The sequence below is a fragment of the Streptomyces sp. UC4497 genome (assembly GCF_054871485.1).
The window spans coordinates 1-191348 of record NZ_JBTYHB010000015.1 but is presented as its reverse complement, the minus strand read 5'-3'; the positions used below and the strand labels follow the sequence as shown (position 1 = coordinate 191348).

Annotated in this window: 157 protein-coding genes and 3 pseudogenes; 57 read left to right on the top strand and 103 right to left on the bottom strand. The window is 69.5% G+C overall.

Annotation, left to right across the window (positions count from 1 at the left end):
- Nucleotides 1–176: 176 nt before the first annotated feature.
- The 3 genes from ACYSUO_RS22540 to thyX form a co-directional block, all read right to left on the bottom strand.
- Nucleotides 177–1862 (bottom strand): ribonuclease J, encoded by a 1686-nt coding sequence (locus tag ACYSUO_RS22540; RefSeq protein ID WP_425828750.1) that lies wholly within the window; start codon nt 1860–1862, stop codon nt 177–179.
- Between the two features lie 148 nt (nt 1863–2010).
- Complete coding sequence (gene dapA / locus ACYSUO_RS22535) at nt 2011–2910, bottom strand: 4-hydroxy-tetrahydrodipicolinate synthase (protein WP_426900151.1); 900 nt, start codon at nt 2908–2910, stop codon at nt 2011–2013.
- A 219-nt stretch (nt 2911–3129) separates the two neighbouring features.
- Nucleotides 3130–3870 carry an FAD-dependent thymidylate synthase gene (gene thyX, locus ACYSUO_RS22530; protein ID WP_461778016.1) on the bottom strand — a complete coding sequence of 247 codons (741 nt, stop codon included), beginning with the start codon at nt 3868–3870 and terminating at the stop codon, nt 3130–3132.
- Nucleotides 3871–4090: 220 nt separating this feature from the next.
- Here thyX and ACYSUO_RS22525 point away from each other — a divergent pair, with 220 nt between their 5' ends.
- Nucleotides 4091–4330, top strand: coding sequence for a hypothetical protein (locus tag ACYSUO_RS22525; RefSeq protein WP_426900153.1), 240 nt, complete (start codon nt 4091–4093; stop codon nt 4328–4330).
- Between the two features lie 116 nt (nt 4331–4446).
- Nucleotides 4447–5001, top strand: a complete 555-nt coding sequence (locus tag ACYSUO_RS22520; RefSeq protein WP_461778015.1) for a hypothetical protein — start codon at nt 4447–4449, stop codon at nt 4999–5001.
- Between the two features lie 110 nt (nt 5002–5111).
- Here ACYSUO_RS22520 and ACYSUO_RS22515 read toward each other — a convergent pair whose 3' ends face one another.
- From ACYSUO_RS22515 to eccD, 6 genes are all read right to left on the bottom strand, one after another.
- Entirely contained in the window at nt 5112–5564 is a 453-nt protein-coding gene (locus ACYSUO_RS22515) for a tetratricopeptide repeat protein (protein ID WP_327672021.1), read from the bottom strand.
- Nucleotides 5565–5573: 9 nt separating this feature from the next.
- On the bottom strand, nt 5574–6329 hold the full coding sequence (gene dapB / locus ACYSUO_RS22510) for a 4-hydroxy-tetrahydrodipicolinate reductase (protein ID WP_327661220.1): 756 nt from the start codon (nt 6327–6329) through the stop codon (nt 5574–5576).
- Nucleotides 6330–6357: 28 nt separating this feature from the next.
- Nucleotides 6358–7734: a M16 family metallopeptidase gene (locus ACYSUO_RS22505; protein WP_461778014.1), complete on the bottom strand. Its 1377-nt coding sequence runs from the start codon at nt 7732–7734 to the stop codon at nt 6358–6360.
- Nucleotides 7731–9947 carry a polyribonucleotide nucleotidyltransferase gene (locus tag ACYSUO_RS22500; RefSeq protein ID WP_461778013.1) on the bottom strand — a complete coding sequence of 739 codons (2217 nt, stop codon included), beginning with the start codon at nt 9945–9947 and terminating at the stop codon, nt 7731–7733. The genes ACYSUO_RS22505 and ACYSUO_RS22500 overlap by 4 nt, the downstream gene beginning before the upstream one ends.
- A gap of 293 nt (nt 9948–10240) precedes the next feature.
- On the bottom strand, nt 10241–10528 hold the full coding sequence (rpsO, locus tag ACYSUO_RS22495; RefSeq protein WP_266714890.1) for a 30S ribosomal protein S15: 288 nt from the start codon (nt 10526–10528) through the stop codon (nt 10241–10243).
- A gap of 202 nt (nt 10529–10730) precedes the next feature.
- Nucleotides 10731–12200 (bottom strand): type VII secretion integral membrane protein EccD, encoded by a 1470-nt coding sequence (eccD, locus tag ACYSUO_RS22490; RefSeq protein WP_461778012.1) that lies wholly within the window; start codon nt 12198–12200, stop codon nt 10731–10733.
- Nucleotides 12201–12484: 284 nt separating this feature from the next.
- On the opposite strand from eccD, the gene eccCa reads away from it, so the two are divergent.
- The 4 genes from eccCa (at nt 12485) to ACYSUO_RS22470 (ending at nt 18515) form a co-directional block, all read left to right on the top strand.
- Entirely contained in the window at nt 12485–16426 is a 3942-nt protein-coding gene (eccCa, locus tag ACYSUO_RS22485) for a type VII secretion protein EccCa (RefSeq protein WP_461778011.1), read from the top strand.
- Nucleotides 16427–16564: 138 nt separating this feature from the next.
- On the top strand, nt 16565–16837 hold the full coding sequence (locus tag ACYSUO_RS22480; protein WP_461778010.1) for a hypothetical protein: 273 nt from the start codon (nt 16565–16567) through the stop codon (nt 16835–16837).
- A gap of 134 nt (nt 16838–16971) precedes the next feature.
- Nucleotides 16972–17994, top strand: coding sequence for an SUKH-4 family immunity protein (locus ACYSUO_RS22475; RefSeq protein WP_461778009.1), 1023 nt, complete (start codon nt 16972–16974; stop codon nt 17992–17994).
- Between the two features lie 44 nt (nt 17995–18038).
- The gene (locus ACYSUO_RS22470; protein ID WP_461778008.1) at nt 18039–18515 is read left to right on the top strand and encodes a hypothetical protein; all 477 of its coding nucleotides are present in this window, start codon (nt 18039–18041) and stop codon (nt 18513–18515) included.
- A 43-nt stretch (nt 18516–18558) separates the two neighbouring features.
- On the opposite strand, the gene ACYSUO_RS22465 is transcribed toward ACYSUO_RS22470, so the two are convergent.
- From ACYSUO_RS22465 to ACYSUO_RS22420, 10 genes are all read right to left on the bottom strand, one after another.
- The gene (locus ACYSUO_RS22465; RefSeq protein WP_461778007.1) at nt 18559–18930 is read right to left on the bottom strand and encodes a hypothetical protein; all 372 of its coding nucleotides are present in this window, start codon (nt 18928–18930) and stop codon (nt 18559–18561) included.
- Nucleotides 18931–18998: 68 nt separating this feature from the next.
- Nucleotides 18999–19568 carry a hypothetical protein gene (locus tag ACYSUO_RS22460; protein ID WP_461778006.1) on the bottom strand — a complete coding sequence of 190 codons (570 nt, stop codon included), beginning with the start codon at nt 19566–19568 and terminating at the stop codon, nt 18999–19001.
- Nucleotides 19569–19626: 58 nt separating this feature from the next.
- The gene (locus tag ACYSUO_RS22455) at nt 19627–21915 is read right to left on the bottom strand and encodes an SUKH-4 family immunity protein (protein WP_461778005.1); all 2289 of its coding nucleotides are present in this window, start codon (nt 21913–21915) and stop codon (nt 19627–19629) included.
- Nucleotides 21916–21995: 80 nt separating this feature from the next.
- A complete protein-coding gene (locus ACYSUO_RS22450) occupies nt 21996–23219 on the bottom strand; it encodes a hypothetical protein (protein ID WP_461778004.1) in 1224 nt (407 codons plus the stop codon).
- A gap of 183 nt (nt 23220–23402) precedes the next feature.
- Nucleotides 23403–25571: an SUKH-4 family immunity protein gene (locus tag ACYSUO_RS22445; protein WP_461778003.1), complete on the bottom strand. Its 2169-nt coding sequence runs from the start codon at nt 25569–25571 to the stop codon at nt 23403–23405.
- Between the two features lie 88 nt (nt 25572–25659).
- The gene (locus tag ACYSUO_RS22440) at nt 25660–27831 is read right to left on the bottom strand and encodes an SUKH-4 family immunity protein (RefSeq protein WP_461778002.1); all 2172 of its coding nucleotides are present in this window, start codon (nt 27829–27831) and stop codon (nt 25660–25662) included.
- Nucleotides 27832–27908: 77 nt separating this feature from the next.
- On the bottom strand, nt 27909–30080 hold the full coding sequence (locus ACYSUO_RS22435; RefSeq protein ID WP_461778001.1) for an SUKH-4 family immunity protein: 2172 nt from the start codon (nt 30078–30080) through the stop codon (nt 27909–27911).
- A 74-nt stretch (nt 30081–30154) separates the two neighbouring features.
- On the bottom strand, nt 30155–31459 hold the full coding sequence (locus tag ACYSUO_RS22430; RefSeq protein WP_461778000.1) for an SUKH-4 family immunity protein: 1305 nt from the start codon (nt 31457–31459) through the stop codon (nt 30155–30157).
- 77 nt (nt 31460–31536) lie between these two features.
- Complete coding sequence (locus tag ACYSUO_RS22425) at nt 31537–32556, bottom strand: hypothetical protein (RefSeq protein WP_461777998.1); 1020 nt, start codon at nt 32554–32556, stop codon at nt 31537–31539.
- Entirely contained in the window at nt 32553–38033 is a 5481-nt protein-coding gene (locus ACYSUO_RS22420) for a toxin glutamine deamidase domain-containing protein (protein ID WP_461777997.1), read from the bottom strand. The genes ACYSUO_RS22425 and ACYSUO_RS22420 overlap by 4 nt, the downstream gene beginning before the upstream one ends.
- A 193-nt stretch (nt 38034–38226) precedes the next feature.
- On the opposite strand from ACYSUO_RS22420, the gene ACYSUO_RS22415 reads away from it, so the two are divergent.
- On the top strand, nt 38227–41040 hold the full coding sequence (locus ACYSUO_RS22415) for an SUKH-4 family immunity protein (protein WP_461777996.1): 2814 nt from the start codon (nt 38227–38229) through the stop codon (nt 41038–41040).
- Nucleotides 41041–41144: 104 nt separating this feature from the next.
- Here ACYSUO_RS22415 and ACYSUO_RS22410 read toward each other — a convergent pair whose 3' ends face one another.
- Together ACYSUO_RS22410 and ACYSUO_RS22405 are read right to left on the bottom strand one after the other, a co-directional pair.
- Nucleotides 41145–41789, bottom strand: a complete 645-nt coding sequence (locus ACYSUO_RS22410) for a hypothetical protein (RefSeq protein ID WP_461777995.1) — start codon at nt 41787–41789, stop codon at nt 41145–41147.
- Between the two features lie 26 nt (nt 41790–41815).
- Nucleotides 41816–43213, bottom strand: a complete 1398-nt coding sequence (locus tag ACYSUO_RS22405; protein ID WP_461777994.1) for a hypothetical protein — start codon at nt 43211–43213, stop codon at nt 41816–41818.
- A 421-nt stretch (nt 43214–43634) separates the two neighbouring features.
- On the opposite strand from ACYSUO_RS22405, the gene ACYSUO_RS22400 reads away from it, so the two are divergent.
- From ACYSUO_RS22400 to ACYSUO_RS22380, 5 genes are all read left to right on the top strand, one after another.
- The gene (locus tag ACYSUO_RS22400) at nt 43635–44996 is read left to right on the top strand and encodes a hypothetical protein (RefSeq protein WP_461777993.1); all 1362 of its coding nucleotides are present in this window, start codon (nt 43635–43637) and stop codon (nt 44994–44996) included.
- On the top strand, nt 44993–46552 hold the full coding sequence (locus tag ACYSUO_RS22395; RefSeq protein WP_461777992.1) for an outer membrane protein assembly factor BamB family protein: 1560 nt from the start codon (nt 44993–44995) through the stop codon (nt 46550–46552). Before ACYSUO_RS22400 ends, ACYSUO_RS22395 begins: the two co-directional genes overlap by 4 nt.
- Nucleotides 46553–46885: 333 nt before the next feature.
- The gene (locus ACYSUO_RS22390; RefSeq protein ID WP_461777991.1) at nt 46886–47200 is read left to right on the top strand and encodes a hypothetical protein; all 315 of its coding nucleotides are present in this window, start codon (nt 46886–46888) and stop codon (nt 47198–47200) included.
- A gap of 92 nt (nt 47201–47292) precedes the next feature.
- Nucleotides 47293–49506 (top strand): hypothetical protein, encoded by a 2214-nt coding sequence (locus ACYSUO_RS22385; RefSeq protein WP_461777990.1) that lies wholly within the window; start codon nt 47293–47295, stop codon nt 49504–49506.
- A gap of 2 nt (nt 49507–49508) precedes the next feature.
- Nucleotides 49509–50159, top strand: a complete 651-nt coding sequence (locus ACYSUO_RS22380; RefSeq protein ID WP_461777989.1) for a hypothetical protein — start codon at nt 49509–49511, stop codon at nt 50157–50159.
- Between the two features lie 83 nt (nt 50160–50242).
- On the opposite strand, the gene ACYSUO_RS22375 is transcribed toward ACYSUO_RS22380, so the two are convergent.
- The gene (locus ACYSUO_RS22375; RefSeq protein ID WP_461777988.1) at nt 50243–50425 is read right to left on the bottom strand and encodes a hypothetical protein; all 183 of its coding nucleotides are present in this window, start codon (nt 50423–50425) and stop codon (nt 50243–50245) included.
- Nucleotides 50426–50503: 78 nt separating this feature from the next.
- Here ACYSUO_RS22375 and ACYSUO_RS22370 point away from each other — a divergent pair, with 78 nt between their 5' ends.
- Nucleotides 50504–51205: a hypothetical protein gene (locus tag ACYSUO_RS22370; RefSeq protein ID WP_461777987.1), complete on the top strand. Its 702-nt coding sequence runs from the start codon at nt 50504–50506 to the stop codon at nt 51203–51205.
- 1192 nt (nt 51206–52397) lie between these two features.
- Here ACYSUO_RS22370 and ACYSUO_RS22365 read toward each other — a convergent pair.
- The 13 genes from ACYSUO_RS22365 to ACYSUO_RS22305 form a co-directional block, all read right to left on the bottom strand.
- The gene (locus ACYSUO_RS22365; protein WP_461777986.1) at nt 52398–53348 is read right to left on the bottom strand and encodes a WXG100 family type VII secretion target; all 951 of its coding nucleotides are present in this window, start codon (nt 53346–53348) and stop codon (nt 52398–52400) included.
- Nucleotides 53348–53659, bottom strand: coding sequence for a DUF2563 family protein (locus tag ACYSUO_RS22360; protein ID WP_461777985.1), 312 nt, complete (start codon nt 53657–53659; stop codon nt 53348–53350). Before ACYSUO_RS22360 ends, ACYSUO_RS22365 begins: the two co-directional genes overlap by 1 nt.
- Before the next feature lie 503 nt (nt 53660–54162).
- Entirely contained in the window at nt 54163–55515 is a 1353-nt protein-coding gene (locus tag ACYSUO_RS22355) for a S8 family serine peptidase (RefSeq protein ID WP_461777983.1), read from the bottom strand.
- A 357-nt stretch (nt 55516–55872) separates the two neighbouring features.
- The gene (locus ACYSUO_RS22350; protein ID WP_461777982.1) at nt 55873–57225 is read right to left on the bottom strand and encodes a S8 family serine peptidase; all 1353 of its coding nucleotides are present in this window, start codon (nt 57223–57225) and stop codon (nt 55873–55875) included.
- Nucleotides 57226–57317: 92 nt separating this feature from the next.
- Nucleotides 57318–58634: a WXG100 family type VII secretion target gene (locus ACYSUO_RS22345; protein ID WP_461777981.1), complete on the bottom strand. Its 1317-nt coding sequence runs from the start codon at nt 58632–58634 to the stop codon at nt 57318–57320.
- 136 nt (nt 58635–58770) lie between these two features.
- The gene (locus ACYSUO_RS22340; RefSeq protein WP_461777980.1) at nt 58771–59160 is read right to left on the bottom strand and encodes a hypothetical protein; all 390 of its coding nucleotides are present in this window, start codon (nt 59158–59160) and stop codon (nt 58771–58773) included.
- 629 nt (nt 59161–59789) lie between these two features.
- Entirely contained in the window at nt 59790–60236 is a 447-nt protein-coding gene (locus tag ACYSUO_RS22335; protein WP_461777979.1) for a hypothetical protein, read from the bottom strand.
- 708 nt (nt 60237–60944) lie between these two features.
- Nucleotides 60945–61562 (bottom strand): hypothetical protein, encoded by a 618-nt coding sequence (locus tag ACYSUO_RS22330; RefSeq protein ID WP_461777978.1) that lies wholly within the window; start codon nt 61560–61562, stop codon nt 60945–60947.
- A 46-nt stretch (nt 61563–61608) separates the two neighbouring features.
- Nucleotides 61609–62124, bottom strand: a complete 516-nt coding sequence (locus ACYSUO_RS22325) for a hypothetical protein (protein WP_461777977.1) — start codon at nt 62122–62124, stop codon at nt 61609–61611.
- Nucleotides 62125–62328: 204 nt separating this feature from the next.
- Nucleotides 62329–62988, bottom strand: coding sequence for a hypothetical protein (locus tag ACYSUO_RS22320; RefSeq protein WP_461777976.1), 660 nt, complete (start codon nt 62986–62988; stop codon nt 62329–62331).
- 60 nt (nt 62989–63048) lie between these two features.
- Nucleotides 63049–64158 carry a hypothetical protein gene (locus tag ACYSUO_RS22315; RefSeq protein ID WP_461777975.1) on the bottom strand — a complete coding sequence of 370 codons (1110 nt, stop codon included), beginning with the start codon at nt 64156–64158 and terminating at the stop codon, nt 63049–63051.
- A gap of 23 nt (nt 64159–64181) precedes the next feature.
- Nucleotides 64182–65423, bottom strand: coding sequence for a putative T7SS-secreted protein (locus ACYSUO_RS22310; RefSeq protein WP_461777974.1), 1242 nt, complete (start codon nt 65421–65423; stop codon nt 64182–64184).
- 39 nt (nt 65424–65462) lie between these two features.
- Nucleotides 65463–65753, bottom strand: a complete 291-nt coding sequence (locus ACYSUO_RS22305; RefSeq protein WP_461777973.1) for a WXG100 family type VII secretion target — start codon at nt 65751–65753, stop codon at nt 65463–65465.
- A 320-nt stretch (nt 65754–66073) separates the two neighbouring features.
- On the opposite strand from ACYSUO_RS22305, the gene ACYSUO_RS22300 reads away from it, so the two are divergent.
- Nucleotides 66074–66718 (top strand): hypothetical protein, encoded by a 645-nt coding sequence (locus tag ACYSUO_RS22300; protein WP_461777972.1) that lies wholly within the window; start codon nt 66074–66076, stop codon nt 66716–66718.
- 20 nt (nt 66719–66738) lie between these two features.
- The gene (locus ACYSUO_RS22295; protein WP_461777971.1) at nt 66739–67380 is read left to right on the top strand and encodes a hypothetical protein; all 642 of its coding nucleotides are present in this window, start codon (nt 66739–66741) and stop codon (nt 67378–67380) included.
- Nucleotides 67381–67414: 34 nt separating this feature from the next.
- Here ACYSUO_RS22295 and ACYSUO_RS22290 read toward each other — a convergent pair whose 3' ends face one another.
- The 5 genes from ACYSUO_RS22290 to ACYSUO_RS22270 form a co-directional block, all read right to left on the bottom strand.
- The gene (locus ACYSUO_RS22290; RefSeq protein ID WP_461777970.1) at nt 67415–68245 is read right to left on the bottom strand and encodes a hypothetical protein; all 831 of its coding nucleotides are present in this window, start codon (nt 68243–68245) and stop codon (nt 67415–67417) included.
- Nucleotides 68242–68457, bottom strand: a complete 216-nt coding sequence (locus ACYSUO_RS22285) for a hypothetical protein (protein WP_461777969.1) — start codon at nt 68455–68457, stop codon at nt 68242–68244. The genes ACYSUO_RS22290 and ACYSUO_RS22285 overlap by 4 nt, the downstream gene beginning before the upstream one ends.
- A 194-nt stretch (nt 68458–68651) precedes the next feature.
- Nucleotides 68652–69902, bottom strand: coding sequence for an amidase domain-containing protein (locus ACYSUO_RS22280; protein ID WP_461777968.1), 1251 nt, complete (start codon nt 69900–69902; stop codon nt 68652–68654).
- A gap of 2 nt (nt 69903–69904) precedes the next feature.
- Nucleotides 69905–70237: a type VII secretion target gene (locus ACYSUO_RS22275; protein WP_461777967.1), complete on the bottom strand. Its 333-nt coding sequence runs from the start codon at nt 70235–70237 to the stop codon at nt 69905–69907.
- A gap of 165 nt (nt 70238–70402) precedes the next feature.
- The gene (locus tag ACYSUO_RS22270) at nt 70403–71065 is read right to left on the bottom strand and encodes a hypothetical protein (RefSeq protein WP_461777966.1); all 663 of its coding nucleotides are present in this window, start codon (nt 71063–71065) and stop codon (nt 70403–70405) included.
- Between the two features lie 68 nt (nt 71066–71133).
- On the opposite strand from ACYSUO_RS22270, the gene ACYSUO_RS22265 reads away from it, so the two are divergent.
- Together ACYSUO_RS22265 and ACYSUO_RS22260 are read left to right on the top strand one after the other, a co-directional pair.
- Nucleotides 71134–71490 carry a hypothetical protein gene (locus ACYSUO_RS22265; RefSeq protein WP_461777965.1) on the top strand — a complete coding sequence of 119 codons (357 nt, stop codon included), beginning with the start codon at nt 71134–71136 and terminating at the stop codon, nt 71488–71490.
- 219 nt (nt 71491–71709) lie between these two features.
- Nucleotides 71710–71988 carry a hypothetical protein gene (locus ACYSUO_RS22260; protein WP_461777964.1) on the top strand — a complete coding sequence of 93 codons (279 nt, stop codon included), beginning with the start codon at nt 71710–71712 and terminating at the stop codon, nt 71986–71988.
- Nucleotides 71989–71991: 3 nt separating this feature from the next.
- On the opposite strand, the gene ACYSUO_RS22255 is transcribed toward ACYSUO_RS22260, so the two are convergent.
- The 5 genes from ACYSUO_RS22255 to ACYSUO_RS22235 all read right to left on the bottom strand — a co-directional run bounded on the left by ACYSUO_RS22255 (nt 71992) and on the right by ACYSUO_RS22235 (nt 75419).
- The gene (locus tag ACYSUO_RS22255; protein ID WP_461777963.1) at nt 71992–72720 is read right to left on the bottom strand and encodes a hypothetical protein; all 729 of its coding nucleotides are present in this window, start codon (nt 72718–72720) and stop codon (nt 71992–71994) included.
- Nucleotides 72721–72793: 73 nt separating this feature from the next.
- Entirely contained in the window at nt 72794–73084 is a 291-nt protein-coding gene (locus tag ACYSUO_RS22250; RefSeq protein ID WP_425828831.1) for a WXG100 family type VII secretion target, read from the bottom strand.
- Nucleotides 73085–73190: 106 nt separating this feature from the next.
- Nucleotides 73191–73517, bottom strand: a complete 327-nt coding sequence (locus ACYSUO_RS22245; RefSeq protein WP_426900231.1) for a WXG100 family type VII secretion target — start codon at nt 73515–73517, stop codon at nt 73191–73193.
- 311 nt (nt 73518–73828) lie between these two features.
- Nucleotides 73829–74983, bottom strand: a complete 1155-nt coding sequence (locus tag ACYSUO_RS22240) for a WXG100-like domain-containing protein (protein ID WP_461777962.1) — start codon at nt 74981–74983, stop codon at nt 73829–73831.
- 82 nt (nt 74984–75065) lie between these two features.
- Nucleotides 75066–75419, bottom strand: a complete 354-nt coding sequence (locus tag ACYSUO_RS22235) for a WXG100 family type VII secretion target (protein WP_327661274.1) — start codon at nt 75417–75419, stop codon at nt 75066–75068.
- Nucleotides 75420–75699: 280 nt separating this feature from the next.
- Here ACYSUO_RS22235 and ACYSUO_RS22230 point away from each other — a divergent pair, with 280 nt between their 5' ends.
- Complete coding sequence (locus ACYSUO_RS22230) at nt 75700–76323, top strand: hypothetical protein (protein ID WP_461777961.1); 624 nt, start codon at nt 75700–75702, stop codon at nt 76321–76323.
- A 35-nt stretch (nt 76324–76358) separates the two neighbouring features.
- On the opposite strand, the gene ACYSUO_RS22225 is transcribed toward ACYSUO_RS22230, so the two are convergent.
- From ACYSUO_RS22225 to ACYSUO_RS22205, 5 genes are all read right to left on the bottom strand, one after another.
- The gene (locus tag ACYSUO_RS22225) at nt 76359–76991 is read right to left on the bottom strand and encodes a hypothetical protein (protein ID WP_461777960.1); all 633 of its coding nucleotides are present in this window, start codon (nt 76989–76991) and stop codon (nt 76359–76361) included.
- 2 nt (nt 76992–76993) lie between these two features.
- Entirely contained in the window at nt 76994–77638 is a 645-nt protein-coding gene (locus ACYSUO_RS22220) for a hypothetical protein (RefSeq protein ID WP_461777959.1), read from the bottom strand.
- A 16-nt stretch (nt 77639–77654) separates the two neighbouring features.
- Nucleotides 77655–78011: a hypothetical protein gene (locus ACYSUO_RS22215; protein WP_461777958.1), complete on the bottom strand. Its 357-nt coding sequence runs from the start codon at nt 78009–78011 to the stop codon at nt 77655–77657.
- Between the two features lie 58 nt (nt 78012–78069).
- Complete coding sequence (locus tag ACYSUO_RS22210) at nt 78070–79242, bottom strand: WXG100-like domain-containing protein (protein ID WP_461778021.1); 1173 nt, start codon at nt 79240–79242, stop codon at nt 78070–78072.
- Between the two features lie 96 nt (nt 79243–79338).
- Nucleotides 79339–79665: a hypothetical protein gene (locus tag ACYSUO_RS22205; protein ID WP_461777957.1), complete on the bottom strand. Its 327-nt coding sequence runs from the start codon at nt 79663–79665 to the stop codon at nt 79339–79341.
- 309 nt (nt 79666–79974) lie between these two features.
- On the opposite strand from ACYSUO_RS22205, the gene ACYSUO_RS22200 reads away from it, so the two are divergent.
- The 3 genes from ACYSUO_RS22200 (at nt 79975) to ACYSUO_RS22190 (ending at nt 81987) form a co-directional block, all read left to right on the top strand.
- Nucleotides 79975–80529, top strand: a complete 555-nt coding sequence (locus ACYSUO_RS22200) for a hypothetical protein (protein ID WP_461777956.1) — start codon at nt 79975–79977, stop codon at nt 80527–80529.
- Nucleotides 80530–80575: 46 nt separating this feature from the next.
- Nucleotides 80576–81133: a hypothetical protein gene (locus ACYSUO_RS22195; RefSeq protein WP_461777955.1), complete on the top strand. Its 558-nt coding sequence runs from the start codon at nt 80576–80578 to the stop codon at nt 81131–81133.
- Between the two features lie 110 nt (nt 81134–81243).
- Entirely contained in the window at nt 81244–81987 is a 744-nt protein-coding gene (locus ACYSUO_RS22190; protein ID WP_266714832.1) for a sporulation protein, read from the top strand.
- Nucleotides 81988–82079: 92 nt separating this feature from the next.
- Here the strand turns inward: ACYSUO_RS22190 and ACYSUO_RS22185 are convergent, their stop codons facing one another.
- The 3 genes from ACYSUO_RS22185 to eccE form a co-directional block, all read right to left on the bottom strand.
- Nucleotides 82080–84671, bottom strand: a complete 2592-nt coding sequence (locus ACYSUO_RS22185) for an AAA family ATPase (protein WP_461777954.1) — start codon at nt 84669–84671, stop codon at nt 82080–82082.
- 431 nt (nt 84672–85102) lie between these two features.
- Complete coding sequence (locus ACYSUO_RS22180) at nt 85103–86767, bottom strand: hypothetical protein (RefSeq protein ID WP_461777953.1); 1665 nt, start codon at nt 86765–86767, stop codon at nt 85103–85105.
- Nucleotides 86767–88173, bottom strand: coding sequence for a type VII secretion protein EccE (eccE, locus tag ACYSUO_RS22175; RefSeq protein ID WP_461777952.1), 1407 nt, complete (start codon nt 88171–88173; stop codon nt 86767–86769). Before eccE ends, ACYSUO_RS22180 begins: the two co-directional genes overlap by 1 nt.
- A gap of 257 nt (nt 88174–88430) precedes the next feature.
- On the opposite strand from eccE, the gene ACYSUO_RS22170 reads away from it, so the two are divergent.
- The 5 genes from ACYSUO_RS22170 (at nt 88431) to ACYSUO_RS22150 (ending at nt 94846) form a co-directional block, all read left to right on the top strand.
- Entirely contained in the window at nt 88431–89981 is a 1551-nt protein-coding gene (locus ACYSUO_RS22170) for a type VII secretion protein EccB (protein ID WP_461777951.1), read from the top strand.
- Nucleotides 89978–91261: a S8 family serine peptidase gene (locus ACYSUO_RS22165; RefSeq protein WP_461777950.1), complete on the top strand. Its 1284-nt coding sequence runs from the start codon at nt 89978–89980 to the stop codon at nt 91259–91261. Before ACYSUO_RS22170 ends, ACYSUO_RS22165 begins: the two co-directional genes overlap by 4 nt.
- A 175-nt stretch (nt 91262–91436) precedes the next feature.
- Nucleotides 91437–91781: a hypothetical protein gene (locus ACYSUO_RS22160; RefSeq protein ID WP_461777949.1), complete on the top strand. Its 345-nt coding sequence runs from the start codon at nt 91437–91439 to the stop codon at nt 91779–91781.
- Between the two features lie 116 nt (nt 91782–91897).
- Nucleotides 91898–93382 carry a hypothetical protein gene (locus ACYSUO_RS22155; RefSeq protein ID WP_461777948.1) on the top strand — a complete coding sequence of 495 codons (1485 nt, stop codon included), beginning with the start codon at nt 91898–91900 and terminating at the stop codon, nt 93380–93382.
- 87 nt (nt 93383–93469) lie between these two features.
- Nucleotides 93470–94846, top strand: a complete 1377-nt coding sequence (locus ACYSUO_RS22150; protein WP_461777947.1) for a S8 family serine peptidase — start codon at nt 93470–93472, stop codon at nt 94844–94846.
- Nucleotides 94847–94918: 72 nt separating this feature from the next.
- Here ACYSUO_RS22150 and ACYSUO_RS22145 read toward each other — a convergent pair whose 3' ends face one another.
- Nucleotides 94919–95872, bottom strand: coding sequence for a hypothetical protein (locus ACYSUO_RS22145; protein ID WP_461777946.1), 954 nt, complete (start codon nt 95870–95872; stop codon nt 94919–94921).
- 298 nt (nt 95873–96170) lie between these two features.
- On the opposite strand from ACYSUO_RS22145, the gene ACYSUO_RS22140 reads away from it, so the two are divergent.
- The 3 genes from ACYSUO_RS22140 to ACYSUO_RS22130 all read left to right on the top strand — a co-directional run bounded on the left by ACYSUO_RS22140 (nt 96171) and on the right by ACYSUO_RS22130 (nt 97842).
- Entirely contained in the window at nt 96171–97010 is an 840-nt protein-coding gene (locus ACYSUO_RS22140) for an immunity 49 family protein (protein ID WP_461777945.1), read from the top strand.
- A 122-nt stretch (nt 97011–97132) separates the two neighbouring features.
- Complete coding sequence (locus ACYSUO_RS22135; RefSeq protein ID WP_461777944.1) at nt 97133–97447, top strand: hypothetical protein; 315 nt, start codon at nt 97133–97135, stop codon at nt 97445–97447.
- 95 nt (nt 97448–97542) lie between these two features.
- Nucleotides 97543–97842, top strand: coding sequence for a DUF397 domain-containing protein (locus ACYSUO_RS22130; protein WP_461777943.1), 300 nt, complete (start codon nt 97543–97545; stop codon nt 97840–97842).
- Here the strand turns inward: ACYSUO_RS22130 and ACYSUO_RS22125 are convergent.
- From ACYSUO_RS22125 to ACYSUO_RS22115, 3 genes are all read right to left on the bottom strand, one after another.
- Nucleotides 97839–98744 carry a protein kinase family protein gene (locus ACYSUO_RS22125; RefSeq protein ID WP_461777942.1) on the bottom strand — a complete coding sequence of 302 codons (906 nt, stop codon included), beginning with the start codon at nt 98742–98744 and terminating at the stop codon, nt 97839–97841. The two genes, ACYSUO_RS22130 and ACYSUO_RS22125, sit on opposite strands and share 4 nt — an antisense overlap.
- A 66-nt stretch (nt 98745–98810) precedes the next feature.
- On the bottom strand, nt 98811–100907 hold the full coding sequence (locus ACYSUO_RS22120) for a protein kinase domain-containing protein (protein ID WP_461777941.1): 2097 nt from the start codon (nt 100905–100907) through the stop codon (nt 98811–98813).
- 76 nt (nt 100908–100983) lie between these two features.
- Nucleotides 100984–103185, bottom strand: a complete 2202-nt coding sequence (locus ACYSUO_RS22115; RefSeq protein WP_461777940.1) for a protein kinase domain-containing protein — start codon at nt 103183–103185, stop codon at nt 100984–100986.
- A 289-nt stretch (nt 103186–103474) separates the two neighbouring features.
- Here ACYSUO_RS22115 and ACYSUO_RS22110 point away from each other — a divergent pair.
- From ACYSUO_RS22110 to ACYSUO_RS22080, 7 genes and pseudogenes are all read left to right on the top strand, one after another.
- Nucleotides 103475–103624: pseudogene (locus tag ACYSUO_RS22110) on the top strand (SCO5717 family growth-regulating ATPase); the annotation flags it as partial.
- 2088 nt (nt 103625–105712) lie between these two features.
- A pseudogene (locus ACYSUO_RS22105) lies at nt 105713–107164 on the top strand (MinD/ParA family ATP-binding protein); the annotation flags it as partial.
- A gap of 332 nt (nt 107165–107496) precedes the next feature.
- Entirely contained in the window at nt 107497–109386 is a 1890-nt protein-coding gene (locus tag ACYSUO_RS22100) for an ABC transporter substrate-binding protein (RefSeq protein ID WP_461777939.1), read from the top strand.
- 38 nt (nt 109387–109424) lie between these two features.
- A complete protein-coding gene (locus tag ACYSUO_RS22095; RefSeq protein WP_461777938.1) occupies nt 109425–110510 on the top strand; it encodes an ABC transporter permease in 1086 nt (361 codons plus the stop codon).
- Nucleotides 110507–111448, top strand: a complete 942-nt coding sequence (locus ACYSUO_RS22090) for an ABC transporter permease (RefSeq protein WP_461777937.1) — start codon at nt 110507–110509, stop codon at nt 111446–111448. The genes ACYSUO_RS22095 and ACYSUO_RS22090 overlap by 4 nt, the downstream gene beginning before the upstream one ends.
- On the top strand, nt 111445–112452 hold the full coding sequence (locus ACYSUO_RS22085) for an ABC transporter ATP-binding protein (RefSeq protein ID WP_461777936.1): 1008 nt from the start codon (nt 111445–111447) through the stop codon (nt 112450–112452). Before ACYSUO_RS22090 ends, ACYSUO_RS22085 begins: the two co-directional genes overlap by 4 nt.
- Nucleotides 112449–113465 (top strand): oligopeptide/dipeptide ABC transporter ATP-binding protein, encoded by a 1017-nt coding sequence (locus ACYSUO_RS22080; RefSeq protein WP_461777935.1) that lies wholly within the window; start codon nt 112449–112451, stop codon nt 113463–113465. Before ACYSUO_RS22085 ends, ACYSUO_RS22080 begins: the two co-directional genes overlap by 4 nt.
- Nucleotides 113466–113541: 76 nt before the next feature.
- Here the strand turns inward: ACYSUO_RS22080 and ACYSUO_RS22075 are convergent, their stop codons facing one another.
- From ACYSUO_RS22075 to rimP, 10 genes are all read right to left on the bottom strand, one after another.
- Entirely contained in the window at nt 113542–114012 is a 471-nt protein-coding gene (locus ACYSUO_RS22075; RefSeq protein ID WP_461777934.1) for a carboxymuconolactone decarboxylase family protein, read from the bottom strand.
- Between the two features lie 107 nt (nt 114013–114119).
- The gene (locus ACYSUO_RS22070; RefSeq protein WP_461777933.1) at nt 114120–115070 is read right to left on the bottom strand and encodes a bifunctional riboflavin kinase/FAD synthetase; all 951 of its coding nucleotides are present in this window, start codon (nt 115068–115070) and stop codon (nt 114120–114122) included.
- A gap of 121 nt (nt 115071–115191) precedes the next feature.
- Nucleotides 115192–118926 (bottom strand): serine protease, encoded by a 3735-nt coding sequence (locus ACYSUO_RS22065; RefSeq protein ID WP_461777932.1) that lies wholly within the window; start codon nt 118924–118926, stop codon nt 115192–115194.
- Between the two features lie 238 nt (nt 118927–119164).
- Complete coding sequence (gene truB, locus ACYSUO_RS22060; protein WP_461777931.1) at nt 119165–120070, bottom strand: tRNA pseudouridine(55) synthase TruB; 906 nt, start codon at nt 120068–120070, stop codon at nt 119165–119167.
- A gap of 2 nt (nt 120071–120072) precedes the next feature.
- Nucleotides 120073–120543 carry a 30S ribosome-binding factor RbfA gene (gene rbfA, locus ACYSUO_RS22055; protein WP_461777930.1) on the bottom strand — a complete coding sequence of 157 codons (471 nt, stop codon included), beginning with the start codon at nt 120541–120543 and terminating at the stop codon, nt 120073–120075.
- Between the two features lie 48 nt (nt 120544–120591).
- Entirely contained in the window at nt 120592–120885 is a 294-nt protein-coding gene (locus ACYSUO_RS22050; protein ID WP_461777929.1) for a DUF503 domain-containing protein, read from the bottom strand.
- A gap of 137 nt (nt 120886–121022) precedes the next feature.
- Complete coding sequence (infB, locus tag ACYSUO_RS22045) at nt 121023–124133, bottom strand: translation initiation factor IF-2 (RefSeq protein ID WP_461777928.1); 3111 nt, start codon at nt 124131–124133, stop codon at nt 121023–121025.
- Between the two features lie 146 nt (nt 124134–124279).
- Nucleotides 124280–124558, bottom strand: a complete 279-nt coding sequence (locus ACYSUO_RS22040) for a YlxR family protein (RefSeq protein ID WP_461777927.1) — start codon at nt 124556–124558, stop codon at nt 124280–124282.
- A gap of 101 nt (nt 124559–124659) precedes the next feature.
- Nucleotides 124660–125670, bottom strand: coding sequence for a transcription termination factor NusA (gene nusA, locus ACYSUO_RS22035; protein ID WP_461777926.1), 1011 nt, complete (start codon nt 125668–125670; stop codon nt 124660–124662).
- Between the two features lie 2 nt (nt 125671–125672).
- Entirely contained in the window at nt 125673–126185 is a 513-nt protein-coding gene (gene rimP, locus ACYSUO_RS22030) for a ribosome maturation factor RimP (RefSeq protein WP_461777925.1), read from the bottom strand.
- 237 nt (nt 126186–126422) lie between these two features.
- On the opposite strand from rimP, the gene ACYSUO_RS22025 reads away from it, so the two are divergent.
- The 3 genes from ACYSUO_RS22025 to ACYSUO_RS22015 are packed head-to-tail and all read left to right on the top strand — an operon-like array spanning nt 126423 to nt 128354.
- Nucleotides 126423–126929: a hypothetical protein gene (locus tag ACYSUO_RS22025; RefSeq protein ID WP_461777924.1), complete on the top strand. Its 507-nt coding sequence runs from the start codon at nt 126423–126425 to the stop codon at nt 126927–126929.
- 9 nt (nt 126930–126938) lie between these two features.
- A complete protein-coding gene (locus tag ACYSUO_RS22020; protein WP_461777923.1) occupies nt 126939–127409 on the top strand; it encodes a ferritin-like domain-containing protein in 471 nt (156 codons plus the stop codon).
- A gap of 42 nt (nt 127410–127451) precedes the next feature.
- Complete coding sequence (locus ACYSUO_RS22015) at nt 127452–128354, top strand: aminoglycoside phosphotransferase family protein (RefSeq protein WP_461778020.1); 903 nt, start codon at nt 127452–127454, stop codon at nt 128352–128354.
- A 577-nt stretch (nt 128355–128931) separates the two neighbouring features.
- Here the strand turns inward: ACYSUO_RS22015 and ACYSUO_RS22010 are convergent.
- The 14 genes from ACYSUO_RS22010 to ACYSUO_RS21945 form a co-directional block, all read right to left on the bottom strand.
- Nucleotides 128932–129429, bottom strand: coding sequence for a GNAT family N-acetyltransferase (locus ACYSUO_RS22010; RefSeq protein WP_461777922.1), 498 nt, complete (start codon nt 129427–129429; stop codon nt 128932–128934).
- A gap of 481 nt (nt 129430–129910) precedes the next feature.
- A complete protein-coding gene (locus ACYSUO_RS22005) occupies nt 129911–131611 on the bottom strand; it encodes a proline--tRNA ligase (RefSeq protein ID WP_461777921.1) in 1701 nt (566 codons plus the stop codon).
- 74 nt (nt 131612–131685) lie between these two features.
- Nucleotides 131686–132249, bottom strand: a complete 564-nt coding sequence (locus ACYSUO_RS22000; RefSeq protein ID WP_461777920.1) for a GNAT family N-acetyltransferase — start codon at nt 132247–132249, stop codon at nt 131686–131688.
- A gap of 769 nt (nt 132250–133018) precedes the next feature.
- Nucleotides 133019–133792 (bottom strand): ABC transporter ATP-binding protein, encoded by a 774-nt coding sequence (locus ACYSUO_RS21995; RefSeq protein WP_461777919.1) that lies wholly within the window; start codon nt 133790–133792, stop codon nt 133019–133021.
- Nucleotides 133789–134595: an ATP-binding cassette domain-containing protein gene (locus tag ACYSUO_RS21990; RefSeq protein WP_461777918.1), complete on the bottom strand. Its 807-nt coding sequence runs from the start codon at nt 134593–134595 to the stop codon at nt 133789–133791. The genes ACYSUO_RS21995 and ACYSUO_RS21990 overlap by 4 nt, the downstream gene beginning before the upstream one ends.
- Nucleotides 134592–135419, bottom strand: coding sequence for an ABC transporter permease (locus ACYSUO_RS21985; RefSeq protein ID WP_461777917.1), 828 nt, complete (start codon nt 135417–135419; stop codon nt 134592–134594). Before ACYSUO_RS21985 ends, ACYSUO_RS21990 begins: the two co-directional genes overlap by 4 nt.
- Entirely contained in the window at nt 135416–136384 is a 969-nt protein-coding gene (locus tag ACYSUO_RS21980) for an ABC transporter permease (RefSeq protein ID WP_461777916.1), read from the bottom strand. The genes ACYSUO_RS21985 and ACYSUO_RS21980 overlap by 4 nt, the downstream gene beginning before the upstream one ends.
- A 10-nt stretch (nt 136385–136394) precedes the next feature.
- Complete coding sequence (locus ACYSUO_RS21975; protein ID WP_461777915.1) at nt 136395–137912, bottom strand: ABC transporter substrate-binding protein; 1518 nt, start codon at nt 137910–137912, stop codon at nt 136395–136397.
- Nucleotides 137913–137949: 37 nt separating this feature from the next.
- Nucleotides 137950–138660 carry a DUF1684 domain-containing protein gene (locus ACYSUO_RS21970; protein ID WP_461777914.1) on the bottom strand — a complete coding sequence of 237 codons (711 nt, stop codon included), beginning with the start codon at nt 138658–138660 and terminating at the stop codon, nt 137950–137952.
- 125 nt (nt 138661–138785) lie between these two features.
- Nucleotides 138786–139634, bottom strand: coding sequence for a GNAT family N-acetyltransferase (locus ACYSUO_RS21965; RefSeq protein WP_461777913.1), 849 nt, complete (start codon nt 139632–139634; stop codon nt 138786–138788).
- Nucleotides 139635–139925: 291 nt separating this feature from the next.
- Nucleotides 139926–141083: a flavodoxin-dependent (E)-4-hydroxy-3-methylbut-2-enyl-diphosphate synthase gene (ispG, locus tag ACYSUO_RS21960; RefSeq protein WP_461777912.1), complete on the bottom strand. Its 1158-nt coding sequence runs from the start codon at nt 141081–141083 to the stop codon at nt 139926–139928.
- A gap of 172 nt (nt 141084–141255) precedes the next feature.
- Nucleotides 141256–142545, bottom strand: coding sequence for a M50 family metallopeptidase (locus ACYSUO_RS21955; protein WP_461778019.1), 1290 nt, complete (start codon nt 142543–142545; stop codon nt 141256–141258).
- An 8-nt stretch (nt 142546–142553) separates the two neighbouring features.
- Complete coding sequence (gene dxr / locus ACYSUO_RS21950) at nt 142554–143822, bottom strand: 1-deoxy-D-xylulose-5-phosphate reductoisomerase (protein WP_461777911.1); 1269 nt, start codon at nt 143820–143822, stop codon at nt 142554–142556.
- Between the two features lie 76 nt (nt 143823–143898).
- Nucleotides 143899–145851 (bottom strand): acyl-CoA dehydrogenase family protein, encoded by a 1953-nt coding sequence (locus tag ACYSUO_RS21945; protein WP_461777910.1) that lies wholly within the window; start codon nt 145849–145851, stop codon nt 143899–143901.
- A 260-nt stretch (nt 145852–146111) separates the two neighbouring features.
- On the opposite strand from ACYSUO_RS21945, the gene ACYSUO_RS21940 reads away from it, so the two are divergent.
- Both ACYSUO_RS21940 and ACYSUO_RS21935 read left to right on the top strand, forming a co-directional pair.
- On the top strand, nt 146112–146513 hold the full coding sequence (locus tag ACYSUO_RS21940; protein WP_461777909.1) for a hypothetical protein: 402 nt from the start codon (nt 146112–146114) through the stop codon (nt 146511–146513).
- A gap of 317 nt (nt 146514–146830) precedes the next feature.
- Nucleotides 146831–147136, top strand: a complete 306-nt coding sequence (locus ACYSUO_RS21935) for a hypothetical protein (protein ID WP_461777908.1) — start codon at nt 146831–146833, stop codon at nt 147134–147136.
- A 117-nt stretch (nt 147137–147253) separates the two neighbouring features.
- On the opposite strand, the gene ACYSUO_RS21930 is transcribed toward ACYSUO_RS21935, so the two are convergent.
- From ACYSUO_RS21930 to ACYSUO_RS21920, 3 genes are all read right to left on the bottom strand, one after another.
- Nucleotides 147254–148696, bottom strand: a complete 1443-nt coding sequence (locus ACYSUO_RS21930; RefSeq protein ID WP_461777907.1) for an aldehyde dehydrogenase family protein — start codon at nt 148694–148696, stop codon at nt 147254–147256.
- A 206-nt stretch (nt 148697–148902) separates the two neighbouring features.
- Complete coding sequence (locus ACYSUO_RS21925; protein WP_461777906.1) at nt 148903–150558, bottom strand: PucR family transcriptional regulator; 1656 nt, start codon at nt 150556–150558, stop codon at nt 148903–148905.
- 177 nt (nt 150559–150735) lie between these two features.
- Complete coding sequence (locus tag ACYSUO_RS21920) at nt 150736–153096, bottom strand: ATP/GTP-binding protein (RefSeq protein ID WP_461777905.1); 2361 nt, start codon at nt 153094–153096, stop codon at nt 150736–150738.
- 327 nt (nt 153097–153423) lie between these two features.
- Between ACYSUO_RS21920 and gabT the strand changes: the two genes are divergently transcribed.
- Nucleotides 153424–154758 carry a 4-aminobutyrate--2-oxoglutarate transaminase gene (gabT, locus tag ACYSUO_RS21915; protein ID WP_461777904.1) on the top strand — a complete coding sequence of 445 codons (1335 nt, stop codon included), beginning with the start codon at nt 153424–153426 and terminating at the stop codon, nt 154756–154758.
- A 558-nt stretch (nt 154759–155316) separates the two neighbouring features.
- The gene (locus tag ACYSUO_RS21910; RefSeq protein ID WP_461777903.1) at nt 155317–155748 is read left to right on the top strand and encodes a phosphatase PAP2 family protein; all 432 of its coding nucleotides are present in this window, start codon (nt 155317–155319) and stop codon (nt 155746–155748) included.
- Here ACYSUO_RS21910 and ACYSUO_RS21905 read toward each other — a convergent pair.
- A complete protein-coding gene (locus tag ACYSUO_RS21905; RefSeq protein WP_461777902.1) occupies nt 155702–157549 on the bottom strand; it encodes a chitinase in 1848 nt (615 codons plus the stop codon). The genes ACYSUO_RS21910 and ACYSUO_RS21905 overlap by 47 nt on opposite strands.
- A 102-nt stretch (nt 157550–157651) precedes the next feature.
- Nucleotides 157652–158110: a hypothetical protein gene (locus ACYSUO_RS21900; protein ID WP_461777901.1), complete on the bottom strand. Its 459-nt coding sequence runs from the start codon at nt 158108–158110 to the stop codon at nt 157652–157654.
- Nucleotides 158111–158276: 166 nt separating this feature from the next.
- Between ACYSUO_RS21900 and ACYSUO_RS21895 the strand changes: the two genes are divergently transcribed.
- The gene (locus ACYSUO_RS21895; protein WP_461777900.1) at nt 158277–158648 is read left to right on the top strand and encodes a nuclear transport factor 2 family protein; all 372 of its coding nucleotides are present in this window, start codon (nt 158277–158279) and stop codon (nt 158646–158648) included.
- Between the two features lie 3 nt (nt 158649–158651).
- Here the strand turns inward: ACYSUO_RS21895 and ACYSUO_RS21890 are convergent, their stop codons facing one another.
- From ACYSUO_RS21890 to ACYSUO_RS21865, 6 genes are read right to left on the bottom strand one after another with little or no spacing between them, the layout of a single operon-like run.
- Nucleotides 158652–160070, bottom strand: coding sequence for an NAD(P)/FAD-dependent oxidoreductase (locus ACYSUO_RS21890; RefSeq protein ID WP_461777899.1), 1419 nt, complete (start codon nt 160068–160070; stop codon nt 158652–158654).
- Nucleotides 160071–160110: 40 nt separating this feature from the next.
- Nucleotides 160111–160899 carry an ABC transporter permease gene (locus ACYSUO_RS21885; protein WP_461778018.1) on the bottom strand — a complete coding sequence of 263 codons (789 nt, stop codon included), beginning with the start codon at nt 160897–160899 and terminating at the stop codon, nt 160111–160113.
- 11 nt (nt 160900–160910) lie between these two features.
- Nucleotides 160911–161843 (bottom strand): ABC transporter permease, encoded by a 933-nt coding sequence (locus ACYSUO_RS21880; protein ID WP_426900356.1) that lies wholly within the window; start codon nt 161841–161843, stop codon nt 160911–160913.
- Entirely contained in the window at nt 161840–163012 is a 1173-nt protein-coding gene (locus tag ACYSUO_RS21875; RefSeq protein WP_461777898.1) for an ABC transporter ATP-binding protein, read from the bottom strand. The genes ACYSUO_RS21880 and ACYSUO_RS21875 overlap by 4 nt, the downstream gene beginning before the upstream one ends.
- Nucleotides 163013–163064: 52 nt before the next feature.
- On the bottom strand, nt 163065–164318 hold the full coding sequence (locus ACYSUO_RS21870) for a polyamine ABC transporter substrate-binding protein (RefSeq protein ID WP_461777897.1): 1254 nt from the start codon (nt 164316–164318) through the stop codon (nt 163065–163067).
- A gap of 56 nt (nt 164319–164374) precedes the next feature.
- Nucleotides 164375–165925, bottom strand: a complete 1551-nt coding sequence (locus ACYSUO_RS21865) for a gamma-aminobutyraldehyde dehydrogenase (protein WP_461777896.1) — start codon at nt 165923–165925, stop codon at nt 164375–164377.
- A 199-nt stretch (nt 165926–166124) separates the two neighbouring features.
- Between ACYSUO_RS21865 and ACYSUO_RS21860 the strand changes: the two genes are divergently transcribed.
- The gene (locus ACYSUO_RS21860; RefSeq protein ID WP_461777895.1) at nt 166125–166703 is read left to right on the top strand and encodes an NADAR family protein; all 579 of its coding nucleotides are present in this window, start codon (nt 166125–166127) and stop codon (nt 166701–166703) included.
- Between the two features lie 21 nt (nt 166704–166724).
- Here the strand turns inward: ACYSUO_RS21860 and ACYSUO_RS21855 are convergent, their stop codons facing one another.
- Nucleotides 166725–167141, bottom strand: coding sequence for a DUF4190 domain-containing protein (locus ACYSUO_RS21855; RefSeq protein WP_461777894.1), 417 nt, complete (start codon nt 167139–167141; stop codon nt 166725–166727).
- A 98-nt stretch (nt 167142–167239) separates the two neighbouring features.
- Between ACYSUO_RS21855 and ACYSUO_RS21850 the strand changes: the two genes are divergently transcribed.
- The 3 genes and pseudogenes from ACYSUO_RS21850 to ACYSUO_RS21840 all read left to right on the top strand — a co-directional run bounded on the left by ACYSUO_RS21850 (nt 167240) and on the right by ACYSUO_RS21840 (nt 170360).
- Nucleotides 167240–168295 (top strand): adenosine deaminase, encoded by a 1056-nt coding sequence (locus ACYSUO_RS21850; RefSeq protein WP_461777893.1) that lies wholly within the window; start codon nt 167240–167242, stop codon nt 168293–168295.
- Nucleotides 168296–168397: 102 nt separating this feature from the next.
- Nucleotides 168398–169081, top strand: a complete 684-nt coding sequence (locus ACYSUO_RS21845) for a glycerophosphodiester phosphodiesterase (protein WP_461777892.1) — start codon at nt 168398–168400, stop codon at nt 169079–169081.
- Nucleotides 169082–169215: 134 nt separating this feature from the next.
- A pseudogene (locus ACYSUO_RS21840) lies at nt 169216–170360 on the top strand (serine hydrolase domain-containing protein).
- Here ACYSUO_RS21840 and ACYSUO_RS21835 read toward each other — a convergent pair.
- The 5 genes from ACYSUO_RS21835 to ACYSUO_RS21815 form a co-directional block, all read right to left on the bottom strand.
- Nucleotides 170344–170880, bottom strand: coding sequence for an HXXEE domain-containing protein (locus ACYSUO_RS21835; protein WP_461777891.1), 537 nt, complete (start codon nt 170878–170880; stop codon nt 170344–170346). The pseudogene ACYSUO_RS21840 and the gene ACYSUO_RS21835 sit on opposite strands and share 17 nt — an antisense overlap.
- Nucleotides 170881–170900: 20 nt before the next feature.
- Entirely contained in the window at nt 170901–171830 is a 930-nt protein-coding gene (locus ACYSUO_RS21830; RefSeq protein WP_461777890.1) for an SMP-30/gluconolactonase/LRE family protein, read from the bottom strand.
- Nucleotides 171831–171933: 103 nt separating this feature from the next.
- A complete protein-coding gene (locus ACYSUO_RS21825) occupies nt 171934–173136 on the bottom strand; it encodes a polyamine ABC transporter substrate-binding protein (protein ID WP_461777889.1) in 1203 nt (400 codons plus the stop codon).
- A gap of 83 nt (nt 173137–173219) precedes the next feature.
- Complete coding sequence (locus ACYSUO_RS21820) at nt 173220–173714, bottom strand: DUF1990 family protein (RefSeq protein ID WP_461777888.1); 495 nt, start codon at nt 173712–173714, stop codon at nt 173220–173222.
- Nucleotides 173711–175153 carry a gamma-aminobutyraldehyde dehydrogenase gene (locus tag ACYSUO_RS21815; protein ID WP_461777887.1) on the bottom strand — a complete coding sequence of 481 codons (1443 nt, stop codon included), beginning with the start codon at nt 175151–175153 and terminating at the stop codon, nt 173711–173713. Before ACYSUO_RS21815 ends, ACYSUO_RS21820 begins: the two co-directional genes overlap by 4 nt.
- Before the next feature lie 166 nt (nt 175154–175319).
- On the opposite strand from ACYSUO_RS21815, the gene ACYSUO_RS21810 reads away from it, so the two are divergent.
- From ACYSUO_RS21810 to ACYSUO_RS21780, 7 genes are all read left to right on the top strand, one after another.
- Nucleotides 175320–175835, top strand: coding sequence for an Lrp/AsnC family transcriptional regulator (locus tag ACYSUO_RS21810; protein WP_266714722.1), 516 nt, complete (start codon nt 175320–175322; stop codon nt 175833–175835).
- Nucleotides 175820–177199: an aspartate aminotransferase family protein gene (locus ACYSUO_RS21805; RefSeq protein ID WP_461777886.1), complete on the top strand. Its 1380-nt coding sequence runs from the start codon at nt 175820–175822 to the stop codon at nt 177197–177199. The genes ACYSUO_RS21810 and ACYSUO_RS21805 overlap by 16 nt, the downstream gene beginning before the upstream one ends.
- Before the next feature lie 227 nt (nt 177200–177426).
- On the top strand, nt 177427–178179 hold the full coding sequence (locus ACYSUO_RS21800; protein ID WP_461777885.1) for an ABC transporter ATP-binding protein: 753 nt from the start codon (nt 177427–177429) through the stop codon (nt 178177–178179).
- Nucleotides 178161–179330, top strand: coding sequence for a hypothetical protein (locus ACYSUO_RS21795; protein WP_461777884.1), 1170 nt, complete (start codon nt 178161–178163; stop codon nt 179328–179330). The genes ACYSUO_RS21800 and ACYSUO_RS21795 overlap by 19 nt, the downstream gene beginning before the upstream one ends.
- 77 nt (nt 179331–179407) lie before the next feature.
- Entirely contained in the window at nt 179408–179821 is a 414-nt protein-coding gene (locus tag ACYSUO_RS21790; protein WP_461777883.1) for a VOC family protein, read from the top strand.
- Between the two features lie 38 nt (nt 179822–179859).
- Complete coding sequence (locus ACYSUO_RS21785) at nt 179860–181029, top strand: LOG family protein (RefSeq protein WP_461777882.1); 1170 nt, start codon at nt 179860–179862, stop codon at nt 181027–181029.
- 136 nt (nt 181030–181165) lie between these two features.
- Nucleotides 181166–181834, top strand: coding sequence for an LAETG motif-containing sortase-dependent surface protein (locus ACYSUO_RS21780; RefSeq protein ID WP_461777881.1), 669 nt, complete (start codon nt 181166–181168; stop codon nt 181832–181834).
- Nucleotides 181835–182235: 401 nt separating this feature from the next.
- On the opposite strand, the gene ACYSUO_RS21775 is transcribed toward ACYSUO_RS21780, so the two are convergent.
- The 4 genes from ACYSUO_RS21775 to rlmN form a co-directional block, all read right to left on the bottom strand.
- Nucleotides 182236–183267: an ABC transporter ATP-binding protein gene (locus ACYSUO_RS21775; protein ID WP_461777880.1), complete on the bottom strand. Its 1032-nt coding sequence runs from the start codon at nt 183265–183267 to the stop codon at nt 182236–182238.
- A 6-nt stretch (nt 183268–183273) separates the two neighbouring features.
- Entirely contained in the window at nt 183274–184956 is a 1683-nt protein-coding gene (locus ACYSUO_RS21770) for an ABC transporter permease (protein WP_461777879.1), read from the bottom strand.
- Nucleotides 184932–185981 carry a thiamine ABC transporter substrate-binding protein gene (locus ACYSUO_RS21765; protein ID WP_461778017.1) on the bottom strand — a complete coding sequence of 350 codons (1050 nt, stop codon included), beginning with the start codon at nt 185979–185981 and terminating at the stop codon, nt 184932–184934. The genes ACYSUO_RS21770 and ACYSUO_RS21765 overlap by 25 nt, the downstream gene beginning before the upstream one ends.
- 277 nt (nt 185982–186258) lie before the next feature.
- Complete coding sequence (gene rlmN, locus ACYSUO_RS21760) at nt 186259–187365, bottom strand: dual-specificity RNA methyltransferase RlmN (protein WP_426900395.1); 1107 nt, start codon at nt 187363–187365, stop codon at nt 186259–186261.
- A gap of 700 nt (nt 187366–188065) precedes the next feature.
- Here rlmN and ACYSUO_RS21755 point away from each other — a divergent pair.
- Complete coding sequence (locus ACYSUO_RS21755; RefSeq protein WP_461777878.1) at nt 188066–189154, top strand: IS630 family transposase; 1089 nt, start codon at nt 188066–188068, stop codon at nt 189152–189154.
- A 206-nt stretch (nt 189155–189360) separates the two neighbouring features.
- Nucleotides 189361–190410: a YaaC family protein gene (locus tag ACYSUO_RS21750; RefSeq protein ID WP_461777877.1), complete on the top strand. Its 1050-nt coding sequence runs from the start codon at nt 189361–189363 to the stop codon at nt 190408–190410.
- Between the two features lie 173 nt (nt 190411–190583).
- On the opposite strand, the gene ACYSUO_RS21745 is transcribed toward ACYSUO_RS21750, so the two are convergent.
- Nucleotides 190584–191141 carry a hypothetical protein gene (locus ACYSUO_RS21745; protein WP_461777876.1) on the bottom strand — a complete coding sequence of 186 codons (558 nt, stop codon included), beginning with the start codon at nt 191139–191141 and terminating at the stop codon, nt 190584–190586.
- Nucleotides 191142–191348 lie beyond the last annotated feature (207 nt).

The following is a 191348-nucleotide window of genomic DNA, read 5'->3' as shown; positions in this document are numbered from 1 at the left end:
TGGCCTTTGCCTTTCGGCGGTGCCGACTTTATCAGAGATTCTGAGTCGGAATTTCCCGCCCCTGTCGGGGACTTGTCCGAGCACGTTGGTGCGCCGGGTTCCCCTTGAGCGGAGCCGTAAACGTACTGGAGCGGGGCGCCCCGATGCAAATCGAGGCGCCCCGCTCCTTACGTGCCTCAGACCTCGACGACGACCGGAAGGATCATCGGGCGTCGGCGGTACGTGTCCGAGACCCACTTGCCCAGCGTGCGGCGGATGAGCTGCTGCAGCTGGTGGGGCTCGACGACGCCGTCCTGGGCCGACTTCTCCAGTACGTCCTGGATCCTCGGGAGCACCGCGTGGAACGCCGAGTCCTCGATGCCGGAACCACGGGCCTGGATGTTCGGGCCGCTGGTGATCTTGCCGGTGCTGGAGTCCACGACCACGAAGACCGAGATGATGCCCTCGTCCCCGAGGATCTTGCGGTCCTTGAGCGCGGGCTCGCCGATGTCGCCGACGGAGAGGCCGTCCACATAGACGTAGCCGGCCTGGACCTTGCCGGAGATCTTCGCCTTGCCGTCGACGAGGTCGACGACGACGCCGTCCTCGGCGATGACGATGCGGTCGTGCGGGACGCCGGTGAGGGCGCCGAGCTCGGCGTTGGCGCGCAGGTGGCGCCATTCGCCGTGGACCGGCATCAGGTTCTTGGGCTTGCAGATGTTGTAGAAGTACAGGAGCTCGCCCGCGGACGCGTGGCCCGAGACGTGCACCTTGGCGTTGCCCTTGTGGACCACGTTCGCGCCCCAGCGGGTCAGGCCGTTGATCACGCGGTAGACCGCGTTCTCGTTGCCGGGGATCAGCGACGACGCCAGGATCACCGTGTCACCGGAGACGATCCGGATCTGGTGGTCGCGGTTGGCCATGCGGGACAGGGCCGCCATCGGCTCGCCCTGGGAGCCCGTGCAGACCAGGACGACCTCGCTGTCGGGCAGGTCGTCGAGCGTCTTGACGTCCACCACCAGGCCCGCGGGGACCTTCAGGTAGCCGAGGTCCCGGGCGATGCCCATGTTGCGGACCATCGAGCGGCCGACGAAGGCGACCCGGCGGCCGTACTCGTGCGCGGCGTCCAGGATCTGCTGGATGCGGTGCACGTGGCTGGCGAACGAGGCCACGATGATGCGCTTCTGGGCGCTCGCGAAGACGCCGCGGATCACGTTCGAGATGTCGCGCTCGGGCGGGACGAAGCCCGGGACCTCGGCGTTCGTCGAGTCGGTGAGGAGAAGGTCGATGCCCTCCTCGCCGAGTCGGGCGAAGGTCGGGAGGTCGGTCAGGCGACGGTCCAGCGGGAGCTGGTCCATCTTGAAGTCGCCCGTGTGGACGGCCATGCCCGCCGGGGTACGGATGGCGACGGCCAGCGCGTCCGGGATGGAGTGGTTGACCGCGATGAACTCGCAGTCGAACGGGCCGAGCCGCTCGCGCTCGCCCTCGGAGACCTCGAGCGTGTACGGGCGGATGCGGTGCTCCTGGAGCTTCGCCTCGATGAGAGCGAGGGTCAGCTTGGAGCCGATCAGCGGGATGTCAGGCTTCTCGCGGAGGAGATACGGGACGGCGCCGATGTGGTCCTCGTGGCCGTGCGTCAGGACGATGCCCTCGACGTCGTCGAGGCGGTCCCTGATGGACGTGAAGTCCGGCAGGATCAGGTCGATTCCGGGCTGCTCCTCCTCGGGGAAGAGCACTCCGCAGTCGACGATCAGCAGACGGCCTTCGTACTCGAAGACGGTCATGTTGCGCCCGATCTCACCGAGGCCGCCGAGCGGGGTGACACGCAGGCCACCCTTCGGAAGCTTCGGCGGGGCGCCGAGTTCAGGATGCGGATGACTCAAAAGACTCTCCTCAACCACGCGCGCCACGTACCTGTAGGCACGTGGCGCGCATGACGTTCGTGCAATAGCAGTTGTGGTGGTTCCTGGGGTCTTGCTGTTCAGTTGGTGATTCTGTTCATTCAGTTGTGAAGCTTTGCCAAGTCTGTGATCAGAGTTGTACCCCGCCGGCGGCAAGATCGATCTTGAGCTGGGCCGTTTCTTCCGGGGTGAGTTCCACGAGCGGCAGCCGCAGCGGTCCCGCGGGGACGCCCTGGAGGCCGAGGGCCGCCTTCGTCGTGATGACACCCTGCGTGCGGAACATGCCGGTGAAGACCGGGAGCAACTTCTGGTGGATCTCCGTCGCCTTGTGCACGTCGCCGGTCGTGAAGGCGTCGAGCATGGCGCGCAGCTCGGGCGCGACGACGTGGCCGACGACCGAGACGAAGCCGCACGCGCCGACCGAGAGCAGCGGCAGGTTGAGCATGTCGTCGCCGGAGTACCAGGCGAGGCCCGAGCGGGCGAGGGCCCAGGAGGCGCGGCCGAGGTCGCCCTTGGCGTCCTTGTTGGCCACGATGCGCGGGTGCTCGGCGAGACGGACGATCGTGTCGGTGTTGATCGGAACGCCGCTGCGGCCCGGGATGTCGTACAGCATCACGGGGAGTTCGGTCGCGTCGGCGATCGCCGTGAAGTGGCGGAGCAGGCCCTCTTGCGGGGGCTTGTTGTAGTACGGCGTCACCGTGAGCAGGCCGTGCGCGCCGGCCTGCTGGGCCTGGCGGGCGAGCTCGATGCTGTGGCGGGTGTCGTTGGTTCCGACACCGGCGACGACGTGGGCGCGGTCACCGACCGCCTCGACGACGGCTCGTACGAGATCCGATTTCTCCGCGTCGCTGGTGGTCGGGGACTCGCCGGTGGTGCCGTTGACGACCAGGCCGTCATTGCCTGCGTCCACCAGGTGGGCGGCGAGCCGCTGCGCGCCGTCGAGGTCGAGTGCGCCGTCCGCCGCGAAGGGCGTGACCATGGCGGTGAGGACCCTCCCGAAGGGGGTCTGCGGAGTGGAGGTCGGAGCCATGGGTAACACGCTACTCGCTGCTCAGTACCGGGTCCCCCCTCGGGGGATGCGACAAGTCGGGACGAATCTCCGTCAAGTCCGACAAAGGTGGAGCCCGGCACTGCCTGCTCGGGGGTTCAAGCAGTGCCGGGTCCGTTTGATCAGGCTAGATGAACTTTCCGAAAAGCCGCAATACGGACACATCGGTCGGGTGCCCGTACATCTGTGCCTGTGCCCGAACTACGGAGCCACCCGGCCGTTGGCATTGAACGCCGCGTAGGTGAGCGGCATGAGCGCGGCCCACTCCGCCTCCATCTTCTCGCCGACCATCTCGATCTCCCGCTGCGGGAAGGACGGCACCTTGGCGAGCTCGTGCTGCGTGCGCAGGCCGAGGAAGTGCATCAGCGAGCGCGCGTTGCACGTCGCGTACATCGACGAGAACAGGCCGACCGGGAGCACCGCGCGGGCCACCTCGCGGGCGACACCCGCGGCCAGCATCTCCTGGTACGCCTCGTACGCCTGACGGTACGAGTCCTCCATCACGCGGCCCGTCAGCTCCTGCTGCGCCTGCGTGCCCTCGACGAACTGGTACTTGCCCGGGCGGCCCTCCTGGACCAGCTTGCGCTCGGCGTCCGGGACGTAGAACGTCGGCTGGAGCTCCCTGTAGCGGCCCGACTCTTCGTTGTACGACCAGCCCACGCGGTGCCGCATGAACTCGCGGAAGACGAAGATCGGGGCGCTGATCAGGAACGTCATCGAGTTGTGCTCGAAGGGGCTGCCGTGCCGGTCCCGCATCAGGTAGTTGATCAGGCCCTTGGAGCGCTCGGGGTCCTTCGACAGCTCGTCGATCGACTGCTCGCCGAGCGTCGAGACGCGGGCCGCGAACAGCACGTCCGTGTCGCTCGCGGTGTGCTTCACCAGCTCGACGGTGACATCGCCGCGGTACGTCGGCTTGAGGTCTTCAGCTGGGGTTTCGGTCATGCTGCCGGGGTCCTTCCCATCACTTCGCAAGGGCGGCGCCCACTCTACGGGCCACCACTGACAACAGGTCATTCGCTCGCTTCTCACGACGATCTCCGCCGAAGAGGAGCGAAGTTTGGTGAATTTGGTGAAACAGGGCACCCTTTGAAGCGATCGCTCGTCTGTGTAGATGAACACACTTTGTTCGAGCATCTTGAGTCTCTCGAGGAGAAGCAGCCCCATGTTCCGTCGGCGCGAGCCCGTACCGTTCGCCTTCATAGCCGAAGCCGACAAGTTCCGTAGCAACGTCGAACCGCCCCCGCGCGAGCGTCCCTCCGCGGGGCAGCGCGCCGGACGCGCGCTCGTCGGCCTCACCGTCGTGGCCGGCATCGTCGGCGCCCTGTTGATCGGGATGCCGGCCCTGTCGATCGATCAGACCACGCAGCACGTACAGCAGTCGGAGGCGTCCGACAGTCGCTGACGGTCGCCGGGCGGCCCTGTCCACCTCCGGCCCCCCTGGGGTGGAAGGCCGGTGCGACCCCGGATAATCTCACCGGGCACAGCCCCCATACCGCGTGGACCGAGTGAGGACCCGTCGTGCCCCTGCCCTTCCTGACGGCCGACCGTGCTTTCGACGAGGCCGCGGACATCCCGCTGCCCTTCGACGACCGCGACCAGTGGCGCCGCCCGTACCGGCCCGGCCCCTACCGGGTGGGCGCGGCCGCGCTGCTGCTGCTCCTGGCGTCGTACGTGCTGTTCGCCTCGGTGATCATCGCCGTCGCGGGTGACACGTCCGCCGCGACGGTCTGCGGAGTTCTCGCGGTGCTGATCATCGCGTCGGCGCTGCGGCTGCTCCGCATGGGCACCTGGGTGAGCGCGCGCGGGCTGCGGCACGTCGGCTTCTTCTTCACCCGTACGGCGCCGTGGGACCGGGTCGCCACCGCTCGTACGGTGCAGCAGCCCGTGCGTTGGCTCGGGCTGCCCCGCACCGTGCAGGGGCAGGCGCTGATCCTCGTACAGCGGGATCAGCAGGGGGATCAGACGACGCTGCTCACCAGTCACGGCGCGGACTTCCTCGGGCGGAGCACGGCGTTCGACCGGGCCGCGGACACCATCGAGGTCTGGTCCGAGGAGTACCGCGCCCGGCGCTGACGCACGCGCGCGTGCACATACGACTACGACGAAGGGGCCCCACCGGCACGATGCCGGTGGGGCCCCTTCGTCGTACGTGGATCGGATCCGGCGGTGGATCCGACGCCCGGTCAGACTCCTACGGAGCGGCCCTCATGGAGTGCGATGGCGCGCTGCATCGCCTTCCGCGCGCGCGGGGTGTCCCGTGCGTCCCGGTAGGCGACGGCGAGGCGGAACCAGCAGCGCCAGTCCCCCGGCTCGTCCTCCGTCTCGGCCTTCCGCCTGGCGAAGACCTCGTCGGCCGAGTCGCGGTCGATACGGCCGTACTGGTCGCGACGGAGCTCGTCGACGGGAAGGCCGCCCTCCGCCTCCAGGAGTTCGCCGAGGCGGTTGGCCTTGGTGACGAACCGGGTGTTCGCCCACAGGAACCACACGCCGATCACCGGCAGGATCAGCACCGCGACACCGAAGGTGATCGTGAGCAGCGTGCCCTGCTGGAGGAGCATCACGCCGCGGTCGCCGGCCAGGACGAAGTAGAAGACCAGGACGACGGCCGTGACGGCGTAGGTGATTTTCGCGCGCATCGCAGCAGGTCAGCCGTTCAGATCGAGGAAGTGTTCCAGGCCGAAGGTGAGGCCGGGGGTCGATACGACCTTGCGGGCGCCCAGCAGGATGCCCGGCATGAAGCTGCTGTGGTGCAGCGAGTCGTGCCGGACCGTCAGCGTCTCGCCCTCGGCGCCCAGGAGGACCTCCTGGTGCGCCAGGAGGCCGCGCAGGCGGACCGAGTGGACCGGGACGCCGTCGACGTCCGCGCCGCGCGCTCCGTCGAGCGCTGTGGCCGTGGCGTCGGGCGCGGGGGCGCTGCCCGCCTTCTCCCGCGCCGCGGCGATCAGCTGGGCGGTGCGGGCGGCCGTGCCGGACGGGGCGTCGACCTTCTTCGGGTGGTGCAGCTCGATGACCTCGACGGACTCGAAGTACGGCGCTGCCGCCTCCGCGAACTTCATGGTCAGGACCGCGCCGATGGAGAAGTTCGGGGCGATGAGCACGCCCGTCTCCGGGGAGTCCGCCAGCCACTGGTTCAGCTGCGCGAGGCGTTCGTCCGTCCAGCCCGTGGTGCCGACGACGGCGTGGATACCGTGGCGTACACAGAACTCCAGGTTCTCCATCACCGAGTCGGGCGTGGTCAGTTCGACCGCGACCTGGGCGCCGGACTCGACGAGGACGTCCAGCTTGTCGCCACGGCCGAGGGCCGCGACCAGCTCCATGTCCTCGGCCGCCTCGACGGCCCGTACGGCCTCGGAGCCGATGCGGCCCTTGGCTCCAATGACCGCCACGCGCAGCTTGCTCATATTCTCCGTGATCCTTACGTGAGGGCGGTTACGCGACCGCTTCGTGCAGGCGCGATGCCTGCTTGTCCTTGAGCGGGCCGATGACCGACAGGGACGGGCGCTGTCCCAGGATGTCGCGTGCGACCGCGCGCACCTCGTCCGGGGTCACCGCCGAGATGCGCTCCAGCATCGCGTCGACCGACATCTGCTCGCCCCAGCACAGCTCGCTCTTGCCGATGCGGTGCATGAGCGCCCCGGTGTCCTCCAGGCCGAGGACGGTGGAACCGCGGAGCTGGCCGATGGCACGGCCGATCTCGTCGTCACTGATGCCGTCCTGCGCGACGTGGTCCAGCTCGTCGCGGCAGATCTTCAGCACGTCGTGCACCTGGCTGGGCCGGCAGCCCGCGTAGACGCCGAAGAGGCCGCAGTCGGCGAAGCTCGACGTGTACGAGTACACGCTGTACGCCAACCCACGCTTCTCCCGGACCTCCTGGAACAGGCGGGACGACATGCCGCCGCCGAGCGCCGTGTTGAGCACGCCCATGGCCCAGCGGCGGTCGTCCGTGCGGGCGAGGCCCGGCATGCCGAGGATGACGTGGGCCTGCTCGGTCTTGCGGCCGAGGAGTTCCATGCGTCCGGCGGCGCGCAGGGTCTTGCGGCCGGCGCGCGGGGCGACCGGCGCGGCGAGGTCCTGCGGGGCGCCCGCCTTGTCGAAGGCGGCGCGGACCTGGCGGACGACCTTGTTGTGGTCGACGTTGCCCGCCGCGGCCACGACCAGGTGCGTCGGGTCGTAGTGCTTCTTGTAGAAGCGGGTGATCTGGCCGCGGCTGAGCGCGTTGACCGTGTCGATCGAGCCGAGGACCGGGCGGCCGAGTGGGGTGTCGCCGAGCATCGTGTGCGCGAACAGGTCGTGCACGACGTCGCCCGCGTCGTCCTCGGTCATCGCGATCTCTTCGAGGATCACGCCGCGCTCCGCGTCGACGTCCTCCTCCTCGATGAGCGAGCCGGTCAGCATGTCGCAGACGACGTCGATGGCGAGCGGCAGGTCGGTGTCGAGCACGCGCGCGTAGTAGCACGTGAACTCCTTCGCCGTGAAGGCGTTCATCTCGCCGCCGACCGCGTCCATGGCGGCCGAGATGTCGAGCGCGCTGCGCTTCTTGGTGCCCTTGAAGAGCAGGTGCTCCAGGTAGTGCGTCGCACCGTTCAGCGTCGGCGTCTCGTCGCGCGAGCCCACGTGCGCCCAGATGCCGAAAGTGGCCGAGCGGACCGAGGGGAGGGTCTCGGTGACGATGCGCAGGCCGTTCGGCAGCGTCGTCTTGCGGACCGTACCGATGCCGTTGGTGCCCTTGATGAGGGTTTGGGTACGGGCGACGGCCCGCCCCTCCGAAGAGGTGCGGGCCGTCGCCTGGGTGCTACGGGACGTCACTTGTCGGTGTCGTCCTTCGCCTCGTCGCCCTCTTCGCCCTCGATGACGGGGATGAGAGAGAGCTTGCCGCGGGAGTCGATCTCGGCGATCTCGACCTGGACCTTCTGGCCCACGCCGACGACGTCCTCGACGTTCTCCACGCGCTTGCCGCCGGCGAGCTTGCGGATCTGCGAGATGTGCAGCAGACCGTCCTTGCCCGGCATGAGCGAGACGAACGCGCCGAAGGTCGTCGTCTTCACGACGGTGCCCAGGTAGCGCTCGCCGACCTCCGGCATGGTCGGGTTGGCGATGCCGTTGATCGTGGCGCGGGCGGCCTCGGCCTGCGAGCCCTGAGCGGCACCGATGTAGATGGTGCCGTCGTCCTCGATCGTGATGTCGGCGCCGGTGTCCTCCTGGATCTGGTTGATCATCTTGCCCTTCGGGCCGATGACCTCACCGATCTTGTCCACGGGGATCTTGACCGTGATGATCCGCGGGGCGTTCGGGGACATCTCGTCCGGGACGTCGATCGCTTCCATCATCACGTCGAGGATGTGGAGGCGGGCGTCACGGGCCTGCTTGAGGGCGGCGGCCAGGACGGAGGCCGGGATGCCGTCGAGCTTCGTGTCCAGCTGGAGCGCGGTCACGAACTCCTTGGTGCCGGCGACCTTGAAGTCCATGTCGCCGAAGGCGTCCTCGGCACCGAGGATGTCGGTCAGGGCGACGTAGTGCGTCTCGCCCTTGATCTCCTGCGAGATCAGACCCATGGCGATACCGGCGACGGGGGCCTTCAGCGGCACACCGGCGTTCAGCAGCGACATGGTGGAGGCGCAGACCGAGCCCATGGACGTCGAGCCGTTGGAGCCCAGCGCCTCGGAGACCTGGCGGATCGCGTAGGGGAACTCCTCGCGCGTCGGCAGGACCGGCACGATCGCGCGCTCGGCGAGCGCGCCGTGGCCGATCTCGCGGCGCTTCGGGGAGCCCACGCGGCCCGTCTCACCGACGGAGTACGGCGGGAAGTTGTAGTTGTGCATGTAGCGCTTGCGGGTCACCGGCGAAAGGGTGTCCAGCTGCTGCTCCATGCGCAGCATGTTCAGCGTGGTGACGCCCAGGATCTGGGTCTCGCCACGCTCGAACAGGGCCGAGCCGTGCACGCGCGGGATGGCCTCGACCTCGGCGGCCAGGGTGCGGATGTCGGTGACACCGCGGCCGTCGATGCGCTTCTTCTCCTTGATGACGCGCTCACGGACCAGGGACTTGGTCAGCGAGCGGTACGCGGCGGAGATCTCCTTCTCGCGGCCCTCGAACTCCGGGAGGAGCTTCTCGGCGGCCAGACCCTTGACGCGGTCCAGCTCGGCCTCGCGCTCCTGCTTGCCCGCGATGGTGAGGGCGGCGGAGAGCTCGGTCTTGACCGCGGAGGTCAGGGCCTCGAGCACGTCGTCCTGGTAGTCCAGGAAGATCGGGAACTCGGCGGTCGGCTTGGCGGCCTTCGCGGCGAGGTCCGACTGGGCCTTGCAGAGGACCTTGATGAAGGGCTTCGCGGCGTCCAGACCGGCCGCGACGACCTCCTCGGTCGGCGCCTCGGCGCCGCCCTTGACCAGCTGGATGGTCTTCTCGGTGGCCTCGGCCTCGACCATCATGATCGCGACGTCGCCGTCCTCGAGGACGCGACCGGCGACGACCATGTCGAAGACGGCGTCCTCGAGCTCGGTGTGCGTCGGGAACGCGACCCACTGGCCGTTGATCAGCGCGACGCGGACGCCGCCGACCGGGCCGGAGAAGGGCAGACCGGCCAGCTGCGTCGACGCGGACGCGGCGTTGATCGCCACGACGTCGTACAGGTGGTCGGGGTTGAGCGCCATGATCGTGGCGACGACCTGGATCTCGTTGCGCAGGCCCTTCTTGAAGGACGGGCGCAGCGGGCGGTCGATGAGGCGACAGGTGAGGATGGCGTCCTCGGAAGGTCGGCCCTCGCGGCGGAAGAAGCTGCCGGGGATCTTGCCGGCCGCGTACTGCCGCTCCTCGACGTCCACCGTGAGGGGGAAGAAGTCGAGGTTGTCCTTGGGGTTCTTCGAGGCCGAGGTGGCCGAGAGCACCATGGTGTCGTCGTCGAGGTAGGCGACAGCGGAGCCGGCGGCCTGGCGGGCGAGTCGGCCCGTCTCGAAGCGGATGGTGCGGGTGCCGAAGGAGCCGTTGTCAATGACGGCCTCGGCGTAGTGGGTCTCGTTCTCCACTAGCAATATCTCCGTTTACTTTCGTCTGAATGCGTCTTTTGTCCAGCACGGCCCGTGTGGCCGAGGGACGAACGGAGAAGCGTGCCTTTGAGTGCGGGCCGGTCTTCGATCGAAGCTCCCGGGGATCCTCTTGCGTCCCCGGGGGCCACTACCGAGGACCGGCGGCGGCGAGGTGGCGCTTCTCCTCATATGCGTAGTCGTACGTCACCAGACTACAAAGCCTCGGTGACAGTGCGCACGTACGGCAAAGGGAGCGGCCCCCTCAATCGGGAACCGCCCCCTCTCGCAGCGTCTTATCGGGCGCCGGCCGCACCGCGGCGGATACCGAGGCGCTCGACCAGCACACGGAAGCGCTGGATGTCCTTCTTGGCCAGGTACTGCAGCAGGCGGCGACGCTGGCCGACCAGGATGAGCAGGCCACGACGCGAGTGGTGGTCGTGCTTGTGCGTCTTGAGGTGCTCGGTCAGGTCCGAGATGCGGCGGGAGAGCATGGCGACCTGGACCTCGGGGGAGCCGGTGTCGCCCTCCTTGGTGCCGAACTCGGTCATGATCTGCTTCTTCGTAGCGGTGTCGAGAGCCACGCTTACTCCTCGTAGAGTCTGATTGCCGCCGAGTGCCCCTGGTCTACATCTCAGGAGAGCTTCCGTAACTCGGGAGGCGGGGATCCGCTGGGCGCTGCCCCCAGGAATGTCCTGCAATGCCGGGGGCGCGTACACAAACGGCCGTCACACAGCGTACCAGCCGCCCGGCGGCCGCCCCGACGGCGGCCGACCGGGCCCCGGATCAGCTGACCATGCTGCGCACCTGCGTGTAGAGGCCGAGCACCGCGAGGCACAGCGGTACGAGAGTCAGCAGCACGAAGCCGTCGAACAGGTCGAGCATGCGACCCCAGAACGGGGAGACGCCCTTGCGCGGCACGGACAGGCCGACGATCACGAGCAGGGCCGCTCCCCCGCCGATCGCGGCGGCGAACCAGAGGATGTGGATGTTGAACGGGGCGGTGTCACCCTGCATGAAGCTCTGCAGGAGGGAGTGCGGGGTGTTCAGGGTCACGCCGAGGATCAGCAGACCGAGGATCACCAGGCCGCCCACGACCAGGGACGCGACCTGCGCGGTGTAGTCGAACAGACGGGCGCGCAGCATGAGGGCGATGCCGGCGGCCAGGGCGAGCAGCTGCGCCCAGACGTCGTCGGAGAAGCCGAGGACCACACCGGCCGAGGCGACGGCGAGGGCGGCGCAGCCGATGACGAGGCCGAGGAGCAGCTCGTGGGCGCGGCGGACCTGAGCACCGATGCGGTCGAAGTCGATGTGCTCCTCCTCGTCGCGCCCGTAGTCGCGGCCCTGGGAGATCTGGTCCGGCGAGCGGTAGCCGATGGGCAGCCGGGCGGAGCGGGCGGACATGCCGGGCAGCCAGGAGATCGCGATGATCGCGACGACCCCGGTGACGGCGGCGACCTCGCTCGGCGAGGCCTCGGTCATCAGCGCGCCGAACGTGGCCAGGGCGCCGACGGCCGAGCCGAGGGCCGCGGCGACGAAGACGGCGTCGCCGTGCGGCAGTAGCACCACGAGCAGCGCGGAGGCGATGAGCACCACGACGCAGCCGGACAGCAGCTGAAGTCGGCCCGGGCCCGAGTCGGCGTCGGTCGAGAAGATCCCCGAGCCCGCGATCAGCAGGTGCGGCAGGGCGGCGAGACCCAGCGAGGTGGACGCGGCACGGTCGTCGTACACCCGCGCGCGGACCACGGAGAGGGACACGAGCAGCACGCCGACGACACCGGCGATGATGCCGGGCAGGCTGTGCATGTCGCGCTCGATCGGGTTCGAGAACCAGAGCGCGAACGCCATCAGCGTCAGCAGCAGGACGCCCGCGCCGAGACCGACGACGCTCATCAGGTCGTCGGTCCAGCGGCGCCGGTCGCGGCGCACGGCGGAGGCGACCGCGTCGGACACGTCGTCGAACACCGCGGCGGGCAGCGACTCGGCGAACGGGCGCAGCAGCAGCACGTCGCCGTCGAGGACCCGCTGGTCCGCGAGCGAGCGGCCGGCGTCGAGGACGGTGCCGTCCCGGCGGACCAGGTGGTACCCGGTGGGGTCGCCCTCGGCCTGGCTCTGCCCGGAGAGCTGGAGGATCTCCGGGTAGATGTCGGCCAGAGCAGCGTCTTCGGGCAGGGCCACATCGATACGTGCGTCCGGTGCGGCGACGGTGACCCGGCAGAAGCCGGTTCCGCCCCCGGCAAGAGCTGTGGTGCTCACCTCGCGGTTCCCCCTAATGTCATGACTTGGTGTGGCATCGGTGCGGCGGCGCGGCGTCCGGACGGCGTCACGCGCGGTGCGACAGCGTAGCGTCCTGAGCCCATCTCACCCCACAGGCCCCGGCACTTGACGAGAGTCAGTAGGATCACCGGGCACGCCGGAGCTCTTTGCCTTCGGCCTGGGGGAACCGCCAGTAACGGGGGCGGTCCGACATGTCCCGACGTGCACGACATCCGTGCGCGCTGAACTGATCGACGACTGAAGATTTAAGGACTGGTGCTTCGGTGAGCGTGGTCATCGTCAAGCGACCGCCTCGGGTGTTGCCACCCGACGTACCGACGGACGAGGTGCGTCTCGAGCCGCCGCCCGAGCTGGCACGGCCCGAAGACCAGAACCTGATGATGAGCCTGTTGCCCATGCTGGGCATGGGCACGTCCTCGGCGTTCTTCTTCACCTCGGGTCAGTCGATCATGAAGATCATGGGTGGCGTCATGATCGTCTCCACCCTCGCCATGGCGGTGGCCCAGCTGATCAAGGCCCGGCAGGGCGGCGGGGCCGAGATGGCCCAGGAACGCCAGGACTACCTCAAGTACTTGACCCAGGTCCGGCGTGACGTGCGGACCACCGCGCGCATGCAGCGGGACGGGCAGTACTTCCTGCACCCCAACCCCGAGCAGCTGTGGGCGCTGGTCGCCGAGGGCCGCCGGGTGTGGGAACGGCGCGGCAGCGACTCGGACTTCACGCAGGTGCGGCTCGGGCTCGGCCCGCAGCAGCTGGCAACTCCCCTGATGGCGCCGGAGACCGCGCCGCTCGACGAGCTGGAACCGCTCACCGCGCACGCGATGAAGTCGTTCCTGGAGACCCACGGCACGCTGGACGCACTGCCGTTGGCCGTCTCTCTACGCTCCTTCTACCACGTGAGCGTCTCCGGTGATCCGGACACCACATACGGGGCCGCGCGGGCGATGATCGCCCAACTGTGCACCCTGCACTCGCCCGAGGACCTGCGGGTCGCCGTGGTGGCCTCGCCCGGCGCGATGGCCGAGTGGGAGTGGACGAAGTGGCTGCCGCACGTGCAGCACAGCGGCACCGACGGCGCCGGGTCCCAGCGCGTGATCGTGGGCGACCTCGGTGAGGTCGAGGAGATGCTCGCCGACGAGCTGGAGGGCCGCGGCCGGTTCAACCCGCAGGGCCCGCCGGTCGTCGACCAGCCGCACCTCGTCGTCCTCATGGACGGCGGCGACATCCCTGACGACTCGCTCATCGCGGGCGCCGAGGGTCTGCAGGGCGTCACCATCATCGAGGTGGTCCCCGGCATCGTCGAGGAGCTGCGCGGCTCGCTGTCCGTGCAGGTCCAGCCGGGCGAGCTGCTGCTCGAGTCGCAGGGCGGCACCCAGTACACCGGCACCTGCGACACCCTGTCGCTCACCGAGGCCGAGGCGCTTGCACGCCAGCTCGCGCCGCTGCGCGCCGGCTCGGCGGACGGCGACGAACCGCTCCTCGCCAACCTGGACTTCACCGAGCTCATGGGCATCGGCGACGCCGGTTCGGTGGACGTCGGGCGCACCTGGCGGCCCCGCACGCTGCACGAGCGGCTGCGTGTGCCGCTCGGTGTGGACCGCGACGGGCAGCCGGTCATGCTCGACATCAAGGAGGCCTCCCAGGAGGGCATGGGCCCGCACGGCCTGTGCGTCGGCGCCACCGGTTCCGGTAAGTCCGAGGTGCTCCGCACCCTCGTGCTCGCGCTCTCGGTGACGCACTCCTCGGAGACGCTGAACTTCATCCTCGCCGACTTCAAGGGCGGCGCGACCTTCGCGGGCATGTCCGAACTCCCGCACGTCGCCGCCGTGATCACCAACCTGGCCGACGACCTCACCCTGATCGACCGCATGCGCGACTCGATCACCGGTGAGCTCCAGCGCCGCCAGGAGCTGCTCCGCTCGGCGGGCAACTACGCGAACATCACCGACTACGAGAAGGCCCGCGCGGCCGGCGCCCCGCTGGACCCGCTGCCGTCCCTCGTCATGGTGCTCGACGAGTTCTCCGAACTCCTCACGGCCCGGCCCGACTTCATCGACATGTTCATCCAGATCGGCCGCATCGGCCGATCCATGGGTGTGCACATGCTGCTCGCCTCGCAGCGCCTGGAGGAGGGCAAGCTCCGCGGCCTCGACACCTTCCTGTCGTACCGCATCGGTCTGCGTACGTTCTCGGCCGCCGAGTCCCGTACCGCGATCGGTGTCCCCGACGCGTACCACCTGCCGAACGTCCCCGGCTCGGGCATCCTCAAGTACGACACCGAGACGATGATCCAGTTCAAGGCCGCGTACGTCGGTGGCGTGTACCGCGCCGGCGGTTCCGGTGGCGGTGGCTCGCGCACCCACCGGCAGCCCGTGCTCTTCACGGCCGCGCCCGTCGCCGAGCAGATCATCCACGAGCCGGAGCCCGAGGTCGTTCCCGACCAGGTCGACGACGCGCTCGCGGACACCGTCCTCGACGTGATCGTGGCCCGCATGGTCGGCCAGGGCCCGCCCGCCCACCAGGTGTGGCTGCCGCCGCTGGAGGAGTCCCCTTCGGTGGACTCGCTGCTCCCGCCGCTGTCGACGACCCCGGAGCGCGGTCTGCACGCCGCGGACTACCCGGCGCTCGGCAAGCTCGTCGTGCCGATGGCCCTGGTGGACAAGCCGTTCGAGCAGCGGCGCGACATCCAGTACCTGGACTTCTCCGGTTCGGCCGGTCACGGTCTCGTGGTCGGTGGTCCGCAGTCCGGCAAGTCGACCCTGATCCGGTCGATCATGACCTCGTTCGCGCTCACCCACACCCCGTCCGAAGTGCAGTTCTACTGCCTGGACTTCGGTGGCGGCGGCATGCTCTCGATGGAGGGCCTGCCGCACGTCGGCGGGGCCGCCTCGCGCCTCGACTCCGAGAAGGTGCGCCGTACGGTCGCCGAGGTGCGCGGCATCCTCAACGAGCGCGAGGAGTTCTTCCGCGCCAACAACATCGACTCCATCGGTACGTTCCGCTCGCGGCGCGCCGCCGGGCAGTACCCGGACCAGCGGTGGGGCGACGTCTTCCTCGTCATCGACGGCTGGGCCGCCTTCAAGACCGACTACGAGCAGCTCGACCCGGTCATCCTCGACCTGGCCTCGCGCGGCCTCGGCTTCGGCGTCCACCTGATCATCGGCTCCGGCCGCTACACCGAGGTCCGGCCCGCCCTGCGCGACCAGCTCCTCAACCGCGTGGAGCTCAAGCTCGGTGACCCGATGGAGTCCGAGTTCGACCGCAAGAAGATGGAGGCCGTGCCGCTCGGCATGCCCGGCCGCGGTCTGACCCCGGACAAGCTCAGCTCGCTCGGCGCACTGCCCCGGATCGACGCCTCCTCGGACGTGGAGTCCCTCGGCCAGGCCATCGAGCACATGGTGACGACGGTCTCCGAGCACTGGCAGGGCCCGCCGGCCCCGCCGGTGCGGATGCTGCCGACCAAGCTGCACATCAGCGAGGTCCCCAAGGGCAACGACTTCCCCGAGCGCGGCGTCGCGATCGGTGTCGACGAGACGACGCTCTCGCCGTCGTTCATCGACTTCGAGACCGACCCGCTGATGGTGGTCTACGGAGAGTCCGAGTCCGGCAAGTCCGCGTTCCTGCGGATGATCGCCAAGCAGATCTCCGAGCGGTACGCGACCGACAAGGCGCTCATCGTCGCCGGTGACTACCGGCGCGCGCACCTGAGCGAGCTGCCCGAGTCGCACCTCTACAAGTACTGCGCTTCGGGACCGCAGCTCCAGGAGGTCGTCACGAGCCTCGCGGGTTCCATGGGCCGCCGTATGCCGGGTCCGGACGTCACGCCGGAGCAGCTGCGCAACCGCTCCTGGTACGACCTGCCGGACGCGTTCATCATCGTCGACGACTACGACCTGGTGGCCACCAGCTCCGGCAACCCGCTCCAGTCGCTGCTCGAGTACCTGCCGTTCGCCCGTGACCTTGGCCTGCGCATCATCATCGCGCGCAGCTCCTCCGGTGCGGCGCGTTCGTCCTTCGAGCCGGTCATGCAGCGCATGAAGGAGCTCGGCGCGACGGGTCTCGTCCTGTCCGGCGACCCGGCCGAGGGCCAGATCTTCGGCCCGCTCAAGCCGCAGAAGCTGCCGCCGGGCCGAGGCATGCTCGTCACCCGCAAGGGTGGGGCGCAGCTGGTGCAGACGGCGTGGCTGCCGATGCGCAGCAACTAGCCGATGCGCTGCAATCAGTCGATGCGCAGCAATTAGTCGATGCGCAGCAATTAGTCGGCGAGCTACGGTACGGCGCCGGGGACCGGTTGAATCCGATCCCCGGCGCCGTACGCGCAACGAGACCTGAGGAGACGGAAGTTGACCACCGCACCGCGCACCGCCGATGAGGCCCTCGCGATCGCCCGGACGACGTTCCAGCCGCAGTGCGCGGACGGCACCCCGGCGACGCTCAACGTCCAGGAGTTCGACCTGGGCTTCCTGGTCTACGCGACCTTCCCGCCGACCGAGCCGCCTTCGTACGGGGGTAGCCACCTGGTCATCTCGAAGGCGGACGGCTCGACGATGTACGTGCCGAACTTTCCGCCGGAGTCGGCGATCAGCCTGTATCGGCGGCAGGTTGGGCAGGGCTGACGCGAGCCCTGGGGCCTCTCGACGAAGGCCCCGGACACTTCTCCCAGCCCACTGTCACCGGGCGGCACTAGACTTTGCGGTCAACGCTCCGCCTTCCTTGACCGTTTACCACCCCGTCCGAGGGAGACCCAGCCGTGACCACGCACGACCAGGACGAACGGCAAGCCGCGCAGCCGGACGACGGCGGATCCCCCGCCGCCACTGGCCCCGGCAACACCGCGGTGTTCACGTACGTCGACCCGCGCACCGGCGAGGAGACGTACTTGACGCGCGTCTCGGGCCCGGGCCTGCCGCACGTCGAGTACCAGGCGTGGTCGGACCTGCGCGCCGCGGACGTACCCGCGAGCAACGTGGTGGCGGTGCACACCGACCTCAGCCCCAGCTCCCTGCCGGGCGGCTACACGCTCAACGCGCTCAGGGCCGGTTTCCCGAGCGCGGCGCTCTCCTCCAGCCATCCGTACGGCGGGGACCCGGCCGAGCGCGCGGAGGGCGTCGCCGCGCTGACCGAGCGGGTGGCGTCGATGGCGCAGCTCACGGGCCAGGCGCCGCCGCCGCGCCCGCACCGTGTGCCGCTGCCCTCGCCGACGACCTCGGCGCCGACGCTGCCGGCCGAGCTTCCGGGGAAGCTTCCCGTGCAGCGCTACGGGGCGGAACTGCTCGCTTCGGCCGCGCTCCCCGACGCCGCGCGCGCCGCCCTCGCGAGCCCCGGGCTCCCCGTCGACGTCCGCTTCTTCTTCACCGCCGACCGGCCCGAAGCCCCGCCGCGCGGCGGCCTGTTCGTGGACGCGGCGACGCACTTGCGGGAGCTGGGGGCGGAGCTGTCCCCGGCCGCCGCCGACATCCTCTCCGCGCACACCCGCGTCGGCACGGACGGCCAGTACGTCATCACGGTGCAGCAGGAGGCCGGCAGCGTATGGGCGGCGAACCCGACGACGGGCAGCGGCCGTTACGTCAACGCGTCGGTCGCCGCCTTCGCGCACTGCCTCGCCACGCTCGCCACCACGCGCGAGCTCATGGTGGGCATGAACCCGTACGAGGCGGGGTCGACGGTCGCCGACCTCCAGGCCCGCCTGATCGCGCTCGACCCCACGTGCTTCGACGACACCGGCAACTGGTGGTCGGTGATCATCGAGCAGATGTGGCACGGCTTGTTCTGACCCACTGTCCACTGTCCGCCCGTCCGCAGCCTGAGAGGACCCTCATGTCCCGCGAAGGATTCCGTACCGATACGACGTCCCTGTCCGACGAAGGCACGAACTTCCAGGACCTGGGCACCGCGTTCGCCAGGGCGGCGGCCTCCCTGCAGAACGGCCTCGCCTCCGTGAACGCCTGCGCCCCCACCAGCGGCGAGGCCCCCGCCCCCGAGAAGGGCCAGGTGGAGGGCTTCGTCCAGGGCCTGACCAGCTTCGCCGACAAGGCGGACATGCCGCCGTGGGGCGACGACGAGATCGGCGAGAAGTTCGGCATCGCCTACGAGGGTCTGCAGACCGGCATGTTCGAGTCGATGAAGCACCTGGCTCAGGAGCTGACGAACATCGGGGGCGCGCTCAGCGCGATGGCCAAGAACCACAACGAGAACGAGTCCTTCAACGAGCAGCTGATCCGCCAGGAACAGAACGATGTCGACTTCGCGGCGGGCAGCGGCGGCACGATCTCCAGCATGAGCAAGATGACGTGAGGGACGGGCCGGGGTAGGGCTGGCCGGAATGGGTTGGGGCGGGTCAGATCGCCTGGCCCACTCCGATGACCAGCAGCGCGCCGACCATGACCCACAGGCCCGTACGTCCCATGCCGCCCGTTCCCCGCACGGCGAGCCACAGCGCGTAGCAACCGCCCACCACACCAAGGGCGTTGGCGGCGATCGCGACCGCGCCGGCGCTCCCCACGGCCTGCCCGACGAGCGCGGCGACGGCCGCCGCGAGGAAGACGGCCGCGCACACGATCCCCCGCAGCCTCTCGCGCCGCACCACCTCGGCGACCCGCTCCTTCTCCTCGGCGAGCGCGCGCTCCTCCGGCGGAAGCTCGGTCTCCCACTTCCGCGAGAAGTCCGCCTCCCACTGCAGGCCGGTGCCGTCTCCACCCGTACGTGTCATGCCCGCGACCCTAGCCGACCAGGGGTATGCGGCTCATCCTGAGGCTCCTCGCGGGCCCATACAGCCCTCTACGGCTCGTAGTGATCCGCGAGACTCCCGGTGGCGGCCTCCCAGAAGTGGGCCCCGCCCACATCGTCCGGCAGCCCCCCGACGAAGTCACCGAATTCCTCGAGTCCCGCCTCCAGGGCCTCCACACTCTCGTCTTCGTCCTCTAGCCCGTCGAGTCGATCCATCTCCCGTACGACGGCCGCGAGCAGCGCGACGGCGGCACCGGCATGCGCAACGCTGGCGAACTCGTGCGCGGAGGCCATGCCGGCGGCGTGGTCCCAGCCGTTGGGGTCGTAGACGGAGATCTCGCCGGTCGGCATCTCCATGAGGTGGTACTCGCTGCCGTAGACGCCGATGCAGTTGCAGGAGGCGGGGATCACGTCGTCCTTGCCGTAGTGACCGGCGAAGATCTCGGCGGGCTCGGGACTCCAACCGACAGCACCGCCCTTCCCCTTGTACCGGCCCCCCTCGATGTCGATGGCGGGAAACAAGGTCCCCGTCTCACCGGTGCAGGCCTCCACCCACTCCTGGGTGGGGGTGCGCAGGCGGGCGATGACGGTGTCGAGGTCGGACAGGATCGTCAGGGGCACAGGGGGCTCCGTTCCGGGGGCGTTGATCGTTGTGCTTTCAGAGGGGCGCGTCGCGCGCTCACAGCACCTCTTGAAGGTTTTCTGTCCACCAGCTGTACGAAGCGTGCGGGCTGATATCGCTGAGGCGGTCCTCCAAATCGTCGCGCAGGCCGAAGAGTTCGCCGTGGGTGTACGACATCGGGAAGTGGCCACGGATGACCGCCCAGGTGGTGACGAGGCGTACGAAGACGTCCAGGTTCTCGGCCATGAGGTGGGGCGCCTCGTAGTCGACGTTCCACTTGCCCGAGTGCCAGTCGGGGTCCCAGTCGTCGCCGGGTGGGGTGTCGTCGGGGAGGTCCGTCTCGGTCCAGTTGTCGTGGCGGGGCAGGCGGTAGATCCGGCCGGTGCGTGCGTGTACGGCGATGGGGCCGCCGTTCCAGTCTCCCAGCACGTACAAGGGCAGGGCACGGACGCGCGGCAGCGGGGCCTCGGCCTCCGGGTCGACGCCCAGATGGATCTCGGCGGCAGCCACGGTCGGCAGTCCGGTCACCGTCAGAGCGTGGCGGGCGCGGGGGTCGGTGATGTCCGCTGGGAGCTGTGATTCGGAGAGGCGGGTCATGGACTGCGTACCGAACACAGCCTCCGGTGACGACGCGAAGTCCGCCTGTCCTGGGGCGATATGGCAAGGCCGTACGTCGATCAGCGCGGACGCGTTCGGGGAGGACAGCATGGCGATGCCAAAGGGGCCGCCCCCACCGCCCTCGCCGGCCTCATCGGCGTCGAGGTCGTCGGCCCAGTCCTCGTCTTCGTCCTCGTCGAACTCGTCGTCCTCGTCAACCGTCTGCGGGCCCGGGAACCCGTCGGCGAACCGCTCGGGATCCATGGCCTCGGCCGCGAAGATTCCGCCGGTCGACGCCACCACGACCAGGTCCCCGACCGTCAACCGGTCCCGCACGAGCCCCGGCTCCTTGGGGAACGGGTCGAATGCGGCCCACGCCCGCAGGCGGCCGCCTCCGCCCTGCCACAACGGCTCACGCTGCCCGAAGGCAGGCACGGAACCCGTCCACGGGCCGGCCAGCACCTCGCCCGTGGCCGCGTCGAACACCCAGTAGCGCGGCTTCGACGGAGTGTCGTCCCGCGCGACGACCGCCGTCCGCCCCTCCGGATCCCAGCCCTCGGGCGCGAGCTCCAAGCCGGTCACCGGACCGGGGAACACCCGCCGCGGGTCGACGACGCCCGGCGGACGCCAGTGCGCCCAGCGCACCGTCCACGACCGGTCCGGGTGCGCATCGGCCACGGCCTCCGCCGTCGCCTCGTCACCCTGCACCAGGGCTGCCAGGGCCAGCCAGGACGCCCACTCGTCAAATTCGAACGAGCGCAGACCTGCCGTCTCCAGGTCGCGCGCACGGCTGGCCGGCGTGGGGGCCGACCAGGCGGCGTAACGGTCACGGAGGGCGGGGTCCATCCGTACGGCGTCCAGCTTGGCGCGCACCATCTCATCGGCCTCGATGAGACTGTGCGGCGAAAGCTTTGCCAACAGGCGCTCATCGCCTGCCAGTTCGTGGAAGGACTCGCCGTACCTTCCTCCGCGCGCCGCGTGCCTGGCCAACGCGAAGACGGCGTAGCGCCCCACGCCGTTCGCCGTTTCGTCGAACCGGTCGCGCAGCCACTGGGTCATCTCGGCGTGGACGCGGCGGGCGTGGCCCAGGTCCACCGCGGCCCTCAGTTCGTCTCGACGCGACCAGTTGTCGAACCACACACGGCCGTCCCCGGCGACCGAGATCTCCGGTGCGTCCAGGGGCAGTTCCAGCTCGGCGCCATTGAGCAGACGGGAGAGTTGGCGCCAGACCTCGACAGGAGGCGAGGGCGACTGCGCGAGAGCGAGTGCCTGCAAGGCCCACTCGCGCCGCTCTTCCTGCGAACGACTCTCATCGGGCTGCCGCCGCGGCACCTCGACCTCCAGGCGCCGCCGCGTCGCCAACCACCGCTCGTGCCAGTCGACTTCGACGACGACCAGCGCGCCGGCCGGCCGGACGATTTCACGGTTCAGGAGACTCAGGGCGGCGTTCGGGTAACCCGCTGCCCCCGCACGGGCCATCCTCTGCCCCTGCGCGACGAGCACCACCACCGGCCCGTCACCGGGCGGCACCTGATCCAGCCCGTCACGTACCCGCCCCAGCAGCTCCTGCACTTCGAGCCCCGTGGCGTCGACCCATACGGACCGCGGCAGCAGCGCCTCCGAACTCCGGAGGATCTGCGTGCGCCCCGAGCCTGCCGAACCCATCAGCTCGACGACGTACGGTTCGCCGCGCCGCTGCCGGTCGACGATCCGCTCGATCGCCGCGTCCGCGGTGACGCTCTCGTACATGGCTATGGGTCCCCGTCCCTCTCGCCGGAAACCGGCCCTGCCTCGTAGTCGACACTCGACTTGCCCGCGTTCCAGTCACCCTAAGCCTGGTGCTGAACGCTGGACACCCGGCAGGTGTCACACCAGAACCCGTAGAGCGTGCCGTCGAAGTTCATGTGCCCGAACACCGTCGGACCGCTGTCGATCGATGCGAGGAAACGCATGGTCAGGCTGCATTCCGGACAGCGTGGGTGCGACGCTGTTGTGATCCACCTGGGGCGTCCGCCCACGTGGTGACGGGAGCTGCCGCCCGTGGCGTCAACGCTGATTCCCAACTGGTTCGGGTGAGGCTCAAGCGCCAGGGCCCGCTCGCCCGGCACAACGTGACCGCCGTCAGCTCCGGGCCCCTGCGGGCCGTAGAAGACCTCGAGCCCGTCCGGTACGAGTTTCACCGTCACGAAGTCCAGCGCGTAGCAGTGGCAGGTGTACCAGAAGAAGGAGGGATCGGTGCTCAGCGTGAAGGGCAAGGCTGCCGCCCCGAGCGTCAACACGAGCCCTGCGGGCCGGTCGCAGACAGGGCAGAGCGGCATGTCACCGGCGTACGTCCCGCCCATGATGTGCGGACTCTGGCCGCGGTCGACCACGGACCCCATGTAGGCAGGCTCGTACCCCGAGCCTTCGTCCGAATCCGGGAGACGTCCCGCCATTTCCACCAGGGCTTCCCATTCAGCCGGTTCGGAGAAGTCCTCACGCAAGCCCAGCAGCGCCTGCGCTGCCGCCTCGGTGCGCAACCGGGCCAGCAGGTTCAGGGCTCCTGCCTTTTGCCCGCGTCGCCACCGGTCGACAAGTCCCGGCACATAGGAATCCGGCCCACCGGACAACATGCCGAACCGAACATCGGGATCCTCGATTCGACTCAACTGCGGGCGCAGCAGCTCAGGTTGATAAAGACTCACTTCATAAACGGCGTCGAACCATGGCCCGTATGTGTCGCCGGCCTCGAGATAGTCGTTCACCACCTCTTCGAGGAGCCGGGCCGACAGCCATGGGACCAGCCGGGAAACGGCAGGGGCCATACCCTCGACACCGCGGAGCCGCTCAGCAACGCGATTCTTTTCCACATGGAGCTCGGGCAACAGAGACAGATACTGGGCGGCGAACGTCGCGACCCGCTCATCACGCGCCGGCAGCAGACATGCCACTGCCTCATCGACCCCTCGGCCATCCCGTTGGGACAGCCACGCGGCGACGCGATCGGCGATCTCCGTGACGGCGATGGACTCGTCGTCGATGAGCTTCTGGGAAAACAGCGCAAGATGCGTCAAGACCTCGCCCTCCTCAGATATGTCAGCAGCAAATCATCTGCGGCCCCCTCGCCCCTGACGTCCTCGAATCCGGGCTCCGTAGGAGTGGCATACCGGCTTTCGTCGCCCGGCGTCGGCTGGACCCCCAACAACACGGAGATCCGCCGGCCGGCCGTACCTAGGGCCTGTCGTTTGGATCAGGCCCTAGTGGTCCATCAACGCCACTCCCCAGATCCCTGCCGCCGCCCCGATCGGGTCGATCGCGGCCTGCAAGCCCTTCACCCGGGGCTCGACGTCGCGCGTCTCGGTCTCGTCGCCCGAGGTCGTGAACACCTGGACGCCGAGGAGCCAGACGGAGACCATCGCGAGGAAGTCGTGCAGGTTCCGCCCCACGATCTCCGCCCTGTTGGAGTCCTCGCGGTTCCCGCCGGGCAGATGGAGGATCCGCCCGGTCGGGCCGTCGATCACCACGTCGTCGCCCATCCAGAGCCCGATGGCGTAGTAGGGACCGGTGAGGGTGATCGGTTCGTGCTGGTAGTCGGCGCGCGGGACATCGGCGGGCCAGGACACCTCCCGCAGAAGATTGCGGTTGTCCGATTCCAGGCCGAAGAATCCGAGGCCGTGTACGTCACGGAAGGACGGCAGTCCCTGCGTGACGAGGAACTCACGGGTGGCCGGATCGGTGAGGCCCTCGGGCAGCAGGGGCTCCTGCACCCGGTACAGCGTGCCGGATTCGGCCGCGAAGATCGTGTCGAGGTCCTCAGGGCGAGGCGCGGGGCCGTGGGCCGGGACGGTCGCCGGAGCGGTGAGCACGGACGGGCACAGCGCCTCGGAGCGGTGGCGCAGGCTGAGACCGGCGAAGGGCGTCGCGTCCGACGCGGGTTCGATGCCGAACAGGCCTCCCCAGCCTCCGACTACGACGATGTTGTCGATCGTCACCGGTCCTGCTTCCAGGAGATAACGGCTCGCCGGATCCACCTCTGGGCGGTCGTCCTCGCCTCCCGGGGTCGGCCAGCGCAGGCCCGGCACCGCCTCCTCGGGAGGCTGGTTGCGCACCCAGGCTCCGGTGGCCAGCACGTCGCCGCTCCGCGGGTCGTGCAGGGTCACATGGCGTTCCCGGCCCTGATAGGCCAGCGCTGCCGCCACCGGGCGGTCGTGCAGGCGCATCTCCATCAGGTCGTAGACATCGGAGAAGCCGATGTACGACACGTGCAGGCCCGCCGGCGGCCGCCACCGCGACCACCGCACCCGCCACGGCAACCGGACACCACTGCGCTCCAGGCCCTCCGCCAGCTCCGTATCGCCCCGAACCGTCGCCTGCAGGTGCAGCCAGGCCACCCAGGTCGGCTGGGCGCACGGCAGGATGGCGTAGTCCCGGGCCAGCACCGCGTCGGCGAGCACCGAGCCGGCAGGCGCTTCCTTCATACCTGCGCCTTCGGCCGCCTCCAGCAGGGCTGTTGGCGGGACGTGGGCGATGAGGCGGGTGTCGCGCAGCAGCGCGGTGAACAGGGGGAAGTCCGTTTCCCCGGTGACGGAGTCGGCGACCGCGCCATGGGCGGCGAGCGCGGTCGCGGCGTAGCGGGCCAGCGGGTCGGTGTCGGCGCGGCCCTCCGGATTCGCCCACTGCGCACTCAACTCCGCGAGGTGGCTGTAGAGATGGCGGTGGGTTCGTGCCCGGACTTCGGCCGGGAGCTGCCCGCGCAGTTCTCGCGCAACGGACTCGTCCCGGAAGGAGACCACCTGGCCGTCGCCCTCGGCGACCAGTAGTTCTCCGTGCTGCTCAACCACCCGCATCAAGTGGTCGACCTCGACGGGCCGGCCGGTCACGCCCATGACCAATTCCTGCCAGACGCCGTACGGCACCGTACGCGCCTCCGCCTGCGCCAACGCTTGTACGTCTACGGGCGCTTCGCGCGGCGCCCCGGCCTGTACCGACAGCTGGAGCGGGCGGTCGCCGGTGCCGAGGAGGTCGGCGTTCCGGGAGGCCACGACCACGGCGTGGCCCTTGCCGCCGATCCTGCCCAAGGCGCGCAGCAGGCGCTGCGGTTCGCCGCTCGTGCGGACGCTGCCCACCAGTTCCAGGTGGGAGACGAGAACCAGCCGAGCCGGCTTCTTCGGAACCTGCCGGGTCCAGGATCTGGGTGCCTTGGCCCGCGCCCCGAGAGCGTCCAGCACCTTGGTGAGCGCTTCGTCCGCGGTGCGGCCGGCCACGTCGACGAGGACGCTGTCGGGCACCCGTTCCCGCACGGCGTGCAGTACCTGCTCGCCGTGCCGGCCGGACGGGTCCACGACGCAGGTCACGCCTCCGCCCGTGAGGCCCACGTCCCCGCCGACGAGCCGTTCGATCACGTCACTCACGGACAGACTGGTCACGGTCGCTTCACCTGCCTGTCCGAACGTGCCAATCCCACCCCACTGGGCACCACCGCCGACTGCGTCACCCGCGTTTGGGCGTGCACGCTCACACCACCTCTTGAAGGTTTTCTGTCCACCAACTCGTCGCCGCGTGACGGCTGATGCTCCCGAGCGTCACATCGATCTCGTCCCGCAGGGCGAGAAGTTCTCCCTTGGTGTACGCCATGGGCAGGTGCATGCGCAGCACCGTCCAGGCGGTCACCAGCCGCACGAACGTGCTGAGGTTCTCCGCCATGACGTGCGGGCGGTCACGGTCGACGTTCCACCGGCCGGAGTGCCAGTCGGGATCCCAGTCGTCGCCGGGCGGTGCGGTGTCAGCGAACTCCGCCGTGTCCCAGTCGTCGTGCTCGGGAAGCCGGTAGACCCTGCCGGTGACGCCGTGCAGCGCGATGACGCCGCCGCCGAACGCGCCCAGGGCGTAGAGCTGCGGGCGGCCGCCAACGACCGGCAGCGGCGCGTCGGGCCGCAGGGCCAGGTCGATCTCCGCGGCGCGGAGCGTGGGCAGTCCGACGGACGTGAGGGTCGCGCGGGCGTCCTCGTCGCGGAGGTCGCCCGGCAGGAGGGCCTCGGGAAGCCGTACGACCCATTCGGGGCCGAAGACGTCGCCGGGCAGCGGGACCACCGGGGACCCGTCCTCCTGGACGACCGCGTGGTGCAGCGGGAAGGGAGCGTGCCTGCCCGGGTCGTCCCCGAACTTCTTGCCGAGGGACAGCGTGGCCTCGCCGAGCCCCTCGACGGCGAAGACCCCACCCGCCGAGGCGACGACCACCGCGTCACCGATGCGCAGTTGGTCCTGGATCAGAAGGTGGCTGCCCGCCGGGTCGAACGCCGCCCACGGCCGCAGCGGATCCCCGACACCGTCCGATACGTCCCGCCACAGCGGTTCCCGGCGGCCGCACTCCGGGATGTCGGTGCCCCAGGCCGATGCCAACACCTCACCGGTGGCCACGTCGAACACCCACGTACGCGGGAAGGCCCCGTACTTGTCGACGGCCACGACCGCGGTTCGGTCATGCGGCGCCCAGCCAGGCGGAGCGGCTTCCAGGCGGTCGACGGAACCAGGGACAAGCCGCCGGGCATCGACGACGCCCGGCGGACGCCAGTGCGCCCAGCGCACCGTCCAGGGGCGCTCCGGCACCGCTTCGGCGATCGCCTGTGCCGTGGCCGCGTCCCCCTGCGCCACAGCGACGAGGTGCAACCAGGAGGCCGACGTACGGAAGTTGTACGAGTGCAGGCCGGCCCGCCGCAACTGGTCTGCCCAGCGCGCCACCGACGGCCGCGACCAGCCGGGAACCCTGTCCCTCATCGCGGGATCGGCCGCCGCGTAGGGCAGCAGGTCGCGTGTCGCCCGGTCGGCCTCCGACAGGGAGTTGAACGACAGCCGAGCAAGGATGTCGGGCCGCGCCTTCAGCTCGTGGAAGAGCTCTCCATAGCGCCCCGTGGACGCGGCGTGCCCGGCCAGCGCGATGTGCGCGTACAACCCCATAGGGGTGGTCTCCCCCACATGGCCGGTCAGCAGGCGCACCATGTCCGCGTGCACCCGACGAGCCAGACCACGGTCCACCGAGGCCCGCAGTTCCTGAGCTCGCCCGGACTCGCGGAACCCCACCTCACCATCACTGTCGACCTCGATCTCGGCTGCGTCCAACGGCAGTTCGAGTTCCTCATGGTTGAGGAAAAGGCACAGCTGCCGCCACACCTCCACCGGCACGGAAAGCCGCTGCGCCAGCGCGAGCGCCTGCAAGGCCCACTCCCGCGAGGTCGCCGCCGTCCGGGCCGGGTCGGGCCCGCGCTCCGGCACCGCCACCTCGAGGCGCGGCCGGGACGCACGGGGCGGCTCGCACCAGTCGACCTCGACGACGACGAGAACGCCGAGCGCTTGGGCGACTTCGCGGTCCAGCAAGCGCAGAGCCGTCTCCGGGTAGCCGGGCGTCCGCTCGCGCGTGATCTGTTGCCCCTGCGCGACGAGCACCAACGGGCGCTCTCCGCCGGCCGAGCGCGCCGACAAGTCCTCCCGCACGCGCTCCACCAGTTCCCGGGCGCCCAGTCCAGTGGCGTCCACGCGCACGGCCTCGACTCGTTCATCGTCCACTCGCGTGAGGATTTCGGTGCGACCGGAACCCGCGGACCCCATCAGCTCGACGACCTGTCGGGCACCTTCCAGGTGCCATTCCACGATCCGCTCGACCGCCGCGTCCGCGGTGACGCTCTCGTACATTGCTTCCGGCCCCCGGTCCCGCCCTTGAACTCCCCTACGAACTGCTCCCGCTCCGGCCGATCATGTCATCGCCGTCGTCACGGCGACTCCCGCAGTGACGCGGTCCACCAGCTGTTCACGGCAAGATCGCTGATGTCCCCCAGGAGATCGTCGATCTCGTCCCGCAGCGCCGTCAGTTCGGTCTTCGTGTACGCCATCGGGAAGTGCAGGCGCAGCGCCGCCCACGCGGTGACCAGGCGGACGAAGGCCGTCAGATTCTCCGCCATCAGGTGCGGGCGCTCGTAGTCGACGTTCCAATTGCCCGTGTCCCAGTCGGGAAACGGATCCTCGTCGGACAGGAAGTCATCGTCAGGGGCCTCGGAATCCTCGAGCCGGGCGCTGCCGTCGGGGAGGTCGACCATGTCCCAGTCGTCGCGCTCGGGCAGGCGGTAGACCCTTCCGGTCAGCCCGTGCACGGCGATGACGCCACCGCTCCAGGTCCCGAGCGCGTACAGGGCCGGCCTGCCGGACACTTCCCGCAGGGGCGCCCCCTGCGGTACGTCCAGGTCGATCTCGGCGGCGCGAACCCTGGGTACGCCGAGGTTCGTCAGCGCCGTTCGGGCCTCCTCGTCGCGCAGGCCCTCGGGGAGGAGCGAAGCGGGCAGTCGTACGACACGTTCCGCCCCGAAGATCTCCTCAGGCGGAAGCGAGTTCACCAGGCGCTGCTTCTGGTCCTCGGCGAAGTCGCACACGAACGAGCTGCCCGCCGCCGCCAGATCGTCCGGATCCGTCGGCCCTTCGAAACCAAGGCTTCCCTCCGCGATTCCCTCGACGGCGAACACTCCGCCCGCCGACGCGACGAACACGGCGTCGCCGATCCGCACCTGCGCCCGGATCACCAAAGGGATGTCGTAGAAGGGGTCGAAGGCGTCCCACGCCCGGAGCGGGTCCGGCCCCTCCAGGGCGTCCTGCCACAGCGGTTCGCCCTGGCCGAACTGCGGAACGCCCTCACTCCAAGGCCCGGCCAACACCTCCCCGGTGGTGACGTCGAACACCCAACTGCGCGCGGCACTCCCGAACGCGTACCTGTCGATGGCCACCACGGCAGGCCGCCCATCGGGTGCCCAGCCCTGCGGAGCCACCTGCAACTCATCGACGTAGCCGGGCGTCAGACGACGGAGATCGATCGCCCCCGGCGGACGCCACCGCGCCCACCTCACGGTCCAGGGCCGTTCCCGCACCGCGGTCATCTCCGCCGCGGCGGTGTCCCCCCGGGCCATGGCGACAAGGTGCAGCCAAGAAGACCACTCGTCGAAGTCCCGTGAGCGCAGCCCCGCCTCCCACAACTGGCCGGCGTACCCGAACAGCGCCGCCCCACCGGCGTAGGCAGGATTGTGCGCAACGAACTTCAGGAACGTGGCCCTGGAGAGCCGGGCCACCGTCTCGGGACGCGCCTTCAATTCCCGGAAGAATTCCCCGTATCCCGGCCCCGACCTTGCATGCTGGACGAGCGCGGCGTCCGCGTACCGCCCCACGTCCGAGTCGTCGCCGACGTGTCCGACCAGCCACCGCGCCATGTCCGCGTGCACCTGCCGCGCCTGACCGGGATCCACCGCGCGCGCCAACTCACGTGAGCGCCCGAAGTTCCGGAACCGGGCCCAGCCGCGCCGGTCGACCTCGATCTCCTCGTCCTCCACCGGCAGTTCGATCTCGTCGTGGTTGAGCAGCCAGGACAACCGCCGCCACACTGCCAGCGGCGCCCCACCTCCCTCTTGCAGGGCGAGCGCCTGCAACACCCACTCCCGGGACTCCGCCCCGGAACGCCCGGGATCCGGCCCCCGCACAGCACTCTCCAGCTCCAACTGCGCCCGCGACGCAACCCTCACCTCGTGCCAGTCCACCTCGACGACCAGCAATACACCGAGCGCATCGGCGACCTCCCGCTCCACCTGGTCGAGGACCGCCTTCGGGCACCCCCGATCCCGCTTCCCGACAACCCGCTGCCCCTCGGCAAGGACGACCAGCCGCGCCCCGCCACCGACCCCCACGGATTGCCGCACCCCCTCCCGAACACGACCGACCAGCGCGTCACCGCCGAGCATTGCGGCGTCGACACACACGGCGTCCGGCACCGCGTCGCGTACCCGAGCAAGCACCTCTGTGCGCGCAGCTCCGGTCGAGCCCATCAACTCGACGACACGGCCCGCGCCTTCCTGGTGCCAGGCCGTGATGCGCTCGACGGCCGTCGCTGTGGTGACCTTCTCGTACACGGTTGCTGGTTCTCCCCCACCCCTCGTGCATGCTGCTCACTTTTAGGTCCCGCCCCGAACGGGCTGATCGGCTCTCAGAAGCCGTCCACGTCGAGCTCGGTGATGCCCGCCCAGATCCAGCTCCACAGCACACCGCTGGGCGCCTGCGGGTCGAAGAACCCCGGTGCCAGCGCCTCCAGTTCGTCCAGGAACTCCTGCGCCACGGTCTCCTGGTCCCCCTCTACCGGATATGGGTGCCAACAGGCGTTGGAGTAGCGGTACACCGCCTCCAGCACACGCGTGAAGACGTCGAGATCCGGCGCCAGGTGCACGAGCTTGCCGCTCGTCGATCCTTCCAGTCGGCTCCGGATGTGCACGGAGCCGTCGCGACCGTGTACGTACAGACCGCCGTAGTCGCACGTCCCGAAGCCGATCAGGTCTGGTGGCAGATCATCCGCGGCGGTCGCAGGCCGCAGCTCCTCGGGGGCGTGCGCCGTGAACCCGACCCCATGGCACGCCCACCGCGCGGGGATGCCCACATCCCGCAAGTGCCTTCTGCTTTTCGGGTGCTCAAGGGCCTCGGGAAGCGCGCTGTCCGGTACGCGCAGCGTGTTACCCGTCCCGAACGCGTCGTCGATTCGGGCGGCGGTCAACGGCCCCGTAGGCCGCTTTCGCCGCGGGGCGGCGCCGAGCGGCAGACTCTCGGAAGACTCGAACAACGTGGACGAAGAGGTGTCAATACCCGCGCTGTGCGGCCAGTTCAGGAGCACCTCCGCATCCGTCTCGAGCATCGCGATGCCGTGAGTGTCCACTACGAGGTGGCACGCCCGCCCGCCCTCGACAGACCACGCGACGGCGGCCTGCCAGCTCTCCGGCGCGGTCAGATCCCATCGGTACAACTCGGCCGGGCCGAGCTCCTCCAAAGGCACCGCCGACTCGCCCGTCCCACCTTCACGGCCCACCGGCGGCACCGGCACCCTGCGTCCCGACTCCGCGTCGAGGCGGATCAACCCCCGATGGTCCACCACCTCAACGAGGCCCGCTCCTTGGCGCCGACAACGGACCTGGAAGTAGTCACCGTTCAGGCTGGGTTGGGCAACGAACCAGTTGGCCGGCCGCCACCAGGCCCACCGCGTGCGCCACGGCATCCCCGGCTCGGCTGCCAGGACTCGCACGGCGTACTCGTCGTGACCCGTCGCCGTCGCCGCGAAGTGCAGCCAGGAGGCGAACTCGGCCGCCGACACGTCGGCGCTCCCGAAGATGGCCTCGGCCTGCAAGAACACCTCGCGGCCCACCCCCTCCTCGGAGGGGGCGGCAGCGATCCGTTCACGCACTTGGGCGCGGTCGGCCGTCAACAGCCTTGCCGGGTCTGCAAGTACGGCATCAAGGTCCATGCTCATCGGGTAATCCTGTCAGACTCACTTCCCCGCGGAAAGTTGCCGAACTCCTCTCCCATCCAGACTCCGTCAATGAGTAGTCACCAACGGCCGGATTCCTCTTCCAAACTGTCCAGTGAGACACACTCTTGAGGTTCCTTATCGGTAATGCGCCCCATTCCCGTCAAAGGCGGCTGAGCGACGAGCCAATTGAGAACTGCTGATGCGGGGAGGCCGAGAGCATACGCGTCACGCAGCCGTTGAATCCAGAGACGTCCCGCTTCGAGTGCGACCTCACCGACTGCGGTTCGAGGTTCGAATCCAACCGCGTTGTCCGTTTGCGCCGCCCATAGATAGCCCAGGACTCTCCCACCGTCGTCCTGTACGGCGAGATAGGAAACGGCGTCATCGGTGGCATCCGGGTATTCGCCCCCCGACGGCGGCAGTCCGAACCGAAGCCGCCGAGCCCGTGCGGGCACTTCGAAGGTCCCCCAAGCGTCGATGTACGCAGGCCCCTCGACCCTGACGTCCTCGAATCCGGACTCCGTAGGCGTGGCGTACCGGTTTTCGTCGCCCGGTGTCGGCTGGACTCCCAGCAACGCGGAGATCTGCTTCAGGACGAGTGTGAGTCGAGGAGAATTCTCGGCATGAATTGCCAATTGCTCTCGGCCTCGGGTATCCATCGTGAGCCACGCATCACAGTACGTTTCCAGCGTCACCGTCGCCAGGCTGTTTTTCCAGACGTCCGCCTGGATGGTGAAGAGTTGTTCAGCATGGCGCTCCACCCCACCAGTCGTCCACACTCCAGGGCAGCGCACACGCGCATCGACGATGAAGTCGCCCTGAAATTCTTCGACTTGTTCGGCGACACGAGTGAGCGCGCTCCCGGCTGCTGGCGTGGCCTCGCCCACTGGGGCACTGGTCTCCAAAAGTCGAATGTCCCGCGCGGCGACCGACGATCTGACCGTGACGCCGACCTCGGCGACCGGAACCGCCACGCCCGCACCCGCCAGGACGCTCCACACCTCCACAGCCAGTTCGATGGCGCGTGAGGAGTGGATACGACCATCGACAGGGGCGACTTCCCAGGTCCAGTCACCAATCGGGTCCGTAGTGATCACAGCATGTCCTTAGGGTCGGTCTTGGCGCCGGGCGGGATCACCAGTGTGCCTTCACTGAGACGTACAACAAATGTGATTCCTTCCCCCTTCGGCCCTCCCCCACCGTTGTGGATGTCCATGAGGGCCTCGTGCGAACCGTTGGAAATCCACTCGGCGCACGTGCCGCTGCCACCATCGACCAGCATGATTCGGTGATCTGCTTCGGTCCGGGCCAACTGCAGCAAATACTTCCCCCTGGTGATCTCCGAGACCTCGTCAAGGGGGTTGTTGAGATGCTTCATCTGGTAGGTGTAGATTGCGCCGGATTCATCGGTGATGCGAATATCGGCATCGGCACCGACGGGGATCTTGTACTCGAATTCAATGCTCTGCGCGGGTACTCCACTACGCACCAACTCATCGCCGAAAAGAATCTGATCGACGCCGGGCTGGAACATCGCTTCCTTACGGGCACCCAACGATGAGACGACCTGACCGAACCCCTCGCTCCGGCTGAAATTGCCGGCCGCGATGGCCTCAGCCACACGCTGACCACCGGGCTCGGATGCCAAGCGTTCGAGCACCCTTTCCAAGACATCCGGCTTTGGTCGCTGCTTACCTGGAATCTCCTTGATTGCTTCACGGAGCTCCTGTTCTGTGGAGCCCCCACGCTCCATGGGCGGCTCAGAGTGCCCCGACTGCTCCGACACCGCGTCTGGGCCCGCTCCTTCGTCCCCGTTCGAGCCAATGCCCTCCGGCCCTTCCTGCCCGGCAGCCGACGACGTCGTTCCGGCGCTGCCGTATTCCGGTGGGTTGCTGCCGCCTGTGGGCGGCTCGGGGCTTACGGGTGGCGCGTGGAGGGGGCTGGTCGGGTCGGCTGCGCCTGCCGGCGGGACCCTCAGGTCCCCAGTGGCCATCGCCCCGACCCAGGTCCTGCCAAGTCGCTCCAGGTTCCTCGCGAGATCTTGGTCGAACAGCTTCTTGCGGCTGGCGCTACTGGTGTCCCCTTCGACCACTTCCGCATTCTTTCGATACCCGGTGCCGTAGTAGACGTCGACACCAGGAATGCGGTTCGACAGCATCCGCGAGCAATTCGCGTGTCCAGCACCAAAACCACACGGCTCCCGGTCCGTGAACAAACCCTCGACGGTGTACCGTTCACCGCGCTCGCGCTGACTGTTGAGATGATCCAGGTAGTCCAGGACGTTCTCTTCCGAATGCTTTCCCTTCTCACCGGTGCGGTTCGGGTAGGAACTGTCGACCAGGTAAGTGCTTTCGCCCGTTATGGGATCGCGTACTTCAATTACCGCGTAGTTCCGCCCGGTGAAGTCCGGGCGATGCTTGCCCGCATCCCGCAGCGCGCCTGCCACGCCGGATCGCTGGTACTCCTCCTGGATCGCGGCCTTGAGGATGTCGTCCTGACGGTGGCCGGCGTTCCAGCCCGCGCGTGCATGGGCAGCGGCGCCGTGCGCGGGATGATTGGGGTCGGCTTCCGGACTGACGCCGACGCCATGGGCCGTGTGAAAGTTGTGGCTCAACCGGGCGAGCGACGCGACGACAGCTCCTTGCTCTCCGGGGTGCATGTTCTCGAAGCCGGGGAGAATCCGGGCGAGTTCGGCCTTGGAGAGAGGCTTCGGCTTGGGCGGCGTCCCGTCCTGGCCCGATGCCCCGTCCTGGTCCGGCGGCCCCTCCTGATTGGACGCCCGTACCAGTTCCATCGCGTCAACCAAGGGGCGCCGAGGCGTCGGTGAGCCGTCCGGGTATCCGTCGGTGACGGGGTCCAACCAGGAATCGAGCTGGTTGAGGACGTGATCCATGCCGACCTGCCGGACATCGCTCGTCTGGCGCAGGTTCTGCTGGTCGGGCATAGGAAGCATGCCGTGGTGCGGGGTCGAGTCGACCGTCTCTGGAGGCGGCAGCCTCGGGTGGTCGGTGGGGGCAGTGTCAGCCTGCGGATAGTCGGGCTTGTGCTCCTGTGCGGCAGCTTGTTGCTGTGTTGCTTCTTGTTGGGATGGGGTGTGACCTGCACCAACAGGGTCGGAGGCACCATAGGGTGTCTGACCTGCACCCGGTGCGGGCCCACCAGCGTCGTGCGAAGGCGATGCCGTAGATGTTTGGCTGGCGGATTCATGCTCTGTTGGCGTCTGATTACCATCAGTGGTCGCCTGGCCCTGCTCTTGCCCCTCCTGTCCTTCCGTCTCGTTCTGCTTCTCCCATGGGGCATCCATGGTCTGGCCGTTGGAGTCGAAGGGGACGTAGCGGACGCCGGCGGCGCCGGTGTGGATGGGGTTGGGGCTGACCTCGCCGGTCTGGTGATCGACCCAGATGATCTGGCCGTTGTGGTTGTAGACGTTGAAAGCGTGGCCGCCGCCGCCCGGCCACTGCACGCCCACCACGGCCGCCGAGCCGGGGCCCGCCTCCTGGAGGTGGTGGGCTATTCGTGCGTAGGGGCCGGGGTGGTCGGCGCCGGCCCAGATCTGGGGGCGTCCGGCCCAGGCGTCGAGATTGTTGTACGAGTCGCGCTCGGGCGACATCGTGTCCAGCGAGCCGTCGTGGTTTTTGTCCGGGGTGCGCGGCGCCGACACCTGGGGGTCGCCGAACCAGGTGGACAGGCCGGCGCGGGCGTTGTCGAGGCAGTTGTTGGAGCGTCCGGGCTGCGTAAGGCCACCGTCGTTCTGGAGTTGGGCCCATTCGCCGTTGGGGTCGGGATGGCGCTGGGGCGTGCCGTCCTCGTTGCGGGGGACGGCGTCCAGGAGGGCCTGCTGGTGGGCGGGGTCCGGCGTCAGCAGGCCGTAGGGGGCGTGGTTGAGGCTGTCGCGGATCTGCTGGAGGCTCCGGCCCTGGGAGAGGGGGGCCGGCTGCTCCTGCTTGGGGGGCGTGGTGTCGGAGGACTCCTGCGCGGGGTGGCCGTTCGAACTGGGCTGTTGGGCGCCGGGATTGCTGTTCGGGGTCTGAATCGGAACCTGAATCGGGACCTGGGTCGGCGCCTGATTCGGGGTCTGGTTCGCAGGCTGATTCGGCGTGTGGCTCGGAACCTGATTTGGCGTCTGGCTTGGGCCCTGGTTCGTAGGCGGATTGGGGGTCTGATTCGGGCCCTGGTTCGCAGGCTGATTCGGGACCTGGTTCGGCGTCTGACTCGGAGCTTGATTCGGCGTCTGCCCCGGAGCCTGGTTCGTAGGCTGGTTCTGACTCGGAACCTGGTTCGCAGGCTGATTCTGATTCGGGCCCTGGTTCGGCGTCTGGTTCGGGGTGGGTGTGGACGACAAGCCGGGCTGGTTCGGGGTGTTGGGGTTGGGGTTGGTCGTGCCGGGCCTGTTGTTGGTGGGGGTGTTGGGGCGGGGCGTCGAGGGGGTTGTCGGCTCGGGGCGGGTCGGTGTGGGGGTCGTGCGGTGGGGGGCCTCGGTACGGGGCGTGTCCGTACGGGGATTCGTCGTGGGGTTGGGCTGGCGCGACGGGCCCTGGGTCGGCGTGGTGGGGGTGTTCGTGACCGGGCCCGGGGTCGCGGTCGCGGTCGCGGTCGCGGTCGGTGCGACGTTCGGGGTCGGTGTTGTGGCGTTGGGGTCGCCGGTGGGCGTCGGGTTCGCCGTGGGTGCGGGACGGGTCGGGGCGTGGGCCTCGGTGGCCGTGGCGCTCTGGGAGTGGAACGTGGGGCTGGACGACGTACGCGAGGGCGAGTCGGAGCCCGTGTGGGCGCCCGTACTCGCGCTGGGTATGGAGCCCGGTGTCGTGGAGGTGGAGGCGGGGGACGAGGTGTCGGTGGGCGTGGGAGTGCCCGCCGGCGTCGCCGTCGTCGTGGGTTGTTGGACCTGCGTACGCGGGTCGGTCGCGGTCGACGGATCGTTACCGCGGTCGGGCGAAGGGGTCTGCGCGGCGGGGCCGTTGGACTCCTGCGTCGGGGCGGCGCTCTCCGAGGCCGTGTTGATGCTGTGGGACGCATCGGACGGGCCGGCCGATGGCGCCGCATCCGGTATGGGGGTCGGCGCGGGCGACGGCGTGTTCGTGTCCGCGTCCACGCGCGCGTGCGGCACCGAGGAGGGCCGATCCGACTGCGCGGCGGGCGCGGGCGTGGCCGTCTCGCTGCCGTTGCGCTGCGCGTCCGTGCCCGTGGACACGTCCGGCGTTCCGGACGGCGGTGCGGCGTCCGGCGTGCTCTGCGATCCGGTCGAACCGGGTGAACCAGGTGAACCGGGCGAGGAATCCGGCGTGCTCGACGGGCCCGTGGAGCCGCCGGCTTCGGTCGACGTGGAGGATCCGGACGTCGGCTGTTGCTCGTGGTAGCCCGCGTCGAACGGGGTCAACGGCCGATCGGAAGACGGCGCCGGGGAAGGGGGCGACGTCGGCGTCGAGCCGGCGTCACCGTTCGAGCCCGCCTGCGAACCAACTCCCGTACTGCCATTGCCTGTTGAACCCGAGCCGCCGGTGTCGCCGGAAGTAGAAGCACCGGCCGTACCGCCTCCGTCGCCGCCGGACCCGGACCCGGACGCACCCGAACCAGCCCCCGACCCACCGGACCCAGAAATGGAACCACCCGAACCGGCCCCGGCCCCACCGGACGCCGCTCCCCCGGAACCAGCTCCCGCCCCGGCACCCCCCGACGTACCTCCAGACCCGTCCCCACCGGAACCACCACCGGAACCGGACCCGGTACCTGCACCCGCACCGGACCCAGCCCCTGAACCGGCACCGCCACCCGCAGAACCGGCCCCGGCCCCCGCATCCCCATCCGCCCCACCCGCCGACGAGGAGGACGTATTCCCCGCCGCACTCTCCAACCCACCCCGCGCATGCGAGCCGGCCCGGCCCCCGGCCCCATCCCGCAGCGACTCACCCAACGTCTGGCCGAAGTTGTCGAACCCGTCCTTGACGGCCGTCTTGCCCGCCTCAGCGGTCCGCCCCAGGTTGTAACCGTCCTGCGCACCGAAGTTCTGGTTCACCGTCTGCGCGACGAGATCCTTGCTCATCTCCTCCAGCGCGGAGACGAACGGCTCCTTCACCGCCTCCAGCGCCGCCTCCAGCAGCGCCTGCGCCGCCTCCTTCAGGATCTGACGCACCGCGACCCGCGTCACCTGCGTCATCGCCGCCGAGGCCGCCGCCGAAATCCCGAACGTCACCACCGCCGTCGCCGCCGCCACCGCGATCTGGACCGCCAGCACGATCAGCTGGATGATCACCGCGATCTTCATCCCGATGATCAGCATCGCCGCGACATCGAAGACCGACGCGATCACCTCCGCCGCCTGCCGGGCATCGTCCAGATACCCCGACCCGCCCGCGAAGTTGTCCCACTTCTCGACGAACGCGTCGATCGACTCGCCGTAGTTGTCCGACGTGACATTCCCGGCCGACCGCATCGCATCCGCCTGGATGTCCCCGACCTGCGCGCCGAAATCGCGCCACGTCTGGGCGCACTGCATCATGTGGTCCTCGTTGGCGGTGGGCCAGTCGAAGCCCAACATCTCCAACAGCCAGGCCAACTCGTCCGGCAGCATCATCGCCATGGCGGCATTTCCCCCGTGTCGCCGTACACCCGCAGGCCCCCGCGTGCCACAACAGACCCAACAGACGTGATTTTGCGCGGAGTTTACCAATCCACTCGGGCACCTGAACACCCTCACCGACCACGCGTGTCCCGTTGTCAGAGGTCGCCCTTAAAGTGGGCAGGCACGTGTTTACGGGGAACCAGGGAGAGTCGTGAGCTGGCAGAACAGCCCCATGGGAGCGCCCCAGCAGCCCATGGCAGCGCCGCAGCACCCCATGGCAGCGGCGCAGCAGGTCGCCTACGAGCCGCATCCGTTCATCGGCGGCCGCGCCTCCGCCCTGCGCGCGCTCGCCGCCTGGCGGGCCGCCGTGCCGGACGCGCCGCGCGTCGCGCTGCTCACCGGCTCGCCGGGGTGCGGCAGTTCGCGCCTGCTGACCGGCTTCCTGATGCTGTGCGACCCCGGTCACCGCGAGCGCATCGACCTCTCGCGCCTCGATCCGTGGACGGTCCCGCCGCCGCTGCCCGCGCCCGCGGTGCCGAGCGCCGCCGGGCTCACACCGGCACAGCTGCTGTGGGTGCTCGCCGACCACTACGGGATCGACGTCGCGCGCGATGCGGAGGTGTACGAGGCCCTGGGCGCGGGCGAGCGCGTGATCGTGGTGCCCGATGTGGACCGGGCCGGTCCCGTACGGGCCGGGCGCGGGCCCGAGCGGATGGCGCGCGAGCTGCTGCTGCCGCTCGCGGGGCTCCCCTCCGTACGGCTCCTCGCCGAGGTCCCGCGCGCGGTGGCTGCCGAGATCGCCGCCGCGCTCCCCGCCGGGACGGCACAGATCATCGATCTCGACGCGCCCGAGCACGCCGACCTCCACGGCCTCACCCTGCAGACCCAGATCGCGCTCGATCCGAACTTCGGTGCGCCCAGGCTGCCGTTCACCGACGACCCGCAGATGCGGCTCTGGTTCGCGCAGGGCATCGCGTCGCGCACGGCCACGGGCCCCGGCGGCAGCCGCCTGACCGCCCAACTGGCGGTCAACGCGCACCTGTTGGCCCCGGAACCGCCACCCAACGCCGCCCTCTTCCCCGCCGGCCCCGCCGACGCCGTCGCCATGCACGCCCAGCGCCTCGGCGCCGACCCGACCCTGCTGCCCGCGATGCTCGCCCCGCTCGCCCTCGCAGAGGGCGAGGGACTGCCGCTGCCGCTGTGGGCACCACTGGCCTCGGCACTGGCCGGCCGCGACCTGGCGCCGGACATCGCCAACGGAATGCCGCTGGCCGGCCCGTTCGTCACCACGGTGAACGACGAGGACGCAGCCGAACCCACCCTGATCGCCCTCGCCCACCCGGCCCTCGGCGAAGCACTCCGCGCCACGCTGCCCGACGTACGCGCCGCGCACCTGTGCCTGGCGATGGAGCTGCTTGAGCGGGTCCCCGAGGAGGGCTGGGAGCAGGCCGTCCCCTACGTACGGGACGGCATCGTCGGCCACCTCCTGGGCGCGGGCCAACTGCCCCGCCTGCTCAAGGACCCGTGGCTCCTGGCGCACACGGACCCCGTGGTGCTGCGGGCCGCACTGGACGAGATCACGACGGATACCCGGGCGCGCGATTCGCTCCCCGCTCCGGGACGTACGTACCTACGGATCGCCCCGCTGCTGACGCGTACGCAGGCGGGGCCGGAGCAGCGCGCGCGGATGCTGGCGGCAGCGTTCGAGGAGGACGGACTCACGGAGTACGCGGCCTCGTTGGGCTCCACTGGCAGTACCTCGGGGGCCTCGGGCTCCACTGGCAGGGGCGAGGTGGGCGCCCCTGCCGCCTCCGGGCCACCCACGGCTCCGGTGGTCCCACAGCGCACGTCTCCGCCGTCGACGACACCGGCGTCGGCACCGGCACCGCCCGCCACGCCCCCGCAACGCACGCCCACCGTGGTGGACTACCCGCTGGCCCCGCCCGAGCCGATGGCGTCGCCCGCGACACCCCCTCAACCGCACCAGTCGGCACCCGCGCCCGCCCCCGCGGGCCCACCGCCGGGCCGCCCGGCCACCGGCCCGGGCAACACCGCGGTCTTCACATACGTCGACCCGCGCACCGGCCAGGAGGCCTACGTCACCGCCACCTCGGCACCCGGCACGCCGCCGGCCGAGTACCAGGGCATGGCACAGCTGGGCGAGTTGAGGGTGCCGGTGGAGAACGTGGTCGCGATCCACACGGACCTGAGCCCCGGCTACTTCCCCGGCGGCTACACGGCGAACGTCCTGCTGTCCACGTTCCCGAACGCCTCCCACTCGCACGCGCACCCCTACGGCCGGGACCAGGCCTCCCGAACCGAGGGAATCGCCGCGCTCACGTCCCACGCGCAGCTGATGGCCCAACTCGCGGGCCAGCAGGCACCACCACAACCGTTCCGCGCCCCGCTCCCCCACCCCGTACCGCCCACACACGTCCTGCCGGACGCGGAGCTGGGCCCGCTGCTCACGCAGGTCTTCGGCGAGCAGAAGGTCCGCCGCTACGCTCCCCAACTCCTGCAGACCGCAGCGCTCCCCGACGCGGCCCGCGCAACGCTTGCCACGGCCGGCCTCCCAGCCGACGTCCCCCTCTTCTTCCTGGCGGACACGGACGCGCCCGGCGTCCCACCCGTCATGGGCGGCATGTTCGCGGACGTCCGCACCCACCTCATCGGCACGGGCGTCCAGTTGTCCCCCGACGCGGCCAACACCCTCGCCACACACACCCGCATCGGCACGGACGGCATGTTCGTGATCACGGTGCAGCGCGACAGCGGCCAGGTCTGGGCGGCCCTGCCGCTGGACGGCAGCCTCCAGTACGTGAACTCCTCGGTCGCCGCCTTCGCGTACTCCCTCGCGACGCTGTACGCGACGCGCGGCCACATGATCGACGCGAACCCGCACACGGCAGGCAACATCGTCGCCGACCTCCAGACCCGCCTCCTGACCATCGACCCGAACGCCCTGTCGCAGCCGGACAACTGGTGGTCCCTGATCATCGAGCAGATGTGGCACGGGTTGTTCTGAGGACGGGGCGTCAGCCGGTCGGCAGCGACATGCCGACCGGCGAAGTCCGTCCACCGTCTGCGCGCCCCTAGGGTCTGTCGGCTCTCCGCCTACAGACCCTCTCGTCACCCATGTACACGCACAGGCCGCCGGATCCGAAGGCGCCTGATCCCCGCCCGCCGCGCCCTCGCGATGCGCTCGGCGCCGGCGCTCTTCCGCTCCGGGGCCCAGAGCTTCCAACCGTTCGGCTGCATGATCAGCAGTTCGCCACTTCCTGGTACGAACGCAGCACCGCCGAAGAGCCTGTCCCCCGCGAACCACACACCGGCCTCAATGTCCTTCGGCCAGACACCCTTCTTGCTGGCCTTGTGGGCGCGCATCGTCCACATCGGATTCCGTTCCTGCCCGAGCAGCAGAAAGAGCACACCCCCACCCTCCTGTCGTACTTTCTTGACGGAGGAGACGAACTCGGCCTCGTAGGCCCGGAAGGCGCGCGAGCACAACCAGGTGCAACCAACTCTGCGCGCAAGCATCTGCAGACAGTAGACAGCGCCGAGAATTCCGACGAGCCCGACAGGAACCAGAAAACCCGTGTGGCTCACCATGAACAACACCCACAGAGCAACAAACACAGGCGAATGCAGGGTAAATCGCTTTACAGCGAACCGGTAATGCCGCCGCACGGCTTCCCGGATCTCGGCACCATCGACCGCACCACCCACCCGACTGACCGCAGAATCCCGGGAGTTCAGTCGCTCTCTGGAGCTCACGCACGGCCTCCTTTCATCGTGGCCATTCAGGCCTTTGTCGTGGCCGGCCCGGTCAATGCCGAGGCCCCCTTCCGGCCGCCCCTACCGGGAGCCAAGTACCCGACGTACGCCCCCAAGAGCGCGACAACGGCGACGAACCCCGCTGCCCAGCGGGGACGACCTCCCGTGTCGGTCAGGAGCAGAGCAGTGGCGGCCGTACTGACCACAATGAGCAGCACGCTCCACCGACGGAGGCGTAGCGGCCAAGACGTCACCGGCAGCCACAGAGCCACCGAGCGACGGGGATCGACCGGCGCTTCCGACGTGCCCACGATGGCCGCGTCACGTTCGACCCGCGCGACCTGAGCGCTCCACACCTCGCCGGGCAGGCACCAGCCGCCGTCACTGATCAGAGCAGCTCGCAGCCGCTCTCCCCCACTCCCGCTCGGGGACTTACCGGCCGCGGCCCAGCAGGCCCAAACCTCCTCGGTCCGCAGGGACGCGGCGATGGCCTGGTTGTTCTGCTCCGCCGAGAAGTGAACCTCACCGGTGGCGGTACGCACCCGGAGCGCGATGCCGCCCCCGTCCCATCCCGTAACGCCCCAAACGCTGCCACGGACCGCACGCGCACCGTCGTCGAGGCGGTTAAGCCCGCGGAAACTACCCCCAAAGACGGACAGCAGAACCACAAACAGCGACACCCCTGCCCAGCTGCCGAAGAACACCCAGGTAGCGACGGGCGTCAAGGCAGTACCGGCTTGCAGTCGGTCGAGGGTCGCGCTGTCGCCGTGCACGGCACCCAGTTCGGGGTGACCCGGGGAGTACAAAACCTTCAACGCCCCACCCCGATCCGGCTCTTCGTACGTGCGCGCCCAGAGCGTTGCCTGGTTGGCCGGCTCTGCCCCTCGGGCCGGCAGCAGCACCGTAAGACTGGCTCCGTAGTCCGTATCGCCGCGGCCCGCGAACCGTTCGAGATCGCGCACCTGCACGATCCGCGCGCTGCCCCGCACAGCCCCCGCCTCGGTAAGAGCAGCCGCTCGTCCCGCGTCGGTGTCGTCCCCGGCGGTGACGGCCAGAATCCCGGCGAGCGCCGCCAGAAACGCGACGATGCCGACCAGCCCACGCACCTTCACGCGCCGCCCGACGGGCAACTCCGCCGACAAACCCGGGGGTCCCCCGCCCGCCGGAAACTCCGGCCTGACGGCGCGGTACACCGCACTCTCGCCCCCGGCCCCCACGGGCAGCCCGCGACGCCCCAGCAACAGGACAACCAGGCACCCCAGCAGAACCACCAAGCACGCGACGACCAGCATCCGCCGCCACGCCAGGACCGGCAGAAAGAGCCACCCCAGAAACGCGAGAACGCACACGCTCGAAGCCGTCCAACTCGCCGGGGCCAGCCCGCGCACGCGGTACCGCCGCAGCGGCACCGAAGACTCACTCACCCAGAACTCCCCTGTCCCCGTCCACCCAGGGCTCCCGCCCGATGCGCGACGCAGCGTATCGAAGGGGCCGGGGCGACGCCGACGACGGTGACGGCGGTGACGGCCGGTTGACCGCGCAGCTCACGGCGAGCGCCCTCAGGGTTACAGGAGTTGGCGGTGTTGCCGATATAAGCATCTGATAAAAATGAGGATCGCGTCCCCTGAGTCGGATGCATGACAAGCGTCGTCACGGGGGACGGACGTGTGTCCCCCCAATAACGAGGGATCCATGTCGTTTCAACCGCCGCAGGGATACGGGCAGTCGTATCCCCCGCAACAGCCACCCAGGCCGCCGTCTCCGCCGCCTGCACCCCCGAGACCCCCGATCACGCCGCAGAGCGATGCGCCGCGCACCGGGAACCCGGTCCTCAAGTGGGTGACCGTGGCCTTCGGCGGAATCGCTGTCATTGCGCTCGGCCTGATGGTGTTCGGGATCGTCCAGGTGGTCAGCGACGACCCGTTGCCCGTGGCGGGGAAGGGCGGGCAGGCCACCGAGATCACCCAGGACGACATGTCCGGTCTCCTCAAGAACCACTCCGAGGCGCTCAAGGCCGGCGACAAGGGCACCTACCTCGCACCGTTCGACGGCGGCTCGTCGGCACTGAAGACCAAGCAGGCCTCACTGTTCGCGAACCTTCGTAAGGTCCCGTTCGAGGTGTCCGAGTACCAGTACCTCAATATCGACGGCCGGGCCGTCGACCACTACGGGGCGGGCGCGTCGGCTTCCGTCGAAGTGGCGTTCGTACACCAGGTGAAGGGTGCCGATGCCAGCCCCGTCGCCGAGTTGTACCGCTGGACGGTCGAGAAGAAGACCGCGGACTCGGACCTGAAGGTCACTGCCGTAGGACCGTCCACGCCGGAGATCCCCGGGTACGGCGAGATGACCAACTACCCGGCTCCGTGGGACGCGTACGACTCGATGGCCGTCACCGTCAAGCCGCACACCGTGATCATGTCGGACTCCGCCCAGGCGGCCGACGCGCGTCGCTACGCCCCGTACATCGAGAAGGCGGCGACGGACAATCTCGCGGTCTGGGCGGCCAAGGGCCCCAAGAGCGGCCGCACGATGCCCGGCTTCGTCGTCACGCTCGAGAAGAACCGCAAGGTGTACAAGCACATGTTCCGGGAGGGCTCCGGCGAGGAGGAGGACGAGTCGATCGCCGAGGCGGGCGTCTCCATCCAGATGCCGGCGGTGGCGGCAGGCGGAACCAAGGCCAAGGTGAACGTGCAGAACGGTGGCGCGCGCATCGTCATGGACACCGCGCAGAGCCGCTTCAAGCGCCCCGACTACGCCGCGAGCGTCCTCGAGATCAGCCACCACGAACTGGCGCACACCATGGTCGAGCCGCTGACGGGCCCCGACGGCCAGGCCCAGTTGTGGGTGGTGGAGGGCTTCGCCGAATACATGGCCATGCGCGATGCCCCTTCGTCGGCGACCAAGGAGCTGCGCGCTCTGAAGGCGTACTACTCGGGCAGCTACGTCGACCCCTTCGACGGCAAGCTCCCCACCAGCGAGAACTTCCACAGCACCATCGACGAGGAGAACAGCGCGCACTACACGCTGGGCTGGCTGGGCATCCGCTTCATCGCCGAGAAGTACGGCGAGGACAAGTCCCTCGCCTTCGTGGCCGAGCAGTACAAGAACCCCAAGGGGATGGACGCGCAGCTGACGAAGGCCACCGGTATGGGTACGGACGAGTTCCAGGACGCCTGGGCCGACTACGTGAGGAAGCAGATCTCATGACGACGCCCGGCCACTCCAACGGCATGCCGCCCGCTCCGGGGCAGCAGCCCTACAACTCGTCGTATCCGCCCCAACAGGGCTACGCGCCCCAGCAGCCCTACCCGCCGCAGCAGCCCCAACAGGGTTACGCACCCCAGCAGCCTCAACAGGGCTTCGCACCACCGCAGTTCACGCCGGTGCATCCACCGCCCTCCACCCCCGGGAAGAAGCGGGGCAAGGGCCTGATGATCTTCCTCCTGGTGCTCAGCGTCATCATGTCGGGCGTCTTCGGCTCGGTGGCCTGGATCCTCCTCGACCCCACCAAGACCGAGGTCGAGTGGAGCCTTCCGTACTACGGCGGTGAATCCGACACCCAGAACTACCTCGGCACATGGTTCACGGGGAAGAACGTCGTCCGCGCCCAGACCGACGGTGTCAGTGCGCTCGACGCCGACACCGGGGACCTTCAGTGGGGCATGGCCGCCCCCGGAAAGGGCGCCTCCACGATCTGCCACGCCTCCTCCGTGACCAGCGAGGACATCGCGGTCCTCGCCGTCGGCGCGGTCCACGACTGCAACGGTCTCTTCGCCCTTGACCTCAAGACCGGCAAGAAGCTGTGGCAGCACAAGATTTCGAAGCGCCAGGACGGCCCCAGCACCGCGGTGAGCGGCGGCACGGTCGTGGTCAACGACAAGATCGCCTACGACCTGCGTACCGGAAAGCAGCTCTGGAAGGACAGCAAGAGCGAGACGTACGGCGGCAAGCCCTGCGAGGGCCAGGGCTACGTCGGCGGCAAGCAGCTGGTGAGGGTGCAGCTCTGCACCACCCGCTGGGCCTACGGCTCCCCGGACGGCCAGAGCTCGACGGCCGCCGGCGTCGATCCGGCCACCGGCAAGGCGAAGTGGACCTATGCCATGGGTGACGGCGAGTGGGAGTACGGAGAGGACGCGATGGTGGTGTCGACCTCTCCGGTCATCGTCGGCGTCCCCCAGGAGGTGAAGAAGAACGGGTTCGCCGTCCTACAGGATGACGGCAAAGCCAGAAACACCCTGGTCCTCGGAGAGAGCCTCGAGGAATACTCCTCCCCCGACATCTACTTCTCGCAGCAGGAGGCCGCCACGGAAGGCGACCCGCGGCCCGCGCTGAAGGTCATCGGCAACACGCTCTACATCGCCGAGAAGCACAGCGGCTCGGGCGTGGGGTCGGCGATCGACGCGTACGACCTCGACAGCGGCAAGCGCGTCTGGTCCACCGGAACCAGCGAGGGCGTGGAGTACTCGCTCGTCCAGGGTTCCGGGAATGAGCTCCTGGCGCTGAAGCAGGACGACTCCGGCTGGCGAGAGGAGAACTTCGGCGGAGACGGGTACCCCATGTACCTCGTCGGCCTCGACCCAAAGTCCGGCTCCGAAACACAGAAGCAGTACTACGGGAAGCTGGACGGCGCCCTCGGTCAGGACGGCTGGGCCATGCCCTACATCCACGACGACAGCATGTTCCTGGCCTCCGTCTCCAACACCGGCAAGAGCTCGGTGGCGAGCGAGGCGCATGAGGCGTCACTCATCAAGATGGGCGACTGACGCTCTGCGGGGGCGGGCGGCGATCACTCGGTGGCCGCCCGCTTCACCCACGGGCAGCATCTGGTTGACCGGCGCGCAGAACGCCGCCAGCGGGGGCGAAAACGGCCACCGCCGCCACAGAAGCACGCAGACCCATCACATCTCCCTGACATCCCCCATCGAACAGCTGTACCGTACCGCTGTCGAATTCACGGATCTGAGAGTTGCGGCCCTCGCGCCGCCAACGGGGGCTGATTCCAGGTGACTTCACCTTCTGGTACCGGTATGTCACAGACCAGAGCAGGCGCAGGCGCAGGCGCAGGCGCAGGCACGAGCAAGACCGACACCGGACGCATGAAGCAAGCGGCGAACGCCCTGGTCGAGCTCCGCGGCGACACCGAGAACGTCGACAACACCGCCGACGAGGACACCCAGAGCGCCGTCAAAGGCCTCAACAAACACACCGCCCCCGGCCTCCCGGACTCCGGTTCCTGGGCCACCGCCGGCTCCCTGATGACGATGGACGTCCGCTGGGGCGAACAGGTCACCCACCTCAAGGGCATGCTGCAGGACATCAGCGACCGCCTGCACGCCACCACTGGTGAGTACACCCGTGCCGAGCAGGAAGAGACGGCCCGCATGGCCTCGATCACTTCCCCCTTCGGCTGAACTGCCCCACTCCCCGCTAGGCCGATACGTCAGCCGCTCCCGGGCGCCCCGTCCGCCCCACTCCACGTCACCCCATAAGGGAACCGCCACGCATGCCCTCCTTCGCCTACCTCAAAGAGGCAGACCTCGCCCCCTTGGCCACGGCAGCCGACTCCTGGAAGGCACTCCCCGCCAAATACCAGAGCCTGCACGACGAGTTCACGCGCCGGGTCATCACCCACCTCGAAGGCCACTGGGAAGGAGACGCGTCCGAAGCAGCCTTCTCCGTCATGAAGAAGGCCCGCAGACAGTACGAGGACGCCGCCACCGAGGCCGGCCGCATCGCCAAGCTCCTCAGCGACGCCCACGGCGAGTTCGCCAAGTTCCAGAAACAGCTCCACTCCCTGATCGACAACGCCCGCGCCGACCATTTCCGGATCTCCGAGAAAGGCGTCATCGAAGACGTCCATCCGACTCACCAAGACGTCGGAGCACGCCACGACCCGGATTACGAGGACGTCTTCGTCCCCGAGCGCAACAAGAAGCTCGACTCCCTCGAAGCCCGGATCAACCAGGTACTGGAACTGGCCACCGCCGCCGACCAGGCCGCAAGCTACGCCCTCGAACGCGACGCCAACGGCGACAACAGCAAATCCTTCAACACCAAGGTCCACACCACACTCGACGCTGCCGAGGCTCAACAGGCCTACGCCCTTGCAAAGAAGGGCGACAAACTCACCAATGTCGAACTCCGGCAACTGAACACATTGTTGAAGGCGAACAAGGACGACAGAGAGTTCTCCGAGATGTTCGCCACACGCATGGGCCCGAAACGCACCATGGAGTTCTGGGCCGAGATGGCTGACCCCTACCAAGGCGGCTCCCACATGGCCGACCACAAGGACCGCGAGAAGCTGCTCAAGCAACTCCAGACGGAACTCGGCTCCACACTCGGCACGGCCACCCAGTCCGACAGCAAGGCCATGCAGGCGTGGGAGAAGGAAATCGTCGAACTCGGCCCGCAGCGCCTCGGCACCGACCATGCGGGAAACCCGTTCGGGTTCCAGGTCATGAGCAACCTCATGCGCCACGGCGACTACGACGACAAATTCTTGCTGGACTACGGCAACTCTTTGGTGTCCCACGAACGCCAACTGAGCAACGGCGCCGACCTCGACATGCTGTGGACCGGGAACACCAACACCGCCGACCTCAACTTCGGCGCAGGCAACGACCGCGGCAACGACCCGATGACCGGCTACCTCGAAGCCCTCGGCCACAACCCCGGCGCCTCGGCAGACTTCTTCAAGAAGGAAGAGAACTTCGACTACCTCGTCGGCGGCGGTGACACCAAGGCCCGCGACTGGCCCGCCGACGCCGTACTCGGCGAAGACAATGGCAAGGTCGCCGGCCACAACTCCCTGGGCCACGCCCTGGAGTCCGCCACCATCGGCCGCCCGCACGGAGCGGACGTTCCCCCGCTGGACCGAAACGCGGACGGCGCGGCCGTGATGGAACGCCTGGTCACGTCCTACGGACGCCACCCGGAGCTCATGCACGAACGCCCCGGCATCGAGGACAGCATCAGCAAGGTCGGGGCCGCATACATCGACGACCTGAACAACGGTGTCTCGGACTTCGGTGAACGGAACGGCGACGCCCGCGACCCCTTGTACGACACGAAGGGGCAGGCTCACGCCAACATTTCGCGAGGCGACGCCCGCGACTTCCTGACGGTCATGGGGCAGAACGAGAACACCCACGCGGCGATGTCCCAGGCACAACAGGCGTACACGCTCGGAGTCATGGACTCGACGCACAACACCACGGAAGCGGCGTCCACCGCCGGCACAGGTGCTGAAGTGCACGGAATCCTGGACGGTTCACGCCTCGAACAAATAGAGGCGGACTACAAGGACAACGAGGAGAAGCAGAAAGAGAGCCTCGGCAAGTCCACCGAGTGGGTCAAGTGGGGAACGGGGGCCGTCATCGGCGGCGCCGTGGGTATCGCGACCGGAGGCGTTGGTGCGGCGATCGCTGTCCCGCTGGCCGCTGAGACCGCTGGTGGGGCTCTGGAGACATTCGTCGGCCAGCAAATCGATGACACCGCGAAGAAATATGAAGCGGACAACGCCGACGACTTGATCACTGCGCAAAGGGAATATACGGACACCGGGGAGAACCACGCGGCCCTCCCGGTCACCGCTTACAACGAGGCCCACGGTATCGGGGCGGACTCGTCGACAAGCAGGCAGCTCACCACTGAGGTGAGAAACGGTTACGACCGGGGTGAGAGTTCTCGCCCTGCCTACAAGAGGGAAGACTAGGAATGGCGAAACGCAAGACATACCCCCTGGCCGCGGCCATCCTGTCACTCCTGACCCTGGCGGCGATTGGCTGCTCCGGTGAGGAGGGCGAAGATCACAGGGATTCCGTACCGGACATCGCCAAGAAGTTCTGTGACTCTTCCCTGACACCCTCAGCGACCAGGGATTTTGAAAAGCTACTCGCGGGAAAGAACATCAAGGAGCCGAAATCCAGCGGCAAACTGACCAAAGCGGCCCACGAGGTGAAGCAGGTGCCCCGCGACGACCTGACTGCGTGTGAAGTCCTCGGGTACGACTCGGTGCGCGATGGGGCGGACATCCGATTCGGCTGGTCCTCCGGCCTCATCACCCCTTCCCGTAAATACCAAGACGTATCCTTCTCCGTGGCCGACCAGGCATTTTCCAACGGACGGCTCACGTACATCCTCATGAAGTGCAGCGCCTCCGTGCCAAATCTCGACCCCGACAAGGAGCACTACCTTGTCGCAAGTCTTAACGGCCCGGACTCGGATCTCCCGGTTGCCGAACGCCGGAAGCTCCACATCTCGATCCTCTATCCGGTGTTGCGGAAGATGGCGGGGCTCGTGGGGTGCGAAGAGTCGGCCGACCTCCCGGCCTCCCCAGCAATCAGCACGACGGCAGCACCGAAATAGTCTGCGGGTCGCACGGCGCCCTACTCCATCCGCCCGACAAGCAGGGCTGATTCAAAGTCTTTGTGATCTTGCAGTGGTGCTGGTCAGCTGATGTCCAGGAGCTTGAGCGGGCGGACTTTGGAGGCGTCCTCGGTGAAGGTGGTGTCGCGGACGTGGTGGGGCCGGTTCTCGGTCGTCCACTGCGACCGGGTCAGGCGGGCGACCTTCTGCGGGGAAGCCTCGGCCGAGGCCAGATCGGTGATCGCGCAAACGGTCTCACGGTGCACTTCCCGCTCGCGGCATCGCGGCGAACGGCTACAACCGAGGGCCCAGTTCGCGCGCCCCTACAGCCAGAAGGACTAATCATGGCGCGACGCAAGGTTCGTTGTTTCACCGCAGCACTGGCGTTCCTACTGCTCGCCGTTATGTCGGCCTGCACGGGAGACAGCAACGATGACAGAAAGGAATGGAACGCCCGAGCGGCCAAGAAGTTCTGCGGGGTGGACCTTACCTCCAAGGAAGCAAAAGCTTTCGAGAAACTTTATTCAAATAAATATGCAGATACCGCCAGGTTCAACCACAAGAGTCTGCGCTCGGCAGCCGACGAGGTAATACAGGTGGAGGAATCGTGGGTGTATGCGTGCGGCATAGCGACGAGTGGTTCGCTGGCGGGCGACTCGCTTGCGGGGTCAGCCGATACACCGTTGGGTTTCAGCTGGATGGACAACATCCAACTCCCGAAAGACCTCTCTGGATACACCTTCTTCTCCGTGGGCGACGAAGCCTTCTCGAACGGGGAACAGACCGGGGTACTTGTCAGATGCAGCGCCCGTAATCCGAACCTGGACCCCGACGAAAAGCATTACCTCGTGGGCATTCTCGAAGAATCCGAATCGGACCTTCCTCGCGCCGAGCGCAAGAAGCTCCTGGTCACCGTCGTCTATCCGGTGGTACGGAAGATGGCCGCCCTCGTGGGCTGCAAGGAGGCCTCTGAGCTCCCGGTATCACCGCCCGTCCGGACCACGACACCCCCTGCGGACGCACGCACAGAAGACACACTGCGCTGATCAGAGTCGGCCCGGTTTCCTCGTCACCCATGCCCCGACGGACACGGCCGGCGTGGTCGCACGCCGTGCCGACGACATCGAGCTCCTGCAGCTCGTTCTGGCGCGAGTCCCCCCCTCTCCCAAAGGGAAGCCGGGCAGAAAACCCGCTCGCCATCGGTATCGTCCCAGCGAGCCGTGAACGTACGACGTCGTAGTCGGCGGCCCGCCCAGTACCGTTCCGACGCCCGCGCCCGGTGGCCCCGACGACGGCGACGCAGGCGAGACATACCAGGACCAACGCTCGTCGGCGGCTCAACTCATCCAGGAAGAGCCAGCCGAGAAGACCGAGCACAACACAAGCCGATGCCACCCAACTTGCCGCGCCCAAAACGCGAGTTGTACCGCCGCGCGGCGGTGTCGACTGCGAACTCATCCCGAGACGGTCCTGGGTTTGTTCGGATCCGCCACCTTGCGGCTTGTCTCCGTGATGCCTGCCCCCCCCTGCGATCACCCTGCCTCAGCGACATGCACTCCCCGAAGGTCGCTACATCCCAGGCCGCGCCACACTTGCGGGCAGCCTGCTCGGAGGCGTCATGCCCTCCTGGTTCCAGGCCGGACCACGGAAGTCAAGCATCAACCAACTCCCGTCCGCAAAGCCGACCTCATGCAGGCTGTGCTTGATGTCGCTCCTGCTGCGCACCCACCGCAGACATGTCCGATCCCGCTGCCAGACCACCTTCGTCGTGGGCCCGACCGTCCCGGCGTCCAGTCGCCCTGCCACCTCGACCACGTGCAGCGCCCGCTGGCCTACGACGAGTGCGTGCACGGGCTCGTGGCAGTCTCGAGGGGACAGGGCGCACGCCAGGCTGCCGGCATCCGAGTTCCAGCCTCCCTTGAGAGCTTCTCGCCGATCGCGTCGGCGCAGCAACGCGCCCGCTGGATCGATCCTCTCCCAGAAGGAGACCCTTTCCCACCTGGCCATCATGCGCTCTGCCATGGATCGCGATGCACTGATGGACCAGGACCGCAGTGACCAGGGTGGTGCCGGAACCCAACTGTCGGTCTGCACAACATGCGAAGCCAGTACAGGCTCATGCGCTGCGACGACCCCGGCGGACAGTGCCATCGCGTCCCTGACGCGGTCTTGGGTGGATTTCCTAGCCATTGAGTTCCCTCTTTGTTGCATCGCGCGGGAGGAAGCGATTACCCGTGTTCACCCGAATACGTCCTTTACAGGTTTCCCTGTGTGCCCCTCACTCCGTCCGCTGCGCTCCTCGAACGATCTCGGAGTTTCGCGTGCTTCATACTCCCTGCGTTCTTCTGCGTACGCTGGCGAATTCTCCGTCGCGGCGCCCGTCACAGCACCGGCCACATCCACGCCCATGACCCCCTTGACCGTGGACTTGACCTGCTTGACCGCCATGTACTGGGCAACATCACCGGCGTCCGGACGATTTCCGCGCAGTAGATCCAACGCGATCCTCTTCCGCGCCCCCTTCATCGTTTTCCCGACATCCTTTGAACGCAGGAAACGGCGGAGCTTCGCTGCCTTCCTCATCAACTGCAAGGACTTGGCCAAGTCATCGAGCTTGGTGGCGAGCGAGCCGGCGATCCTCGACGCCTTCGCGATCTTGCTTGCGGCGCCGGCAGCTGCCACAACCGGCCCGATGGCGGCGGCGGCGCCTGCGGTCAGCAGAGACAGGACTGCCGTGGTCGCAAGCGACGCGAGGACCACTTCGACCAGCTCGACCAGGAGATCCTGCATCGCCTCTTCGGCGATCGCGCACGCCGCGGCGGCCTGCTCGAGGAGCTCGGCGATGGTGATGGCATCTTCCGCTTCGCCAAGGATCGCGTCCTCGAACTTCTGCATTCTTTGCTGGAATGCCTCGGAAGCCTCGCCGGCCCAGTCGTGCGCGAGAGCCTTGCGCTCCGCCTGCAAATCGGCCACGACGTCTCGCAGGCGGCCGGCTGACGCCCTCCATTGGGCCGCGGTCTCCTGAAGCAGGTCGCTGTCCCCGGTGACCCAGTCGAACCAGTCGTCGGCACCGACGTAATCCAGGACGCCCTTGATCACCTCATCCATTGTCGCGGCGAGCGGATTGGACCAATCCAGGGTGTAACTGATCCGATCCAAGGCACCCGTAGCAGCCTGCCCCACACCCATCAGCGCTGGCCCTCCATCGTCTGCCAGTTGCTCTCTTCGGTGCTGTCGTATCCCTCCGCCGTTTCCCGCACGGCTTCAGCTATTTCAGCGAGCGCCTCCGCGGCATCCGTGAGGTCCTCCTCCGACTGCTGCTTCTGCTCGTGATAATCAGAGCGAAGCGAATTGGCTTCGGGAAGCTGCCCGAACACTCCATCACTCAAGTTCAGGTCGATATTGCGATCGCGGATCTGCAGCAATCGACCCTGCGCCGACTCGACTGCATTTGTGTAACGGCGCAGAGCCTCCGGTGAAACGTCGTATCCGTCACCCATGGGCTTGGTCTCACTCTCTCGAGATGGGCCTCACGCGGCTTCCTCGGAGGGCGACTTGACGTCCGTACGACCCACAGTCCGGTCAACACGGCCTGCATGGCGGCATGTTGAGGCGGCACGCATCCCCCGAGTAGCGCGATGTCCTGGTCAAGGAACGCTAATGTAACAGCAAAGAAAAGCTCTAGGCAGGGCCCTACGATCACTGGGTCAGGTCGACGGCGGACCGCAGTCCGGCGCCCACAAGACCTCCGGTCCGAGTGAGCATCGTCCATCGCTCCAGGCCCGTGGCCCACTCCTGGGAACAGGCCCCGGACGTCCCGGGATCGGCAGTCCATCCCCGCCACCTGGCGACTGACGCCGATGCGACAGAGGCGTCGAGGAGCGGGGCAGGATCCGCGCTTTCTCGATACAAGGCGGCAGATCCGAGTGCCACCTCGCCCAACGGTTGAGCCCCGCGTCCGATACGGACGCGGGGCTCAGCCGTGGCGAACGCCAGACGGCAACTACTGCTGACCGTACGGCGGTTGCTGCGAAGGGGCCTGCGGGTACGAACCAACCGGTGCAGGAGGCGCCTGCTGCGGGTACGAGCCCGGGTACGGCTGCTGCGTCGGGTACGGCTGATGGCCACCGCCACCCCAGCCACCGCCGGGGGGCGGGGGCGGGCCGCCGCCGTTCTTCTTGCGGCTGAGCACGATCACGATGACGACGATCACCAGGATGACGAGGACGCCGGCGGCGATTCTGATGACCAGGCCGGTGCTCATACCGCCGGAGTCCGTGGAGTTGGAGGCGGCGTCGGGTGCCGAGGAGGACGGCGTGCCCGAGGAGTCGCCTCCGCTGGCCTTACCGACGGCGGCATTCAACTCGTCGATCTTGAGCGGGCCGTTCTTCGAGCCGGCCGGGATGTCCTTCGTGAGCGCGGCAAGCGGCTGGATGAATCCGTAGCCGTAGTGCTCGTCGGGGAGCGACGCGCCCTTCTCGGAAGCGGGGAGGCCGGCGGTCTTGACGAGGCGGTTGACCAATTGACCTGCGGAGAGGTCGGGGAACTTCTGCTTGAGGAGGGCCAGGGCCCCCGAGGTGTAGGCGGCGGAGTCGGAGGTGCCGTCACCCTTTGAATATCCGGTAGGCACTGTGCCGGTAGTAACGATTTCTGCACCAGGCGCAGCCAAGAGAACGGTCTTGCCGTAATTCGACTTGCCCCAGACTTCACCGCTGCTCTCCACTGCCCCTACCGAGACGACGCCCGGATAGCTGTTGGGCAGCAAGTCATCCGAGTTCCTTCCCTCATTTCCAGAAGCGACAACGATCGGCGTGCCCTTATCGATGGCGTAGGAGATGGCCTCATGCTCCGCACCTTTGTCCGCACACTGGCTGACACCTTGCGAAATGTTGATGACCTGGGCGCCATGATCGACTGCGTAGCGGATTGACCGCGCGAAGCAGCCCACGTCACCACCTGTGTCACGGATGGGGAGGATCTTGGCATCGGGGGCCAAGCCCTTCGCGCCCGCCGCTCCATTCGCCCCATGGCCATGCGCCGCAATGTCACCCGCCATGGCAGTCCCATGGCTGTCTTCACCTTCAGGCGAAGCGTCATCGTCTCCGGACATGAAGTCCTTGCCCGTCAAGACGTTGCCCTTGAGGTCCGGATGGTTCGCAGCTACGCCATCGTCGATCACTGCGACAGTGACGCCCTTGCCGGTTGCGACCCTCCAGATCTTCTCTGCGTACCAGGCCGTAAGTGGCCACTGACCGTCTCTGACCTGGTCTGCCGCTGCCGTCGGCGCAGCCGCGAAAAGCAGCGCTCCCGCCGCCGCTGCAGCGCCCACCGCGCGCAGCGCTCGCGTGAAGCTCATGCCATAACACCTCCCTCACAGGGCGAGCCCACAGCCGGAGGCTGGGGCCCCGTATCGTCGTCGTGACCGGTTGCTAAGCCAGCAGGCTGTGATGCTCGGCCACTTCAGGTTGGCCAACTGGCCGTTCGTCTAGGCCGACTTGCCTTCCGGTCTTGCGCACAGAGGAAGCCTTAACGAACCACTTTCTGAGAGCGACTGAACCCTGGTCATCCAGGGCTAGCTGCGACTTGTCAGCCATCCAGCCCAGGCCTCCCCCATCCCGCACCCCAAGGGCAAACACCCATCCCACGTACGTCTCGTGCCCCGCGTCCTTACGGATGCGGGGCACGAGACAGTGACACGTCGGCGGTCGAGGAACTAACCCTGACCGTACGGCGGTTGCGACGGCGCCTGCGGGTACGAACCCGGCGCGGGTTGGGCCTGCTGTTGGTACGGGTTTGGCTGCTGCCCGGGATACGGGGCCTGACCACCGCCGCCACCCCAGCCTCCACCAGAGGGCGGGGGCGGGCCGCCGCCGTTGTTCTTGCGGCTGCGCACGACCACAATGACGACGACCACCAGGACGACGAGAACACCAGCGGCGATCCCGACGATCAAGCCGGTGCTCATGCCGCCAGAGTCCGAGGAGTCGGAGGCGGCGTCCGGCGACGAGGACGACGGCGCCGAGGCGCCACTGCCCTTAGCCTTGGCGATCGCAGCGTTCAGCTCATCGGCCTTCAGGGGGCCGTTCTTCGAGCCGGCGGGGATGTCCTCGGTGAGCGCGGAATACGGCTTGATGAACCCGTAGCCGTAACGCTCGTCCGGGAGCGATGTGCCCTTAGCAGAGGCGGGAAGCCCGGCCGTCTTGACGAGGCGGTTCACCAGCTGGCCTGCGGAGAGGTCGGGGAACTTCTGCTTGAGGAGGGCAAGGGTGGCGGAGACATAGGCGGTGGAGCCGGAGGTGCCATTGGCCTGGTCGTAGCCATCAGCGTCGAGACCTGCGACGACGTTCTTTACGCCAGGCGCAGTGAGCATGAGCTGAGATCCATAGTTGGAGTCGCTCCAGATCTCGCCCCGCGAATCGATCGCACCCACGGCCACAACACCCGCTTGGTTGGCGGGGTCGTCGACGGCCGCCCTCCCGTTGTTTCCGGATGCGGCCACGACGGGCACGCCGTGATCCAGCGCATAGGCGATAGCTTCGCGCTCCGCCTCAATGGCCGCCGAATCCTCACCACCGTTGTCCACTGCACGGGAGATGTTGATGACGTCCGCACCATGATCCACCGCATACTTGATCGGCTTCGCAAAGTAAGTGTCTAGGTCTCCGATCGACTGGATAGGGAGGATCTTGGAATCAGGGGCCAGCCCCTTGATTCCGCTCGCGCCTCCCGCACCATGCCCATGTCCGGCGATGATGCCCGACATCGCGGTACCGTGACCCACGTCCTCTTGGTCCACGGTCGACTCGTCGGACCCGTCGACGAGGTTCTTACCCTTGAGGAACTGCCCGGTGAGGTCGGCGTGATCTTTCTTGAAGCCGCCGTCGATGACGGCGACCGTGACGCCCTTTCCGGTCGCTTCGCTCCAGACCTTCTCGGCGGCGAACGCTGACAACGCCCATTGGTCATCTCTGACCTGGTCCGCCGACGCCGTCGGCGCGGCCGCGAAAAGCAGCGCTCCCGCCGCCGCTGCAGCGCCCACCGCGCGCAGCGCTCGCGTGAAGCTCATGCCGTAACACCTTCCCTCGCAGGGCGGGGCCCACAGCCCGAAGGCTGCGGGCCCCGTCTCGTCTTCACCGCATACTTAACCAGTAGGCCTGACTATTCCACGACCTTGGGGTTGACAGTGCGACCGCTTGCCCAGGTCTCCTCGTCCTCGACCAGGTAGTCCGGACGAGAGTTGTCGCGCCGCTTCTTGTCCTTGCCGTTGCCCGTCTGAGCGCCGTGCCCACCGAGGCCATTCCGTCCGGTATTGCCAGTACCACCGGTCGCGGTCTTCGGCTTCTGACGCAGAGCAGAACCGCCCTGCTGTCCGGAGCCCGGCTTGACAACGGACTTGCCGATCTCGCCGCCCTTAGTACGGGCGAGCGAGTTGCCCTTCATGCCCTTCGCGGCATCCTTGCCAGCGGCTCCGGCACCCGCACCGCCGCCGAGACCGCCGCGTCCCATAGCGCCTGCGCCGCCACGGCCTGCGGCGCCCGCACCGAGGCCTGCACCCGCACCGATTCCGCCACCGATCCCCGTTCCGGCACCACCGGCGCCGGCGCCTGCGCCAGAACCAGCCATGCCGCCACCGATGCCGCCAGTACCAGCGCCGGCCCCCGCGCCAATACCACCGGCTCCGGTGCCCGAGCCACCGTTGAAGCTGAGGTTGCCGGCACCGATCTGCGAGCCGGCCGTCGGCTTCTGCGAGCCGATACCGCCGCTGATGCCGTTGGCAGTCGGCGACTTCACACCCTTGATTGACGAGCCCGAGCCACTGGAGCGGCTGAGGTTGGCTGCCCCTGCACTTCGAGAAGGGCCGCCTACGGAACCGGCAACGATCGGAACGGGAGCTACGCCTCCGGGGTCACCTGGATAGTCCTCAGGATTTTCCGACGGCGGCCTCTTGGGCCATGTCCCCATAGCCTTGGTCTGCGCGTTGTACCCCGCCCCCAGCTGCTCCATCTTCACAGCCATCTTCATCTGCGCCTCGCGACCCTCGGACATATCGCCTTCGCGATTGTCGACGATCTGCTGCGCGGAGACGTTCGAATTGGCGATGTCGCGGTTGAGGCCATCCTCATCGCGGCCAATGCCGTCGGTGAAGCGGTCGCCCATGCTGCTGCCCGCGCTCGGCTTCTGCATAGCCATGACCTCGGGCCTGAGCTCGCCAAGCACATGGGCCGCATTACTCATCGCCAGCGAGACGTTCGTCGCGTACGAGGCCGTGTCCTGGATCTTCTTCATGATGACCTTGGCCCGGGCCTGGAACTGGTCGGCAGACGCGCCCTCCCAGTGCTGCAGCACTTCGGACACGGCCGACTCGTAGGCCGCCTTGGCGTCGACGAGCTGATCGTGGACGCCCTTCCAGCCCCGAGCGGCGTCGTGCACGTCGCCTGGCTTGGCGTTCTGGACCATGGCCTTCATGGTGTCCATGTCGTGGTTCTTGAAGTTGGTCGTGTTCTCTCCGACGTAGCACTGCGTCGGCGCCTGATACCCATCCCCACTCATACCGCCAGCCCCCGTTCCTCTCGCCCTCTGTCACTCACGTAGTTCACAAACTCCACGTCAATCACGCCATCGACCCATACGCCGCGCCCGTGCCGGACCCTGCCGTGGAGGACGAGGACGAGGCCGACGCCGAGGTTGCCCCGTTCACCGCGCCCGCAGTGTCTGCCTCGGCGTCCTGGTACGCACCGTGCGCCCTCTTCGTCTTCGTGCCAAAGTCGTCCATCACCGACTCCAGGTGGTCGACGACCTCCTCGAGGTGCGTCTTCATCTCATCGTGCGCGCGGGACAACTCCTCGGCCTCGTCGAACCCGGTCCCCAACGCGCCCTTCGGGAGATACGTGTTGTGCTTCGTGTCCGCGTTCGCCTTACCGAGGTCACCGATAACCCCGTTCAGCTTCCTGATGACCTGATCGAGCGCGCTCAGATCGACCTTGTACCCGTCACCGGCCATGCGCTTGGCCCTCCCCGTTCATCCCGCTAGTCCCGTTCTTCCCCTTGGGGGCGATAAGTCCGGTCCCCTGTCACAAGCCTGTCCTTAGCCTAGCGAACGGCACCCACACCCCGCTCGGTGCTACCCGTCACAACTCCACGACAGGTGCGGCGGATACGCTGCCTTATGGGGCATAAGCCGCGCAATTACCTCACTCATGTGTCCCCGTCGGCAGCCCCAATTCGCCGCCGCACCCTGCTCGCCGCACTCCTCCGGGTACGCCTCACCTGACAGCGCGCCTCCACCTGGTAGCCACTGCCGAGTGCCCCCCCCTCTCGCAGGCACTGCCCACCCGAACACCATCGCGGACATGCCGGGTGAACCGCCGTCCTGCTATGAAGACTTACGCGATGGACTGCGCTTGCTCGGGCCGCAGCTTGCGAATGCACGCCTCAAGCAAAGCCACGCACGCTCCGGGTCGTGTGCGGCTCCACCACTTCAATGCACTCGATTCGGAGGCTTGGGGATCCTTCTTCAGTGACCTATTCGCCCAGCGAATGGTCCTACACAAGTCGAGGGCCATGCAGCCAGTGCGATCCGTACCCTCCCGGGCGAGCACGATGTCGGACCGGGCCGCACCGCCAAAACCGTCACCATGACGAGGAGGCGCCCAGCCCGACCGGCATACGATCAAGGTGGCTCAGCCTCACCGGAAACGCCTCCGCCATACGCCGCCAGCCTTGGCCCATGAACTGGACCGAGCACCACGAACCATCGACGAACCCGATCTCGTGACAGCCACCCACGACGTCGCTTCGGTCCCGGATCCAGCTCACCTTGCCGAGCTCCGTCGACCAGCCCACCTCGACCGCGCCATGCCTGCCCGTGAGCGAGCCGGCGCACGACACGTACGCGAGTTGCAGGTGATGTCCAGTGACCTGCATGACCACGTCCGCTCCGTTCCTGGTCCTGGGCTTTGTGGCCCGCGCCAGGTGGCCCGCCATGGAGTTCCAGTCGCCGGAGAACGGCTTCCCGGGCTTCTTCTCCTCACGCAAGAAGATCGCATCGAAGAGCGCTTCAAACGGGTTCCAGGTCATGGAGATCAGCCTCGCCGCCCCATGAACCGGGAGCATGCACCACCTGAAGGGGGTCCGGCGCTCCGACCGCAGACCGCGCGTGCGGCGGAAATGGCCGGGCGCCCGGGCAGCCAGGGCGACCCGGTGCTCTCCCCGCGGCGCCTCGCCACCCGGCGCGACCGCCCGCGCTCGCACGACCGACGTCTGATTGCGGTCCGATCCGCTCACCCGAAAACATCCCTCACTGTCTGGGACCCGCTCGAAGGCGTTGTGTTCGTACGCTCATCCAGGCTCCGCGGGTCGGGACGCCTTTCGTACGCGTAACGTTCTTCCGCCACCCCGGGGCGTCCTCAAGGACCGGTCCTCTTCGTGGCCACGTGCCCCGCGAACAGGACCAGATTCTGGGGCACGGCGGCCGCGTTCATCGCAGCGAACATAGGGCATGAGGCTGCCCGTGAGGTGCTTCGGCCTTTTTCGAAGTGCGCTCCGAAGCTTCGCTGCCTTGGTGTCCATGTCCGCGACTTCGCCGGTGGGGGGCTTCAGGGCTGCCATGTCGACCTCGATGCCCGGTCCGTGGGCCGCCGGGCGATCGCCCTACAGATGTCAGATGTCAGATGTCTCGACAGACGCGTCGGCCGCCATCTCCCGACTCCCGGCCGCGCGCCCCGATGACCTGCCCAGCGCGGTAACGCCTTGCCCAATGGCGTGCCGAACTTCGAACGGCCGGGCTCAGCCGTCCCATTCATGCAGTACGGCCTGCGCGTAGACGACCCGCATGTCCAAACGGGCCATCCGGACCTTGTACTTGTCGGACATCCCGTAGAACTTCAAGGGGGCGAGGCCCAGCCCGAAGTCACCCTTCGTGCGCCACGCCGTCCGCGACGGCAGATGCCAATCGGGGCGACCGTACCCGCCTACGAGGCCCGCCACGTTGAAGACCAGCAGCAGCGGCGAGAGCAGCACGTACAGAATCCACGCGCCGACGGTTCCACGACGACCGACCAGGCTCGTGCCGTCCGGCAGTTCCATCTCGTACTTGGGTCGCCCACCCCCGCCCGAGGTCGGCAGTCGCAGCACGCCCAGTTCAGCCCCGTCAGCCCCCGTCACGACCAGGTCGGCGCCCGCATTCGGACCGGTCGTGCGCCGGGCCACGGAACACAAGGGCCCGCTCCCTGCCTGGTCAGCGAAGAGGGTGAACCTCGGCCCCCCGCCGTCCGCTGTGCCCTTGTTCGGAAACTCCCCTTGGACATGGATCACGTTCCCGCCTCGTACCTTGATGAGGCGTTGGAAGTTGGCCGCTGCCCTTTCTTGCGCAGTCGGATAGTGAACGTTGAATTCGCTACTCACGTTTCCTGGCCCAAGTGGTCGGCGGGAATGGGTTCGAGGTCGCAGGTCATCGCCAGCTCTTTCCGGTGGGCGGCTTGAGCCACGTGGGCAGTTGACGGAGCGCGAGCCCTGATGTCGACAGGATCTGAAGATATCCGTTGACCTGATCGCGGGTCCCGCCGCGTATCCATACACGACGGACCCAGAACGCTCGTGACAGCAGGTACACGCCGGCTGCGAGCAGTAGCACCACGGGCGAGCAGAGGGTCAGGCCGACCACCGGGTCGAGGGTTCCCCAGTCGGTGGCGTCGATCAGGAACCACGCACCGAACGCGCCTGGGGTGATCAGCAAGCCTCCCCATGCCCCGCGTGAGTTCATCCGGCCCAGCAGCCACCGATGGCGATGGAGCATCGCGGCGACCTCCGGGTCGGCCAGATAGTCGACCCCTCTGTCGACGCCCATGGCCCTCGCCACCTCCGCCAGGCCCGGCACCTCCGCCAGGTGAACAGCCCTCACCTGCAACAGGTCAAGGGCTTCCGCCGGGAGCGCGCCGCTGGTTTCCGGCGGGCGCCGTGCACTCATCCGAACACGTCCCGGACAGGCTTCGGAGGCGGAGGCTCCTCGGCTTCCTGAGGCGCGTAAGGGGGCGGCTGCATCGCCTGCGTCGGCGGGCCGGGAGACATGCCCGACCGGTGGTCCGGATGATCCGGCTGTTGCGGCACGGGTTGCTCGGTGGGGTCGAGTCGGGGCCGCCAGTGGGCACGGGAACGGCCGAACGCTCTTCGCCTACGGCCTGGGTGCGCCAGCCGGAAGGATGCCCGACACCTGTGTGATGAACGCCTCGGGATTGGGAAGATGGAGAGTCGCCCAGGATCCGTCGGCGAAGCCGAACTCGAAGAGCTCCTCCTTCTTTTGGCGACGGATCCATGCCAGTTGAGAACGCGGGCAGTGCCAGCCAGCCTCGGCGCCTTCATCTGCGATGTCAGAAGGGGGCATCTCAGCACTGGGCGCGTAGAAGACCTGCAGTCCGTCGGGGGTCAGGACGAGGAACGAGTACACGTACCACCAGCGAGAGCGGGGCTGAATCGCGGTTTCCAGTTGTCCGGCCAGACTGCCCCAGCCTCCCCAGAAGCCGCGCTTCCGGCGCTTGAACTTCTCCCGCTTGTTCGGGTCGTCGCAGATGTTCTTCGGCCCATTCTTCGGGGCGTTCTCATCCCCCCAGAACAATGTTGTGGCCACCAGCTTGGCCTTCTGACCCGTACCTACGGGTCCGTCGGCATCACCGAATACCTCCGGACGCCGGTCGGCCGGAGCGACGGGCTCGCTTTCTCTCCACCAATCCAGGCGGTTGATGGCGAAGGGGCCGGTGACCGTAGTTCCCGGCGGGAGAAGGGCGACGACACGCGGGCGCATCGCCTCGACGTTCCCGACTGCGAAGGGATCCATGAGCTAGGTACAACTCCTGTGCTGTCGAAATGGGCGAGTCCGGATGGTCCTCCGGTGCGACTAGCCGAAGGGCGTTGGCGCCGAAGTGGCGTTTTCGCGGGGGCACTTGGTGGTGACCGCCACCGTGCACGTTCCGTCCTGGAATACGGCGCTCATGCGGATACCGGGCGTGACGAGGCTCGTTTCCGGCGCAGCAGCCTGCTCCGCGGTCAGAGTCATGGCTCCCTCGGTCCCCTGCCACAAATGCGTCCAGCCCATGTCGCTCAAGTAAGTAGCTGCGCCCGTCAGGGCGTTGCGGGCGGAATCCTCATCGAGACCTTGAATACGCCAACGGTGCTGAGCGACACAGGAGGAATGCAGACCTCGAGCGGAACAGTCGTCGCAGGTGAGCGATGCAAGCTGATCGTAGCGCTCATCGAGGGCGCGGCGAACAGCCATAACGTCCAGGAGCTGGCTCGACTGTCGTCGCAGTAGTTCCTGGGTTTCCGGCTCGGGCAACAGCGCCTCGTGCGCGGGCTGTTGCGGGTGCCGGTGCTGGGCGATCTCGGCGTCCGTAGCCCAGTCGATGGTGCGCAGAACCTCGGCGAACAACTCGGAGTGCGTGTCCCAGCCTTCAGGGGTGAACAGGCTGAGCTCGAAGAGGAGCAACTCGGCGGTGCCCGGGAGTGGAACGTAAGTCTGAATGACGTTGCGTGGGAGGTTCACGGTGGTGCCGTCATCGGCATCTTGAACGTGAAGGGCCGCCACGGCCACACGGGTGACCGCAGCGCCGCAAGGCAGGGTCACCGGGAAGACCTCGTCCTGCGGGTAGGCCTCATCGAGAGTGTCACGCAGCCGTTCATCGGGATCGGCCTCTGGCAGATCATGCTCGAACTGCGTGACCAGGATGGTGGAGGCCGTGATCGCGCCCTCGATCTCCAAGAAGCACAGTCCTGCGTACAGAGCACCGTCACTCTTCAGCTCGACCACCTGCGCACCGAGGAGCTGAGCGAACGCAAGCCGAGCATCCTGCCCACTGTTGGGCAGGACGTCGCAAGCCAACTCGTAGAGCTCTTGCGCCGCTTCCTCATCGGACGCGGCATCCAAGGGAAGCTCGTGCACGAACGGCGGCATGATCCAGCCGATCCGCAATTCGGTCCGGTCCGGGGTGGACGGAATGGGCAAGGTCATGCGGTTGTTCCTTCCACCACAGCTCAGGCCGCCAGCGTCTGGCGGTATTTGCTGCTGTCCGGTGAGGCAGAAGCCTGGGGCTGCACATTGTTTTCGCCGGTGATCTCATGCCAGGCGCCCTTGGCTGCCGAGACCCCCTTGATGACCATCTGGGTGGGGGCCGGCGGCAGTTCCTTTCCCGCGATCTTCCCCAGCGCCGCATTGATGCCCTTCATGCTGAGGGGATTCTCAATCGCATCCACGATGTTCTTGCCGGCCCCCTTGCTGACGAGGCCCTTTCCGGCGGCGCCCACCTTTCCGATCAAGGAAGCCCCCTCTCCTGCCAACGCAGCCGTTTTACTTGCCTCCTTCACACCTGCACTGGCGCCCTTTACCACTCCACCCACACCCGGAATGATCCCCAGCGCATCCAGCCCGATCTTCCAAGCCGGGGTGCCGTTACCGCGGGCGTTCCCCATCCAGTGCCCAGCCATCGCCCCTGCGGCGCACACCGCGGATCCGGCTCCCAGGATCCCGGAGGCCACCTGGCCCGCCACAGGGATGGCGTTCACCGCAAGAGCAGCCACCGCCAGGCTGGCGGAGATCGTGGACAGCAGATCGGCGTGGTCGACAAGCCAGTCCTTGAAGCCTCCCCAGGCCTCCTTGAGGCCGTCGGCCATGCGGCTCCAGACGGACAAGTCCGGCGGATGGTTCTCGGAAGCCTTCAGGATGACGCGTTCGGCCTCCCCCGCCCGGTCCTTCCACGCGGCGTGGATGTCCTCCGCCTCACGAACGAGTTGGTTGAGCTTGTCCGTGGCGTCCTGCGAGGCGTCGGAGGCGGAGCTCATCATGCGATTGACACGCTCGGCCTCAGCGGCCTCCATGACGCGGCCCGCATACCTGTTGTTCAGGTCCAGGAGGCGATCACGCTTCGCGTCCGCGTCCCTGCGGGCGGGTACGGCCTCGGCCTCCACGCTCTGTGCGCGCTTCTGCATGCCGGTCAGGTGGTCGTGGTAGACCCGCAGGCCGTTCGCACAGGCCTTCATGGAATCCCCGCCCTGCCGGAGGTACTTGGGCAGATCGGCGAGCTTGGCCCGGAACTTCTCGGCCGCGTCACCCTGCCACCAGCCGCCGTCCTTGCCGACCGACGTCAGCAGTTCCTCCAACTCGTCGAGCTCACGCCCGACCGAGGCGACGTGCTTGGCAAGGAGATCGACTGCATCCGCGTCGCCCTTGGCCGGGTTGAACCCGACGCCAGGCCAGCCGCTGTCGTCCTCTATGAACATGCTCCGCCAGGACACGCAGCGCTCCCCTCTCCTGCTTCCCTACTTGGCACCGAAGCCGGTGGCCACGGTGTCCTCGGTCTTGCCATAACCGTCGATCGTGGCCTTGAGTCGCTCGGCGATGTCGGAGGAGGCACGCTCGATGCGGGTGATGCCGTCCTTCCACTCGCTCTGGAAGGTGTCGCAGGCATCGTCGAGCCCGTCGGTGCCGAGCGTCTTGGGCCCGACCTCCTCAAGCCGCTTGCGCGCGTTCTGCATGCGCTCGGCGGCTTCGCTCAGGCGGTTCCAGGCGCGCTTTGCCTGGTCTTCGTCGAATTGGTAACCAGCGGACATATGGATCGACTCCTCCCCGACAGCTGCTGACATTGGGGCGATGCCCAGCACTCACTCGATCGATTGAGGCCCCGACAGTACCCGAGGGGCCTGTGGAGCCAATGGGGCGGCTCCGCGAGACGCTCTATACCGAGAATGTCCATACGTACCCCGACAGAGGCGTTCCCGTTACGCCGAACCCGTCGTGGCCAAGAGCGTTCTCTCCACACCTGACCACGTGGATAGGGTTCCGTGCCGACGATGAACCGTTGTTGACGTGTAGTCCGGGGTGACGCTGGCGCCCGGGGCCCGATGAGGTCGAGCATCTAGGAGAGCCAAACATGCACGGGGTAGCCAGTGAAGCTCAGGGGGCGCCGCAACTCCCCCTCACCAAATGCGCTTTCGACGACCCCGCCACCCGCACCGCCTGGACGAAGACCAGACGCAAAGTACGGGCCCGCCTCACCCTCTGGGCCCTCTTCTGGGTCGGTTCGTTCATCGCGCTGAGCGTGCTCGACGGGTTCGGGGTTATCGGTCTGTCAGACGTCCGTTTCAAGGGGCGCCGCGGAGGCAGCGGCGGGAACCTGCTCGGGATGGTCGGAGCAGTGGCCTTCCTGGTCTATCTGTGTCAGCTGTACCTGTACGTCGTCTCGCTCCGGTCGCTGAAGCGCATGCGACGCGTGCTCGAGCAGCGTCCCTGGCGGATCGTCTCCGCCGTACGCAGGCAGCCTCAGGTCACCGACCCGAGCGGCGTGCCTGTCCGGCTGCGGATCGGGGCCGAAGGTGCGCGCAACGAGTGGAGCGACCTCATGTCCGCCAGCGGTGTGCTCCGCAAGCGGCTGTGGCCCGAGGCCATGGAGCACGGCGCATGGCACGCGGGGGACGACTGGGGGCCAGGGGTACTGGCGCTCCCCGGCGGCGAGAACCCCATGGAGGTCAGGAAGCGTCAAGCCGCAGGCACGGCCCGAGCCCGAGCCCGAGCGTAAAAGGAACTCACGAACTCACCATGAGTGCAGACATTTCAAGTCCCGCCACGGTTCCCGCGGCATCCGACATCGAGCGGGTGCTGGCGCACAACTTCCGGGCCCTCGCGAAGTTCGTCGTATTCCGTCTGTGTCTGGTCGTGCTGCTGATGGTCGGGCCGGTCGTCTGCGTCAGGCTGGGCGTGGTGCCGGATTCCACGCTCATCGCGCTGCCGATGGTTGCCGGTCTTTTCGTTCTGATCTACACCGTGCTCCGCCTCAGGTTTGCCACCAGATTCTTCTCCTGCAAACGGGTGTTGCGTCATTACCCGCTCACCTACTACTCGCGGGTCGCCAAGAAGGAGGAGCGGGGGAAGGTCTACGGGACCGTGTTCGCGCTGCGTGTGTCGATTCGGGGGCAGCACGGTGCTCCGATGATGCGTGGGGTCGATGCGGCGGGAAGTACGCGGTGGCCGGCAGGGTTCGACGAGGGCGGCTGGGTGGCCGGCGACCTCCCGTACGGCGGTGTCGTCATCTCCCCCACGACCGACGCCATGCTCTTCGTCAAGCCGGATGACTGTGACAAGTTGGAGTCACGGCGGCTGGAACTGGGGCCGGATCGTGCCGAGTTGGCCCGGCGGGCGAGGATGGACAAGGGCAAGTGGCCGGAGCCGAGGTTCACCTAGGAGCACACCCCCGAGCCGCTGCAGCACCACGGCATCATTTCGCCTCCGGGCCGATGGGCCGCGTCAGATAGTGCTCGCGTACGCGTTCCGTGGCGATCAGGCGGAGAGTGGGCTGGAGGACGGGACACGTCGGGATCGCGTCCCATTTCTTGTACGGGTGCCATCGGCTGTGTGCCGCGAGCAACAAGGCTTCGCCGCGCTCGATGTCTCTCTGGACCGCGTACCAGCCTGCCAACCAGCAGCACTCGGCGTAGCGGGGAGGTGTGTGCCCTGCCCCCACGAAGAGTTCGTGCGCGCGTGGGAAGTCGTTGGCGGTTCTGAGTGACATCCACACGACGTGCTGCTCGTCGGCTCCGAGTGTCTCGAAGTCGCGGTCCACGAGGGGAGAGCGGTACTTGGCGCCCGTGGGCGGGAGCGGCACGCCCCAAGGCCAGGACCCCGGCATCAGTTCCGCGAGCGGGCGTTGAGTCAGCTGTCCGGCCAGCCACGAAAACCGCTTGTGCAGGACGCGTCCCGTCGGCACGGTCTGCGCCACAGCGGCCACGCGGTCCGCGATCACCTCCGGCGAGGCCCCCGGGGTCGCCAGGAGCGCGTCGTCGAACGGCATGTCCTGGTCGCACAGCTCGCCACCGCTCGGCGCGTCCTTCCGGATCAGTGACTCGGTCAGATCCGCGGCCTCTCCGGGACGGTCCAGCCACAGCAGGATCTGGGTCGAGGCCGCCGCCGCTTCCCATACCGGGCCCCGCGCGCCACCAGGCCGACGAGCGATGTCGAGCAGCTGTGGCAGTGCCTCCTGGAAGTGCCCTGCACGGGCGTACGAGATCAGCTTCTCGGCAGAGTTCATGAGGTCCTTGTCGTCCGTCATTCCTGAGGTCGTGCTGGTTCCGCCGGTTCCGTCACCGTCAGCCCCGAACAGTCCTGCCCGCCCGCCGGATCCGGCGCGTACACCCAGTACAGCGCCGCGAGTTGGGCGAGCAGGAGGACGGGGACGACGCAGGCCGCCGCCACCGCCATCGGGCGGCCCTGAAGCGTCTCGCCCTGTCGCTCCACCCTGCGTAGGGCCAACAGGAGTGCCACCGCCGCCAGTCCACACACCGGCGCAGCCCAGACCGTCACGTACATACGCGTGGACGTGCCCAAGTAGCGGCAGTTTTGGTACCTGTCACCCTCGAAGGAGAAGTGGGCCGCCAGCAGGGCCACGGATGCGAGGACCAACAGCGATACGAGTAAAGCCAGTTGGGCACGCAAGCGCCGGACGGGGGACAGCGGCATCAGTACCAGTCCGGGCTGGGGCGTACGAAGCGCAGGTTCTGGTCGCCCTGGTTCTTCTCCGTCGAGGGGAGGCGGCCCTCCAGGCTGACGTTCTGGTACTCGTTGTTGTGCTGGGTGTACTTGATCTCGCCGTCCGGCATCACCGCCGTGACGATCGCCGCGTGGTGCGTATTGCCCTTCTCGGCGGTGTCGCCGGTGCCGGCCTGCTCGTAGTAGATGATGTCGCCCGGCTTCGCCTCCGCCTGCGGGATCTCTGAACCGCCGTGCGCGAGCATGAAGTTCTGCTGGTTCTCGGCGGCGGCCCAGGTGTCGGTGTAGGCGATCCGCTTGTCGATCGCGTCGACGCCGGTGCGAGGGGCAGCCATCCAGTTGTCGTCGTCGGCCGTGCCCCAGAAGCTCGTCTTCTCCTTCATGCCCGAGTGCAGCAGGGCGTTGGAGACGAAGTTGGCGCAGTTGTTGCCGAAGTCGGTGGGGTCGGCCTTGTTCCAGTTGGCGAGGGCGTACTCGACCATCTTCACGCGGTCGAACTTGCCGTCGGTGCCGCGCAGTTCCTGGCGTACGTCGGCGGGGATGCCGTCCAGGTTGGCGAGGGCGACCGGCTGGGCCAGCATCATGTCCTTGCGCTGCTCGGGCGTGAGGCCGTTCCACCAGCGGCGGGCCGTCACCCTGTCCTCGCCAACCGGGATGTCGGCGGCGAGCATCCTCAACTGGACGTGGGAGGCGTGCTCTTGGAGGTCCCCGAGCGCCTTGTCCGGGTCGGTGACACCGGTCTGGGCGGCGAGCTTGGCGAACTCGGCCGCGGCCAACTCGTCGGCGGTGGTGACCTGTTCGGTCGCCTGGTCGACGAGGTCCTGCACCTCGGCCCGGTACGACTCCGTCTCCTCGTCCTGCGCACGGTGGCCGGTGATCGTGCCGTCGGCCTCGATCTCCAGGCCGTGGCGGGCCGCGAGGTCCATCGCGGCATGCAGGGTGCTCTGCGCGGTCTCGATGGTGGTCGTCATGCCGTCGGCGACCATGTTGACCGCGAGGAGGATGTCGTACGCGGACTCGAGCTGGTTCGCGAGCTTCTCGAACTCGGCGGCCGCCGTGGCGCCGACCTCGTCCGTCCAGTTGTCGGCGAGCGGCTTGGCGCCGTACTCGCGCAGGCCCTTCGCCGCGTCCAGGGCGTGCTTGGCGAGGGCGTGCCATTCGTCGGCCGCGGTGGCCCAGGTCTTCGGGTGGGCGGTGTTCACACCCTCGTACGAGACCATGGTCAGGCCCTCCCGAGGTCGGCCAGGCCGGTCAGTCCTGCGCGCAGGCGTGATTCGGCCTCGGCGTCCGCGCGGTCGTAACTGTCCGCGGAATCCCGCAACTTGTTGCTCAGCTCGCCCATGCGCTTGGCGAGGGACACCATGTGCTCCTCCCACTTGCGCGCGCAGGCCTTGAGCTCGGCCGGGCTCTGCCAGCCGTGGCCGTGGTGGGAGGCGGGCACCTCGTCGCTGGTGTCGAGTGCGTGGCCGAGGCGCTTGGCCGTCTGGCGGGCCAGGGACTCGGTGTCGTGGGCCGTGGCGCGTACGCGTGCGGCGTTGATGTCGATGTCTGCCATGGGCGTTGGACAACTCCCCCGTTGTGAACCCCGGTGTGAACCTCGTGGTGAACCGCTGTCGCCGGTTCGAATCCGGCGATCATCGTACGGGTTTCGGAGGGCGGGCTTCCGAGTACGTGCTCCGGGGGCCGGCCTCGGAATAGGAGCCCCGGAATACGGGCCCGGTCAGCAGGCCTGGCCGCGCGGCCGCGTCCGCTCCCGGTGTCCCTTCCGGTCCGGCGTGCCCATGTGCCCGGACTCGCGTTCCGCCTCGCCCAACCACAGTTGGGGCACGTACGACTGGATCACCTCGACGACGGCGTCGCGTGAGCCCGGCGGGACAGCGAGGCGGTAGCGCAGCCGGGGCAGGTCGGGGTGGAGGGGCGCCTCGTCGCGGACCAGAGGCCACAGGACGGGGTCGTCGCGGTCGATGGGGCCCGAGGGGCACAGCTCGATCGAGTAGACCTTCGTGCGGCCGAGCTTGCTCCAGTGCAGGCCGACGCCGGCGAGCGAGTTCCAGGGGACGACGCCCCGCACCTTGCCGTCGCCGACCCAGAGGCCGGTCGGGTCGATGCTCACCGTCGAACTGCGCGACACCCAGGCGGAGATGAGGTTGGTGACGCTGACGAAGAGGATGAGCAGACCCATGACGATGCCGACGACACCCTTCGGGCTGGGATCGTCCTCACCGAGGCCGACGGTGATCCCCACCCCGCCGAACAGCACGAGCAGTCCCACCGCCGTCAACACGATGCCGAGGGGCAGCGCCTTGGCCGCGCTGCGCTGACCAGTACGTATGACGGTCGCGGTGGCGGTGGGTGCAGGGCCGTGGCCGTGAGGTGTCGACATGGGCAGGGAGTGTAGGGAACCTGTCCCGTCGGCCGCCCGCGGGTTCGTTGACGTCTAGGCTCCGGGACATGACTTATGGCTCGGAATCCGACGACCAGCTGAAGGCGACCAGGACGCTGAAGGCGCGGTTCCAGGGCCAGGGGCGGCAGGGGCTGGTGATGGACCGCCGGCGCGCGGCCCGGCAGGCGCGCCGGGTGTCCGCAGGAATCTCCGCGCTGGTCGCCCTCGTCGCCATCGTCCTCACGGGCGTCCGCCTCAGCCAGGGCAGCGAGGCCGGGGTGTGGACGGCGCTCTACCTCGCGGGCGGTGTGGTGAGTGGGTGCGGGGTGCTGTTGGCTCGGTTCGGGCGTACTCGGTGGGCGTTCGCGGCGATTTGTGTGGGGGCGGGGATTGCGACGTTGGGGGACGGGCCGATGTTCGGGTGAGGTCCGTGGGCCTGCATTGGGCGGAGGGCGGCACGGCCGGCTTCTGCGTCGCGTGCGCTGTCACACCCGCACCGCGCAGTACGATCCCCGTGACCTGGGAGGCCTCTCATGAACCCCGAGCTTTCCGACCTCGACCCGCCGTCCCCCATCCGGCATCGACATGGTGCATCTGCACACAGCACCAACAGTGACGACAACCAGGCGGTATGAGGCGTGAGCATGTTCGGCGAGGGTGCGTTCCTCGATCTGTTCCTCTCCCGGGGCCGCATGATCGCCCTGGTGTCGGTCCCCGTCTGGTGGAGCATGACGGTCTTCCTCCTCGCGGAGGAAGGGTGGCGTTACGGCCTCGTGCTGGGCTTCGTTCTGCCGCTGCTCGTCGCCTACTTGGGGCTCCGGGGCTACCGGGAGGTCCGCCCGGGCATGACGGCCGGGGCACTGGCCCTGAGTGTCGCCACACCGCTGGCGGTCATCGCCCTGGGGTGGCTCCAGGGCCGCTAAAGGCTAGAGTCCGCCCCCACCGAATGCCCCCAGCGCCCCCACCCGCGCGGCAAAAGGCGCCGCATGCGTGGGTACGGATGCCGTCAGCGCAATCCACGATCCGTCGGCGAAAACGAGCTCGAAGCGACCGCGTTGAACGAGGCCCTTGGGGTTTGCGCGGATTTCGGTGACGGAGGCTCGGGGCGCCTCCCATTGGTGTGCGTACACCCGCTTGAACTGCCACAGCTTCGCGCGGTCGGCGAGTACCAGGACCCGGCGGTCGGTCACGGCGAGCATGAGTGTCACGGCGGGCACGTACGCGGCGCTGTAGTGCGTCACCAGGAATTGCCCGGCCTGGCCCTCCCAGCCGCCGTGCAGGGCCTTGCCGTGTGCGGCCCGCAGCAGGCCGTTTTCGATCGCCCGCTCGGACGACTCCATGGCGTTTTCGAAGCGATCCATGGGCCCAACGGGCCCCACGGGCTTCGGCTCACTCGGCCGCAGGAAGTTCCGCACAGGTCCCGGCAGGCGGGACTTGATCCGACGCTCCAGGTCGGACTCCGGCGGTGGCTTTCGCAGCCACAGCGGTTGGCTCGGCACGCCCGGTGCCAGATCGCACTCGCAGGCGGCGATCAACTCCTCGCCCGGCTGCAGGTGTTGTTCGACCTGGCTGCGATATTCCGGCTTCATCGAGTGCGTCAGTCCCCCGTACTTCTCGTTCGTCTCCGGACATGCCACCGGGGGCGGCAGATGCATTCGCACCTGCCGCCCCCGGTCACGTATCGCTACGCGCGCTGGACGCTGTCCGCGCTACCCGCGCGCCGACGCGTTACGACCAGACGCTGGTGTTCCGGCTCTCGGTCGCCTGGTAGTTCTGGGCGGCCGTGTCGAGCGCGCGGGCGATCGACTCGAGCGTCTGGTGGAGGGACGCGGCGCGACGGTCCCACTCCTGCTGCTTGGCCTGGTAGCCCTCCTGGGCCGAACCTTCCCAGGTCGAAGCGATGCGCTTGACGCCGGCCTCGAGGTCGTCGAGCTGCTGGCGGACGTTGCTGGCCGTGGACTTGACGTCCTGCGAAGCCTGGGAAATGGTCTGGAAATTGACCAGAACCTGACCGGACATGATGTCTCCCCCGGGGGATGTTGGACGGAAGGTGATGAAGGATGACGACGGTGGCGCGCTGCCCGCTGCCGATCAGTGGCGGCGCAGGATCAGCGGCCGGGGAGGCTCATCCGAAGGGAGAGGCCTCGGCGCCCGACGAGACGTGCGAGATCGACGCGGCCTGCTCGTCCTCGGACGTCTGGTAGTTCTGCGCCGTCGAGTCGATCGCTTCCTTGATCTCATTGAGAACGCGGTTGAGGGCGGTGGCGTCCTCGTTCACCTGGTTCTGCAGGTTGTTGTACGCAGTGGCCGCCTGGCCCTTCCAGCCGGAGGTGATCGAGTCGACCACCGTCTGCAGTCGCTGGATCTCACCCTGGATGGACTCGTTCACCTGGGAGATACGGCCGCTGAACGCGACCATCTCCTCGTGCGTCACATTAAATTGACCGGCCATGGCCACTTGCCCCCATGAGAATTCGACATCGGTCCCCGCGCCGCTCGGTTCCCGAAGGGAACTGGGGTACGGGTGGCACTTCTCGATAGTGCCGCGACAGTACTTTAGCCACAACTGACACGGTCACCCAAGGCGGTTCCCAGGTGACCGGCCGTGCCGTGACAGGATCCACACAATGTCACGGATCGAAACGGGATCACAGGGCTCACACAGGCCCCATGAGTCCGTTACATCAGTTACGTCGGTTACATCGGATACGTCACGTACGTGGATTTCCCCAATACGCGAGTCCATCGGATACGTCGGCCGCTTCAGCCGAAGACCGATCTGGCGCGAGCGTCCTCCGCGGTCCGAGTCCGGCCGGAGCCGCCACTCGGTTCTTCCGCCGCCGCCGCTGCCGGCTGCTGCTCACCTCTGAGGCGCCCGACCCCGCTCTGGGCCGCGTCCCCGAGCGTCCCGGTCGCACCCTCCACCGCGCCGTCCACCGCACCCTGGGCGCTCTCGCCCGGCGACGAGATCATCGAGCTCGGGTCCAGCGCATCCGTAACGGCGTCGCCCGCCTTCGGCAGGCTCTCGGCGGTGCTGTCCAGGATGCCCTGGGCCGCGGCCCCGGCCCCCTGGCCCACGCCCTCGCCCGTCGCGTGGACACCTTCGCCGATGCCCTCGCCGACCGTGCCGATACCCGCGCTCGCGGCCCCTCCGAGCACTTGCCCGGCAGGGCCGAACCGCCCCGAGGCCTCGCCGATGGCGCCCGCCGCACCGTTCACGGTCTCCGAGGCGAAGGTGCCCGCGCCGACCACGGCCGCCTCGCCCCACTTCATGCCGTCCTGCGCGCCGAAGTGGTTCTGCACGCCCTGCTGGAGGAGGTTCTGCCCGGCCGCCTTGCCCGCCTCGACGGCCGCTTCCTTCACCACGTCGAGGACGATCTCCTTGACCGACTGCACCGCTTGCTGCTCGACGGCCTGGGTGACCTGCTGGATGAGCTTCTGCTTCAGCTCGTCGAGGATGCGGCGCACGATGAGCCGGGTCGCCTGGGTCGCCCCGGCCGCGCCGATCTCCGAAAGCCCGAACGTCACCGGTGCCGCCGCCTGCGCCGCCGCGATCTCGAAGGCCAGCGCGATGAGCTGCACGATGACCGCGATCTTGCTGGCGAGGACGATGACGGCGACCGCGTCGAGCGCGAAGGCGAGGATCTCGGCGGCCATCGCGGCGTCCTCGAGGTAACCGCCCCCGCCGCTCGAGAACTTCTTCCACGCCTCCTCGAAACCCTGGGACGCGTCACCGGAGTTGGAGCCGAGGACCGCGCTCGCCGCGGTGGTCCCGCCGCTCTGGGTGTCCCGTACCGCTGTGGCGAACTGTCGCCATGCCTCGGCCGCTTCGTGGATCTTGTCCTCGTCGGCGTCCGGCCAGCTGTAGCCGAGCAGGTCGAGGACCCATGCGACCTCGTCGGGCAGGGTCAATGCCATGCCGTGTCACTCCCCCGTGGTGCGTGTGATGGTGGTTCGTCGATACGACGTGTTGATGCGCTCTGCTTGATGCGCTCTGCGGTCAGAACTGCATGCCGAGGCCCGGGCGGTTCGACTGCTGCCCGATCATGATCTGGGCCTGGTCGTCCTCGGTCACCTCGTACTGGGTGCCCATGACGTTCAGGTTGCCGCCGATCTTGTCGAGTTCGTCGGCGAGGTGCTCCATCGACGTCATCATGCCTTCGCGCACCGGCTCGTAGATGTCGTTGAAGGTCCCGATGATGTCCTCGCCCCAGTCGCCCTCGGCGCTCTCGAGGGCGGACTTCAGCTCCTTGGCGGCGGTCTTGAAGGACTTGCCCAACTCGCCGAAGGCGGTCCCCTGTTCCTTGAGCACCGCCGGGTCGACGTCGAAGCTGCCTGAGCCGAAACCTGCCATGTGCTCCCCCATGAATGTGCGTGCGTTTCGCGCAAGTGGCGTCCGGTGGCGCGTAGTTGATGTGCGCGCGGCGCCTCGGACCCACGGACGTAGATGTCCGACAACGCGACCCTAGTGACCCCGACACACAGGACTCGCCCCGAAGCGCCGGTCTTCACCGCCTCCTCGCATGATTGCCATGTACCCGCGGTAGCGTTCCGCGACTGTCCACAACCGCGTCGGCGCAGCGCGGCGACAGCCGTACCGCGTTCCGTTCGGCACAGGGGGAACCACCCGAAAGATGTCCCACCACCAGCACCAGCCCCACCCGGGTGGGCACCAGATCCCGTTCAGGGCACGCCTCATCGGCGTCTGCGTCATGCTCGTCACGCTCATCGCCGGCGGCATCTTCGCCTGGCAGGCCATGTACGCCGCCGGGCTGCGCGGAACGCACGGTGAGTTCACGGTCTTCCAGTGCTCGACGCAGACCGTCGGCTACCGCTCGCACGGCAAGCACCGCACCCGTGAAGAGGTGAAGTGTCACGGGTCGTTCAGCGCGGACGGCGGCAAGGGCAGCGCCCCCAACGCCTACCTCGAGCCGTCGTCCTCCCACTCCGCGGGCACGAAGATCTCGGTGACGCAGACGGACTCCACCTCGACGGTGGAGAGCCGTCGGTTCTCGTACGTCGAGGCGAGCGCCTGGAACGGCGGGCTGATGTTCGCGTTCGCCTTCGCCTGGCTGATCGGGACCGCGCTGGGCGCCTTCATGGCGGTGACCGGCCACACCGGCAGGCGCAGCAGGGTGTCGTACGGCACCGCGTGGCGCTCCACGGCGGGCGGGGCGAGCCGACCGATCATCTTGGGCCTGGCGGCGGTCGGGGTGCTGGGTGTGGTGGTGTCGTTGCTGTTGGGGGCTGTGCTGTAGCCGATGCCCGTCACGCGATGTCAGCGCGTGGGATGTCAGCGATACACGAGCGACACGACCGCACCCCATGCCGCGATCAGCACACCAAGGCCCGCGAGTCCGCAGAGGATCAGGCGTACCGGCCCCCAGCGGCCGAGACCGCGCCATGCCTGCACCAGGCTGATGCGGCCGTACGACGGGTCCGGACGCCGATTCGTGTAGCTGGCGCGCGGCGCATAGCCGGTGACGACGGCGAACAGGCCGCAGGTCACGGTGACCACCCCGGCCCCGACCAGGAAGAGGCCACGGGAGAGCTCGCTCGGGAGCAGCCCCTCGGTGGGGAACTCGGAGTACCCGCCCGGCACCTTGTAGGCGTCCAGTTGGTCACCCGGTTCGGCGCGGCCGATCTGCTCCAGCGATACACCGGTCGCCGTCTGCCCGTTGAACTTGCCCTCGAACGTGCCCTTGCACATGTAGTGGTCGACAGCGAGTTCGCACGACTGGACGCGGAACGTACCGGGGTCCGCCGAGACGGTCACATGTCCATCCAGGGCGCCCGCCCCGGCGAGCCCGAAGAAGAGACCCAGAAGGATGACGAAGCTTCCCAGCAACCAGCCGCCCAAGTGCCTCAGGGCGTACGCGGTGCGCCCCTGGACGCGCCCCCGCAACTCGTCTTGTCCCAGGCTCATGTCTACGCGCCACCCGCCAGCCAGCTCCCGACGAACAGCACTGGGCACAACACCGTCACCACGACGAGGATCGGCAGCGCCGGACCGCGCTCGTGTCGCACGACGTGCCAGGCCTCCCCCAGCGTGACCCGGCCGAAGCGGCGTTCGCGTTCGCGCCAGACGCCGAACACCGGGCCGTAGTGCAGGGCCGGGCGCGGCTGGTAGCCGGTCAGCAGGAAGAAGGCGCCGAGCACCCACAGCGCGGACGTGACGCCGAACCAGAACAGGGCCCTGGCCAGTTTGCCCGTGGTGAGTTCGCCTTCGTCCGAGTACGTGTAACCGTTGTCCGTCTTCAAGGCAGGGAGCGCGGCGCCATGGACGGCTTCGCGGTCCCACTCCAGGGCGGCACCCCTGGTCTTCGCACCGCTCTTGTCGTCCTCGAAGGTGCCGGTGCAGATGTAGCCCGGGTCGGCGGGCTTGCACGACTGCACCACGACGGATCCCGGCCGCGCCGAGACCGTCACGTGGCCGTCGAGGTACCCGACGCCCGTCCAGGCCGTGGCGCAGCCGATGGCCACGATGCCGACACCGACGATCCAGCCGAACATGCGCCTGAAGATGTAGTCGCGCCGAGCCACGTACTGGTCGGCGGCCCCCGTTGATGTCACGTCGGTACCCGCGTCCTCAACGAATCCTGCCGTCGCGCCCGGGCGCGTTCTTCGGGTCCTCGTCCGGGTCGTACTCCCTGACCTGCTGCCGCTCCTGCGGAGACATGTTCCGCCACTGCTCCCGCATGCCGGCCAGCCCATCACCCAGCGCACGGTGCCCCGACGGCGAGTCGAGCACGTCCTTCAACTCCATACGTCCACCGAGGAGTTGACGCGCGAGGTCCTGGAGCGCGGGCGGCGCGTCCTTCATGTCACGCACCTTGCGCAGCGACGCCGTCAGCTGCTCGTTCTGCTCCTCGGTGAGGTTCTTGTCCTCGATGGGGTATTCGCGCTCGCCCTGAGCGTCGTACCCGCGGCCGTTTCCGGTGTTCATAGTGTGGGGTTCCGTCCCTCTCATCACATCTCGCCGATGGGTACCGATGGTTGATGGATCAGCCGAAGACAGCCTGGACGGACTTGTTCTTGGCGATCTCAGCGCTCTCGGCGCCGGCCGAGGACGAACTCGCTTCCGGGGCCGCAGGAGTGGCAGCGGCGTCCTCGCCGGACGGTGTGCCGTCGCCGCTCGGAGCCTGGTCGCCGCTCGGGGTGCCGTTGTCACTCGGGGTGCCGTTGCTGCTGGGCGCGTCGCCGCCGCTCGGGGTGTCGTTCCCGCCCGGTGAGTCGTTGCCGCCCGACGTGCCATTACCGCTGGGCGAGTCACCGCCGCTGGGAGTCCCGTCCCCCGCGGTCTCTCCGCCCTCGCCGCCGCTGCCCGCCGTGGAGCGCTTCTCGGTGAAGTTGTTGAACAGCTCACCGGCGCCCTGCTCCATCGCGCGCAGACCGCTAGCGTCACCGCCGACCACCGCGGCGCCGCCGGCCGCGACCTTCCCCGCGGCCTTCGCCTTGAAGTCGTACCCCTTGCCGTCGTCGCTCTCCTCGAACTCCCCGAAGACCTTGCCGATGGCACCATTACCGGCCGCAACTCCGAGGCCCTCGAAGTCGATGCCCTTCTGCGCACCGAACGAGGCCTTGAAGCTCTGGCTCACCACTTCCTGACCCAGCTTGGAGGCGATATCGGTCGCGATCTCCTTGGCGATGTCCTGGATCTTCTTGATCGCCCGCTCTTTGAGAGCGTTGACGACCGCATCCATGATCTTCTGCGCCGCTTCGATCGCGGCCCGCTGCAACAGCACCCGGGTGGTCGCCACCTCGGCGGCGAACACGGCTTCGGAGGCCCCAAGGGTGACCGGTGCCGAGGCCTGGGCGATCGCGAACTGGATGGCGATGAAGATGAGTTGAGCGATCACGTACATCTTCAGGGCGAGCACGGCGTATCCGCAGATGTCCAGCGTTACGGCGAGGAGATCGGCCGACGTCGCCAGGTCGGCCAGATAACCGTCGCCGCCGTCGAACTTCTTCCACTCACGGGCGAACGCCTCGGCCGCCTCACCGACATGGGCGTCCGCGACGGCACTCGCCGCGCTTTGCCCCTGCGACGCGTACTCAGCCGCGGCCTGACCGAACTCGCGCCACAGCTGCGCGGCCTCGTGCAGTTTGTCCTCGTCGATGTTCGGCCACTTGAAGTCCAACAGGTCGAGAACCCAGTCGACCTCGCTGGGCAGCATGATCGCCACGAGTGATGACCCTCCGGTGAAGATTTCGTTCGATGCGCGGGCGGCCGAATTGGTCCGGGACCTGACCGCATTACGTCCGCTTGGTGGTTACTGGCCGATCTGCCGGAGAGCGTCCTCGTTGCCTTGTTCAGCCTGCTCGTACAGGTTGGCGTTGGACGTGAGCTTCTCGCCGATGCCCTTCATCCCATCACCGAGATGTTCGAGCGAATCGAGAATTCCGCCGCTGGCCGCCTTGTACATGTCGAGGGCGACGGTGACACCGATGACGTCGTCCTCGCCCCATTTGTCCTCAAGCTCCTTGAGGGCGTCTTCGAACTGCTTCGACCGCTTGGCGAAGTCGGCGGCGATGCGGCCAAAGGCGCCTCCCTGCTCCTTGAGCACGTCCGCCTGAACCCCGTAGCCGGAGCCCCCCATGTCACACATCCCCTGGTTGTCGATTCGATCGCCTGCGCGGTCGTCCGCTGCACCACGCGACCACAGTTGAGCTGCGTACCGTACATTAGTCGGCGGTCTCGGCGGACACCCCCGGGCGCCACGGAGCCCCCACAGCCCGCACGCGCACTGCACACAGTTCTGCCAGGCCCTTCCCGCCGCATCCCCCTTACCCCACGAAGGGCACCCACTTCCATGACCAGCCCCCCGAAGGCACGACAGAAGACGCCCATTGGCCAGCGCAATGGGCTCGGATTCGTACTCATCGTGGCCTTCGTGGGAATGGCCCTCGTGTACGGATTCCAGGCCTTTTCATCCTGGGGTCATTTCGGCACGCACGGCACTTTCACTGTGCAGAAGTGCGAACAGACGAGGTCCCACACCAGTTCATCGCGGGGCCCGTCCAGTTTCCGCGCGACCTGCACGGGGTCATTCCGTTCCGACGACCGCTCCTATACGGACGACACCGCACAGGTCACCATCGGCAAGGACGACGCACCGAGCAAGGACGGTGACGCGTACGTGGCGCGGCTGCTCGGCTCAGACGTGTCGAACCTCGAACTCGCCGCCCAGCACTTCGATTCCGACTTCGTCGGTCATGTCATCACCGGTGACTACGAGCTGGACAACGGCCAGCGCGCGGCGCAAGCGGCGGGCATGGTCAGTGGCGGATTCATCTTCCTCGGCATGGGCATCTTCTGCTTGGTCGCGGACTGGCCACGGCGGGGCGGGCCGAAGGTCAAGGAAGCCTGGAACGACGTATTGGGAACTCCGAGCCGCGTCGCGGTCATCGTCTTCACGAGCATCGGAGTCGTCGGATTCATCGCCGCTGCCATCGCGAGGTGAATTCCCCCGTTCCCGGCCTGTGTCACTCTCCGCTGGAGCATTCGGTATGCCTGAACTTCAAAAAGCCACGCGCACCCAAGAGCCCGCCTGGGCGGGCCGCATCACCGCCGCGGTCATCGCAGTCGTGGCCCTCCTCATGGCCGCGATGTTCTTCGCCCAAGGTGTGGAGCAGTCAGGGGCCACCGGCTCGACCGGAACCCTGACGGTGACGGACTGCTACCCGCGCGGCTCGCAGGGCAACACCTGCGTGGGGCGCTTCCGGTCCGACTCCGGGCAGGAGGCGGTGGACGACGCCGTCGCCAAGCCCCGTTACGCCTACGCGAGCGGGGAGAAGGTCACGGTCTCCGGTTCCGGCGGCTCGTACACGGTCCAGAACTGGTCGGAATCCGCCTGGACGTTCTGCCTGGCCTTCTTCTACCTGGGCGCGTTCTCCTTCGTACTGCGCGGACTGCCGAACGGCTTCAAGCGCATGAAGGAAACGACCGAATCGTCTCCCGACAAGTGGTACTCCATCACCGCCCCGATCCGGGACGCGCTGTCGGTCTGGTGCTTCCTCGTCTCCTTGGTCGGACTCATCGCGTCGATCGTCGTCTATTCGACCTGAAGAAGGATCAACATCCCTAGCACCGTCCCACGTTAGGGTTCCCCGGCGGGTCGGGGCGGGTGCCTGGAGGGTCCGGGTGGAGGAGCCGGCGGCCCGGGGAGTGGGTATTCGTGGCTTTTCGGAAGTTCCTCAGTTCGCTCGGTGTCGGTGCGCCCGAGGTCGAGACCACGCTCAGTGCGAGCGCCGTACGGCCCGGGGATCAGTTGCACTGCAATGTGCAGCTGAAGGGGGGCTCCGTGGACATCGAGGTGGAGCGGGTCCGGATCGAGATCGTCACCCGGTTCGAGGACCGGGAGGAGACCGAGACCCTGTGGAGCAACCCCGGTGTCGTCAAGTCCCTCGTGCTGGGTGAGAAGTTCGAGCTCAAGGCCGGGGAGACGAAGGACGGGCAGGTCTCGTTCGAGGTGCCGTGGGAGACCCCGTTGACGCACGTCCTGGGCGGGCGGCCGCTCAAGGGGGCGCGGGTCGCGGTACGTACCGAGCTGACCGTCGACAACGCCGTGGACCGCGGTGACTTCGACGAGATCCAGGTGCACGCGCTGCCGGCGCAGGACACGCTGCTGCAGGCGTACGCCAACCTCGGTTTCCGCTTCGACGAGGCGGAGGTGAAGAAGGGGACCCCGAGCGGCGGCCGGAACTCGCAGACCGATTACTGGCAGGAGATCGAGATGTGGTTCCCGTCGGACTACCGGCGGCCGGGTGGGCAGTTGGAGACCGTGTTCGTGGCGCGCCACGACTCGCTCGACCTGATCACCGGCCCGCACGGGCCGTACCCCTTCTCGTACAGCAACATCGATCTGCCCGCCTGGACCGCCTGGCTCGATCAGCATCTGCGGGCGACCTTCCAGCGGTGAATGCGTAAGTAGGCGAGCGCATACGAGGGAGGGGCCCACGTCCGCGTCGGACGTGGGCCCCTCCCTCGTGCTTGTACTTGTACTGCTGTTGCCTACTGCGGCGGCTGCCCCGTCGTCCAGCCCGACGGCAGGCCGCCGCCACCCGGCTGCTGCGGCGGCTGCGGCTGCTGGGGGGCCTGGGGCGGCTGTTGCTGCTGCGGGTAGCCGTAGCCCTGCTGGCCCGGCTGCGGGGCCGCCGGGGGCTGTTGGCCGTAGCCCTGCTGCTGCGGCGGGAAGCCGGCCGGGGGCATGCCCGGCTGCTGGCCGCCGTACATGCCGCCCGCCTGCATCTGGGCCTCGGCGCGCTGCGCGAAGTCCTCGGCGATCAGCGCCGCGATCTCGAAGTACGCCTCACGCGTCTTCGGCCGCATCATGTCGAGGTCGACCTCGGCGCCCGCCGCCAGGTGCTCGTCGAACGGGACGACGACCACGCCGCGGCAGCGCGTCTCGAAGTGGCTGACGATGTCGTCGACCTTGATCATCTTGCCGGTCTCGCGGACACCGGAGATGACCGTGAGGGAACGCTGGACGAGGTCCGCGTACCCGTGCGCCGACAGCCAGTCGAGGGTCGTGCTGGCGCTGGACGCGCCGTCCACCGACGGGGTCGAGATGATGACCAACTGGTCGGCCAGGTCCAGGACTCCACGCATCGCGGAGTAGAGGAGACCGGTACCCGAGTCGGTGAGGATGATCGGGTACTGCTTGCCGAGGACGTCGAGCGCGGAGCGGTAGTCGGCGTCATTGAAGGACGTCGAGACCGCCGGGTCCACGTCGTTGGCGATGATCTCCAGGCCGGAGGGGGCCTGCGAGGTGAACCGGCGGATGTCCATGTACGAGTGCAGGTGCGGGATGTTCTGCACCAGGTCGCGGATGGTCGCGCCGGTCTCGCGGCGTACGCGGCGCCCGAGGGTGCCGGCGTCCGGGTTGGCGTCGATCGCCAGGATCTTGTCCTGGCGTTCCGAGGCGAGGGTCGCGCCGATCGACATCGTCGTGGTCGTCTTACCGACGCCGCCCTTGAGGCTGATGACGGCGATCCGGTAGCAGGACATGACCGGCGTACGCATCATCTGGAGCTTGCGCTGCCGCTCGGCCTCCGCCGCCTTGGCGCCCAACTTGAACTTGCTGGGGCCCTTGTTGTTGTTCTTGCGCTTGGGCTGGTTGCGCAGGAGTCGGTCGGAGCTCAGCTCGACCTGCGCGTTGTAGCCGAGCGGGGCGCCGGGCGCCGAACGCTGCTGGCCCGCACCCGGGTCCCAGCCCGCGCGCGGGTCGACGGCCGGCTGCGGGTACGCGTTCGGGGCCGGGGCCCCGGGAGCGGCCTGCTGACCCGGAGCTGGCTGACCGGGGGCGGGCTGGCCCGGAGCGGGCTGGCCCTGCTGGGGCGGCTGGCCGTACGGGCCCTGCGGCGCGGGCGGCGCCTGACCCGGCTCCTGACCGGGAGCGGGCTGCGGCTGCGCCGGGGGCTGCGGCTGCTGCTGGCCCGGCTGCTGCGGCGGGTAGCCGTAACCCGGAGCCGGCTGCGGCGGGTAGCCGTAACCACCGGCGGTCGGCGGCTGCGGCTGACCGGGAGCCGGCTGCGGCTGCGCGGGCTGACCGTAGGGACCCGGCTGCTGCGGCGCGACGGGCTGGCCGTACGGACCCGGCTGTTGGGGAGCGGGCTGACCGTACGGACCCGGCTGCTGCGGAGGCATCGGCTGACCCGGCTGACCGGGAGCGGGCTGTGCCTGCGGCTGGGGCTGCGCCGGAGGCTGCGGCTGGCCCGGCTGCTGCTGCGGCGGGTAGCCGTACCCCGGAGCGGGCTGCGGCGGGTAGCCGTAACCCGGGGCCGGCGGCTGCGGCGCCGCGGGAGCCGGCTGACCGGGAGCGGGCTGCTGCTGCGGCATGGGCTGCGGATAGCCGTAACCCTCGGCAGTGGGCGGCTGCGGCGCGGCCGGGGCCGGCTGACCGGGGGCCGGCTGCTGGGGCGGCATGGGCTGCGGGTAGCCGTAACCACCGGCGGTCGGCGGCTGCGGCGCGACCGGAGCGGGAGGCGTCGCCGGAGCGGCACCTTCCGCAACCGGCGGGGCACCAGGCGCGGCCGAACCGGCAGGCGCGGCCGCCTGGTTCACGTCGCCCGCGTCCCCGGACGTCGCGGCTTCGGCGGTCACGGTCTCGGACGTCGCCGTCCCGGAGTCCGCGCCGTCAACGGCGTCGTCGTCATCGTCATCGTCGTCACCCCACAGATCACCCGTGGGGTCGACGGCACCGGACCGACGGCTCGACGCGGTGGGATCGGCGTCGGCAGCGGGAGGAGCCGGAGGCGCGGCAGGTGCGGCCGGCGGAGCGGCGGGCGCGGGCGCGGCCGGAGCCGCCTCCCCCGGACCCGTACCCGTCGGAGCCCCGAAGGTCGGGAACCCAGGAGCGGCCGGCGGCGGCGCGGACCCCTCGGACGGGGGACCCGGCGCGGGCGGAGGCGGAGTCGCACTCCCCCCTGCCGTGTTGGACGAGGGGGGCGCGGGCGTACCGGACGGCGGCGTCGTACTCGACGATTCGCTTGGCTGCGCGTACCAGGACGGCGCGTCGAAATCGAGCCGGAACTCTCCCGTCAGCTCCGTCTCGATCGAACCGTCGCCGGGTTCCGGGTTCCGCTGGTCCCGGTCACTGGTCACTGTGCCTCCTGGTCTCTGCTGTGCACCTGAACGACCGGTTTCCGGCGGGACCTGGTGGGTCGCTCGTCGTCGCCCCCGACCGTCGCGGCGGCCCCGCGTCACTTGCGTCTCAGCCGTTCGTCCGGACAGCGTAAACGGTTCGGGGCGGCCTCCGTAAAGGCGGTACTTGTCACGTACCCGTCGGTACACGTCGCGTACCCGCTCTATACGGGGCCACCCCACGCCTCTTCGGGACCACCCGCCGCACGCTTGAGTCCGACGGGCGTTACCCGCTTGAGTCCGACGGGCGTCGCACGCCTGAGTCCGACGGGCGTTACCCGCCTGAGTCGGACGGGCGTCGCGCGCCGGACTCCACCGGACACCACAAGCAAACCGGACACCGCAAGCGAGCCGGGGCCCGCCGGACGTCACACGCCGAACTCCGCCGGGCGTCAGTCCATCCGGCGCGGGCCGCCGAGCAGCCCGGTCTCCGGTTCCGTCGGCTGCACCATCACGAACTGGCGCTTGTCGCCCGCGATCCACAGCATCGTCGCGTCGCTGAGCGTCGGCAGCGTCTGGGTGAGCTGCTCGGGAAGGCGCAGCACCCGGCCGATGGCCTCGGCCTCCTGCGGGGAGAGGTTCTGCAGTCCGATGACGTCGGCGCGGGCGAGCAGTCGCGGCGCGCGCGGGCCGAGGAACGGCACGACGGTGAGCGTCGACTGCCAGGGCGTCGGCGCGATCTGGGAGCGTCCGGGCTGTGCGCCCAGGTCCCGTACGACGAGGACCGGGCTCGCCACCGACGCGCCCTGCGCGGCCATCTGACGCGGCTCGTACACCGAGACGCACTGCAGTCCGCCGCCCGCGGCCTGCGCCATCGGCGCCCACGCGGCGGGCCGCACGGACTCGACGGCGATCCGGGCGCCGATGGCCGCGGTGCGCAGCGCGATGATCTGCGCGGTCCACATCGAGCCGACGACGACGATCTCGCGGGGCTTCGGCCGCAGCACGTCGAGGACGGCCGGGCTGCCCTGCGGGTCGACGCCGATGACGACGCCGTCGTCACCGACGCTCACGCCGAGCGAGCCGAGCGACTTCTTCGACATGACGTGCCGACGGCGGCGCGGGCCGCGCAGCCCGTAACCGGGTGTGGAGAACTCGTCCTCGAACTCCGCGAAGTCGTCGTCCTCGGGTTCGTCGGGGAGCGCCCGGTGCGTGGGCCGGCCCGAGCCGACCTCCGGCGCGGGCGCGTACGTCATGGTGGCGCCGGTGGCCGCGGGGGCCGCCTGCTGCGGCACCTGGGCGATGCCGCCGACGACGCCCTGGGACGGGTCCTGCGGCTGCTGGTCCGGGTGCGCCCCCGCGTACTGCTGCTGGGCGGCCGCCTGCTGCTGGGCCGCGAGCTGTTGCTGCTGCGCCATCTGCTGCTGGCGCTGCTGGTCCTCCCACTCACGGCGGCGCGCCTCGGCCTCCTCGGCGCGGCGCTGCTCCTCCTGGTAACGGAGGCGCAACTGCCGCTGCTCTTCCGCGTGTTGGGCTGCGGCGGCCTGCTGCTGGGCGGCCTGCTGTTGGGCGGCTTGCTGCTGCTGGGCGGCGGCCTGCTGTTGCGCGGCCTGCTGCTGCGCCGCCTGCTCGGGCGTGGGCTGCGGGTAGCCGTAGCCGCTCTGGTCCGGGACCGGCTGCTGCTGTTGTTGTTGCTGCGGGTAGCCGTAGCCGCCGGCCTCGGGCGTGGGCTGCTGCTGTTGCGGATAGCCGTAGCCACCCGCCTCGGGCGTCGGCTGTTGCTGCTGCTGCGGGTAGCCGTACCCACCGGCCTCCGGCGTCGGCTGCTGCTGAGCGGCGGCCTGCTGCGCCTCCCACTGCCTGCGCCGCTCCGCCGCCTCAGCGGCCCGGCGCTCGTTCTCCGCGTGCTGCTCGGGCGTCAACTGCTGCTGTTCCTGCTGTTGTTGCTGCTGCTGTTCCTGTTGCGGGTAGCCGTACCCGCCCTGCTGCTGGGCGGCGGCCTGCTGCGCCTCCCACTGCCTGCGCCGCTCGGCCGCCTCAGCGGCGCGGCGCTCCTGCTCGGCGTACTGCTCGGGCGTCATCTGCTGGCGGGGGTCCTGGTTGCCGGGGGTGCTCATCAGCGCGTGCCTCCGAGGGGAAGGGTGGCGAGGAGGCCGGGCAGCTGTTCCCGGTCGAGTCGGACGAGGCCGGCCTTGAGGCCGGAGGCGGCGCGCTCGAGTTCGCGCTTGGCCTGCCCGAGTTCGTTCTCGCTGCGCGCCGAGAGGCGTACGTGCCCGCTCACCGCGACGTCCTCACGGCCCGCGCGCGCGAGGGCGACGCTGAACGTCGTCGCGAGCGTACGGGTCGTGGACAGGCCGGACGCGAGCGCGCCGAGCGGCGTGCCACCGCGACCGAGCTGCGGCCACGTGCCGATCCAGTACGAGGCGTGCCACCGGTCGTCGCACCGCCAGGCGCGCACGCTCTCCTCGGTGCGCGGACCCGAACGGCCCTGCTGCGACTGGGCGTTGAGGTTGGCGCGCGGGTTGACGCAGGTCGCGACGGAGAGCGCGGACAGGACGGCGTTCTCGTCGAGGACCTCGGCGACGAAGCCCTGTCCGTTGAGCCGGCTGATCAGCTGGTCGGCGGCGCGCAGCAGGGCGCGCTGGGCGCCGCGCAGGTCACCGCCGCGCGCCTCCACGGCCTCCGGGCACAGCTCGGGGTCGAGCTTGAGGGCCACCCACGTCATCCGCACCGCGGGCGTTCCGGCCTGCGCCTGAAGCGCGGCGTACGCCTGCGCGGCGAGGGCCTGCGGCGGCAGGTGCGGGGCGGGCGCGGGCTGGGTGTACTGCACCAGCTGCACCGATTCGAGGTGAATGTCCTCGACGTCGAGGGTCTCGGCGAGCAGCTCGACGGGCAGCGGCCGCGCGTCACCCTGCGGGCGCAGCGGGCCGGGCGCGGAGTCCACCTGAACGAGTGCCGTCAGGAACGTACCGTCACCGACGAAGCCGACGAGGCGCCGGTCGCGCGCCTCGTACTCGTACGTGCGCAGGCTGGGGTCCGCCTCGAGGAGCGGCGCGAAGCCGCTGTCGATGTCGGCGGGCGGCGGCCCGTTGAAGGCGCGGCGGCGGCGCTTGAGGGCGCGGCCGATCGCCATCCACTCGGGAAGCGGGTGGCGACGGCGCCGGCCGAGCTGAAGGAAGACGAGCAGCCCGCCGATGACGGCGGCGGGCAGGATCAGCACCGCCTTGATCGCGGCGGCCGCGACGACGAGCGCCAGCGCGATCTCGATGATGACCAAGTGGTGCGTGCTGATCGGTCCGAAGCTGCCGATCTTGCGAGGCAGCTTCGGCCTCGCCGGACCTGTGGCCTGCTGCTGCGGTGGCGGCGGAGCGACCTGCGCGGTACGGCTGCCCCGCCCGCCGCGTCCGCCCTGCCCGCCGGGTCGGCCGGTGGGGCGGCCGCCTGAACGGCCCCCTCCGCGGCGCCCGTTCGGGGCCGGTCGCCCCTGATTGCCGCGCTGTCGGGTCCTGCTGGCGCTGGACATCCCCCGCCCTGCTCCTTCGCTCGCTGCTGTGATGATTCGTGATGGCCGGCTGGGTTGAATCGGTCGGAATCGGACCGCCCCGGGCCATCGGGACCCAACGTCGGCTGGCGCGTGGAAAAACCGTACCCGTACGCTACGGCCCGATCACCACACGGCATAGTAGAGGCCCGTGCGGCGCATGCGCCGGGGGTGGTCGAGAAGTGGACCCGCAGCAATAGTCCAGCACGGTCCAGCGAGGACGGGGAGAAAACGTAACGATGGCATCACGTCGTGATGAGCTGAATGCCTACAATTTCGCACGCAAGCGGACCGTTGCCGCTTTTCTCAAACCACTCCCCAATGGATCGGTGGACAGCGCCCCGCGGCCGCTCAAGCACGCGGTCCCGGGCATCGTCATGGCCGTGGTCGTACTGGCGGGCTTCGGCGCCTGCGGCATGATCAGCCCGGTGGCGCCGAAGGGTTGGGACACGCCTGAGGCCGGGATCATCGTCACGGATCCGTCGGCGACGCGGTACGTCGTACTCAAGTCGGACACGAAAGACAAGAGCGGCAAGAGCGTCGGCGTCCTGCACCCGGTACTGAACCTCGCCTCCGCGAAGCTTTTGCTCGACCCGAAAAAGACCGGCGGAGATTCTGTGAAGAAGGTCAAGGAGAAATTCCTTGACGATTCCGACATCACGCAGGGCTCCATGGTCGGAATTCCGTACGCCCCCGACCGGATGCCCAGCACGAAGGACGCCGGTACGGCGAAGACATGGGCGCTGTGCCAGCAGCCCAGCGGCGGTTCGGACGAGGCCTCCGTGCAGCAGACGGTCTTCGTTCTCGACAAGAACGACGAGTCGCAGGTCACCTCGACGAGCAAGGGCAGGCTCGGCTCCACCCAGGCCCTGTACGTACAGGACAAGACGGGCAAGCCGTACCTGGTGAGCAGCAACGGCGTCGCCTACCGACTCGTCGACGGGCCCGGCGGGGGCTTCGACTCGCTGATCGCCACGCTCTTCGGCGCGCAGGCCAAGCCGCAGACCGTGTCGGACGACTGGCTCAACACGCTCCGCGAGGCCCCCGTCCCGATCTCCCTGCCGAGCGTCGACGGCCTCGGCGGCACCTCGACGGCCCCCGACCTGCCCGCCGGGCACAACAAGGTCGGCACGCTGATCGAGGGCGCCCAGAAGCAGAAGTACCTGGTCGAGAAGGACCGCCTGATCGCCATCACGGACTTCGAGGCGAGCCTGCTCAAGGAGACCGTCGGCGCCGCGTACCCGGACGGCGCGCCGGAGTACGTGAAGGTCCAGCAGACGGACATCCACCCCACCGAGGGATCCCTGTACGACAACGCCCCCGCGGTGAAGAAGGCCGGCGGCAAGCTGAACTGGCCGAAGCAGAAGGTCACTCGAGCCAACGCCGCCTCGGGCACCGGCGGCAAGGACGTCTCCTGCTCCGTCTATCAGGGCGACAACGGCGGCGCCCGGAACCTGTGGGCGGGCAAGAGCCTGCCGATCGGGAAGATCTCCGCGAGCGCCTCGTCGTACGTCAGCCCCGGCAGCGGCATGCTCTACCAGGAGCAGACGGGCTCCTCGGCCAGCGGCTTCAACTACCTGGTCACGGACACGGGTCTGCGGTACCACCTGCCCGTCAACAACGACTCCGGCAACACCTCCGGATCGGCGAAGAAGGAAGTCAACCAGTCCAAGGCGCGGCTCGGCTACGGCGAGGTCAACGCGGTCAAGGTCCCCGAGGTCTGGTCGCAACTCCTGCCGTCGGGCCCGGACTTGACGACGGACGACGCCAAGCAGACGCAGAACTCGTGACCGGGAGGGCATACCGCATGGACAACATGGCTCCCCCGGCGACCGCCACGGCCTCGCCCACCCGGCGCGCCGCGGCGGTGCTCGCGGCCACCGCCGCGCTCGCGGCGCTCGGCGTCGCGGGCCCGGCGGCCACGCCCGCCGCCGCCGACGACGGCACCCAACTGGCCAGCACCGACTGCCAGTTCGGCGGCAAGGTCATCAAGGGCACCCCCTGGTCCCTGCAGCGCGTCCTCACCAAGCAACTGTGGGCGCACGGCAACGGCAAGGGCATCAAGGTCGGCGTGGTCGACACCGGCACCGACACGAAGAACACCCAGCTCAGCGGCGCCGTCGCCAAGGGCAAGTCCTTCGTCTCCGGCTCCAGCGCGACGAAGGACGAGGTCGGTCACGGCACGAAGGTCGCGGGCATCATCGCCGCCCGCCAGATCCGCAGCTCCGGGTTCCACGGCATGGCCCCTGGTGCCACGATCGTCCCGCTGCAGACCAGCACGAAGGAGGCCGGCGGCAACCTGGGCTCGATGATCAGCGCGATCAACTTCGCCATTCAGAACGACATCAAGCTGATCAACGTCTCCCAGGGCACCACCGCCGACGAGTCCCAGCTCGGCCCACTGGTGGCGGCCGTCAACCGCGCCGAGCGGGCCGGCATCCTCATCGTCGCCTCCGCGGGCAACAGCGGCGAGAGCGGCAAGGACTCCAACAGCTACCCGGCCGCGCTTCCCAACTCCAACGTGCTGTCCGTCGCGGCCTCCGACCGCAACAACGAGCGCGCCCCGTTCTCCTCCCCCAACGAGCATGTCGACATCGCCGCCCCGGGCGTCGACATGGTCTCCACGGTCCCGGTCGGCGGCCAGTGCGTCGACCAGGGCACCAGCTTCTCTGCCCCGTACGCGACCGGCGTGGCGGCGCTGCTCATGCAGCAGCACCCGAACTGGGAGCCCAAGCAGGTCATCTGGCACCTCGAGTCGACGGCGATGCGCACGCACGCGTACCACGACAAGAACGTCGGCTGGGGCGTCCTCGACCCGGTCACGGCGATCAAGGACGACACGGAGCCGACCCGTCAACCGACCAACGCCGACCTGCAGAAGGGCACGTCGAACGGCCCCGGCGAAAAGATCATCGCCGCAAAGCTGACCCTGGGCGAAACCCCCCAGGAGCGCAACGCCCGCTACGGCGCGTACCTGGTGATCGGCGGCGGCCTCGGCCTCGCGGTGATCGCGGCGGGCGCGATGGCGCGGCGGGACTGGTTGCGGCGGCGGGGCGAGGACGTTCTGTGAGGCGGCGGGGACGTTGCGCGGGCGTCGCGAGGCGGCGCGGCGGGGACGTTCTGTGAGGGAAGCTGTGCTCGACTTGTGAGTTCAGTGTGCGAGGAGCGATCCTAGAGAAGCTGTCTGCGCACTGAACTGAGCGCGACACAAGGGCATTCGGGGAAAACGGGGAAGGCGGCCTGCGATGGCTGACGGTGGTTACGAGGTCGATCTTGACGCCCTTGACCAGGTGGTCAAGGAGCTGAATCAGGTCCTGAGTGACATGAGCGGGCCGAAGGACAAGGCGAAGTACGGGACGTACCTGCCGAACGGGGCGCTGGGCAACGGATTCTCCGAGGCGCAGGAGCTGTACGACGCGCACGGAGAAATGAAGCACAAGATCGAAGTCGACATGATCGAGAAGATCGAGAAGCTCGTCGAGAAGTTCGGCAAGAAGACGGACACGGCCCGCGGCAAGTATCAGGACGCCGAGGCAGACAACACGGTCAAGGAGACCGGCAACTCTGGCGTCGCGAACCGCAACGCCTGAAGGGGGACGGGGAGATGGTTGCTGACGCGCCGTCGGGCGGCGGCTTGAGTGGCAGTGGATCGGGCCAGGGTTGGGACACCCACTTCAACCAGAACGACCTTGACAGACTGAAGCAGATGGTCTCGGACGCAAAGCCGCAGACGGTCAAGGAGGTCTCGCAGAACTGGACCGAGGTCAAGGAGCACCTCGTTGGTTCCGACGGCAGCGGGGGCCTCAAGCAACAGTTCGACAACGCGGTGAAGAAGGTCCTTGAGAAGTGGAAGGGCTCGTCCGCGGACAAGTTCAAGCAAGAGGCTGACAAGATCAGCCAGGAGATGGCCAAGGGCGGCAACTTCGCGGACCTCGCCGGCAGGGCGATGAGCAACTCCGCGGACGAGCTGTACACCATCCAGGACCAAGTCCAGAGCATCGATGTCAGCTGGTGGGACGAGGCGTGGGACACCGCGACGGACATGTTCAGCAACATGTCCGCCAAGGACTACGCCATGATGATCGCCCATCCCGCCAGTGCGCTCTACGCCGACTACCAGCTGTACCAAAGCGTCAGGAGCTCCGGGAGCAGCATCGACGCCGACCTCGCCAGCGGCATGCCGACCGAGCGAGTCATCGACAGGTGGGGCGACAAGATGGGGGCGAAGAAGCAGGCGGCGCTCCAGGCTGCGATCCACATGGAGAAGTTGGGGAACAACTACAAGTCGAATGCGGCGTCCCTCAAAAGGGGCGGCGAATACACGCCACCTGAAAACCCCAAGACGCCTGGCATCAACGGCCCTGGCGACATGAACGTCCCCGGCGCCGGTGGCACCAACCCAGGGATCAGCGGCGGCACCGGCATCGGCGGAGGCGGAGCCGGCCAGGGCATCCCCGGCTTCGACACGAACGGACTGAAGCCTCCGACTACTTCGGGATCCCCGGACGCCTCCCAGATCGGTACGGGCCTGGACAGTGCAGCCCCCGGCCTCACCGGCGGCCCGGGTTCCGCGGGCGGAGCGGGTAGCGGCCTCGGGGCCGGTGGCGGCATTGGCGGTGGCGCTGGAGCCGGTGCCGGTGCCGGTGGAGCCGGGTTGGGTGGCGGCATGGCCGGTGGCATGGCGGGCGGACTCGCCGGCGGCGCGGCGGGTCTTGCCCGTGGGGCAGGCGGCGGCGCGGCCGGGCGAGGAGCAGCAGGTCGCGGCATGGGCGGCGGTGCCGCCGGTCGCGGCACGGGCGCAGCCGGTCGCGGCATGGGTGGCATGGGCGGCGGCATGGGCGCCGGCGGCGGTGCGGCGGGCAAGGGCGCCGCCGGCAGGACCGGTGCAGGGGCCCGGCTGAAGGGCGGCGCGGTCGGCGGAGCCAAGGGCAAGACCGGCGGGGCGTTCACCCCGGGCGGTTCGGGGCTCCGCAACCGTGGCACCGGCGCGGGCGGTACCGGCGCCGGTACCGGCGGCAAGGGCCAGAACGGCCGCAGCGGCTTCGGTCCCGCCGGAGCCGCAGGCGGACGCGGTGCCGGAAGGCAGCGCGGCGAGGGTGGCAACAACAGTCGGCTCCCCGACTACCTCGTCGAGGACGAGAGCACCTGGAAGCCGAAGGACCGCAAGGCCAACCCGCCCGTCATCGAGTAACCAGATACCGTTCGTGGGGCCCACGACCAATCCGGTCGTGGGCCCCACGCACATCAGCACGGAATTCACCACGAAAGGTGTCAGAGCATGCGCTTCGCGCACAGGACGCTACGCGCGATCGGCGGCGCGGCCATGGTGGGAGCCCTGGTGCTCGGCACCGCATCGGCCGCATCCGCGGACGCGACCAGAAACGACCAGTGGCAGAACAAGGCGTTCGACATCGACGCCGTACACAAGGTAGCCACGGGCAAGGGCGTCACCGTGGCCGTCCTCGATGACGGCGTGGACGGTACTCAATCCGACCTGAAGGGCAACGTGCTCCCCGGCAAGCGTTGCAAGGACGGTCAGCCGGCCAATCGCGAGATCGCCGACGACCACGGCACGGGCATGGCTTCGTTGATCGCCGCCCACGGCCACGGATCCGGCAATAGCCAAGGCATGCTGGGATTGGCACCGGACGCGAAGATCCTCCCTGTGGACATCTACGCCACTGAGGGCGGTGCTGTCGATGCGGAGAAGGATGTTGCCTGCAACTGGAACGAGGCCATTCGCTACGCCGTCGACCAAGGCGCGGATGTCATCAACATCTCCATCTCCCAGAACTACTCGGGCCAGGGCGACAAAGATGCCATCGCCTACGCTCTCGCCCACAACGTCGTCGTAGTCCAGGCCTCCGGCAACAGTGGAGTCGAGGAGAGGGACGGCCTTGGTTCCGTCCCCGGTGTCTCCCAGGTTGGCGGCTCCACGCAGAGCGGCACCGTCTGGGAGGACTCGAACTCCTCCAAGGACCTGCTCTACACCGCTCCCGGCAAGAGCATCACCGTAGCCACCGCCAACGGCGACTACGACGACGCTGACGGCAACAGCCACCAAGGCGACTACCTGACCACCGACGGCACGTCGATGTCCGCCGCCATCGCCTCCGGCGCGTTTGCACTGCTCAAGCAGAAGTTCCCGGACTACACGCCTGGCCAGCTGGCCAACCGCATCATCAAGTCGACGTACATCGCCAAGGGCGTCGACAAGGCCAAGCTGCCCGACGAGCGCCACGGCTACGGCGACCTGAGCCCGCTCAAGGCCCTCACCGCCAACATCCCCAAGGGCGGCGCGAACGGCCCCTGGGACCTGTCCGCGCTCCCGAAGGCCTCGGGTGACAAGGCCGGTGCGTCCCCCTCCCCCGCCACCGGCAACGCCTCCAACTCGTCGGAGGACGACAGCTCCAACATGCTGCTCTACGTCGGCATCGGCATCGCCGCACTCGTCGTCATCGTGGTGGTGGTCGTCATCGTCGTCGTCTCCCGCAACAAGAACAACCGCGGCGGCCCTGGCGGCCCCGGCGGACCCGGCGCCCCCGGCACCATGCCCCCGCCCGTCTACCAGCAAGGCGGCTACCCGCCCCAGCCGCAGCAGCCCGGCCCCTACGGCCAGCAGCAGCCCCCGCAATGGGGTCCCCCGCGCCAGTAAGCGCCTGACGCACCGAGGCCCGTGACCATCCACCTGGTCACGGGCCTCACGTCTGCGTCTGCGCCTGCGCGCCTAGTTCTCGACGCGCATTTCGGTGCGGATGTGCCCCGTGAGCTCCGCCGAGTCCTCCTTCAACACCCCGAGAGTCCCGTCGTACGCAGTGACCACTCCGACCGTCGAATAGTCGGCCCAACCGCACACCGTCGTCTCGGTGGCTGGGTTGTCGTCGTCCCAGCTGTCCACTTTCAAGTCCGCGCACCGCATCACCGCGCCGCCTTCGAGCGAGTCCGCCTCCGTGTCCTCCGGCACGTCCAACGACGAGACGACGTGGCCGGGGGCCTTGTCCGTAGCCTCGGTGAGCTTGTCCTCCACGAGGCCGAAGTAGTAGGACAAGGCCAGCTCGGGCTTGCGGAACTCGCCGTAGGCACCCGTAACCGAGAACCGCTTGCCGTTCTGCGCACGCTGCAACGTGTCCTGGGCCGCGCCCGGATCAGAGGTGTCGACGTTGTCGAGGAGCTCGTCGGAGTAACTGACGGCGATCTCCGTGGGCTTCGCCATCTCGTGCCACTCCAGCTCTTTCGGATCGTCCGTCGCGAGGCCGGGATCCGACGGGTCGCCGGCGCGGTAGTACGTGGCGAACGACATCGTCGACGGCGCCGTCAGCTTGTGCGGGCCGTCGTCGTCCGGGCCCTGCGCGTCGCGGATCCAGAACAGGCCGAAGCCGATCAGCGTCATCAACGCCGCCCCGCCCGCGACAAACACCAAGGTCTTCGCCAGACCGCCGCGGCGTGGCGGCGGCGGGTAACCACCCGGCTGCTGCGGGAACCCGTAAACGCCGTACGGCGGCTGCCCCGGCTGCTGACCGGGCTGCCCATACGGACCCGGCTGTCCGTACGGTCCAGGTTGCCCCGGCTGTCCGTACGGCGGCGCCGGCTGACCCGGCTGCCCGTACGGTGCCGACTGCGCGCCGTAGGGCCCCGGTTGTTGGGGTTGGCCGGCGTACGGGCCCGGATGGTTGCTGCTCACTGCTGGAGTCCTCCCGTGCTGATGCGTCAGGACATCCTCCCGGACGCAACGGGCCCGTACGCCCATCGGGCCGCTTCCTCCACCAAAGAGTCCCGCTCGACCGGCACGCCGTGGCCAGGGGCTCCCGAAGCGCCCTCAAGGCAAGGAAGTTGAGGTATGTCCTGTGTCTCTGGTCCCGGTACAGGAGCCGAACGGGTCCCTCTATGCTGGCTCGTTCATAGAGGGAATGCAGATCGGGGAAGGGAAGAGAAGGGGTGAGAGGCGTGTGGTAATCCGAGTTCCCCGTCATGACCTTCCCTTGGGCAACGCGGACAACGCGGGCGACGCCATGGCACCGGTCGTCGAGAGCGCGCGAGACGCTCTCGCTGAACTCGAGACATCGGAGTTCGACCGGTATGACGCGCTGGACCTTTCACTGACCGTCGCCAAGTGGGCCTGTCTCGAGGATCCCGCGGCGGCGGAGTTCCGGACGTGGGAGGCGTGGGTCATCGCCATGCAGGTCGGTTCCGGCCTGTTCCTCTCCGGCCGTGCCGCGGAAGGGCCCGTCCCCTGCCGTATTGGGACCAAGGGCGAGACCAAGAGCCTTCCCGCGACCGGACCCCAGGAGTACCTGCACGCGGGAAACTGGCTGACCTCGTACTACCTGGCCGCAATCTGCCGCGAGAACGAACGCCTCGATCAACTCGCGCGCGTACCCGTCCCGTTCTTGCGTGCCTCCGGAGTGGAGTTCGACGAGTACATCTACGCATGGGTGGAAACGCTGCAGAACGCCTGGTTCGGCCGCCAGGAGACGTGGAACACCCTGGTCACCGCCATCGACGGCACGGATCCCGCGGCTCCCCATATCGCCAGTGCCGAACTGATGCTCAAGATCCTCTACCCGCCGCTCGAAGTTTTCCATCGCTATCAGCGCCAGGAGCCGGAACCGTTCAATTCCGCGTTGGCCGACGCCGTCACCTGGCATCGCGAGTACTGGTCCGAGGACTCACGGAACACGAGCAGCGAGGGGTTGGTGGCCCTGGGGCCGTTGGCCATCGCCTGCATGGCCTTTGACGCAGGTATTCCTGTCGACGTCGAGTCCGAGTATCTGCCGAGGCATCTCCTGGAACGAACATGGGTCGGGCAGTTCCCCACATGACGGACCTGATGGATCTGATGGATCTGATGGATCTGATGGATCTGATGGATCTGATGGATCTGATGGATCCGCAGTGCCCGCTCGCCGTCCCTGTAATGAAGCAGTGAATCAGGAGCCCACGCGTGACCACCCCCAGCGGAAGCGAACGCCCGGTCCCGGCCAACGCCGAGGAGGCGCTGGAGATCGGCCGTACTCAGTTCCCCACCGCCTGGCCGAGCGGCGCCCCCGTCACCCTCAAGGTTCATGAGTTCGACATCGGCTACCTCATCTGCGCCCACGTCCCCCCACCCACCGATCCGGCCATGCCTCCGGAACCGGGCGGCAGCAACGTCGTGATCTCCAAACTCAATGGCGAGATCACCGACGTCCCCAACTACCCTGCCGAAACCGCCATTTCCACTTACAAGCGGTTCTACCGGCCGGGAAGCGTCACGTGATGCCCCCCGGTCACCACGGATTCGTGAATGCCGTCGGCCGACTCTCGCTAAGCTGAAGTTGTTTGCGACAGAGTGACGGAAAGGGCTGATGCGGCGTGGGGACCACAGGCGAGACGCCGGAGGAGATCGAGGCCCGTAAGGAGCGCGAGAAGAACGAGTTGTACGCGCTCGACATCTCCGGCGTCACGTGGGAGAGCGCGCCCGGGACCGAGCAGGACGAGGAGCGCGTCGAGATCGCCAAGTTGCCGGACGGCGCCGTGGCGATGCGTTCGTCGCTGGAGCCGGAGACGGTGCTGCGGTACACCGAGGCGGAGTGGACGGCGTTCGTACTCGGCGCCAGGGACGGGGAGTTCGACCTGGAGTCCGCTCCGCGTGATGGCGGCGCCGAGGGCTAGTAGCCGTGCACCGGCGCCGGCATCTCCGCGTCCAGCACCGACGCCGCCTGGTGTGCCAGCGCCGCGACCAGGCGGGCCGGCAGCCAGCCGGGGGTGAGGAGCGTCGAGGCGTGGTCGGTGGCGCCGAAGCCGATCGACTGCCGCATGGAACCTTGCGTCAACTCGGCGACCACGTCCGCCAGTTGGGGGCGCTGCACCGGATCGCGCGACAGGCATCGGCTCACCAGTGAGCGTAGTGACGCCGGGAGTTCGTCCCGTTCGGGCACCGTGTGGCCCGTCGCGGCGTACGCGAGCGTCGCGCCCAGCGCGTACACGTCGCCGAGCGGGCGCGGTTGGCCGCCCGCCAGTTGTTCCGGGGCGAGGGCCGTGCCGTCGATGCCCGGCAGGTCGCGTCGCGCCGCTCCGTCGGGTGTCGCCGCGCGTACCGCGCCGAAGCAGTCGAGGCGTGGGCCGTCGAAGGAGAGCAGGACCGCCGCCGGGGAGAGACCGGCGTGGACGAGGCTCTGGCCGTGGATGACGGACAGGGTTTCGGCGAGTGCGACTCCCAGGGCGCGTACCGTGCGCTCCGGCAGCGGGCCGCCGTGGAGGGCGAGCGCGGTCGGCAGGGTCAGTACGGGGATGTACGGGCGCGCGTGCCAGGGTGCCCCGCCGGGCGGCGCCAGTTCGACCGTCGGCAGCGTCCAGCTGCCCAGCAGGTAGCGTGCCGCGTCCGCTTCGGCCATGAAGCGGTTCGGGTCGACGCCGGTGGCCGGGGTGCTGAGCAGGACCGTGCGGTCGCCGTCGGCGGTTCGGGCGATGTAGCGGGCGGCGGGGGTCCTGACCTGCTGGTCGAGGGAGTCGATGGACGTGAGCAGGAGGTATGGGCCTGTCTGCTGGACCCCGCTGCCGCTGGTGCTGTGCACGTGTCCCCCCACTACCCCGGCGCCCTGTAGCCCGATGCGAACAAAACCCCTTGAGCCTACCGCCGCTCAGAACACCGACAGCGCCTGCACCGTGCTGTCCATCAGCAGGAAGACCCGGTTTCCACCAGCGGCGAGCTGCGTGTAGTGGGGCCGCGGGTACCTCGTCGTCCAGGCGTTCTTGCCGTCCTTCTGCGGGATGCCCTTCAACTGGAGTTCGCCGATTCCGTCGCCGTTGTCGACGGACCAGACGCTCGTGCCCTGCGTCAGCACACGGCTGGTCGTGGACGGGCCGACCGCGAACCACTCCTGTTCGCCGTTGGCCCGGTTGTGGCATCGGGTGACGTCGACGGCGTTGGCGTACACCCGGTTTCCGTGCACCTCGGGCGGTCCCCACTTGCTGTACACGGAGTTGGCGCCGCCGAGCTGGAAAGTGCTCCACTCCCGGTTTCCGTCGCGGAGCCGGTAGGCCTCCAGGGTCTTGTTGTTGAGGTAGACCATGCCGTCGGCGATGGTGGGGCGGACGACCGACTCGGACTCCTCCGACTGCTGCCATGCCGTACGGCCGTCGCTGGTGCGCACCGCGAGCACCGTGCCGTCGGTGGACGGGACGACGAGGACGCCCCCGCCGACGGCGGCCGGGCCGTGCAGCTTCTTGCGGAACTTCGCGGGCACGGTGACCGTCCACCGCACCTCGGCGTCCTCGCTGTTGACGCAGCGCAGCCGGTCGTCCTTCGTGATCATGTAGACCGCGTCGGGGCCGGCGGCGAGCAGCGTCTCCGCCTCGGCCTGCTCGCACGTCCACTTCGCGGCTCCGGTGGAGGGCACGAAGGTGTGCAGCGTTCCCTGTTCGTCCGCGCCGACGACGAGCCGGTCGGCCAGCGACACGTATCCGGACCTGGCCCGCAGGCCCTCGGCGGACCAGCGCCGCTTGCCGTTCTTGACGCCGTACGCCCCGATGCCGCCGGAGCCGAGCGCGAAGACCAACACGTCGCGCACGGGCAGGAGTTCGGGCGACGTGGCGTCCGCGGTGGTGACGGACCACAGCTTCATGGCCCCGCCGTTCTCGGAGTAGTCGTCGGCGGGCTTGGACTTCAGCGCTTGTACGGGGGTCCTGACCGCCGCCGGGATGTCGAAGAGGGCGCTGTCGGGGCGCGAGCCGTACCACCACGCGGCCGTGCCGCCGCCCACCGCGGCGACGGCGCCACCGACGCCGAGCGTCGTCAGCAGGCGTCTTCGTGACATGGCGGGCTGCTGCGGCTGCTGCGCACCGCCCACGATGGTCGTCGCCAGGTGCCGGGCCCCGGTCTCCCGCTCGGTGATCGCGTCGGCGATGGAGCCGCGCCGCCAGGCCTTCTCCGCGCCCTTGGGCGGTCGCATCGCCCCGGCGATCTGGGCGGGGGTGGGGCGGTGGGCCGGGTCCTTGGCGAGGCAGGGCGCGATGAGCGCCAGCAACTCCGGCGGAATCCCCTGGAGTTGGGGATCGCCGTGCACCACTTCGTACTGCACGGCCGCCACGTGCCCGCCGTCGAACGCGCGCCGTCCGCTGGCCGCGTACACGAGCACCGCGCCCAGCGAGAAGACGTCGGCGGCCGGAGTGACGCGGCGGCCGAGCACCTGCTCGGGGGCCCCGTACCCGGGGGTGACCGGCACTTCGCCCGTCGTGGTGAGGGTCAGTCCGTGCTCGGGGCGGGCGATGCCGAAGTCGATGATGCGCGGGCCCGTCGACGTCAGCACGATGTTCGGCGGCTTGAGGTCGCGGTGGATGAAGCCCGCCGCGTGGATGTCGGCGAGGGTGTGCGCGAGGGAGGCGGCGAGGGCGCGCAGGGCGGGTTCGGCGAGCGGGCCGTGTGCCTCGACGGCCTGGTCGAGGGTGAGGCCCGCCAGGAACTCGGTGGCCATCCACGGGCGGCCGCCCTCGGTCCACGCGCCGAGGACGTTCGCAACTCCCTTGCTGCGTACGGCCTGTGCGGCCTGCGCCTCGCGGACGAACCGCTGGGCGAGGTTCGTGTCGTGGGCGAGTTCGGGCTTGAGCACCTTGACCGCGGCGAGCGTCCCGGCGCCGTCCTGACCGACGTACACCTTCCCCATGCCGCCCTCGCCGAGCACGCCGAGGACGCGGTAGGGACCGAGGCGGAGGGGGTCGCCGATGCCGAGGGGTTTCATGTGGGGCCTTCTGCCGGGAGGCGGTCGTGGAACCTGTACGTGTGCGAGTGCGTGTGTGGGGGACACGTCATTCGGGTCACTTCATGGGGTACGCGGCGAGCTTGGCGTTGTTGCTCAGGGAGAGGATGCGCGTGCGCTCAGGGTTCGCGTAGAAGCGGTCGCCGTCCGTCTTGTACGTCCACGCGACCTCGTGGCTCTTGAGGTCGACGCCGCGCAACTGCGCGCCGTTGCGGTAGTACGCGCACTGCTTGCCGATGAGCGGCCGCCACGCCCTGGACTGCTCGTCGGCGCTGCCGTCCTCCTCCACCCACAGCCGCCCGCCGCCGCTCGCCTTGTACGCGGCGAGCCCGACGCCCTCACCCACGGCGTACACGACACCGCCGTCCAGCGTCGGCGGCCCGAACGGGCGGCCCTCCGGCGTCTGCCACTGCGCCTTGCCGTCCTTGAGGCGCACCGCGCGGAGCCTGGAGCCGCCGATGTAGAGGTGCGTGTCGTCGGCCGCGATCGCCGCCCACAGGGTGGCGATGTCGTCGACGCGGTACGGGACGTTCCACAGGATGCCGCCGGTCTTCAGGTCCCGTACGACGATGTGGACCTCGTCCTCCTTCATCTGCTGGAACGTCACCAGGCGCCCGCCGGCCACCTTCGCGGCGAGGATGTGCATGGACTGGTCGAGCTCGGCCCGCTTGGGCAGCGGCCGGGACCACAGCGTCTTGCCGGTCGCGCAGTTCACGGCGCGCAGCGTCCACTTCTGCGTGGCCGCGTAGCCGAGCGTGCCGCCCTTGCCCTTGCCCACCGCCACGTAGACGATGTCGCCTTCGACGCAGAGGAATTGGTTCCCCTCCAGGTGGTCGTTGGTGTCGGCGAGGCGGGCGAGCGTCTTGACCTTCTTGCCGGTGCGCGGGGCGATCGTCTCGACGGCGACGGGCGCTCCGGCACGGTCGTCCTGGTACACGTTGTAGGACAGGTGGTAGAGCTTGCCGTTCGCGGCGGTCCACTGCCATCCGCTGCCGATGTGGTCGTCCCACCTCTTCAGGCCGTCGGACACGCCGAAGCCGCGGGCGTACCCGCGCATCGCGACGGCCACCCCGTCGACGATGGCCGGGATCATCGACTTCCCGCCGTCGACGACGCTGCTCTCGAAGTAGCCCTCGTCCTTCCAGAGGGGGTCGAGGTTGCGCCGGTTGCGGGTGTCGGGGGCCTTGGGGTCGGCCACCTTCTTCTCGTCCGAGGAGCGTCCTGTCCACCACAGGGCGCCCGCGGCCGCGACCGCGCCGACGCCGAGCACTCCCCCGACGGCGAGGAAGCGGCGCCGCGACACGGGGGCGCTCGCGACGGGGGCCACCGCGGTGGTCCCCGGGAGCGTATGGGTCACGGGGGCTGGCAGCCGCTGCGGGACGGTCTGCCATACGTCGGTGGCGCGGCGCCCGATGTCACCGAGCAGCGCCTCGGAGAGGTGATCGGCGAACTCGCCTGTCCCTGTGTGCAGTTGGGCCGACAGGTCGTACGTGGTGGGGCGTCGCGACGGGTCCTTGTCGAGGCAGCGTGCCAGTACGGGAACGAGGGCGGCGGGCACCCCGGTCAGGTCCGGCTCGCCGTACCGCACGCGGTACAGCAGGTCGGCGGCCTGCCCGTTCCCGAACGGGCCGCTGCCGCGCGCCGCGAACACCAGCACTCCGGCGAGCGCGAACACGTCTCCGGCCGGGCCGTGTTCCTGGCCGGTGGCCTGCTCCGGCGACATGAACGCCGGGGTGCCCACGGCGGAGCCGACGCGCGTCAGGCGGTCGTCACCGATGGCGCGGGCGATGCCGAAGTCGATGACCTTGGGGCCGTACGCCGTGACGAGGATGTTGGACGGCTTGAGGTCGCGGTGCACGACGTCGCTGCGGTGCAGCTGCCCGAGTGCCCCGCACAGGGCGGCGCCCAGCGCGCGTACGGTCGTCTCGGGCATCGGCCCACCGGACTCGACGGCCTCGTCGAGGGGCGGCCCGAGTACGTACTCGGTGGCCAGCCACGGTGTCTCGGCCAGCGGGTCCGCGTCCACGACCTTGGCCCCGAACTGCCCGCCGATGACCCGCGCGGCGTCGATCTCGAGGCGGAACCGGGTCCGTCCGGCCTGGTCGGCAGCGAGGCCTGCGTGCATCGTCTTCACGGCGACGGTTCGCCCGCCGGCGGTCCGTGCGACGTACACCGTCCCCATCCCGCCGCTGCCGAGGCGTCCGACGAGGCGGAACGGGCCGAGGTGTACGGGGTCGTCGTGGGTGAGCGCGGTAGGCATGAGGTGAGTTCTCGCCGTGGTCGGGTGCGGAGCGGGTCAGTTGGGGTGCGCTGCGCGCACCGGCGGGGCACCGCCCCTGATCCGGATCCGATTCCGCACGCCACGCCCTCCCCCGCCACGACCTCGCCGGTCACGGCGCGGCGAGTCTAGTCGACGGGGTGTGGGCGGGCCTGCCGTGCGGGCGGTTTTGGTGATTAGGCTGGGACAGGACGTGTCCTGTGTTCCCGCGCGTACGTCATAGGGGGGGGCGGGGGCGGCACGCCGGTGCTCGACCACACCAGGAGGCATTGTGAGCAGCGATCGGGACGATGTCCGCGGGGGCGGCGGGTCACCCGCCGGTGACCCGTCCGGCGCGGGGTCCGGTGCCGAGCAGACGGGGTTCGGTGCCGAGCCGACGGGCGAGTTCACGATCGACTACGCGCCGCCGCCCTGGTACGAGCAGGCGAGTTCGCGTTCGCGGAACGGTGGGGTGGGCTGGGAGCCGGGGGCGGCGTCGGGGTCGGGATCGGGGGCGCCGATGGCGCCGGGTGGTGCGGAGGGGTGGGCGGGGGCGTCGGTGGGGTCGGCTGAGCCGGCGGCACCGGTTGCGCCCGCGGGTCCGGCAGCACCGGCTGAGTCGACCGCTGCGGCGGCTTGGGTTGCGCCAACTGCGCCCGCGGCTCCCGCTGTTCCGGCGGCTTCCGCGGCTTCGGGTCCGCCCGTAGGGCCGACAACACCGGCAGCTCCGGTTGCGCCCGCAGGTCCGGCGGCACCGGCAGCTCCGGCCGCTCCGGCGGGTGCGTCTGACGGTGGGGGTCGCGATCTGGGGAGCCGAGGACCGGGGAGCGGAAGCCTGGACAGCGGTGACCTGGGCAGTGGGGATCTGGAGAGCGGGACCACCCTGCGTTTCTCCGCGCCCTCGCTGAAGCGGAACTTCGAGGAGCTCGCGGCGCTCGGGGAGCCACCCGCCCCCGCGCCCACGCAGGACCAGAGTCCCGAGGAGAGGGCCCGCGCGTGGGTCGACGCCCACCGGGTGCACGTCGACATCGACACGGAGAGCGCCCGCGCGAAGACGGCCGATGTCGTCCCGACGGACACCGACTTCCCCCTCGCGGCACCGGCCGCCGAGGAGACCGGCGCGCCGTCCACTGCCGAAACGGGACCGCAGCCAACGGCGTCCGCCGCGGACTCCGTGCCGACCGCGCCCGAATCCGCCGCCAACTCCTCGGCGGCGGCTGCTCCCACGGCACCGGAAGCCGCACCGGCTGCTCCGACTCCCACCGCGACCACGGCGGAGCCGACGGCGCCCACGCACGGTGCTGCCACCGCGTCCTCGGCGGCCGCAAAGGCAGACCCGGCCCCCAGCACGCAGGCCGCCCCGGCTGCTCCAGCCCCCACCGCGACCGCAGCGGAGCCGACAGCTCCCGCCACCGACTCCCCGGCGGCGTCACCGGCAGACCCGGCCCTCGGCTACGCCTCCAACACCCCGGCCGCACCAGCCACCCCAGCCGCGCCAACTCCCACCGCGACCGCGACGGAGCCGACAGCGCCCACCCCCGACCCCGCCACCGGCTCCTTGGCGTCGGCACTGGCAGACCCGGCCCCCAGCTACGCCTCCGACGCTCCCGCCGCCCCGGCCGCGCCAACCCCCACCGCGACCGCGGCGGAGCCGACAGCGCCCGCCCCCACCTCCCCGGCAGCGGCTGCCCCCGCGGCACCGGCAGACCCAGCCCTCAGCTACGCCTCCGACACTCCGGCCGCACCGGCCGCTCCAACCCCCACCGCGACCACGGCGGAGCCGAAAGCGCCCGCCCCCACCTCCCCGGCAGCAGCTGCCCCCGCGGCACCGCCAACTCCGGCTCCCGGCGACACCCCCAACGCCCCGGCGGGCTGGGCTCCCCCGCCCCCTCCGGCAGGCGGGGTACCGCCGTTGCCGCCGTCGTTCCAGCCGGCCGCGCCGCCCGCGGCCCCGCAGTGGACCGATCCCACGCCCGGCCAACCGCCTCTGGCAGCCGCCCCGCCCGCACAGCCCCACGGCGCACACGGCTTCCCGCAGGCACCACCGGCTGACGGCCAACCCACGCCACCACAGGGTGAATACGGCCCCCCGCAGCCAACGCACCAGAGCCAGCCCGCCAACGCGCAGCCCGGTTACGGCTTCCCGCAGCCCACCCCGCCGGGCATGCCCGCCCCCAACGCCCCCGCACCGCAGCCCGGTTACGGTCCCCCGCCACCTCCAGCCCAACCAACACCACCGACCTCCGGCGAGCAGCCACCCAACACGCCCGCGCCACCGGCTGCCCACGGCTTCCCCCAGCCCCCAGCCCAGACCGGCTACGGCTTCCCACAGGCCCCCGCCCAAGCGGCACCGTCAGTTCAGGGCCAACCGCCCGCCGCACCGGCACCCAGCGCCCCCGCCCCACCGGCTGCCTACGGCTCCCCTCAGCCCTCGGCCCAGGGCCAGCCACACACCAATCCCGCCCCACAGCCCGGCTACGGCTTCCCCCAGCCCCCGGCCCACCCCGCACACCCAACCCAGGGCCAGCCGCCCAACACCCCTGCCACACCCGCCGGTTACGGCTTCCCGTCGCCGGGCCAACCACAGCCCCTGGCGCACCCGGCCCAGGGCCACCCGGCCACACCCGCACCCACCCCCTCCACACCGCAGCCCGGCTACGGCTTCCCGCTCTCACCCACCCAACCGGCACAGCCGAGCACCCCCGCCCAACCCCTGCCTGCCGCCCAACCCCAGGCCCAGGCACAACCCCCGGCCCCGGCCCCGGCACAACCCCACCCCACCTACCCCACCCCCCAACCAGCCCAGCCCCACCCCGGCTTCGGCCCCCCGCCCGGCCAGACGACCGGCCAAGCCCCCACCCCGGCACCCGGCCAAGCAGCCACCCACGCACCCGGCCAAGCACCCACCCCCACACCCGTCCAGCAGCCCCCCACCCCCAACGCCCAACCCCCACAGCCCTACCCACACCCACACCCACACCAAGCCCCCTACCCGAACCCCCCGCACACCCCCTCCCCCGACACCAACGCCCCCCTCGGCTACACCGCCGCCGTCGAGCTGTCCGCCGATCGGCTCGTCAACAGCAAGCGGCAGAAGCAGCGGAGCAAGGCGCCCAGCGCGGGCAGTGGGCGGTTCAAGTTCGGGGGGAAGAAGGAGGAGACGGAGCGGCAGCGGAAGCTGGACCTCATCCGCACCCCGGTCTCGTCCTCCTACCGGATCGCCGTGATCAGCCTCAAGGGCGGCGTCGGCAAGACGACCACGACGACGGCCCTCGGCTCGACCCTCGCCTCGGAACGCCAGGACAAGATCCTCGCGATCGACGCCAACCCGGACGCCGGCACCCTCGGCCGCCGCGTACGCCGCGAGACCGGCGCCACCATCCGCGACCTGGTGCAGAACATCCCGCACCTGCACTCGTACGCGGACATCCGGCAGTACACCTCCCAGACCCCCTCCGGCCTGGAGATCATCGCCAACGACGTGGAGCCGGAGGTCTCGTCGACGTTCGACGACGCCGACTACCGCCGCGCGATCGACGTGGTCGGCCGGCACTACCCGATCGTCCTGACCGACTCCGGAACGGGCCTGCTGTACTCCGCGATGCGCGGAGTCCTCGACCTCGCCGACCAGTTGATCATCATCTCGACCCCGTCCGTCGACGGCGCGTCCAGCGCGAGCACCACCCTCGACTGGCTGTCCGCGCACGGCTACACCGAACTCGTCCGGCGCTCCCTCACGGTCATCTCCGGCGTCCGCGACACCGGAAAGATGATCAAGGTGGACGACATCGTCAGCCACTTCCAGACCCGCTGCCGCGGCGTGCTCGTCATCCCCTTCGACGAGCACCTGGCGGCCGGCGCCGAGGTCGACCTCGACATGATGCGCCCCAAGGTGCGGGAGGCGTACTTCGAGCTCACGGCGATGGTCGCCGAGGGCTTCGGCGGCTTCGGCCACCACACCCACCCGGCAGCACCACCGCCGCAGTACTAGCCCCGACGCCCCCCACACCCCCGAGCCCCCAAACACACGCCAAGGGCCCGCACCCGTCGAACGCCGGTGCGGGCCTTTGGCGTGTCCTGCACCCATACGGGTGCCATCCCCTGGCCTGCAAAGCATCAGAGGTCTCGACCAATGTGCGTGAAATGCAGGTCAACTCGTTATTTCCGCAGGCCACATGGGGTTCACCCACCGTTGACGTTCCTCAACTGCCGCTGATAAACCAACACTTCAGTCGACCTGAAATCTCAGATCAAGCCCAGCTGTGCGAGCGATGCGCGAGGTCACCGCCGATGGACACACCAGCTCAGCAAGACATGGACCACAGAACAGCCCGCCCCCCACGGCGCGGAGTGCGGATACTCCTCGCGGCAGGCGCCGCGGCGTTCACCCTGACGGCAGGCCTCGCCACGCCTCTCAACCCGGCGCCGCAGCAGGCCGAGGCGAAGGCGAGCGGCAACGCCGCGGCCAAGGCCGACAGCGGTAAGAACAAGACCCTCACCGTGGCCGTCGCGCAGAGCGTCGACTCGCTGAGCCCGTTCCTGGCGACCCGCCTGGTCAGTACGAGCATCCACCGTCTGATGTACGAGTACCTGACCAATTACGACCCCAAGGACAACCACGTCATCCCGGGGTTCGCCACCGACTGGAAGCCCTCGGCCGACAAGCTGACGTGGACGTACACCATCCGCTCCAACTCGAAGTGGTCCGACGGTCAGAAGGCCACCGCCCACGACGCCGCCTTCACCTTCAACAAGATGATGACGGACGACGCGGCGGCGACCGCCAACGGCTCGTTCGTCGGCAACTTCAAGAAGGTCACGGCGCCCAGCGACACCAAGCTCGTCGTCGAGCTGAAGAAGCCGCAGGCCACGATGACGTCCCTCGACATTCCGATCGTGCCCGAGCACGTCTGGAAGGACGTCAAGGACTACTCGAAGTTCAACAACGACGACAAGTTCCCGATCGTCGGCAACGGTCCGTACGTCGTCACCGGCTACAAGACCGACCAGTACGTAAAGCTGAAGCGCAACCCGGACTTCTGGCGCAAGACGAAGACGCCGCAGTTCGAGAACATCGTCTTCAAGACGTACAAGGACCAGGACGCCGCGGTCGCCGCCCTGCGCAAGGGCGAGGTCTCCTTCGTCGCCGGCTCCCCCGCCCTGACGCCCGCCCAGGCGGCGTCCCTCAAGGGCGAGGACAACATCAAGGTCAACGAGGGGCCCGGCCGCCGCTTCTACGCGATCGCGGTCAACCCCGGCTGGAAGACCAAGAGCGGCAAGAAGTTCGGTGACGGCAACCCGGCGCTGCTCGACCAGGACGTGCGCCAGGCGCTGTTCAAGGCCGTCGACACCAAGGCGATCGTCGACAAGGTCTTCCAGGGCCACGCCGTGCGCGGCCAGGGTTACATCCCGCCGCGCTTCCAGGACTACTACTGGCAGCCCTCGGGCGATCAGCAGCTGAGCTACGACCCGCAGGCCGCGGGCAAGATGCTCGACGACGCGGGCTACAAGATGAAGGACGGCAAGCGCGTCGGCAAGGACGGCAAGCCGATCAACCTGCGCATGCTGTGCCACGCCACGGACCCCAACGACAAGGCGGTCGGCAAGTACCTCAAGGAGTGGTGGGGCAAGATCGGCATCGGCCTCAAGCTCAACTGCGTCGACGATGTCTCCGTGCCCTGGTACGCGGGTGAGTACGACCTCGCCTTCGACGGCTGGTCGGTCAACCCGGACCCGGACTTCGTGCTCGGCATCCACACCTGCGCCGCCCTGCCGAGCAAGCCGAAGGAGGTCGCGCAGACCGACAACGGCATCTGCGACAAGACCTACGACAAGCTCTACAACCAGCAACTCGCGGAGTACGACCCGGCCAAGCGCGCGGACACCGTGAAGAAGATGGAGTCCTGGCTCTACGACTCCGGCTACATGAACGTCATGGCGTACCCGAACGCGGTCGAGGCCTACCGCACCGACCAGATCAAGTCGATCGAGACGATGCCCACCGCGGCAGGCAACATCTACGGCCAGGACGGGTATTGGAGCTGGTGGTCGGCCGTGCCCGCAGCGGCGTCCGACAGCGAGGACAGCAGTTCGTCCAGCTCCACCGGCATCGTGATCGGCATCGTGGTCGCGGCACTCGTCGTCATCGGCGGCGGAGTCCTCTTCGCGCGGCGGCGGCGCACGACGGCGGACGAGCGCGAGTAGGCGACGCACAGCTACGCGAGTAAGAAGACATGTGAACCATGACAGCTGACAGCACTCCGGCGCTCGTGCAGCCCGCGGACGGTACGGACGGCGACCCGGCTTCGGCCGGGGCGCCGCCGGCCGCCCGCGGCCCACGGGCCCGCAACACCAAGGCGTACGTCCAGTACGCCCTCGCGAAGATCGGCGGCGCGATCGTCTCGCTCTTCGCCGTCCTCGTCACGAGCTTCTTCCTGTTCCGGCTGATCCCCTCCGACCCGGTCAAGCAGATGACCGGCGGCCGGAAGGTCTCCACGGAGCAGCTCGAGAACCTGCGCCACCAGTACGGCCTCGACCAGCCGATGTGGAAGCAGTTCACGTCGTACATCGGGGACGCGCTCACCGGTGACTTCGGAATGTCGTACCAGTTCCACACCCCGGTCATCGACAAGATCGTCGACGCGCTCCCTGCGACGCTGCTGCTCACGGGCACGGCGTACGTCCTGTACTCGGCGCTCGGCATCTGGCTCGGCACGCGCACGGCGTGGCGGAACGGATCGCGGAGCGACCGCTTCAACACGGCCTTCGCGCTGACTCTGTACTCGGTCCCGTCGTTCTGGCTGGGCCTGCTCCTCATCATCGTCTTCGCCGTCGGTATCGGGCCGATCCCCGGCATGTTCCCGACGGGCGGCCTCGAATCGGGCGGCGAGACCGGGTTCGCGTACATCCTCGATGTCGCGCACCATCTGGTCCTCCCGGTGATCACCCTGGTCGCGGTCGGCTACGCGCAGACGCTCCTCGTGATGCGCTCGTCGCTGCTCGACGAGATGGGCAGCGACTATCTGACGACCGCGCGCGCCAAGGGACTTCGGGACGACGTCGTGCGCCGCAAGCACGCGGTTCCGAACGCGATGCTGCCGACGTTCACCCTGATGTTCGTGAACCTCGGTCACGTGGTCGCCGGGCAGATCCTCGTCGAGACGGTCTTCTCCTGGCCGGGCCTCGGCGGCCTCTTCTACCAGGCCCTTTCCGTGCCCGATCTTCCGCTCGTCCAGGGCCTGTTCTTCGTCTTCGCCACCGCGGTGATCCTCGCGAACACCCTCGCCGACATCCTCTATCCGCTGCTCGACCCGAGGGTGGGCCGATGACGACGACCGAAACCGCGCCTTCGAAAGAACCAAGGACACCGAAGGCGCCCAGCGCGCGCTCCCTCGCGCGCGCCCGCAAGCGCCAGTCCCTGGTCCGCTTCTGGCGGTCCTACCGCTCCCACCGGAGCGGCATGTGGGGCCTCGGCCTGCTCATCCTCATCGCGCTCATCGCGATCTTCGCGCCGGCCCTGGTCGGCGCGGACTCGCAGAGCGTGACCGACGCGCCCGGCGGTCCGCTGGAGGGGCCGAGCGGCGAATTCCCGCTGGGCACCGACCAGTTCGGCCGCAGCGTGCTCGCCCTCCTGGTGTACGGGGCGCGGGTCTCGCTCACCGTTGGCCTGCTCGCGGCGTTCCTGTGCGTGGCGATCGGCACCGTCATCGGCATCGTCGCGGGCCACTTCCGCGGCTGGTTCTCGACCGTTCTGATGCGGATCACGGACTGGTTCCTGGTGATGCCGACGTTGGTCCTGGCCATCGCGCTCGCGACCGTCATGGACCGCTCGATGTGGACCGTGATCATCGCGATCGGCGTGACGACCTGGCCGACGACCGCACGCCTGGTGCGCGCCCAGACCCTCTCGGTCGAGGCGCGACCCTACATCGAGCGGGCCCGGGCGCTCGGCGGCAGCCACAGCCACGTCATGACGCGGCACGTGCTGCCGAACGTGATGCCGCTGGTCCTCGCCCAGACCACGATGATCATCTCCTCGGCGATCCTGACCGAGGCGACCCTCGCGTTCCTCGGCCTGTCCGACCCGACGGTCACCTCCTGGGGCGGCATGCTCCAGGACGCGCGCGAGGCGGGCGCGGTCAGCGCCGGCGACTGGTGGTACCTGGCGCCGCCCGGCATCGCCATCGCGATCGTCGCGCTCTCCTTCACCCTGTGCGGCCGCGCGGTCGAATCCGTCCTCAACCCGAAGCTGGGGGTGCGCTCATGACACAGCCTCGGACACTGCTTGAGGTACGGAACCTCGAAGTGACGTACGCCGGCGGGGCGCAGGCCGTCCGCGGCGTGAACCTGTCCGTGGACGCGGGCCAGAAGCTCGGTATCGCGGGCGAGTCCGGCTGCGGCAAGTCCACACTGGCGCTCGCGCTCCTTCGGCTGCTCCCGAAGGATGCCAAGGTCACCGGCGAGATCCTGCTGAACGGCGAGGACATCCTCACCATGAAGTGGGGCCAGGTCAGGGCCGTCCGCTGGGCGGGCGCCTCGATCGTCTTCCAGGGCGCGATGCACTCGCTCAACGCGGTGCACCGCATCGGCGACCAGATCGCCGAGCCGATCCTCCTGCACAAGAAGGCGACGCAGGAGGGCGCGAAGAAGAAGGTCGGCGAACTCCTCGAACACGTAGGACTCCCCGCCTCGCGCGCGAACGCTTATCCGCACGAGCTGTCCGGCGGCCAGCGCCAGCGCGTGATGATCGCGATGGCGCTCGCCTGCGAGCCGGAGCTGATCATCGCCGACGAGCCGACGACGGCCCTCGACGTGATGATCCAGGCCCAGATCCTGCGCCTGATCGAGCAGTTGGTGACCGAGGAGAACCTCGGCCTCATCATGATCAGCCACGACCTGGCGGTCCTCTCCGACACCTGCGACCGGCTCGCCGTGATGTACGCGGGCCGCGTCGTCGAAGAAGGCCCGGCGCTCCAGGTCTACGAGGACGCGGTGCACCCCTACGCGAAGGCGCTGTCCGCGGCGTTCCCCACCATCGGCGACCCGGCCTCCCGGTTCGCGCCGCGCGGGCTGCCCGGCGACCCGCCGGACCCGTCGGCACTGCCGTCCGGCTGCACGTTCCACCCGCGCTGCCCGGTGGCGCTCGACGTGTGTGCGAGCGAGGACCAGGTGCTGCGGATCGCGGGACCGGAGCGGCGTGCGGCGTGCGTCCACGTGGGGTCGAGTGACGTCGCCGCCGAGGAAGTCGAAGCAAGGAGCACCACGGCATGACAGAAACGCTGCAGAAGCCGGACGGCTCTGTGCAGACCCTCCTCAGCGCCGACCGGCTGCACGTCACGTTCCCCGGCCGGCGCGGGGCCGCGGAGGCGCGGGCCGTGGACGGCGTCGACCTGGACATCGCGCCGGGCGAGATCGTGGCGCTCGTCGGCGAGTCCGGCTGCGGAAAGACGAGCCTGGCGCGCACCCTGCTCGGCCTGGAGAAGCCGACGTCGGGCAAGGTCACGTTCGCGGGCAAGCCGCTGGAGTACGCCTCGAAGGCGCTCAAGTCGTACCGCAAGCGCGTCCAGTTGGTCCTCCAGGACCCGAGCGGCTCCCTGAACCCGCGGCACACGGTGTACGACGCGGTGGCCGAGGGTCTGCGCATCCACGGCTACGCGGGCGACGAGCGGGAGGCGGTCACGAACGCCCTGTCCCGCGCGGGACTTCGCCCTCCGGAGCGCTTCTTCCTGCGCTATCCGCACGAGCTGTCGGGCGGCCAGCGTCAGCGCGTGGTCATCGCGGGCGCGCTCGTCCTCGACCCGGAACTGATCGTCGCGGACGAGCCGGTGGCGTCCCTGGACGCGTCCGTACGGGGTGAGATCCTCGCCCTGCTGCTGCGTCTGCGGGACGAGTTGGGCCTGTCCGCGCTCGTCGTCACGCACGACCTCGGGCTCGCGTGGAACATCGCGGACCGGGTGGCGGTGATGTACCTGGGCCGCATCGTGGAGACGGGCAAGGTGGAGGACGTCCTGACCTCGCCCCAACACCCGTACACGCAGGCCCTGTTGTCGGTCCTCCCGGAGGCGCCGGGCGAACCGGTGGTGCTCACGGGCGAACCCCCGGACCCGTCCCGCATCCCGAGCGGCTGCCGCTTCCACGCGCGCTGCCAGGTCCTGGCGGACGGCCGTGCGGAGGAGGCGGGGGTCGCGGACTCCTGCCGGACGGTGGATCTGCCGGTGCTGTCCGGCGCGGCGACGTCGCAGGTGGCGTGCCATTGGGCGGCGGCGAAGGCGGCGGCCGAGTAACACGGCCTGGGAACGTGAAGGCCCGGCTCCGTGGAGATGGAGCCGGGCCTTACGCGTGTCGCGTGACGGGTCGGCCTCAGCCGTACATGCCCGGCACGTAGTCGCCCGCCGGCTGCTGGGTCATCACGTTGAGCCGGTTGAACGTGTTGATCATGGCGATGCAGCCGACCAGCGCGCCGAGCTGCGCCTCGTCGTAGTGCTTGGCGGCCTTCTCCCACACCTCGTCGGAGACTCCGGCGCTGTCCGCGATGCGGGTGCCCGCCTCGGCCAGCTCCAGGGCGGCCTTCTCGGCCTCGGTGAAGACCTTGGCCTCGCGCCAGGCGGCGACCAGGGCGAGCCGGACCGCCGTCTCACCGGCCTCGGCGGCGTCCTTGACGTGCATGTCCAGACAGCCCGAGCAGCCGTTGATCTGGCTGGCCCTGATCATGACCAGGTTCAGCGTCGTCGTCGGCACGCCCGAGCCCTCGGCGGCCCTGCCCGCCGCGATGACGTGCTTGAGCATCTTGCCGATGGTCGGGTTGGTGAACAGGTCGAGTCGCGGTTCCATGAGGGGGCTCCTTCGCGCTCCGTCATAAGTGGTGACACCACTACGACGGAGCGCCCCGCCTCGATGTGACACGCCCGAATGTGACCTGCGCCACGAGAGGGGGCGGGTCAGGCCTTGGACGCCTCGATGAGCTCACGCGAGCGCTTCACGTCGTCGGCGATCGCGGCGACGAGCTCGTCGAGCGACTCGAACTTCGCCATCCCGCGCACGAACGCCACGAACTCCACGGCCACGTGCAGCCCGTACAGGTCGAGGCCGACGCGGTCGATGGCGTAGGCCTCGACCGTCCGCTCCGTCCCGTCGAACTGCGGGTTCGTGCCCACGGAGATCGCCGCGGGCATCGCCTCGTCGTTCACGTACAGCCACCCCGCGTAGACCCCGTCGGCCGGGATCGCGGTGTGCGGGAGCGTCTCCACGTTGGCGGTCGGGAAGCCGAGCTCGCGCCCGCGCTGCGCGCCACGCACGACGACGCCCTCGACGCGGTGCGGTCGGCCGAGGATCTCGGCGGCGCCCAGCACATCGCCCTCGGCGACGAGCCGCCGCGTCAGCGTGGACGAGAACGGCTGTCCGCCCCCGGCCGACCCGCTGACGTACAGATCCACGACCTCGACTTCAAAGTCGTACGTCTGTCCCTGCTCGGCGAGGAAGTCGACATTGCCGGCGGCCTTGTGGCCGAAGCGGAAGTTGGGACCCTCGACGACCACGCGCGCGTGCAGCTTGTCGACGAGCACCTTCGCCACGAAGTCGGCGGGCGACAGCTTCGAGAACTCCGTGGTGAACGGGAGGATCAGCACCGCGTCCACACCGAGCTCGGCCATCAGTTCGGCGCGCCGGTGGTGCGGGGCGAGCAGCGGCGGGTGCGAGCCCGGGCGCACGACCTCGCTGGGGTGCGGGTCGAAGGTGACCACGACGGCCGGGATGCCGAGCTCACGCGCCCGCTCCACGGCCCGCCCGATGATCAACTGGTGCCCGCGATGCACCCCGTCGTAGGAGCCGATGGTGACGACGCTGCGCCCCCAGTCCTGGGGGATGTCCTCCAAGCCACGCCAGCGCTGCACGGTGATTGCCCCTCGCAAACCTGTGTCCGACCGTTTGGAACCTTGCGTCTCTCTACCGGATACGCAGGTCTAAGAGTGCCATGCCGCCCGCCCGCGCTTCGCATCGGGCGGGTCCGCGGCACTATGCGGGTACCCGCACCCCGGCCAGGTTCTCGATCATGCGGCGGGAGCTCGGGCCGACGAGCGACGCCCACTCCCGGGGCGCCTGTGCGAGCCATCGCGCCACCAGGCCAGCGAAGCCGGGCACGGACCGCGCGAGTTCCACGAGCAGCCGGTCGAAGCGGGCCGCTCCTTCCGGTGTACGCACCAGCAGCATGCCCGTCCGGTGCACCAGGTCCCGCGTCCTGGCCGGCCCGCGCCGTGCCGCGTCCCGCGCGGCGGCGCACAGCAGCGCGTCGAGCACGACGGGGTCCCGCTCCTCTTCCAGGAGTACGTCGAGCAGCTCGGCCCGCAGTGCGCGCGACGCGGTCGTGCCGGGCGCGGCGAGCACCCGCGTCAGGGCGCTCCGAACGACCGGGGGCCGCTCCGAAACAAGACCCACGACCAGCGGGTACATCACGGCCCGCGTACCGTCCCCGTGCTCGAGACACCGGTCGACGAACGTCGCCACGTGGCCGGCCGCGGCATTCGGCCAGTCCTCTGCGAGCTCCCTCACGAGCGCGGCGGCGCGGCGGGCGTGGGCGGGTTCGGTCAGCTCGGCGAGGGTCCGCAGGATGTCGCCGAGGCCGGGTCCCGGTGCGCGCAGCCGTGCCTGGAACGCCGCGAGCACGGGTTCCGGGTGGGTGTCCACGGCCAGGGCGAGCGCCTCGGCGGGCGGCTGCGGGTCGCCCGCCGCGAAACGCTCGAGCGCGCGCGCCAGGTACGCCGGCCGGGAGTCGGGGTCCCGTACGAGGAGGTGGAGCGCGGCGCCGTGCAGCGCGCGGTCGGGCCCCTCGAGCAACGCGAGCGCGGCGGAGCGCAGCAACTCCCGGTCCGCGACATCGCCTACCCGCGACGCGACCCGCACGCCGTACGTGGCGGCGGCGACGCGCCGCTCGGGCTGCTCCTCATGGGCCCACCGCTCGACCGCCCGGCACAGGGCGGACGGCTCCTCCTCGACCAGGATGGCCAGCAGTTCGTCGGCCCGCGGGTGAGCGCACGCGACGAGGGCCTCGACCAGGCCGTCGGGGTCGCGGTGGCGGTGGGTGTGGAGCAGGGCCTGAGCGGCGTCGGCGACGGTGGCGTCAGGCAGGGCGGGCAGCGCCCGCTCATCATCGAACCACCGCGTCAACCTCCGCTGCACACGCCACGGCTCGCCGACGAGCGCCTCCGCCACGGCATCCAGACACCGCCCTCCAACCTCACCCCCGTCATGCACAACGGCCCGCCGCAGAAGCTCGAACCGGGCGTCGTCATCCACGGCAACCCGCATCCAGAACGCCCCACCGAAGTACCCCTGCTCGGCGACCACGCCAAGCACCCCCGAATACACCCCCGCATCCGCCACCCGCCCCAACACCTCCCGCACCAACCCCCTCCCCCACCACTCCGCCTCCGCGGACACCTCGGCACCACCCCGGCCACCTACTTCCCACGCCTCGGCCCCGGGGCCACCCTGCCCACCTTCCACCCACGCTTCGGGGCTCCGCCCCGAACCCCGCTGCTCAATCGCCGCAGGGGCTTGATTTGCCCCGGCTCCCCACCCCGAACGGTCAGCCCCGCCCGACTTGGGCAATCTGCCGCCTTGGGCGGCAGGGTGGGCAAGGCGGCCCCCGGTGCGGGCCGCACTCACGTCAGGGGTCGACCCCGTCGTAGCCGGGCCCTCCCCGGCGCGGGCCGCACCCGCATCGAACGCCGACCCCGTCGCGGCCGGACCCACCCCGGCGCAGCCCGCACCCGCGTCGAACGCCGACCCCGTTGCAGCCAGACCCTCCCCGGCGCAGGCCACACCCACCCACGCCAACAACTCCCGCAACCGAACGTCCAGTTCCGCACCCCCCTGTTGCCGCTCGATCAAGAGCAACGCCCGCACCACCGGCCCCGCCCGATGCCGCGGCACAGGAAACCCGTCCCCCCGCCGCCGGAACACCAGCGCCTCCAACGCCCCGTCCACATCCAAATGCATCCCCTGGATCCAGTCCGCAACCTCCTCGTGCGCGAACCGGAACCCACCCCCCGCCGGCACCAGCACCCCCTCCGTGAGCACCGCCGACGCCCACCCGGACACCCCGTCCCGCGCCGCCCCCCACGGAAACAGCTCCTCGAACGACTCCCGGTCCAACTCCCCCTGCCCCGGCCCAAGACTCCGCCGCGCAGCCTCATGCACCTGCCCGGCCACCCGCGCCGCCAGCCTGCGCACCCCACTCCCCCGTACCCCGGAGGGCGCGGCAAGCCGGACCGCCACGCGCAGGCACATCAGGTCCAGATACGCCCCGAAGATCTCGTCCCGGTCGGGGCAACCGGCCACACCCCCGGGCAGCGCCGCCCGCACCTCGCTCAGCAGCCGCAACGACAGCGGATGCCCGGCATCCCGCTCCGCGAGCGCCCCCTCCGGCACACCGAGCCGCTCCCGCGCCCGCCGCGCCGCCTCCCCCACCAGGTCCCCGATCCGTACGCACGGAGGCAGCCCGGACGGCCCCACGGTCGCCGGCCCGTACAGCACGTCCCCGCCGAAGAGCGCGCCCGCCTGCTCCCAGTACTCGGCACGACACGCCACCACCAACCGCACCCCGCACGCCGCGAGCCACCGCTCGGTCCCCCGCGACCAGGCGCTCAGCCTGTGCGCGAGCACGGGCGGCATCTCCTCCGGCCCGTCGAGCAGCAGCACGAGCGGCCGTCCGGTCTCCCGGGCGACCTCGGCGATCCGCTCGGCGGAGACGTCCCCCACGCCCCCCGCGACCGCCTCCTCCCGCGACGCCGCCACGATCCGGCCCGCCCGCGCGAGCGTCCGCCCGACCGCCTGCGCGACCGACGCGTCGTCCTCGCTCAGGTCCGCGCCCCGCAGCCACACCGTGGGCGCGGCGCCGTCCCCCTTGGCCCGGCGCCCGGCGAACGCGGCGAGTTCCGTGGTCCGCCCGCTCCCCGGCTCCCCGACAAGGGCCAGCACCCGCGCCTCGCCGCCCGTACCCGACGTGAAGGCTTCCAACTCCCGTGTCACATCCGGCCGTTCGACCGGCTCGGGCCCGTCCGTCCCCGGCCCGTCGCTGCCCACCGAGATCCCGGCCAGCTGCAACACCCCACCGAGATTGAGATCGTCCCCGTACGCGGGCACCGTCGCGGCATTGCGCGCGAGCAGCTCGGCCAGCGGCCCCCGCCCGCCCGCGCCCGCGGCCACCGCCCGCAGCGGCACCGCGAACCCGGCCGCCCGGTGCCCGGCCAGCATCTCCGTACCGAGCACCGCGACCACCGCCCCGGTACGCGCGTCCAGCACAGGACCGCCCGCGGCCCCACCGCCGACGCGCAACGCATCCGCCCCGTCCGTACCGACGGCCAGCTCCAGGACCCCGTCCAACAGGTGACTGCGGCCCCCGGCCACGTACGCGACCGGCGAGCGCCCCAGCACGCGCGCCTCGCGCCATCCGCCCGCGGGAATTCGGACGTACGCCCCGGCCGTCGGCGCTCCGGAGGCCGCGATCGGCAGCGGCACCACGGAGAGCCCCTCCGTGCGCAGCAACGCCAGGTTCGCCTCGGGCAGTTCGACGATCGACCCGGGTTCCACCACACAGGTCGCACCGCCCGGCCCGTGCACCAGCAGCCGCCCGAGCCCGCTCACCACCTCGTGGCCCGTGACGACCGTCCCCCGGTCGTCCGCCGCGAAGCCCGCACCGCGCGGCCGCCCGGCCAGATCGGTGATCCGTACCAGCGGCGGGTCCACCATGACGCGACCCTCCCGCCGTTCTCCGCCACGCCCCGTGCCTCGACGGTAGGCGCGCGGTGATCAGCAGGACAGCGTCACAGGCGAACGCGCCCCCTTGCGCTCCCCCTCTTCACTCCGAGCGCCCGCCCGAAAGGGTGAAGTGAACGGACGCACTGGATACACCCTTGAGAGGGGGACGTGGAGCGGCGGCCACCCAGAGACCGGAACCCGCCGCTCCACCGAAATCCATGGCGCGAGCTCAGCCGAACACGGCCAGGCTCTTCGCCTTCCCCTTGGACTCCTCGACCAGAGCGAGGAACTGTCCGTCGGGCCCGAACACGGCGACGGGACCCGCGCCCGCGTACTCCTCGGGCACCTCCAGGCGCACACCGTTGAGCAGCAGCTTCCCGCGGCGCCCGTCGACGTCCCAGCGCGGGAACGCGGCGGCGGCCGCCTCGGCCACTGGCATCACGGTCAGCGACTCCTGGAGCTGGTCCAGGGTGCGCGCCGAGTCCAGCTTGTACGGGCCGACGCGCGTGCGCCGCAGCGCCGTCAGATGCCCGCCGACACCGAGCCCGGCGCCCAGGTCACGGGCGAGCGCCCTGATGTACGTACCGGACGAGCAGACCACGGACACGACCAGGTCGAGGACCGGCGTGCCGTCCTCGGCGACCGCGTCCCGGACGTCGTACACGGCGAAGGACGAGATCTTGACCGGGCGCGCCGGGATCTCGAACTCCTCGCCCTCGCGGGCCCGCTTGTAGCTGCGGACACCGTTGATCTTGATGGCGCTGACCTTCGACGGCACCTGCATGATGTCGCCGCTCAGCTTGGCGATCCCCGCGTCGATGGCCTCGCGCCGCACCCCGGACGCGTCGGTGGACGAGGTCAGCTCGCCCTCCGCGTCGTCCGTGAGCGTGTTCTGCCCGAGCCTGATCGTGCCCAGGTACTCCTTCTCGGTCAGCGCGAGATGGCCGAGGAGCTTGGTGGCACGCTCGACGCCGAGCACGAGCACACCCGTCGCCATCGGGTCGAGGGTGCCCGCGTGGCCGACCTTGCGGGTCTTGGCGATCCCCCGCATCTTGGCCACGACGTCGTGCGAAGTGAAGCCCGACGGCTTGTCGACGATGACAAGGCCGTCGGGCGGAGGGGTGCGGTCGGACATGCTCAGGCTTCGCCGTCCTTCTCGGGGGCGTCGGCCGTGTCCTCGTCGGCATCCTCGGGCTTCCTGTACGGGTCCGCGCCACCGGCGAAGTCGGCGCCGGCGGAGGCCTCGCGCACCTGCTCGTCGGACTGCCGGGCCCGGTCGAGGAGGTCCTCGATGGTGCGGGCGTTCTCCGGCAGGGCGTCCGCGACGAAGGTCAGGGTCGGCGTGAACTTCACACCGGCCGCCTGACCGACCGCCGAGCGCAGGACGCCCTTGGCGCTCTCCAGACCGGCGGCCGCCTCGGCCCGCTCCTCGTCGCCCCCGTACACCGTGTAGAAGACGGTGGCTTCCCGGAGGTCGCCCGTCACACGGGTGTCGGTGATGGTGATGTGGGAGCCGACCCGCGGGTCCTTGATCCCACGCTGCAGCTTCTGGGCCACCACCTCTCGAATGAGGTCCGCCAGCCTCTTGGCGCGCGCGTTGTCGGCCACTGGTCCGTCTCCTTTTAAGTGCTTACTTGCTTGTTGCTTCAGTCTGCGTCAGTCGTCGGCACCATGAATCCTGCGCCGGACCGAAAGCAGTTCCACCTCGGGCCGCCCGGCGACGAGCCGCTCACAGCGGTCCAGTACGTCGGTCAGATGGCCGGTGTCCCCGGAAACCACCGCGAGCCCGATCTCGGCCCTGCGATGGAGGTTCTGGTTGCCCGTCTCGGCGACGCTCACCGCGTACTTGCGGTGCAGCTCGGCCACGATCGGACGGACGAGTGAGCGCTTCTCCTTCAGCGAGTGGACGTCGCCGAGGAGCAGATCGAAGGACAGAGTCCCCACATACATGTGTGTCCGGATGTCCCGCCGGTCCGGGGTCGTATGGGCGACCGCTTCCGGCCACCGATACGGGAACGGTACACGCAACGGCCGGGGCCGATCGACGGAAATAAGTCCCGTCGACCGGCCCCAGTCGCGTATCAAGCTCAGACGCGCGGCTTCTCGCGCATCTCGTACGTCGCGATGACGTCGTCGACCTTGATGTCGTTGAAGTTGCCGAGGTTGATACCGCCCTCGAACCCTTCGCGGATCTCGGTGACGTCGTCCTTGAAGCGACGCAGGCCCACGATGTTGAGGCTCTCCGCGATGACCTTGTTGTCGCGCAGGAGTCGCGCCTTCGTGTTGCGCTTGACCTCGCCGGAGCGGATGAGAACACCCGCGATGTTGCCCAGCTTGGACGACTTGAAGACCTCGCGGATCTCCGCCGTGCCGAGCTCGACCTCTTCGTACTCCGGCTTGAGCATGCCCTTGAGGGCCGCCTCGATCTCCTCGATGGCCTGGTAGATCACCGAGTAGTACCGGACGTCGACACCCTCGCGCTCGGCCATCTGCGCGGCACGACCGGCCGCACGGACGTTGAAGCCGATGACGATGGCGTCCGAGCCCATGGCCAGGTCGATGTCCGACTCCGTGACCGCACCGACACCGCGGTGCAGGACGCGGATGTCGACCTCTTCGCCGACGTCGAGCTGGAGCAGCGAGGACTCGAGAGCCTCCACCGAACCGGACGCGTCGCCCTTGATGATGAGGTTGAGTTCCTGCACCAGACCGGCCTTGAGGGCCTCGTCCAGGTTCTCCAGGGAGAACCTGATACCGCGGCGAGCGAAGTTCGCGTTGCGCTCACGAGCGGCACGCTTCTCGGCGATCTGACGGGCCGTACGGTCCTCGTCCACCACCAGGAAGCTGTCGCCGGCACCCGGGACGTTGGTGAGACCGAGCACGAGGACGGGGGTCGAGGGACCCGCTTCCTGCACGTTGTTCCCGTTGTCGTCGAGCATGGCGCGGACACGGCCGTACGCGTCGCCGACGACCATCGTGTCGCCGATGCGCAGCGTGCCGCGCTGGACCAGGACCGTCGAGACGGCGCCGCGGCCCTTGTCGAGGTGGGACTCGATCGCGATGCCCTGCGCGTCCTGCTCCGGGTTTGCCCGCAGGTCGAGCGAGGCGTCCGCGGTCAGGACCACGGCCTCGAGCAGGGAGTCGATGTTCTCGCCCTGCTTGGCGGAGATGTCGACGAACATGGTGTCGCCGCCGTACTCCTCGGCCACCAGGCCGTACTCGGTCAGCTGACCGCGCACCTTGGTCGGGTCGGCACCCTCGACGTCGATCTTGTTGACCGCGACGACGATCGGGACCTCGGCGGCCTTGGCGTGGTTGAGCGCCTCGATCGTCTGGGGCATCACGCCGTCGTTGGCCGCGACCACGAGGATCGCGATGTCGGTCGACTTCGCACCACGGGCACGCATGGCGGTGAACGCCTCGTGACCCGGGGTGTCGATGAAGGTGATACGGCGCTCTTCGCCGTTGACCTCGGCACCGACCTGGTACGCACCAATGTGCTGCGTGATGCCGCCGGCCTCACCCGCGATGACGTTCGTCTTGCGGATGGTGTCGAGCAGGCGGGTCTTACCGTGGTCGACGTGACCCATGACGGTCACGACCGGCGGACGCGGGACGAGGAGCTCGTCGCCGCCCTCGTCCTCGCCGAACTCGATGTCGAAGGACTCGAGCAGCTCGCGGTCCTCCTCCTCGGGGCTGACGATCTCGAGGACGAAGTTCATCTCGTCCGCGAGGAGCTTCAGCGTCTCGTCGGAGACGGACTGCGTGGCAGTGACCATCTCGCCGAGGTTCATCATCACGCCGACGAGCGACGCCGGGTTGGCGTTGATCTTCTCGGCGAAGTCGGTGAGGGAAGCACCGCGCGACAGACGCACCGTGGCGCCGTTGCCGCGAGGCAGCATGACGCCGCCCACCGACGGGGCCTGCATGGCCTCGTACTCCTGGCGCCTCTGACGCTTCGACTTGCGACCACGACGGGCGGGCCCGCCGGGACGACCGAACGCACCCTGCGTGCCACCACGGGCACCGGGACCACCGGGGCGACCGCCACCGGGACGACCGGCGAAGCCGCCGGGACGACCGCCGCCGCCACCCGGACCACCGGGACGACCGGCGAAGCCGCCGCCACCGCCACCGGGACCACCGGGACGACCGGCGAAGCCGGGACGACCGCCACCGCCGCCGCCCGGACGACCGCCGCCGCCGGGACCACCGCGACCGCCGCCGCCACCGGGACCCGGACGCGGGCCCGCGGCGGGACGCTGCGGCATCATGCCGGGGTTCGGACGGTTGCCGCCGCCACCGCCGGGACGCGGACCGGCCGCACCGGCGCCGCCGGCCTGCGGACGGGGCATGTTGCCCGGGCTCGGACGGTTGCCGCCCTGACCCTGCGGACGGGGGCCACCCTGGCCGCCACCCTGCGGGCGCGGACCGCCCGGGGCACCCTGGCCGCCGGGACGCGGGGCGCCGCCGGGACGGGGCGCCTGCGGGCGCGCCATGCCGGTGGAGCCACCAGAGGTGAAGGGGTTGTTGCCCGGACGCGGGCCCGAGGGACGGGCGCCACCGGGACGCTGGCCCTGGCCGCCGGGACGCGGGGCGCCCTGACGGTCGCCACGGTCACCGCGCTGGCCACCCTGGCCCTGGCCACGGTCCTGACCGGGGGCCGGACGGCCGGCGGGCTTCGGGGCACCGGGACGCGGAGCGGCCTGGCCGCCGGGCTTCGGGCCCGCGGGGGCCTGCGAAGCGGCGGGAGCCTGGAACTCCGGCGTGCTGGGCGCCGGGGAAGCGGGCTTCGGGGCCGGCTTCGGGCCGGGCGTCGGCCGCGGACCCGGGGTCGCCGGAGCGGCCGGGGAAGCGGGCTTCTCCGCAGCGGGCTTCTCCGCAGCCGGCGTCTCCGCGGCGGCGGGCTTCGGCGCAGCCGGGCCCGGACGCGGGGCGGCAGGCTTGGCGGCCTGCGCGGGAGAGGGGGTGGGACGCGGCGCCGCGGGCTTCGCGGACGCGTCCTTCTTGGCGGCGGGCTTCTTGGCCGCGCCGTTGGTGCCCTGATTCAGGGCGTCAGTCAACTTGCGTACAACCGGCGCCTCGATGGTCGAGGACGCCGAACGTACGAATTCACCGAGTTCTTGGAGCTTGGCCATGACGACCTTGCTCTCCACTCCGAACTCCTTGGCGAGTTCGTATACCCGGACCTTAGCCACTTCGCTCCTTTTAGGTCCGGGTTACGCCGGACCGTCGCTACTTCATGGGCGTACTCATCGCGTGCTCATCGAGTGCTCATCGCAATCTCGACCTACTTCCAACTCGCGGAATACCAGGGCCGCACGGGGGTTCCGCACGGCGCTTCTTACGATTTCGCCTGCTCGACGCGGTGACGCAAGGCCTCCGTGTCGAACGGTCCAGGGGCCCGATAAGCCCTCTGAAACGCCCGGCGGCGGACCGCCAGGTCAAGACAGGCCAGGGCGGGATGCACGTACGCACCCCGGCCGGGCAGCGTACCGCGATCATCGGGGACGCACTGTCCCTCGATCACCACGATCCGCAGCAGTTCGCTCTTGGCCGCTCGCTCCCGGCATCCCACGCAGGTTCGCTCAGGGCATGCGCGGGCATGCGTCCGACCAGACACGGTTAAGTCTACCTCCCCGTACCGACCTCACCCCTTTGGGGCAAAGATCGAACGGTTGGCTCGTCACATACTGTCGTGATCCAAGCGCCGAGCGCTCGGATTTATTCCCCTTCGGGAGCACCCTCGGAGGAGTCGGCCTGCTCGGTGTCCGGGCGGATGTCGATGCGCCAGCCGGTGAGCCGGGCCGCGAGCCGCGCGTTCTGCCCCTCCTTGCCGATGGCAAGGGAGAGCTGGTAGTCGGGCACGGTCACGCGGGCCGAGCGGGCAGCGAGGTCCACGATCTCGACCTTGGAGACACGGGCCGGGGACAGCGCGTTGGCCACCATCTCGGCCGGGTCCTCGGACCAGTCGACGATGTCGATCTTCTCGCCGTTGAGCTCGCCCATGACATTGCGCACACGGCCGCCCATCGGGCCGATGCAGGCGCCCTTGGCGTTGAGCCCGCTCCGGGTGGAGCGCACGGCGATCTTCGAACGGTGGCCGGCCTCGCGGGCGATGGCGCAGATCTCGACGCTGCCGTCGGCGATCTCCGGCACCTCGAGCGAGAAGAGCTTCTTCACGAGGTTCGGGTGCGTACGGGACAGGGTCACGGAGGGGCCTCGGACACCCTTGGCGACGCGCACGACGTACGAGCGCAGGCGCAGGCCGTGCGGGTACTCCTCGCCGGGAACCTGCTCCTGCACCGGCAGGATGGCCTCCAGCTTGCCGATGTCGACCAGCACGTTCTTCGGGTCGCGGCCCTGTTGGACCTGGCCCATCACGATGTCGCCCTCGCGGCCCGCGTACTCGCCGAGCGTCGCGTCGTCCTCGGCGTCGCGCAGCCGCTGCAGGATGACCTGCTTCGCGGTCGTGGCGGCGATCCGGCCGAAGTCGGAGGGGGTGTCGTCGAACTCCTTGGGCTCCTGGCCCTCTTCGAGGTCCGACGGGTCCTCCTTCGCCCAGACCGTGACGTGGCCGCTGTCGCGGTCCAGCCGTACGCGCGCGTGGCGGAAGCTTCCGTCGGTGCGGTGGTAGGCGATGAGGAGAGCCGACTCGATCGCTTCGACCAGCAGATCGAAGGAGATCTCCTTCTCCCGGACCAGCCCACGCAGGGCACTCATGTCGATGTCCACGGCTACGCCTCCTCTTCGTTGTCGTTGTCGTCGTTCTTGTTCTTGCGGTTGAACTCGACCTGGACACGCGCCTTGGCGATGTCGGCGAAGTCGAGCCTTCGGGAGGTCGGCTTGCGCCCCTTCACTCCCGGTACTTCCAGGTCGAGGCCGTCGTCGTCGACCTTGAGGATGCGCGCGACCAGTTCGGACTCGTCGTTCAGCTGGAACTTCACGAGGCGGTCCGTCGCGCGGATGTAGTGACGGTGCTCGGAGAGGGGGCGCTCGGCACCGGGCGTTCCGACCTCGAGTTCGTACTCGCCCTCGCCCATGGCGTCGGTCTCGTCCAGCTTCGCCGAGAGCGCGCGGCTCACATCGGCGATGACGTCCAGATCGGCGCCCTCGTCGGAGTCGACGACGACGCGCAGCACACGCTTGCGTCCGACCGAGGCCACTTCGATCTCTTCGAGTTCGAGCCCCTGTGAGGTGACGAGCGGTTCCAGTAGTTCCCGCAGCCTCTCGTTCTGGGTGGTGCTCATCCGGGTGACTCCTCGGCCGCGTGTGCTGTTGTGGTTACTGACTTTCCTTGCGCGTCAGGTCAAAGGGTATCCGGTCCAGGGGGGTGTTGCCGTCCACCCGTGCAAGGGCGACGGTACGGTGATCACGGCCACTCCCCCTCGATCGAACCTGATCAGTTCCGATCAAGGAGCCGCCTCCCCCTTGAATCCTGAAAACACCCCCTCCTCCCGCCTCTTCGCCTCCTGAGGACGCCTGCCGTGCCGCTGACCCCTCTCGCCCGCTCCGGGCCACGTCGTAGGACTCTGCTCGCCTCGCTGGCCGGGGCCGCGCTGCTGACCGGCTGCTCGGACGCCGACGACGGCGCCGACGGCGGCAGCGGGGCGCCCGCCGCCGCACAGGAGAAGCGGCTGCGGACACAGGCGGCGCGGGAGAGCGCGGACCTCCTCGGCCAGTACGACCGGGCGGTGTCGGCCCGTCCGGCGCTCGCGGAGCGGCTGAACCCGCTGCGGGCCGAGGTCGAGCGGCACGTGAAGGCGTTCGGCGGGGAGCGCCGTCCGTCGGGCGCCGCGGCGCCCCCGGGCAAGAAGTCGGCCGCGGCGCCGGCCTCCGAGAAGGACATCCTCAAGGCGCTCTCGGTGGCCGAGCAGCGGCTCTCGGACCGCCGGATGTCCGCGCTCGTGGACGCCCCCGGCGAGCTGGCACGGCTGCTCGCGTCGGTGGCGGCGGCCGGGGCCGGGCACGCGTATCTGCTGGCGAAGGACTGACGAGGCGACATGAGCGAGAACGCACTTCTTGCCGCGGTGCAGGCGGCGCTGCGCGCCGAGCACGCGGCGGTGTACGGCTACGGGGTGGTCGGCGGCCGGATCGGCGAGGACCGCAGGGGCCGGGCCAGGGACGCGTACGACGCGCATCGCGCCCGCCGCGACGAACTGCGGCGCACGGTGCGCGACCTGGGCGGCAATCCCGAGGAGTCCGCGGGGGCGTACGCGCTGCCGTTCCCGGTGCCCGACGCGTCGGCGGCGGCACGGCTCGCCGCGGACATCGAGAGCAGGGTCGCGGGCGTCTACTCGGATCTCGTACGGGCGGCGAGCGGCGAGCGGCGCCGGGACGCGGCCGACGCGCTCCGGGAGGCGGCGGTCCGTGCCGTGCGCTGGGGCGGCGGCAGCGTAGCCTTCCCTGGGCTCTCCGAACGGGCCGCGGCGCCGTCCGCGTCGTCGTCCCCGCCGGAGGACCCCAGCACATAGGCAGACTTGGGAAGGAAATCCCCGCGCATGGCATCCCCGCGCATGGCATTCGAACCGCCTTCGCGTCTTGTGAACGCGCTCGGCGAGGTGCGTGACGACGGGGCGTCGGCGTGGCTCGACCGGGTCGGCGCGCTGCTCGACGAGGCGGCGGAGCGGCGCAATGTGACGGTGGAGCGGGTGCATGTGCCCGGGGGCCGCAGCAGCCTGGTCGCCCACGTTCGCAGGGCGGACGGCTCGCCGGCGATCCTCAAGCTGGCGCCCGAGCGGTTCCGTCCGGAGGCGGAGCGTGCGGCGCTGACGCACTGGGACGGCTTCGGCGCGGTGCGTCTCCTTGACCCGGGCGTGAACGACGGCGCGCTCCTCCTCGAGCGCCTCCACCCGGAGGTCTCTGTCCGTACGCTGCCGGAGGCCAAGGCGCTCCTGGAGGCCGCGGGCACGCTGCGCCGTCTGTGGGTGGACCCACCCGAGGGGCGCAACTGCGAGACCGTTCCGGAGCGCACGGGACGCCAGGCGGTCGGGATGCGGGCGACGGTGGAGTCGTTCCCCGACGTGGCGCCCCTGATCGACGCGGCCCTCGAAACGCGGGACGAGCTGGTGTCCTCGCCGCCCGAACTCCGGCTGCTGCACGGTACGTTCCGGCAGTCCAAGGTGCTGTCCGGGGAACGGATGCCGTGGCTGGCGGTCGGCCCGGACCCGGTCGTCGGCGAGACCGCGTTCGACCTGGCGCGCCTGGTCCGTGACCGCGTGGAGGACCTCATCGGGTCCCCCTCAGGGCCTGCCATCACCCGCCGCCGGGTGAAGAAGCTCGCGGAGTCCCTGGAGGTCGACCAGGAGCGGCTGCGGGGCTGGACGCTCTTCCGCGCGGTGGAATCGGGTGCGCGGGCACTGCGCGTGGGGCGGCACCAGGACGGCGAGAACTTGTTGGAGTTCGCGGGGTGGCTGTGACCTCCGGTCGGGGCGGGTGCGTGTGACGTGGGGCCGGGCAGCTTCCCAGCGTTGGCTGGGGTAGCCGGCACCCGTCCCCACGCCACGGGGCTCCGCCCCGGACCCCGCGCCTCAAGCGCCGGCGGGGCTGAATTTGCCGAACCGGCGTTACGGCCTTGGGGCTCTGTCCCGGACCCCGCGGGCTTTCGTCCGAAAGGCGGGGCTGGATTCGCCCACCCGCCGCGGGACTTGAAAGATCGGGGCTCCGCCCTGGACCCCGCGGGTCTCGTCCCAGAGCGGGGCTCGACCGTGCCCGGGCCCGCTGCCTGAGACAGGCCCCCGCTTGGGCCCGATTCCCCGCTCAGCTCCCACCCACCCGCCCCCTCCGGGGGCTCTGGCCCGGAGGGGCAGCCCGAGGGGCGGCCCGGAGGGGACGGCCCGAAGAGCGGCCCGGAGGGGACGGCCCGAAGAGCGGCCCGGAGGGGACGGCCCGAAGAGCGGCCCGGAGGGGACGGCCCGAAGAGCGGCCCGGAGGGCGTGGGCCCACTCGCGGCTGTCGACCACCGCTCCGCCAGGGTGAACCGCCGTCGTCGCCCGCTCAGCCGGTGAGGTCGGTCAGGTCGCGGGTGTAGGTGATGCCCTCGTGGCCGACGCGCAGCGTGCACGTGCCGGTAGGGACGAAGTCGTTGCGGGTCAGGACCGTGCGGGAGGCGTGGTTGTCCTCCGCGGCGGAGGCCGTGACGCGCTTGAGGGCGTAGTCGGTGGCGGCGACGGTCAGGAGTTCTCGGACCGTCGCCGTGGCCAGGCCCTTGCCGGTGGCGTCGCGCGCGAGACGGTAGCCCAGGTCGGCGGTGCTGTCGGCCACGTCGACCAGGTTGAAGCGGCCGAGGATCACGCCGTCGTCGGCGACCAGGACGTGCATGTGGATGGCGCCGGTGGCCTGTTCGGCGAGCAGCGCGGCGTGCCGGTCCGCGAAGTGCGTGAAGTAGTCGTCGCCGCGGTCGGGGACGGTGGCCGCGAAGAAGGCGCGGTTCTCCGTCTCGAAGGCGAGGAGCGCGGAGGCGTGGGCGGGGCTCAGACGTTGGAGATCCGGCATGGCGTCACGGTAGCCGCGGCCAGCCTCCGGCGGTCGGCCGGGCGCGTACTCGCCGCAGGCCACTCGTGACGGCCGACCGTCCCCACGCCACGGGGCTCCGCCCCGGCCCCCGCGGGCTCTCGTTCGAAAGGCGGGCTGATTTCGCCGAACCGGCGTTACGGCCTCGGGGCTCCGCCCCGGACCCCGCTGCTCAAATGCCGCAGGGGCTGGATTGGCCCACCCGCCCCCTCAGAGGGCGTCGGCCCGACGGGGTGCCGCCGGCCGCCTTGGGCGGCAGGGTGGGCAAGGCGGCACCCCGGTGCGGCGCAACGAGAACGGCGGCCGGAGCCCCCGGAGGGGGCGGGTGGTGGGAGGTGGGCCAGGCACCCGGTGAATGCGGGGGCCGCGCGGCGGCAACGTAGCCGGCGTGGCCCCCGAGCCGCGTCGCCGGGGCGCAGGCGGGGCCCCCGGAGCCGTGGGGCCCCGGGGGGCCCCGGTGTGGTTATGCCGTGAGGCGGGCGACGGCTTCGTCGACGGTCAGTTCCTCGCGTTCGCCGGTGCGGCGGTCCTTGAGTTCCACGACGCCGTCGGCGCTGCGGCGGCCCGCCACCAGGATCTTCGGGACGCCGATCAGTTCGGAGTCGGTGAACTTCACGCCGGGCGAGATGCCGGGGCGGTCGTCGACCAGGACGCGGACGCCGGCGGCCGCCAGCTTGTCGGAGACCTCCAGGGCCAGTTCGGTCTGGAGGGCCTTGCCCGCCGCCACCACGTGCACGTCGGCGGGGGCGATCTCCTCCGGCCAGATCAGGCCCTTGTCGTCGGCGTGCTGCTCGGCGAGCGCCGCGACGGCGCGCGAGACGCCGATGCCGTACGAACCCATGGTCACGCGGACCGGCTTGCCGTTCTGGCCGAGGACGTCGAGCTGGAACGCGTCGGCGTACTTGCGGCCGAGCTGGAAGATGTGGCCGATCTCGATGGCGCGGTCCAGCTTGAGGCCGGTGCCGCACTTGGGGCAGGGGTCGCCCTCCTCGACGACGACCACGTCGACGTACTCGGAGACCTCGAAGTCACGGCCCGCGACGACGTTCTTCGCGTGCACGCCCTCCTTGTTCGCGCCGGTGATCCACGCGGTGCCGGGGGCGATCCGCGGGTCGGCGATGTACGTGACCTTCTCCAGGCCCTGCGGCCCGACGTACCCGCGTACGAGCTCGTCGCGACCCTCGAAGTCCTCCGCGGTGACCAGCTCGACGGCGGCCGGCGCGAAGTGCGCCTCGACCTTGCCCATGTCGACCTCGCGGTCCCCGGGGACGCCGACGGCGACGATCTCGCCGTCGACCTTCACGAGGAGGTTCTTGAGGGTCGCCGAGGCCGGGACGCCCATGTACGCGGCGAGCGTCTCGATCGTGGGGGTGTCGGGGGTGGGGGTCTCCTCCAGGGCGGGCACGCCCTCCGCGTCGACCGCCTTCACCGCGAAGCCGACGGCCTCCGTGTTGGCCGCGTAGTCGCACTGCGGGCAGTCCGCGAAGGTGTCCTCCCCGGCCGCGGCCGGGGCCAGGAACTCCTCCGACTTCGAGCCGCCCATCGCGCCCGCGGTCGCGGCGCAGATCCGGTAGTCGAGGCCGAGGCGCTCGAAGATGCGCTGGTACGCGGCGCGGTGCAGGCCGTACGACTCGGCGAGGCCCTCGTCGGAGAGGTCGAAGGAGTACGAGTCCTTCATCTGGAACTCGCGGCCGCGCAGGATGCCGGCGCGGGGGCGGGCCTCGTCGCGGTACTTGGTCTGGATCTGGTAGAGGATCACCGGCAGGTCCTTGTAGGACGTGCACTGGTCCTTGACCAGCTGGGTGAAGATCTCCTCGTGGGTCGGGCCGAGCAGGTAGTCGCCGCCCTTGCGGTCCTGGAGGCGGAACAGCTCCGCGCCGTACTCCTCCCAGCGCCCGGTCGCCTCGTACGGCTCCTTGGGCAGCAGGGCGGGCAGCAGGACCTCCTGGCCGCCGATGGCGTCCATCTCCTCGCGGATGACGCGCTCGACGTTCGCGTAGACCCGTCGGCCGAGCGGCAGCCAGGACCAGACACCGGCGGCGGTGCGGCGCACGAAACCGGCGCGGACCAGCAGCTTGTGGCTGAGGACTTCGGCGTCCGCCGGGTCGTCGCGCAGTGTCTTCACCATCAACCGGGACATGCGCTGGACCTGGACCTTGGCCATGATTCTTGACTCCTGCGACGAAAGGGTGATGTCAGGAGGTTAGCCGGGGCGTGGGTGCGGCCGGAAATCGGTTCTCAGGGCGTGCGCCTGAGCGGCAGGGGCGCGCCCATCACCGCGTACGGGCGCGGGGCACTGGGGAACAGCACCTGGCGGGCCAGATCCTCGTAGCCGAGGGAGTGGTAGAGGCCGCGGGCCGGGCTGTCGAAGTCGATCGCGGAGAGGATCGAGCGGGGCTCGGTGGCGCCGTCGGTGATGGCCGTGATGAGCGCGCGGCCGATGCCGCGGTTCTGGTAGCCGGGGTGCACGTGCAGCTCCGTGATCACGAAGGAGTCGTCGAGCCAGTGGTCCTCGTCGCGGGCGCGCAGATACGGCTCGACGACGGTGGACCACCAGTGGGTGCGGTCGTTCGGCATCCCGTAGACGAAGCCGACGAGTCGGCCGGATTCGGTCGTCGCGCCGAGGGAGCGGGCGCCCGGGTAGGTGATGTGCCGCAGCACGATCTGGCGGCGTACGGCGATCTCGTCGTCGCTGAGCCCGAACGCGTACGCCTGCACGGCGAGCGCCTCGTCGACACGGGTGCGCAGATCCAGGGGGCCGATGGTGACGGCGCGGTCGTCCGTGCGGTTCCGGTGCGGCATGCGGGGAGGGTACCCCGGGGCGGCGGCCGGCTGTGCGGGTGGCCGGGGCGGGGCCCTCCGTATCGCGGGGCGGCACCGGGGTCCCACCGTGCCGTGGCCGGCGTCGTCCCCACCATTGGGCGGCACCGGGGTGCCGTGGTCGGCGCCTCCCGTCCTGGGTGCGCTGCACCGGGGTGCCGCCTTGCCCACCCTGCCGCCCCAGGCGGCAGATTGCCCAAGGCGGCGGGCGTCGACCGTCCCGGGTGGGGAGCCGGGGCTGGCGGCGGGTTACCCAAGGCGGGGTGGCGTCGACCGTCATGGGTGGGGAGCCGTGCTTGCGGCGGGATACCCAAGGCGGGTGCGGTACCCCGTCGGGCCGACGCCCCTGGAGGGGGCGGGTGGGTGGGAGATAGGCGGGAGGGAAGGGGCAGGGCCAACGTCGGCGACGGGCTTGCGCGGAGCGTGGCGCCGGTTCCGGTAAATCAAGCCCCTGCGGCGATTGAGCAGCGGGGTCCGGGGCAGAGCCCCGTGACCGCAACACCGGTTCGGCACCGTCAGCCCCGCCGGCGATTGAGGCGCGGGGTCCGGGGCGGAGCCCCGTGGCCGTGAGGCCGGTTGGGCGCAATCAGCCCCGCCGACGCTAGAGACCCAGGGCCCCGGGCCCGTAACGCCGGTTCCGCAAAATCAGCCCCGCTCTTGGACGAGAGCCCGCGGGGTCCGGGGCGGAGCCCCGTGGCGTGGGAACGGGCAGGCCCCGGGCGGAGCCCCGTGGCGTAGGGGCCGGTGGGCGTCAGCCCGACGTCGGGAGTCTGGGGACGCTTGACAGCAAGCGGCGCGTGTACGTGTGGGCCGGGGTGCCCAGGACTGACGGCGTGGGGCCCGCCTCGACCACGCGGCCCCGTTCCAGCACGGCAGTGCGTTCGCACAGCGCCGCCACCACCGACAAGTCGTGGGAGACCATCACGATCGTCAGGCCCGCCGTCTCCTTCAGCTCGGCCAGCAGGTCCACCACCTTGACCCGCGTCGTGACATCGAGCGCCGAGACCGGTTCGTCGGCGAGGAGGACCCGCGGGTCGCACACCGTGGCCCGCGCGATGGCGATGCGCTGCCGCTGCCCGCCGGAGAACTCGTGCGGGTACCGCTCCCCCGCGTCGGCCGGAAGCCCCACCCGTTCGAGGGCGTGCGCGACCTTCCGGTCCGCCTCCTCCCCCGTCGCGACGCCGAGCGAACGCAGCGGCTCGGCCACGATCCGCCGCACCCGCTGCCGCGGGTCCAACGAGGCGTACGGGTCCTGGAAGACGCACTGCACACTGCGCCGGAACGCCTTCATCTGCGTACGGTCGCGCGGCCGCAGCTCGTCCCCGTCGAAGCGGACCGTCCCGGACGTGGGCCGGGCCAGCCCGAGCAGCATGCGCAGCAGCGTCGTCTTGCCCGCACCGGACTCACCGACGAGCGCCAGGCTCCGCCCCGTCTCCACCGCCACCGACACGTCCGTGACGACAGGGGCGGCGGCGCCCCGGTACGCGTAGGACACCCCATCCAGTTCCAGCACAGGGGCGCTCATCGCACACCTCCCAGGTCGAGCGCGGACTCCAACTGCCGCGCGCTGTCCACCAGCGCCCGCGTGTACGCCTCGCGCGGGGCCCGTACGACGTCGGCCACCGCGCCCGACTCGACCGCGCGCCCGTCCTTCATCACCAGGACGCGGTCCGTCACCTTCGACACGACCGCCAGGTCGTGGCTGACGAACAGCACCGCCATGCCGCGCTCGCGCACCAGGCCGTCGATCAGCTCCAGCATTTCCGCCTGCACGGTCACGTCCAGCGCCGTCGTCGGCTCGTCGGCGATGAGCAGTGCCGGGTCGCAGGCGAGCGCCATGGCGAGGGCCACACGCTGGCGCTGCCCGCCGGAGATCTCGTGCGGGAAGGCGCGGGAGATGCGCGCCGGGTCGGGGAGGCGTACCTGTTCGAGGAGGTCCGTCACCGCCGACTTCAGTGCCGCGCCCTTCAACTGCCGCCGCCTGCGCAGGGGTTCGGCGATCTGCTTGCCGACCCGCATCAGTGGGTCGAGCGCCGTGAGCGGCTCCTGGAAGACGACGGCCGCGCTCAGGCCACGTACGTCCACGAGGGTCTTCTCAGCCGCGCCGACGATCTGCGTGCCGGCCAGCTCGACGCTTCCCGTCACCGTCATGCCCGCGGGCAGCAGCCCGAGAACGGCGAGGGTCGTCAGGGACTTGCCCGAGCCGGATTCGCCGATCAGGCCCAGGCGTTCGCCGCGCGCGACCTCGAACCCCAGGCCGGAGACGAGCTCGCGCCCGTCTCCCGTACGGATCGTGAGCCCATCCACGGAAAGCAAAGGTTCACTCATGCCGCCGCCCTCTCCTTCCGCGCCGTCGGGTCGAGAACGTCCCGCAGCCCGTCCGCGACCAGGTTGACGCCGATCACCAGCAGCACGAGCAGCACGCCCGGCGCGAGCGCGCCCGCAGGCGCCGTCGTGAACGTCGCCTGCGCCTCCTGGAGCATCCGGCCCCACGAGGCGTTCGGCGGCGGCGCCCCGAGGCCGAGGTAGGACAGCCCCGCCTCCGCGAGGACGGCAAGCCCGAACTGGAGCGCCAGGTTCACCGCGAGCGTCGGCCAGATGTTGGGCAGGACGTGGCCCGCGACGATCCGCGGCCAGGACGTGCCGGACGTACGGGACGCCGTGATGTAGTCCTGCGCCAGCACCCGCTTGACCAGGATCCGGGTCAGCCGCGCCACCACCGCGCTCTGCGCGAGCCCGATCGCGAGGATCGCCGAGCCGAGCGTCGCCGACCGCGCCGCGACGATCAGCATCGCGAGTAGCAGCGTCGGGAACGCGATGAGGATGTCGAGCAGCGCGGAGAGCGTGTCGTCGAACCAGCCCTGCGCGAAAGCCGCGAGGAGACCGAGCGTCACGCCGAGCAGCGCCGCGACGGCGACCGAGCCGAGCCCGGCCTGGAGCGCGATCCGCGAACCCGTCATGAGCTGCGTGAACAGGTCGCGCCCCAACTTGTCGGTGCCGAGCAGATGCCCGCCGCCAGGGCCCGCGAGCCGTCCGCCGGACGTGTCCTCACTGTCGTACGGCAGCCAGAACAGGGAGACGAGCGCGAGCAGGACGACGAGGCCCGCGAAGACGGCCCCCGTCCACAAGGTGACCGATGATCTGCGCCTCATCGCGCCCCACCCCCGGAGAGCCGCCCGCGAAGCCGCGGGTCCACGAGCCGCTGCACGAGGTCCGCCACGAAGCCGATGATCAGCACCCCGAACGTCGACACGAACAGCACGCCCTGGATCACCGGGTAGTCGTGCTGCGCGATCCCCGTCGCGAGCATGGAGCCGAGCCCCGGCAGCGCGAACACGGACTCGACGACGACCGCGCCGAGCAGCGTGGACGCCAGCTCGATGCCGAGGATGGAGATGACCGGCACGGACGCGTTGCGCAGCCCGTGCCGCCACATCGCCCGCCCGAACGACGAGCCGAGCGCCCGCGCCGTACGCAGGTACTCGCTGTCGAGGACATCGAGCGTCGCGGAGCGTACGTAGCGGATGAGGGACGCCGACATCACGAGCGCCACCGTCACCACCGGCAGCACCAGCGACTGCACGGCCTCGGCCGGGGTGTCCCAGCCGTCCTGCGGGAAGCCGCCGGACGGCAGCCAGCCCGCGTTCAGCGCGAAGACGGCGATGAGGATCATGCCGAGCCAGAACACCGGGACGGCGATGCCCAGTTGGGAGACGCCGCTGAGCAGCGACCCGTACCAGGTCCGCCGCTTGTACGCGGCCACGAAGCCCGCCGGTACGGCGACGAGCACGGCGAGCACGAAGGCGGACAGGGTCAGCGGCACCGTCACGTTCAGGCGCTGCGACACCTCCGGGCCGACCGGCAGCGAGGACACGAAGGACGTGCCGAGGTCGCCGCTCGCCAGCTGGCCGATCCAGTGCGTGAACTGCTCGGGCAGCGGCTTGTCGGAGCCGATGGAGTGCCGGGCCGCGGCGATCTGCTCCGGCGAGGCGCCCACCGAGGTGAGCGCGTTCGCCGGGTCGCCGGGCAGCATCCGAAGCAGCACGAACAGCACGACGGACGCGAGGACGAGGGAGACCAGCAGGAACACCAGTCTCCGCAGGAGATATCTGAGCATGGCCGGTCGGTCAGCTGCTCTTCTTGATGTCGTACGCGAAGAACTGCGAGTTCAGGCCGTTGAGCGGGTAGCCCGACAGCTTCGTGTTCGCGACGACGATCTGCGGATACAGGTAGAGCCAGTCACTGGCCGCGTCCTCGGCGGTCTTGCGGTTGACCTTCTTGAGCAGCTCGGTCTGCTCCTTGGTCGTGGAGGACGCCTCGGCCTTCTCGACCCAGTCCTGGACCTGCTTGTCGTCGTAGCCCCAGTAGAAGTCGGGGTCGCCGTACCAGACGAGGTCGCGGTCGTTGACGTGCTCCTGGAGCGTGGCCGTGAAGTCGTGGTTCTTGTAGACCTTCGTGTACCACTCGTCGGGCGTGATCGTGTTGATCTTGACGGTGATGCCGACCTTGGCGAGCTGCGACTTGATGAAGGTCGCGGCCGTGGGGTGCGGGTCGTAGTTCGGGGTGTCGAGCGTGAAGCTGAACCCCTTCGCGTGCCCCGCCTCCTTGAGCAGCTTCTTGGCCTTCGCGACGTCGTGCGCGTTGACGTCCGTCAGGTCCTCGTACCAGGGGTCGGTGGGCGGCACCATCGACCCGATCTGCTTGCCGTAGCCGCCCCAGACGGATTCGAGGAGCTTCTTGTCGTCGATGGCGGCCGAGACGGCCTGGCGCACCTTGACGTCCGTGAACGGCTTCGCCTTGTCGTTGAAGGCGAGGAGCAGCTTGGTGGTCGAGTTGCCGTCGTTGACCTTGTAGTTCTGGTCCGACTTGAACTGGTCGAGGGCGTCCGGGGACTGCTCGCTGGTGACGACGTCGACGGCGTTGGTCTGGAGCGCGTTGTTGAGGGCGGTCGCGTCCTTGTAGTAGTGGAAGACGGCCTGCTTGTTCTTGGCGGCCGTGCCCCAGTAGCCGGCGAACCGGTCGAGACTGAGCGCGGAGCCGCGCGTCCACTTCTTCAGCTGGTACGGGCCGGTGCCGTCTTCCGTGATCTTCAGGTTCTTGGCGTCGGCGTTGATGATCCAGACGTACGACAGGTTGTAGACGAAGGAGATCGACTTCTTCGACAGCGTGACCTTGACAGTCTTCGCGTCGGGGGTGGCGACGTCCTTGATGACCTCGAGGTTCGACTTCCGCGCGGACTGGGAGTCCTTCGCGATCACCTTCTCCAGGCTGTACTTGACGTCCTCGCTGGTCAGCTTCTTGCCGCTGTGGAACTTCACGCCGTCGCGAAGGGTGAAGGTGTAGGTGAGGCCGTCGCCGGAGACCTTGTAGTCCTCGGCGAGGAGCTTCTCGACCTTGCCCTTGTCGGTGAGCTTGAACAGGCCCTCGTAGACGTTGCCGTTGAGGGCCTCGGTGACGCCCTGGCCGCCGCCCGCGGTGTTGTCGAGGTTCTGCGGCTCGTAGAGGGAGCCGATGTTGACCGTGGCGTTCTTGTCGTACGCGCCGTTGCCGGACGTCGAGTTCGAGCCACCGCCGCAGGCGGCGAGGGTCACGGCGAGGGCGACGGTGAGCACGCCGGCGGACAGGGGTCTCTTGGGGATGCGCATGAGGGGGCCTTACGTGAAGGAGTGCGGGGGGGATCGATCAGTGAGCGGTGCCGGCGGCGCCGTCGCGGAAGACCGGGAGCTTCTCGCCCGCCTCGACGGGCAGGTGGAGCCGGTTCTGCCGCGGCGGCATCGGACAGTTGTACTGATCGGAGAAGCCGCACGGGGGTACGAAGGCCCGGTTGAAGTCGAGGCGCACCCGGCTCTCGCCGGTGTGCTCCACGAAGAGGAAACGGCCGGCGCCGTAGGTGCTGTCGCCGTTGGTCGGGTCGCCGAAGACGAGGAGGAGGGTGCCGTCGTCGTCGAACGCGGAGAGCGTGTAGTCGGTGCCGTCGACGGTCAGGGCGATGTCGCCGGGGACGACCTTCTCGCGGGTGCCGCCGTTGTCCCGCAGGTGCTCGAAGGCGACGGTGCGGGCGCCCTCGACGGGCGTGTACGTGGCGTCGAGGACCCAGGACGGGTCGTACGCGAAGGCGTCGACGTCCTCGAAGGCCTGGATCGCCGGGGAGTTCGCGTCCCAGAACCGCAGGCCGTGCTCGGGGGCGCCGGTGACCATGTCGGTGCGCTCCAGGGCCGTCACCGTGACGGTGCCGGGCTGTCCCGCGCGGGCGGCGTCGAGGTCGGGGGTCTCGCCGGCCGGGAGCCAGCGGGTCTCGACGAGGGCGAGGTTGCCCGTGGGGGCGGTGAGGGAGCGGCGCCGGTCGGCACGCCATTCCTGCCAGGCGGCCATGCCGGAACCGGGAGCAGACATCGTGAGGCACCTACAGTCAGTGAAGCTTGAACCAAAGCAAAGCAGTACCTTTATGGTCCATAAGACTTACTAATGTCAATGCGCACGAAAGAGATGAGACGGGCACCACAGGGGCCACAGGGTGGCTAGAACAGCACGCTCATGAACGCCCCGACCTCTTCGAAGCCCACGCGCCGGTACGCGGCGCGGGCCGGGGTGTTGAAGTCGTTGACGTAGAGGCTGACGATGGGGGCGACGTCGGCGAGGGCGTAGCGCAGGACCGCCGCCATGCCGGGGGCGGCGAGGCCCATGCCCCGGTACTCGGGGGCCACCCATACGCCCTGGATCTGGCAGACCTGGTCGGTCGCGGCGCCGATCTCCGCCTTGAACGCGACCTTGCCGTTCTCGTCGAGGCGGGCGAACGAGCGGCCCATGCCGACCAGTTCGGCCACCCGCGCCTGGTACAGCAGGCCGCCGTCACCGGCCAGCGGGGAGACGCCGACCTCCTCGGTGAACATCGCCACGCACGCCGGCATGATCGTGTCCATCTCGTCCTTGCGGACGCGGCGGATGTACGGGTCGGGGGTGATGTCCGTGGGCATCCGGTCGGTCACCATCAGCGGCTGGTTCGCGCGGATCTCGCGGGCCGGGCCCCAGCCCGGTTCGAGCAGCTGCCACAGGCGGGCGGTGGGCTCCGCCGGGCCGACGATGGACGAGCAGCGGCGTCCTGCCCGCCGGGCGCGGTCGGCGAAGCCGCGGATGGCGCGGTCGGTCGCGCAGATCGGGACGAGGTTGGCGCCCGCGTAGCACAGGGACTCCAGCATCCCGTCCTCGTACCAGCCCCACATCTCGCCGCCGAGCCGCCACGGGTCGAGGCCCGCGGCGCGGACCCGGGCCGTGACGAAGGCGTTCGCGACGGGCTCGCGGTCGAGGACGGCGAGCGCGGCGTCGAGGTCACTCGGTTCGAGCACCCGAGTGGTGGTCTGAGTCAACACGTGCGGAGGGGCCTCACCAGATGGGCTACTGATCTCCGCACTGTACCTGGCGCTCCGCGGGTGTGGCGGGTCGACGTTTCGGCCCCCGTTCCGTTGGCGCCTCCCGCGGGGGGTGTGTGCGTTGTGCCGTTACGTCGGCGGGTGCGGTTTCGTAGGTGGTTTGCGCAGTTCCCCGCGCCCCTAAAAGGGGCGCGGGGAACTGCGCGAACGGGACCACGGCGGGACCGCAGGCCGCCGAACGCAAAAGGCCCGCCTGCCCGGAATCGGGCGGCGGGCCTGGGTGCGACGGGGTCAGCCTGCGACGGATACCGACGGCTCCCCGGAAGGGATTCCGTCCTTTTCCATCTGCTCGGCGATCTTCATCGCCTCGTCGATCAGCGTCTCGACGATCTTGGACTCGGGGACGGTCTTGATGACCTCGCCCTTGACGAAGATCTGGCCCTTGCCGTTGCCGGAGGCGACGCCGAGGTCGGCCTCGCGGGCCTCGCCCGGACCGTTCACGACGCAGCCCATGACGGCCACGCGCAGCGGGACCTCCATGCCGTCGAGGCCGGCCGTGACCTCCTCGGCGAGCTTGTAGACGTCGACCTGGGCGCGGCCGCAGGACGGGCAGGAGACGATCTCCAGACGGCGGGGCTTGAGGCCGAGCGACTCCAGGATCTGGTTGCCGACCTTGATCTCCTCGACCGGCGGGGCGGACAGGGAGACGCGGATCGTGTCGCCGATGCCCTCGGAGAGCAGCGCGCCGAAGGCGACCGCCGACTTGATCGTGCCCTGGAACGCCGGGCCCGCCTCGGTCACACCGAGGTGCAGCGGGTAGTCGCACTGCGCGGCGAGCTGCCGGTACGCGTTGACCATGACCACCGGGTCGTTGTGCTTCACGGAGATCTTGATGTCGCGGAAGCCGTGCTCCTCGAAGAGGCCCGCCTCCCAGAGCGCGGACTCGGCGAGCGCCTCGGGCGTCGCCTTGCCGTACTTCTGGAGGAGCCGCTTGTCGAGGGAGCCCGCGTTCACACCGATCCGGATCGGCGTGCCGTGGTCGTTCGCCGCCTGGGCGATCTCCTTGACCTTGTCGTCGAACTGCTTGATGTTGCCCGGGTTCACCCGGACCGCAGCGCAGCCGGCCTCGATGGCCGCGAAGACGTACTTCGGCTGGAAGTGGATGTCCGCGATCACGGGGATCTGCGACTTCCGTGCGATGACGGGCAGCGCGTCGGCGTCGTCCTGCGTGGGGCAGGCGACGCGGACGATCTGGCAGCCGGACGCCGTCAGCTCGGCGATCTGCTGCAGCGTCGCGCCGATGTCGGAGGTGCGCGTCGTGGTCATGGACTGCACCGACACGGGCGCGTCTCCGCCGACCGCCACGGTGCCGACCTGAATCTGGCGGCTCTTGCGCCGCTCGGCGAGCTTGGTCGGTACCGACGGAATGCCGAGAGAAATCGCAGTCATCTGCTGTGCAACCCCAAGGTGTGGATCGAGTCCAGAGGCTTCCGAGATTACGTCACCGGCGCGTGCCCGAGCACATCGCGCCCCCTCAAACCCTCTTAAAGAGGGACTGCCCGGCACTCAGGGTGCCGGGCAGTTCCGAACATCGGACGACCGGCCCGTGTCCGGCGTCTGATCAGGAGATTTTCACCGGGTTCACCACGTCCGCGATCAGTACGAGGATGGTGAAACAGACGAAGACACCGGCCACCACGTACGCCACCGGCATGAGCTTCGCCACGTCGAACGGGCCCGGGTCGGGGCGTCGGAACACCTTCGCCACGTTCCTGCGCAGCGCCTCCCACAGGGCGCCCGCGATGTGCCCGCCGTCGAGCGGCAGCAGCGGCAGCATGTTGAACAGGAAGAGCGACAGGTTGAAGCCCGCGACCAGCATCAACGCCATGGCCAGCTGCTGGGTGGGCGGGATGTCGAGGGTGAAGATCTCGCCGCCGACCCGGGCCGCGCCGACCACGCCCATCGGCGAGTCCTGCTCGCGCGGGCCGTCTACGAACGCCGCGTCCCACAGGGCGGGGATCTTCGCGGGCAGCGCGATGATGGAGTCGACCGCGTCACCGACCCGGTCCGACATCCAGCTCACGGAGTCGCCGAAGTCCTGGCGTACGACGCCGGTGGCGGCGGTGAAGCCGAGGAAGCCCGCGTTGACGTAGCCGTCGGTGATCTGGCCGCTGGCGTCCTTCTTCGCGACCTGGTTCGTGGCGATCTTCGCGGTCAGCGTCTGCTGCTGTCCGTCGCGCTCGACGACGATCGGCACCGTCTTTCCGGCGCTCTCGCGGATTTCGTCGGACAGGGCGTTCCACTCGTCCGTCGTGACCCCGTTGAAGGACACGATCTTGTCCTTCGGCTGCAGGCCCGCCGCCTTCGCCGGGGACTCCGGGTCGGAGGCTCGGCAGTCGTCGCGGTTGGCGCTGGCCTGGATGACGCAGGACGAGACCGAGGAGACGACGTTCGTCTGCTGGGTGATGCCGAAGCCCATCAGGACCGTGAAGAACAGGCCGATCGCGAGGATCAGGTTCATGAAAGGACCGGCGAACATGACGATGACGCGCTTCCACGGCTTGCGCGTGTAGAAGAGCCGGGTCTCGTCACCGGGCCGCAGCTCCTCGAAGGCCGCCGCGCGGGCGTCCTCCACCATGGAGCGGAACGGCGAGGTCGAGCGGGACTCGATCTTGCCGTCGGCGCCCGGCGGGAACATGCCGATCATGCGGATGTAGCCGCCGAGCGGGATGGCCTTGACGCCGTACTCGGTGTCGCCCTTCTTCCGCGAGAAGATCGTGGGCCCGAAGCCGACCATGTACTGCGGGACGCGGATGCCGAAGAGCTTCGCCGTCGACAGGTGGCCCAGCTCGTGCCAGGCGATGGAGAAGAGCAGGCCCACCGCGAAGATGACTACGCCGAGGATCATCATCAAGGTCGTCATGCACGAGCCTCCGCGGCTGCCTTGTCCGTTGCGGTCAGTTCACGGGCCCGGGCGCGCGCCCAGGTCTCCGCTTCGAGGACGTCCGCGACGGTGAGGGAAGTTCCCGATCCCGGTGTGCCGTGTTCCTCGACGACCTTCGTCACGGTCTCCATGATCCCGTTGTACGCAAGGGCGCCGTTCAGGAACGCGTCCACGCACTCCTCGTTGGCGGCATTGAACACCGCCGGGGCCGTGCCCGCGAGCTCCCCCACGTGACGGGCGAGCCCCACGGCCGGAAACGCCTCGTTGTCGAGCGGGAAGAACTCCCAGCTGGAGGCCTTCGACCAGTCGAACGCGGGGGCCGCGTCGGGGATTCGCTCGGGCCAGCCGATGCCGACGGCGATGGGGCCGCGCATGTCGGGCGGCGTCGCCTGGGCGAGCGTCGAGCCGTCGACGAACTCGACCATGGAGTGCACGTAGGACTGCGGGTGCACGACGACTTCGATGCGGTCGAAGGGGATGTCGTACAGCAGGTGCGCCTCGATGACCTCCAGGCCCTTGTTGACCAGGGTCGAGGAGTTGATCGTGATGACCGGGCCCATCGCCCAGGTCGGGTGCGCGAGGGCGTCGTCCACGGTGACGTTCGCCAGGTCCGCCTTCGTACGGCCGCGGAACGGGCCGCCGGACGCGGTGACGACGAGCTTGCGGACGTCGGCGCGGGTGCCGCCGGCGAGGGCCTGGAAGAGCGCGGCGTGCTCGGAGTCGACCGGGATGATCTGGCCGGGCTTGGCGATCGCCTTCACCAGCGGGCCGCCGACGATCAGCGACTCCTTGTTGGCGAGGGCGAGGGTGCGGCCCGCCTCGAGTGCGGCGAGCGTCGGGGCGAGGCCGATGGATCCAGTGATGCCGTTGAGGACCGTGTGGCAGTCGCCGCGTCCGGCGATCTCGGTGGCGGCGTCGGGCCCCGCGAGGATCTCGGGCAGCGCCTCCCCCGGCCCGTACTGCGTGGCCAGCGCCTCGCGCAGCGCGGGCACGACGTCCTCGCGGGCCACGGCCACGGTGCGTACGCGCAGCCGGTACGCCTGCTCGGCGAGCAGTTCGACGCGGCCGCCCGCGGCGCTGAGCGCGGTGACGCGGAACCGGTCGGGATTGCGCAGGACGAGGTCGACGGCCTGCGTGCCGATGGAGCCCGTGGAGCCCAGGACGACGACGTCCCGAGGGGCGTCGGCCGGGGCCGGGTCGAAGACGAGGTGCGGGTCCGCGAGGGGGGATGGGCTGTCGCTCATCCCCCCATTCTTGCGTGAACTTCCTGTGCGTCCGACACGGGATGGCAGAAGGCGGTAAAGGATCAGACGTGGGGCATCAGCGGATCGGTCGGTGCACGTTCTCGTGTTTGCTCGGGCCGGGGGTCGCGTCGGCGATCCAGGGGCCGTCGCCGCTGGGGTCGACGACGCCCTGTTCCAGCCATGTGTACGTACCGCTGATGACGCCTTGGACGACCTTGCGGTCGAGGTCGTCGGTGTTGGTCCACAGGCGGTCGAAGAGTTCGTCGACGCGGATGCGGGACTGGCGGCAGAAGGTGTCGGCGAGTTGGTAGGCCTCGCGTCCGTACGCCTCGGTGGTGCGCAGGAGTTCGGCGCGTACGCAGGCCGCGCTCATGGCGAAGAGTTCGGCGCCGATGTCGACGATTCGGCCGAGGAAGCCCTGCTTCGTCTCCATGCGGCCCTGCCAGCGGGACATGGCGTAGAAGGTGGAGCGGGCGAGCTTGCGGGCGGAGCGTTCCACGTAGCGCAGGTGGGTGGAGAGGTCGGGGTGGCCTGAGGGGTGGAACTCGCTGTACGTGCGCGGGAGTTGGCCGGGCCCTGCGACCAGCTTCGGCAGCCACTTCGCGTAGAAGCCGCCCGCCTTCGCGCCCGCCTTCGCCTTGTCCGTCAGGGACTTGTCGGGGTCGATGAGGTCGCCCGCGACCGACAGGTGGGCGTCCACGGCCTCGCGCGCGATCAGCAGGTGCATGATCTCGGTCGAGCCCTCGAAGATGCGGTTGATGCGCAGGTCGCGCAGCACCTGTTCGGCGGGGACGGCGCGTTCGCCGCGGGCCGCGAGGGATTCGGCGGTCTCGAAGCCGCGGCCGCCGCGGATCTGGACGAGTTCGTCGGCGATCAGGCAGGCCATCTCGGAGCCGTACAGCTTGGCGAGGGCGGCCTCGATACGGATGTCGTTGCGGTCCTCGTCCGCCATCTGGGAGGAGAGGTCGAGGACCGCTTCCAGGGCGAAGGAGGTCGCCGCGATGAAGGAGATCTTCGAGCCCACGGCCTCGTGGAACGCGACCGGCCTGCCCCACTGTTCGCGCTCCGCCGACCACTCGCGGGCGATCTTGAGGCACCACTTGCCCGCCCCGACGCACATCGCGGGCAGCGAGAGGCGGCCGGTGTTGAGGGTGGTGAGCGCGATCTTGAGGCCCGCGCCCTCGGGGCCGATCCGGTTCGCCTCGGGGACGCGGACCCGATGGAAGCGGGTGACGCCGTTCTCGAGGCCGCGCAGGCCCATGAAGGCGTTGCGGTTCTCGACGGTGACACCCTCGGAGCCCGCCTCGACGACGAAGGCCGTGATGCCGCCCTTGTGGCCCTCCGACTTCGGTACGCGGGCCATGACGACGAGCAGGTCGGCGACGACTCCGTTCGTCGTCCACAGCTTCACGCCGTCGAGGACGTACGTACCGTCGCCATCGGGGACGGCGGTGGTGGCGAGCCGGGCCGGGTCGGAGCCGACGTCGGGCTCGGTGAGCAGGAAGGCCGAGATGTCGGTGCGGGCGCAGCGCGGCAGGAACGTGTCCTTCTGCTCCTGCGTGCCGAACTGCTTCAAGGGCTGGGGCACGCCGATGGACTGGTGCGCGGAGAGCAGCGCGCCGATGGCGGGCGAGGCCGAACCGACCAGCGCGAGCGACTTGTTGTAGTAGACCTGCGTGAGCCCGAGGCCGCCGTACTTCGTGTCGATCTTCATGCCGAGCGCGCCGAGCTCCTTGAGCCCGTTGATCGTCTCGTCGGGGATCTGCGACTCGCGCTCGATGCGCGCCGAGTCGATCTTCGTCTCGCAGAAGTCGCGCAGCTTGGCGAGGAACTCCTCGCCGCGCTGCGCGTCCTCGTCGGCGGGCAGCGGGTGCGGGTGGATGAGGTCGAGCCTGAACCGGCCGAGGAACAGTTCCTTGGCGAAGCTGGGCTTGCGCCAGTCCTGTTCACGGGCCGCCTCGGCGACCTGGCGTGCCTCCTTTTCGGAGACCTTCGCCCGGTGCTGGGGTGCGGAGGATGTTGCGGACATGAGGTTCACCTCGCCGCGCGTCGGGTCACCGGCCCGGTTGGTTACCGGTCGGTGCTACTCGATCGTATGTACCCGATAACGGGCATGTCGACCAGCCCTCGCGCAGAAATTCTTTGTCGATCCACATATGTGCTCCATTCATCAATAGTGGCGGAATGGACCGTAAGCGTGAATACAGGTGACCTCCGTCCCGCTTTCGCGGTTCAGACGGCGCGACCACTGCAGAATGCAGCCGTCACTCCCCCTGAATTGGAGAACTAATGATCCGGAAGATTCTGGCCGGCGCCGCGCTCGCGACCGCCGCCACCGCTGCCACCGTGAGCGCCGCCGGCGTGGCCTCCGCCACCACGGGCGGCCCCGAGGCCGAGAACCTGACGACGAGCGCGCACGACATGAACCAGGCCGCGCGCGTCGCCTACGGCGAGACGGTGAGCGGCACGGGCAACGGATCCTCCGAATTCGCCACCGACAACGGCGACGTCGCCATCGCCGGTGACCCGGGCGGCATCGCCAACTCCTACGGCGCCCCCTTTGCCAACGTCGACCTGCGCTGCGCCGTCCCGGCGGCCCAGGGCGTCGGCGGCAACGTCCTCGGCGGACCGGTCACGACCTGCAACAACGCGCCGGTCGACCAGTTCGACGCCCCCGAGCGCATCATCTGACCCTCTGCCGGAGAGCGGCCCACCGGCCGCACACCCGAGCAGCGTCCTCCCCGGCCGTGTCCCTCCTTGCACGGCCGAGGGAGGGCGCCCCTTTCTTTGCGCTTTCGCGCATTCGGGCATTCACTCATTCGCGCCTTCACGCTTTCGCGTATCCGCGCATTCGCGTGAACAGACCGCTTTTCCGTGAACCAGGATGCGAATGGGTTCACCACTGGCCTGTATGCATGAAAGCCGGTGACTTTTGCCCGGCTTCCCGGTTTCCTCCGGACGGCGGCCACATTTGCGGCCGTCCGCCAGCCTCTCAATTGGAGCAAAGAATGATCCGGAAAGTTCTGACCAGTGCCGCGCTCGTGGCGGCGGCCGCGGCCTCGACCGTCGGCGGAGCGGGCATGGCCGCGGCGGACGGCGGCTCCCAGGAGTTCGCCACCCGCAACGGTGACGTGGCCATCGGCGGCGACCCGGGCGGCATCCTCAACAGCTACGGCGCCTCGTTCGTCAACGTCGACCTGCGCTGCGCCGTCGCGGCGCCCCAGGGCGTCGGCGGCAACGTCCTCGGCGGGCCGGTGGCGGCGTGCACCAACGAGCCGGTCGACCAGTTCGACGCGCAGGAGCGCATCCTCTGACGCTCGTACGAGGACAAGCGACGGCCGGAGCCCCCGCACAGTGGGCTCCGGCCGTCGTGGTCCGGCGCGCGGATCAGGCACGCGCCGGGGGTTTTCGGTGTTCTTCTCGCGCAGTGACTACAGCGCGAGGCCCGTCAGGACGAGGACGCGCTCGTACGTGTAGTCGTCCATGGCGAACTTGACGCCCTCGCGGCCCACGCCGGACTGCTTGGCGCCGCCGTACGGCATCTGGTCGGCGCGGTAGGACGGGGCGTCGCCGATGACCACGCCGCCGACCTCGAGCGCGCGGTGGGCGCGGAACGCGGTCTGGAGGTCGTGCGTGAACACGCCCGCCTGGAGGCCGTACTTGGAGTCGTTGACGGCGGCGAAGGCCTCGGCCTCGCCGTCCACCTTCTTGACCGTGAGGACCGGTCCGAAGACCTCCTCGCAGGAGATCGTGACGTCGGCCGGGACGTCGGCGAGGACGGTGGGCGCGTAGGTAGCGCCGTCACGCTTGCCGCCGGCGAGGAGGGACGCGCCCGCGTCGACGGCCTCGGTCACCCAGGACTCGACGCGCTTCGCGGCGTCCTCGCTGACCAGCGGGCCCACGTCGGTGGCGTCGTCGGCCGGGTCGCCGGTGACCTGCGCCTCGACGGCCGCGACGATCTTCGGCAGGAGCCGGTCGTAGACGGTGGCGTCGGCGATGACGCGCTGCACCGAGATGCAGGACTGGCCGCCCTGGTAGTTGGAGAAGGTGGCGATGCGGCTCGCCGCCCAGTCCAGGTCCGCCTCGGAGGCGTAGTCGGCGAGAACGACGGCCGCGCCGTTGCCGCCGAGCTCCAGGGTGCAGTGCTTGCGCGGGACGCTGTCCATGATCGCGTAGCCGACGGGGCCAGAGCCGGTGAAGGAGATGACCGGGAGGCGCTCGTCCTGGACGAGGGCGGGCATGCGGTCGTTCGGGACGGTGAGCACCGACCAGGAGCCGGCCGGGAGGTCGGTCTCCGCGAGCAGCTCGCCGAGGATCAGCGAGGAGATCGGGGTGGCCGGGGCCGGCTTGAGGATGATGGGCGCGCCCACCGCGATGGCCGGGGCGACCTTGTGGGCGCTCAGATTCAGCGGGAAGTTGAAGGGGGCGATGCCGAGGACGACGCCCTTCGGGATCCGGCGGGTGATCGCCATGCGGCCCGTGCCGCCCGCGTCGGTGTCGAGGCGCTGGGCCTCACCGCTGTTCCAGCGGCGGGCCTCCTCGGCGGAGAAGCGGAACACGGAGACGGCGCGGCCGACCTCGCCGCGGGCCCACTTGATCGGCTTGCCGTTCTCCGCGGAGATCAGCTGGGCGATCTCCTCGGTGCGCTCGATCAGGCGGTCGGCCACGTGGTTCAGGGCCTTGGCCCGTACGTGGGCGGGGGTCGCGGCGAACTCGTCGACCACGGCGTGGGCGGCGGCGACGGCCTCCTCCACCTGGGCCTCGGTGGGCTCGGCGACGGTGCCGACGAGGCGGCCGTCGTAGGAGTTGTGGACGTCGAACGTCGTGTCACCGGTGGCCTGGCGGCCGGCGAGCCAGAAGGCGTGGGTGGTCATGGGGCGTGTACCGGCCTCTCCGTGGGTTTGGGGGGTGCGGTGACCACGGTAGGGCGGGTGCGTGGGGTTGCCGTTTGGACGATACGGCGTAGTCGTGGGTGACGGTTCGCCGAATTGGCGCACGGCAACGTGGTTTCGGCCTCGGGGCTCCGCCCCGGACCCCGCTGCTCAATCGCCGCAGGGGCTTAATTTGGCCACAACTGGCCCTACGTTCCCGTCGCCTTAAGCGCCAGCCACAGCTCCATGCGGACGTCCGGGTCGTCCAGGGAGCGGCCCAGGATCTCCTCCACCCGCCGCATGCGATAGCGCAACGTGTGGCGGTGGACGCCGAGGTCCGCCGCCGCCGCGTCCCACTGGCCGTGGCGGGAGAGCCACGCCCGGAGCGAGGCCACCAGGTCGCCCCGGCCCGTCGCGTCATGGTCGCGCAGCGCCCGCAGGAGGCCGTCCGCGAACGCCCGGACCGCGTCGTCGCCCAGCAACGGCAGCACCGAGCCCGCCGCCACGTCCTCGTGCTCGACGAGGATCCGGCCGCGTCTGCGCGCGACGGACAGCGCCTGTTCGGCCTGCTTGTACGCGGACACCGCCGCGATCGGCCCGGCCGGCGCCGAGAAGCCGACGACCAGTTCGTCCTCGGACGAGCCCTCCCCGCGCGTCGACTCCAGGGCCTCCGCGTACTGGAGGCAGGCCTCCGCCGCCGCCCCGCCGTCGACGGCCAGCAGCACGAGCCGCTCACCGTCGGGGACCACGAGCAGCGCCTCGCCGGAGCGCGCCGCCGCGGACTCCACGACGTCGGCGAGGACGGGGAGCGGTCCCGCAGGTCCCGCCCCCTGCTCCCGGGACCCGGTCACCGCCTCGGCCAGCAACGCCGCCGTCCCGCTCGACGGCGCCGCGACCGGCCGCGCCGTCCCGTTCTTCGGCGGCGCCGCGGCGTCCGCGATCACCATCCGGAACGGCGCGTCGAGCAGCGCCCCGTACAGGTCGCCCGCGACGGCCCGCGCGTGGTCGGGCTCCCCCGCGAGCAGCATCCGCAGGACGGCCGCGCCGATCCGCTGCTCGGCCTCGTACAGCGCCCGGGAGCGTTCGGTGGTGAGGGTGAGGAGGGCGATCGCCGAGTGCAGCGCGTACCGCTCGGCCGTGCCGAGGGCCGCCGCCGTGCCCACCGCGAGCGCCGCGCGGGGCCGCCGTCCGGTGCCGATGGAGTGCAGTTCGACCCGGTCGTCGGAGCCGCTCTCCACCACCGCGCTGGCGGGCGCGGGCCGGTCCCGCAGCCGCTCCACCTCGCCGGTCAGGCGGGCGGCGCGGCGGCCCGCCCAGTCGGGGGCGGTGGCGACGACGGCGCCCGACGCGTCGTACAGCGCCGCCCACCCGTCGACCTGCGCGGCGAGCACGCCGAGCACCCCTTCGGGGCCGCTGCCCAGCGCCTGCTTGGTGAGTTCGCGCTGGGCGGCGAATCCGGAGGTGACGGCCTTGTACTGCTCGGCGGCGATCGCGGCGGAGACCGCCTTGCTGATGGCGATGAACGGCGTGCGCGGCGGCACCGCGAGCAGCGGAAGGCCTTCGTCCTTCGCCGCCTTCACCAGGGCCTCGGGGACGTCGTCGTAGTTGACGCCGACGGCGAAGCCGAGGCCGACGACTCCCGCCTCGACGAGCCGCTTCACGTAGCGGCTCATCGCCTCCGGGTCCTCGGCGTCCAGCTTGAGCGCGGTCATCAGCAGGAGCTCGCCGCCCTCCATGTACGGGACGGGGTCGGCGAGTTCGCTCACGTGCGCCCAGCGGACCGGGGTGTCCAGGTGCTGCTCGCCCGCGCGCACGACGAGCTTGAGCGCCGAGTGGTGGACGAGCGAGGCGAGCGTGGGCGGCATAGGCCAGGCCTTCGGGTGAGCGGGGGCGTACACGGGGGCAGGGCGTACACGTGGATCCTGTGAAGCTTTTGGCCGGTGCGTATGAACGACCAGTGTCGATTCTGCCTCACCGTACGTACCGCTGGGGCCCCCGCCCCCTGAAAGCTCAGTCAACCTTCAGACGTTTTCACATGCTTTTCAGCCTCGGAGGTCCACGAGCAGCGGCGGAGCGTGCTCACCGCGCACAGTGGTGAGCGAGAGCACCGCGTGCCCCGGCGGCACCGCGTGCGCCAGATCGGAGGCCGACCAGCGCTCTCGCTCCACCTTGCGGACGGTGACGGCGTCCGTGGTGACGGCCTTCCCGGTCACCATCTGACGCGCCTTGTGCAGCGCGCGGGTCAGCGGCTGCTGCGCGAACACCGCGTGCTGCGCGACCTCCTCGGTCTCCACCCACTCGGTGCCCCAGGCCTCAGCGAAGCGCCGGCCGTCCCATGTGGTGACCCCGGAGAACGCCATGCGGCAGCCGACGGCCGCGTACAGCGGACCTTGCAGGGGCTCGGCGACCTCGCCGATGGTGCGCAGGCCGAGCACCACTCCGGCGTGCGCGGACCGCAGCCGCTGGATGCCGCGGACCGTCTCCGCGGTGACGGTGCGCGCCGCGTCGTCGAGGACCAGGCAGGCGAAGTGGGAGCGCCCGCCCCGGCCCCGTACGACGGAGGTGAACTGGGCGAGCAGCAGCCGGGCGAGCAGCCGTGACGCCTCTTCGTGGCCCTGCTCGGGCAGGTCGACGCGGACCCGCAGCGGGTGGTGCGCGAGGGCCCGTACGGAGAACGGGCGGGCGGCGGCCGGGTCGAAGAAGCCGGAGAAGATCGGGCGGTCGAGGAGGGCGAGGCGGTCAGCGAGCAGCGGGCCCGGATCGCTCGCGGTGCCGAACTGGCGCTGCCGGGCGTCGAGTTCGCGCCGCATCGCGGAGTCCGCCAGCAGGCGCCCCTTGAGGTCGGCGAACGCGTCGGGCCCGCCTTCGAGGAGTTCGCGCAGCACCGGCACGGCCGGAAACGTGCCGTGCGCCTCCCTGTAGGGGCCGAGGAGCTGGGCGAGCGCGGTGGCGGCGCGCCGGGTGTCGACCGTGTCCAGGTCACCGACAAGCCCCTCGGCGAGGAAGCCCGCCGCCTCGTCCGCGTCGGTGGCGTCCGCGTACAGGTCGAGGTCGTGCACCGACGACCGGTCGCCCGGCCTGACCACCACGTCGTACGCGTCGTCGGGGCCGAGCGGGGTGCCCTGCGCGCAGACCGCGAGCACGGCGCACTGCCCGGCGAGCGCCTGGAGCGCCAGGGACTCGACGACGGGGCGGACGACCCCCGCCGTCTTGCCCGCGCCCGGCGGTCCCACGGCGAGGAGCGAGGTGCCGAGCAGGTTCGGGTCGAGGGCCACGCCGGCGCCCCGCAGCGCGTACGGATTGCGCTCGTCGCGCGCGAAGGAGCCGATCCGCACCTGGCCGACGAGCAGGTCGTGCGCCGCCGCGCGGGCCGGCAGATCGCGCTGCCCCGAAGGGTGCGCCCAGGCGCCCGCGCCCTGCTTGAGCACGGTCTTGGTGAAGGCGGCCGGGTCGGCGGTGTGCCGCCAGGCGTGGGTGACGCGCGCGCAGTCGACGTCGTTCATGCGGCCGCCCGCCACCTCGGCGGTGAGCACGTCGGCGGCCTGGCCCTGGCCCGCCTCGCGCAGCTGCGCCCAGGCCTCGCGCGCGGGTGGTGCGGCGGGACGGGGCGGCGCCTCCTTCTTGCGGCGCGCGGACCAGAGGTCGAGCCAGCCGCCGATCCGGGCGAACGGCCACAGGACCGCCGCCGTGATCAGCGCGTACAGGAGGTAGGCGAGGACCGGGACCTGGAAGAAGCCGTAGCCGCCGGTGACGAGGACGACGAGGGAGAGGACCGGGTCGGCGATCGGCAGCGGCCGCCAGGAGAGGCCGAGCGCGTCCGGCCACACGAAGACCAGCACGCCCACGGCGGCGACCGAGGCGATGACGGCGCGGGCCGGCTGGGGCCTGCGGACGACGAAGTGCCGGATGCCCTCCCCCCAGGCCCCGAAACGGCCCACCAAGAAGACGAGCAGAGCGAAAGCCACGCCTTCGTAGACGACGAGTGCGTCGTACGCCTTCTGGTCGCGGGGCGAGGTCGTGCCCGGCCACCACCAACTGTCCGGCGTGAAGATCTTGAGCGGGGCCCACTGGTACGGCAGCGTGCCGCGCCGCCACAGGCTCCACAGCAGGACGCCGACCAGGAACGACAGCCCCATCCACACCAGCAGCTTGCGCCCGATCGCCGACGTGTCCCGCTCCGGGGGCCGGGGCTCGTACTCGTACCGCCACACACCCGGTTGGGTCTTGGGGCGGCGGGCGGCGAGCCACTCGGCCACCGAGCCGCGGGCCGCCGGGGGCGCCTGCCGGGGCATCGGCGGGGCGGCCGGGCGGGGCGGCCGCGCGGGACGCGGCACGGGCGCGGACGCCTGCCGCTCACCGCCCCCCGCACCCTGCGTGCCCTGCATGCCGCTTTCGCTGTCCATGGCCTAGCCCCCTGAGCTGCCCGGTCCGTCCGTGCCGTGTGCGTCGATCGCGCCTCAATCTAATGCCCGTACCAGGGGAGTTCACCGCATACGCGCCCCATGGGCCGGGCCCGTCGCGACGCGCGCGCCCGTCCCGTCCGGGGGCCGCACCGGATCCACACCTGTCCAAGACGGACAACAGGCACCACCGACCCCGCCCGTATGGAGCATGACCACCCCGCTCCCCCGCCCCTAACCTGCGAGAAACCCCCCGAAAGCAGCCCCGGCGACGTCGAGACCGAATGACCCGGGAGTCGGATCCGGCCCACCAGAAATAAGGAGCCCCGCATGAGCGACATCCCGCAGGAGCGCCGCGTCGTCACCGCCATCCCCGGCCCGAAGTCGCAGGAGCTGCAGGCCCGCCGCACCGCGGTCGTCGCCGCGGGCGTGGGCTCCACGCTGCCGGTGTTCACCGCCAAGGTCGACCGCGGCATCATCGAGGACGTCGACGGCAACCGCCTCATCGACTTCGGTTCCGGCATCGCCGTGACCTCCGTCGGCGCCTCCGCCGAGGCCGTGGTCCGCCGCGCCTCCGCCCAGCTGCAGGACTTCACCCACACCTGCTTCATGGTCACGCCGTACGAGAGCTACGTCGCGGTCGCCGAGGCGCTCGCCGAGCTGACGCCGGGCGACCACGCCAAGAAGTCGGCCCTGTTCAACTCGGGCGCCGAGGCCGTCGAGAACGCCGTCAAGATCGCCCGCGCCTACACCAAGCGCCAGGCGGTCGTCGTCTTCGACCACGGCTACCACGGCCGTACGAACCTGACGATGGCGCTCACTGCGAAGAACATGCCGTACAAGCACGGCTTCGGCCCGTTCGCCCCCGAGGTCTACCGCGCCCCGCTGGCCTACGGCTACCGCTGGCCGACCGGCGAGGAGAACGCAGGTCCCGAGGCCGCCAAGCAGGCCATCGACCAGATCTCCAAGCAGGTCGGCGCGGACAACGTCGCCGCGATCATCATCGAGCCGGTGCTCGGCGAGGGTGGCTTCATCGAGCCGGCCAAGGGCTTCCTCCCGGCGATCCGCCAGTTCGCCGCCGACAACGGCATCGTGTTCGTCGCGGACGAGATCCAGTCCGGCTTCTGCCGCACCGGCCAGTGGTTCGCGTGTGAGGACGAGGGCATCGTCCCGGACCTGATCACGACCGCCAAGGGCATCGCGGGCGGTCTCCCGCTCGCCGCCGTGACCGGCAAGGCCGAGATCATGGACGCCGCGCACGCGGGCGGCCTCGGCGGCACCTACGGCGGCAACCCGGTGGCCTGCGCCGGTGCGCTCGGCGCCATCGAGACGATGAAGGAGCTCGACCTCAACGCCAAGGCGAAGGAGATCGAGACGACGATGAAGTCGCGCCTGTCGGCGATGCAGGAGAAGTTCCCTGTCATCGGCGACATCCGCGGCCGCGGCGGCATGATCGCCGTCGAGCTCGTCAAGGACCCGGCCACCAAGGAGCCGGCCCCGGAGGCCACCGCCGCGCTCGCCAAGGCCTGCCACGCCGAGGGCCTGCTCGTCCTCACCTGTGGCACCTACGGCAACGTGCTGCGCTTCCTGCCGCCGCTCGTCATCGGCCAGGACCTCCTGAACGAGGGCCTCGACATCATCGAGAACGCGTTCGCCGCGCTCTGAGCAGCCCCCAGGACGCCGCTCCGGTAACAGGAGCCACACGCCCCGATCGTGATGACGTATGCCGCGACGCTTCCGTGACCTGCGACGACGGTCGGGCCGTGTGAAGAAGGTGTGCGAGGCCGATGGGATGTTGCGCAACCGGCTGTCGCACCCTCAGCCCCTGCCGTACGGTTTCTGCAGATGAGAGAAACACCCCGCTCGCAGGAGACTGCGGGCGAAACCGGGTCGAGGCCTCCCCAGCTTCGCCCTGGTCGTGCCCTCGCGCACACACCCGGAGCTTCCGGCTCCGGAACTCCTCACCGGTCGGACGGTCGCTCGCCCCAAACCCCCCGGGGCGCGCGATACGCCGGCCAGTTCGGCCGGTTCGGAACTACCCCCCCTGTTCCGAACCGGCCGACCACTTTTCTCACCCTCTTCGCGGCCCTCCTCTTCGCCGCACTCACCTGGCAGGTCGCCTCCGACGGCCCCCTCCTCGCGTACGACGAGCGCCTCGGCGACGCGATCCGCACGAGCGCGATCCCCGCAGGACCCGCCGAGTTCTTCGCCGACCTCGGCAACATGAGCGTCGCGCTCCCCGTCCTCGCGGTCACCCTCGCGTACGTCGCGTGGCGCACCCGCGCCTGGCTCACGGCGCTCGTCGCGGTCGTGACGATGGCCCTGGTCCCGGCCCTCGTGGCCCCGCTCCAGTCGCTCGTCGCCCGCCCGGGGCCGCCGCCCATGGCACCGGAGACCGGCTTCTACCCGTCGGGCCACACGGCGACGGCAGCGGTCGCGTACGGACTGTGCGTGCTGCTGCTCCGTTCACGCCCACTGGCCTACGGCTGCGTTCTGGTGAACGCGGCCGTAGGCCTGGGACTCGTACGCCAGGGGTATCACTGGCCGGCCGATGTGGTCGGCAGTTGGTGTCTGGCGGTGGTGCTGCTGTGGGCGGCGGCGTACGCGATCAGCCGAAGTAGCCGTCGAAGTTCTTCTGGAACTCCCAGTTGTTGAAGCGGTCCCAGTTGATGGACCACGTCATCAGGCCGCGCAGGGCCGGCCAGGTCCCGTGGGTCGCGTACGAGCCGCAGTTGGTCTTCTTGGTGAGGCAGTCGAGGGCCTTGTTCGTCTCCGTCGGGGACACATAGCCGTTGCCCGCCTGGGTGGAGGCCGGCATACCGATCGCGACCTGGTCGGGGCGCAGCGGCGGGAAGACGTTGGCCGCGTCGCCCGCGACCGGGAAGCCGGTGAGCAGCATGTCGGTCATCGCGATGTGGAAGTCGGCGCCGCCCATGGAGTGGTACTGGTTGTCGAGGCCCATGATCGAGCCGGAGTTGTAGTCCTGGACGTGGAGGAGCGTCAGGTCGTCGCGCAGGGCGTGGATGACCGGGAGGTACGCTCCCGCGCGCGGGTCCTGGCCGCCCCATTTGCCGGTGCCGTAGTACTGGTACCCGAGCTGGACGAAGAACGTCTCCGGGGCCATGGTCAGGACGAAGTCCTCGCCGTACTTGGCCTTCAGGGACTTCACCGCCGAGATCAGGTTCACGATCACCGGGGTCTTCGGGTTCTTGAAGTCGGTGTCGTCGGCGTTCAGGGAGAGGGAGTGGCCCTCGAAGTCGATGTCGAGGCCGTCGAGACCGTACTCGTCGATGATCTTCGAGACGGACGTGACGAAGGTGTCGCGGGCGGCTGCCGTGGTGAGTTGCACCTGGCCGTTCTGCCCGCCGATGGAGATCAGGACCTTCTTGCCCGCCGCCTGCTTGGCCTTGATCGCGGCCTTGAAGTCGGCGTCCGACTCGACTCCCGGACACTCCGCGGCCGGGCAGCGGTCGAAGCGGATGTCACCGGAGGTCGTCGAGGTGGGTTCGCCGAAGGCGAGGTCGATGACGTCCCAGCTGTCGGGGACGTCGGCGAGGCGGGTGTAGCCGGCGCCGTTGGCGAAGCTCGCGTGGAGGTAGCCGACGAGGGCGTGCGCCGGGAGGTCCGCGGATCCGGAGTCGCCGGGGCCCTCGGCCGTGGTCGCGGTGACGGTGGCCGACTTCGCGGACTCGCCCGCGTCGTTCACGGCGGCGACCTGGAAGCTGTGGGCGGTGGCGGGCGTGAGGCCGGTGACAGTGGCGGAAGTCCCAGCCACCGTCTGGGACTTGGTGCCGTTGCGGTACACCGCGTAGCTCGTGGCGCCGGGGACCGCCGACCAGGACAGGCCGACGCTCGTCGCGGTGACGGCCGAGGTCTTGAGGCCCGTGGGCGCGGCGGGCGGCGCCGGGGTCTCGGTGCCGGGGCCGAGCAGGGTGAGGTCGTCGGCGGTGTAGGCGGGGCTGCCGTACCAGCCGTGCGTGTAGATCGTGACCTTGGTGGTGGCGGGTCCTGTGCGGAAGGTGGTCCTCAACTGCTGCCAGTCGGAGGCCGACGGGGTCCAGGTCGACACGTCCGTGGTGCCGGTGCCGCTCGCACCGAGGTAGACGTAGCTGCCGCGGACGTATCCGGACAGGGTGTACGTGGAGTCGGGCTTGACCGTGACGGTCTGCGAGCACCGGGCGTTGTCGGCGCCGGACGGTGTGGCCTGGAGCGCCGAACTACCGCTGTGGGTGGGTGAGTTGACGGTCCTGCCCGTGTTGGACGAGCAGGTCCAGCCGTCCATGCCGGACTCGAATCCGCCGTTGCGGGCGAGGTCGACATCGGCGGCGCTTGCGGTGGTGGACAGGGCGGTGAGGCCGGTCGCGGCGAGCGCGGCGGCGGTGAGGCTCGTGAAGAGCCGGTGGGATCTGCGGGATCTGTGGGTTACGTGGGGCCTGTCGGATCTGGCGCGGGTCATGGCTGCCTCCGGGCGTGGCGGGGGAAACGAGCACGGTGGAGCGCGCCCAACTTGGTCCAGACCAATTGAGTTGTCAAGGCTCAGGCACGTGCGGCCCTCCCACTACTCCCCCGTGTCCCTTGCCAGTTGGGCCGCCGCCTCGTGCATCGCGAGTTCCAGGAGCGCCGGGTCCGTGAGCGTGCCCGAGCCGTCCGGCGGCACCAGCCAGCGCACGCCGCCCGCGAGCCGGCCGGGGTAGGGCGCCACGATCCAGCTGCCGCGCCCCACCGCGCGCACCCCGGTGCCGAGCCAGCGGGCGGCCGTGCCCGCGGGCACGAAGAAGCCCATGCGGGAGGCGCCGGAGTCCCCGAGCACGGGGCCCGGCCTGTCGATCACCCGGCGCAGCACGTCGAGCGTCGGATAACCCAGCTCCCCCGGCAGGATCAGCACGTCCCACCGCTCGCCCGCGGGCAGCAGCGCCACCCCGTGCGGATTGCGTTCCCACTCCCAGCGGCAGGCGTCCGGATCCGGTGCCACGGACACCAGCCACTCGACGGCGGCCTTGTCGCCCGAGCCAGTCATGAAGAGGCCTCCTCGTTCACATCGACGCTGATCGTCACGAACGAGAGGGAGAAGTGGCCCGAGCATTACGCGACTTCGGTTACCTGGAAGTAGTGAATTTCCGGAGCCGCGTGCGACCAGGGCGTACGCCGGGTGATCAAGACGGGCGCACCCGTACCCTCGGGCCATGGAAGAGGACGAGAAAACGCAGGTACAGGCGGCGATCGACGGGGAGCTGCGACTGCAGGACCCGGACGTACGCGCGCACGACGAGCTCGTACTGGCGCTGCTCGACCCGGAGTTCTTCGAGTTCGGCGCGTCCGGACGGCACTGGGGGCGGGAGTCGATCCTGGAGGCGACCGGGACCGCGCCCGCGGCTCCCGGCCCGCCGGTCCGGGTCACGGAGATGGCGGGGACGCTGCTCGCCCCCGGCGTCGTGCACCTCACGTTCAGAACGGACGACGGCGAGCGCCGGGTGAACCGCAGCTCCCTGTGGCGCCGCCACCCGGAGTCCGGGTGGCGGATGTACTTCCATCAGGGCACGCCGACGTCGGCGTAGCGCTCAGCTGTCGAAGCCCAGGCCCACCGTGTCCATCGCCTTCAGCCACAGATTGCGGCGGCCGCCGTTCTCGTCGGCGCGGGCGAGGGACCACTTGGTGAGCGCGATGCCCGTGGCCGCGAACGGCTCGGGCGGGAACGGGAGCGGCTTCTTGCGCACCATCTCCAGCTCCGTACGGTCCGTGCGCTCGCCCGAGAGCAGGTCCAGCATCACGTCCGCGCCGAACCGCGTCGCGCCCACGCCGAGGCCCGTGTACCCGGCGGCGTACGCCACCCGCCCCGCGTGCGCCGTGCCGAAGAACGCGGAGAAGCGGGAGCAGGTGTCGATGGCGCCGCCCCAGGCGTGCGTGAAGCGCAGGCCCTCCAACTGCGGGAAGCACGTGAAGAAGTGGCCCGCCAGCTTCGCGTACGTCTCCGGGCGGTGGTCGTGCTCGGCCCGCACCCGGCCGCCGTACGGGTAGATCGCGTCGTAGCCGCCCCAGAGAATGCGGTTGTCGGCCGAGAGCCGGAAGTAGTGGAACTGGTTGGCCGAGTCGCCGAGGCCCTGGCGGTTCTTCCAACCGACCGCCGCCAACTGGTCCGCGCTCAGCGGCTCCGTCATCAGCGCGTAGTCGTACACCGGGACCGTGTACGCGCGCGTGCGCTTCACCAGGGACGGGAAGACGTTCGTGGCGAGCGCGGTGTGCCGGGCGAAGACCCGGCCGTACGGGGTGCGGACCGCGACGCCCGCGCCGTTCGAGGCCAGCTCCGTGGCCGGCGTGTTCTCGTACACGCGGACGCCGAGGTCGAGGCAGGCCCGCTTCAGGCCCCACGCGAGCTTCGCCGGGTGCAGCATGGCGACGCCGTGCCGGTCGTGCAGGGAGCCGAGGAACGTGGGCGACGCGACCTGTTCGCGGGTCTCTTCCGCGTCGAGGAGCTCGATGCCGTCGGCGAGACCGGCGTCGGCCAACTCCGCGTGGAACTCGCGCAGTTCGGCGACCTGGTGGGGCTGCGTCGCCACGTCCAGTTCGCCGGTGCGCTCGAAGTCGCAGTCGATGGAGTAGCGGGCCACCGCCGCCTCGATGGCGTCGAGGTTGGCGGCGCCCAGCTCCTCCAGCTTCTTGATCTCCTTCGGCCAGCGGGCGAGCCCGTTGGCCGTGCCGTGCGTGAGGGAGGCGGCGCAGAATCCACCGTTGCGCCCGGAGGCGGCCCAGCCGATCTCGCGGCCCTCGACGAGGACCACATCACGCCCGGGATCACGCTCCTTGGCGAGCAGCGCGGTCCACAGTCCGCTGTAGCCGCCGCCGACGACCAGGAGGTCGCAGTGTTCGTCGCCGGTCAGGGCGGGGCGGGCCTCGGGCCTGCCGGGGTCGTCGAGCCAGTAGGCGACCGGCTTGGCGTCGGCGAGTGAATTCGTCCAGCGATTCATGGCGCGTGCGGCCATGATTCCAACTCCCTCAGAAATGCTCAGAAATGCGAGTAGATCAAGCAGTTTTGTTCTTGCGCTTACCGATGGTCATTGCAGCCAGCACACACAGTACGGCGACCAGGAACATGGCCGTACCGATGACATTGATCTGAACGGGCGTTCCGCGCTGCGCCGAACCCCAGACGAACATGGGGAACGTGACGGTCGAGCCCGCGTTGAAATTGGTGATGATGAAATCGTCGAAGGACAGCGCGAAGGCGAGCAGCGCGCCCGCCGCGATACCGGGCGCCGCGATCGGCAGCGTCACCCGCAGGAACGTCTGCACCGGACCCGCGTACAGGTCCTGCGCCGCCTGTTCCAGGCGCGGGTCCATCGACATCACGCGCGCCTTCACCGCCGTCACCACGAAGCTGAGGCAGAACATGATGTGGGCGATGAGAATCGTCCAGAAGCCCAGCTGGGCGCCCATGTTGAGGAAGAGCGTGAGCAGCGAGGCCGCCATCACGACCTCCGGCATCGCCATCGGCAGGAAGATCAGCGAGTTGATCGCGCCGCGCGCCCTGAACCGGTAGCGGACGAGCGCGAAGGCGATCATCGTGCCGAGGGCCGTCGCGCCGATCGTGGCCCAGAAGGCGATCTGGAGGCTCAGCGAGAGCGAGCCGCACATGTCGGCGACGCCGCACGGGTTCTTCCAGGCATCCGTCGAGAACGCCTGCCATTCGTAATTGAAGCGGCCCTTCGGTTTGTTGAAGGAGAAGACCGTCACGACGAGGTTCGGAAGCAGGAGATAGCCGAGCGTAACGAGGCCCGCCATCACCACGAGATTCTTTCGAAGCCAGCGCATCAGCATCGACATCAGACGAGGTCCTCCGTCCCGGAACGCCGGATGTAGAAGGTGACCATGAAGAGAATGGCCGCCATGAGAATGAAGGAGAGCGCCGCCGCCGTCGGATAGTCGAGAATCCGCAGGAACTGCGTCTGGATGACGTTTCCGATCATGCGGGTGTCGGTGGAGCCGAGCAGGTCCGCGTTCACGTAGTCGCCGGTCGCCGGGATGAAGGTCAGCAGCGTCCCGGAGACCACGCCCGGCATCGACAGCGGGAACGTCACCTTGCGGAAGGTGGTGAACGGGTGCGCGTACAGGTCACCCGCCGCCTCGTGCAGCCGGCCGTCGATCCGCTCAAGAGACGTGTACAGCGGCAGGATCATGAACGGCAGGAAGTTGTACGTGAGTCCGCACACCACCGCGAGCGGTGTGGCGAGGACCCGGCTGCCGTCGGTCATGCCGAGCCAGCTCGTGACGTCGAGGACGTGCAGCGAGTTGAGCGCGCCCACGACCGGGCCGCCGTCCGCGAGGATCGTCTTCCACGCGAGCGTACGGATCAGGAAGCTGGTGAAGAACGGGGCGATCACCAGGATCATGATGAAGTTGCGCCAGCGGCCCGCGCGGAACGCGATGAGATACGCGAGCGGGTAGCCGAGCAGCAGACACAGGATCGTGGCGAGACCCGCGTACAGCACGGAGCGCAGGAACTGCGGCCAGTACTCGGACAGCGCGTCCCAGTACGTCGCGAAGTGCCAGGTGACCTTGAAGCCGTCCTCGAGTGACCCTTGCTGCACGGAGGTCGAGGCCTGGTAGACCATCGGCAGCGCGAAGAAGACGACCAGCCACAGGATGCCGGGCAGCAGCAGCCAGTACGGGACGAGGCGGCCGCGCTTGCGGGGCTTTCGCGGTTCTTCCGTCGGCGTGGGCGCCGCCGGGGGCGCGTCGGAGAGTGTCGTGCTCATGCGCCGGCGTCCTCCGAGACCTTGGCCGCGCCCGCCTCGACATCCTGCGCGGCGTCGAGGCCGAAGGTGTGCGCGGGGTTCCAGTGCAGGACGACCTCCGCGCCGGGGGCGAGGCGGCTGTCGCGCTCGATGTTCTGCGCGTAGACCTCGAAGGAGTCGCACAGCGGACTGTCGATGACGTACTGCGTGGAGACGCCGATGAAGCTGGAGTCGGCGATCTTCCCCGTGATGCGGTTGCGGCCGTCGGGGATCTCGCCCGCGTCGTCGGCGTGCGTGAGCGTGATCTTCTCGGGCCGCACGCCGAGGAGCAGCTTGTCGCCGGTCGCGGTGGTGCTCGACGAGTTGCGCGCGCTGGGCAGGACGAGCTTGCCGCCGCCCGCCTTGAGGGTGAGGTCGTCGCCGGCGCGGCCCGCGATCTCGGCCTCGATGAAGTTCGAGGTGCCGAGGAAGTTCGCGACGAACGTCGAGCCGGGGTTCTCGTACAGGTCGGTGGGGGCGCCGAGTTGTTCGACGGTGCCCGCGTTCATCACGGCCACGGTGTCGGCCATCGTCATGGCCTCCTCCTGGTCGTGCGTGACGTGCACGAACGTGATGCCGACCTCGGTCTGGATGCGCTTGAGCTCCAGCTGCATCTGGCGGCGCAGCTTGAGGTCGAGGGCGCCGAGCGGCTCGTCGAGCAGCAGCACCTTGGGGTGGTTGATGAGCGCGCGGGCCACGGCGACGCGCTGCTGCTGGCCGCCGGAGAGCTGCTGCGGCTTCTTACGAATGTGCTCGCCGAGCTGCACCAGGTCGAGCATCTCCTCGACCTGCTTCTTCACGGACTTGATGCCGCGCCGGCGCAGGCCGAAGGCGACGTTCTCGTAGATGTCGAGGTGCGGGAAGAGCGCGTACGACTGGAAGACGGTGTTCACCGGGCGCTTGTACGGGGGCAGGGACGTCACGTCCTGGTCGCCGAGGTGCACGGTGCCGGTGGTCGGGTCCTCGAGGCCCGCGATCATGCGGAGCGTCGTGGTCTTCCCGCAGCCGGAGGCGCCGAGCAGCGCGAAGAACGAGCCCTGGGGCACGGTGAGGTCGAGCGGCCGGACGGCGGTGAAGCCGTTGTCGTACGTCTTGCTGATCCCGGAGAGACGGACGTCTCCGCCGGTCTCCGACGTCGTAAGGGTCGTCATGGTGAGTCCAAGGAGTCGGTGAGGGCAGGGTTGCTGGGCGAGCGGGATCGGCTCAGCCGCCGGTGAGCTGGGCGAACTTCTGCTCGAACGCCGTGTCTTCCTTGGCCGTCAGGGAGCGGAAGTTGTGCGCCTTCGCCGACATCTCCTTGTCGGGGACGATCAGCGGGTCGTTCGCGACATCCTTGTCGATCTTGGCGAGCTCAGGCTTGACGATGCCGGTCTCCAGCGGCGAGACGTAGTTGATCCACGCCGCCAGCTCCGCGCCGACCGCCGGCTCGTAGTAGTAGTCCATGAGCTTCTCGGCGTTCGTCTTGTGACGTGCCTTGTTCGGGACCAGCATGTTGTCGGTCGACGAGATGTAACCGGCGTCCGGGATCGCGAACTTGACGTGCGGGTTGTCCGCCTGGAGCTGGACGACGTCCCCTGCCCAGGCGAGGCAGGCCGCGAGGTCGCCCTTGCTGAGGTCGGAGATGTAGTCGTTGCCGGTGAAGCGGCGCACCTGCTTGTTGTCGACGGCCTTCTGCACGCGCGCGATCGCCGCGTCGAAGTCGTCGGCCTTGAAGGTGCGCGGGTCCTTGCCCATGTCGATCAGCGTCATGCCGATCGTGTCGCGCATCTCGGAGAGCAGGCCGACCTTGCCCTTGAGCTTCGGGTCGTCGAGGAGCTGGGAGACCGAGGTGATCTCTTTCCCGCCGGTGGCCTTGGTGTTGTACGCGATGACCGTCGCGATGCCCTGCCAGGGGTAGGAGTACGCGCGGCCCGGGTCCCAGTCGGGGTTGCGGAACTGGGTGGCCAGGTTGGTGTACGCGTGCGGCAGGTTGGCCGGGTCGAGCTTCTGCACCCAGCCGTAGCGGATGAGGCGTGCGGCGAGCCAGTCGGTGAGGACGATGATGTCGCGCCCGGTGTCCTGGCCTGCCGCGAGCTGCGGCTTGATCTTCCCGAAGAACTCGACGTTGTCGTTGATGTCCTCGGTGTACTTGACCTTGATCCCGGTGCGTTTGGTGAACGCCTCGAGCGACGGGCGGTGCTTCTCGTCGTCGCTCATGTCGATGTACTCGGTCCAGTTGGAGAAGTTGATGGTCTTCTCCTTGGCCGAGTGGTCCTCGGACGAGATGCCGCCCGAGGACTTGCTCGCCGCGGGGATGCCGCAGCCGGTGAGGGCGCCGAACCCACCGACAGCGAGCGCGCCGCCTGCCGAGGCGCGCATCAGGGAGCGGCGGGACATCGCGGCCCTGCCGTTCCTGAAGCTGCGGTGCATGGCGGCCAGTTGGGCCGGGGACAAACGGTCGGGCTCGTACTGCTCCATGCGCGTGGTTGCCCTTTCGGGAGGAGTGGCGGCCGGTGGTCGGTCGGCCTGAGCTGCTATCGGTCCCCGAAGACCGTGCGGTGCCAGTCCTTGCGCACCGCCGCGGTGTTGTCGAACATGACGTGCTTGATCTGCGTGTACTCGTCGAAGGAGTAGGTGGACATGTCCTTGCCGTAGCCGGACGCCTTGTAGCCGCCGTGCGGCATCTCGCTGAGGATCGGGATGTGGTCGTTGACCCACACACAGCCCGCCTTGATCTCGCGGGTGGCACGGTTCGCGCGGAACACATTGGTGGACCAGGCGGAGGCGGCGAGCCCGTACGGGGTGTCGTTGGCGAGCCGGATGCCCTCGTCGTCGCTGTCGAAGGGCAGCACGACAAGCACGGGGCCGAAGATCTCGGACTGCACGGCCTCACTGTCCTGCGCGGCGTCGGCGATGAGGGTGGGCCGGTAGTACGCGCCGGCCGCGAGCTCGCCGCCGGGGGCCTCGCCACCGGTCACCACGCGCGCGTAGCCGCGCGCCCGGTCGACGATGGCGGCGACGCGGTCCCGCTGGGCGTGCGAGATGAGCGGCCCGAGGTCGGTGCCGTCGGCGAACGGGTCGCCGAGCCTGACGGTCTCCATCAGGGCCGCCGTCTGCTCCACGAAGGCTTCGTAGAGCGGACGCTGCACGTACGCGCGCGTGGCGGCGGTGCAGTCCTGGCCGGTGTTGATGAGCGCGCCGGCGACCGCTCCGTGCACGGCGGCCTCGAGGTCGGCGTCGTCGAACACGACGAACGGCGCCTTGCCGCCCAGTTCCAGGTGGATCCGCTTCACGGTGGCCGTGGCGATCTCGGCGACCCGCTTGCCGACGCCCGTGGAGCCGGTGAAGGAGGTCATGGCGACGTCCGGGTGGCCGACGAGGTGCTCGCCCGCGTCGCGGCCCGCGCCGCTGATGACGTTGACGACGCCGTCCGGGAGGCCCGCCTCGGTGGCGGCCTGCGCGAAGAGGAGCGAGGTGAACGGGGTGAGCTCGGCGGGCTTGAGGACGATCGTGTTGCCCGCCGCGATGGCCGGAAGCACCTTCCAGGCGGCCATCTGCAGCGGGTAGTTCCACGGCGCGATGGAGCCGACGACACCGATGGGCTCGCGGCGTACGTACGAGGTGTGGTCGGCGCTGTACTCGCCCGCGGACTGGCCCTGGAGGTGCCGGGCGGCGCCGGCGAAGAAGGCGGTGTTGTCGATCGATCCGGGCACGTCGAACTCGCGGCTCAGCTTGAGCGGCTTGCCGCACTGCAACGATTCGAGGCGCGCGAACTCCTCCGCCTTCTCGTCGAGGACCCCGGCGAACCGGTGCATGGCGTCGGACCGCTCGCCGGGCGTGGCGCCCGCCCAGCCGGGGAAGGCCGCACGGGCCGCGGCGACGGCGGCGTCCACGTCGGCGGTGCCCGCCAGTTCGTACGTGTAGACCTCCTGGCCCGTGGCCGGGTCGACGACGGCGTGGGTGCGGCCGGACGTGCCCTTGACGAGGCGGCCCGCGACGAAGTTCGCGCCGTCCGCGAAGAGTTCCTGCGCCAGTGCGGCCACGTTCTTGGCCGAGGCGGGGTGATCCGAGGTGGGGTGGTGCATGAGTGCTCGCTCTCGCTTCTCCTGCGTCGGCCCTCGTCCCGAGGGCGCCGACGTAGCTCCAGCCGTAGCTCCAGCTCGATGTGAGTGACGATCCTGACAGAGGACCACAGCCCCAACAAGTGATTCCGTTGTTGCCTTTTGGTTACGCGACGGAATCTGTCGACCGGGTGTCGAGTCCACCTGTAAAACGCAGGACGGAATGTCAGTGGTGCGTGCCAGACTCGCGTGTATGGAGATCGACAGCAGGGAATCGCTGGTCAAGGCTCTGGCGGCGGGGACAAGCGTGAAGTACCTGCACTTCTGGGGGCACACACCGCGTAAGGACGGTTCGATCGGGGCGAGTTGCCTCAGCCAGTGGTGGCCCTCGCCGTTCACGGTGGCGGGCGTGGAGTACGCGACGGCGGAGCACTGGATGATGGCGGAGAAGGCGCGCCTGTTCGGGGACGCGGAGGCGGAGCGCCGCGCGGTCGCCGCCGGGCATCCGGCGGAGGCCAAGAAGGCGGGGCGCCTGGTGCGCGGCTTCGACGGCGAGGTGTGGGAGCGGGAGCGCTTCGGCGTGGTCGTCGAGGGGAGCGTCCACAAGTTCGCGGCGGATCCGGAGCTGCGGGAGTTCCTGGTGGGGACGGGCGAGCGGGTGCTGGTGGAGGCGAGTCCGATGGACCGGGTGTGGGGCATCGGGATGGCGGCGGACGACGCCGGGGCGGCGGATCCGGAGGCGTGGCGGGGGCTGAATCTGCTGGGGTTCGCGCTGATGGCGGCGAGAGAGCGGCTGCGCTGATCCCGGGGCCGGCCCCGGGGCTCAGGCCAGGACGGCGATCGCGACCCCGACCGTCGACAGCAGCCCGCCGACGCCGCAGATGAGCCCGCCCAGCGCCTGCCCGCCGTTGGTCGCGGCCCCGCGCCCGGCCCGCCGTCTGCCGACCACGCCGAAGATCACCGCCAGCACGCCCGTCACGATCGCGACCGGCCACACCACGAAGCCGACCGCGGTGACGACGCCGAGCACCAGGGCCGCGAGACCGGGCCCGTTGCGGGGCGGCACGGACCCCGGAGGATCGTGGCCGTACGCGTACCAGTACGCCTGGTACGGGAACGGCGTCGGGCCCTCGGGCCCGACGGGCGGTGGCGGCACGGGCTCGTCCGGCGCCGCGTACGGGTTGGCGTACCCGTACGAGGAGGGTGCCGGCGGCGTGCGCCACGGGTCGTACTCGCTCATGCGCCCATGCTAGGGACCCGCGTCGTGCCGCGGATCTCCCCGCATACGATGACGAGGACCCCGATCAGCCGATCACCCAAGTTCCTGGGGAGGAAACCGTGAGCCAGAGCCCGAGTGACAGCCAGAGCCAGAGCCTGCAAGCCTTCATCACCGGACTGCCGAAGGCGGAACTGCACGTCCACCACGTGGGCTCCGCCTCCCCCAGGATCGTCTCGGAGCTGGCCGCCCGGCACCCCGACTCGAAGGTTCCGGCCGACGTCGAGGCGCTGGCCGAGTTCTTCACGTTCACGGACTTCGCGCACTTCATCCAGGTGTACCTGTCGGTGGTCGACCTGATCCGCACGCCGGAGGACGTCCGCCTCCTCACGTACGAGATCGCCCGCGACATGGCCCGGCAGAACGTGCGGTACGCGGAGCTCACCCTCACCCCCTTCTCCTCCACGCGCCGCGGCATCGACGCCCGCGGCTTCATGGAGGCGATCGAGGACGCGCGCAAGTCGGCGGAGGCCGAGTTCGGCACGGTGCTGCGCTGGTGCTTCGACATCCCCGGCGAGGCGGGGCTTGAGTCGGCCGAGGAGACGGCGCGGCTCGCCACGGACGACGCGCTGCGGCCGGAGGGCCTGGTGTCGTTCGGGCTCGGCGGGCCCGAAGTGGGCGTGCCGCGACCGCAGTTCAAGCCGTACTTCGACCGGGCGCGCGCTGCGGGGCTTCGCTCGGTGCCGCACGCGGGCGAGACGACCGGGCCCGAGACGGTGTGGGACGCGCTGAACCACCTGGGCGCCGAGCGCATCGGCCACGGCACGTCGTCGGCCCAGGACCCGAAGCTCCTCGCGCACCTCGCGGAGCACGGCATCCCGCTGGAGGTGTGCCCGACGTCGAACATCGCGACGCGCGCGGTCCGCACCCTTGACGAGCACCCGCTCAAGCAGTTCGTGGACGCGGGCGTGACGGTCACCATCAACTCGGACGACCCGCCGATGTTCTCGACGGACCTCAACACCGAGTACGCGGTGGCGGCCCGCCTCCTCGACCTCGACGAGCGGGGCGTCGCGGAGCTGGCGAAGAACGCGGTACGGGAGTCGTTCCTCGACGAGATCGGCAAGGCACGCATCATCACCGAGATCGACAGCTACACGGAGAACTGGCCCAAGTAGAGCCCGCAGTTCGGACGAGAGCCCGCGGGGTCCGGGGCAGAGCCCCGCGGCCGATCGCCGGGTGGCGCCCACCCACTCCCGCTCAAGGCCACAATGGTGGCCATGCGCACCGTGACTGCCGTGGCCCACCGAGGCGACCCCTACCGCGTCCGCGAGAACACCCTCCCCTCCCTGCGCTCCGCGCTGGAACGGGGAGCGGACGCGGTGGAGATCGACGTACGACTGACGCGGGACGCCGTCCCGGTCCTGCTCCACGACTCCACGCTGGAGCGCCTGTGGGGGCACGAGCGCCCGCTGTCCGCGCTCTCCTCCGACGAGGTGCGCGGGCTGACGGAGGACGGCGTGCCCACGCTGGCGGACGCCCTGGAGGTGTGCCGGGACGCCCGCGTCATGATCGACCTGCCGGGCGCGGACGCGCGCTCGGTACGTACGATCGTCGGCGCCGTCCGCGACTGCGACGCGGAGGACCGGGTCTACTACTGCGCGGGCGCCCAGACGATGCTCAAGGTGCGCGCCGCTGCCCCGGCCGCCGAGATCGCGCTGACCTGGACCTCGCTGGCCCCGCCCCGCCCCGCACTCCTCGCGGCCCTCACGCCCCGCTGGCTCAACTACCGCTTCCCGCTGGTGACCCGCGACCTCGCGGCCCGCGTCCACCACGAGGGTTACCTGCTGTCGGCGTGGACCCCGGACACCAAGCGCTCGATGCGCCGGCTGCTCGACATCGGCGTGGACTCGATCACGACGAACCGGGTCGACGTCCTGACGTCGCTGCGCGCCTACGAGTAGCCGCTCCCCTAGGGGACGACCGGGCCGCAGGCCAGGGTCGACATCATCCCGTACGACGAGCTGCCGCGGCCGACCGGACCCGAGGATGGTCCGTGTCGGCCCGACCGGGCCAACTCCCTTACCAGGAGGCCCCCTTGAAGCGTCGACTCGCCCTCGCCCTGTCCACCGCCCTCACGCTCGGCGCCGTCGCCGCGCCGCTCGCCGCGGCCGTCCCGGCGCAGGCCGTGGTGGCGCAGGCCCCTGGCGCCCCCGACGCGAAGGCGCTGGCCGAGTCGCTCGCGGGCCTGCCGAACACCGACGCCACCGCGGCCCTCGTCCGGGTCGGCGGCACCGGCGGTTCCTGGCACGGGACCGCGGGCGTACGGGACCTGCGCAAGGGCACGAAGGCCCTGGAGCACGCGCGGTTCCGGGCGGGCTCCACCACGAAGGTGGTCACAGCGGCGACGGTGCTGCGCCTCGCCGCCCAGGGCAAGCTGGACCTGGACGCACCGGTGCAGCGCTACCTCCCCGCCCTTTTCCGCGGCACGAACTTCGAACACCCCATCTCTGTCAGGCAGTTGCTGAACCACACCAGCGGGATACAGCCCGGTGACGGCTGGGGCAACTCGTTCGCGGACCAGTACACGCACCGCTTCGACATCCTCACGCCCCCACGCAGGTCGCGAAGTCGGCCCTCACCAAGGACCCCGCCTTCGCGCCGGGCACGCGCCAGCAGTACCTCAACATCAACTACACCGTGCTCGGCCTGCTCGTGGAAAAGGTCACCGGCGACTCCTACGCAGAAGCAGCGACCCGCCTCGTACTCCACCCGGCAGGCATGCGGCACACGTACTTCCCCGGCACCGACCCACGCGTCCACGGCCCGCACAACCGCGGATACCAGCTGGTGGACGGGGAGTTCGTCGACGTGACGGAGTGGGTGCAGGCCGACCGGTCGGCGGCGGGCGACATGATCTCCACGACCGCGGACCTGGAGCGGCTGCTCACCGCCCTCTTCCGGGGCCGTATCGTGCCCGCACCGCAGCTCGAGGAGATGTTCACGGTGCCGGCCGGCATCGACGGCGCCACGATGAGCGCAGGCCTCCAGCGGATCGAGATCGACGGCCGCGTGTACTGGGCCAAGACCGGTTCGCGGTACGGCTACAGCGCCGCGATCGCCGCCACCCGCGACCTGTCCCGGACGGTCGTCTACTCGGTCAACGCCACAGACGCGAAGGGCGAGGAGATGAACCCCGTCGCCCAGCGCATCGTCATGGCGGCGGTCAGGAACGCGGCCTGACGACCCGGTGCGCCACCGCGTGCGAGACGGCCGTCGCCGCGGCCGCCCAGGCGACCCCGGCGACGACGTCACGGGCCCGGCCCGGCCGCAGCACCCCGGCCCTCTTCAGCCGCGCCCGCGCCCACAGGGCGAACGGCACGACGAGCACCGGCGAGGTCGCGACGCCCGGGGTGTAACCGCGCACCGCGACGGCCTGCCCGATGTGCAGCAGCCCGTGCGCCCCGAACCCGTTCAACATGGCCTGATACGTGGCACTCCGGCCCCCACTCGCCCAGCCGGCGACGGCCCCCGCGCCGACGATCCCGGCCATCACACCGACGGCGGCCGTGAACTCCCGCTCGTCGACGCCTTCCATGCCCCGCCACACCCGCTCGGGCACCCCCGGCCACCGCTCACGCAGCCGCGGCACGTTCTCCCGGATCCAGCGCGGAGCGGTGAGCACCTCTTCGGTGTCGTGCAGCGCCCACGCGGCGAAGAGGCCGAGGGTCACGGCCGCTCCGACCGAAGCATCATCCTTCATGGCCACACCCTATGGCGGCCTCAACTCAGCTTCACAGCAACCCCGTTGTACGTCGTCTCCGGCGTGGGCGGAGTCGTGAAGCGGGCGTTGACCAGGTACAGGCGGTCGCCGTAGCGGGCCGCCGTGGAGGGGACGTCGAAGCGGGGGTCCGCGAGGAAGCGGGTCAGGGTGGCCGTCGTCTCGCGGGCGTCGAGGCGCAGCACCGCGATGCGGTTGAGGCGGTTCTGGACGACGTACAGGAGGGACCCGACGCGTACCAGGCCGTCGCCGTTCACGACGTCCGGCAGGCCGACGAGTTCGATGCGTGTGGCGTGGCCCGACTTCGTGTCCACCCGATAGAGGCGGCCCTGGGTCGAGCTGACGACGATCAGGTCGCGGCCGTCGCCCGTGGTGACGAGTCCGTTGGCGTTGTTGACGTCGGGGACCAGTTCCCAGTCGCCGCGCAGCGGGAGCCGCCGCACCGTGCCGCCCTTCAGCGCGTACAGGTAGCTGTCACGCGAGTCCGTGAACCACGCGCCGTCGCGGGTCAGTACGACATCGTTGATGAAGTGGCCGGTGGCAGCGGTGAATTGATGGGTGGCGACCAGCTCGCCGGTGCCGGTGTCGATCACGCGGGCGCCGCCTCCCCCGCCCCCGGCGACGTACAGCAGACCGCCCTTGTCGACCTTCATGCCGAGCGACACGAGCCCCGCCGCCCCCGGCCACAGCACCCCGCCGCGCCCGGTGCGCAGGTCGACGCGGAAGACCCGGCCGTCGACGCGTGACCCCATGTACGCGTACGGGGCGCGGCCGATGGCGATCCCCTCGGGCTGGAAGCCGTTCGGCAGCGGGAACTCGGTGGGCCGGGCCACGGCCTCCGCGCTGCCTGCCTGCACGGCGGTGGCGAGGGCGGTCGCCGCGGTGGCGGTCAGAACGGTGCGGCGGGACAGGGCGTGAGCGGAGTCGACCATGGTGTGCCTCCGTCGGTGGCGGGCGGTGGGCGAAAACGTGTTCACGGGTTCTCCACAACAGCACACGTATCGGCCCTCGCCCCGGTTCAGCCACCCGCCCCGATCACAGCCCCGCGATCCTGTTCCACCGCTTCGAGAACTCGGTCCGCTCCGCCGGCCTGATGTCACGGGCGATCGCGAGCCGTGAGCGCATCCGGTCGTCGGGGAAGATCAGCGGGTCCTCGGCGAGTTCGGCGGTCTCCTTGTCCTTGGAGGAGGCGAGCACGTCGCGGGCCGCCGGGACCGGGCAGACGTAGTTGACCCACGCGGCCAGCTCCGCCGCGACCTCCGGTTGGTAGTAGTAGTCGATCAGGCGCTCGGCGTTGGCCTTGTGGTCGGCGAGGTTGGGGATCATCAGGGACTCGGCCCAGAGCTCGGCGCCCTCCTCGGGGACCACGAACTCGATGTCCGGGTTGTCGGCCTGGAGCTGGATGATGTCGCCGCTGTACGCCTGACAGGCGAGGACGTCGCCGCTGGAGAGGTCCTTGATGTAGTCGTTGCCGGTGAAACGGCGGATGTGCTTCGCCTTCACCAGCTTCTCGACCTGGTCGCAGACCTTGTCGAAGTCGGCGCCGGTCCACTTGGTGATGTCGACGCCGTTGCCCTGCATGAGGAGGGCGAAGGACTCGTCGAGGCCGGAGAGGAGGGTGACGCGCCCCTTCAGGTCGTCAGCCCACAGGTCCGAGACGTGCTTGATCTCGCGGCCCAGCCTGCGCCTGTCGTACGCGATGCCGGTGATGCCGGACTGCCACGGCACGGTGTACTTGCGGCCCGGGTCGAAGGCGGGCGAACGCAGCAGCGGGTCGAGGTACTTGGTGACGTGGGGCTGCCGGGCCCGGTCCATCTCCTGGACCCAGCCGAGGCGCACGAAGCGCGAGCACATCCAGTCGGAGATGACGATGAGGTCGCGGTCGGTCTTCTGGTGGTTCATCAGCGACGGGCTGATCTTGCCGAAGAACTCGTCGTTGTCGTTGATCTCTTCGGTGTACTTGACCTGGATCCCGGTCCGCTTCTCGAACGCGTCGAGGGTGGGCCGCTTGGACGGGTTGTCGTCGTCGACGTCGATGTAGAGCGGCCAGTTGGCCCAGGTGAGCCGCTTCTCGTCGGCGGACAGATCGTGACCCGCCCGCTCCCCCGGCGCGACGTACGCGGCGGGCACCCCGCAGCCGGTGGCGAGGCCGCCGACCGCCGCGGCCGCGGCACCACCGCCCAGGGCGCGCAGCAGGGAACGACGGTTGACCTGGTGGGTTATCGGGTTCGCTCGCACGAACTCAGCCTCCCGCCCGGGGACTTGACCCCACAATGGACGCTGCGTCGAGCGCCGGGGTCCGGGGCCGACACCTTGTCGATCTACGGCCGTGCGACGGCGTCCGCGACGGCCCGCAGATACCGCCCGGTCACCCACTTCTGCACGCCCCTCGCCACCGGCCCGCCGAGCCGCGCATACCACCGCCCCGGCCGCGAGAACGCCCGGATCCGGAACCACACGGCCCCGTCCGCCGCCCGCTCGACGAGGAACGCCTCCTCGCCGCACTCCGGATGCCCCGGCAGCGTCCCGTAGGCGAATCCGATCCGTTCCGGGGAGCGCACGACGCGTACCACCCGGCAGGGAATCCGCAGGGACGGCGCCCGCAGCACCACGTCCGCGCCCTCCCGGACCTCACCGTCCGGTGTCACCCGGAGCCCGGCCCCGCGCTGCGCGCGCCACGCGAGGACCGCCGCGCCGGCCCGCTCGAAGCACTCCTGCCCCGAGCCGATCCGGACACGGCGGTCCAAGTGGGCGTACCCCGGCGGCAGTTCACCGTCCGCCAGGGTCGCGCCGATCTCCGTATAGGTGAGACTCATGCGTCCAGCGACGTCATCACGTGCTTGATCCGCGTGTAGTCGTCGAAGCCGTACGCCGACAGGTCCTTGCCGTAGCCCGACTTCTTGAAGCCGCCGTGCGGCATCTCGGCGACGAGCGGGATGTGGGTGTTGATCCACACGCAGCCGAAGTCGAGGACCTTGGACATCCGCATCGCGCGGCCGTGGTCCTTCGTCCAGACCGAGGAGGCCAGCGCGTACTCGACGCCGTTGGCGTAGGACACCGCCTGCTCCTCGTCCGTGAAGGACTGGACGGTGATGACCGGGCCGAAGACCTCGTTCTGGATGATCTCGTCGTCCTGCTTGAGGCCCGAGACGACGGTCGGGGCGTAGAAGTAGCCCTTCTCGCCGACCTGGTGGCCGCCGGCCTCGACCTTGGCGTGCGCCGGGAGCCGCTCGATGAAGCCGGTTACCTGCTTCAGCTGGTTGGCGTTGTTCAGCGGGCCGTACAGGACGTCCTCGTCGTCGGCCGCGCCGGTCTTCGTCTCGGCGGCGATCTTGGCGAGCGCGGTGACGAACTCGTCGTGCACCGACTCGTGGACGAGCACGCGGGTGGCGGCCGTACAGTCCTGGCCGGCGTTGAAGTAACCGGCCTCGGCGATGCCCTCGGCGGCCTTCTGGAGGTCGGCGTCGTCGAAGACGACGACCGGGGCCTTGCCGCCCAGCTCCAAGTGGACCCGCTTGAGGTCCTTGGCGGCGGACTCGGCGACCTGCATGCCGGCGCGCACGGAGCCGGTGATGGAGGCCATCGCCGGGGTCTTGTGCTCGACCATCTGGCGGCCGGTGTCACGGTCGCCGCACACCACGTTGAAGACGCCCTTGGGCACGATCGAGCCGATGATCTCGGCCATCAGGACCGTGGAGGCCGGGGTGGTGTCGGACGGCTTGAGGACGACCGTGTTGCCCGCGGCGAGCGCCGGGGCGAACTTCCACACGCCCATCATCATCGGGTAGTTCCACGGCGCGACCTGCGCGCAGACGCCGATCGGCTCGCGGCGCACGAAGGAGGTCAGGCCCTCCATGTACTCGCCGCCGGAGCGGCCCTCGAGCATGCGCGCGGCGCCCGCGAAGAAGCGGATCTGGTCGAGCATCATCGGGATCTCTTCGCTGCGGGTGAGCCCGAGCGGCTTCCCACAGTTCTCCGACTCGACGGCGATGAGTTCCTCGGCGCGCTCCTCGAACGCGTCCGCGATCTTCAGGAGGTACTTCTGGCGCTCACCCGGGACCAGGTCGCGCCAGGCCGGGAACGCGGCCTCGGCGGCGGCCATCGCGGCGTCGACGTCGGCCTGCCCGGACAGCGGCGCGGTCGCGTACGCCTCGCCCGTGGCGGGGTTGACCACCTCGGTGGTCCGTCCGTCGGCGGCGTCCTTGAACTCACCGTCGATGTAGTTCCGCAGACGACGCAGCTCACTGGTGCTCACTGCCGGCCTCCTGACTGTTCGCTGTCCAAAGATTGAGACGCCCACCCTAGACGGTGGACCGACGTTTTCGACACCCCCCACCCCTGCTGAACTACGGAATCCGTGAGGTTGAACCTCGCAAACAACGAATTACATCGATCCGGGCTTGCGAAACAGATGAGTCCTCGTGCACAGTGAGGCCGTGGCCAGTCGTAGCGCAGACCCCAAGGGACCCAGTTCGAGGAACGGCAGCAATCCGCCGCTCGACTCCGTCTCCCTCGCCATCATCGAACAGCTTCAGGAAGACGGCAGGCGTCCGTACGCCGCCATCGGAAAGGCCGTGGGCCTGTCCGAGGCAGCAGTGCGCCAGCGCGTCCAGAAGCTGCTCGATCAGGGCGTGATGCAGATCGTCGCCGTCACCGACCCGCTCACCGTGGGCTTCCGGCGGCAGGCGATGGTCGGCATCAACGTCGAGGGCGATCTGGATCCCGTGGCGGACGCGCTCACCGACATGCCGGAGTGCGAGTACGTCGTGATGACCGCGGGCTCGTTCGACCTGATGGTGGAGATCGTCTGCGAGGACGACGACCACCTTCTGGAGGTCATCAACCGACGCATCCGGGCCCTCCCCGGAGTGCGCTCCACCGAGAGCTTCGTTTACCTGAAGCTCAAGAAGCAGACCTATATGTGGGGAACCCGATAGCCGTGAGCAAGGACCTCAGCCGAACCGCGTACGACCACCTGTGGATGCACTTCACCCGCATGTCGTCGTACGAGAACGCGCCCGTTCCCACCATCGTGCGTGGCGAGGGCACCTACATCTACGACGACAAGGGCCAGAAGTACCTGGACGGCCTCTCCGGCCTGTTCGTGGTCCAGGCGGGTCACGGCCGGCAGGAGCTCGCCGAGGTCGCCGCCAAGCAGGCGGCCGAGCTGGCGTTCTTCCCGATCTGGTCGTACGCCCACCCCAAGGCCGTGGAGCTGGCCGAGCGCCTGGCCCACTACGCGCCGGGCGACCTCAACAAGGTCTTCTTCACCACCGGTGGCGGCGAGGCCGTCGAGACCGCGTGGAAGCTGGCGAAGCAGTACCACAAGCTCAACGGCAACCACACGAAGTACAAGGTCATCTCGCGCGCGGTCGCCTACCACGGCACCCCGCAGGGCGCCCTGTCCATCACGGGTCTGCCGGCCCTCAAGGCCCCCTTCGAGCCGCTCGTCCCGGGCGCGCACAAGGTGCCGAACACGAACATCTACCGCGCCCCGATCCACGGCGACGACCCGGAGGCCTTCGGCCGCTGGGCCGCCGACCAGATCGAGCAGGAGATCCTGTTCGAGGGCCCGGAGACGGTCGCGGCCGTCTTCCTGGAGCCGGTGCAGAACGCCGGTGGCTGCTTCCCGCCGCCGCCCGGCTACTTCCAGCGCGTGCGCGAGATCTGCGACAAGTACGACGTGCTGCTCGTCTCCGACGAGGTCATCTGCGCCTTCGGCCGCCTCGGCACGATGTTCGCCTGTGACAAGTTCGGCTACATCCCGGACATCATCACCTGCGCCAAGGGCATGACGTCCGGCTACTCCCCGATCGGTGCGGCCATCGTCTCCGACCGGATCGCCGAGCCGTTCTACAAGGGCGACAACACGTTCCTGCACGGCTACACGTTCGGTGGCCACCCGGTCTCCGCCGCCGTGGGTCTCGCCAACCTCGACATCTTCGAGCGCGAGGGCCTCAACCAGCACGTGCTGGACAACGAGGCGAACTTCCTCAACACGCTGCAGAAGCTGAACGACCTGCCGATCGTCGGCGACGTCCGCGGCAACGGCTTCTTCTACGGCATCGAGCTCGTGAAGGACAAGGCCACCAAGGAGACCTTCACGGACGAGGAGTCCGAGCGGATCCTGTACGGCTACGTGTCGAAGAAGCTCTTCGAGTACGGCCTGTACTGCCGCGCCGACGACCGTGGCGACCCGGTCATCCAGCTCTCCCCGCCGCTGATCTCCGACCAGTCCACCTTCGACGAGATCGAAGGGATCATCCGACAGGTCCTCACGGAGGCCTGGGAGAAGATCTGACCGGATCCGGACCAGCTCCGGTCAACGGCCCGAGCCAGGGCGGCCACGGAACGCCAACTGGCTTGAAGCGCGGCCCGGTTGCCCCATCCGAGTGAGATGGGAGCGGCCGGGCCGCGTCCTTTCTCCGGCCCCCGCCGATGCGTACCTACCGTGCCCAGTGACCGATCGGCCGCGCCTTCGTTCCCCCGTACGAGCGAAGGCAACTGATCTGAACCGAGGTGTACGCGATGGTGGCCCCGCCGGACAACGACGTGCTGTGGGCGCGTGCCCTGCACTATGCGCACAGCGGATCGGACAGCGGATCCCCCGCGCTCACCGGTGTCTCGCTCGGTGTCCGCGAGGGCGAGATCCTCGCCGTCACCGGCCCGCGCGGCAGCGGGAAGACGACGCTGCTGCGCTGCCTCTCCGGTCAGCTCCTGCCGCAGCAGGGCGAGGTGTGGTTCAACAGCACACCCGTGCACACCATGGGTCCGCTGGTCCGCGAGCGGCTGCGCCGCGACCGGTTCGGCTGGATCGACCCCGAGCCGGTCCTCGTGCCCGAGCTGAACGTGTGGGAGAACGCCGCCCTGCCGCTGATGCTGCGCGGCACCCCCCGGCGCCCCGCCAAGACCGCCGCCCACGAGTGGCTCGACCGGCTCGACGTCGGCCGCCTCGCCCGCAAGCGCCCGCACGCCCTGTCCGTCGCCGAGCGCCAGCGCGTCGCCATCGCCCGCGCCCTCGCGCACGCCCCGCACGTGGTGTTCGCCGACGAGCCGACCGCGACCCTGCACCGCGCCGACAGCGCCCACATCATGCGCACCCTCACCGCCGCGGCCCGCTCGCACGACATCACGGTCGTCCTCGCCACCCACGACTCCGCGGTGGGCGCGCTCGCCGACCGCACGGAGTCGCTGCTCGACGGGCGCCGCGTGCACACCGTGCCGCTGCCGGAGAAGGCCCCCGAAGGGGAAGGCCGGGCCGCGTGCTCGCTCTCCGTCTAGCGCGCGGCGCGCACCCCCTGGTCCAGCTGCGCAGACTCCTGGTCGCCGCCGCCTCGGCCGGCACCGGCTTTCTGCTCCTGTGCACGCTCGGCCACGCGCTCGGGCACCCGGACGCCGCGGCCAACTCCCTGCTGCGCCTCGCCTGGTGCGCGCTGCCGATCGCCGCGACGGTGTACTTCGCGGTCGCCGTGGCCCGCTCCGACCCCGGTACGCAGCCGCGCGCAGGCCTGTCCGCCGTGGGTCTCGGCCCGGGCCGCCTCACCCTGCTCGCCGCGATCTCCACGGCGATCGCCTGCACGCTCGGCTCGATGCTGGCGCTGCTGTTCTTCCTGCATCTGCGGGGCGACCTCTCGGGCCTCCCGTTCGACGGTGCGGCCAGCGGACTGCTCGCCGCCGACCGGCCCCTGCCGCTTGCCGCCACGCTCACCCTGCTGACCTGGGTGCCGCTCGCGGCGTCCGCGGCGAGCGCCCTCGCCCTGCGACCGCAGCTCTCCCGGCCGGTCAGGGACACGGAGGAGCCCCAGGAGCCGGCGGCCGCTCCGACCGGACTGCCGTGGGGCTTCGCGCTGCTCGCCGCGGGCCTCGCCGTGGAGACGTACGCGGCGGGAGCCCGCGGCGCCGCGGGCTCCCGGCTGCCCGGCGGCCTCACCGGCAGCCCCACGGGCGTGCTCGTCGGGTGGACGCTGACCGCGCTCGGCCTGGCGCTCGCCGGCCCCGGGCTCACGTATCTGTGCGGGCGCGCGCTGCAGTCCGTACGCCCCTCGGCGGTGCGGCTGCTCGCGGGCCGGGTGCTCCAGGAGGAGGCGCGGCGCGTCGGCCGGCCGCTCGGCGTGGTCTGCGCGGTGGCGTCGGGGGCGTACGCGGCGGCCACGGTGTACGGCGAGCGGGAGGGGGCGGCCGCCGGCGTCGGGCCGCTGGCGACGCTCGGCGCGGTGCTGGTCGTCGGCTGCGCCGTCGCGACGCTGGTGACCGCGTCCTTCGAGGCCCGCCAGGCGCGGCGGCGCACGACGCAGGCGCTGCTGCGGATCGGGGCGCCCGCATCCGCGCTGCGCGGGGCGGTGGCGCTCAGGGCCTGCGCCCTGCTGGTCGTTTTCGGTCCTCTGACCTGGCTCGTCGCGGAACTTTCGGCGGCACCGCTGACGGCGCGATGAGTTTTGACGACACTGGCCGTCTAAACGTTCGTACGCACCACACCACTTCACTTCTCCGAGAAGGCGACGGACACATCATGAGCGAGTACCAGCAGATGATCTTCGTGAACCTGGCCGTGAACGACGTGGCGGCGTCCACCAAGTTCTTCACGGAGCTGGGGTACGAGCGCAACGCCCAGTTCTCGGACGACTCCACCAGCTCCATCGTGATCAGCGACCACATCGTGGTCATGCTGCTCACGAAGGAGAAGTACGCGGGCTTCACCAAGAAGACGATCATCGACTCGACGAGCAACAGCGAGGTGCTCCTCGCGCTGAGCGCCGAGAGCCGCGAGAAGGTCGACCAGCTCGTGGACCGGGCGGTCGCCGCGGGCGGCACCGAGACCGGCGAGAAGCAGGACCACGGCTTCATGTACGGCCGGGCCTTCGACGACATCGACGGGCACACCTTCGAGGTCATGTGGATGGACCCCTCGGTCGTCGAGGGCTGACCAACGCCCGGGCGCCCGCCCGTGTTTAGCATGGGCGGGTGCCGACTCCAGAGCAGTCCCCCGAACCGTCCGTGCCAGCCACCACCTCCGACCGCGAGATCGAGACGCTCGCGGAGTTCGACGAGGTGGTGGCCGCGCGCGACACGCTGGCCGGGCACCGGGTGCAGGCCGTCGACCTGACGGACCGTACGTCGCGGCTCCTCGCCACCGATGTCGCGGGCGCCATATTCCTCGGCTGCCCGATGGACGAGCGGGCCGCGGCCGAGGTCAGGGCGCGCGGCGCGCTGGTCTTCCCGCCGGTCCCCGGTCTCCCCTTCGACCCGTACCGCGGCCGCCTCTACGCCCCCGCCGAGCTCTTCGAGGGCCTGTCGTCCGAGGGCGGTTACGCGGCCACTCCCGACGCCCGCGCGTACGAATGGTTCCAGCGCACCAAGGCCGACGGCGACGTGTTCGCTTCGATGCTGCGCGCCGTGCACGACGACTCGGTGTCCGACGCGCTCGACGAACTCCTCGTCGGGGCCCGGGTGGTGGGCGTCATGGGCGGTCACGCGATGGCGCGCGGCACGGAGGCGTACGCGGGCGCCGCCCGGCTCGGCCGGACGCTGGCCCGCGCCGGACTCACGGTGGCGACGGGCGGCGGTCCCGGCGCGATGGAGGCCGCGAACCTGGGCGCGTACGCGGCGCCGTTCGCCGACACGATGCTCGACGACGCGCTCCAACTCCTCGCCAAGTCACCGTCGTTCACCCCGTCGATCACCGACTGGGCGGACGCGGCCTTCGCCGTGCGGGAGCGCTGGCCGGGCGGCGGCCCCTCCGTGGGCATCCCCACCTGGTTCTACGGGCACGAGCCGCCGAACGCGTTCGCGGAGCACATCGCCAAGTACTTCGCCAACGCCACCCGCGAGGACGGCCTGCTGGCCCGCTCCAATGCGGGCGTGATCTTCCTGCCGGGCGCGGCAGGCACGGTGCAGGAGATCTTCGACAACGCGACGCCCAACTACTACGAGTCGCGCGGCGAACCGACCCCGATGGTGCTGGTCGACCGCGCCCACTGGACCGAACGCCTTCCCACCTGGCCACTGCTCCAGGCACTCGCCCGCGAGCGGTCCATGGAGGACCGGATCGCGTTGGTGGACACGGTCGAGGAGGCGGGCGAGGCGATCGAGCGGCTCGCCGGGAACGCAGGGTCAAGCACAGGTCAAGAGTGACCGGTGAGGGCCCCAGGGCATTGACGCTGCGTCACGGTCACCGATAAACCATCGGTGACCGTGGGGGTGTTGAGCTTCGAGGTGCGTTCGCACCGTGCCGCGCCCCTCCTCTTTCCAGCACATGTGAAGGACGGCTGTGTCCGTAGCCCCCCGCATATCTCAGCGCATCTCCTCCAGAGCGGCCCGCTACGCCGGCGTGGCCGCCGCCGCGACGGCCCTGACGCTCGGCGTCGCAGGCACCGCTTCGGCGTGCGACATCAGCGAGTTCACCGCCAAGGCCGCTTGCGACGGCCAGCAGGGCGTCATCACCGTCACCGACGTCGACGCCTCCGGGACCCCGGCGACCGTCACCGTCTTCCGCACGTCCGGCGGCTCCGAGGAGCAGGTCGGCTCCCAGGTCGTGAAGGGCTCCAAGGAGGGCGCCACGATCACCTTCAAGGAGAACTGGAAGCCGGGCGCGACGTACCGCGTCCACGTGAAGACCGACCGCTTCAACGTCGACGACGACGTCAAGGGCGGTGTCACGGCACCGGCCACGGCGTGCGCCACCGAGAAGCCGTCGACGCCTCCGACGTCCGCGGCGCCGAGCACCTCGGCGCCGGCCGAGAAGCCGGCCCCCTCCACGAGCGCCCCGGCGGCGGCCCCCGCCCCGAGCAACTCGGCCTCCCCCGCGGGCGATTCGAACCTCGCCGAGACGGGCGCGAGCAGCAACACCCCGATGATCGCCGGCGTCGCGGCCCTCCTCGTCGTCGCGGGCGGCGGCGTGGTCTTCGCCCTCCGCCGCAAGGGCTCCGCCCAGAAGTAGGCGCCGGGTGGGCGCCGCCGCTCGGCGCCGCCCACCTCCGCGCTCGGCGCCGGCATCCGGGTGGGCTCCGCCGCCGGGGCTCGAATTGTCCCGCCCGCCCTTAGGCAATCGCCCGGCTCCCGCCCATCTCCCACCCGCCCGCCCCCTCCGGGGGCTTCGGCCCGACGGGGTGCCGCACCACGCCTCGGGCGATCCGGCGCCAACCACGGCCCCCACCCCCTGCGGTCGACCGCACCCGCCTTGGGCAATCTGCCGCCTGGGGCGGCAGGGTGGGCAAGGCGGCACCCCGGTGCCGCGCAACCAGGACGGGAGGCGCCGACCACGGCACGGTGAGACCACGGCGCCGCGCAACGAGAACGACAGGCGCCAACCCCGGCCCAGCCCCAACCCCCCGGCCCCCGTCAGGAACCCCCCAGCACCACAATCTCCGCCGCGTCGAACGCGACCCCCACCTCGTCCCCCGGATCCGGCGCCTCCCGCAGCGCGCAAGCCGCCTCCAGCCGGGGCGCGTCCCCCGGTTGCAGGTGCAGCGCAACGTGCGTACCACGGAAGGTCCGCCCGGTGACGGCGCAGGTCAGCTGGGCCTCGGCGGCAGGGACGACCCGTACGCCCGCAGGCCGCACCAGGAGCCGGCAGCCCCCCTGCCCCGCCCCCTCCGGCACCGGAACCTTCCCCCAGGGCGTATCCGCGACCGCCCCCGTCACCGTCGCCTCCACCACGTTGTCGAACCCGAGGAACCTCGCCACGAACTCGTCCGCCGGACGCTGCCACACCTCAAGAGGCGTACCGGTCTGGGCGATCCGCCCGTCCCGCATCACCACGACCCGGTCGGCGAGCGCGAAGGCCTCACCCTGGTCGTGCGTGACGGCGAGCACGGTCGTCCCCAACTCACCGAAGAGTTCCCGCAGTTCGACGACAAGCCGCTCACGCAACGAACGGTCCAGCTGCCCCAGCGGCTCATCCAGCATCAGCAACCGCGGCCGCGGCGCCAGCGCCCGCGCGAGAGCGACCCGCTGCTGCTCCCCACCGGACAGCGCCCCGACCGGCCGCCGCTCGGCGCCCGGCAGCCCGACGAGCCCCAGCAACTCCCGTACACGCTCAGCCTGTTGGCCACGTCCCACCCCGTGCATCCGCAGCCCGAACGCGACGTTCTGCCCCACGTCCCGCTGCGGAAAGAGCTGGTGGTCCTGGAACATCAGGCCGACGCCCCGCTTGTGCGCGGGCACCCCCGCCTGGTCGGCGCCGCCGAGCAACACCCGGCCGCCGTCCAGGGGTTGCAGCCCCGCGACGGCCCGCAGCAGCGTCGACTTGCCGCTGCCGCTCGGCCCGAGCACGCACACGATCTCGTGCTCGGCGACCTCCAGGTCCACGTCGTCGAGCACGGCGCGCCCACCGAACCGTACGGTCGCGTCGTCCAACTCCAGAAGCGACATCAGAACTCAGAACTCCCCGGTCGAGGCCTTGGCGGGCCGAATCCGTTCAAGGACGAGCAACGAGGCCGCGCACACGACCATCAGCACCGTCGAAAGGGCCATCGCCTGGCCGTAGTTGAGGTCACCGGCCCGCCCGAGCAGTCGGGCCACGGCGACCGGCAGCGTCGGATTGTCGGGCCGCGCGATGAAGACGGTCGCCCCGAACTCACCGAGCGACACGGCGAACGCGAACCCGGCCGCGACCAGCAGCGCCCGCCGCACCATCGGCAGATCGACCTCCCGCCAGGCCCGCAGCGGCGAGGCCCCGAGCACGGCGGCGGCCTCCCGCAGCCGCCCGTCGACGGCCCGCAGCACCGGCAGCATCGTCCGCACCACGAACGGCACCCCGACCAGCGCCTGCGCGAGCGGCACCAGGATCCACGTGGACCGCAGATCGAGCGGCGGCTCGTCGAGCGTGATCAGGAACCCGAACCCGACGGTCACCGCCGACACCCCCAGCGGCAGCATCAACAACGCGTCGAACCCGCGCACGAGCCGCCCCGCACGACGGGTCAGAGCAGCCGCCGCCAGCCCACCGATCACCAGGGCGATGGCCGTGGCGGCGAGCGCGTACTCCAGCGAATTCCAGATCGCGTCGATCGGCGGTACGAGGAAGGTCCCGCCGTCGGCGTCGGTGAGCGCCCGGTAGTACCCGAACCCGTAGCCGTCCGGCGCATCGAGCGAACGCTCCACCAGCACGCCCAGCGGCAACACGATCAACACCACAACGGACGCCAACACCCCACCCAGCAGCGCCCACTGACCGGCCCCGCGCGGGCGCCGCGACGTATGCGCGGCGTCGACGAGTCGCAGCGCGCTCTCCCGCCGCCGCACGGTCCACGCATGCACACCAAGAATCAGCCCGACGGCCACAAACTGCACGATGGTCAGAACAGCGGCGGTCGACAGATCGAAAATCTGCGCCGTCTGCCGATAGATCTCGACCTCAAGAGTCGAGAAGCCCGGCCCGCCCAGAATCTGCACGACGCCAAAAGACGTGAACGTAAACAGAAACACCATCAACGAGGCAGCGGCGACAGCAGGCCCGAGCGCTGGCAACGTGACCTTCCGCCACGCCGCGAACCGCGAGGCGCCGAGCATCCGCGCGGCCTCCTCCTGCCGCGGATCGAGCTGCGCCCAAAGCCCGCCAACAGTCCGCACCACGACGGCGTAATTGAAGAAGACATGCGCGAGCAGAATCGCCCACACCGTCGTGTCGAGCCGGACGCCCCACAGCTCGTCGAGCAGCCCCCCGTTGCCGACGAGCGCGAGAAACGCGGTGCCCACGACGACGGTCGGCAGCACGAACGGCACAGTGACGACCGCCCGCAGCACCTGCTTGCCGGGGAACTCGAACCGCGCGAAGACATACGCGCCGGGCAGCGCGACGAGCAGCGTCAGCACAGTGGACGCGAGCGCCTGCCACACCGTGAACCACAGGACGTGCCGGATGTCGGACTGCCCGAGCACGTCCACGATCCGCCCGAACTGCCAGACCCCGTCGACATGCAGCCCGCGCTCGACGATCGCGACGACCGGATAGGCGAAGAACAGCCCGAAGAACACGACGGGCAGAGCCATGAGCCCAAGCCGCGCCGCGTTCCCGGTCCGTCCAGCCGGCCTGACTACTTCAGTACGAGCGACGTCCACGACTTCACCCAGTCGTCCCGATTGTCCGCGATCTTGCGCGGGCTCATCGTCTCGGGATCGTCGATCTTCACCGCGTACTTGGTGTAGTCGGCGGGCGCGGTGGCGTTCTTCGTCACGGGGTCGACGAACATGTTGAGCGGCATGTCCTCCTGGAACTTCTTGGAGACCAGGAAGTCGAGCAGCGCCTTGCCGCCCTTCTCGTTCTTCGCCCCGTTGAGCAGCCCCGCGAACTCGACCTGCTGGAAGCAGGTCCCCTTGGCGACGCCGACCGGCGAGGTCTTCGGCTGCGGATCGGCGTACACGGCCTCGGCGGGCGGCGAGGACGCGTACGACACGACGAGCGGCCGGTCACCGCCGGCCTTCTTCCCGCCGGCGCTCCCGCTGAACTCCTCGTTGTAGGCCTGATCCCAGCCGTCGACCACCTTCACGCCATTGGCCTTCAGCTTCTTCCAGTACGGCTGCCAGCCGTCGTCGCCGTACTTGGCGGCGGACCCGAGCAGAAAGCCGAGACCGGGCGACGACGTGGACGCGTTCTCCGTGACCAGGAGGTTCTTGTACGCGGGCTTGGCGAGATCGGCGAAGGACGACGGCGGCGCAAGATCGTGCTTCTCGAAATAAGCCTTGTCGTAATTGACGCAGAGGGACCCGGTATCAACGGGAGTAACCCGGTCCTTCCCCTTGTCGAGCCGGTACCGCCCCTCCACCTCGCTCAGCCCCTTGACCTTGTACGAGGAGAAGATCCCGTTGTCGAGCGCCCGCGAGAGCAGGGTGTTGTCGACGCCGAAGAAGACGTCGCCCTGCGGATTGTCCTTGGACAGGATCGCCTTGTTGACGGCCTCGCCGGCGTCCCCGTCCTTGAGGACCTTGACCTTGTAGCCGGAGCTCTTCTCGAAGTCCTTCAGTACGCCCTTCGAGACGGCCCACGAATCGTGACTCACGAGGGTCACGGTCTTGGAGTCACCGCCGGAACCCGACCCGCCACTGGAAGACCCGCACGCGGACAACGCGACGAGCCCGAGCCCCATGACCACGGCGACATACGCGCTGGTGGCCGACTTCTTCTTACTCACTACTTCATTCCTCCTGGAGGTGACCAGGAGAAGACGCGGCCCTGCCCGGAGCTTCCGGCAACAAAGGCCAGGGCTCCGGGCAGGGCGCAACAGCTTGAGTGGTGTCCGAACTTCCTACCCGGAATGACCCGGGCAAGGTCCAGAGGGTCTGCGGCCGGTTGCCGCACTCTCAGCGCTGTGGCGCTCCCCTGTCGGAATTGCAGATGTAGTTGTCGTGCTTACGACAGCCAGGCTACCGCTCGGTCGCCGCCAACTGTCCACAGGCTCCGTCGATCTCCTGGCCACGGGTGTCCCGGATGGTGACCGGAACGCCGTGCGCGGCGATGGCGTCGACGAAGGCCTTCTCGTCCTCGGGCCGCGAAGCGGTCCACTTCGACCCCGGGGTCGGATTCAGCGGAATCAGATTCACATGCACCGGCTTGCCCTTGAGCATCCGCCCGAGCCGGTCACCGCGCCACGCCTGGTCATTGATGTCGCGGATGAGCGCGTACTCGATGGACAGCCGACGCCCGGACTTCGCGGAGTACTCGAACCCGGCGTCGAGCACCTCACGCACGTTCCACCGCGTATTGACCGGTACGAGGGTGTCGCGCAGCTCGTCGTCAGGAGCGTGCAACGAGATCGCGAGCCGGCACTTCAGCCCCTCATCGGTGAACCGGTTGATGGCGGGCACGAGCCCGACCGTCGACACGGTGATCCCGCGCTGACTGAGCCCGACGCCGTCCGGCTCCGGGTCGGTGAGCGCGCGGATGGCCTGGATGACGCGCTTGTAGTTGGCGAGCGGCTCGCCCATGCCCATGAACACGATGTTGCTGAGCCGCGCAGGGCCACCGGGAATCTCCCCGTCCCTGAGCGCGCGCATCCCATCGACAATCTGATGCACGATCTCACCGGTCGACAGATTCCGGTCGAGCCCGGCCTGCCCGGTGGCACAGAACGGACAGTTCATCCCGCACCCGGCCTGCGACGAGATACACATCGTCACGCGATCCGGGTACCGCATGAGCACGGACTCGACGAGCGTCCCGTCGAACAGCTTCCACAACGTCTTGCGCGTCGTGTCGTTGTCGGTCGACAGATGCCGCACGACGGTCATCAGCTCCGGCAGCAACGCCTCCCGCAGCTTCTCGCGCGATCCCGCGGGGATGTCGGTCCACTCCGCGGGATCGTGCGCGTACCGCGCGAAGTAGTGCTGCGAGAGCTGCTTGGCGCGAAACGGCTTCTCACCGATCGCAGCAACAGCTTCCTTCCGCTCAGCAGGCGAAAGATCAGCAAGGTGCCGCGGCGGCTTCTTGGCTCCGCGGGGGGCGACGAACGTGAGTTCTCCGGGCTTAGGCATAGCTCATCCAGTGTCGCAGACAAACGGCTGTGACCTGGCGCCGTCGCCTGGGAGACCTGTCACTGGTGGTCGCCGTTGGTCACCGCTGAGCGGCCTCGGACGGCCCAGGGACGGCCCAGGAGAGCCGCCCCCCCACGCTCTGACCAGCTAGCATCGCGGCCAGCACAGGGCATGGGGGACGCTGTGACACTCAACCGCAAGGGCTCGCGACGCGTCGTCGTCGACGGCACGACTTACCGCTGGCGCTGCGAGGCCGGCCGACGTACGACCAGGCCCTCTGCGCCAGGCCGTGCACGTACGCGGTGGAACACGCACACGAGCCCGGCACGACCCTCGTCGTCACCACGAACCAGCCTCACGCCAGCAACTGGTTCGGAGCGCCGAGTGCTGCTGTGCTCCCTAGCGACGTGAGCGCTGCCATCACATCGGCCCTCGCCCAGGGCTGGCACCCGACACGTCCTGGCCCGCCATTCCACCTGGACCGGTCCGACGGAATCGGCCAACTCCGAGCCTGACACAGCTGCCCTCACGGCCACGTCGTCCCGACGTAACTGATGGCGCTCGCCGTCCTTGGGCTGCTGCGCCTGTCACCTGCGCTGGCAGTCTGCTGACGTCCACGGTAGTGAGGGGTTGTGCGCCGGAGGTGACACGCAGCTAGTGTCCTGAGTCGTAAGTTCATGGGCGGTTGTAGGGTGGGGTAATGCCTGGTCCGACGCCGTTGCCACTGGAGCTCTCCGACCACGAACGCCGCGTGCTGCGGGGCTGGTTGCGCAAGCAGACCGCGTCTCAGGCGCTGGTGCTACGGTCGAGGATCGTGCTGGCGTGCGCGGAAGGACGACCGAACGCGCAGGTCGCGAAGGACCTTGGCGTCTCGCGGGAGACGGTGCGCAAGTGGCGGGCACGTTTTACCGCTGACCGACTGGATGCCCTGGTGGACCAGCCGCGTTCGGGGGCGCCTCGGAAGATCACGGACGAGCAGGTCGAAGCCCTGGTGGCCAGAACCCTTGACCAGGCCCCGCCGGCGGGTGATTCGCACTGGTCGACGCGGTCGATGGCCGAAGCGGCGGGGATGTCGCAGTCGGCTGTCTCGCGGATCTGGCGGGCGTTCGGCCTCAAGCCGCACATCGTGGAGACGTGGAAGCTGTCGACCGACCCGCAGTTTGTGACCAAGGTCCGTGACGTGGTGGGCATTTACCTCTCTCCACCGGAGAACGCCCTGGTCCTGGCGGTGGACGAGAAGTCGCAGATCCAGGCCCTGGACCGAACCCAGCCCGTGTTACCGATGGCGCCGACGGTGCCGGCGAAGATGACGCACGACTACGTCCGGCACGGCACGACCAGTCTGTTCGCCGCCCTGGACATCGTCTCCGGGTCGGTCATAGCCCAGCATTACCGCCGCCACCGCCACCAGGAGTTCCTCCGTTTCCTGAAGGTCATCGACGCCGCCGTCCCCAAGGACCTCGACCTTCACCTGGTCCTGGACAACTACGCCACTCACAAGACCGAGCCGGTCAAGAAGTGGCTACTGTGGCATCCCCGGTTCCACCTGCACTTCACCCCCACCTCTGCGTCCTGGCTCAACCTCGTCGAGCGCTGGTTCGCCGAGCTGACCTGCCGCAAACTCCGCCGCTCGGCCCACCGCAGCGTCGTCGAACTCGAACGGGACATCCGCGGCTGGATCAACGAGTGGAACAAGAACCCCAAGCCGTTCATCTGGACGAAGACCGCCGACGACATCCTCGACACCCTCGCCGCGTACTGCACACGCATTAACGACTCAGGTCACTAGAAACTGATCCAATGCCGTGTTCCCCGTGGGTGGAAATTCAGCGAATATTCTTCGGAACTTGCCCTACTCTCGAACACTGCGACGATCGACATGGTGCAGAGGCTCGCTAACGGTCCCTGCTGACAAAGAGGCCGGACCGTCGGGGCCGAGCCAGACTAGTTGGCATCGCTTGGGATCCGGGCGGGACGGAAATATTGAGGAGATCGATGGCCACATACCGAGATCTAGCGATGCCTAGCAAGCTTGAAGTCTGGCGTGAATTGCGGGGACTGCGCACGGGAGTGACTGGGCCCGCTCAATTTACTCCAGGACGGCGAGCCGTATTTGTCGCAGCCTTGGAGCAGGCCCAGCAGTTCACAGAAGCAGCGGAAAGCGCTGGTCCGGCGACACGCCCTGTTCAGATCTTCTACGCACTGTCGCAATTCGGGAGAGCGATCGCTGCCGCGTCAGGATTCCTGGATGAAACCGGGTGGCGACTCAAAGGCCACGGGATCGGAACTCGCAACCTAGACGCAAGTCTAGGCCTAGCCTCGGTAGAAGTCGTACCGCACGCCAGGGGGTCTTTCCCAGACGTTGCGCGGGCTATGGGGGTTGAGCCGCTGGAGGCACAGAACCCGTTGAAGCTTAGCGATCTGTGGCCGCTCGTACCTGAAGCACATACCGTACCTCTACCAGGAGCATCGGGTTTGTCGGCCATGCACTTCGCGCCCGGTGGGCTTGTCCAGCGCGGCGAGAAAACGTGGTGCCGCCTATCCCTGTACCCAGTTCCTCACGATGTACGGGAAAGATCCGAATCAGACAGGAAAGTTGTAGATTCATTCCTCGCGCGCTACCCAGCTCTCGCAGGTTGGTCTCACACTCCAGACGTACCCGAGACCATTCTTTGGCATAACCGAGGAAACGGCTCAGAGGAGGAGCTAGAGGTGTTCCTGCCATCAACTCTGACGCCTTCAGCAGACGCGAATGCTGGGCGCTCAGAGGCCCTATCTCGCGCAACCCTTTATCGTAGTTCGAGTGATGCATACGCCTTTCCGGCGCTGGGTAGCATGAGTACCCCGATTCATCCGCTCTTGGCCTGGTGGGCCGTTCTCTTCGGCCTGTCGATACTGGCGCGATACGAACCTGCATCTTGGGCAGGGATCATCGATATTAATACTTCCCATGCGGCCAACGCAGTGGAGCACTTGCTTGATCAAGCGATCGTGGTGATCCCGCATATCGCATTGCTGGCGATCAAGGATGTCGCCGCCAGGTGAACCATCACCGACATTATCGACACACGTTCCGGTGGACCCGCGTAAGCAGGTTAACGAAAGGCGCGTTCGGATGCACGTGAGGGCTGGCGAGTAACTCATAGAATACGGTGATTATTCGGCGACACCTTGGACGGTCAGCCGAGATCCGCCGCTACAGGAAACGTTGAAAGTGCCTACTCGAAGGAGGGCGATCGCTCGTCGACCCGAGGTCGAGGGGCTTCGAGATCTTTACGAAATCGGCGAGATTTAATTAACCCTCTTAAGATGGCCCGCGATTGCGCGATGGCAGGTCCAAGCAGTAGCGATACGGGCACGAAAGTAATCCAGGCAAAACCAAGAGTGACAGCTAAGTAAGAGAACGAAGCCGCTGTCTCATTCTTTCCTTTCCCGCCCCGCATAAGCCATTCCAGGGTGATCATCTCTGCCCGGAGGAGCAGTAAGCCGACGAAGACATTGCCAATGATATACATCAGCACCAAGAATTCTTTCAGGGTCTGACGCAGAGGCGCTACGACAGCGTGAGCCGCTTCGATTACCTCATCTTCACTGGGGCGTCGCCCGCCAGCATAGAGCGACCCAATCCGTTCCATTCGCGCCACAAGGAGCTGCCAGGTGGTGCGGAATCTCTGACGATTACTCGTCATTTCCACGACTGCAACGAGGAGGATGACCGGCGCGACCGCCGCGATAGTGTTGGCGTAGTCCACGCTCATCATCGGTTTATTCATCACTGCAGCAGTGTGGCCTAGCAGAGAGAGTTTTGCTGCGCGATTCCGTTTTTTCTGCGCCTGACTGTCAGTCGGGATTGCGCGCTCGGCTCGCTACGAACCTTCCCCGCTCCCATCCCGTCCGCCGTCGACCCACACGCAGTGGAGCGGGCGTGGCCCCTGGTGTCCAGGTGGAGCGCGCCACTGTACGAACCCACAGGCCACCACGGG

Coding starts and splice junctions, on each gene's coding strand:
- ACYSUO_RS22090 (WP_461777937.1), top strand. CDS start 110,507: ATGACGACGACCGAAACCGCGCCTTCGAAAGAACCAAGGACACCGAAG.
- ACYSUO_RS21985 (WP_461777917.1), bottom strand. CDS start 135,419: ATGAGGCGCAGATCATCGGTCACCTTGTGGACGGGGGCCGTCTTCGCG.
- ACYSUO_RS21980 (WP_461777916.1), bottom strand. CDS start 136,384: ATGCTCAGATATCTCCTGCGGAGACTGGTGTTCCTGCTGGTCTCCCTC.
- ACYSUO_RS22430 (WP_461778000.1), bottom strand. CDS start 31,459: ATGAGCATGGACCTTGATGCCGTACTTGCAGACCCGGCAAGGCTGTTG.
- ACYSUO_RS22095 (WP_461777938.1), top strand. CDS start 109,425: ATGACAGCTGACAGCACTCCGGCGCTCGTGCAGCCCGCGGACGGTACG.
- ACYSUO_RS21990 (WP_461777918.1), bottom strand. CDS start 134,595: ATGAGTGAACCTTTGCTTTCCGTGGATGGGCTCACGATCCGTACGGGA.
- ACYSUO_RS21830 (WP_461777890.1), bottom strand. CDS start 171,830: ATGGTCGACTCCGCTCACGCCCTGTCCCGCCGCACCGTTCTGACCGCC.
- ACYSUO_RS22195 (WP_461777955.1), top strand. CDS start 80,576: ATGCCTGAACTTCAAAAAGCCACGCGCACCCAAGAGCCCGCCTGGGCG.
- ACYSUO_RS22075 (WP_461777934.1), bottom strand. CDS start 114,012: ATGGAACCGCGACTCGACCTGTTCACCAACCCGACCATCGGCAAGATG.
- ACYSUO_RS21875 (WP_461777898.1), bottom strand. CDS start 163,012: ATGACGACCCTTACGACGTCGGAGACCGGCGGAGACGTCCGTCTCTCC.
- ACYSUO_RS21895 (WP_461777900.1), top strand. CDS start 158,277: ATGGAAGAGGACGAGAAAACGCAGGTACAGGCGGCGATCGACGGGGAG.
- gabT (WP_461777904.1), top strand. CDS start 153,424: ATGAGCGACATCCCGCAGGAGCGCCGCGTCGTCACCGCCATCCCCGGC.
- ACYSUO_RS22155 (WP_461777948.1), top strand. CDS start 91,898: ATGGTCTCGGACGCAAAGCCGCAGACGGTCAAGGAGGTCTCGCAGAAC.
- ACYSUO_RS22245 (WP_426900231.1), bottom strand. CDS start 73,517: ATGGCCGGTCAATTTAATGTGACGCACGAGGAGATGGTCGCGTTCAGC.
- ACYSUO_RS22020 (WP_461777923.1), top strand. CDS start 126,939: ATGAGCGAGAACGCACTTCTTGCCGCGGTGCAGGCGGCGCTGCGCGCC.
- ACYSUO_RS21940 (WP_461777909.1), top strand. CDS start 146,112: ATGATCCGGAAGATTCTGGCCGGCGCCGCGCTCGCGACCGCCGCCACC.
- ACYSUO_RS22085 (WP_461777936.1), top strand. CDS start 111,445: ATGACACAGCCTCGGACACTGCTTGAGGTACGGAACCTCGAAGTGACG.
- ACYSUO_RS21790 (WP_461777883.1), top strand. CDS start 179,408: ATGAGCGAGTACCAGCAGATGATCTTCGTGAACCTGGCCGTGAACGAC.
- ACYSUO_RS22355 (WP_461777983.1), bottom strand. CDS start 55,515: ATGAGCTTCACGCGAGCGCTGCGCGCGGTGGGCGCTGCAGCGGCGGCG.
- truB (WP_461777931.1), bottom strand. CDS start 120,070: ATGTCCGACCGCACCCCTCCGCCCGACGGCCTTGTCATCGTCGACAAG.
- ACYSUO_RS22000 (WP_461777920.1), bottom strand. CDS start 132,249: ATGCCGCACCGGAACCGCACGGACGACCGCGCCGTCACCATCGGCCCC.
- ACYSUO_RS21975 (WP_461777915.1), bottom strand. CDS start 137,912: ATGCGCATCCCCAAGAGACCCCTGTCCGCCGGCGTGCTCACCGTCGCC.
- ACYSUO_RS22315 (WP_461777975.1), bottom strand. CDS start 64,158: ATGACCTTGCCCATTCCGTCCACCCCGGACCGGACCGAATTGCGGATC.
- ACYSUO_RS21835 (WP_461777891.1), bottom strand. CDS start 170,880: ATGAAGGATGATGCTTCGGTCGGAGCGGCCGTGACCCTCGGCCTCTTC.
- ACYSUO_RS21855 (WP_461777894.1), bottom strand. CDS start 167,141: ATGAGCGAGTACGACCCGTGGCGCACGCCGCCGGCACCCTCCTCGTAC.
- ACYSUO_RS21845 (WP_461777892.1), top strand. CDS start 168,398: ATGCGCACCGTGACTGCCGTGGCCCACCGAGGCGACCCCTACCGCGTC.
- ACYSUO_RS22465 (WP_461778007.1), bottom strand. CDS start 18,930: ATGACACGTACGGGTGGAGACGGCACCGGCCTGCAGTGGGAGGCGGAC.
- ACYSUO_RS22250 (WP_425828831.1), bottom strand. CDS start 73,084: ATGTCCGGTCAGGTTCTGGTCAATTTCCAGACCATTTCCCAGGCTTCG.
- ACYSUO_RS22215 (WP_461777958.1), bottom strand. CDS start 78,011: ATGAACACCGGAAACGGCCGCGGGTACGACGCTCAGGGCGAGCGCGAA.
- ACYSUO_RS22300 (WP_461777972.1), top strand. CDS start 66,074: ATGCACGGGGTAGCCAGTGAAGCTCAGGGGGCGCCGCAACTCCCCCTC.
- ACYSUO_RS22115 (WP_461777940.1), bottom strand. CDS start 103,185: ATGCCTACCGCGCTCACCCACGACGACCCCGTACACCTCGGCCCGTTC.
- ACYSUO_RS22295 (WP_461777971.1), top strand. CDS start 66,739: ATGAGTGCAGACATTTCAAGTCCCGCCACGGTTCCCGCGGCATCCGAC.
- ACYSUO_RS22340 (WP_461777980.1), bottom strand. CDS start 59,160: ATGGCCGGTGACGGGTACAAGGTCGATCTGAGCGCGCTCGATCAGGTC.
- ACYSUO_RS22365 (WP_461777986.1), bottom strand. CDS start 53,348: ATGGGTGTGGGGCAGGCTGCTACGGGTGCCTTGGATCGGATCAGTTAC.
- ACYSUO_RS22515 (WP_327672021.1), bottom strand. CDS start 5,564: ATGCGCGCGAAAATCACCTACGCCGTCACGGCCGTCGTCCTGGTCTTC.
- ACYSUO_RS22160 (WP_461777949.1), top strand. CDS start 91,437: ATGGCTGACGGTGGTTACGAGGTCGATCTTGACGCCCTTGACCAGGTG.
- ACYSUO_RS22525 (WP_426900153.1), top strand. CDS start 4,091: ATGTTCCGTCGGCGCGAGCCCGTACCGTTCGCCTTCATAGCCGAAGCC.
- ACYSUO_RS22240 (WP_461777962.1), bottom strand. CDS start 74,983: ATGGCATTGACCCTGCCCGACGAGGTCGCATGGGTCCTCGACCTGCTC.
- ACYSUO_RS22380 (WP_461777989.1), top strand. CDS start 49,509: ATGGCGAAACGCAAGACATACCCCCTGGCCGCGGCCATCCTGTCACTC.
- ACYSUO_RS22335 (WP_461777979.1), bottom strand. CDS start 60,236: ATGACCTGGAACCCGTTTGAAGCGCTCTTCGATGCGATCTTCTTGCGT.
- ACYSUO_RS21880 (WP_426900356.1), bottom strand. CDS start 161,843: ATGAGCACGACACTCTCCGACGCGCCCCCGGCGGCGCCCACGCCGACG.
- dapA (WP_426900151.1), bottom strand. CDS start 2,910: ATGGCTCCGACCTCCACTCCGCAGACCCCCTTCGGGAGGGTCCTCACC.
- ACYSUO_RS22350 (WP_461777982.1), bottom strand. CDS start 57,225: ATGAGCTTCACGCGAGCGCTGCGCGCGGTGGGCGCTGCAGCGGCGGCG.
- ACYSUO_RS22345 (WP_461777981.1), bottom strand. CDS start 58,634: ATGGACACCATGAAGGCCATGGTCCAGAACGCCAAGCCAGGCGACGTG.
- ACYSUO_RS22065 (WP_461777932.1), bottom strand. CDS start 118,926: ATGGTGGACCCGCCGCTGGTACGGATCACCGATCTGGCCGGGCGGCCG.
- ACYSUO_RS22150 (WP_461777947.1), top strand. CDS start 93,470: ATGCGCTTCGCGCACAGGACGCTACGCGCGATCGGCGGCGCGGCCATG.
- ACYSUO_RS22420 (WP_461777997.1), bottom strand. CDS start 38,033: ATGGCGATGATGCTGCCGGACGAGTTGGCCTGGCTGTTGGAGATGTTG.
- ACYSUO_RS22390 (WP_461777991.1), top strand. CDS start 46,886: ATGAAGCAAGCGGCGAACGCCCTGGTCGAGCTCCGCGGCGACACCGAG.
- ACYSUO_RS21860 (WP_461777895.1), top strand. CDS start 166,125: ATGTCAGTGGTGCGTGCCAGACTCGCGTGTATGGAGATCGACAGCAGG.
- ACYSUO_RS21870 (WP_461777897.1), bottom strand. CDS start 164,318: ATGGAGCAGTACGAGCCCGACCGTTTGTCCCCGGCCCAACTGGCCGCC.
- ACYSUO_RS22280 (WP_461777968.1), bottom strand. CDS start 69,902: ATGGTCTCGTACGAGGGTGTGAACACCGCCCACCCGAAGACCTGGGCC.
- ACYSUO_RS21935 (WP_461777908.1), top strand. CDS start 146,831: ATGATCCGGAAAGTTCTGACCAGTGCCGCGCTCGTGGCGGCGGCCGCG.
- ACYSUO_RS22320 (WP_461777976.1), bottom strand. CDS start 62,988: ATGGATCCCTTCGCAGTCGGGAACGTCGAGGCGATGCGCCCGCGTGTC.
- ACYSUO_RS21910 (WP_461777903.1), top strand. CDS start 155,317: ATGAGCGTCGCGCTCCCCGTCCTCGCGGTCACCCTCGCGTACGTCGCG.
- ACYSUO_RS22455 (WP_461778005.1), bottom strand. CDS start 21,915: ATGTACGAGAGCGTCACCGCGGACGCGGCGATCGAGCGGATCGTCGAC.
- ACYSUO_RS22370 (WP_461777987.1), top strand. CDS start 50,504: ATGGCGCGACGCAAGGTTCGTTGTTTCACCGCAGCACTGGCGTTCCTA.
- ACYSUO_RS22440 (WP_461778002.1), bottom strand. CDS start 27,831: ATGTACGAGAGCGTCACCGCGGACGCGGCGGTCGAGCGGATCGTGGAA.
- ACYSUO_RS22290 (WP_461777970.1), bottom strand. CDS start 68,245: ATGACGGACGACAAGGACCTCATGAACTCTGCCGAGAAGCTGATCTCG.
- ACYSUO_RS22310 (WP_461777974.1), bottom strand. CDS start 65,423: ATGTTCATAGAGGACGACAGCGGCTGGCCTGGCGTCGGGTTCAACCCG.
- ACYSUO_RS22015 (WP_461778020.1), top strand. CDS start 127,452: ATGGCATTCGAACCGCCTTCGCGTCTTGTGAACGCGCTCGGCGAGGTG.
- dapB (WP_327661220.1), bottom strand. CDS start 6,329: ATGAGCAAGCTGCGCGTGGCGGTCATTGGAGCCAAGGGCCGCATCGGC.
- ACYSUO_RS22270 (WP_461777966.1), bottom strand. CDS start 71,065: ATGTCGACACCTCACGGCCACGGCCCTGCACCCACCGCCACCGCGACC.
- thyX (WP_461778016.1), bottom strand. CDS start 3,870: ATGACCGAAACCCCAGCTGAAGACCTCAAGCCGACGTACCGCGGCGAT.
- ACYSUO_RS22180 (WP_461777953.1), bottom strand. CDS start 86,767: ATGAGCACCCCCGGCAACCAGGACCCCCGCCAGCAGATGACGCCCGAG.
- ACYSUO_RS21885 (WP_461778018.1), bottom strand. CDS start 160,899: ATGCGCTGGCTTCGAAAGAATCTCGTGGTGATGGCGGGCCTCGTTACG.
- ACYSUO_RS22325 (WP_461777977.1), bottom strand. CDS start 62,124: ATGAGTGCACGGCGCCCGCCGGAAACCAGCGGCGCGCTCCCGGCGGAA.
- ACYSUO_RS22260 (WP_461777964.1), top strand. CDS start 71,710: ATGTTCGGCGAGGGTGCGTTCCTCGATCTGTTCCTCTCCCGGGGCCGC.
- ACYSUO_RS22080 (WP_461777935.1), top strand. CDS start 112,449: ATGACAGAAACGCTGCAGAAGCCGGACGGCTCTGTGCAGACCCTCCTC.
- ACYSUO_RS21955 (WP_461778019.1), bottom strand. CDS start 142,545: ATGATGATCCTCGGCGTAGTCATCTTCGCGGTGGGCCTGCTCTTCTCC.
- ACYSUO_RS22010 (WP_461777922.1), bottom strand. CDS start 129,429: ATGCCGGATCTCCAACGTCTGAGCCCCGCCCACGCCTCCGCGCTCCTC.
- ACYSUO_RS22100 (WP_461777939.1), top strand. CDS start 107,497: ATGGACCACAGAACAGCCCGCCCCCCACGGCGCGGAGTGCGGATACTC.
- ACYSUO_RS22005 (WP_461777921.1), bottom strand. CDS start 131,611: ATGGCCAAGGTCCAGGTCCAGCGCATGTCCCGGTTGATGGTGAAGACA.
- ACYSUO_RS22395 (WP_461777992.1), top strand. CDS start 44,993: ATGACGACGCCCGGCCACTCCAACGGCATGCCGCCCGCTCCGGGGCAG.
- dxr (WP_461777911.1), bottom strand. CDS start 143,822: ATGAGCGACAGCCCATCCCCCCTCGCGGACCCGCACCTCGTCTTCGAC.
- ACYSUO_RS22205 (WP_461777957.1), bottom strand. CDS start 79,665: ATGGGGGGCTCCGGCTACGGGGTTCAGGCGGACGTGCTCAAGGAGCAG.
- ACYSUO_RS21995 (WP_461777919.1), bottom strand. CDS start 133,792: ATGAGCGCCCCTGTGCTGGAACTGGATGGGGTGTCCTACGCGTACCGG.
- ACYSUO_RS21765 (WP_461778017.1), bottom strand. CDS start 185,981: ATGGGGCTCGGGCTCGTCGCGTTGTCCGCGTGCGGGTCTTCCAGTGGC.
- ACYSUO_RS22225 (WP_461777960.1), bottom strand. CDS start 76,991: ATGAGCCTGGGACAAGACGAGTTGCGGGGGCGCGTCCAGGGGCGCACC.
- rlmN (WP_426900395.1), bottom strand. CDS start 187,365: ATGCCTAAGCCCGGAGAACTCACGTTCGTCGCCCCCCGCGGAGCCAAG.
- ACYSUO_RS22170 (WP_461777951.1), top strand. CDS start 88,431: ATGGCATCACGTCGTGATGAGCTGAATGCCTACAATTTCGCACGCAAG.
- ACYSUO_RS22305 (WP_461777973.1), bottom strand. CDS start 65,753: ATGTCCGCTGGTTACCAATTCGACGAAGACCAGGCAAAGCGCGCCTGG.
- ACYSUO_RS22265 (WP_461777965.1), top strand. CDS start 71,134: ATGACTTATGGCTCGGAATCCGACGACCAGCTGAAGGCGACCAGGACG.
- ACYSUO_RS22385 (WP_461777990.1), top strand. CDS start 47,293: ATGCCCTCCTTCGCCTACCTCAAAGAGGCAGACCTCGCCCCCTTGGCC.
- ACYSUO_RS21905 (WP_461777902.1), bottom strand. CDS start 157,549: ATGACCCGCGCCAGATCCGACAGGCCCCACGTAACCCACAGATCCCGC.
- ACYSUO_RS22255 (WP_461777963.1), bottom strand. CDS start 72,720: ATGCATCTGCCGCCCCCGGTGGCATGTCCGGAGACGAACGAGAAGTAC.
- ispG (WP_461777912.1), bottom strand. CDS start 141,083: ATGACTGCGATTTCTCTCGGCATTCCGTCGGTACCGACCAAGCTCGCC.
- ACYSUO_RS22275 (WP_461777967.1), bottom strand. CDS start 70,237: ATGGCAGACATCGACATCAACGCCGCACGCGTACGCGCCACGGCCCAC.
- ACYSUO_RS22235 (WP_327661274.1), bottom strand. CDS start 75,419: ATGGCAGGTTTCGGCTCAGGCAGCTTCGACGTCGACCCGGCGGTGCTC.
- rimP (WP_461777925.1), bottom strand. CDS start 126,185: ATGAGCACCACCCAGAACGAGAGGCTGCGGGAACTACTGGAACCGCTC.
- ACYSUO_RS21930 (WP_461777907.1), bottom strand. CDS start 148,696: ATGACCACCCACGCCTTCTGGCTCGCCGGCCGCCAGGCCACCGGTGAC.
- ACYSUO_RS22210 (WP_461778021.1), bottom strand. CDS start 79,242: ATGCTGCCCAGCGAGGTCGACTGGGTTCTCGACCTGTTGGACTTCAAG.
- ACYSUO_RS21750 (WP_461777877.1), top strand. CDS start 189,361: ATGGCCACATACCGAGATCTAGCGATGCCTAGCAAGCTTGAAGTCTGG.
- ACYSUO_RS21970 (WP_461777914.1), bottom strand. CDS start 138,660: ATGTCTGCTCCCGGTTCCGGCATGGCCGCCTGGCAGGAATGGCGTGCC.
- ACYSUO_RS22360 (WP_461777985.1), bottom strand. CDS start 53,659: ATGGGTGACGGATACGACGTTTCACCGGAGGCTCTGCGCCGTTACACA.
- ACYSUO_RS22470 (WP_461778008.1), top strand. CDS start 18,039: ATGTCCCGCGAAGGATTCCGTACCGATACGACGTCCCTGTCCGACGAA.
- eccE (WP_461777952.1), bottom strand. CDS start 88,173: ATGTCCAGCGCCAGCAGGACCCGACAGCGCGGCAATCAGGGGCGACCG.
- ACYSUO_RS21945 (WP_461777910.1), bottom strand. CDS start 145,851: ATGTCCGCAACATCCTCCGCACCCCAGCACCGGGCGAAGGTCTCCGAA.
- ACYSUO_RS22120 (WP_461777941.1), bottom strand. CDS start 100,907: ATGAAACCCCTCGGCATCGGCGACCCCCTCCGCCTCGGTCCCTACCGC.
- ACYSUO_RS21900 (WP_461777901.1), bottom strand. CDS start 158,110: ATGACTGGCTCGGGCGACAAGGCCGCCGTCGAGTGGCTGGTGTCCGTG.
- ACYSUO_RS21820 (WP_461777888.1), bottom strand. CDS start 173,714: ATGAGTCTCACCTATACGGAGATCGGCGCGACCCTGGCGGACGGTGAA.
- ACYSUO_RS21775 (WP_461777880.1), bottom strand. CDS start 183,267: ATGTCGCTTCTGGAGTTGGACGACGCGACCGTACGGTTCGGTGGGCGC.
- ACYSUO_RS22230 (WP_461777961.1), top strand. CDS start 75,700: ATGTCCCACCACCAGCACCAGCCCCACCCGGGTGGGCACCAGATCCCG.
- ACYSUO_RS22050 (WP_461777929.1), bottom strand. CDS start 120,885: ATGTATGTGGGGACTCTGTCCTTCGATCTGCTCCTCGGCGACGTCCAC.
- ACYSUO_RS21755 (WP_461777878.1), top strand. CDS start 188,066: ATGCCTGGTCCGACGCCGTTGCCACTGGAGCTCTCCGACCACGAACGC.
- ACYSUO_RS21925 (WP_461777906.1), bottom strand. CDS start 150,558: ATGCCGCCCACGCTCGCCTCGCTCGTCCACCACTCGGCGCTCAAGCTC.
- ACYSUO_RS21800 (WP_461777885.1), top strand. CDS start 177,427: ATGGTGGCCCCGCCGGACAACGACGTGCTGTGGGCGCGTGCCCTGCAC.
- ACYSUO_RS21920 (WP_461777905.1), bottom strand. CDS start 153,096: ATGGACAGCGAAAGCGGCATGCAGGGCACGCAGGGTGCGGGGGGCGGT.
- ACYSUO_RS21865 (WP_461777896.1), bottom strand. CDS start 165,925: ATGCACCACCCCACCTCGGATCACCCCGCCTCGGCCAAGAACGTGGCC.
- ACYSUO_RS21890 (WP_461777899.1), bottom strand. CDS start 160,070: ATGGCCGCACGCGCCATGAATCGCTGGACGAATTCACTCGCCGACGCC.